The sequence below is a fragment of the Dyella halodurans genome (genome assembly GCF_026283925.1).
Taxonomy (GTDB): domain Bacteria; phylum Pseudomonadota; class Gammaproteobacteria; order Xanthomonadales; family Rhodanobacteraceae; genus Dyella; species Dyella halodurans.
Genome location: NZ_JAPDPF010000004.1, coordinates 1 through 229563, shown reverse-complemented (window position 1 = coordinate 229563; position 229563 = coordinate 1). Strand labels below are relative to the sequence as shown.

At 63.7% G+C, this 229563-nt stretch carries 203 protein-coding genes and 7 tRNA genes (1 of these 210 only partly in view); 139 read left to right on the top strand and 71 right to left on the bottom strand.

Annotation, left to right across the window (positions count from 1 at the left end):
- Both OUZ49_RS10120 and OUZ49_RS10115 read left to right on the top strand, forming a co-directional pair.
- Positions 1 to 7536, top strand: the 3' portion of a protein-coding gene (locus tag OUZ49_RS10120; protein ID WP_266150260.1) for a putative Ig domain-containing protein. It extends 6606 nt beyond the left edge of the window; 7536 of the gene's 14142 nt are visible here — the last part of the coding sequence; its start codon lies off the left edge, out of view; it ends in the stop codon at positions 7534 to 7536.
- 77 nt (positions 7537 to 7613) lie between these two features.
- Positions 7614 to 8135, top strand: a complete 522-nt coding sequence (locus OUZ49_RS10115) for a hypothetical protein (protein WP_266150259.1) — start codon at positions 7614 to 7616, stop codon at positions 8133 to 8135.
- Positions 8136 to 8848: 713 nt separating this feature from the next.
- Here OUZ49_RS10115 and OUZ49_RS10110 read toward each other — a convergent pair.
- The 5 genes from OUZ49_RS10110 to OUZ49_RS10090 form a co-directional block, all read right to left on the bottom strand.
- Entirely contained in the window at positions 8849 to 9538 is a 690-nt protein-coding gene (locus tag OUZ49_RS10110; protein WP_266150258.1) for a hypothetical protein, read from the bottom strand.
- 51 nt (positions 9539 to 9589) lie between these two features.
- Entirely contained in the window at positions 9590 to 9982 is a 393-nt protein-coding gene (locus OUZ49_RS10105) for a glycosyl hydrolase family 28-related protein (protein ID WP_266150257.1), read from the bottom strand.
- Positions 9983 to 10182: 200 nt separating this feature from the next.
- A complete protein-coding gene (locus tag OUZ49_RS10100; protein ID WP_266150256.1) occupies positions 10183 to 11445 on the bottom strand; it encodes a hypothetical protein in 1263 nt (420 codons plus the stop codon).
- Between the two features lie 491 nt (positions 11446 to 11936).
- Positions 11937 to 12287: a hypothetical protein gene (locus tag OUZ49_RS10095; protein WP_266150255.1), complete on the bottom strand. Its 351-nt coding sequence runs from the start codon at positions 12285 to 12287 to the stop codon at positions 11937 to 11939.
- Positions 12288 to 12635: 348 nt separating this feature from the next.
- Positions 12636 to 13028: a hypothetical protein gene (locus OUZ49_RS10090; RefSeq protein WP_266150254.1), complete on the bottom strand. Its 393-nt coding sequence runs from the start codon at positions 13026 to 13028 to the stop codon at positions 12636 to 12638.
- Positions 13029 to 13496: 468 nt separating this feature from the next.
- Between OUZ49_RS10090 and OUZ49_RS10085 the strand changes: the two genes are divergently transcribed.
- The 26 genes from OUZ49_RS10085 to OUZ49_RS09960 all read left to right on the top strand — a co-directional run bounded on the left by OUZ49_RS10085 (position 13497) and on the right by OUZ49_RS09960 (position 33376).
- Positions 13497 to 14651 carry a tetratricopeptide repeat protein gene (locus tag OUZ49_RS10085; RefSeq protein WP_266150253.1) on the top strand — a complete coding sequence of 385 codons (1155 nt, stop codon included), beginning with the start codon at positions 13497 to 13499 and terminating at the stop codon, positions 14649 to 14651.
- Between the two features lie 7 nt (positions 14652 to 14658).
- Positions 14659 to 14904 (top strand): flagellar biosynthetic protein FliQ, encoded by a 246-nt coding sequence (locus tag OUZ49_RS10080; protein WP_266150252.1) that lies wholly within the window; start codon positions 14659 to 14661, stop codon positions 14902 to 14904.
- Between the two features lie 5 nt (positions 14905 to 14909).
- The gene (locus OUZ49_RS10075; RefSeq protein WP_266150251.1) at positions 14910 to 15677 is read left to right on the top strand and encodes a flagellar biosynthetic protein FliR; all 768 of its coding nucleotides are present in this window, start codon (positions 14910 to 14912) and stop codon (positions 15675 to 15677) included.
- Position 15678: 1 nt separating this feature from the next.
- Entirely contained in the window at positions 15679 to 16752 is a 1074-nt protein-coding gene (locus tag OUZ49_RS10070; protein ID WP_266150250.1) for an EscU/YscU/HrcU family type III secretion system export apparatus switch protein, read from the top strand.
- Positions 16749 to 18809, top strand: a complete 2061-nt coding sequence (locus OUZ49_RS10065; protein WP_266150249.1) for a flagellar biosynthesis protein FlhA — start codon at positions 16749 to 16751, stop codon at positions 18807 to 18809. The genes OUZ49_RS10070 and OUZ49_RS10065 overlap by 4 nt, the downstream gene beginning before the upstream one ends.
- Positions 18810 to 18816: 7 nt before the next feature.
- On the top strand, positions 18817 to 19494 hold the full coding sequence (locus tag OUZ49_RS10060; protein WP_266150248.1) for a flagellar hook-basal body protein: 678 nt from the start codon (positions 18817 to 18819) through the stop codon (positions 19492 to 19494).
- 10 nt (positions 19495 to 19504) lie between these two features.
- Positions 19505 to 20272 carry a flagellar hook-basal body protein gene (locus OUZ49_RS10055; protein WP_266150247.1) on the top strand — a complete coding sequence of 256 codons (768 nt, stop codon included), beginning with the start codon at positions 19505 to 19507 and terminating at the stop codon, positions 20270 to 20272.
- Between the two features lie 2 nt (positions 20273 to 20274).
- On the top strand, positions 20275 to 20976 hold the full coding sequence (gene flgA, locus OUZ49_RS10050; RefSeq protein ID WP_266150246.1) for a flagellar basal body P-ring formation chaperone FlgA: 702 nt from the start codon (positions 20275 to 20277) through the stop codon (positions 20974 to 20976).
- Between the two features lie 73 nt (positions 20977 to 21049).
- Positions 21050 to 21556, top strand: a complete 507-nt coding sequence (locus tag OUZ49_RS10045; RefSeq protein WP_266150431.1) for a flagellar basal body L-ring protein FlgH — start codon at positions 21050 to 21052, stop codon at positions 21554 to 21556.
- The gene (locus OUZ49_RS10040) at positions 21553 to 22665 is read left to right on the top strand and encodes a flagellar basal body P-ring protein FlgI (protein ID WP_266150245.1); all 1113 of its coding nucleotides are present in this window, start codon (positions 21553 to 21555) and stop codon (positions 22663 to 22665) included. Before OUZ49_RS10045 ends, OUZ49_RS10040 begins: the two co-directional genes overlap by 4 nt.
- An 8-nt stretch (positions 22666 to 22673) precedes the next feature.
- Positions 22674 to 23042, top strand: coding sequence for a flagellar basal body rod protein FlgB (locus tag OUZ49_RS10035; RefSeq protein ID WP_266150244.1), 369 nt, complete (start codon positions 22674 to 22676; stop codon positions 23040 to 23042).
- A 2-nt stretch (positions 23043 to 23044) separates the two neighbouring features.
- Complete coding sequence (locus tag OUZ49_RS10030) at positions 23045 to 23461, top strand: flagellar basal body rod protein FlgC (RefSeq protein ID WP_266150243.1); 417 nt, start codon at positions 23045 to 23047, stop codon at positions 23459 to 23461.
- Entirely contained in the window at positions 23458 to 23760 is a 303-nt protein-coding gene (gene fliE / locus OUZ49_RS10025) for a flagellar hook-basal body complex protein FliE (protein WP_266150242.1), read from the top strand. Before OUZ49_RS10030 ends, fliE begins: the two co-directional genes overlap by 4 nt.
- A gap of 39 nt (positions 23761 to 23799) precedes the next feature.
- On the top strand, positions 23800 to 25209 hold the full coding sequence (gene fliF / locus OUZ49_RS10020; RefSeq protein ID WP_266150240.1) for a flagellar basal-body MS-ring/collar protein FliF: 1410 nt from the start codon (positions 23800 to 23802) through the stop codon (positions 25207 to 25209).
- Positions 25206 to 25655, top strand: a complete 450-nt coding sequence (locus tag OUZ49_RS10015) for a hypothetical protein (RefSeq protein WP_266150239.1) — start codon at positions 25206 to 25208, stop codon at positions 25653 to 25655. Before fliF ends, OUZ49_RS10015 begins: the two co-directional genes overlap by 4 nt.
- A complete protein-coding gene (locus OUZ49_RS10010; RefSeq protein WP_266150238.1) occupies positions 25652 to 26287 on the top strand; it encodes a FliH/SctL family protein in 636 nt (211 codons plus the stop codon). The genes OUZ49_RS10015 and OUZ49_RS10010 overlap by 4 nt, the downstream gene beginning before the upstream one ends.
- Positions 26284 to 27612: a FliI/YscN family ATPase gene (locus OUZ49_RS10005; protein ID WP_266150237.1), complete on the top strand. Its 1329-nt coding sequence runs from the start codon at positions 26284 to 26286 to the stop codon at positions 27610 to 27612. The genes OUZ49_RS10010 and OUZ49_RS10005 overlap by 4 nt, the downstream gene beginning before the upstream one ends.
- Positions 27609 to 28058 (top strand): hypothetical protein, encoded by a 450-nt coding sequence (locus OUZ49_RS10000; RefSeq protein WP_266150236.1) that lies wholly within the window; start codon positions 27609 to 27611, stop codon positions 28056 to 28058. Before OUZ49_RS10005 ends, OUZ49_RS10000 begins: the two co-directional genes overlap by 4 nt.
- Positions 28031 to 28861, top strand: a complete 831-nt coding sequence (locus OUZ49_RS09995; RefSeq protein WP_266150235.1) for a hypothetical protein — start codon at positions 28031 to 28033, stop codon at positions 28859 to 28861. The genes OUZ49_RS10000 and OUZ49_RS09995 overlap by 28 nt, the downstream gene beginning before the upstream one ends.
- 10 nt (positions 28862 to 28871) lie before the next feature.
- Positions 28872 to 29291, top strand: a complete 420-nt coding sequence (locus OUZ49_RS09990) for a flagellar hook assembly protein FlgD (RefSeq protein ID WP_266150234.1) — start codon at positions 28872 to 28874, stop codon at positions 29289 to 29291.
- A gap of 10 nt (positions 29292 to 29301) precedes the next feature.
- Positions 29302 to 30468 (top strand): flagellar hook protein FlgE, encoded by a 1167-nt coding sequence (locus OUZ49_RS09985; RefSeq protein ID WP_266150233.1) that lies wholly within the window; start codon positions 29302 to 29304, stop codon positions 30466 to 30468.
- A complete protein-coding gene (locus OUZ49_RS09980; RefSeq protein ID WP_266150232.1) occupies positions 30468 to 31217 on the top strand; it encodes a hypothetical protein in 750 nt (249 codons plus the stop codon). The genes OUZ49_RS09985 and OUZ49_RS09980 overlap by 1 nt, the downstream gene beginning before the upstream one ends.
- Positions 31218 to 31232: 15 nt before the next feature.
- A complete protein-coding gene (locus OUZ49_RS09975) occupies positions 31233 to 31538 on the top strand; it encodes a FliM/FliN family flagellar motor switch protein (protein WP_266150231.1) in 306 nt (101 codons plus the stop codon).
- Between the two features lies 1 nt (position 31539).
- Positions 31540 to 31929, top strand: coding sequence for a hypothetical protein (locus tag OUZ49_RS09970; protein WP_266150230.1), 390 nt, complete (start codon positions 31540 to 31542; stop codon positions 31927 to 31929).
- Positions 31926 to 32663 (top strand): flagellar type III secretion system pore protein FliP, encoded by a 738-nt coding sequence (gene fliP / locus OUZ49_RS09965; RefSeq protein WP_266150229.1) that lies wholly within the window; start codon positions 31926 to 31928, stop codon positions 32661 to 32663. The genes OUZ49_RS09970 and fliP overlap by 4 nt, the downstream gene beginning before the upstream one ends.
- An 11-nt stretch (positions 32664 to 32674) precedes the next feature.
- A complete protein-coding gene (locus OUZ49_RS09960; RefSeq protein WP_266150228.1) occupies positions 32675 to 33376 on the top strand; it encodes a sigma-70 family RNA polymerase sigma factor in 702 nt (233 codons plus the stop codon).
- Between the two features lie 336 nt (positions 33377 to 33712).
- On the opposite strand, the gene OUZ49_RS09955 is transcribed toward OUZ49_RS09960, so the two are convergent.
- Positions 33713 to 33787, bottom strand: a tRNA-Val gene (locus tag OUZ49_RS09955).
- Positions 33788 to 33918: 131 nt separating this feature from the next.
- Here OUZ49_RS09955 and OUZ49_RS09950 point away from each other — a divergent pair.
- Positions 33919 to 34260 (top strand): lipid-A-disaccharide synthase N-terminal domain-containing protein, encoded by a 342-nt coding sequence (locus tag OUZ49_RS09950; protein WP_266150430.1) that lies wholly within the window; start codon positions 33919 to 33921, stop codon positions 34258 to 34260.
- Positions 34261 to 34355: 95 nt separating this feature from the next.
- Here the strand turns inward: OUZ49_RS09950 and metH are convergent, their stop codons facing one another.
- The 3 genes from metH to OUZ49_RS09935 are packed head-to-tail and all read right to left on the bottom strand — an operon-like array spanning position 34356 to position 39069.
- Positions 34356 to 37043: a methionine synthase gene (gene metH / locus OUZ49_RS09945; protein WP_266150227.1), complete on the bottom strand. Its 2688-nt coding sequence runs from the start codon at positions 37041 to 37043 to the stop codon at positions 34356 to 34358.
- A gap of 6 nt (positions 37044 to 37049) precedes the next feature.
- Positions 37050 to 38129, bottom strand: a complete 1080-nt coding sequence (locus OUZ49_RS09940; protein WP_266150226.1) for a homocysteine S-methyltransferase family protein — start codon at positions 38127 to 38129, stop codon at positions 37050 to 37052.
- Positions 38130 to 38142: 13 nt separating this feature from the next.
- Positions 38143 to 39069 (bottom strand): ArsR/SmtB family transcription factor, encoded by a 927-nt coding sequence (locus OUZ49_RS09935; RefSeq protein WP_266150225.1) that lies wholly within the window; start codon positions 39067 to 39069, stop codon positions 38143 to 38145.
- Positions 39070 to 39316: 247 nt separating this feature from the next.
- Here OUZ49_RS09935 and OUZ49_RS09930 point away from each other — a divergent pair, with 247 nt between their 5' ends.
- A complete protein-coding gene (locus tag OUZ49_RS09930; RefSeq protein ID WP_266150224.1) occupies positions 39317 to 40477 on the top strand; it encodes an acyl-CoA dehydrogenase family protein in 1161 nt (386 codons plus the stop codon).
- Between the two features lie 447 nt (positions 40478 to 40924).
- Complete coding sequence (locus OUZ49_RS09925; RefSeq protein WP_266150223.1) at positions 40925 to 41893, top strand: GGDEF domain-containing protein; 969 nt, start codon at positions 40925 to 40927, stop codon at positions 41891 to 41893.
- 88 nt (positions 41894 to 41981) lie between these two features.
- Here the strand turns inward: OUZ49_RS09925 and OUZ49_RS09920 are convergent, their stop codons facing one another.
- Positions 41982 to 45308 carry a multidrug efflux RND transporter permease subunit gene (locus OUZ49_RS09920; protein WP_266150222.1) on the bottom strand — a complete coding sequence of 1109 codons (3327 nt, stop codon included), beginning with the start codon at positions 45306 to 45308 and terminating at the stop codon, positions 41982 to 41984.
- Positions 45309 to 45319: 11 nt separating this feature from the next.
- Positions 45320 to 46543 (bottom strand): efflux RND transporter periplasmic adaptor subunit, encoded by a 1224-nt coding sequence (locus OUZ49_RS09915; protein ID WP_266150221.1) that lies wholly within the window; start codon positions 46541 to 46543, stop codon positions 45320 to 45322.
- An 809-nt stretch (positions 46544 to 47352) separates the two neighbouring features.
- Here OUZ49_RS09915 and OUZ49_RS09910 point away from each other — a divergent pair.
- The 3 genes from OUZ49_RS09910 to OUZ49_RS09900 all read left to right on the top strand — a co-directional run bounded on the left by OUZ49_RS09910 (position 47353) and on the right by OUZ49_RS09900 (position 54293).
- Positions 47353 to 52287 carry an NAD-glutamate dehydrogenase gene (locus tag OUZ49_RS09910; RefSeq protein ID WP_266150220.1) on the top strand — a complete coding sequence of 1645 codons (4935 nt, stop codon included), beginning with the start codon at positions 47353 to 47355 and terminating at the stop codon, positions 52285 to 52287.
- 125 nt (positions 52288 to 52412) lie between these two features.
- Positions 52413 to 53186 carry an NAD kinase gene (locus OUZ49_RS09905; protein ID WP_266150219.1) on the top strand — a complete coding sequence of 258 codons (774 nt, stop codon included), beginning with the start codon at positions 52413 to 52415 and terminating at the stop codon, positions 53184 to 53186.
- A 177-nt stretch (positions 53187 to 53363) separates the two neighbouring features.
- On the top strand, positions 53364 to 54293 hold the full coding sequence (locus OUZ49_RS09900) for a 5'-nucleotidase (RefSeq protein ID WP_266150217.1): 930 nt from the start codon (positions 53364 to 53366) through the stop codon (positions 54291 to 54293).
- 129 nt (positions 54294 to 54422) lie between these two features.
- Here OUZ49_RS09900 and OUZ49_RS09895 read toward each other — a convergent pair whose 3' ends face one another.
- The 7 genes from OUZ49_RS09895 to OUZ49_RS09865 form a co-directional block, all read right to left on the bottom strand.
- A complete protein-coding gene (locus tag OUZ49_RS09895) occupies positions 54423 to 55571 on the bottom strand; it encodes a YncE family protein (RefSeq protein WP_266150216.1) in 1149 nt (382 codons plus the stop codon).
- A 135-nt stretch (positions 55572 to 55706) separates the two neighbouring features.
- Positions 55707 to 56582, bottom strand: coding sequence for an aldo/keto reductase (locus OUZ49_RS09890; protein ID WP_266150215.1), 876 nt, complete (start codon positions 56580 to 56582; stop codon positions 55707 to 55709).
- A 61-nt stretch (positions 56583 to 56643) separates the two neighbouring features.
- Positions 56644 to 58089, bottom strand: a complete 1446-nt coding sequence (locus tag OUZ49_RS09885) for an efflux transporter outer membrane subunit (RefSeq protein WP_266150213.1) — start codon at positions 58087 to 58089, stop codon at positions 56644 to 56646.
- Between the two features lie 2 nt (positions 58090 to 58091).
- Positions 58092 to 61397 carry an efflux RND transporter permease subunit gene (locus OUZ49_RS09880; RefSeq protein WP_266150212.1) on the bottom strand — a complete coding sequence of 1102 codons (3306 nt, stop codon included), beginning with the start codon at positions 61395 to 61397 and terminating at the stop codon, positions 58092 to 58094.
- Positions 61394 to 64501 carry an efflux RND transporter permease subunit gene (locus OUZ49_RS09875; protein ID WP_266150210.1) on the bottom strand — a complete coding sequence of 1036 codons (3108 nt, stop codon included), beginning with the start codon at positions 64499 to 64501 and terminating at the stop codon, positions 61394 to 61396. Before OUZ49_RS09875 ends, OUZ49_RS09880 begins: the two co-directional genes overlap by 4 nt.
- Before the next feature lie 19 nt (positions 64502 to 64520).
- Positions 64521 to 65771, bottom strand: a complete 1251-nt coding sequence (locus OUZ49_RS09870; protein ID WP_266150209.1) for an efflux RND transporter periplasmic adaptor subunit — start codon at positions 65769 to 65771, stop codon at positions 64521 to 64523.
- A gap of 342 nt (positions 65772 to 66113) precedes the next feature.
- Positions 66114 to 66989 carry a DMT family transporter gene (locus OUZ49_RS09865; protein WP_266150208.1) on the bottom strand — a complete coding sequence of 292 codons (876 nt, stop codon included), beginning with the start codon at positions 66987 to 66989 and terminating at the stop codon, positions 66114 to 66116.
- Between the two features lie 228 nt (positions 66990 to 67217).
- Between OUZ49_RS09865 and OUZ49_RS09860 the strand changes: the two genes are divergently transcribed.
- The 5 genes from OUZ49_RS09860 (at position 67218) to OUZ49_RS09840 (ending at position 72737) form a co-directional block, all read left to right on the top strand.
- Complete coding sequence (locus OUZ49_RS09860) at positions 67218 to 68387, top strand: acyl-CoA dehydrogenase family protein (RefSeq protein WP_266150207.1); 1170 nt, start codon at positions 67218 to 67220, stop codon at positions 68385 to 68387.
- A 218-nt stretch (positions 68388 to 68605) separates the two neighbouring features.
- Positions 68606 to 69148: a GNAT family N-acetyltransferase gene (locus OUZ49_RS09855; protein WP_266150206.1), complete on the top strand. Its 543-nt coding sequence runs from the start codon at positions 68606 to 68608 to the stop codon at positions 69146 to 69148.
- Complete coding sequence (locus tag OUZ49_RS09850) at positions 69145 to 69639, top strand: nucleotidyltransferase family protein (protein ID WP_266150205.1); 495 nt, start codon at positions 69145 to 69147, stop codon at positions 69637 to 69639. Before OUZ49_RS09855 ends, OUZ49_RS09850 begins: the two co-directional genes overlap by 4 nt.
- Positions 69640 to 69866: 227 nt before the next feature.
- Entirely contained in the window at positions 69867 to 72134 is a 2268-nt protein-coding gene (locus tag OUZ49_RS09845) for a thiamine pyrophosphate-dependent enzyme (RefSeq protein ID WP_266150204.1), read from the top strand.
- Between the two features lie 234 nt (positions 72135 to 72368).
- Positions 72369 to 72737, top strand: a complete 369-nt coding sequence (locus tag OUZ49_RS09840; RefSeq protein ID WP_266150203.1) for an Ivy family c-type lysozyme inhibitor — start codon at positions 72369 to 72371, stop codon at positions 72735 to 72737.
- Positions 72738 to 73014: 277 nt separating this feature from the next.
- Here the strand turns inward: OUZ49_RS09840 and OUZ49_RS09835 are convergent, their stop codons facing one another.
- Positions 73015 to 73794 carry a phosphatase PAP2 family protein gene (locus tag OUZ49_RS09835; protein ID WP_266150202.1) on the bottom strand — a complete coding sequence of 260 codons (780 nt, stop codon included), beginning with the start codon at positions 73792 to 73794 and terminating at the stop codon, positions 73015 to 73017.
- 135 nt (positions 73795 to 73929) lie between these two features.
- On the opposite strand from OUZ49_RS09835, the gene OUZ49_RS09830 reads away from it, so the two are divergent.
- The 5 genes from OUZ49_RS09830 (at position 73930) to OUZ49_RS09810 (ending at position 81536) form a co-directional block, all read left to right on the top strand.
- A complete protein-coding gene (locus OUZ49_RS09830; RefSeq protein ID WP_266150201.1) occupies positions 73930 to 75588 on the top strand; it encodes a serine hydrolase in 1659 nt (552 codons plus the stop codon).
- A gap of 109 nt (positions 75589 to 75697) precedes the next feature.
- The gene (locus OUZ49_RS09825; RefSeq protein WP_266150200.1) at positions 75698 to 77317 is read left to right on the top strand and encodes an alpha/beta hydrolase-fold protein; all 1620 of its coding nucleotides are present in this window, start codon (positions 75698 to 75700) and stop codon (positions 77315 to 77317) included.
- Between the two features lie 285 nt (positions 77318 to 77602).
- Positions 77603 to 77944: an RcnB family protein gene (locus tag OUZ49_RS09820; RefSeq protein WP_266150199.1), complete on the top strand. Its 342-nt coding sequence runs from the start codon at positions 77603 to 77605 to the stop codon at positions 77942 to 77944.
- Between the two features lie 363 nt (positions 77945 to 78307).
- Positions 78308 to 78787: a DUF3761 domain-containing protein gene (locus OUZ49_RS09815; RefSeq protein WP_266150198.1), complete on the top strand. Its 480-nt coding sequence runs from the start codon at positions 78308 to 78310 to the stop codon at positions 78785 to 78787.
- A 94-nt stretch (positions 78788 to 78881) separates the two neighbouring features.
- The gene (locus OUZ49_RS09810) at positions 78882 to 81536 is read left to right on the top strand and encodes a M16 family metallopeptidase (protein WP_266150197.1); all 2655 of its coding nucleotides are present in this window, start codon (positions 78882 to 78884) and stop codon (positions 81534 to 81536) included.
- A gap of 70 nt (positions 81537 to 81606) precedes the next feature.
- Here OUZ49_RS09810 and OUZ49_RS09805 read toward each other — a convergent pair whose 3' ends face one another.
- The 6 genes from OUZ49_RS09805 to OUZ49_RS09780 all read right to left on the bottom strand — a co-directional run bounded on the left by OUZ49_RS09805 (position 81607) and on the right by OUZ49_RS09780 (position 87784).
- Positions 81607 to 82698, bottom strand: a complete 1092-nt coding sequence (locus OUZ49_RS09805; RefSeq protein WP_266150196.1) for an ABC transporter permease — start codon at positions 82696 to 82698, stop codon at positions 81607 to 81609.
- Positions 82695 to 83615: an ABC transporter ATP-binding protein gene (locus tag OUZ49_RS09800; protein WP_266150429.1), complete on the bottom strand. Its 921-nt coding sequence runs from the start codon at positions 83613 to 83615 to the stop codon at positions 82695 to 82697. The genes OUZ49_RS09805 and OUZ49_RS09800 overlap by 4 nt, the downstream gene beginning before the upstream one ends.
- Before the next feature lie 11 nt (positions 83616 to 83626).
- Complete coding sequence (locus tag OUZ49_RS09795) at positions 83627 to 84613, bottom strand: HlyD family secretion protein (RefSeq protein WP_266150195.1); 987 nt, start codon at positions 84611 to 84613, stop codon at positions 83627 to 83629.
- Positions 84603 to 85277 (bottom strand): TetR/AcrR family transcriptional regulator, encoded by a 675-nt coding sequence (locus OUZ49_RS09790; RefSeq protein ID WP_266150194.1) that lies wholly within the window; start codon positions 85275 to 85277, stop codon positions 84603 to 84605. Before OUZ49_RS09790 ends, OUZ49_RS09795 begins: the two co-directional genes overlap by 11 nt.
- 125 nt (positions 85278 to 85402) lie before the next feature.
- Positions 85403 to 87331, bottom strand: coding sequence for a CocE/NonD family hydrolase (locus OUZ49_RS09785; RefSeq protein WP_266150193.1), 1929 nt, complete (start codon positions 87329 to 87331; stop codon positions 85403 to 85405).
- Between the two features lie 141 nt (positions 87332 to 87472).
- Positions 87473 to 87784: a putative quinol monooxygenase gene (locus tag OUZ49_RS09780; RefSeq protein ID WP_266150192.1), complete on the bottom strand. Its 312-nt coding sequence runs from the start codon at positions 87782 to 87784 to the stop codon at positions 87473 to 87475.
- Between the two features lie 132 nt (positions 87785 to 87916).
- On the opposite strand from OUZ49_RS09780, the gene OUZ49_RS09775 reads away from it, so the two are divergent.
- Complete coding sequence (locus tag OUZ49_RS09775) at positions 87917 to 88273, top strand: winged helix-turn-helix transcriptional regulator (protein ID WP_266150191.1); 357 nt, start codon at positions 87917 to 87919, stop codon at positions 88271 to 88273.
- Positions 88274 to 88344: 71 nt separating this feature from the next.
- On the opposite strand, the gene OUZ49_RS09770 is transcribed toward OUZ49_RS09775, so the two are convergent.
- The 3 genes from OUZ49_RS09770 to OUZ49_RS09760 all read right to left on the bottom strand — a co-directional run bounded on the left by OUZ49_RS09770 (position 88345) and on the right by OUZ49_RS09760 (position 92547).
- Positions 88345 to 88773: a VOC family protein gene (locus OUZ49_RS09770; protein WP_266150190.1), complete on the bottom strand. Its 429-nt coding sequence runs from the start codon at positions 88771 to 88773 to the stop codon at positions 88345 to 88347.
- Positions 88774 to 89246: 473 nt separating this feature from the next.
- Positions 89247 to 90062, bottom strand: coding sequence for a helix-turn-helix domain-containing protein (locus tag OUZ49_RS09765; protein WP_266150189.1), 816 nt, complete (start codon positions 90060 to 90062; stop codon positions 89247 to 89249).
- A 49-nt stretch (positions 90063 to 90111) separates the two neighbouring features.
- Positions 90112 to 92547 carry a DUF3772 domain-containing protein gene (locus OUZ49_RS09760; RefSeq protein ID WP_266150188.1) on the bottom strand — a complete coding sequence of 812 codons (2436 nt, stop codon included), beginning with the start codon at positions 92545 to 92547 and terminating at the stop codon, positions 90112 to 90114.
- 96 nt (positions 92548 to 92643) lie between these two features.
- On the opposite strand from OUZ49_RS09760, the gene nfi reads away from it, so the two are divergent.
- On the top strand, positions 92644 to 93330 hold the full coding sequence (gene nfi, locus OUZ49_RS09755; RefSeq protein ID WP_266150187.1) for a deoxyribonuclease V: 687 nt from the start codon (positions 92644 to 92646) through the stop codon (positions 93328 to 93330).
- Between the two features lie 20 nt (positions 93331 to 93350).
- Here nfi and OUZ49_RS09750 read toward each other — a convergent pair whose 3' ends face one another.
- On the bottom strand, positions 93351 to 93998 hold the full coding sequence (locus OUZ49_RS09750) for a PadR family transcriptional regulator (RefSeq protein WP_266150186.1): 648 nt from the start codon (positions 93996 to 93998) through the stop codon (positions 93351 to 93353).
- A 175-nt stretch (positions 93999 to 94173) separates the two neighbouring features.
- Between OUZ49_RS09750 and OUZ49_RS09745 the strand changes: the two genes are divergently transcribed.
- Both OUZ49_RS09745 and OUZ49_RS09740 read left to right on the top strand, forming a co-directional pair.
- A complete protein-coding gene (locus OUZ49_RS09745; RefSeq protein WP_266150428.1) occupies positions 94174 to 96030 on the top strand; it encodes an ABC transporter ATP-binding protein in 1857 nt (618 codons plus the stop codon).
- 91 nt (positions 96031 to 96121) lie between these two features.
- A complete protein-coding gene (locus tag OUZ49_RS09740) occupies positions 96122 to 96673 on the top strand; it encodes a DUF6496 domain-containing protein (RefSeq protein WP_266150185.1) in 552 nt (183 codons plus the stop codon).
- On the opposite strand, the gene OUZ49_RS09735 is transcribed toward OUZ49_RS09740, so the two are convergent.
- The 4 genes from OUZ49_RS09735 to ald form a co-directional block, all read right to left on the bottom strand.
- Positions 96674 to 97294 (bottom strand): cytochrome b, encoded by a 621-nt coding sequence (locus OUZ49_RS09735; RefSeq protein ID WP_266150184.1) that lies wholly within the window; start codon positions 97292 to 97294, stop codon positions 96674 to 96676.
- On the bottom strand, positions 97294 to 98382 hold the full coding sequence (locus tag OUZ49_RS09730; protein ID WP_266150183.1) for a catalase family peroxidase: 1089 nt from the start codon (positions 98380 to 98382) through the stop codon (positions 97294 to 97296). The genes OUZ49_RS09735 and OUZ49_RS09730 overlap by 1 nt, the downstream gene beginning before the upstream one ends.
- Positions 98383 to 98668: 286 nt before the next feature.
- Complete coding sequence (locus OUZ49_RS09725; protein WP_266150182.1) at positions 98669 to 98974, bottom strand: cupin domain-containing protein; 306 nt, start codon at positions 98972 to 98974, stop codon at positions 98669 to 98671.
- Positions 98975 to 99507: 533 nt separating this feature from the next.
- On the bottom strand, positions 99508 to 100626 hold the full coding sequence (gene ald / locus OUZ49_RS09720; RefSeq protein ID WP_266150181.1) for an alanine dehydrogenase: 1119 nt from the start codon (positions 100624 to 100626) through the stop codon (positions 99508 to 99510).
- A 161-nt stretch (positions 100627 to 100787) separates the two neighbouring features.
- Between ald and OUZ49_RS09715 the strand changes: the two genes are divergently transcribed.
- The 17 genes from OUZ49_RS09715 to OUZ49_RS09635 all read left to right on the top strand — a co-directional run bounded on the left by OUZ49_RS09715 (position 100788) and on the right by OUZ49_RS09635 (position 115926).
- Positions 100788 to 101261 carry an Lrp/AsnC family transcriptional regulator gene (locus OUZ49_RS09715; protein ID WP_266150180.1) on the top strand — a complete coding sequence of 158 codons (474 nt, stop codon included), beginning with the start codon at positions 100788 to 100790 and terminating at the stop codon, positions 101259 to 101261.
- 189 nt (positions 101262 to 101450) lie between these two features.
- Positions 101451 to 101714 (top strand): hypothetical protein, encoded by a 264-nt coding sequence (locus OUZ49_RS09710; protein ID WP_266150179.1) that lies wholly within the window; start codon positions 101451 to 101453, stop codon positions 101712 to 101714.
- Positions 101715 to 101766: 52 nt separating this feature from the next.
- Positions 101767 to 102057: a NadS family protein gene (gene nadS, locus OUZ49_RS09705; protein WP_266150177.1), complete on the top strand. Its 291-nt coding sequence runs from the start codon at positions 101767 to 101769 to the stop codon at positions 102055 to 102057.
- A 446-nt stretch (positions 102058 to 102503) separates the two neighbouring features.
- The gene (locus tag OUZ49_RS09700) at positions 102504 to 102911 is read left to right on the top strand and encodes a hypothetical protein (RefSeq protein ID WP_266150176.1); all 408 of its coding nucleotides are present in this window, start codon (positions 102504 to 102506) and stop codon (positions 102909 to 102911) included.
- Positions 102912 to 103194: 283 nt separating this feature from the next.
- A complete protein-coding gene (locus tag OUZ49_RS09695) occupies positions 103195 to 103575 on the top strand; it encodes a hypothetical protein (RefSeq protein WP_266150175.1) in 381 nt (126 codons plus the stop codon).
- Positions 103576 to 103746: 171 nt separating this feature from the next.
- Positions 103747 to 104268, top strand: a complete 522-nt coding sequence (locus tag OUZ49_RS09690) for a hypothetical protein (RefSeq protein WP_266150174.1) — start codon at positions 103747 to 103749, stop codon at positions 104266 to 104268.
- A 554-nt stretch (positions 104269 to 104822) separates the two neighbouring features.
- Complete coding sequence (locus OUZ49_RS09685; protein WP_266150173.1) at positions 104823 to 105248, top strand: MerR family transcriptional regulator; 426 nt, start codon at positions 104823 to 104825, stop codon at positions 105246 to 105248.
- On the top strand, positions 105245 to 107674 hold the full coding sequence (locus tag OUZ49_RS09680; RefSeq protein ID WP_266150172.1) for a heavy metal translocating P-type ATPase: 2430 nt from the start codon (positions 105245 to 105247) through the stop codon (positions 107672 to 107674). Before OUZ49_RS09685 ends, OUZ49_RS09680 begins: the two co-directional genes overlap by 4 nt.
- 97 nt (positions 107675 to 107771) lie before the next feature.
- Positions 107772 to 107936, top strand: a complete 165-nt coding sequence (locus tag OUZ49_RS09675) for a hypothetical protein (protein ID WP_266150171.1) — start codon at positions 107772 to 107774, stop codon at positions 107934 to 107936.
- Positions 107937 to 108154: 218 nt separating this feature from the next.
- Positions 108155 to 109432, top strand: a complete 1278-nt coding sequence (folC, locus tag OUZ49_RS09670; protein ID WP_266150170.1) for a bifunctional tetrahydrofolate synthase/dihydrofolate synthase — start codon at positions 108155 to 108157, stop codon at positions 109430 to 109432.
- A gap of 79 nt (positions 109433 to 109511) precedes the next feature.
- A complete protein-coding gene (locus tag OUZ49_RS09665) occupies positions 109512 to 110573 on the top strand; it encodes an SPOR domain-containing protein (protein WP_266150169.1) in 1062 nt (353 codons plus the stop codon).
- A gap of 21 nt (positions 110574 to 110594) precedes the next feature.
- Entirely contained in the window at positions 110595 to 111200 is a 606-nt protein-coding gene (locus OUZ49_RS09660; RefSeq protein WP_266150168.1) for a CvpA family protein, read from the top strand.
- Between the two features lie 15 nt (positions 111201 to 111215).
- Positions 111216 to 112691, top strand: coding sequence for an amidophosphoribosyltransferase (purF, locus tag OUZ49_RS09655; protein ID WP_266150167.1), 1476 nt, complete (start codon positions 111216 to 111218; stop codon positions 112689 to 112691).
- Between the two features lie 84 nt (positions 112692 to 112775).
- Positions 112776 to 113588 (top strand): ferritin-like domain-containing protein, encoded by an 813-nt coding sequence (locus OUZ49_RS09650; protein WP_266150166.1) that lies wholly within the window; start codon positions 112776 to 112778, stop codon positions 113586 to 113588.
- Positions 113589 to 113675: 87 nt separating this feature from the next.
- Positions 113676 to 114038 (top strand): ArsR/SmtB family transcription factor, encoded by a 363-nt coding sequence (locus tag OUZ49_RS09645; RefSeq protein ID WP_266150165.1) that lies wholly within the window; start codon positions 113676 to 113678, stop codon positions 114036 to 114038.
- On the top strand, positions 114035 to 115120 hold the full coding sequence (locus tag OUZ49_RS09640; protein WP_266150164.1) for an SRPBCC domain-containing protein: 1086 nt from the start codon (positions 114035 to 114037) through the stop codon (positions 115118 to 115120). Before OUZ49_RS09645 ends, OUZ49_RS09640 begins: the two co-directional genes overlap by 4 nt.
- A 56-nt stretch (positions 115121 to 115176) precedes the next feature.
- Positions 115177 to 115926: a VOC family protein gene (locus tag OUZ49_RS09635; protein WP_266150163.1), complete on the top strand. Its 750-nt coding sequence runs from the start codon at positions 115177 to 115179 to the stop codon at positions 115924 to 115926.
- 116 nt (positions 115927 to 116042) lie between these two features.
- On the opposite strand, the gene OUZ49_RS09630 is transcribed toward OUZ49_RS09635, so the two are convergent.
- Entirely contained in the window at positions 116043 to 116438 is a 396-nt protein-coding gene (locus tag OUZ49_RS09630; RefSeq protein WP_266150162.1) for a DUF427 domain-containing protein, read from the bottom strand.
- A gap of 226 nt (positions 116439 to 116664) precedes the next feature.
- Between OUZ49_RS09630 and OUZ49_RS09625 the strand changes: the two genes are divergently transcribed.
- Positions 116665 to 118269, top strand: a complete 1605-nt coding sequence (locus tag OUZ49_RS09625) for an MFS transporter (RefSeq protein ID WP_266150161.1) — start codon at positions 116665 to 116667, stop codon at positions 118267 to 118269.
- Between the two features lie 43 nt (positions 118270 to 118312).
- Here the strand turns inward: OUZ49_RS09625 and OUZ49_RS09620 are convergent, their stop codons facing one another.
- From OUZ49_RS09620 to OUZ49_RS09590, 7 genes are all read right to left on the bottom strand, one after another.
- Positions 118313 to 119788, bottom strand: a complete 1476-nt coding sequence (locus tag OUZ49_RS09620) for an ABC transporter permease/substrate-binding protein (protein WP_266150160.1) — start codon at positions 119786 to 119788, stop codon at positions 118313 to 118315.
- A complete protein-coding gene (locus OUZ49_RS09615) occupies positions 119785 to 120555 on the bottom strand; it encodes an ATP-binding cassette domain-containing protein (RefSeq protein WP_266150159.1) in 771 nt (256 codons plus the stop codon). Before OUZ49_RS09615 ends, OUZ49_RS09620 begins: the two co-directional genes overlap by 4 nt.
- A gap of 186 nt (positions 120556 to 120741) precedes the next feature.
- Positions 120742 to 121683: a GTP cyclohydrolase FolE2 gene (folE2, locus tag OUZ49_RS09610; RefSeq protein ID WP_323134922.1), complete on the bottom strand. Its 942-nt coding sequence runs from the start codon at positions 121681 to 121683 to the stop codon at positions 120742 to 120744.
- Between the two features lie 80 nt (positions 121684 to 121763).
- Positions 121764 to 123065: a S8 family serine peptidase gene (locus tag OUZ49_RS09605; RefSeq protein WP_266150158.1), complete on the bottom strand. Its 1302-nt coding sequence runs from the start codon at positions 123063 to 123065 to the stop codon at positions 121764 to 121766.
- The gene (locus OUZ49_RS09600; RefSeq protein WP_266150157.1) at positions 123062 to 123697 is read right to left on the bottom strand and encodes an anti-sigma factor family protein; all 636 of its coding nucleotides are present in this window, start codon (positions 123695 to 123697) and stop codon (positions 123062 to 123064) included. Before OUZ49_RS09600 ends, OUZ49_RS09605 begins: the two co-directional genes overlap by 4 nt.
- On the bottom strand, positions 123694 to 124278 hold the full coding sequence (locus OUZ49_RS09595; RefSeq protein WP_266150156.1) for a sigma-70 family RNA polymerase sigma factor: 585 nt from the start codon (positions 124276 to 124278) through the stop codon (positions 123694 to 123696). Before OUZ49_RS09595 ends, OUZ49_RS09600 begins: the two co-directional genes overlap by 4 nt.
- A 67-nt stretch (positions 124279 to 124345) precedes the next feature.
- Entirely contained in the window at positions 124346 to 125188 is an 843-nt protein-coding gene (locus OUZ49_RS09590; protein WP_266150155.1) for a TorF family putative porin, read from the bottom strand.
- A 479-nt stretch (positions 125189 to 125667) separates the two neighbouring features.
- On the opposite strand from OUZ49_RS09590, the gene OUZ49_RS09585 reads away from it, so the two are divergent.
- The 18 genes from OUZ49_RS09585 (at position 125668) to OUZ49_RS09500 (ending at position 145327) form a co-directional block, all read left to right on the top strand.
- On the top strand, positions 125668 to 126807 hold the full coding sequence (locus tag OUZ49_RS09585) for a DmsE family decaheme c-type cytochrome (RefSeq protein WP_266150154.1): 1140 nt from the start codon (positions 125668 to 125670) through the stop codon (positions 126805 to 126807).
- Positions 126808 to 126819: 12 nt separating this feature from the next.
- Complete coding sequence (locus OUZ49_RS09580; protein ID WP_266150153.1) at positions 126820 to 129435, top strand: MtrB/PioB family outer membrane beta-barrel protein; 2616 nt, start codon at positions 126820 to 126822, stop codon at positions 129433 to 129435.
- 8 nt (positions 129436 to 129443) lie between these two features.
- A complete protein-coding gene (locus OUZ49_RS09575; RefSeq protein ID WP_266150152.1) occupies positions 129444 to 130151 on the top strand; it encodes a c-type cytochrome in 708 nt (235 codons plus the stop codon).
- Between the two features lie 179 nt (positions 130152 to 130330).
- Positions 130331 to 130768, top strand: a complete 438-nt coding sequence (locus tag OUZ49_RS09570) for a sugar 3,4-ketoisomerase (protein WP_266150151.1) — start codon at positions 130331 to 130333, stop codon at positions 130766 to 130768.
- Positions 130753 to 131418, top strand: coding sequence for an acetyltransferase (locus tag OUZ49_RS09565; protein ID WP_266150150.1), 666 nt, complete (start codon positions 130753 to 130755; stop codon positions 131416 to 131418). The genes OUZ49_RS09570 and OUZ49_RS09565 overlap by 16 nt, the downstream gene beginning before the upstream one ends.
- Before the next feature lie 6 nt (positions 131419 to 131424).
- Positions 131425 to 132378 carry a glycoside hydrolase family protein gene (locus tag OUZ49_RS09560; protein WP_266150149.1) on the top strand — a complete coding sequence of 318 codons (954 nt, stop codon included), beginning with the start codon at positions 131425 to 131427 and terminating at the stop codon, positions 132376 to 132378.
- Complete coding sequence (locus tag OUZ49_RS09555; RefSeq protein WP_266150148.1) at positions 132365 to 133294, top strand: GNAT family N-acetyltransferase; 930 nt, start codon at positions 132365 to 132367, stop codon at positions 133292 to 133294. The genes OUZ49_RS09560 and OUZ49_RS09555 overlap by 14 nt, the downstream gene beginning before the upstream one ends.
- Complete coding sequence (locus tag OUZ49_RS09550; RefSeq protein WP_266150147.1) at positions 133294 to 134406, top strand: DegT/DnrJ/EryC1/StrS family aminotransferase; 1113 nt, start codon at positions 133294 to 133296, stop codon at positions 134404 to 134406. Before OUZ49_RS09555 ends, OUZ49_RS09550 begins: the two co-directional genes overlap by 1 nt.
- On the top strand, positions 134403 to 135677 hold the full coding sequence (locus OUZ49_RS09545) for an O-antigen translocase (RefSeq protein WP_266150146.1): 1275 nt from the start codon (positions 134403 to 134405) through the stop codon (positions 135675 to 135677). The genes OUZ49_RS09550 and OUZ49_RS09545 overlap by 4 nt, the downstream gene beginning before the upstream one ends.
- Positions 135656 to 136603 (top strand): glycosyltransferase, encoded by a 948-nt coding sequence (locus OUZ49_RS09540; RefSeq protein ID WP_266150144.1) that lies wholly within the window; start codon positions 135656 to 135658, stop codon positions 136601 to 136603. Before OUZ49_RS09545 ends, OUZ49_RS09540 begins: the two co-directional genes overlap by 22 nt.
- On the top strand, positions 136600 to 137772 hold the full coding sequence (locus tag OUZ49_RS09535; protein ID WP_266150143.1) for a hypothetical protein: 1173 nt from the start codon (positions 136600 to 136602) through the stop codon (positions 137770 to 137772). The genes OUZ49_RS09540 and OUZ49_RS09535 overlap by 4 nt, the downstream gene beginning before the upstream one ends.
- A 22-nt stretch (positions 137773 to 137794) precedes the next feature.
- A complete protein-coding gene (locus OUZ49_RS09530; protein WP_266150142.1) occupies positions 137795 to 138667 on the top strand; it encodes a Wzz/FepE/Etk N-terminal domain-containing protein in 873 nt (290 codons plus the stop codon).
- 101 nt (positions 138668 to 138768) lie between these two features.
- Positions 138769 to 139602, top strand: a complete 834-nt coding sequence (locus OUZ49_RS09525) for a class I SAM-dependent methyltransferase (protein WP_266150426.1) — start codon at positions 138769 to 138771, stop codon at positions 139600 to 139602.
- A gap of 16 nt (positions 139603 to 139618) precedes the next feature.
- Positions 139619 to 140839: an amidohydrolase family protein gene (locus tag OUZ49_RS09520; RefSeq protein WP_380004644.1), complete on the top strand. Its 1221-nt coding sequence runs from the start codon at positions 139619 to 139621 to the stop codon at positions 140837 to 140839.
- Entirely contained in the window at positions 140836 to 141540 is a 705-nt protein-coding gene (locus tag OUZ49_RS09515; RefSeq protein WP_266150141.1) for a class I SAM-dependent methyltransferase, read from the top strand. The genes OUZ49_RS09520 and OUZ49_RS09515 overlap by 4 nt, the downstream gene beginning before the upstream one ends.
- A 25-nt stretch (positions 141541 to 141565) precedes the next feature.
- The gene (locus OUZ49_RS09510) at positions 141566 to 143080 is read left to right on the top strand and encodes a B12-binding domain-containing radical SAM protein (RefSeq protein ID WP_266150140.1); all 1515 of its coding nucleotides are present in this window, start codon (positions 141566 to 141568) and stop codon (positions 143078 to 143080) included.
- 13 nt (positions 143081 to 143093) lie between these two features.
- Positions 143094 to 144221 (top strand): glycosyltransferase family 4 protein, encoded by a 1128-nt coding sequence (locus OUZ49_RS09505; RefSeq protein ID WP_266150139.1) that lies wholly within the window; start codon positions 143094 to 143096, stop codon positions 144219 to 144221.
- Positions 144218 to 145327, top strand: a complete 1110-nt coding sequence (locus OUZ49_RS09500; RefSeq protein ID WP_266150138.1) for a glycosyltransferase family 4 protein — start codon at positions 144218 to 144220, stop codon at positions 145325 to 145327. Before OUZ49_RS09505 ends, OUZ49_RS09500 begins: the two co-directional genes overlap by 4 nt.
- Before the next feature lie 64 nt (positions 145328 to 145391).
- Here the strand turns inward: OUZ49_RS09500 and OUZ49_RS09495 are convergent, their stop codons facing one another.
- From OUZ49_RS09495 to OUZ49_RS09480, 4 genes are all read right to left on the bottom strand, one after another.
- Positions 145392 to 146453 (bottom strand): glycosyltransferase family 2 protein, encoded by a 1062-nt coding sequence (locus OUZ49_RS09495; protein WP_266150136.1) that lies wholly within the window; start codon positions 146451 to 146453, stop codon positions 145392 to 145394.
- Positions 146387 to 147322: a class I SAM-dependent methyltransferase gene (locus tag OUZ49_RS09490; RefSeq protein ID WP_266150135.1), complete on the bottom strand. Its 936-nt coding sequence runs from the start codon at positions 147320 to 147322 to the stop codon at positions 146387 to 146389. Before OUZ49_RS09490 ends, OUZ49_RS09495 begins: the two co-directional genes overlap by 67 nt.
- A gap of 64 nt (positions 147323 to 147386) precedes the next feature.
- Positions 147387 to 148604 (bottom strand): nucleotidyltransferase family protein, encoded by a 1218-nt coding sequence (locus OUZ49_RS09485; RefSeq protein ID WP_266150134.1) that lies wholly within the window; start codon positions 148602 to 148604, stop codon positions 147387 to 147389.
- Positions 148579 to 150093 (bottom strand): B12-binding domain-containing radical SAM protein, encoded by a 1515-nt coding sequence (locus OUZ49_RS09480; RefSeq protein WP_266150133.1) that lies wholly within the window; start codon positions 150091 to 150093, stop codon positions 148579 to 148581. The genes OUZ49_RS09485 and OUZ49_RS09480 overlap by 26 nt, the downstream gene beginning before the upstream one ends.
- Positions 150094 to 150393: 300 nt before the next feature.
- On the opposite strand from OUZ49_RS09480, the gene OUZ49_RS09475 reads away from it, so the two are divergent.
- From OUZ49_RS09475 to OUZ49_RS09455, 5 genes are all read left to right on the top strand, one after another.
- Positions 150394 to 151431 (top strand): phosphoenolpyruvate carboxykinase (ATP), encoded by a 1038-nt coding sequence (locus OUZ49_RS09475; RefSeq protein ID WP_266150132.1) that lies wholly within the window; start codon positions 150394 to 150396, stop codon positions 151429 to 151431.
- A gap of 243 nt (positions 151432 to 151674) precedes the next feature.
- Positions 151675 to 153429, top strand: a complete 1755-nt coding sequence (locus tag OUZ49_RS09470) for an ATP-binding cassette domain-containing protein (protein WP_266150131.1) — start codon at positions 151675 to 151677, stop codon at positions 153427 to 153429.
- Positions 153430 to 153606: 177 nt separating this feature from the next.
- On the top strand, positions 153607 to 154236 hold the full coding sequence (locus OUZ49_RS09465; RefSeq protein ID WP_266150130.1) for a class I SAM-dependent methyltransferase: 630 nt from the start codon (positions 153607 to 153609) through the stop codon (positions 154234 to 154236).
- A 28-nt stretch (positions 154237 to 154264) separates the two neighbouring features.
- A complete protein-coding gene (locus OUZ49_RS09460; protein WP_266150129.1) occupies positions 154265 to 155161 on the top strand; it encodes a flavin reductase in 897 nt (298 codons plus the stop codon).
- A gap of 174 nt (positions 155162 to 155335) precedes the next feature.
- Positions 155336 to 155950 (top strand): peroxiredoxin, encoded by a 615-nt coding sequence (locus OUZ49_RS09455; protein ID WP_266150127.1) that lies wholly within the window; start codon positions 155336 to 155338, stop codon positions 155948 to 155950.
- A 221-nt stretch (positions 155951 to 156171) separates the two neighbouring features.
- On the opposite strand, the gene OUZ49_RS09450 is transcribed toward OUZ49_RS09455, so the two are convergent.
- Positions 156172 to 156248: transfer RNA gene (locus OUZ49_RS09450), tRNA-Pro, on the bottom strand.
- Between the two features lie 200 nt (positions 156249 to 156448).
- On the opposite strand from OUZ49_RS09450, the gene hisS reads away from it, so the two are divergent.
- Positions 156449 to 157831, top strand: coding sequence for a histidine--tRNA ligase (hisS, locus tag OUZ49_RS09445; protein WP_266150125.1), 1383 nt, complete (start codon positions 156449 to 156451; stop codon positions 157829 to 157831).
- A gap of 81 nt (positions 157832 to 157912) precedes the next feature.
- Positions 157913 to 159808, top strand: a complete 1896-nt coding sequence (locus OUZ49_RS09440; protein WP_266150123.1) for an HAL/PAL/TAL family ammonia-lyase — start codon at positions 157913 to 157915, stop codon at positions 159806 to 159808.
- 9 nt (positions 159809 to 159817) lie between these two features.
- Here OUZ49_RS09440 and OUZ49_RS09435 read toward each other — a convergent pair whose 3' ends face one another.
- The 8 genes from OUZ49_RS09435 to OUZ49_RS09400 all read right to left on the bottom strand — a co-directional run bounded on the left by OUZ49_RS09435 (position 159818) and on the right by OUZ49_RS09400 (position 166317).
- Positions 159818 to 160435 (bottom strand): DUF998 domain-containing protein, encoded by a 618-nt coding sequence (locus OUZ49_RS09435; protein ID WP_266150121.1) that lies wholly within the window; start codon positions 160433 to 160435, stop codon positions 159818 to 159820.
- 102 nt (positions 160436 to 160537) lie between these two features.
- Entirely contained in the window at positions 160538 to 160819 is a 282-nt protein-coding gene (locus tag OUZ49_RS09430) for a 2-hydroxyacyl-CoA dehydratase (protein WP_266150120.1), read from the bottom strand.
- An 89-nt stretch (positions 160820 to 160908) separates the two neighbouring features.
- Positions 160909 to 162297 carry a sensor histidine kinase gene (locus OUZ49_RS09425; protein ID WP_266150119.1) on the bottom strand — a complete coding sequence of 463 codons (1389 nt, stop codon included), beginning with the start codon at positions 162295 to 162297 and terminating at the stop codon, positions 160909 to 160911.
- Positions 162294 to 162959 carry a response regulator gene (locus OUZ49_RS09420; RefSeq protein ID WP_266150118.1) on the bottom strand — a complete coding sequence of 222 codons (666 nt, stop codon included), beginning with the start codon at positions 162957 to 162959 and terminating at the stop codon, positions 162294 to 162296. Before OUZ49_RS09420 ends, OUZ49_RS09425 begins: the two co-directional genes overlap by 4 nt.
- A gap of 235 nt (positions 162960 to 163194) precedes the next feature.
- Positions 163195 to 163737, bottom strand: coding sequence for a peroxiredoxin family protein (locus tag OUZ49_RS09415; RefSeq protein WP_266150116.1), 543 nt, complete (start codon positions 163735 to 163737; stop codon positions 163195 to 163197).
- 94 nt (positions 163738 to 163831) lie between these two features.
- Positions 163832 to 164845 carry a transporter gene (locus OUZ49_RS09410; protein WP_266150115.1) on the bottom strand — a complete coding sequence of 338 codons (1014 nt, stop codon included), beginning with the start codon at positions 164843 to 164845 and terminating at the stop codon, positions 163832 to 163834.
- A 315-nt stretch (positions 164846 to 165160) separates the two neighbouring features.
- A complete protein-coding gene (locus tag OUZ49_RS09405; RefSeq protein WP_266150424.1) occupies positions 165161 to 165487 on the bottom strand; it encodes a DUF2946 domain-containing protein in 327 nt (108 codons plus the stop codon).
- Positions 165488 to 165648: 161 nt separating this feature from the next.
- On the bottom strand, positions 165649 to 166317 hold the full coding sequence (locus OUZ49_RS09400) for a MarC family protein (RefSeq protein ID WP_266150114.1): 669 nt from the start codon (positions 166315 to 166317) through the stop codon (positions 165649 to 165651).
- 248 nt (positions 166318 to 166565) lie between these two features.
- On the opposite strand from OUZ49_RS09400, the gene OUZ49_RS09395 reads away from it, so the two are divergent.
- Positions 166566 to 166850, top strand: coding sequence for a hypothetical protein (locus OUZ49_RS09395; protein ID WP_266150113.1), 285 nt, complete (start codon positions 166566 to 166568; stop codon positions 166848 to 166850).
- A gap of 51 nt (positions 166851 to 166901) precedes the next feature.
- Here OUZ49_RS09395 and OUZ49_RS09390 read toward each other — a convergent pair whose 3' ends face one another.
- Positions 166902 to 168305, bottom strand: a complete 1404-nt coding sequence (locus OUZ49_RS09390; protein WP_266150112.1) for a sensor domain-containing protein — start codon at positions 168303 to 168305, stop codon at positions 166902 to 166904.
- A 389-nt stretch (positions 168306 to 168694) separates the two neighbouring features.
- Here OUZ49_RS09390 and OUZ49_RS09385 point away from each other — a divergent pair, with 389 nt between their 5' ends.
- From OUZ49_RS09385 to OUZ49_RS09320, 14 genes are all read left to right on the top strand, one after another.
- Positions 168695 to 169030 carry a YerC/YecD family TrpR-related protein gene (locus OUZ49_RS09385; protein ID WP_266150111.1) on the top strand — a complete coding sequence of 112 codons (336 nt, stop codon included), beginning with the start codon at positions 168695 to 168697 and terminating at the stop codon, positions 169028 to 169030.
- Positions 169027 to 169920, top strand: coding sequence for an ATP phosphoribosyltransferase (gene hisG / locus OUZ49_RS09380; protein WP_266150108.1), 894 nt, complete (start codon positions 169027 to 169029; stop codon positions 169918 to 169920). The genes OUZ49_RS09385 and hisG overlap by 4 nt, the downstream gene beginning before the upstream one ends.
- 28 nt (positions 169921 to 169948) lie before the next feature.
- Positions 169949 to 171256: a histidinol dehydrogenase gene (gene hisD / locus OUZ49_RS09375; RefSeq protein ID WP_266150107.1), complete on the top strand. Its 1308-nt coding sequence runs from the start codon at positions 169949 to 169951 to the stop codon at positions 171254 to 171256.
- Positions 171253 to 172314 carry a histidinol-phosphate transaminase gene (hisC, locus tag OUZ49_RS09370; protein WP_266150106.1) on the top strand — a complete coding sequence of 354 codons (1062 nt, stop codon included), beginning with the start codon at positions 171253 to 171255 and terminating at the stop codon, positions 172312 to 172314. Before hisD ends, hisC begins: the two co-directional genes overlap by 4 nt.
- Positions 172311 to 173429 (top strand): bifunctional histidinol-phosphatase/imidazoleglycerol-phosphate dehydratase HisB, encoded by a 1119-nt coding sequence (gene hisB, locus OUZ49_RS09365; RefSeq protein ID WP_266150104.1) that lies wholly within the window; start codon positions 172311 to 172313, stop codon positions 173427 to 173429. The genes hisC and hisB overlap by 4 nt, the downstream gene beginning before the upstream one ends.
- Positions 173429 to 174019 (top strand): imidazole glycerol phosphate synthase subunit HisH, encoded by a 591-nt coding sequence (gene hisH / locus OUZ49_RS09360; RefSeq protein WP_266150103.1) that lies wholly within the window; start codon positions 173429 to 173431, stop codon positions 174017 to 174019. The genes hisB and hisH overlap by 1 nt, the downstream gene beginning before the upstream one ends.
- On the top strand, positions 174016 to 174744 hold the full coding sequence (gene hisA, locus OUZ49_RS09355) for a 1-(5-phosphoribosyl)-5-[(5-phosphoribosylamino)methylideneamino]imidazole-4-carboxamide isomerase (protein ID WP_266150102.1): 729 nt from the start codon (positions 174016 to 174018) through the stop codon (positions 174742 to 174744). Before hisH ends, hisA begins: the two co-directional genes overlap by 4 nt.
- Positions 174738 to 175538: an imidazole glycerol phosphate synthase subunit HisF gene (gene hisF, locus OUZ49_RS09350; RefSeq protein ID WP_266150101.1), complete on the top strand. Its 801-nt coding sequence runs from the start codon at positions 174738 to 174740 to the stop codon at positions 175536 to 175538. The genes hisA and hisF overlap by 7 nt, the downstream gene beginning before the upstream one ends.
- A 63-nt stretch (positions 175539 to 175601) precedes the next feature.
- The gene (gene hisIE / locus OUZ49_RS09345) at positions 175602 to 176234 is read left to right on the top strand and encodes a bifunctional phosphoribosyl-AMP cyclohydrolase/phosphoribosyl-ATP diphosphatase HisIE (RefSeq protein WP_266150100.1); all 633 of its coding nucleotides are present in this window, start codon (positions 175602 to 175604) and stop codon (positions 176232 to 176234) included.
- Positions 176235 to 176549: 315 nt separating this feature from the next.
- Entirely contained in the window at positions 176550 to 177953 is a 1404-nt protein-coding gene (locus OUZ49_RS09340; protein WP_266150099.1) for an FAD/NAD(P)-binding protein, read from the top strand.
- A gap of 120 nt (positions 177954 to 178073) precedes the next feature.
- Positions 178074 to 179075 carry a sulfate ABC transporter substrate-binding protein gene (locus OUZ49_RS09335; RefSeq protein ID WP_266150098.1) on the top strand — a complete coding sequence of 334 codons (1002 nt, stop codon included), beginning with the start codon at positions 178074 to 178076 and terminating at the stop codon, positions 179073 to 179075.
- A gap of 5 nt (positions 179076 to 179080) precedes the next feature.
- Positions 179081 to 179905 carry a sulfate ABC transporter permease subunit CysT gene (gene cysT, locus OUZ49_RS09330; RefSeq protein WP_266150096.1) on the top strand — a complete coding sequence of 275 codons (825 nt, stop codon included), beginning with the start codon at positions 179081 to 179083 and terminating at the stop codon, positions 179903 to 179905.
- Positions 179902 to 180765 carry a sulfate ABC transporter permease subunit CysW gene (cysW, locus tag OUZ49_RS09325; protein WP_266150094.1) on the top strand — a complete coding sequence of 288 codons (864 nt, stop codon included), beginning with the start codon at positions 179902 to 179904 and terminating at the stop codon, positions 180763 to 180765. Before cysT ends, cysW begins: the two co-directional genes overlap by 4 nt.
- Before the next feature lie 9 nt (positions 180766 to 180774).
- The gene (locus OUZ49_RS09320) at positions 180775 to 181893 is read left to right on the top strand and encodes a sulfate/molybdate ABC transporter ATP-binding protein (RefSeq protein ID WP_266150092.1); all 1119 of its coding nucleotides are present in this window, start codon (positions 180775 to 180777) and stop codon (positions 181891 to 181893) included.
- 5 nt (positions 181894 to 181898) lie between these two features.
- On the opposite strand, the gene OUZ49_RS09315 is transcribed toward OUZ49_RS09320, so the two are convergent.
- From OUZ49_RS09315 to OUZ49_RS09300, 4 genes are all read right to left on the bottom strand, one after another.
- On the bottom strand, positions 181899 to 182942 hold the full coding sequence (locus OUZ49_RS09315; protein ID WP_266150091.1) for a C13 family peptidase: 1044 nt from the start codon (positions 182940 to 182942) through the stop codon (positions 181899 to 181901).
- A 20-nt stretch (positions 182943 to 182962) separates the two neighbouring features.
- Positions 182963 to 183649: an acireductone synthase gene (mtnC, locus tag OUZ49_RS09310; protein ID WP_266150090.1), complete on the bottom strand. Its 687-nt coding sequence runs from the start codon at positions 183647 to 183649 to the stop codon at positions 182963 to 182965.
- 79 nt (positions 183650 to 183728) lie between these two features.
- Positions 183729 to 184286: a 1,2-dihydroxy-3-keto-5-methylthiopentene dioxygenase gene (locus OUZ49_RS09305; protein ID WP_266150089.1), complete on the bottom strand. Its 558-nt coding sequence runs from the start codon at positions 184284 to 184286 to the stop codon at positions 183729 to 183731.
- On the bottom strand, positions 184283 to 184930 hold the full coding sequence (locus OUZ49_RS09300; RefSeq protein ID WP_266150088.1) for a methylthioribulose 1-phosphate dehydratase: 648 nt from the start codon (positions 184928 to 184930) through the stop codon (positions 184283 to 184285). The genes OUZ49_RS09305 and OUZ49_RS09300 overlap by 4 nt, the downstream gene beginning before the upstream one ends.
- Positions 184931 to 185097: 167 nt before the next feature.
- Here OUZ49_RS09300 and OUZ49_RS09295 point away from each other — a divergent pair, with 167 nt between their 5' ends.
- Complete coding sequence (locus tag OUZ49_RS09295; RefSeq protein ID WP_266150087.1) at positions 185098 to 185430, top strand: high-potential iron-sulfur protein; 333 nt, start codon at positions 185098 to 185100, stop codon at positions 185428 to 185430.
- Between the two features lie 469 nt (positions 185431 to 185899).
- On the opposite strand, the gene OUZ49_RS09290 is transcribed toward OUZ49_RS09295, so the two are convergent.
- Both OUZ49_RS09290 and OUZ49_RS09285 read right to left on the bottom strand, forming a co-directional pair.
- Positions 185900 to 187345 carry an amino acid permease gene (locus tag OUZ49_RS09290; protein ID WP_266150086.1) on the bottom strand — a complete coding sequence of 482 codons (1446 nt, stop codon included), beginning with the start codon at positions 187343 to 187345 and terminating at the stop codon, positions 185900 to 185902.
- A gap of 95 nt (positions 187346 to 187440) precedes the next feature.
- A complete protein-coding gene (locus OUZ49_RS09285; RefSeq protein ID WP_266150085.1) occupies positions 187441 to 188991 on the bottom strand; it encodes an APC family permease in 1551 nt (516 codons plus the stop codon).
- A 256-nt stretch (positions 188992 to 189247) separates the two neighbouring features.
- Between OUZ49_RS09285 and OUZ49_RS09280 the strand changes: the two genes are divergently transcribed.
- Complete coding sequence (locus OUZ49_RS09280; RefSeq protein ID WP_266150084.1) at positions 189248 to 189781, top strand: NUDIX hydrolase; 534 nt, start codon at positions 189248 to 189250, stop codon at positions 189779 to 189781.
- Between the two features lie 22 nt (positions 189782 to 189803).
- Here OUZ49_RS09280 and OUZ49_RS09275 read toward each other — a convergent pair whose 3' ends face one another.
- From OUZ49_RS09275 to OUZ49_RS09255, 5 genes are all read right to left on the bottom strand, one after another.
- Positions 189804 to 190328 (bottom strand): 3-hydroxyanthranilate 3,4-dioxygenase, encoded by a 525-nt coding sequence (locus OUZ49_RS09275; RefSeq protein WP_266150083.1) that lies wholly within the window; start codon positions 190326 to 190328, stop codon positions 189804 to 189806.
- Positions 190329 to 190390: 62 nt separating this feature from the next.
- Positions 190391 to 191461, bottom strand: coding sequence for a PLP-dependent cysteine synthase family protein (locus OUZ49_RS09270; RefSeq protein ID WP_266150082.1), 1071 nt, complete (start codon positions 191459 to 191461; stop codon positions 190391 to 190393).
- A gap of 250 nt (positions 191462 to 191711) precedes the next feature.
- Positions 191712 to 193601 (bottom strand): DNA topoisomerase IV subunit B, encoded by a 1890-nt coding sequence (parE, locus tag OUZ49_RS09265; protein WP_266150081.1) that lies wholly within the window; start codon positions 193599 to 193601, stop codon positions 191712 to 191714.
- Positions 193602 to 193806: 205 nt separating this feature from the next.
- Positions 193807 to 195606, bottom strand: coding sequence for an aminopeptidase P family protein (locus OUZ49_RS09260; RefSeq protein ID WP_266150080.1), 1800 nt, complete (start codon positions 195604 to 195606; stop codon positions 193807 to 193809).
- 574 nt (positions 195607 to 196180) lie between these two features.
- Positions 196181 to 197245: an IS30 family transposase gene (locus OUZ49_RS09255; RefSeq protein ID WP_266150079.1), complete on the bottom strand. Its 1065-nt coding sequence runs from the start codon at positions 197243 to 197245 to the stop codon at positions 196181 to 196183.
- Between the two features lie 411 nt (positions 197246 to 197656).
- Here OUZ49_RS09255 and cyoA point away from each other — a divergent pair, with 411 nt between their 5' ends.
- The 11 genes from cyoA (at position 197657) to truD (ending at position 208509) form a co-directional block, all read left to right on the top strand.
- Positions 197657 to 198631 (top strand): ubiquinol oxidase subunit II, encoded by a 975-nt coding sequence (gene cyoA / locus OUZ49_RS09250; protein ID WP_323134921.1) that lies wholly within the window; start codon positions 197657 to 197659, stop codon positions 198629 to 198631.
- Positions 198632 to 198634: 3 nt separating this feature from the next.
- Entirely contained in the window at positions 198635 to 200656 is a 2022-nt protein-coding gene (gene cyoB, locus OUZ49_RS09245) for a cytochrome o ubiquinol oxidase subunit I (RefSeq protein WP_266150078.1), read from the top strand.
- A gap of 3 nt (positions 200657 to 200659) precedes the next feature.
- Entirely contained in the window at positions 200660 to 201292 is a 633-nt protein-coding gene (cyoC, locus tag OUZ49_RS09240) for a cytochrome o ubiquinol oxidase subunit III (RefSeq protein WP_266150077.1), read from the top strand.
- On the top strand, positions 201292 to 201669 hold the full coding sequence (cyoD, locus tag OUZ49_RS09235; RefSeq protein ID WP_266150076.1) for a cytochrome o ubiquinol oxidase subunit IV: 378 nt from the start codon (positions 201292 to 201294) through the stop codon (positions 201667 to 201669). Before cyoC ends, cyoD begins: the two co-directional genes overlap by 1 nt.
- A 283-nt stretch (positions 201670 to 201952) precedes the next feature.
- Positions 201953 to 203623, top strand: a complete 1671-nt coding sequence (gene pyrG, locus OUZ49_RS09230) for a CTP synthase (RefSeq protein WP_266150075.1) — start codon at positions 201953 to 201955, stop codon at positions 203621 to 203623.
- On the top strand, positions 203620 to 204453 hold the full coding sequence (kdsA, locus tag OUZ49_RS09225) for a 3-deoxy-8-phosphooctulonate synthase (protein WP_266150074.1): 834 nt from the start codon (positions 203620 to 203622) through the stop codon (positions 204451 to 204453). Before pyrG ends, kdsA begins: the two co-directional genes overlap by 4 nt.
- Positions 204454 to 204544: 91 nt before the next feature.
- On the top strand, positions 204545 to 205858 hold the full coding sequence (gene eno, locus OUZ49_RS09220; RefSeq protein ID WP_266150073.1) for a phosphopyruvate hydratase: 1314 nt from the start codon (positions 204545 to 204547) through the stop codon (positions 205856 to 205858).
- Position 205859: 1 nt separating this feature from the next.
- Complete coding sequence (gene ftsB / locus OUZ49_RS09215) at positions 205860 to 206186, top strand: cell division protein FtsB (RefSeq protein WP_266150071.1); 327 nt, start codon at positions 205860 to 205862, stop codon at positions 206184 to 206186.
- Positions 206183 to 206878 carry a 2-C-methyl-D-erythritol 4-phosphate cytidylyltransferase gene (ispD, locus tag OUZ49_RS09210; RefSeq protein WP_266150423.1) on the top strand — a complete coding sequence of 232 codons (696 nt, stop codon included), beginning with the start codon at positions 206183 to 206185 and terminating at the stop codon, positions 206876 to 206878. Before ftsB ends, ispD begins: the two co-directional genes overlap by 4 nt.
- 14 nt (positions 206879 to 206892) lie before the next feature.
- A complete protein-coding gene (ispF, locus tag OUZ49_RS09205; protein ID WP_323134927.1) occupies positions 206893 to 207366 on the top strand; it encodes a 2-C-methyl-D-erythritol 2,4-cyclodiphosphate synthase in 474 nt (157 codons plus the stop codon).
- 126 nt (positions 207367 to 207492) lie between these two features.
- A complete protein-coding gene (truD, locus tag OUZ49_RS09200) occupies positions 207493 to 208509 on the top strand; it encodes a tRNA pseudouridine(13) synthase TruD (RefSeq protein WP_266150069.1) in 1017 nt (338 codons plus the stop codon).
- Positions 208510 to 208686: 177 nt separating this feature from the next.
- Here the strand turns inward: truD and OUZ49_RS09195 are convergent, their stop codons facing one another.
- On the bottom strand, positions 208687 to 209232 hold the full coding sequence (locus OUZ49_RS09195) for a Smr/MutS family protein (protein ID WP_266150068.1): 546 nt from the start codon (positions 209230 to 209232) through the stop codon (positions 208687 to 208689).
- A gap of 212 nt (positions 209233 to 209444) precedes the next feature.
- Here OUZ49_RS09195 and surE point away from each other — a divergent pair, with 212 nt between their 5' ends.
- The 4 genes from surE (at position 209445) to OUZ49_RS09175 (ending at position 212569) form a co-directional block, all read left to right on the top strand.
- Positions 209445 to 210242, top strand: coding sequence for a 5'/3'-nucleotidase SurE (gene surE / locus OUZ49_RS09190; protein WP_266150067.1), 798 nt, complete (start codon positions 209445 to 209447; stop codon positions 210240 to 210242).
- Positions 210243 to 210288: 46 nt separating this feature from the next.
- Entirely contained in the window at positions 210289 to 210924 is a 636-nt protein-coding gene (locus OUZ49_RS09185; protein ID WP_380003667.1) for a protein-L-isoaspartate(D-aspartate) O-methyltransferase, read from the top strand.
- Between the two features lie 20 nt (positions 210925 to 210944).
- A complete protein-coding gene (locus tag OUZ49_RS09180) occupies positions 210945 to 211553 on the top strand; it encodes a YqaA family protein (protein ID WP_266150065.1) in 609 nt (202 codons plus the stop codon).
- Between the two features lie 65 nt (positions 211554 to 211618).
- Complete coding sequence (locus OUZ49_RS09175) at positions 211619 to 212569, top strand: peptidoglycan DD-metalloendopeptidase family protein (protein WP_380003675.1); 951 nt, start codon at positions 211619 to 211621, stop codon at positions 212567 to 212569.
- A 139-nt stretch (positions 212570 to 212708) separates the two neighbouring features.
- Here the strand turns inward: OUZ49_RS09175 and OUZ49_RS09170 are convergent, their stop codons facing one another.
- Together OUZ49_RS09170 and yhbY are read right to left on the bottom strand one after the other, a co-directional pair.
- Complete coding sequence (locus OUZ49_RS09170) at positions 212709 to 213083, bottom strand: Mth938-like domain-containing protein (RefSeq protein ID WP_266150063.1); 375 nt, start codon at positions 213081 to 213083, stop codon at positions 212709 to 212711.
- 12 nt (positions 213084 to 213095) lie between these two features.
- The gene (yhbY, locus tag OUZ49_RS09165) at positions 213096 to 213392 is read right to left on the bottom strand and encodes a ribosome assembly RNA-binding protein YhbY (protein ID WP_266150062.1); all 297 of its coding nucleotides are present in this window, start codon (positions 213390 to 213392) and stop codon (positions 213096 to 213098) included.
- An 84-nt stretch (positions 213393 to 213476) separates the two neighbouring features.
- Between yhbY and rlmE the strand changes: the two genes are divergently transcribed.
- From rlmE to OUZ49_RS09130, 7 genes are all read left to right on the top strand, one after another.
- Positions 213477 to 214127, top strand: a complete 651-nt coding sequence (rlmE, locus tag OUZ49_RS09160) for a 23S rRNA (uridine(2552)-2'-O)-methyltransferase RlmE (protein WP_266150061.1) — start codon at positions 213477 to 213479, stop codon at positions 214125 to 214127.
- Positions 214124 to 216073, top strand: coding sequence for an ATP-dependent zinc metalloprotease FtsH (gene ftsH / locus OUZ49_RS09155; protein ID WP_266150060.1), 1950 nt, complete (start codon positions 214124 to 214126; stop codon positions 216071 to 216073). Before rlmE ends, ftsH begins: the two co-directional genes overlap by 4 nt.
- 313 nt (positions 216074 to 216386) lie before the next feature.
- A tRNA-Arg gene (locus tag OUZ49_RS09150) sits at positions 216387 to 216463 on the top strand.
- Positions 216464 to 216638: 175 nt separating this feature from the next.
- Positions 216639 to 216715: transfer RNA gene (locus OUZ49_RS09145), tRNA-Pro, on the top strand.
- A 26-nt stretch (positions 216716 to 216741) separates the two neighbouring features.
- Positions 216742 to 216818 (top strand) — tRNA-Arg (locus OUZ49_RS09140).
- Positions 216819 to 216832: 14 nt separating this feature from the next.
- Positions 216833 to 216909: transfer RNA gene (locus tag OUZ49_RS09135), tRNA-His, on the top strand.
- A 15-nt stretch (positions 216910 to 216924) separates the two neighbouring features.
- Positions 216925 to 217000, top strand: a tRNA-Lys gene (locus OUZ49_RS09130).
- A gap of 113 nt (positions 217001 to 217113) precedes the next feature.
- Here OUZ49_RS09130 and OUZ49_RS09125 read toward each other — a convergent pair.
- Both OUZ49_RS09125 and OUZ49_RS09120 read right to left on the bottom strand, forming a co-directional pair.
- Positions 217114 to 217914: an SDR family oxidoreductase gene (locus OUZ49_RS09125; protein ID WP_266150059.1), complete on the bottom strand. Its 801-nt coding sequence runs from the start codon at positions 217912 to 217914 to the stop codon at positions 217114 to 217116.
- Positions 217915 to 217956: 42 nt separating this feature from the next.
- On the bottom strand, positions 217957 to 218106 hold the full coding sequence (locus OUZ49_RS09120; protein WP_266150058.1) for a hypothetical protein: 150 nt from the start codon (positions 218104 to 218106) through the stop codon (positions 217957 to 217959).
- Between the two features lie 400 nt (positions 218107 to 218506).
- On the opposite strand from OUZ49_RS09120, the gene OUZ49_RS09115 reads away from it, so the two are divergent.
- The 9 genes from OUZ49_RS09115 (at position 218507) to OUZ49_RS09075 (ending at position 228884) form a co-directional block, all read left to right on the top strand.
- A complete protein-coding gene (locus OUZ49_RS09115) occupies positions 218507 to 219130 on the top strand; it encodes an XrtA/PEP-CTERM system exopolysaccharide export protein (protein WP_266150057.1) in 624 nt (207 codons plus the stop codon).
- Positions 219131 to 219181: 51 nt separating this feature from the next.
- On the top strand, positions 219182 to 220714 hold the full coding sequence (locus tag OUZ49_RS09110; RefSeq protein ID WP_266150056.1) for an XrtA system polysaccharide chain length determinant: 1533 nt from the start codon (positions 219182 to 219184) through the stop codon (positions 220712 to 220714).
- Positions 220711 to 221496: a P-loop NTPase family protein gene (locus OUZ49_RS09105; protein ID WP_266150055.1), complete on the top strand. Its 786-nt coding sequence runs from the start codon at positions 220711 to 220713 to the stop codon at positions 221494 to 221496. Before OUZ49_RS09110 ends, OUZ49_RS09105 begins: the two co-directional genes overlap by 4 nt.
- 140 nt (positions 221497 to 221636) lie before the next feature.
- Positions 221637 to 222914 (top strand): porin family protein, encoded by a 1278-nt coding sequence (locus OUZ49_RS09100; RefSeq protein ID WP_266150054.1) that lies wholly within the window; start codon positions 221637 to 221639, stop codon positions 222912 to 222914.
- Positions 222911 to 223738, top strand: a complete 828-nt coding sequence (locus OUZ49_RS09095) for a serine aminopeptidase domain-containing protein (protein WP_266150053.1) — start codon at positions 222911 to 222913, stop codon at positions 223736 to 223738. The genes OUZ49_RS09100 and OUZ49_RS09095 overlap by 4 nt, the downstream gene beginning before the upstream one ends.
- Positions 223735 to 224562 carry an alpha/beta fold hydrolase gene (locus OUZ49_RS09090; protein WP_266150052.1) on the top strand — a complete coding sequence of 276 codons (828 nt, stop codon included), beginning with the start codon at positions 223735 to 223737 and terminating at the stop codon, positions 224560 to 224562. The genes OUZ49_RS09095 and OUZ49_RS09090 overlap by 4 nt, the downstream gene beginning before the upstream one ends.
- Positions 224559 to 225554, top strand: a complete 996-nt coding sequence (gene galE, locus OUZ49_RS09085; RefSeq protein ID WP_266150050.1) for a UDP-glucose 4-epimerase GalE — start codon at positions 224559 to 224561, stop codon at positions 225552 to 225554. Before OUZ49_RS09090 ends, galE begins: the two co-directional genes overlap by 4 nt.
- A 7-nt stretch (positions 225555 to 225561) precedes the next feature.
- Complete coding sequence (locus OUZ49_RS09080) at positions 225562 to 227295, top strand: hypothetical protein (protein WP_266150049.1); 1734 nt, start codon at positions 225562 to 225564, stop codon at positions 227293 to 227295.
- Positions 227296 to 227345: 50 nt separating this feature from the next.
- Positions 227346 to 228884 (top strand): oligosaccharide flippase family protein, encoded by a 1539-nt coding sequence (locus tag OUZ49_RS09075; RefSeq protein ID WP_266150048.1) that lies wholly within the window; start codon positions 227346 to 227348, stop codon positions 228882 to 228884.
- The last annotated feature ends 679 nt before the right edge of the window (positions 228885 to 229563 follow it).

The window sequence follows — 229563 nt, the reverse complement described above, 5'->3', positions numbered from 1 at the left end:
AGCGGCAGCTCGCTGACCACCACGACCTATGATGGCGAGAACCGCGTCACCAGCGTGACCGTCAATGGCATGACGACCTCGACGACCTATGACGCCGTGGGTCGCGTGACTAGTATCAAGGCCCCGGCTCGTCAGGCACTGGTGAGCAATTGGCAGACATTGTTGCAGCAGACCCCCTCGCTCGACCTGAGCAGCAGCAGCCTGTACACATCGGTTATTCCCGTCACGACCAACGTCTATGACGCTCTGGGCAATTTGCTTACGACCACCGTATCTGCCGGGGGGCAGTCGGCCACGACGAGCTTCTTCTACGACGCCCTCAATCGACAGGTGGGTCAGTCGGATGCGCTCGGCAATTGGTCGTCCACGGCGTACGACAACAATGGCAATGTAACCAGCCAGAGCTATTACCTGCTGGCTGGCAACAGCGGCGCAACCGTCACCACCACCTATACCTACGACGCCAACAATCAGCAGCTAAGCACCTTCACTCAGCGCACTGGGCAGACCGGCTACGACAGCTACAGCCAGGTCAAGTACGACGCGTTTGGTGAAGTGGTCGCCAAGGGCGACAACAACGGTTACGAGGCCATCTACGGCTACAACAATGCCGGCAATCTCATCAGTGCCCCGGACGCGAAGACCGGTGCCATCCATTCGTATGGTTACGACCTGGCCGGTCATCAGCAAACCGACTTCACGACGATTACCGGAGGTAGCAGCACCACTTGGACCCACAACTGGGACGATCTGGCCGGCAATGTTGTCCAGCAGCGTACGCCCAGTGACAGTGCCAGCAGCGGCGTCAATGGCAGTCTGCAGACGACCCGCAGCTATGACCGCTGGGGCAATGTGCTGTCCTATACGGATGCCGCGGGCAACACAACGCAGTACCACTATGACAACCTCAATCAGGTGGTCCAGCAGATCGAGCCCAACGTTCTAGTCGTATCTGCCACCGGCGTGCGTACATGGACGACGCCGTCCAAGGAGTGGTACTACAACGTTAGCGGTCAGCTGATGGGAACCACCGACGAAAACGCCAATTCCAGCTGGAACACGTACGACGGTGCCGGCAACCTCACGGCAGCGCAGGATGGTATTGGTAACGTAACCTACACCGCTTACGACGCGCTGGGTCGCGCCGTCGCCCAGCAAACGCCGCCCGCCAATACCGCCTCCGGTTCGGTGGCGCATATCACCTACACCAATTACGACGCGCTCAACAGGGTCGTGCAGCAGGGCGATTTCCTGCTCAACAGCGCCGGTACGGCGCGCACGCAGCAAGCCCAGCAGACTTACGTGCTGGACACCGGCGGCGACCGCATCCAGGTCACCGATGCGCTGAGCAACACCAGCTACTACAGCTATGACAGTCAGCATCGTGTACTGACCAGCCAGACGCCGATTCAGCATCAGAACAGTTGGCAGGAAACGTACGCGTACGATGTCAACGGCAACAAGATCAGCGACACCACCGCCAATGGCGATGCGCAGACCTGGCTCTATGACTATTTTGGTCGCGTGCAGTGGCATTACGATCTCAGTGGCGCCAAGACCACGTACAACTATGACCCCAGCTCTGGGCTGCTTACCAGCGAAACCAGCACTTGGACGCCGGCTGGACAGAGCAATCCAGGCTATCTCCCGGGCACCCTGACGGGCAGCGGCAGCGAGATCGACTTCACGTACTACGCCGACGGCCAGGTCCAACAGGAGCTGCAGAAGACCGGCGGCACCACCGCGCTGTGGGACAACTACCAGTACGACGCCAATGGCAACCAGTCGGTGGATGCCACCTACACCACGGATGGCGCCGGCGCGACGGTGCACACCGAGACCATCACCAAGTACGACAGCCACAATCGCATCAGCACCGTCATCACCGAGAACCCGGACACCTCCACCGAGAACACGCTGGAGGATTTCAACTACGACGCCGCCGGCAATCGCCGCGCTGTCTTTGTCCAAAGCGCGTATGGCAGCAATGCCGCACCCATCTCCGGTAGCGGCGCTGCGCCGACCACGGGTGGCGTAGGTACCCAGACGGCGACGGCGGGCCAGGCCTGGAATGCGAGTATCGCCAGTGCGTTCACCGACAATGTCGGCTTTGGCCTGACCTTCACCGCTACCGGCTTGCCTAGCTGGCTGTCGTTCAACAGCAGCGGTGTCTTTAGCGGTACGCCGACCGCGGCGGGCAGCTGGACGGTGACCGTCACCGCGACGGACGTGAACGGTCAGAGCGTCAGTGCGAGCGTGGTCGTGACCGTGCCCGTCGCCGCGCCGGTGTTCACCAGTGGGGCGAGCGCCCAGATTGGTGGCGTCGGCGGCGCGATGAGCTTCACGGTGCCAGGGGCGACGGACGCCAATGGCTCAACGCTGACCTACGCTGCCACGCAGTCCAGCGGCGCCGCATTGCCGTCCTGGCTGAGCTTCAATGCCAGCACGCTCACGTTCACGGGCACACCGGCGCCGGGCAGCGTCGGTACCTACACACTGGCGGTCAAGGCCACTGCCGCCAATGGTGGCGCGTCGACGGAGACGTTCACGCTCACCGTGGCGGCAACGCCACCGGTCGTCAACGGCTCGATCAGCAATCAGACGGTATACGGCACGCGCTCCTTTGCCTTCAGCTTCCCCAGCACGTCCTTCAGCGAAACCGATGGCGATTCGCTGACCTACACGTCGGGCACCTACGCTTTCCAGTCGATTCCGGGCGAGCCCACCGTCGAAAATGATTCGCCGTTGCCAAGCTGGATGACGTTTTATCCATCGAGCCTCAGCTTCGGGGGCACGCCGCCGCAGAGCGCCGTCGGCCAGACCTTCAAGCTCTATATCCTGGCCCAGAATCCGCAAGGTCAATCGGCGGAGGCCTATTTCACGGTGACAGTGGCGCAGTACGTGCAGCCGGCGCCGGTGTACAACGGTAACCTTGCCAACCACACCGGCGTCATCGGTGGCGCGTCGGTGAATATCCCGCTTCCGTCCAATGCCTTCACCGAGTCGGACGGTGGTGCGCTCACCTACACCGGCATGGTGCTTATCCCTGCGCACACCTTGACGATCAACAAGGCGGGTGAACCCACCGACACGAACGTGGCGGCGATTTGGGTACCGATCAGCGAGGTGGGTCTGACCGTCAACGCCACCACGGGTGCGATCACCGGTGTGCCACAGTCGATCACGTATGAGACTTCCTCGTTCTCGACGCCGGTCTACGAGACCGACAGCAGCTACCAGATCGAAATCATCGCGACCAACGGGCAGGGTGGCACCGCCGCCGGCACGTTCACGATGACCAACACGTACGCGCCCATTGTTGTCGCGAACCCCATGCCGGCGCAGACCTTTACGGGTGGGGCCAATTTTCAGTATGTAATGCCATCCAATGTGTTCTACGACCCGGCCGGCAACGCGCTGACCTACACCGCGAGCAATTTGCCGAGCTGGATGACATTCAGCGGCGGATTCTTCGACAATGTCTACAACGCGCTTGTTCCCGTCGGGACCTACTACATCACCGTCACGGCGACCGACAAGATTTCCGGCAACTCGACCAGCACCACGCTTACCGTCAATGTGCTGAATGCACCGCCTGTCTTTACTGGCAGTGCCGTCAATCTAGCAGCCACCCAGAACTCCTATTTCAGCTACACGCCACCTGCGGCCACTGATGCTAACGGCGATGCCCTTACTTATAGCGCTGGCATGTTGAGCGGTTCCACCTGGGTCGGCCTGCCGTCGTGGTTAAGCTTCAATGCAAGTACGCACACATTCAGCGGCACGCCACCCTCCGGGGGTACCTATACGCTGGCGATGTGGGCCACTGACACGCATGGTGCCTCGGTGGGCGAATCGTTCACCCTCACTGTGGCCTCGGTGCCGCAACCGCCGCAGTACGTCGGTACCATCGCCGGGGCCGATTACGAGTACAACTATCCGGCAAACGTAGGCATCAATGCGGCGGGTCAGTTTAGCGATCCGCAGGGACAAACCCTGACCTACACGGCGACGCTTTCCAATGGCAACGCATTGCCGTCGTGGCTCGTATTTAATGCCTCCACCCAGCAGTTCTCGGGTAACCCCAACATCCTGCGCGATAGCTATTTAACGTGGACGATCACGATGAAGGCCACGGACGCGAGTGGCCTGTCCAATAGCCTCACGTTCACGATCGGCTATCAGGGCAAGGCAACCGGATCGTCGGCAAGCCTTCAGACGTTGAGTGTCCAGACGCTGCAGGCAACCCAAACGACGACACCCGATGTCCAGAGCTTCTGGTTTACCTACGATGCCGACAACCGCACCGTCGTAAACAACGGTGCGTTGCAGAACGGTCAGATCGTGGTCACGGGTGGCACCTACGAAGACCCGTCATTCGCCAACCAGTACGACGCCGCCGGCAACGTGGTCATCCGCAACTCTGTCAATGCGGCGACCTACCAGGACGTCGAAGGGCCCAACACCATCACCTATAGCGCTGGCGACGCCATGAGTCAGAAGATGGTGTACGACGGCCGTAACGAGTTGGTGCAGTCGTACTACACCGTCGACACCACCATCGGCCAAAGCAATCTTGGCGTAAAAACGCAGTATTGGTACGACGCTGACGGTCATCAGGTCGGTAGCAACAACTATCTGGCCTCCAACACCACCGAGAGCATTTACGGCCTGCCCGACAAGCCAACCGGCTACATGTATCTCAACATTGGCGGCTGGCTCGGCTACGGCTCGGCGACCGCTTACAACGCCGATGGCGTGGTTACCGAACAGGTGAGCTGGAACGCGCCGACGCGCAACTGGACCCAAATCGGCCAGCAATACTTTGACGGCAATGGCACGCTGCCCGATGGTGGCCAGAGCGCCGTACCCACCATCAGCAGTGATGGTCCCGAGGTGATGGCTTCCACCACCACCTACACGGCCTTTGATCACGAGGACAATGTCACGGCGTACAGCTACACCCAGCCGGCGGTGAGCGGAGGCAACGGGGCCTACGGCGCCAACTACACCGTGAGCTACATCAAGAAAGACGGTTACCTGGAGCAGAGCACCAGCGGTACGCCGACCGTGTCCGGCTACGTGCCGGCCACCGACACCAGTTACTACGACGACTTCGGTCGCCGCATTGCCGTGTCGCAGACCAGCCAGAACGGTGCGGGCACCGCTCAGAACGAGACCCGCGCGTTTGCCTACGACGCCACCGGCGACATCGTCGAGCGTCGCACCGGCACCTCCAGCGGCAGCACGTTTACGCCCAATGGCGGCAACGGTACCGATCACTACACCTACGTCAACGGCCAACAGCTGGGCGACATGGATGAAGCGGGCGATATCAACGTGTCCGGCACGCTCACCGGATTCAGTAGTGGCAACCCGACGCAGTACGTGGTGCAGGCGGGCGATTCGCTGGAGAGCATCGCGCAGTCGGTGTACGGCAACAGCGGCATGGCGTACATCATTGCCGCGGCAAACGGCCTCACGGGGGATAGCGGGCTGGTGGTGGGGCAGTCGATTACCGTGCCGTCGGTGACGACGCATGCGAACACGTCGACTACGTTCAAGCCATACAACCCAGGTCAGATCATCGGCAGTACGACGCCGAGCTTGCCGGCGGTGCCACCGCCGCCGCCGAGTGCGTCGGGGTGTTCGGGGGTGGCAGAGATCGTCATGGTCGCGGTGGTGATCGTGGCCAGCATTTACACGGCGGGCTTGGCAGCGGAGGCGTTTGCTGGGGCGACAGGATCGGTATGGGGTGCGGGCGTTGCTGCGTTGAGTGGTAGTTATGGCTTGGCGGGCGCAGGTGCGGCTGCTATTGGAGGATTTGTTGGTAGTGTAGCCGGTCAGATTACGGGGGATGCGGAAGGAATTAGTAGCGGATTCTCATTAACTCAGGCATTGACCAGCGGCTTGGCCGCTGGGTTGACGGCGGGTATCGGCAGCGAGATCGCCAGCACCGGCAGCGACTCTTCGGCGCTGGCGAGCGCAGCAGGCAAATTGAAGCCGGCTGGCGCAGCGTTGCTAGGTGCGGGCAGCTATGCCAGCAATGTCGTAGCTGCCCATATCACGGGACAGGCGAGCCAGTTCAGCTGGGCGGGCGTGGTGGCGTCGGCGGTGGCATCAGGGCTGACTGCAGAGGCGGGGTTGAAGGGTGGGGCTTTGCAGCAGTTGGGCGACAGCTCGGGAAGCTTCACCCGGGATGTGGCGGGTGGGTTGATGTCCGGTGCCTTGGACAAAGAGACCTCGCAACTGCTGGGCGATGACCGCACCAGTACATGGAGTCAGATCGGCGAGGACGCATTTGGGAATGCGTTGGGGAATGCGGCCATTGCGGGGATGAGCAGCCCGGGCATTGCGCAGCAAGGCTATCAGTTCGACTTTACGAAGGGCGGGCAGGGTGTGGGCGCGCAAGGGGCCGCGTCAGCAGATAGCGGCATCTCCGATGCCTTGATGGCGCAAGTTGTGAGTGGAGGTCCTTCGGTCGCTGCTTCCGACTGGCAAACGGTATACGACACATTCGGCACAGTGCGACCGAGTTCTGCGGCAGCGAGCGGCTTCACGCGACTCGAATCTGACGCGGAGATCGCTGAGAATCAGGCCGACATTGATCGCCTAACCGCACAAGGACGCGACATGTCGGCCGCGCAACAGGCGCTCGATGAATATCGCACGCGCACCTATGTCGGTGAGGACAGTGGGGATTCGAGTAACTATTCTCAGAGCGCCGGGGGCCCCGGGTCAGACCAGGGATCATCCGGAGGGGGCCTTGCTGGGTATCCGCTAGCGACAGCTGGAACAGGCTTTGGCCCAGCGTACTGGCAAGGTCAGCCGCTACAGGGCACATCGAACTTCTCCCTGGGAGGGGCCTATAGCAATCTTTGGGGCCCGGTGGCATCGCCGAATAACACGTCGGGACCCATCGCACCGGTTGATACATCGTCGCAAAACGTTGGCATCGACCTTCCTTACAAGGACGAGGGAATCCTGAGCTCATCGATCCTGAGCGGCACCATGGATCTGGTGCGTGGCCTTGGCGAAGCGGGCATGCAAGTGCGGGTGGGTGCGTCCGTGCCCAAAGGCTGGACCGCCGCTGTGATCGCCAATGGTGGCCGTGCATCAGCGTTTGCAAACCCCGCGCCCGCGATTCAGATCGGCAGGAATCTTGCCACTGACACCGGTGCGGTGCTGGATTTAGCCAAGGTGTTGAAGGGAGTGGCACCGGCGTTGAAAACTGCGGGTAAAGTGCTGGCCAGAGGTGCTGTGGGACTTGAGCTCGCAACCATGAAATGGAGTGATCCACTAGATTGGGGGCACGTGGGAGTCAGCGCTGGATCCATTTTTGCTGCTGATGCCATTGCTGGCGCAGCCGGTGGTCCGGTTGGCGCAGCCGCAGGTATCGCCTGGGGCGTGATCGATTACGAAGCTGGCAAGTTTGAGTACCATGGTCAGAGCGGATGGCGTGCGCTTTATCACTACGGCAGCGATAAGATCGATCAGCTTTACAATCAGAGCAACCCGACCACATTACAGCGTTAGTCAGTCAGGGGGCATGCGCGACACCAAGAGGCTCCGGCCGCAACGCGACCGGAGTTGTTTCGAATCCAAGGGACGCGATGTATCAATTTATCTGCTTCGGGTACTACATGTCTTTCCAACGCTCGTTGACAGGAAGTGGCGACGTGGCGGATGCCAAGGGGAATGCTGATTGGACGAGCTTCCTTTATTTTATGGCGCTTTCTTTCTGGTTGCTCAACGTACTTGAACCACTGACCGGCCTTCGGACCGCGCTGGAGCAAGTGTGGCAGGCGTGGTGGCACGGGCGGATCGATCCACGAGGGGGATCGATCTTGTTTGTAATGCCCTTGAGTTATGCATTGAATTATTTTTGTTTGAATCGCCGCCACGAGGCGATCGTGGCGCGCTTTGCACAAGTCAAGTTACCCAGGTATCGCTGGTTTACGTTGGTAAATTATCTTGTGGCAATGCCGCTTATCCTTCTTGGTGGCGCGAGTCGGGTCTGGCTCCTTCCTGCGACGGGGGCCATGGCGGCCTTATGGCTGTTGGTGGAGTTTGGCTTCCACACATGGCTCCGAGGGAAACACATCGGAAAACAGGATGGAGTGGACCGCTCCTGATTTCTTGGACACCAAAGCGCGAGGACAATCCCTGCACGGAAGTGTTCGATGGAAAAGCATCAACGATTCACGGCTGACATCGAAAACGCATCGAAAACGGCACGCATCGAAAACGCGAAAACGGGACGGGGGTAGTAAATCGCGCCCAGTTCAGTCGCCTTCTCGCTTTGGTCGCCCCGGTGCTCTTGCAACGACAGGGAGCTGGGGTCCTTTTCATCCTGGCTTGGAATGTCGCGCTGCCCGGCGAAAGCAGGGTCAGATTGGACAACCGTCGATCTCTCGGGCGGTTTAGCTCGGGACGAGTGCTATGTTCTCGAGACGTGCAAGGGTACATTTCGGCGCAACGCTTTCACGTTGCGCCGAAGGGACTGCATTCCACCCCAACTTTCTATCGTCGTCTAAAGCGGGAAAACGGGACAGCGGGAAAACCGAAAACGGGACGGAGGTAGTTAAATCGCGCCCCGTCCAGTCACCTTCTCGCTTTGGTCGCCCTGGTGCTCTTACAACGACAGGGGGCTAGGGTCCTTTGCACCCTGGCTTGGCATATCGCGCGGCCCGGCGAAAGCGGAGTCAGATTGGACTACCGCCGATCTCTCGGACGGTTTAATTGGGCACGAATGCTATGTTCTCGAGACGCGCAAGGGTACATGTCGGCGCAACGCTTTCACGTTGCGCCGACAGGACCGCATTCCTGCCTATTTTTCGATAATCGTCTAAAGCGTTTTGCGCGTGACGGAGCCGGATGTCATCCACGACCCGTTGAAGTACGAAAGCTCTTCATATGCTGTGATGGCGCCTGCATTGCCGTTCAACACCATGCTCACATTTGAGCCTGAATTGCAGAACGAGGTGTTGCCCGACATCTTGAACTGGATTGGACGTCCGTCTTGCGCCAACGCAGACATGTGCGAGCCGTAGGCATTGGGTCCCTGCTGACTATTAAAGTAGCTCGAGCAGGAGGTGAACGTCAGGCCATGAATATCTACGACCTGACTGGGTAGTCCGATCGTAGTCGAGGTACCGGTCAACAATAGCCAGCCGTCCCTTTGATTGCTTTCGGCGCCGCATGCCAAGAACGATACGCCCACCATATTGGTCATGGCATATCCCCACACGTTTTGATCCGAGCCGCAGGCAGTGAACGACGAATAGGTCATGCCGTTCAGTGACCAGCCAATGCCTTTGTTGCTGCTTGCATAGCATCGGCTGACATCAATAGATGTGTGGTAGCCGGCAAACAGAAATCCTATGCCGGCATTGCTGGCTGACCAGCAGTCTGACAATGTCCCCATGTAGGCGTTGACGAAGAAGAAGCCGTTGGCGCCGCAATTTTGGACGCGGACGTTTTTGATCGTAAAGAAGGAGCAGTATCCGCCGGTACCCACCGCATTTCCGCTGCCCACGAGAACACCATTGCCAGGGGCGCCGTTTATCAATAGATCTTCAATGCCAAACTACGCACCAGCGTTGAAAGCGATTCCTGAAGACCCGGTGCTTGCGCTACTGAAGTCGAGATAAGTGCATTGTGGCCCGTCCCCGCGGACAATGATGTTGTGCACAACGCCGGCACTGTAGGCAGTGAAAGCTAGCGTTGAGCTGCATTTGTATTGGCCGGCGGGAAAATAGAGCACGCCCTCGCGAAAATCATTGTTTTGTTGAGGTGTGGCAATGGCGGCGAGGATCGCGGACGTGTCGTCAGTGACTCCGTCACCAACGGCACCAAATGTCTTTACGTTGGTCCAGATGGTTGATGGTGAGGATGATTGTGCTGAAGCTTGAGTAGGGAGCGCGATCAATGCGCCTCCCACTGCGAGTGGGATCGAACCAATAAATTGTCGTCTCTCCATGAGTCCCTCGAAAGTAGGTTTGTCAATCCGCTTGCCCAGCTTGGGCCACTATGGCGGCTGCCGAATGAGGCGGCAACCAAGAAAGGGGTCTGGCTGGACTACTCCTGATTTCTCGGACGAAAAGAAATAAAACAGGGACCAAAGTCAACTTCTGAAAAGTGCACTCTGATCCCTGTCGTTACTCATGGCTCCGAGCAGTCTTAAGGAACGCCAACGTTAGGTACGTAACCTAAGACACCGACACGCTGGTAATTCGGTGGTGTCACTGTTGCCACAGAGTCATAGAAATCCCCATCATAAGGGTCATAATAACGAACGAGCGGGGAAGTATTGGCTGCCTGGTAAGAGTATATATACCCATAAACTCCCTCAACGATTTGACCTTCGCAACTTGATGAGGTTGAAGAAAAATGCCGATTTCCTGCAGAAATATGGCAGCGATACAGTGGCATGGTGCCACTTGCCTGCATCGGAAGGACGTTCCAAGCGATTCCCTGTAAGTTGAATCCATTGCTCAACCCTTCGAGGACTGAAGTAGTCACGAAATGATTATTGGTGCCGGGAGCATAGAATTCATATGCGGGAGTAGACGTCGAAAATGGGTAAGCGTAACCATTCTTGAATGCACTACTAACGGCGGTATAGTAAGCACCAAGCGAGCCGGCTCCAGAATTATAGCTGCTTAACCCCTGGAATCCGGTGGCATTCGGCCAAATGAACGGAATTATTGCGACAACGTCAGGGTCGCCTATCGATAGCGCAACGTAAGCCTGAAGCTCCTGTTCCAAGGCCGCATTACAGCACAAACTATTACTTTGATAGCCAGCTTGGGGGACAAGAACGGTGCGTTGGTTTGAATTCAATCGACTCCTGAGTCCAGAGTAGGCCGCCGAATAGGACTGGCCATTAGCGCATGTCCATTGACCATTGCTGTAACAGTCTATGCCAGCCCAATCGACGAGGCTGAGTCCGAGATAGTTTCCTGGCTGATATATAATCATTAGTGGTACGCTGGGAAAAGCGGTGCGTACCGCGTTGGCTTCTGCGCTCAATGCTTGTATTGATACACCGGCGCCATCGGGCTCGTCGTATAAATAGAACGCTGCCACATCATTGGCCGCAACCTGAGCTGAAATGCTCTGAGCAAAATTGCTCCAATTAGTGCCCCAGCCGTTAATCAGGTTAGGGGAGTTTCCTTGATTTTGAAAAAAAACGCCTTGAACTGAAACGATCGACTTCATGCCATAGTTTGATGCTTCAGTAATTGCTTTTGGTACATCTGCGGTATCCGCCCCAAGAGCTATGTATGACACGTTCGCGTATGGTGCTAATGCCGCGGTATAGTCACCTGGGCCTGCATAAGTGTCCCAGTATCCGACGAGAACGTTATTACCCGCTTGTAGGGACGTTGCCGTTAGAAGGGTCAACGCCATGACCAATAATGCGATTTTTTTAGATTGCATAGAAAATTCCCTTTTGGTTGCAGGTCTAAGTTCATATCATTTGAAATCATTTCTGGTTTATGGAATCTCCTCATTCGCCATTGATACCCTGGGCTACTCCAGGACGGTTTCCACTCAGATGATGACTCATGATTGATGTCGATAATGGCGACCCAACCACGCTTTTTTTGCGCGAGCACCAATGTGGAAAACGAGGCGGACGTAGTTGAGTTGCGACCCATTCAGTCGGCGTCTGGGTACTCTTGCCAAGACTGGGTGTCCCAAAGTCTTTTCTCCATGGCTTGGAATATCCGGAAAGACGGGGTGGCAGTCCAACCTGCCGTGTTCAGCAGTTCTGCCCCCGTTCCGGCTGAGTAATAGAGGTTCGCCATTGAGGAACGCCCGCATTGCGCGGGCGTTGTTGATGGGCGAGCGACTGGATCGGCCGGGCTCGCATGGCTTGGGTTGCTGCCTTGTCGCGAGACGACGGCGCTTCGGTGTTGCTCTGTTTGCTATTCGAAGCCCAGTTCGTCCAGCGATGCCTTGCAGGCGAGTTCTGCCTGTTCGCTGAGGAAGTAGAGCGCGGCGAACATACCCTCGGTGACTTCGTTATCCAAGGGCCAGTTGCCGGGTTCCATTTCTTGGCATTTCGACTGGATCACGCGGAAGGTGTCGCTATTGACCAGGATGCGCGTCACCGCCTGGATGCCCATGCACAAGCCGGCGATTCGGGCGGCGCGGAACTTGTCGCCGTCCTTGGCGCGCGAAAACGTCCAGAACGGACGGCAAAGCGGATTGGTGGGACGGGGGACGGCGTTGGGCGCGGAAGGGCCTGCGGCTGCCGTATGATCGACTGTAGCCATGATCAACTCCTAACAAGTTGGTTGTGGTTAGCGGGTCGTCTGGGTTGCTGCCCTTTCGGCCCGCGCTATTTCACTTGCGATCAAGCAGAGCGTCGGCGGGAAGAATGGGAACTTTGCAGCCGCCGACGCACGGACCTTCGCACGCGGCGCGAGCCGTGTCCGTCCGGAAAAGTCTCGCGCATGGCTTGAGAAGCGCTGCGTTCCGCGTGGTGCGGGAGTCGGCTTCCGTGTGGGGTTTAGCTGTTATTGGCGTCAGCGATTCGCAAGCGCGCGGCGCCACCCCACCGGCTGCCTCGCTTTATGGTGTCCGATAAATCAGGGGGCAAATAGCCCCGTTTCAGGCACGCCTCAATGCTTCAGGTTTTGCACCATGTCGACGAACTGCGCGCGAAAGCGCTCATCGAGATCCATCGCCTGGTTGATGCGTTCGATCATCGGCTGGAAGTGCGTGCTCTGGCGGAAGTCGCTACCAAATTCCCACAGGATGATTTCCCGCAGTACGGGCTCCCGCACCATGTCCATCGCCGCGGGATCATCCACATCGGTGTCGGCAACCAAGGATTGGAGTCGCTGACGAAGCTGTGCGGTGGAGTGTTCTGAAATGGAAGACGCTTGATCGGTCCTGGTCGCGTTGACCGAGGGAGCGGAAGCCGCGGCCGACCTCGATTGTGCTTTGCCTTGAGCCAATGCGCGCATCGTTTCCAGTAACGAAGAACCTGGCGTGATGCGATCGGAGCTCATGGCGATGTTCCTTTGGAAAGTGGCGAGCGGAGTGTAACGGCGATGAGGCACTCACATAAAAGGTGATGGCCATCACAAGCGAAATGCCTACTTTCGACGCTGCGTTTTGAGAATCAACGCTAGCGCATTCGCAAGGGTACGTTGCGTCGTCGGTAAATCTTGCGGCGAGCACGCTTACGGCGTTGATTTTACGAAGCTATATGTCGCAATTATATGCGTCGTATACAGCTTGTTGACAGTTTCTTCGCAGCACGCCTAGTCTCCCCACGTCGCAGCTCAGGTCATTGTTTTCGATCTGCTGGACAGTGCGGGGGCGCTGTTCTGAGGGGCTGGAATGCAAGGGGGCGTGCGGTCATCTGCCGTGCGTAAATGGACTTACGTGACCGATATCATCCTGGACGCAGGGCATGGCGTTGCCTTGCCTGATGTGTTTATCCGTATTCAGCGCGAGAAGTTTAGGGGCGACCTGTGAGCCGCCTTGCCTCACTGGAGGCTTTCGCGGATCGCGATCCGGCCAACGTCGACCTGCTTTGCGACTTGCTCGATCAATTGCTGATCGAAGGGCAGGTGGCGCGGGCAAGGCAGCGTTTGCAGCAAGCTCCACTAGCGTTGCGAAGCCTGCCTGGCGTGCTGTTTCGCGAAGCGCGTTGCGCGCTCGTGGACGGCGACTTCGTGAACGCGGTGGCGCTGTTGCAACCGCTTGCATCGACCATGCGGCCCGTGCCTGGCGGACTATGTCACGACCTTGCATTCGCGCAGTTTCGGCTCGGCCAACTGGACGAAGCGCTTGGCACGCTATCTCTGGCAGCATCTCCGGAAGCCGATGCCGCCGCAGCGCTTGCATTGTTGAAGGCGCGCATCCTGTATCACCAGCAGCGAATCGCTGAAGCCCTGGTGATTTTGGACGGTGTGCCCCAGGGGGGGCGCCACGCGGAGTTCCATGGCTTGCGCGCCATGCTGCTGCTTGATGACGGCCAGACAGCCGAGGCGGCGCAAGCAGCGACGCAGGCCTTGAACGAAGATCCTGCCCAGTTCGATGCCGGTTTGGTCAGCGGCACGTTGGCCTTATGGGATCGACGCGACGATGTCGCCGTACCCATGTTTCAGCAGCTGATTGCCGCGCAGCCAAACGCGGGCAGGGCCTACCTCGGGCTAGGGGAAGGCTTGATGATGCGGGGCGATATCGTCGCCGCCAGGGCCGTGCTGGATCGCGCAGCAACCTACATGCCCGAGCACATCGGTACCTGGCATGCGCTGGCGTGGTGCCAGCTGCTGCAGGGAAACCTGGATGGCGCGCAACAGAGCTTCGACAACGCGTTTGCCTTGGATCGAACGTTTGGAGAAACCCACGGTGGCCGTGCGTTGATCCATGCGTTGCGTGGTGAAAAGGAAGCGGCTGGTGAAGCCATCAAGCGCGCGTTGCGCCTTGATCCGAACGGACGTTCGGCGCGCTACGCACAGAGCGTGTTGCTGCTCGACGAGGGTAGGGAAGCAGAAGCCCAGGCGATTATTCAGTCGCTGACGGCTTCTTCCCTGAAAGGAAGCACGCCAATCTCGCCGGAGTTTGTCTACACGCTGCGAAACCTGCTGCGTCCGGCACAGGAGCGCCCGCGTGGACACTGATGTCGCCATGCATCTGCTGGCGCAGACACTGCTGACGGCGGCCAAGGTGAGCGCGCCGATCCTGGTCGCCACCTTGCTGGTGGGTGTCGTGATTTCGATCGTGCAGGTGGTCACGCAGATCCAGGAAATGACGCTGACCTTCATTCCGAAGCTTGTCGTCGTGGTCGCGATGTTTGTGATGACAGGCGCCTGGATGATGGCTGTCGTGGTGGAGTTCACGCAGCATCTGTTTGGTCTTGTGGCGGGAATGTAGGAGTTATGGAAGTACTCGAAAGGGATGTCGCGACGTTTCTGTTGGCCATGGCGCGTTTTGCGCCGTTGCTGATGGTGCCGGCGCTTGGCCCCTTGGCTTGGGTGCCGGGAACGGTGCGTATCGTCGTGGTGATTGCGCTTGCTTTGACGGCGGTGGGCGCGGCGGGAGCGGCTACCGTTGCCGCCGGCACGATGGAATCGCCGGTGTTGCTTGGGCTGGCCATGGGCGGCGAGAGCCTGGTCGGTCTCACGTTTGCGCTCGCGGTCGTACTGCCCACCGCGGCACTCGGATTTGCGGCGCGCATGGTCGACATGCAGTCGGGTGTGGCGGCAGCGAGCCTGCTCAACCCCTCGACGCACACCACCGAGTCGTTGTTTGGCACGGTGATCCAGTGGGGCGGCATGGTGGTGTTCTTTGCCCTGGGACTGCACTTGGTCCTGCTGCGAGGGCTGGTCTCGTCCTTGAATCTGGTGCCGCTGGGTAGCGGCCGCATCGTGGTTTCGCCAACGGTATTCATGAGTCTGCTATCCACCCAGTTCCTGCTGGGCCTGATGGTGGTGCTGCCTGTGATCCTCGGCTTGTTCGCCATTGACCTGGGAACGGCCTACGCCAGCCGATCGATGCCCCAGGCCAATATCTATTTCGTGGCACTGCCGCTCAAGGTGCTGGCTGGATTCACGCTACTGGCGGCGACGCTTCGCTTTTCGCCACCGCTGATCGAACGCTTGTTCCGCGGGGCGTTCTCTGCGCTGCCGATGGCCGGGGTCCATTGATATGGCCGAGAACGAGCAGAGCAAGACGGAACAACCCACGCCCTTCCGCCTGCAGGAGGCCCGGAACAAGGGCCAGGTCCCGCGTAGTACGGAGGTGACCGGCCTGCTGGTGACGGTGGTCTTCAGCATCACCTTGTGCGCCATCGCGCATTCGCTGGCAGGTGTCTGGGCGCATTGTTTCCAGCGGATGATGCTGATGGCCGGCAACGCGCCGTCGCCGTCGGTCAGTCTGGTGTTGTGGATTGCCGCGACCTTCAGGCCCGTGTGGCAGGCCATGATCCCACTGGTCATCGCGCTGCTCGTTACCGCCGTGATTGCCAACCTGGTGCAGACCGGTCCCGTGTTCAGCACCGAGCCACTGAAACCGGATTTCTCCCGTTTGAATCCCGCGCAGGGCTTCAAACGGATTTTTTCGCTGCGGCTGCTCTGGGACCTGTTCAAGCTCGTCTTCAAGGTGTCGTTGCTGGCCGGCATGGCGTGGTGGTTGACCGGGTCGCTGCAGCATCAGGTGCTGGCCACGGCGACTGCCGCACCCAGCGCTGCGGGCGAGTTGATGCGATCTGTCTACGTTCGCGTCACGACCTGGGTGCTTGCCGTACTGGCCTTCGTAGCGCTCATGGATCTGCTGTTTTCGCGTCGCGAGTACCTGCGCAAATTGCGCATGAGTCGCAACGACATCAAGGATGAAGTGAAGCGCCGTGAAGGCGATCCGGACATCCGGCATAAGCGCAAGCGACTCATGGTGGAGTTGCTGAAGCAATCGCGTTCGATTCGCCGTGTCCCCGACGCCGACGTCGTACTGACCAATCCCACCCATCTCGCCGTGGCATTGCAATACCGACCGCGCACGATGCGTTCGCCCGTGGTGCTGGCCAAGGGCACGGACGCCGTCGCCGCTGCCATGCGCAGCAAGGCAGCGGTTTCTGGCGTGCCGTGCTTGCGTTCACCCGCATTGGCACGGGCGTTGTTCCGCGAGTGCAACGTCGACAAACCCGTGCCCGATCATCTTTACGCCCAGCTGGCACCCGTCTACCGCTGGTTGATGGGCCGTTCCGGCAACAGGATTTTCTCGTGAGCGCGCTTTTTGCACAGTTCTGGAGCGGCAAGCGCGATATGGCGCTGGTGCTGGGCATGGTTGGCATCCTTGTCATCCTGTTCACGCCCATTCCGCCAGGGCTGCTCGATTTCTTGTTGGTTTTGAACTTCACGGCGGCGCTCCTGGTGCTGCTGATTACGTTCTTTACTGAGACGCCGCTGAGTTTCTCGACGTTTCCATCGTTGCTGCTCATCACCACGCTGTTTCGGCTCTCGCTGAACATTTCCGCCACGCGTTTGATCCTGGACAAGGGCAATGCCGGGCGAGTGATCAATGCGATCGGCTCGTACGTGGTGGGCGGCAACTACGTGATTGGCCTGGTGGTGTTTCTCATTCTGGTCGTCGTGCAATACGTCGTGGTCACCAGTGGTGCGCAGCGCGTGGCGGAAGTCGCGGCGCGCTTCACGCTGGACAGCATGCCCGGCAAGCAGATGAGCATCGATGCGGACATGAACATGGGTCTCATCGACCAGCATGAGGCCAAGCGTCGCCGCGCACTGGTGGAGCGGGAGGCGAGCTTTTATGGCGCGATGGACGGTGCCACCAAGTTCGTGAAGGGCGATGCCATTGCCGGCATCATGATCATCCTGATCGACATCATTGGCGGCTTGGCGGTTGGTATGCTTCAGCGGGGCCTTCCATGGTCCGAAGCTGCCCATCAGTACACGCTGCTGACCGTCGGTGACGGCATCGTGACGCAGATTCCGTCCCTGGTGATTGCCGTCGCGACGGGCATCATCATCACCCGCGCTGCTTCCGACGCACAACTCGGTACCGAGGTGACGCGTCAGGTCTTGTCCAATTCGCGCACGCTACTGATTGTTGCGGTGGCACTCATGGGCGTGATGACGCTCCCGGGCTTGCCTGCGTGGCCGGTACTCGTGGTGCTGGCTGGCGTTGTCGCCATGATCTTCTTCTCTGTGCGGGACAAGCGCTTGAACCCGGCGGAGGACGCCGAGCAGGTCGACCCAGAGCCTGTGGCGGGTCGCTCCGAGGAAGACATCTACAAGTTGATGGCGGTCGAGCCCGTCGAGATTCATCTCGGTACGGCCATCGTGGCGACGTACAAGGCCAAGAATCTGGATCTGGGCGAACGCATCGCGACGTACCGCAAGCAGTACGCCCTGGAGGCCGGCTTCATCCTGCCGAAGGTGAAACTCATCCAGGAAGCGCCGCTGGCCGAGCGGGGCTATGAGATTCATGTGCAGGGCTCGCGCGTTGGCAAGGGTGAGCTGCACTTTGACGCGCTCCTGGCTATCGATCCGGGCGGCAAGCGTCCGCGCCTGGAAGGGCGGGAAACCAAGGACCCTGCTTACGGCCTGCCAGCGCTCTGGATTTCACCGGAGCAGCGGCAGTTCGCACGTGGCGCGGGCTATACCTTGGTCGACCCGGAAACCGTGCTCATCACCCATCTCGGCGAGGTGGTGAAGCGGCACGCGCCGGAACTGCTGACGCGGGCAGAGACGGAGCGCCTGGTAGCGCGCGTGCGCGAACAACAAGCGTCACTGGTGGACGAGCTGATTCCTGGCGTCATGTCCTACACCGACGTGCAAAAGGTGCTCCAGCAGCTGTTGAAAGAGCAGGTGAGCATCCGCAACACGGAAGCGATACTTGAGGTGCTTGTCGATGCCGGCAAGACCTACAAGCAAACGGATGAGCTGGTCGAGCGTGTGCGCGAACGCCTGGGCCCGGTGATCTGCCAGCGCGTGAGCAATGCGCAGGGCGAGCTGCACGTGCTGACCTTGGCCGCCGAACTCGAACGCAATATTGTCGCTGCGCTGAGGCAACGCGAAGGCGCGAGCCTGATGCTCAGCGACGCGGGACAACTCGAATCCTTGCTGGGCGGACTGGCGAAGCAGTCCGAAGCCATGATGGTGCGCAACCATCTCCCCGTCCTGCTTTGCCCGAGCGCACTGCGCCGGCACCTGCGTGCGCTGGTACAGCGCAGCCTTCCCCATATCACCGTGCTTGGCATCAACGAGGTGCCGGCGTCTCTGGCGGTGAAGTCCTTCGGCGTCGTCACTGTGTCCCCATGAGGAATTCATGAGCAGCGTCATTTCCAGTATCGCCAGCTATCTCAGCCGTGACGTCGAGTCACTCGACGTTATTGGCCAGAACGTAGCAAACATGCGCACTGCCGGTTATCGCACGGAGCGCCTCAAGACTGATTTCCGTGCAGCGACTGCAGGTAGCGATCGCGCCCTCAGCATGCTGGATGGCGACCTCGACAAGACGGGCGCATCCCTGGACCTTGCCATACAGGGGCAAGGCTTCTTCGTCGTCGATGTGAATGGCCAGGAGCGGCTGACGCGAAACGGCCAGTTTCATCTGAATGAGGATAAGCAGCTGGTGGACGCCATGGGCCGCACCGTGATGGGCGAATCCGGCCCCATCACGCTCGACAGCGCCGCAGTGCAGATTGGCGCCGACGGCGCCATCAAGGACGGCGAAAAGAATGTCGATACGCTGAGAATCGTGGGCATTGCGGATGCCAACGGACTGCGCGAGATCGGCGATGGCCTGTATGCCTATAGCGGTACGACGAACGACTGGAACGGCACGCTGCACCAGGGTGCGCTGGAGCGGTCGAATGTCGACCCTGGCACCGAGATGGTGCGTCTGATGGAAGTGACTCGACACGCACAGTCCGTGCAACGGGCGATTCAAGCCTATGACGCCGCCATGCAGAGCGGTGTTTCCCATCTTGGCGACAACGCCTGAGGATCCGACCATGATTGACGCGCTTTATATCGCTACCTCCGGCCTGAAGAGCCAGCAGAGTCAAATCGACACCCTGTCGAACAATATCTCCAACATGCAGACGCCCGGCTTCAAGGCCAAGCGCGTCGCCTTTGGCGACATCACGACGATTTCGCCGGCACAGGTGGCAGCGGGCCTGCCGCCGGAGAGCGCCGGAGCGGGTTCGGAAATCATTGCCACTACGGCGTTGTTTTCGCAAGGCCAAATGACGCAGACGAACAACACCTGGGATATTGGCATTCAGGGCAGCGGCTTTCTGGAGATCGCCGACAGTAATGGCAACCATCTCTATACGCGTGCCGGCCAGCTGCATGTAGACAGTGAAGGCTATCTGGCCACCGTCGACGGCAATCGCCTGGCGCAGAACATCCAGATCCCGCCCGACGCTGCGCAAATCCAGATCAATCAGAGCGGCCAGATCTACGCGAACGTGGGTGGTAGCGCGACCCAAACGCTGTTGGGCACCATCGAACTGAGCATATTTCCATCCCCGGATGGCTTGCAGTCCGTGGGTGGCAACAACTTCGTCGCTACCCAGGTTTCTGGCGACCCGAGCGTGGAGAAGGCGAACGAGAACGGCACGGGCAGCATTCTCCAGGGTTCGTTGGAGAGCTCCAATGTCGACATGGTTACTGAAATGTCGTCGTTGGTCATCGCACAGCGCGCCTATCAGCTGAACGCCCGCGTGTTGCAGGCTTCGGACCAGATTCTCGACACCATCAACAATCTTCGCCAGTAGTCATGCGCTACTTCCTTTTCGCGCTCGCGATCTTGTTGCCACTGCGTCTCCTCGCGGCGAATGCCCCGCAGGAAGTGGCGGCGTCGCGCCTCGTTGGCGCGGCTCAGGATGCGCTGCGCGGGCACCTGCCGAGCACCGGGGAGGCGTCGCTGGCTCCCATCGGTACGCCAGAGGATGTACGTGTACCCGCCGGCGTCGTCAGCCTTCAGGTGCATCCCATCAGTGGCCGGTGGCCACGGCCCCGCGTTGGCGTGCCGGTGGATGTGCTGGTTGATGGTCGGGTGATGCGATCGGCGACGGTGTGGTTTGCCGTGAGCATCCAGGACAAGGTGCTCACCTATGGGGAACACGCGCCCATCGGCGTCCTGGCTTCGGCACTGCGGATTCAATCGACGGAAGTGGACGTGGCGGCATTACAGGAAGAGCCCATCGACGCCCCGACGGAACTCGCTGGAATGCGCCTGCGCAAACCGGTTCAGGCGGGAGCCGCCGTTTTATGGAGCGATTTCGAAAAGATTCCGGATGTTGATCGGCAAGAGAAGGTTCGTGTGCTCGCGAGCTACGGTGATATCCACCTGGCGACGCGCGGTGTAGCCAACGAAATGGGGAATACGGGAGACGTCGTTCCGGTCCTCGTCGAGGGTGCCGATGAACCTGTGCGAGCACGGGTGACAGATAAGGGAGTGGTCGAAGTTGTCCAGTAAACGTGGAATTCTCTTGTTCCTGGCGTGCGCGGTCTTGGCGACGACACTGCATGCACAGCGATCCAGTGGTTCGATGATCGAGCCCGATGCCTACCGCGGATTGGCGGCCGATCGACGTGCCCATCAAGTGGGCGACACCTTGACCGTCGTCGTCACCGAGACGGCACAAGCGTCGGCAAGTGCCAATACCGACTCGGACAGCAACGTGCAGCTCGCGGCCAACACGCAGAACAGGTCCGCTCAACACAACTATGGCGTCGGTCTGGCCGGCAGCAATGCGGGTGAGGGCAAGACCACACGAGCGGGCATGCTCCAGGCGCAGCTGACTGTGCGCGTCATCGCCGTCGAAGGCAACGAGATGCTGCGCGTTCGCGGTGAACAAACCGTCGTGGTCAACGGCGAGAAGCAGCACTTTGCGCTCACCGGCCTCGTGCGTGCGGAGGACATTTCAACGACCAATGTGATCCTTTCCAACCGGATCAGTGAGGCGAACATCGAGTTCACCGGTCAAGGCGATGTGTCCGAAGCGCAGCGTCGAAGCATTCTCTACCGCATTGCACGTTGGTTGCGCCTCATATGAAATATTTCGTACTCATCGGTCTTTTTCTGGGCGCCTGCTTGCTCCCTGCGCACGCGGACCCTGGAAGCGTGCGCCTCAAGGAGATCGCCCGCATCGAGGGTGTGCGCGACAATCCGTTGACCGGCTACGGCCTGGTCATCGGTCTCGCCGGCACGGGCGACACCAGCAAGAATCACCTGACGGTTCAGTCCGTGGCGAACACGCTGAGCCACTTCGGCGTGAACATCAGCCCCGACGACCTCAACAGCCGCAACGTTGCCGCCGTGCTCGTGACGGCGACCTTGCCTGCTTTTGCCGAATCCGGGCAGAAACTCGATGTGTCCGTTTCATCCCTGGGCGATGCTCGTAGCCTGTCGGGCGGCGTGCTGCTGTTGACGCCTTTGAACGGCCCGGATGGAAAGATGTACGCCCTGGCACAGGGAGCCCTTTCGGTCGGCGGCTACGACATTCGTTCGTTTGGCAGCGTCGAGCAGAAGAATCATCCCACGGTTGGACGCGTACCCGACGGTGCATCCGTCGAACGGGAAGCGCCATTGGGCCTCAATACCGACAGCCGCACGCTCGACGTGGTGTTGTATCAACCGGACTTCACTACCGCCGAGCGCGTAGCCGAGTCGTTGCGCCGCAATGCGGGAGTATCGGCGGTGGCTGAGCATGCGGGTAAGGTCAAGGTGACATTTTCCTCGCCGCCCGCCGACATGGTGCGGGCGATCTCTTCGATCGAGAACGTGCCGGTGATTCCGGATGCGATCGCACGCGTGGTTGTGAATGAGCGCACGGGAACGGTGGTCTCCGGTGGTGACGTAAGGCTGGGAAGCGTGACCATTTCCCAAGGCGACCTGCGCGTCTCCGTACAGACCGACTACCTCGTGTCGCAGCCCGAGGGGCTGATCAATCCTTCGCGAAATATCAGCACGGCGGTGGTGCCGCAGTCGACCATTCGAGTGCAGGACCCCGAGGCACGCATGGTCAATATGCCCAATGGCGCCACGGTCGCCGATCTCGTCAGTGCGCTGCGAGCCATCCATCTCTCGACGCGCGATGTCATCACCATTCTTCAATCGATCAAGGCTGCCGGCGCTCTGCACGGTGACCTCGTGATTCAGTGAGGTAGACCATGGATCTAACCACCGAAGCATTGCGTCTCAGCATGGGGATGGCACGCACTCGTGCCGAGCTCGCGAGCGCCAACATCGCCAACGTCGATACCCCGGGATTTCGTGCGCAGCGCGCGGATTTCAGTCAGGCGATCGGACTGCTGCACCAGGCGGCGGTCGACCCGGGAATGAATAGCGCGAACCTGCGCATCGAAGGCAATCGTACGAGCCTGTCGGCGGTGGCCACCACCGATGCCGACGACGTGGCAGTGCACCTGGACGGGGAGGTCGCCGATCTCGAGGCGGCCAGCTCCGACTATCAGACGATGACGGCCGTACTTTCCCGACGTTTTTCGCTCATGCAGCTTGCGCTGGCAGGCAGGGGTTGATCATGGTTGACCAGATTTTCGCGGCCACACGCTACGGCCTGGAATACGAACGCCTGCGACTGGAGGCGGCAAGCCACAATATTGCCGTCGCCAATACGCCTAGCGATACCGCCCAGGCCGCGCGACTCATGCGTGTATCGACGACGTTTCTGCCGCATGTGGGAACGTCCGGATCCTTGGTGGCAGGGCATTTGCCGAGGCCCATGCTGGTTGAAACCGAGGCCGCCGAGCGAAAAGTCCACGACCCTTCGGACCCCGCTGCCGACAAGGACGGCATGGTGAGTTACGCCAAGGTCGATCTTGTGGAGGAAATGAGCTCGCTGATGGACGCCAGCCGCGCCTACGAGGCCAACGTGCGGGCTTTCAACACGCTTCGCGGGATGGCGCTTCACGCGCTTGATCTGGGTGGTGGGGCATGAGCTTGGTTCCGATTGATCCGATATCGCTGGGCGGCGTGGATGCGGCGCGGGAAATGTCGCCGCTGTCCGCCACGCAGGGCCCGAACTTCATGGACACCATCGGGACGGGCTTGAACAGCATCAATGCCGATCTCTCGCAGGCGGACGCCTTGGCGCGCCAGTTGGCGGCTGGCGACAAGGTTCCGGTGCATGACGTGATGATCGCTTTCGAGCAGGCGCACCTGAAGCTTCAAATGGCTGTCGAGGTACGCAACCGAATCGTCGATGCGTATCAGAGCCTGACCAACATGCAGTTGTAACGGCGAGTGTCAGGCAACAGTTCTATATCCGGAGCAAGTATGCAGCAGTTTCTTTCCAATCTCTCTCGCCGAGCCCGGGTCGGCTTTGCGCTGGGTGCGTTGATCATTATCGGCGTGGGCGGCGGTGTTGCGTGGTGGGCGGCCCATCCCGACTTCGGCGTGCTTTTTCGAGACCTTAAAGACACTGATGCAGCCGAGATCACCACGGCGCTCGGTCAAATGCAGGTGCCTTACCGCATTACCGATGGTGGCCACTCGATCCTCGTACCGGAGGGTGCGGTTTACGAGACGCGCATGAAGCTCGTCTCGCAGGGAGTGCCCAAGGGTGGCAGTGTCGGCTTCGAATTGTTCAAGGATTCGGACTACGGCGTCACGGAGTTTGCGCAACGGGTGAATTTTCAGCGGGCGCTGCAGGGCGAGCTGGAGCGAACCATTGACGCCATGGACGAGGTCTCCACCTCCCGCGTCCACCTGACGATTCGCCGGGAAGATCTGTTTGCGCACGATGGCGATGCTTCCAAGGCATCGGTGACGCTCGCGATCAAACCAGGCAAGCACCTGGATGCCCGCCAGGTCGTGGGTATCCAGCGTCTGCTTGCATCCGCCGTCGAAGGCTTGTCGTCGGATGCCGTTGTAGTACTGGATGGTAATGGCACGGTGCTTTCCGCACACGGTGCGGATGGCGCCGCGGCCGCAAGCGATCATATGGATGAACAGGCACAGCTGGAGCTGCAGCTGCGACAGAAGGTCGCCACGCTTCTGCACCGGGCGCTCGCCAATGACGACTTCACGATCTCGGTGGACGTTCGCGTCAACTATGACCATGTAAAGCAGGTGCGCGAGCGCCTCATCGCGCAGGGCAAGGACGGTAACGGCCTGTTGGTCAGGGAGAAGACCGGCTCGACGGGCAGGGCGGCGGACGATTCCGATCCCGATCATGCGAAAGCCGGCTCGGCCAGCAGCGACCGCGAGGTTGAGTACGCGCATGGCCGGGAACAGGAGGAGATCGTGCAGGCGCCGGGACGCATCGAGCGCATCTCGGTGGGCGTCGTGGTGCCAAGCCTGATGCCGGAGGCGGAGCTCTTCAAGCTCTCCGAAGTGGTTTCTGCGGGACTCGGCCTGGAAGCGAGCCGCGGCGACAGGGTCGATATTGCGTCGATTGCGCCGCCGGCGGTCGCCGCAAGCAATCCGCCGCATGCCTTGCCCCCCGTTGCAGGAAAACCCGCTGAAATTGTCGAGAACGATCGGCCCCAGGTACCTGCAGCGAGTGTCGACTCGCGCTTGCCGACCTGGATCTATCTGGTTCTCGGGGCTACGGTGCTCGTTGTTGCCTCGCTGGGGGTGACCCTGAGCTCGCGTCCCCGGCAGCGACGGCTGACGGCGCCGGAGCGCGAGGAGGCGCTGCAACGTCTGCGGCAGTGGGTCTCCTCAGTCGAGGTGAAGTCGTGAGCTCGACCGGCATGCGCAAGGCGGCCGCCTATCTGGCGACGTTGCATCCCACGGACCGGCTGTGGCTGCTCGCGCAGCTACCCATGTCCAGCGCACGTGAACTTGGTCCGCTCATCAGGGAAGTGGAACCTCTTGTGAAGGTCGCGCCGGGCGCTGTCGCCGACCTGTTGGCCGACCAGGCGTCTGCCACGTCGAATGAAGTGCCCGCGCCGGATCTTTTTATAAGCACGCTCAACACGCTTGATGAATCCTGGGCTGCGCGAATCATCGCCGGAACGGCTCCCGACCACGCGGAAATCTATCTGGCCGCATGCGTCCGCCAGCGCGCCATGGGCATACGCAGCGAGCTGAACGCGCTGCCGCCCTCGTTCCCGCCCGCGCTTGCGCAATGCCTGGCGAACGAGCTTGCGGTGATGGCCCATGGTGCGGAGGCGACGACCGCATGATCCGGCGACTGACCGACGATGCGAGCGTATCCAGCGCCGTTCTGCACCTTCCGGTCGCAATGACGCACGGAGAACCCGCTGCTGCGGATGACGCGGATGCTGCGCTTTACGGCGATGGCTACCGCGAAGGATTCGAGGCAGGAGAGGCGGATGCGCTGCGCGAAGCCGCCGTGCGCCTGGAGAAGGTGGAGACTGAGCTGCGTATTCGTCTAGAAGAGGCGGAGGCTGCGTTGTTGCAGGCGCGCGATCAATGGGATGCGCTCGCCGCTGGCTTGGCGAATGCAGAGCAAGCTCGAGCCGCCAACATGGAGAAAGACGCTTTCGAGATAGCGTTGCTGGCGCTTTCCGCGGTGTTCGGCGAGAACACCGGCGATCGCGAACTGCTCGGCCGCCTGGTGACCCAGGTGATCAGTGACCATCGTTCCGATGCCTTGTGCCTCCAAGTCGCTGAATCAGACCTCGCCTTGCTTCCCAGTCAGATCGACGGAATTCGGGTCGAATCGATTGCTGGCCTGGCGCCTGGCGCGTGCGCCTTGCTGACGGCGCGCGGCCGCGTCGAGACGTCGATTGAAGCGCGACTGGATGCCATTTATCGCTCGATGGTGCAGGCGCTTAAAGAGGCGTCGTCGTGACCTCCGCCACGGTGATGAAGTTTCGAGCGGCCCTGGCGGAGACGGCGATGGTTCGTCGCCTTGGCCGCCTCGTGGCGTTCAATGGACTGGCTATCGAGGCTGAAGGCCCGGATGCTCTGATCGGCGAACTATGCCGGGTTTCGGGCCATGGTTCGGACGGTCCAGTCTTGGCCGAAGTCGTCGGCTTTCGCGAAGGCAGGGTCCTCCTGATGCCGTTTGGCCATTTGCGCGGCATGCCCATTGGCGCCACGGTGGAAGCACTGGGTCGGCGCTCGCGTATTCCCGTGGGCAAGGAGATGATCGGGCGCGTGCTCGATGCCTTCGGCGCCCCGCTGGATGGCAAGCCGGCGTTTCGCGCCACGGCCGAGCGCGACATCCATGGCGAGGCCGTCAACCCCATGGCCCGGGCCCCCTTGAACGAGGGACTTGAGACGGGTGTAAAAGTCATCGATGGCCTGATGCCGCTGGCCAAGGGCCAGCGCGTTGGCATTTTCGCGGGAAGCGGCGTGGGCAAGAGCACCTTGCTTGGCATGCTCGCGGGCCATGTTCGAGCCGATGTGATCGTCGTTGGCCTGATCGGCGAGCGTGGCCGCGAAGTGACCGACTTCCTCCAGGATGCGCTGAGCAAGGAAGGACGTGAGCGCTCGGTGCTGATCGTTGCCACAGCCGATCAGCCGGCTTTGACGCGAACACATGCAGTGCATGCGGCCCATGCGGTTGCAGAACACTTCAGAGAGCTTGGGCTCGATGTTCTGTTGGTGATCGATTCCATCACCCGTTTCGCCATGGCTCAGCGCGAAGTCGGTTTGGCCGCTGGCGAGCCGCCCACGTCGCGCGGCTACCCGCCGTCAGTCTTCAATCTGTTGCCGCAGATCCTCGAACGGGGAGGCAGCCTTAAAGGTGCCGGCACGATAACAGCCGTTTATAGCGTGCTGGTGGAGGGCGACGACATGAATGAGCCCGTGGCGGATCATATGCGCGCCATCCTCGACGGCCACATCGTGCTTTCGCGAGATCTGGCCGCACGCGGGCAACTGCCCGCCATCGATCTGCTGTCGAGCGTCAGTCGCCTGCAGGCCAAGGTTTGCCAGGCCGAAGAGCTGGATTTGATGCGACAGACGCGCGCCATGGTGGCGCTCTATGAGTCATCGCGCGACTTGGTCGAGATGGGGGCCTATCAGGCGGGTAGCAATCCGGCGCTCGACGACGCCCTGCGCCGGCAACCGCGCATCGTGGAGTTCATCCGCCAGTCGCCCGGTGAACGCTGTTCGAGAGAGTCGAGCATGCGCTTGCTTCGCGAAGTCGTTTCAGGCGAAGCCGCATGAGCAAGTCTTCGGTCCGCTCCTACGATGTTCTGAATCGTATCGCGCGAGTCAAGGCCGCACAGGCTTCGATGGCGCTCGCTGAGGCAAGCCGCGCCGAGCAGGCTGCTTCGAGCCATGTCGATCAGGCGTCCTCCCTTTGTGTGGCCGCTTCAACTGCCCGCGAGCGCTGCATCAGCAGTGACGGCAGCTTGCATCTCGGCGAATACTGGATGCTGACCGAGCTTCACGATTCACTGCAGGTTCGCCGCGAAGCAGCCGTCGACGTGTTGCAAGAGGCTCAAGCCGAACAGAGCGCGCGAGGATTGGCGGCCGGGTCTGCCCAGCGCTTCGCTGACGGCGTCGAAGAGGAACTCACGCAGCGCCGCCACGAGGTGACCCGAGAAATCGAGGGACGACTATTGGCGGACTCACTTGAACTGTGGATGCAGCATGGGGAAGAGGCATGATGGATTTGTCTCCGGTCCCCGGCTTGCAGGGGCGCGCGTCGAGCAGCCAGTCTCAAGTGTCGGCCAATGATTTTGCCGATGAGTTGAAGAAGGAGCCGCCGCGAAAGTCCGCCGACTCCTCACGCCAGGACGCAACCCAGGAGGCAGTCAAGCAGGACGCCGAAGTACGCGGTGAAACCTCACGCGACGCGCCATTGCCTGCGCTGAGCGAGGGTGAGAGTTCCCTTGCCGAGGCGTCCACCGGCGACCCGTACGCCGTGTCGGACCTTGCCACGGTGGAGCAGGTCTTGTCGGCTCGGGTCTTTGGTCTCCATCTGCAGGCCTCGGGCTATCTTTCCGAATATCGCCTGGCTGCCCGTAGTGCGCAGGCAAATGACCCTCGCCTCACCCGGGAAGCGATCAGTACCGGCGATCTTGATATCCAGCATGCATCGCCGGACGACGCGGCTACGACATTCGCTACGGTCGAGGGCGCGGTGGGCGAGGCTGCGGATCTTGGCTGGACCAATGTGTTCGTCCCGATGACCGGCACGACCGAGTCACAGGAAGCCCCGGAAGCTTTGGCGCTGCCGCAGTCTGGCGCAGGGGCGTCGAGCGAGCTCAGATGGCATCAACGAGCACTGCGACTGATCGCGCGGCCAGACGGGAAATACGTTGCCTGGTTGCGCGACTACATGCTTTCCGAGGATGAGGCGCGCCAGCTGGCGACGGGCCTCGTCCAACAGATGAAGGGGCAGGGGATGACCCTGCAAAGCATCATGTGGAACGGCCATGAGATCTGGTCGTCCATGAATATCGATTGAGGAGCGTCACATGTCCGTCGAAGCCATCGGCAATGCGCTGAGTACGACCGATCCGTCAACACTGTCGAACTCGGGGATCAACGAGCAAGATTTCATCAAACTGTTTGTAAGCCAGCTGCAATTCCAGGATCCCATGCAGCCGCTCGACAATAGTCAGTTTCTTACGCAGCTGGCGCAGTTCGTGAGCATCGAGCAACAGAGCGAGGAGGTCAGCGGCATCAATAACCTGCTGACACTGGATTCTTCTGACCAGTCGCTCGGCCTGTTGTCGCACACCGTCCAAGTGACCAACGCGGACGGTTCGACCACGACCGGCAAGGTCACCGGTATCCAGTACACCAGCAGTGGTGTGCAGATGACGATTACCACGGGCACGAGCAGCGTCATTACCAATGTCGGCTTGTCCCAGATCCAGCTCGTAACCCCTTGAGGACTGAGCTATGCCAAGCATCATGCAAGCGCTCTACAACAGTGTTTCTGGCCTTTTCAGCTTCTCTCAGACGTTGAATACGATCAGCAACAACGTGAGCAACATGAACACGCCCGGGTTTCGCGGAAGCGATTCGTTCATGGAAAACGTGCTCGATGACAACGGATCCCGGGTCGCTGGCACCGGTCTCGACCTGAGCGAGGGTCAGATCGAGCAAACCAGCACCAGCACCGACGTGGCGATCGACGGCAAGGGGTTTTTCATACTGCAGGACCCGCAGGGCACCACGTATTACACGCGATCCGGGCAGTTTGAATTCAACGACAAGGGACAGTTGGTCGACTCCGTCAACCAGTATCTCGTGCTTGGCTACGCTACGAACGGGAGCTACGGCCCCATCGATATCTCGTCGCTGGAAAAGCTTCCGGCACAGGCCACGAGCAGTATTTCGATGGCAGGCAACGTCGATCCAACCAGTCCTTCGGATACCGTCAACAACGTGACGGTCTATGACGCCCAGGGCAATTCACATGTGCTCACGGTGACGCTCACCAGCAATACCTCGGTGACGCCAGGGAGCTGGCTGGTGAGTGTGACCGATGCCGGGGGAACGTCGCTCGGAAGCGGCGAAATTCGATTCGCTACGGACGGTACCTTGCAGCCCGGCTATACCAGCGTAACCGCCAATGCGAGCTGGGGTCCAACGCCTCAAGCCTTGGCCTTTAGTTTTGGTACGGCGGGCGGACTGTCAGGGACGACGACGTTTTCCGGCACGGCGTCCACGCTCGCGGCCCAGGTCAAGGACGGCCACGGCGTCGTGGGTCTTTCTTCGGAAAGTTTCGACACGACCGGCACCTTGCAGCTTGCCTATGCGGACGGCGAAACCAAGGCCGGCCCACAACTCGCACTGGCGACATTCCAGGACGAGTCAAGCCTGCAGATGATCCAGGGAAATCTCTATCTTCAACCGCAGACCCAGATTGCCCAGGTCGGTCGGCCAAGCTCGACGGTATTCGGAAAGATCGACGGTAGCAGCCTGGAAATGTCGAATGTCGACCTGACCCAGGAGCTCGCCGATATGATCGTGATTCAGCGCGGCTATCAGGCCAGTTCACGGGTCATGACGGTATCGAGCGACATGCTGCAGCAGCTTTACGATTCGACGCGGGGCGGCTGATGATCGATCCAGTACGTTTTGGGTGGCTGGGCGAGTCGCGGCGCATCGAATTGCATGCTCTGCTGGTTCGCGAAGTCTCCGAATGGTCGCGAGAGTGGTGGATGGCGCATTCCGCCGCCGCCATCGACGTGTACCCGCTTGACGAGTGGGCGTCCGTTGAAGAATCGCCCGCCACATGGCGGGTGGGCGCGGGAACACTCCAGTTGATTCCACACAAGGGTGAAGCTGCCCTGGGGAGTCACCTCGCCGCGCACCTCGAAGATGACGCCTCCGCGCTTGCCGCACGAGTTGGCGGACGCTCGCTGGCGGACTTGGCCAGCCGGCTTGGCCGCCGCGCGGGGGCTCCCGTCCAGGTCGTCACTGAAGACAAAAACGGAGTCGGTGCGTACCAAAGGTTGGAGTTGGGCGCTTACATGGCCACGCTGTCTCTCGGCAGCTATACGCTCGCCCTCGCCATGGACCGGGCATTCGCGGATCTTCTGGCACCCCCGAAGCATTACGAGAAGGCGGCTTTGACGTCCCGCTCACAGGCGATCAACGGTGCCAACGTGTCGCTGGAAGTCTGCATCCCGCTGGGCAGCGCGCAGCTCTCGCAACTGGACGACCTGCGGATCGGTGAAGTACTCGTCGGCGACGCCTTGCTGACTGCGCCCGTCGAGGTACGGGTCACCGGCGTTAATACGGTGGCCTTCGCGAGGCTGGGTGAAGGCGAGTCCTCGCGTGTCATCACGCTTACCCATTCCATCTGAGCTCGGAAAATCGACATGAACGAAGAACTTGCTGCAACTGCCGGGGTCCCGCAAGTCAAAGGGGAAGCCCAGGAAGCCCATCCGCTCATCAAGCGCAATCTTTCCTTATTGGGTCACGTCAATGTCCAGCTAGACGTGCTCGTTGGCCGAGCAAGCGTTTCGGTAGAGCGCCTCTTTTCCCTGGCTAAGGGCGACGTGGTGGCACTGGATGCTGGCATGGACGAGCCAGTAACGATTCGGCTGGACGGCAAGGTGGTGGCCAAGGGGCACCTGGTAGCTGTGGGCGATCAGTTCGGCGTCAAGATCTCGGAGATCCTCTGACATGTTTCGAAGTGGAAGCCTTGGGCTGGCCCTCATTCAAGCCGCACCAGCGTCTTCCGGGTTGCCGTTTCGCTCCGAATCGACCGTTTCGATGGACCGGTTCGTGTTTGCCATGCTCGCCGTATCGTTGCTTCTCGTCGCAGTGATCGCGGCACTTTACGTGGCGCGAAAAAAGGGCTGGTTCGATGGCATGGCGTTCCGTGGATCAGCCGCACCAGGTGATCGTTCGGGGCTGTCGCTTCGCGCTTCCAGGCGAGTCAGCGCATTCACGGTCGTACATGTGCTTGCCCGTGGTGACCGGGAATTTCTGGTCGTGGAGTCAGTTCGAGGGGCAACGGCCCAGATTCACATGATGCCCTCGTCCCAGGAAGGGCAGGAGAGCGCGCCATGAGGCCGCGCTTTTGGACCGCACTGCTGTGCGGCGTTACCTGTCTGTTTGCCTGCAGTGTGCTTCACAGCGAGCCCATGCCCGGGCTCTTCAGTCGGCTGGCCAACGACGATTACTCGCCGGTGCTGCGTTCCTTCGTGATGCTGTCTGCGCTGGCTTTCCTGCCATTGCTGGTCATTGCGCTGACCAGCTTCACGCGGATCATCGTCGTGCTGTCGCTGCTCAGGAGCGCTCTTGGCCTGCAACAGACGCCACCGAACAGCGTGCTGTTGACGCTTGCGATTTTCCTTACGTTGTTCTCGATGAATTCCGTATTCGAGGCGGCGAAGCAGTCCGCCATCGATCCATACAGTCGCCATGAGATTTCCGCCGATGTGGCGCTTGCCAAGGGTTTCGAGCCCTTCAAGCAATTCATGGTGCGTCAGACGCGGGAAGAGGATCTTCGGGCTGTCATACAGATGGCCAAAGTGCCGATGCCAAAATCGATCGACGAGGTTGGTGCGCTGCAGCTGATACCGGCATTCATGCTGAGCGAGCTCCGCACGGCTTTTCAGATTGGCTTTGTCATTTTCCTGCCGTTCCTGCTGATTGATCTGGTCGTCGCGGCCATTCTCATGGCGTTGGGCATGATCATGCTGCCGCCTACGACGATTAGCCTGCCTCTCAAGATTCTTCTATTCCTCTTGGTCAACGGCTGGGCGCTCTTGGCTCAGGCGCTGCTGAATAGTTATCACTGAGGGGCCCTGGCTTGGACGCGAACGAACGTCAGCTATGGGATCGTTGGAGAGACCATCATGACGTCGACGCCAGAAGCGAGCTGGTCGTCCGCCATTCGGACTGGGCGCGTCAGGTCGCTCGGTCCGTGTATTGCCGCATCTACGGTGCCTCAAACATCTGGGAAGACTGCGCCCAGAACGCGTTGATCGGGCTGCTGGAGTCGATTGACCGCTTCGATCCTTCCCGCGGTGTCGACTTCGAACCTTATGCCAGGTTTCGCGTGCGTGGCTCTGTCTTCAATGGACTCCGGCAGCTCTTGCATCCTTCGGGGCGCGTTAGCGACAAGGACGAAGCCCGCAACGCCGTACGTGAGCGCGCCATGTCCATTCAGGAGGATAGCTATGACGATCCGCTTGAAGCCTTCGTTGCCACGGCGGTAGGACTTGGGCTGGGCTTCTTGTTGGATGCGCAATCGCTTCCGGTGCCGGCGGCTCACGCGGACGCGTACACGGCTGCCGAGGAACGGGAGAGGGATGCGCTGGTCTCCGAGTTCGTCAAATTACTGCCGGAAAAGGAGCGCTTTGTAGTCGTCATGCACTACTACCACCACCTTCCGTTCGTCGAAGTAGCCGAAAGGCTGAAGGTAACCAAGGGACGCATTTCCCAACTGCATAAACAGGCACTGGAACGGCTCAGGTTTCTTCTTCGTGACCACTGGACCGAGTCGGCCTGAAGCCTTTGTAGTAGCGACCGGTGCAGTGAAAGTCGTCCGGGTCCAGACTGCTCTCGAGTGCTGTGTAAGAGGCCATGCCGTACGTTGCACCTGGGCGATTTCGGTCGTCGGCGTGGCGAATCTCCCGAAGCGGACGGGCTTCTGGTCAGCCGGACTGATGGGCATCCGTGACCCTCAGCAACCAGTCCTGGCGAGGAGCGCGATTTGAGAGCGTTGAGCATCGCCCTTTTTCCGAAGGGCCTTTGATGTCTCGGGCTCTTTGACACTTATCTGGCACGGCGAAACTGCAAACGAAAAAGGCCACCTGAGTGGGTGGCCTAAGTCGTTGAATCTCGATGGTGGGCGATGCAAGGATCGAACTTGCGACACCTGCCGTGTGAAGGCAGTGCTCTACCGCTGAGCTAATCGCCCGCCGAGAGCGCGCTAATATACGGGGGACGGGGCGGCAGGTCAAGACTCCGGCCCGGAGGCGTCGGACGGCCGTGCAGTTGGCTGAAAGGTTGATGGGTACAATAGCCCGTTTTCCCCGCGGCGCCAGGCTCATGGACTTCCTGCAGCACGAATTTACCCACATCCTCGAATCCCTGCAGCGGTTCGAATTCACCCCCTGGAAGATCGTTGGTTTCCTGGGATCGGTGATGTTCACCAGCCGCTGGTTTGTGCAGCTCTACTACACGCGCAAGCTGAAAAGGGTGGTGATGCCGCTGTCGTTCTGGTGGCTGTCGGTGATCGGCAGCGCCTTGCTGCTGTCCTATTTCATTTTTGGCAAGAACGACTCGGTCGGCATTCTTTCCAACTTCTTCCCGTCGTTCGTGTCGGTCTACAACCTGGTCGTGCACATGCGCGAAGTGAAGCGCCGCTCGCTGGTCGAAAGCGAGGTGTAACTGTAGAAGCGCCTCTAGGGAAGGTCTGAACAAGCCGTCATTCCCGCTTTCGCGGGAATGACGAGCTGTTACTTCCTCGGGCCTTCCCCCAGACCTCAGTCCGGGTCGTAGTCGAGGTTGGGAGCCAGCCAGCGTTCGGTTTCCTCGCGCGTCCAGCCCTTGCGCTTGGCATAGTCGTCGACCTGTTCGCGGGTGATGCGTCCGACCACGAAGTACTGGCTGTCAGGGTGCGAGAAATACCAGCCGGAGACCGCGGCGGTCGGGTACATGGCGTAGCCTTCCGTGAGTTCGATGCCGGTGTTGCGCGTGGCATCGAGCAACTGGAACAACGTGCGCTTCTCGGTGTGGTCGGGACAGGCCGGATAGCCGGGGGCAGGGCGGATGCCGCGATAGGTTTCGTTGATCAGCGCCTCGTTATCGAGTGTCTCATCGGGCACATAGCCCCAGAATTCGCGCCGTACGCGCTCATGCATGCGCTCGGCGAACGCTTCCGCCAGGCGGTCGGCCAGTGCCTTGAGCAGGATCGACGAGTAGTCGTCATGCGCGGCCTCGAAGCGCTTCACGTGCTCCTCGATGCCGATGCCGGCGGTGACGGCGAAGCCACCGATCCAGTCCTGTTTGCTCGCATCTTTGGGCGCGACGAAATCGGCCAGCGAGAAATCGGGGCGCTCGACCGGCTTGTCCACCTGCTGGCGCAGGTGATGCAGCGTCGCCAGCTTCGCGCCGTCGGCGCCATAGACCTCGGTGTCGTCGCCGGCCTGCGCGGCAGGCCAGAAGCCAATCACGCCGCGCGCGCTCAGCCAGCGCTCGGCGATGATCCGGTCCAGCATGGACTGGGCATCGCGAAAGAGTTCGCTGGCCTGGGCGCCAACGATGTCGTCGGTGAGAATCGCGGGATAGCGGCCCGCCAGCTCCCAGGCATTGAAGAACGGCGTCCAGTCGATATACGTCCGCAACTCGGCGAGATCGTACTCGTCGAACACGGTGATGCCGGGCTGGCGTGGCTGCGGCGGCTGGTAATTCGTCCAGTCGCAGGTGAATCGCTGGGAGCGTGCCTTTTCCAGCGACACCAGTTGCTTGCCGGGGCCGCGATTGCGATGGCGCTCGCGTACTTCGGCGTACTCGGCGCGGATCTTGGTCATGAACGCATCGACCAGGTCCTTGCTGACCAGCGATTGCGCCACGCCGACGGCGCGGGAGGCGTCCTTGACCCACACGGTGGGGGACTTGTAATGCGGCTCGATCTTCAGCGCGGTATGCGCGCGAGAGGTCGTCGCGCCGCCAATCAGCAAGGGGATGTGGAAATCCTGTCGCTGCATTTCGCGCGCGACCTGGCTCATCTCTTCCAGCGAAGGAGTGATGAGACCGGAGAGACCGATGATGTCGGCGTTGTGCTCGCGCGCGGTGTCGAGGATCTTCTGCGCCGGCACCATCACGCCGAGGTCGATCACCTCGAAGTTGTTGCAGCGGAGCACCACGCCGACGATGTTCTTGCCGATGTCATGCACGTCGCCCTTGACCGTGGCCATGACGATGGTGCCGTTGTTCTTGCCCATGTCGCCGGTGCGAAGCTTCTCTTCCTCGATATAAGGCAGCAGGTAGGCCACGGCCTTCTTCATCACGCGGGCGGACTTGACCACCTGCGGCAGGAACATTTTGCCGGCGCCGAACAGATCGCCGACCACGTTCATGCCATCCATCAGCGGGCCTTCGATCACGTCCAGCGGACGCGTGGAAAGCTGGCGCGCCTCCTCGGTGTCCTCGTTGACGAACTGATCGATGCCATGCACCAGCGCGTGGCTGAGTCGCTCGCGCACGGACTTCTCGCGCCATGCGAGGTTTTCGACCACCACTTCGCCCTTCTTCGCCTTGAATTTCTCGGCGATCTCCAGCAGGCGCTCGGTGGCGTCGGGTCGACGGTTGAGCACCACGTCCTCGACGCGATCGCGCAACTCTTCCGGCACGTCGTCGTAAATCATCAGCGCGCCGGCGTTGACGATGCCCATGTCCATGCCGGCCTGGATCGCGTGATACAGGAAGACCGAGTGGATCGCCTCGCGCACGGTGTTATTGCCGCGGAACGAGAACGACACATTGGACACGCCGCCCGACACATGGGTATCGGGGAAACGACGCTTGATCTCGCGGGTGGCCTCGATGAAGTCCACCGCGTAGTTGTTGTGTTCCTCGATGCCGGTGGCAATGGCGAAGATGTTCGGGTCGAAGATGATGTCTTCGCGTGCGAAATCGAGCCGTGTGGTGAGTAGCTCGTAGGCGCGCGAACAGATCTCCACCTTGCGCTCGCAGGTATCGGCCTGGCCTTGCTCGTCGAACGCCATAACGACGACCGCGGCGCCATATTGCTGCACCTTGCGCGCGTGTTCGAGGAAGACGTCCTCGCCTTCCTTCATCGAGATGGAGTTGACGATGCCCTTGCCCTGCAGGCAGCGCAGGCCGGCCTCGATCACCGTCCACTTGGACGAATCGACCATCACCGGCACGCGGGCGATGTCGGGCTCGGCGGCGATCAGGTTGAGGTAGCGCGTCATCGCCGCCTCCGAGTCGATCAGGCCTTCGTCCATGTTGACGTCGATGATCTGCGCGCCGTTGGCGACCTGCTGGCGCGCGACGTCCACGGCCTCTTCGTAGCGGTCTTCCTTGATCAGCTTCTTGAATTGGGCCGAGCCGGTGACATTGGTGCGCTCGCCGACGTTGACGAACAGCAGGTCAGGTGTGATGACCAGCGGTTCCAGGCCGGAGAGACGGGTGTGACGGGGCATCATCGGAGCTCAGGCAGCCTTGGAATGGTCAGAAGAAAGTGCGCGCGGCGCGCAGTCGCGCACGGCATCGGCAATGGCCTTGATATGGGCCGGCGTGGTGCCGCAGCAGCCACCGACCAGGTTCAGCAGGCCGTCGCGGGCGAAGCCGCCGATCACCGAGGCCATCTGCTCCGGCGTTTCGTCGTATTCGCCGAACGCGTTGGGCAGGCCGGCATTCGGATGCGTGCTGACGAAGCAGCTGGCGGCATTGGCCAGCACCTGCACGTGCGGACGCAGGTCGGCAGCGCCCAGTGCGCAGTTGAGGCCCACGGAAAGCGGGCGCGCATGTTGCACGGAGTAGTAGAACGCCTCGGCGGTCTGGCCGGACAAGGTGCGGCCGGAGCGGTCGGTGATGGTGCCGGAGATCATCACCGGCACGCGGTTGCCGCGCTGGTGGAACAGCTCGCTGAGGGCGAACAGCGCCGCCTTGGCGTTGAGCGTGTCGAAGATGGTCTCGACCATGACGATATCGGCGCCACCATCGATGAGGCCGCTTGCCGCTTCGGTGTAGTTGAGGGCCAGCTCTTCGAACTTGACGTTGCGGAAGCCCGGGTCATTCACATCCGGTGACAGCGATGCCGTGCGGCTGGTGGGGCCGAGTACGCCAATGACGAAGCGGGGCTTGTCCGGTGTCTTCGCCTCGATCGCGTCGCAGGCGGCACGGGCCAGGCGCGCACCCGCCAGGTTCAGCTCGTAGGCGAGGTGTTCGAGGTGGTAATCGGCCTGGCTGATGCGGGTGGAATTGAAGGTATTGGTTTCGACCAGGTCCGCGCCGGCTTCGAGATAGGCCTCGTGCACGCCGCGGATGATGTCCGGATTGGTCAGGGTCAGCAGGTCGTTGTTGCCCTTGAGGTCGCAACTGCCCGGATGGTCGTGCGCTTGAGCGCTGTCGTGGCCCGCCTCGAAGCGCTCGCCGCGGAACGCGGTTTCGTCGAGTTCATGGCGTTGCAGCATGGTGCCCATGCCGCCATCGATGATGAGGATGCGTTCGCGCAGTAGGCGCTCCAGCAGGGCGACGCGTTCGGGGTGTAGCCAGGGCAGCATGCTCATGGGGATTCTCGATTCAAGGCTTGCGCGCGAGCAGGCTGGTCACTTCGAAGTGAGGCGCCTTGCGTTCGCGGCTAAGCCGGGTACAGCTCAGTACATCCAGTCCGGCAGAACGGGCGAAGCCGCCCAGTTCATCGGCAGAAAAACCAAGATTGAGGTGATCGAAGGGCTCGACCACGGCGCGGTGATCATGCTTGCCGAGCGTCACCGCGAGCAGTCGTCCGCCCGGGCGCAGGAGGCGCGAGGCCTCGGCCACGGCTTTGGCGGGCTGTTCCGCATAGGTGAGGGCGTGCAGCATCAGGACAAGGTCGAAGCGTCGCTCGCCCAGGTCCAGGGCATGCATGTCGCCGTGGCGAACCTCGACATTGGTGAAGGGCTTCAGCCGCTGTGCCGCCGCTTCGGCCACTCTTTCGCTGCTGTCCACGCACACGATGGAGCGTGCATGCGGGGCGAGCAGTTCGGCGGTGATGCCGTCGCCGGAGGCGATATCCAGCACATCGCCGGTTTCCAGCAACTGCAGCAGCGAGCGCGCCAACGTCTCCCAGGTGCGACCCGGCGAGTAGTGGCGCTCCATATCGCCCGCCACGGTATCGGCCCAGCCTTCCGAGCGTGCGCGCTGGGCCAGCACGCCAGGCAGGCGCGCGGCGTCTTCGCGCAGCAAGGCATCATTGATGCTGTCGCGCAGGGACTTCAGCAGCGCCTGCTGCTGTTCGTCGCTCTCATTGTTGGCGCGGTAATACGCCGATACGCCAGCGCGGCGGTCGCGCACCAGGTCGGCTTCCTTGAGCTTGGCCAGATGGGTGGACACGCGCGGTTGCGCCAGATGCAGCACGGCAGCCAGTTCGGCCACGGTGAGTTCCTCGCGTTCCAGCAGGGCGAGCAGGCGCACACGGGTCGGGTCCGCCAGCAGGCGCAGCACACTGGAGGCGGTGGCCAAGTCCATCTAGCATCCTTATATCGCGATAAAGAGATACGCAAGGCTAGGCTCCTCCGTGCCATGCGTCAAGAAGAACCGCGGTCTATTCGATGTAGGAGCGCACCCTGTGCGCGAAAAGCCTACGCAGCGGTAACGCCTGATCGCGCACAGGGTGCGCTCCTACAAAGGCGTTGAGGTTCTTGCTGCACCCGCACACGGCTCGTCACGCTCGGCGGGCTAAAATAGCGGGCTGACTCAAGTTCCGGAGTAGTCCATGGATTTCCGATTTACCGAAGACCAACTGTCCATCCAGTCCATCGCCCGTGATTTCGCCCACAAGCGCATCATGCCGGTTGCGGCCGAGCTGGATGCCAAGGGCGAGTTTCCCCTGGAGAACATCCGCGAGATGGGACAGCTGGGCCTGATGGGTATCGAAGTGCCGACCGAGTACGGCGGTGCGGGCATGGACCCGATCGCTTATGTGCTGGCGGTGATCGAGATCGCCGCCGCCGATGCCGCTACGTCGACGATCATGTCGGTCAACAACTCGCTGTTCTGCAACGGCATCCTCAAGCACGGCACCGAGGCGCAGAAGCAGAAATTCGTGCGGGCGATCGCGCAGGGCGAGGCCATTGGCGCGTATGCCCTGACCGAGCCGCAGTCGGGTTCGGATGCCTCGGCGATGCATACCCGTGCCGTCAAGAATGCCGATGGCGACTGGGTCATCAACGGCAAGAAGAGCTGGATTACCTCCGGCCCGGTGGCGCGCTACATCATCCTGTTCGCCATCACCACGCCGGGCATCGGCGCCAAGGGTGTGTCGGCCTTCATCGTTGATACGCAGCTGCCGGGCTTCCACGCCGGCAAGACCGAGCCCAAGCTCGGTATTCGCGCCTCGGCCACCTGCGAAATCGAATTCACCGACTACGTGCTGCCGAAGGACCACCTGCTCGGCGACGAGGGCAAGGGCTTCTCCATCGCCATGGGCGTGCTCGACGCGGGCCGTATCGGTATCGCTTCGCAGTCGGTGGGCATTGCCCGCGCCGCGTATGAGGCGACCCTGCAGTGGTCGCGTGACCGCAAGGCATTTGGCCATCCGATCGGCACGTTCCAGATGACGCAGTCCAAGATTGCCGACATGAAGTGCAAGCTCGATGCGGCAACCCTGCTCACCTTGCGCGCGGCCTGGGCCAAGGGCGAGGCGGAGAAGAATGGTGGACGCTTCGGCACCGAGGCATCCGTGGCCAAGCTCACGGCTTCCGAGGCAGCGATGTGGATTGCCCATCAGGCCGTGCAGATCCACGGCGGCATGGGCTATTCCAAGGAGATGCCGCTGGAGCGCTACTTCCGCGACGCCAAGATCACCGAGATCTACGAAGGCACCAGCGAAATCCAGCGCCTGGTGATTGCGCGCGCGGAAACCGGTTTGCGCTGACCGGCCTGCTGGCTGTGTTGAAACGCCCGGCCGGGATGACCTGCCGGGCGTTTTCGTTTCCAGCCGGCTCGAGCGGAGCTGTTGACGCCGGGCGCGCAAGCGTAAATACTTGCGATTCGCCAGGGAGCCAGGCCCTCCCGCCAAGGATGGCGACTTGCGCTCGACAAGTCCTTGAGTTTCATCATGGCGAATCATCGGCCCACACCGCCCGCATCGAGGCATCAGGCCATGCCACGGCCTGCCAGAGCCTGATCAGTCCGCCTGGCAGGACTCGCCGGCAGCTCATCCAGCCGAACCGGTATGGTCCGACCGCGATAGCGATGCCGCATGCGTCTCGGGCGACTGCTTTCGGCAAGCCAAGGGCCACGACAGTTGACTGTCCCCCTGCCTGTCGGGCCTGATCGGGTACGGCTAGCCATCAGCTGGCACCTGGCTCAGGGGGAAACCATGTCATCGCAAGTGCTGGATAGCGCGCGGAATGGCGCGACGAACTTCGAGGATGCCGAGGGCACGGTCTACAAGGCCTTGCTGGAGTCGACCAAGGCCATTCCATGGAAGATCGACTGGAACACCATGGCCTTCGCCTACGTCGGACCCCAGATCGAGGCCTTGCTGGGCTGGGAACCCTCGAGCTGGGTAAGTGTGCAGGACTGGGCCGATCGCATGCATCCAGAGGATCGGGACTGGGCCGTGGCATTTTGCGTGGCGCAGTCGAAAGCCGGTGTCGATCACGAAGCCGACTACCGTGCGCTGTGCAAGAACGGAGAGTACGTGTGGATTCGCGACGTAGTGCACGTGGTGCGCAACGACGACGGCTCCGTCGACTCACTGGTCGGCTTCATGTTCGACATCAGCGAGCGCAAGCGCACCGAGCAGCGATTGCTTGATCTGCAACGCGAGCTGGAAGCGTTGTCGTACAAGGACGGCTTGACGGGCATCGCCAACCGGCGCCGCTTCGATGCCGTCTTTGAAGAGGAGTGGGCCAACGCACGACGCAGTGGCAAGCCCATGTCGCTGGTCATGCTCGATATCGATTTCTTCAAACAGTACAACGACCACTACGGACACCTGCAAGGCGATTACTGTCTCAAGCTGGTGGCTAACGTGCTGAGCACCGCCGTGAATCGCACCCACGACTTTCTTGCCCGCTTCGGCGGCGAGGAATTCGTGCTGGTGCTGCCGGAGACGGATGCGGCCTCCGCACTTCGCGTCGTCGAGCGATGCCGCGAACTACTCGCGAGCGAGTGGATCCCCCACGAGCGCTCGATGACCGGCAAGGCGCTGACCGTCAGCATCGGTGTCGGCACGGTCGTGCCAGGGCATGGCGACGAACGGCTGTCCTTTGTCGAGCTGGTGGATCGACGTCTCTATCAGGCCAAGCAGCGCGGAAGAAACGCGGTCGTCGCCAGTGATTGATACACGTCACGCATCCTGAGCAAGAAAAAGCCCCGGTCTCGCGACCGGGGCTTTCGTTTTACTTGGCGCGGCTGTCGCCGCGTTCGGATCAGGCCCCGCGACGCGGGTCCGAATCGAACGGCTGCATGCCGCCCGGACCCTGCTGCGGCGGTGGCGTGGTACCGCCGCTGCCGCCTTCGGCTGCCGGGCCGCCGTGGCTGCCGCGGATCGAGCGCGATGCCTCGTCCAGCTTGTCGCCGAGCAGGCGACGCACCACCACGTAGAACACCGGGATCAGCAGCAGGCCCAGGAAGGTGGCGAACAGCATGCCGCCGATCACGCCGGTACCAATGGCGTGACGGGCGTTGGCGCCGGCACCGGTGGAGATGAACAGCGGGAACACACCCAGGATGAACGCCATCGACGTCATCAGGATCGGGCGTAGTCGCAGGCGAGCCGCCTCGATCACGCCGGCGCGCAGCGTCTTGCCTTCCTGCTGTTGCTCGACCGCGAACTCCACGATCAGGATCGCGTTCTTCGCGGCAAGGCCGATCACCGTGATCATGCCGATCTTGAAGAAGATGTCGTTGGACAGGCCGCGCAGCATGGTGAACACCACTACGCCGAGCACACCCAGCGGCACCACCAGCAGCACCGACACCGGAATCGACCAGCTCTCGTACAACGCCGCCAGGCACAGGAACACGATGAAGATGGATAGCACCAGCAACAGCGTGGCCGAGTTGCCCGCCAGGATTTCCTGGTAGGACTGACCGGTCCAGTCGTAGCCGAAGCCCTTGGGCAGACTGTCGTTGATGATGCCCTCAACCACGCCCATGGCCTGGCCGGTGGAGTACCCCGGCCCCTCGTTACCGACGATTTCCACCGCGGAATAGCCGTTGTAGCGGGTCAGCGCCGGTGCGGCCAGGTCCCACTTGGTGTGCACCACGCTTGCCAGGGGAATCATGTTGTTGACGGTAGGCGAGCTGCTGGCCGTGGCCAGCGTGCTGGGCGTGTAGATGTGCTGCAGCGCTTCGGGCCCCATGCGGAAGGGTGCATCGGCCTGCACCATCACGCGCTTCACGCGGCCGCCGTAGGAGAAGTCGTTGACGTACACCGGCGCCAGCATCAGCTGGATCGCGTTGTAGATGTCGCTGACCGAAAGGCCCATCGACTGCGCCTGCTGGCGATCGACGCTCAAATCCAGCTGCGGGGCGCTTTCCAACGTGTTCGGACGCACACCGACCAGGGCCGGGCTCTGTGCAGCCTTGCCCAGCAGGACATTGCGTGCCTGGGTCAGTTCATCGCGCGACTGGCCGGCACGTGCCTGCAGGAACATGTCGATGCCGCCAAACTGGCTGAGGCCGCGGATGGTGGGCAGGTTGACCACGAAGATCTGCGCATCGCGGATGCCGTGCAACTTCATGTTCGCTTGCTGGATGAACTCCGTGGCGGTGATGTCCGGATTGACCTCAGTCGCCTTGCCGGCCTTGACCTGTTCGTCATGGGCGGCCTTCGCCTGCTTCTGCTTGTCGCTGAAGTTGCGTTCGCCCCAGGGCTTGAGGCGGATGAAGTTCATGCCGGTGTTCTCACCGGTGCCGACGAAGCTGAAGCCCGCGATCTGGAACACGCCATCGACGGCCGCGTCCTTCAAGAGCACCTCGCGGATCTGCCGGTTCACGTCCTTGGTGCGTTCCAGGCTGGCGCCTGGCGGCAAGGTCACGATGGCCAGCGCATAACCCTGGTCCTCGTCAGGCACGAAGCTGGTCGGCACGCGGGTGAACAGGACGCCGCACAACAGCACGATGAGCACGAACACGATCATCCAGCGCGGCGCATGCTTGACGGCACTGCCGATGTGGCCGGTGTACGTCTGGGTCACCCAGCCGAAGACATCATTGAACTTGCGGTAGATGATGTTTTTCTTCTGGGTATGCGTGGGCTGCAGGATGGTCGCGCAAAGCGCCGGTGTGAACGACAGCGCCAGGAAGGCAGAGAAGCCCATCGATACCGCGATGGTCAGCGCGAACTGCTTGTAGATCACGCCCGAGGCGCCCGGCTGCAAGGCCGACGGCACGAACACCGCGGCGAGCACCACGGTGATGGCCACCACCGCGCCGGTGATCTGGCCCATCGCCTTGCGCGTCGCCTCCTTGGGCGACAGGTGTTCCTCGCTCATGATGCGTTCGACGTTTTCGATCACCACGATCGCGTCGTCCACCACGATGCCGATAGCCAGCACCATGCCGAACAGGGTCAGCTGGTTGATGGTAAAGCCCAGCGGCAGCAGGCCCAGGAAGGTACCCAGCAGGGCGACCGGAATCACCAGGGTCGGAATGATGGTGGCGCGGAAGTTCTGCAGGAACAGCAGCATCACCAGGAACACCAGGATGATTGCCTCGATCAGGGTGTGGACCACTTCCTTGATCGAGATCTTCACGAAGCTGGTGCTGTCGTACGGCGCAAACCAGGTCACGCCTTCCGGAAAGCTCTTGGCCAGTTCGTCCATCTTGGCGCGAACGGCGGTGGCCACGTCCAGCGCGTTTGCGCCAGGCAGCAGCTGCACGCCGAACGAACCGGTGGCGGTGCTGTTCCAGGTGGCGGCGAAGCCGTAGCTCTGCGGCCCGAAGTCGATGCGGGCGACATCGCCAAGCCTGACCACGGTGCCATCGCTGTCGGCGCGCAGGATGATGTTTTCGAACTCGCTGGGCGTGACGAAGCGGCCTTCCGCCGACACGGTGACGCTGAAGCCCTGGCCGTTGACGGCCGGGTCGGAACCGAGCGAGCCGGCGGCGAACTGCACGTTTTGCGTCTGCAGCGCGGTCAACACCTGCGTCGCGGAGAGGTTGTAGCCCTGCAGCTTGTCCGGGTTGAGCCAGACGCGCATGGCGTATTCCGAGCCTAGCTGGCGGGTGCTGCCTACGCCCGGAATACGGCCAATCTGGTCCAGTACCTGCGAGGACACGATGTCGGTGAGCTTGTCACCGTCGATGCGCGGGTTGTCCGACGTCAGCGCCACGAACATCAGGAAGTCGGGGTTGCTCTTGGCCACCACGACGCCCTGCAGGTTCACCTCGGCAGGCAGGCGCGGGCTGGCCAGCGCCACCTTGTTCTGCACCTGCACCTGGGCGATGTCCGGATCCGTGCCGGTCTCGAAGGTCAGCGTCACCGTCGCCGAGCCGCTGGAGCTGGACGAGGAGCTGAAGTACAGCAGGTGATCGATACCGGTCAGCTGCTGCTCGATCACCTGGGTGACGGTCTTCTCGGTGGTATCCGCGCTGGCGCCGGGGTAGGTCGCGTTGACCGTCACCTGCGGCGGGGCGATGTTCGGATACGACTCGATACCCATGTTCAACACCGCGATGGTGCCGCACAGGGAGATCAGGATCGCCACCACCCACGCGAAAATGGGGCGGTCAATAAAGAAACTCGGCATGGTCGACTCCCTTACTGCCCGCCGGCCGGCTTGCCGCTAGCCGGGGCCTGGCCCGGCTTGGCGGCACCGCCCGGGGCGCCCTGGTCGGGCTGCCACGGCGCTGCCTTCGCCGGTGCGCCTTCCTTGACCCGCTGCAGGCCCGACACGACCACTTGATCGCCTGCCTGCAGACCGTTGGTGACGATCCAGTTGTTGCCGCTGGTGTCGTTGGCGGTGACGTTCTTGCGCACCACCTTGCCATCCTCACCGACCACCATGGTGTAGGCACCGACCGTGTCGCGCAGCAGCGCCGCCTGGGGTACCAGGAACACGTTGTGCTGCTCGCCGAGGTTGGCGTCGATGGTGACGTACTGGCCCGGGAGCAGGGTGCGGTTGGGATTCGGCAGCTGCGCGCGCAGGTTCACCGCGCCGGTGGACGGGTTGACCGTGGTGTCGGAGAAATCGAGCGTGCCTTGCTGGTCGTAGACGCTGCCGTCGGGCAGGGTCACCGCCACGGTGGCCTTGTTCTGTTCGGACAACGTCACCTTGCCGGTGTTCTGGGCGCGACGCAGCCGGTCGAGGTCGGCCACGCTCATGGTGAAATTCACATAAAGCGGATCGAGCTGGTCAACGGTGGTGAGCAGGGTGGCGTTGGCACCGGTATCGGCCGTGCTGCTGCCGACGATGGCGCCTTCGGTGACCTGCTGCTGGCCGGAGCGGCCATCGATCGGGGCAGTGATCTTGGTATAGCTCAGGTTGACCCGGGCGGTCTGCACCACGGCTTCGGCCTGCAGCACCGCGGCTGCGGAGCTGCGCTCGGTGGCTTCGTCCGCATCCAGCTGGGCTTTGGACACGAAGCCCTTCGGTACCAGGGCACGATCACGCTCGGCCTGGACATGGGCATTGGCATAGGTCGCCTTGGCCGCGGCCAGGTTGGCCAGGTCCGCGTTCAGTGCGGCCTGATAGGGCGCCGGGTCGATCTCAAACATCAGCTGCCCCTGCTTGACGTCACTGCCTTCGACGTAGACGCGCTTGAGCAGCAAGCCGGACACGCGGGCGCGCACGTCGCCACTGCGATAGGGGGAAAGACGGCCCACGAGGCTCTTGCGCAAGGGCTCGGTCTGCGGCTGCACCTTGACCACGCCAACCTCCGGCGGCGGCATCTGCGGCGGACCTTGCTCCTTGCCTTTGCCACAGGCGGCCAGTGAGAGCAGGCCAAGGCACAGCAGGGGTGTGCGCAATGACGAGGACTTCATGTGGGCTCCATTCTTCTTAATGTGGTCGGGATGCAGCACATCGACGCCACTCCGGGCGCCGACGAAAGGGGGTGAGCTTACGTTGAGCGCACGACCGCCCCGAGTGCCTTTGGTCCTGGGGAGAGGCCCTGGGCGGGATCGGGGCGCAAGCTGCGGCTCACGCATAGTGAGCGGGCGTGGACTATACCGTACAGTTTAAAATTTGTAGAGCCGTTGACTTTGCCTCTCGATTGACGCCAAGAGCCCGCCGCGTGGGGAGAAAAGTGACAGGCCACGCCTGCTCCGAGGGCCGTTCTCGCCGCGCCGGACCCGGGCGGTCAATTTTGACCTACATCCGTGAAGGAACAGTGTCGGCCTCGGACCCGGTGCCCACGCTTCGACATCTTCTCGACCGGTGCGGGCTGTGGAGATCCTAGCTGAGGCATTCGCCAGCCTGACGGTGCGCATCGCGCATCGTTTTTTCTGTTGCGTTGCAGCGTGCAAGGTCAGGCCGAGGTGCACCCGACGTGATCGACCGGTGTGACATACGCGCAGGTATTGCAGTAGTGGCAACGCGGCACAAAGCTGCCGACAGTGTCGGCAACATGCGGTAGTCACGGGTTTTTTTGCGACTAGCAGCGATGCCGTGAAAACTGTCATGCATGTTTGCGCGCACGCGTTACGCACTCATCTTCGGTGTTGCTGCGAGAGCGTCATGACCTGCTACAAGCTGAAGTTGTCTCACTGCAAAGGTAGCTAAGGTCTGACGCGAGGCGTATTCTTCTAGAGCTTTTTTTGCCTCATTCCGTCTCCACTGAACAGTAGATGCCATGAACGCGATTCGTGCGGCTAGCAACGGCTCCTTCCCCACTGTTGTTTTCGAAGAACTGAAGAAAAGCGGACTACCGACCCAGCGCCTTGATGAGGCGCAATTTTTTATCAACGCTTTCTTTGCGCGTATTGCAGATAGCGATCTGCGAACCCACACGACGACCGAATGGGCCGCCTTGATCGCGGACCTGCTCGATTTCATGCAGCAGCGTCAGCCAGCCCGCGCCTCCGTGCGCGTGATCAATCCTGGCGCCGGCCACGAAGGCCGCAGCTATATCCAGGTGGTGACGGACGACATGCCGTTCCTGGTGGACACCGTGACCATGGTCGCGGCCGAACATCTGCAGATTCACTTGGTGATCCATCCGGTCGTCGACGTGACGCGCGATGCGGCAGGCAAACTGCTCAAGCTCGGCGCCGAGGACGTTCAGCCCGAATCGGTGATGCATTTTGAAGTGGACCGCGTGGCCGACGAGGCGGCGCAGGCCCAGCTGAAGGCGAAGCTCGAGGGCGCGCTGGAGGACGTGCGCATCGCCGTGGCCGACTGGCCGAGGATGCGTGACAAGGCGTTGGCCATCGCCGCCGACCTGCCGTCGCGCGAGCTCCCGCTGGACGCCGCATCGGTCAAGGAGGCCGCGGAATTCCTGCGCTGGCTCGCCGATGACAACTTCACCTTCCTGGGCTATCGCGAATACGTGGTGACCGAGGCCGATGGCGAGGAAGTGCTGCGTGCCGACGAATCGTCGGGCATGGGCATCCTGCACAGGCTCGAGCGCTCGCTGGCTCCGCGCTCGCTGCGCACCCTGGTGGCGCACGACCTTCCGCAGTCGGGCTCGACCGATGCCATCATCCTCACCAAGACCAATGCACGTTCGCACGCGCATCGCTCCGGGTACATGGATTACGTGGGCGTGCTCAAGTTCGATGCCGCCGGCAAGCCGATCGCCGAGCAGCGTTTCCTGGGGCTGTTCACGTCCAGCGCGTACATGTCGCGTCCGCAGATGGTGCCGCTGGTGCGCCAGAAGTTCGAGTACGTGATGGAGCGCTCGGGCCTCAAGCGTGACTCGCACTCGGGCAAGGCGCTGCGCCACATCCTCGAGGTGCTGCCACGCGACGAGTTGTTCCAGGCCAGCGAGGAGGAGCTGTACGGAGTCTCGATGGGCGTGCTGGAACTGCGCCAGCGTGCGCGCACGCGCCTGTTCGTGCGCCACGACCGCTACGGCCGCTTCATTACCTGCACGGTGTTCGTGCCGCGCGAGCGCTTCAACACCGCGGTGCGCGAGCGCATCGAATCGCTGATGCGCACCAGCATGCGCGGCGAGTACCTGGATTCCTCCGTGCTGATGGGCGAGGCCGCCCTGGTGCGCCTGCACGTGGTGGTGCGCCCGAAGATCGGCGACCACGTGCAACTCGACGTGGCCGAGCTGGAGAAGGGCGTGGCCGCGATCGTGCGCAACTGGCAGGACGACCTGCGTGATGCGCTGGTGGCCAAGCTCGGCGACCAAGACGGTGTGGTGTTGGCGAACCGTTATGGCAAGGCCATGCCCGCGGGCTACGTCGAAGACGTGGCGCCCGCCGCCGCCGCCGAGGACGTGCGCCAGCTGTCGCTGCTGAAGGGCGATGACGCAGTGCGCATGTCGTTCTACCACCCGGTCGCGCGCCCTGAAGAGCTACGCTTCAAGATCTACCGCAGCGGTGGCGACATCGCGTTGTCCGAGGTGCTGCCGCAGTTGGAGAACCTGGGCCTGCGCGTGCTCACCGAGCACCTATACGACGTCCACGTGGGTGACGCCACGCTGTACATCCAGGACTTCGAGGTCCAGACCGCCGGCAGCCTGGCCTTCAGTGTGGAGCAGGTGGGTTCCCAGTTCGAAGACGCTTTCGAACAGATCTGGCGCGGCAACGCCGAGAACGACGGCTTCAATCGCCTGGTGCTTGGCGCCAAGCTGAGCTGGCGCCAGATCGCCATGCTGCGCGGCTACTGCAAGTACCTGCTGCAGACGGGCGTGGCGTTCTCGCAGAGCTACATGGAGGACGCCTTCAACCACTACCCGGCGATCGCCGGCCTGTTGGTGGAGCTATTCCTTGCCAAGTTCGATCCGCGCCGTGAATCGCTGTCCGCCGCGGAATTGCACAAGGCGGGCCAGGCGCTGGCCGGCGAAATGCAGGCGCTGATTCCGGAGTCCGTGCGTGCGGCGCATCCGGCCCTGATCGATGGTCTGGTGGGTGCGCTTTCCAAGCCGCGCGCCGAGCAGATCACCGTGGTGGAAGAGGCGATCGGCACCTTGCTGGAAACCGTGTCCAGCCTGGACGACGATCGCATCCTGCGCAGCTTCATGGCGTTGATCCGCGCGACCCTGCGCACCAGCTTCTTCCAGCAGTGGGAGGGCGCGTACCGCAGCTACATCAGCTACAAGTTCGATTCGCACGGCGTGCCGGAACTGCCAAAGCCGGTGCCGTACCGCGAAATCTTTGTGTGCGCGCCGCGCGTGGAAGGCATCCACCTGCGCTTTGGTGCCGTTGCCCGTGGCGGCCTGCGCTGGTCCGACCGCCGCGAGGATTTCCGCACCGAGGTGCTGGGCCTGGTCAAGGCGCAGATGGTGAAGAACACCGTCATTGTGCCGGTCGGTTCCAAGGGCGGCTTCTTCGTGAAGCGTGCGCCGGTGAACGGCGACCGCGATGCACAGCTGGCGGAAGGCATTGCCTGCTACCGCATGTTCATCAATGGCCTGCTCGACATCACCGACAACCTGGTCGAGGGCAAGGTCAAGCCGCCGCACGACGTGGTGCGCCACGACGCCGACGACCCGTACCTGGTGGTGGCTGCCGACAAGGGCACGGCCACGTTCTCCGACATCGCCAATGCGATCTCGATCGAGCACGGCTTCTGGCTGGGCGACGCGTTCGCGTCGGGCGGTTCGAACGGCTACGACCACAAGGGCATGGGCATCACGGCGAAGGGCGCCTGGGAATCGGTGAAGCGCCACTTCCGCGCGCTGGGCCGCAATACCCAGACCGAGGATTTCACCTGCGTCGGCATCGGCGACATGTCGGGCGACGTGTTCGGCAATGGCATGCTGCTGTCGCGCCATATCCGCCTGCTGGTGGCGTTCGACCATCGCCACATCTTCTTCGACCCGAATCCGGATACGGAGCGTTCGTTCGTCGAGCGCGAGCGCATGTTCAAGCTGCCGCGCTCGAGCTGGGAGGACTACGACAAGTCGTTGATCTCCGCCGGTGGCGGCGTCTACTCGCGCAGCCTGAAATCGATTCCGGTGTCGCCGGAAGTGCGTGCCGTGCTTGGCCTCAAGGCCGAGGTGACCCAGCTGGCGCCGAACGAGCTGCTCAGCGCCATCCTGAAGGCGCCGGTGGACCTGCTGTGGAACGGCGGCATCGGCACCTATGTGAAGTCCAGCAACGAAACGCATGCCGATGTGGGCGATCGCGCCAACAACGGCTTGCGCGTCAATGGCGGCGAGCTGCGCTGCAAGGTGGTAGGCGAGGGCGGCAACCTGGGCTTCACCCAGAAGGGACGCATCGAGGCTGCCCAGCATGGCGTGCTGCTGAATACCGACTTCATCGACAACTCCGCCGGCGTGGACACCTCCGATCATGAGGTGAACATCAAGATCCTGCTGAACGATGCCGTGCAGCGTGGTGAGTTGACCGATGACGCTCGCAACAAGCAGCTGGCCGCGATGACCGATGAAGTCGGCGAGCTGGTGCTGTGGGACAACTATCGCCAGAACCAGGCCATCACGTTGATGGAGCATCAGTCGGTGGCGCGCATCGGCTCGATGGCGCACTTCATCCGCATGCTGGAGAGCGAAGGCCTGCTCGATCGCCAGGTGGAGAACCTGCCGAGCGAAGCGGAGCTGGTCGAGCGCAAGACGCGCGGCATCGGCATGACGCGCCCGGAACTGTCGGTGCTGCTGTCGTACGACAAGCTCAAGCTGTTCCAGCAGTTGCTGGACTCCGACGTGCCGGAAGATCCGTACCTGTCGAAGGAGCTGGTGCGCTACTTCCCCGAGCCGTTGCACACCAAGTACGCCGAGCACATGCAGCGCCATCGCCTGAAGCGCGAGATCATCGCCACCGCGGTGACCAACTCGACGATCAACCGCATGGGCGCCACCTTCATGATGCGCATGCAGGAAGATACCGGCCAGGGTCCGGCGGCGATTTCCAAGGCCTACACGGCGGCGCGCGAGATTCTCGGCGCCCGTTCGTTGTGGTCGGAGGTCGAGGCACTGGACGGCAAGGTGGCCGAGAACACCCAGATCGACGCCATCCTGCAGATCTGGTCGCTGCTGCGTCACATGACCCGTTGGCTGCTGAACCGCCCGGGCGGCACGCTGGACATCAACGCCAATGTCGAGCGTTACCAGAACGGCGTGTCGGCCTTGCACGCCGCCTTGCCTGCGGCGCTCACCGACACTGGCAAGGCCGACTTCGCCACCAGCCAGGAAAAGTGGGAAGGCCTCGGCCTGACGTCGGAACTGGCCCTGCGCCTGGCGCGCATCCCCGAGCTGCGCGCCATGCTGGACATCGTGGAAGTCGCGCAGCAGAGCGGTCAGCCGATCGACAAGGTGGCCAGCGTGTTCTATGAGCTGGGCGAATCGCTCGACCTGGAATGGCTGCGCAGCCAGATCGAGGCGCTGCCGGTCGAGGGTGCCTGGCACGCCCAGGCACGCGGTTCGCTGCTGGACGAGCTCAACCACCAGCACCGCGCCCTGGTCCTGCAGGTGCTGTCGCTGACCGGCGGCTCCAAGGACATCTCGCCGGTGCAGGCATGGCTGCAGCGTGACGATGCCACGCTGAAGTACACGCGCAACATGCTGGCGGAGATCCTCACCCAGAACGCGGACTACCCGATCGCTTCGGTCGCGGTCCGTCGCCTGGCCCAGCTGGCGCAGGTGCCGGTCAACCAGTAAGTCATGGATCCCGGCGCCTGGCGGGCGCCGGGGCCTTTGTGGTTGGGAAACCAAGGGCGCAGATCGGCAACGGTCTTGCGCCCTTCGTCCATCTACGCTCAACTGAGGCCTTCGCTACCTGACCGATGTCCGGCCCTATGCGCTTTGCCTTTGTCGCCAGCGGTACCAATGTTGCCCAGCAAGCCCGGCGCAAGCTCACGGAGCGCTACGGCGACCTGGCCCCGGAGCAGGCCGATGTGATCGTCGCGCTCGGTGGCGACGGCTTCATGTTGCGCACCCTGCATGCCTATCGCGACTTGCCGGCGCCGGTCTATGGCATGAAGCTGGGGCGCGTCGGCTTCCTCATGAACAAGCATCGGATCGACGGCCTGGATGCACGCATCGAGCGTGCGCACGCTGCCGTCCTTTATCCCCTGGAAATGCGCGCCACCGATGCCGAAGGGCAGACACATCATGCCTTGGCGTTCAACGAGGTGTCGTTGTTGCGTCAGAGCAACCAGGCCGCGCATCTGGAAGTGAAGCTCAACGATACGGTCAAGCTCACCACCCTGGTGTGCGATGGCATCCTGGTGTCGACGCCGGCGGGGTCGACGGCCTACAACCTTTCCGCACACGGTCCCATCCTGCCGCTGGATGCCAATGTGCTGGCGCTGACGCCGATCAGCCCGTTCCGGCCGCGGCGCTGGCGCGGCGCCATCCTGCCGCATCGCACGCTCGTCACCTTGCGCATTCTCGATCCCGGCAAGCGGCCGGTGAGCGCCACCGCCGATTTCCACGAAGTGCGCGACGTGCGCGAGGTCGAAATTCGCCAATCGGCAGGCCACGGCGTACGCCTGCTGTTCGACCCCGAGCACAATCTGGAGCAGCGCATTCTGGATGAGCAGTTTGCGCCGGATTGACGGTGGAGCCGGGGGCGAGGGGTGAGTAGTGAGGGCGCGAAGTCTGACCACCTGAGGTAAGCGTCCCGTCGTTGTCAGAAGGGTCGTCGCTCCGTCCAGGCTTACCTCAGGTGGTTGGTTTTGGCGCCCTCACTACTCATCCCTCATCCCGGCTCCGCTTTTGCTAGATTGGACACTATGAACACCCCCACCCCCGACGCCCACGATCCCTCTTCAGTCGGTGACAACCGGTTGGTGGTGGCGATTTCCTCGCGCGCCCTGTTCGACCTGGGTGATAGTCACGCGCTGTTCGAGCGCGATGGCCTGGATGCCTACCGCTCGTTCCAGATCGAGCATGAGGACGAGATCCTGAAGCCGGGTGTCGCGTTCCCGCTGGTGCAAAAACTGCTCGACCTCAACAAGCTGGCCGGTGACGTGCCACCCGTGGAAGTGATCCTGCTGTCGCGTAATTCGGGCGATACCGGCCTGCGCATCTTCAATGCGATCCAGCATTACGGACTTGAGATCAGCCGCGCTGCGTTCACCAGCGGGGCACCTACGTCGGACTATATCGCGCCGTTCAAGACCGACCTGTTCCTGTCCGCCAACGCCGAAGACGTGGGCCGTGCGCTCGCCGCCGGCGTGGCCGCCGCCACCATCCTGCCGTCGACCGCGCCGCCGCGCGCCACCGAACAGCTGCGTATCGCCTTTGATGGCGACGCCGTGATCTTCGGCGACGAAGGCGAGCGGGTGTCGCGCGAGGAAGGCCTGGAAGCGTTCCATCGCAGCGAACACGCGCTGGCCGACCAGCCACTGTCGGTAGGACCGTTCCGCGGCTTCCTCACCGCCCTGCATCGCCTGCAGGCAGCGTTTCCCGCGGAAGACTCACCGATCCGCACCGCGCTGGTGACGGCGCGCTCGGCACCTGCACACAAGCGCGTGATTCTCACCCTGCGCCGCTGGGGCGTGCGTATCGACGAGGCCTTGTTCCTCGGCGGCCGCGACAAAGGGCCGTTCCTCGACGCCTTTGGCGCCGACATCTTCTTCGACGATTCGCCGGCCAACGTGGAGTCGGCGCGCAAGCACGTCGCCACCGGTCACGTACCGCACGGCGTAAGCAACCGCTAAACCCATATGTATGTAGGAGCGCACCCTGTGCGCGATCACGGCGTCACCGCTACGTAGGCTTATCGCGCACAGGGTGCGCTCCTACATCCACACAAGGGTTTGCGGCCTTGATGGATGCTGGTTGGGGCGTCAATCCGGCGTGGGAATGAATTCGACCAGCTTCGCGTCAAACAACGTCGCGACCAGGGTGTGGCCATCGGGCAGGAAGCTGACTTCGCGCGGAAAGCCCGACGCGGCGGCCGTCATCAGCTTCATCGAAGATGCCCCCGCCGCATAGTCCAGGCCCGCGATCTGGCCGTCACTCCTCTTGCCAAACCGGTTGGACAAGGCGACCCACACCTGCTTGTCGTCCGGGCGGACCACGACGCCGATGGGATTGGCGCCGATGGCGTAGGAGTCAAACGTGGATTGCGTGGATTTGGCGAGCCAATCGTCGGCCTGAAAGCGCAACAAGGCGTTGCCACCGCGCGCGGTGACCCAGATTTGCTTGCCGGAAGGCGATACGGCCACGCGCACGGGATTGCATCCGGCGGGCAAGGCCGACACCAGGGCGGCCCTGGGATCGGAGACGACCTTGTCGACATCCACGCGGAGCAGGAGACCTTGCGGGTGCATCCGCCCCTTGCCGTCTTCCGACTGACAGGTATTGGGCAGGCCCCGTGATGCCGGGCCGATCTCGCTCGTCGCGTAGAGCCAGCGCCCATCGGGAGACAGGGCCAGTCCTACCGGGGCGAATGCGGTCGGTATATGCCCGATGGCGGTCTTGTTCTGGAACGTGTCCGCGCGGGCCTGGGCCAGGTCGAAGATGCTGATCCTCCTGGCATCCTCGTCACTGACGAAGAGCAGCCTGTCGTCCAGGCTGATCGCCGTATAGATCGCGCCCGCGTTCGACCCGTTGTGGAACAGGCCAAGCAGGGGGCTGGCGTCACCTTGCTCGAGTGCGGCGACATCCAGCACGGCGGTGTCGTCAGCGTCGGCCACCACCAGCACCTTGCCGTCGTGGGTCAGTGACGCGCCGTAGGCATTGCCGCTCAGGTCGAAGCTGCGATCGAGGTTGAACGCGCCATCCTGGTTGTGCAGTACGGCCACGGCGCCACGGTTCCTGCCCATGTCCAGCGTGACGAACACCCAGCAGCCGTCGGCACTGGCCACGGCAGCGAAGGGGTGGCCTTGCAGGGCGATGCTGGCGGCGTTCGACGGTGCCACGCAAGTCGAGGCTTCCGCGCGCACGCCGAGCACCAGGGCGAGTAGGCCAACGACCAAGCATCCCAATTTCATGACTATCCTTCGGTCCGGCGTGGAAGATCAGCACAGGGGTCAGCGCGGCGATCACCCTGTAGGAGCGCACCCAGTGCGCGACAAACCTACGTAGCGGTAACCCCGTGATCGCGCACAGGGTGCGCTCCTACACAATCAGGGGACCGAATGGCCCTTGCTCGCCGTCCAGATCGCGTACCAGTCATCGGCGTCGAGTTTCACATCCAGGGCGGCGACCGCATCGCGCAGGCCTTCGATGCGGCCGGTGCCGGTAATCGGGTGCGGGCGTGATGGATGGCGCAGCACCCAGGCGAACGCTAGGGTGGTCAGGCTGATGCCGTAGCGGCTGGCTATCTCGGTCATTTCCGCGCGCAGGCGCACGGCTTGTTCGTCTTCGCCGGTGAACAGGTGGCCGCCGCCCAGTGGCGACCAAATCATCGGGCGCAGGCCCAGCTGTTGTGCCTGGTCGAGCGTGCCGTCGTCCAGCGCGTCCATCTTCAGCGGAGACAGTTCGATCTGGTTGGTCAGCAGCGGGTGCTGTTGATGCAACAGCGCGAACTGGCTGGTGGAAAAGTTGGAGACGCCCCAATGCGCCACCTTGCCCTCGCGGGTCAGTGCGGCGAAGGTCTCGGCCAGCGCAGCGGCGTCCATCAGATAGTCGGGGCGATGGATCAGCACCAGGTCCAGCTGTTCCGTGTGCAGCTTGCGCAAGGACAGTTCCACCTGCTCGCGCACATACGCTGCGGAGCTGTCGTAGTAGTTGATGCGATAAGCATGCTCGGCAGAGCGCAGGCGAATGCCGCACTTGCTCACCAGTTGCATGCGCGCGCGCAACGCAGGCGCGGCCTTCAAGGCCTCGCCGAATTCGCTCTCGGCGCGATAGTCGCCGTAGATATCCGCGTGATCGAACGTGGTGATGCCCAGCGCCAGCGCCTGTTCGACCCAGCGCACGCGCTCGGCCACGCTGAGTTTCCACGAGGTGATGCGCCAGAGGCCGGCGACGATGGGCGAGAGTTCAAGACGAGGCGGCATCGCTGGATCTGACGTGGAAAGACGCGCAGTGTGCCAAGCGCACTGCGCCTGCGCCATAGGCTCAGCGTTTGGCCGTCGCCTGTTTTGCGTCGCCCAGTGCGCTGGCCGACCAGCCGCCGCCCAGGTCGCCGATCAGCGACACCGCATTGAGCAGGCGTTGCTGCTGCACGTTCAGCGCGGTCTGTTGCGTGCTCAGCTGGGTCGTCTGGGCCGTGGCCACGGTGGTGTAGTCGACGGTGCCGGCCTGGTATTCGTTGAAGGCGATCTCGGCGCCGCGGTCGGCATCGTGCACGGCGGCATCCAATACCTCGGCCTGCTGGGCCAGGATGCTGGAGCCGGCAAGATCGTCCTCGACGTTGCGGAAGGCGGTCAGCACGGTGCCGCGATAGTTGGCGACGGCGGCATCGTAGGTAGCCTCGGCGGCGACGACCTCGCCATGGCGTGCGCCGGCATCGAACAGCGTTTCCGTGGCGCTGGCACCCAGCGACCACACGCGGTTCGCGATATGCAGCAAACCGGCCAGTGGCGATTGCGAGAAGCCGTCGGTGCCGGTCAGCGAGATGTTCGGGTAGTAGGCCGCGATGGCGACGCCGATGGCGGCGTTCTGCGCGGCCATCTGGCGCTCGGCCACGGCGATGTCCGGCCGACGTTCGAGCAGGGTGGACGGCACGCCCGAGGGTACCGTCGGCAGGGCCGGCAAGCTGGTGCTGTGCGGGATGTCCAGGTCTTCCGGATTCTTGCCGACCAGTACCGCAATCGCGTGGGCATCCTGTGCGCGGGCAACGCCGAGCGCGATCAGGCTGGATCGTGCGTTTTCCAGCTGCGTGCGTGCGGTAATCACGTTGGACGGGGCGATGGTGCCGGCCTTGTCCTGGTTGCTCACCACGCGCAGGGATTCCTGGTACGCGGCGACGGTCTTTTGCAGCAGGTCGATATTGGCGTCGGTCACGCGAAGATCGATCACGGCGGTGGCCAGCGCGGTCTGCTCCGACAACGTGGCATTGGCCAGGGTCGCTTCGCTGGCCTGGGCGTTCGCCTTGTTCTCTTCGACGGTGCGGCGGACCTTGCCCCAAAAATCGGGTGCCCAGCTGGCCGTGCCTTCGAGCGAGCCGGACGACGTCACCTGCCGGATATGTTCGGCGGCGCCGGCATTGGTGGTGGCCACGCGATCCCGGGTGACGTCACCGGTAATGCCGATGGTCGGGAACAGGGCGCTGCGGGCCACCTGGACTTCCGCCAGCGCGGCCTGGTAGTTCGCGTAGTCCGTGCGTACGGTCTGGTTCGAGACCACGACCATGGGTTCGAGCTCATTGAGCAGCGGATCGTTGAAACCCGCCCACCAATTGCCCTTGGCCACGTCTTCCGCCGGAGCGGCGGCGGTCCAGCCGGGCAGCTCCTTGTATTGGATCGGCACGCTCACCTGCGGGCGGTGGTAGTCCGGGCCGACCATGCAGCCGGTTAGCCACAGCGTCATCGAGACGGCCAAAGTTTTGCGTGGGGTTTTCATGGTCATGCACTCGCGTCCGAACGGTTCCACGGCAGGGTTTCCGACCACGTGGCGAGCCTGGCGCGCAGGCGGTCGAGATAGAGGTAGATCACTGGCGTGGTGTACAGCGTGAAAACCTGGCTGAGGATCAGGCCACCCATCACGGTGATGCCCAGCGGCTGGCGCAGCGAGGCGCCCTGGCCAATGCCGACGGCCAGAGGCACCGCGCCCAGCACGGCGGCCGCCGTGGTCATCATGATCGGGCGCAGTCGTATCACGGCGGCTTGGTGGATCGCCTCCGGTGCCGGCAGGCCGTCGTCGCGCTGCAGGTGGATGGCGACGTCGATCATCATGATGGCGTTCTTCTTGACGATGCCGATCAGCAGGATGATGCCGATCATCGCAATCACCGAGAACGGCGTGCCGAAGATCAGCAGGGCCAGCGTGGCGCCAATGCCCGCCGAGGGCAGGGTGGAGAGGATGGTGATCGGATGGACGGTGTTCTCGTAGAGGATGCCGAGCACGATATAGACCGCGGCGAGTGCCGCGAGTATCAGCAGGGGCATGGTCGACATGGACTGCGCGTACACCTGCGCGGCACCGGCCGAGCTGCCATGGATGGAAGCCGGCAGGCCCAACTCCTGCGAGGCCTGCGCGATCGCCGCGAACGCACTGCTCAAGGAACCGCCCGGCGGCAGGTTGAAGGAGATGGTGGCGGCGACCAGGCCGCCCTGGTGGCTGACCTGGGTCGCGGTGTGGTTGCTGACATAGGTCGCCAGCGCGGGAAACGGCACCATCGTCTCTGGCGCCGTGCTGTCTGCACTGCCGCTGGAACTGCCGCCCTTCGAATTGGAAATGGCATTGGTGAGCTGGTTCGCCTCGGCATCGGCATTGCGTGCATTGGTGTTCGCCGAGGAACCCGACGACGTGCTCACGGCCGACACGGCGGTGACCGGCTTCACCAGCGCACTGGACAGCTGCGTCTGCTGGGTGCCGCTGGCATTGCCGGCCGCGGTGCTGAAGCGGATCCGCTCGAGCATCTGCGGGTACTGCCAATACTTCGGCGCCACCTCCATCACCACGAAATACTGGTTGAGCTGGTTGTACACGGTCGAGACGGTGCGCTGGCCGAAGGCGTCGTAGAGCACGTTGTCGAGCTGGTTCGGCGCAAAGCCGTAGCGCGACGCGGTGGCGCGATCCATGTTGACGAAGATCTGCAGGCCGTTCTGCTGCAGGTCCGAATTCACGTCCGTCATCTGGGTGTGATACTTGCCCAGCTCGGCTACCAGCCGCGGCACCCACAGGAACAGCGCTTCCGGGTCGTCGCTGGTCAGCGTGTACTGGTATTCGGAGGCCGACTGTCGTCCGCCGATATGCAAATCCTGCGCGGCCTGCAGGAACAGCTTGGCGCCCGCGACCGCGTTAAGCCGGGGCCGCAGGCGATCGACCACCTGCGCGGCCGAGAGCTTGCGCTTCGCCAGCGGTTTCAGCTCGATGAATACATTGGCGGTATTCAGTGCCCGGCCACCAGTAAAGCCGGCGACCGATTCGACAGCGGGGTCTTTCTCCACGATGTCCTGCAGCTGCGCGAGCTTCCTCTCCATCGCCTGGAACGAGATGCTCTGGTCCGCGATGATCTGGCCGATCAGGATGCCGTTGTCCTGCTCCGGAAAAAAGGTGGAAGGCACCAGCTTGATCAGGAAGACGTTCAGCACGATCAGGCCAATCAGGGTCAAGCCCACCAGCAGGGCGTGATCGAGCACGGCCGTGAGCGAGCGAGAGTACGCGTTCTTGAAGCGCTCGAACTGGCGCTCATACCAGAGGGCCCAGCGCGCCTTCGAATGCAGGGTGCGGCGGTTGAGCACGTAGGCCGCCATGGTCGGCGTGACGGTCAGCGAAATCACCAGCGACAACAGGATCGCGATCGACAGCGTCACCGCGAATTCATGGAACAGCAGGCCGACGATGCCCGGCATCAACAGGATCGGCAGGAACACCGCGATCAGGGACAGGCTCATCGAGATCACCGTGAAGCTGACCTCGGCGCTGCCGCGCAAGGCCGCTTCGCGCACGTCCATGCCCGACTCGACGTGGCGCACGATGTTTTCCAGCACCACCACCGCATCGTCGACGACGAAGCCGGTGCCGATGGTCAGCGCCATCAGCGAGAGATTGTCGATGCTGTAGCCAAGCAGGTACATCGGCCCGAACGTGCCGACGATCGACAGCGGCAGCGCCACCGCCGGCACCAGGATTGCGCGCGGCGATTGCAGGAAGATATAGACCACGCCGATCACCAGCAGCACTGCGATGAACAAGGTGCGCTCGGTGTCGTTCACCGCCGCATTCACTGACTGCGAGCGGTCCAGGGCAATGCCGATATGCACATTGCGCGGCAGGGTCGCCTCGATCGATGGCAGCACCTTGCGGATCTGCGCCACGGTCTTGACGATATTGCCGCCGGGCAGCGGATAGACGATGACCAGCACCGCATCCTTGCCGTTGTAGAGGCCGGCATTGCGGATGTTCTCCGCCGAGTCCAGCACGTTGGCGACATCGCGCAGCAGTACCGGCGCACCGTTGCGATAAGCCAAAACCAGGTCGCGGTACGGCGCGGCCTTGTTGATCTGGTCGTTGGACAGCACTTCGAAGCGCTGGCCGTTCTCGTCGATATGGCCCTTGGCGCTGTCGGCATTGGCGGAACTGATGGCGGCGCGCACGTCTTCCAGCCCGATGCCGTAGCTGTTGAGCTGATCGGGCTCCAGCTCCACGCGCACCGAGGGCAGGGCGCTGCCGCCGAGGGTGATCTGGCCCACGCCATCGACCTGGGACAGCTGCTGCTGGATCACCGAATCGGCCGAGTCGTAGAGCTGGGCGCGGGTCAGCGTCTTTGACGTCAGCGCCAGCACCATGATCGGCGAGTCGGCCGGGTTGTATTCGCGATACGTTGGGTTGTTGCGCAAGGTGGTGGGCAGGTCCGCGCGCGCGGCCTGGATGGCGGCCTGGACGTCACGCGCCGCGCCGTTGATATCGCGGTTCAAGCCGAACTGCACCACGATTTGCGAAGTGCCGACCGAACTCTGCGAGGTCAGTTCGGTGACATCGGCAATCGTGCCCAGGCGCCGCTCCAGCGGCGCGGCCACCGTCGCGGCCATGATGTTGGGACTGGCGCCGGCCAGGTTCGCCTGCACCACGATGACCGGAAACGTGATGTTCGGCAGCGGTGCCACCGGCAGCCGGAAATACGCCAGCAAGCCGGACAGCAGGATGGCGACCGCCAGCAAGGTGGTCGCCACCGGTCGCTTGATGAAGAGCCCGGGGATGCTCACGGCACGGGCTCGGTAGCCTGTTCGGGATCCTTGCGGCGGAAGCGCTGCGCAAGCCGATCAAAGAACAGGTAGATCACCGGCGTGGTGAACAGTGTCAGCATCTGGCTCAACGCCAGGCCACCAATGATGGCCAGGCCCAGCGGGCGGCGCAGCTCCGAACCGGTACCGGTGCCCAGCAGCATCGGCAGTGCGCCCAGCATGGCCGCCAGCGTGGTCATCAGGATCGGGCGGAAGCGCAGCAGCGAGGCCTCGAAGATCGCTTCCTCCGGCGGCTTGCCGTGGTCGCGCTCGGCCTCGAGCGCGAAGTCCACGATCATGATCGCGTTCTTCTTGACGATTCCGATCAACAGCACGATGCCGATGATGCCGATCACGTCCAGGTCGCTGCCCGCGATCATCAAGGCCAACAGCGCGCCGATACCGGCCGAAGGCAGGGTCGAGAGAATGGTCAGCGGATGGATGAAGCTCTCGTACAGCACGCCAAGCACAATGTAGACGGCGACCAGGGCGGCGATCAGCAGATAGACCTCGCTTGAGAGCGAATCCTGGAAGGCCTGCGCTGCACCCTGGAACGACGAGGTGATCGACGAGGGCAGGTTCACCGCCTTCTCGGCCTGGTTGACCTCCTCGACCGCCTTGCTCAGCGAGGCATCCTTGGCCAGGTTGAACGAAATGGTCACCGACGGAAACTGCGCCAGGTGACTGAGCACCAGCGGCGACTTGGTGATCTTGATGGTGGCGATGCCCTTGAGCGGCACCTGGCCGGTGCTGCTGGTCTGGCTAGGGAGGTACAGGTCGCCCAGCGACTCCACCGTCGGCATGCTTTCGGGCTTGGCCACCAGGATCACGCGGTACTGGCTGGACTGGTTGAAGATGGTCGACACGATGCGCTGGCCCAGCGCGTCGTACAGCGCGTTGTCGATCGTCGCCGCGGTAATGCCAAAGCGCGCCGCCAATTGGCGGTTGACCTCGACGTCCACGCTGAGGCCATCGTTGTTGAGGTCGCTGGTGACGTCGGTGATCGACTTGATGTTCTTCATGCGCGTGATCAGCTCGGGCACGTATTGCATGAAGGCCTGCTGGCTCGGCCCGCGCAGCACGAACTGGTACTGGTTCGGCGACACCGTGGTGTCGAGGGTGAGATCCTGTTCCGGCTGCAGGTACAGCTTGATGCCCGGTATGTTCGCCACCTCGCCCTGGATGCGCCGGGCAATCTCGGCCGCGGTCGACGAGCGGTCGTCGATGGCCTTCAGGTTGATCAGGAAGCGGCCGTTGTTGAGCGTGGTATTGGTGCCGTCGATACCGACGTACGACGTGAGTCCAGTCACGTCCTGATCCTTCAGAATTGCTTCCGCCAAGGCCTGCTGCCGGTTCACCATCGCGCTGTAGGACACCGAGTTGTCGGCGATGCTGATGCCCTGGATCACGCCCACATCCTGCACCGGGAACAGGCCCTTGGGGATCACCACGTACAGGATGACGGTCAACACCAGGGTGGCGACGAAGACGATCAAGGTCAGCGTCTGCCGTGCCATGACGAAGCTGAGGCCGCGCTTGTAGGCATCCAGGGTCTTGTTGAACAAGCCCTCGCTGACGCGCTCGAAGCGGCTGGGGTGACGCTGGGCCTGCGCCCGCAACAGGCGCGCGCACAGCATCGGCACCAGGGTCAGCGAGACGATGCCGGACAGCACGATGGTGACCGCCAGGGTCACCGCGAACTCGCTGAACAGGCGTCCGATCACGCCACCCATGAACAACAGCGGGATCAGCACGGCAATCAGCGACACGGTCAGCGAGAGAATGGTGAAGCCGATCTGCCCGGCGCCTTCCAGCGCGGCCTCCAGCGGCGTGCGACCTTCCTCCAGATAGCGCACGATGTTCTCGATCATCACGATCGAGTCGTCGACGACGAAGCCGGTGGCGATGATCAGCGCCATCAGCGAGAGGTTGTCGATCGAGTAGTTCAGCTCATACATCAAGGCCAGCGTGCCGATCAGCGACACCGGCACCGAGATGCTGGGAATGAAGGTGGCCGGCACATTGCGCAGGAACACGAAGATCACCAGCACCACCAGCACGATGGCCAGTACCAGCTCGAACGCCGCGTCGCTGACCGAAGCACGGATCACGCCGGTGCCGTCGGCCACGACCTGCACCTTCATCCCCGCCGGCAAGGTGGATTCCAGCGCCGGCAGCTCCTGCATGATCTTGTTGACCGTGGCGATCACGTTCGCCCCCGGCTGGCGCTGCACGTTCAGCACGATGGCCTGGGTGGTGTTGAACCAGGCGCCTTGCTCGGTATTCTGCGGCGCGTTGGTGACGCGGCCCACGTCGCGCAGGAACACAGGGGCGCCGTTCTGGTAGGCGACCACCGTGTTGAGATAGTCCTCCGGATCCTGGATCTGGTCGTTGCCGTTGATGGTGTAGTTCAGGTACGGGCCATCGAAATTGCCCTTGGGCTGGCTGACATTGGTGTTCGCGATCAACGAACGCAGGTCGTCGATATTGAGTCCGTACGCGGCCAGCTTCCTGGGGTCGGCCTCCACCCGCACGGCAGGAACATTGCCGCCGGCCGGGGTGACCAGGCCGACGCCCGAGACTTCGGAAATCTTCGCGCCCAGCCGGTTGCTGGCGACGTCCTGCAGCTGCGTCAGCGACATCGAATTCGACGTGATCGCCAGCGTGAGAATAGGCTGGTCGGCCGGATTGACCTTGGCATAGGTCGGCGGCGCCGGCAGGCCCGAGGGCAGCAGGCTGTTGGCGGCGTTGATCGCCTCCTGCACGTTCTGCTCGGCCACGTCGAGGTTGAGCGACAGGTCGAACTGCAAGGTGATCACCGACGCGCCCGCCGAGCTGTTCGAGGTCATCTGCTGCAGGCCGGGGATCTGGCCCAGCTGCACCTCGAGCGGCGCCGTCACCGTGGTCGCCATCACCGTCGGGCTGGCGCCGGGATAAAAGGTTTGCACCTGGATCGTCGGGTAGTCGACGTCGGGCAGGGAGGACACCGGCAGGAAGCGCACCGCGACCAGGCCCACCAGCACCAGGGCGATCATCAGCAGCGAGGTCGCCACCGGCCTGAGGATGAACAGGCGGGAAATATTCATGGGATGGCCGGTCCGACGATCACGACGACGCTGAGTTGGCGCCGTGCGCTCGCTTGCCGCTGTCGTGCTGGGCAGGTCCCGCGGATGACGCCGCTGCCGGGGCAGCACCCGCGGCAGTCGGCTTCGCCGCGGCGATCTTGATCTTGGCGCCGTCGCTCAGGCGGTCGGTGCCATCGGTCACGACCTGCTGGCCCGCCGCGAGTCCCGCCAGGATCGCCGTATGCCGGCCATCGCTGGGCCCCAGCGTCACCTTGTGCACGGAGACGCTCTGGTCGGCATTCACCAGGTAGACGAAATCACCCGGCGCACCGCTGAGCACCGCTGGCGTGGGCACCAGCACCGCGTTGTGCATGGTGTCGACCAGCAGCTGCGTGTTGACGAACTCGTTGGGGAACAACACTTCGTCGTCGTTGGGGAAGGTGGCGCGCAAGGTCACCGTGCCGGTGCTGGTCGCCATCTGGTTGCTCAGCGCGAACAGCGTGCCGGTGCCCAGTTGCTTGGTGTTGTTGCTGTTGTAGACCGTCACCGGCAGCTTGGCGCCGGCATTCACGCGCTGCAGCACCTGGTTCAGGGAATTCTGCGGCACCGTGAATTGCACCGTGGTCGGCTTCATGGTGGTGATGGTCACGATGCCCGGCGAGCTCGACTGGGTGACGAAGTTGCCGGGATCGACCAGGCGCAGGCCAACGCGCCCGGCCACCGGCGCGGTGATGTGGCAATACTCGATATTGAGTTCGGCCTGCGCGATGTTGGCCTTGTCGACCTTCACCGCTGCTTCGTTCTGCTGCACCAGGAACTGCTGGCCGGTATAGGTCTGCTCGGCAATCGAATGCTGCTCGTGCAACTGGGTGTAGCGCGCCAGGTCGGAGCGTGACTGGGCCAGGCTCGCCATATCCTTGGCCAGTTGGGCTTCCGCCTGCTGCTTGTTGATCTCGAACTGGCGCGGGTCGATCTGGGCGAGGAACTGCCCCTTGCTCACGTCCTGGCCTTCCTGGTAACCGACGGCGGTAAGGTAGCCGCTCAATTGCGGCAGCACGTTGATGGTGGCGACCGGCGTGACCGTGCCCAGCGCATTGAGGATGACCGGCATGTCACCCAGCGATACGGTGGCGACGCTGACGACTTGCGGTGGATTGCCGGGCTTGGTTTTGGCGCCGGTCAGGATATGCACCACCATCAGCACGATCAGGACGATGACGATGATGGCGGCGATCAACCAGCCCCGACGTTTGCGCACGTGTCCGGTTGTTGTCGACGTGTCGGCACTCATACGCCATCTCCCAGCGGGTCATTGCAAGCTTCACAAGGCAAGCAAGCACACATCCATCATTCGAAGCGTTGCCGACTCAAATGACGTGGCTTGCCGACAGCAAAAAGCTGTCGTGACAATTTCAACGACTCGTTGCCCCTGCGGTTGACCGCGGACGGCGTCATCTTCTCGCCTGCCAAGGGCGCGCCGCCCGGGTTTCAGTCGTAGGTGCTTGATATCGCTGCCACGCATGACTGATGGCATAGCCGTCGTCACGGATTGGTGATCATCGGCGGCTAGCGCCTGAGGCGAGCCCGGCCGATGGCGTCGGGCGGGGAGAAGCGCTGGCGTGGCTACGACCGCTCACACCATCTTGGTGCGTCGCCACCATGAGGTGACTTGTTCCTCGCGCACCAGGGTGAACAAACCCGAACCGAGGATGAGTGCAATGCCGATCAGCATCGGCCAGTCCAAATGATCGCCAAACAGCCAGTAGCCGAAGCCGATCGCCCACAGCATCTGGCTGTACTGGGCGGGCGCCACGCGGTTGGCCGGCGCGTGATGGGTCGCCAGCATCAGCAGCACGCCGGCCAGGCCGGCCAGCAGGCCGTAGCCGGCAAGCAGCGACCATTGGTGCAGGTCTGGCCAGACAAAGGCCGGCAACATCAGCACGCCGCCGCTGACCAGGGGGCCGATCACACCGGCGCCGTACAGGCTGATGCGTTTCTCGTGCGGGCCCGCCATGCGCAAGGCGACCACCGAGACGGCGCCTGAAAGGCCGCAGGTCATCGCGGCGAGATGGCCCGGCCCCAGCACGCGGAAGCCCGGCCGCAACACCACCAGCACGCCGATAAAGCCCACGATGACCGCGGACCAGCGCCGCCAGCCGACGTGTTCCTTCAGGAAAATCACCGAGAGCAGGGTGACGAAGATCGGCAGCAGGAAGATCAACGCGAACGCCTCGGCCATCGGCAGCGCGGTGAACGCGATCACCGACGTGATATTGCAGATGGCGCCGGTAATCGCGCGGATCCACCACAGCCGCGGCTTGCGCGCGTGGAAGACGTCGAGATAGCGATCCTCCGGCTTGCGGATGAAGGGCAGGGCGCTGAGCATCAGCACGGCGCCGAAGAACACCGCCTCGTAGGCCGGCAGGCTGCCGTGCAGGGATTTCACGAAGGCGTCGCTGATCGCATAGGCGGCGTAGCAGGCGAAACCGAGCATTACACCTTTGAACATGGGGATTCCGGCTGAGGAGGCTCGTTATCGGTGCAAAAGCAGGGATCTCGTGCCTTGACCGCACGAATGGAGACGCCAAGTCCCAGCCTGCGCTGGGACGACGAGAAGGCGCGCATGGTCCCATAGCCGCCCCCGGCCGCCTACCCCGGCCTGCTGCACCTCGCCATGACCGGGCGGGTCAGGATCGCTAGAATGGCGGTTTGCCCCTCCCGATTACGGAACCGAAGCATGTCCGCTCGCCTGAATCCCCTCGATCTCTACGACGTCCGCTCGCTGCTCTCCGATGAGGAGCGCATGGTTCAGGACACCGTGGGCCGTTTCGTCGACGAGAGAGTGTTGCCGATCATTGGCGATTGCTTCGACCAGGGCCGTTTCCCCAAGGAACTGATCCCCGAGATCGCCAGCCTGGGCCTGCTGGGCGCCACGCTGCCCGAAAAGTACGGTTGCGCCGGCATGAACGGCGTCAGCTACGGCCTGATCTGCCAGGAGCTGGAGCGCGGTGATTCCGGCCTGCGCAGCTTCGCCTCGGTGCAGAGCTCGCTGTGCATGTACCCGATCTACGCCTACGGCACCGAAGAGCAGAAGCAGCACTATCTGCCGAAGATGGCGGCCGGCGAAGTGATCGGCTGCTTTGGCCTCACCGAGCCGCACGGTGGTTCGGACCCGGCCAACATGAAGACCCATGCCAAGAAAGATGGCGGCGACTGGGTCATCAATGGCGCCAAGATGTGGATCACCAATGGCAACGTGGCGCACATCGCCATCGTGTGGGCGCAGACCGAAGACGGCATCCAGGGCTTCATCGTGCCCACCGATACCAAGGGCTTCACCGCGCAGGAAGTGCACAAGAAGATGAGCCTGCGCGCCTCGGTGACCAGCGCGCTGTTCTTCGACAACGTGCGCGTGCCGGAAGCCAACCGCCTCCCGAACGTGAAGGGCCTCAAGGGTCCGCTCGGCTGCCTCACCCAGGCGCGCTATGGCATCACCTGGGGCCCGATCGGCGCCGCCCAGGCCTGCCTGAAGGAAGTGCTGGACTACTCGCAGGAGCGCATCCTCTTCGGCCGTCCGCTGGCCTCCAACCAGGCCGTGCAGCTGAAGCTGGCCGAGATGGCCCGCCGCATCACCATGGCGCAGCTGCTCTCGCTGCAGCTTGGCCGCCTCAAGGACGCCGGCAACATGCAGCCCACCCAGGTCTCGCTGGCCAAGTGGAACAACTGCCGCATGGCCATCGACATCGCGCGCGAATGCCGCGACATCCTCGGCGGCGCCGGCATCACCACCGAGCACGTGGCGATCCGTCATGCGCTGAACCTTGAGTCGGTGATCACCTACGAGGGCACCGAAACCGTGCATCAGCTGGTGGTGGGCCGTGAGTTGACGGGTATCAACGCGTTCTAAGTAATGCTCGGCCCATCGCACAAACCCGCATCCCGGGTGGAAACTTGGAAAAACTCGTCATTCCCGCGCAAGCGGGAATCCAGCGACTTTCAGCCCGTCGAACGCAGAGGCACTGGATGACCAGCTTCGCTGTTGTAAGGCACCTCCCGCTTGCGCGGGAATGACGGAAAAGACGCGGTTTTTCGAGGTTCCTTGGTTTTAATGGGAGGTTTTCGGGAATGAGCTGGCAAGACATCCGCATCGAAACCGATCGCCTGCTGTTGCGCCCCCCGTGCCGCGAGGATTTCGATGCCTGGGCCGCCAATATGGCCAACCTGGAATCGGCCCGTTTCATCGGCGGCGTGCAGCCGCGCGCCGCTGCCTGGCGTGGCTTTCTCACCATGGTGGGCTCCTGGGAGATCCAGGGCTTTGGCATGTTCTCGGTGATCGAGAAAAGCAGCAGTGAGTGGATCGGCCGCATGGGGCCATGGCAACCCGAAGGTTGGCCGGGTACCGAAGTGGGCTGGGGACTGGCGCAGCATGCCTGGGGCAAGGGCTATGCGCTGGAAGGCGCCAGCGCCTGCATGGACTGGGCCATCGACCAGCTCGGCTGGACCGACATCATCCACTGCATCGATCCCGCCAACGTCCCTTCGCAGAAAGTGGCGGAACGACTGGGTTCGCGCCTGCGCGGCCCGGGCAAACTGCCGCCGCCGTTCGAGGACGCGCCCGTCGAGCTATGGGGCCAGACGCGCGACGAATGGCGGCGTCGGCGCGCATGAGTCATGTATCGCCCGCGCTCTACCGCACGCTGGCCCGGATCGTGCCCGAGCTGTACGTGCACTGCGTCGATCCCTGGTGCCTGATCGGTAGCGCTGCTGCGCTGCTGGTGGGCGCCGAGGTGGGCGTGGCCGATGTCGATGTACTGGTGTCGCGCGACGACGCCGAACGACTGATGACGCTATGGGCTTCACTGCGCGATGAACATCACGCGCCCGCCGAGGCGGAGCGCTTTCGCTCGCATTTCGCGCGCTTTGCTTTTCCCGGCATGCCGGTTGAAATCATGGGTGGGCTGGAGCTCGGTGGAGCGTCTGGCTGGCAACCCGTGAGTGCGGGGCGCCTCACGCTGGCCGGCGTCGATGGGCTGGCCGTGCCGGTGCCTTCGGTGGAGGACCAGATTCGCATCCTGGAAAGCTTTGGCCGCGATAAGGATCGCCAGCGCGCAATGGCGCTACGCGCTCTCGCTTCCTCTCCCCTTCGGGGAGAGGATTGAGGTGAGGGGGCGGGTGCTCGCGATAACGTGTCTACAAAGCACGCTTCGAATGGATTTGGTCGCAAGGTCGGCCCCTCACCCCAACCCTCTCCCCGGAGGGGAGAGGGTGCAAAAAGCTCGAGCCTGAACCGCACCGCGCCCCATACTGGCGCGTGCGTCACGCCCAAGCCGATAATTGCCCGCTTGCCGCCTTTCGCGGCTGATCGTCAACGAGACAAGCTGCCATCATGACCGCCATTCCGTACCCCATCTCGGCCCGCCACAAGGGTTTCAACCGCGCCGAGATCGTCGATCAGAATTTCAACGAATTCGTGCAGCTGTGGCAGGGCGACGTGCATGCGCCGCAGGGCGATCATTCACCGGTGTTGCCGGGCAGCGCGCTCGATGCGAAGGGCTTTCGTGAGTTGCTCGAATCGCAGCTGATCAGCCGCCACCTCGACCTGATGGCGCGCGTGCTGCGCGTGCAAAACAAGGTGTTCTACACGATCGGCTCCAGCGGCCATGAAGGCAATGCGATGGTGGCGCGGCTGACCCGCCACACCGATCCGGCCTTCCTGCATTACCGCTCCGGCGGCTTCATGGCCGAGCGCTTTCGCAAGCTGCCCGGCATGGATCCAGTGATGGATTCCGCGCTGTCGTTCGCGGCGAGCAAGGAAGACCCGGCTTCGGGCGGTCGCCACAAGGTATGGGGCAGCAAGCCATTGTGGGTGCTGCCGCAGACCTCGACCATTGCGTCGCATCTGCCCAAGGCCTTGGGTACCGCCATCGCCATCGAGCAGGCGCGTCGCATCGGCCACAAGCTGCCGATTCCCGACGACAGCATCGCGATCTGCTCGTTCGGCGATGCGTCGTCCAACCACGCCACCGCGCAGACGGCGTTCAACGCTGCCGCGTGGACGGCCTATCAGAAACTGCCCGCGCCGGTGCTGTATGTGTGCGAGGACAACGGCATCGGGATCTCGGTGAAGACGCCGACCGGCTGGGTGGCGAACAACTTCCGCCATCGCGCCGATCTGGATTATTTCTTTGCCGATGGCCTCGATCTGGCCGAGGGCTACGCCCAGGTGCAACAGGCGGTCGAACATTGCCGCCATACGCGCCGCCCGACCTTCCTGCATTTGAGGACCACACGCGTGATGGGTCACGCCGGCACCGATTTCGAGATCGAATGGCGCAGCGTCGAGGAATTGTTCGCCGTGGAAGCCAGCGATCCGTTGCTGCGTTCGGCCGAGATCGCACTCTCTTCGGGCCTGTACACGAAGGAATCGCTGCTCGCCTTGTACGAGGCCACGCGCAAGCGTTGTTTCGCCGCGGCCGAAGACGCCGATCGTCGCCCGCGCCTGACCTCGTTGGCCGATGTGATGAAGCCGCTGGCGCCGTATACACCGGCCGAAGTAAAGGCAGAGGCTGAGCGCACGGATTACCAGGAGCGTCGCGTCGCCGCCTTTGGCGGTGATGACAAAGTTCCCGAGAAGCAGCCGCCCCGTCACCTGGCCATCCAGATCGGCCAGGCGCTGCACGACATGATGGCGAAGTACCCGGAATCGCTGTTGTTCGGCGAGGACGTGGCGCAAAAGGGCGGCGTGTATACCGTCACCAAGGGCTTGCACAAGGCGTTCAAGAACAGCCGCGTGTTCAACACCTTGCTCGACGAGACGATCATTCTCGGTCTCGCCCAGGGCTATGCCAACATGGGCATGCTGCCGATTCCCGAGATCCAGTACCTGGCGTATTTCCACAACGCCTGCGACCAGATCCGCGGCGAGGCGGCGTCGCTGCAGTTCTTCTCCAACGACCAGTACCGCAACCCGATCGTGATGCGCGTGGCCAGCCTGGGCTACCAGAAGGGCTTCGGCGGACATTTCCACAACGACAACTCGATTGCCGCCTTGCGCGATATTCCCGGGCTGGTGGTGGGTTGTGCCAGCCGCGGCGACGATGCCGCGAACATGCTGCGCACGATGATGGCCCTGGCCAAGGTCGACGGGCGCGTCTGCGCGTTCCTGGAACCCATCGCGTTGTACATGACCAAGGATCTGTACGAGGCCGGCGATGGCCAGTGGCAGTTCGACTATCCCGCACCGGGTCAGGCCATGACCCTGAGCGAAGGTCGCGTGTATCACGAACAGGCCAATGACCTGGTGGTGTTCACGTTCGGCAACGGCGTGCCGATGGCGCTGCGCGCCGCGCGCAGCATCGAAGCCGAGCTGGGTTGGCAGGTGCGCGTGGTCGACCTGCGCTGGCTGGCGCCGTTGAACAATGCCTTCATAGCCGAGCAGGCAAAGTCGGCCAAGCGCATCATCGTGCTGGACGAAGGCCGACGCAGCGCCGGCGTGGGCGAGGGCGTCATCACGGCCATCGTGGAAGGCGGCAGCGGCGCTACGCCGTTGCAGCGCGTGGTCGGTGAGGACACCTACACGCCGCTCGCTGGCGCCGCGCTGCTGGTGTTGCCGGGTGAGGCGGACGTCGTCGCTGCAGCGCGCAAGCTGGGCTGATCGAATGTGTGTGGCGGTGTGGGGACATCCGCATCGCCATGCCTCCTGCGTTCGCGCGGCGCGCCACCGCAAGGCAAGGAGATTCTCATGCGCCATCGTTTCATCGTTGTTGGGCTAGCCGTCGCCTGCGCAGCCTGCTCGGCGCCTCAGGGGCAGGGTGCGCCGCCTCCCGTCGCCAGCGCCGGACCCGCTCCGGCGGCCGTGGCGGCGGAACCGGCCATCCCGGATGGGCCGATGTATCTGCACGATCTATTGCAGCGCCGCGATTTCGGCACGGCGTTCGCGGCGTTGGCAGGCGCGGAACAACTGCCCGACTGGCCCCGCCAAGGTGGCACCTCCACCCCCGCCCAGCGCGTTGCCCTCAACGGCCGCACGCAGTGGCTGGTCGCGGCCTGCAAACCACACGACTGTCCGTCCGAGCGCATCCTGCTGCTTTTTGAGGAGAGCACGCACGCGATGTCCGGGGTGTTTGCGCGGCGCAAGCCGGGGGTGGCGGACGATGTCGACAGCAATGATCAGGCGAATGACGATTTGACTTGGCTGGGGGCACCCGACGAGGCGACGAAGCGTTTGCTGCTGGCGAAGTTGTATCCGTCGGAGTAGGCGCGAGCGCTCGTAAGCGGAGCACGTCGCACAATCTCCCTCACCGTCATCCCCGCGAAAGCGGGGATCCAGTGCCTCTCGCTCTTTCCTGACGTTCCCTTGGGCGGGCTCGTCTATCGACGGAACGTTAGATCAAAGGCAAAAGGCACTGGATCCCCGCTTTCGCGGGGATGACGGTGAGGACAAGGATGAAGATGAGGACAAGGATGACGGTGAGGAAGGTGACGACGGTGAGGGATAGCCGTCTTCACTGGGACGATCGAATCGGGCGCAGCACTCAAGCAGCGCTTCGCTGCCTCCAATACTCCGCCCCACCAATACACACCACCAGCCACGCCAAGCCGCTCGCATAGCCACCGAGTACATCGCTGAGATAGTGCACCTGCAGCAGGATGCGGCTGACGCCAATGATCGTCACCATCGCGATGGCGCCAGCGACCACGGCACGATGCCAGCGCAATGGCGTTAAACGCAGCAGCACGTAGGCGAGCATGCCGTAGAACACCATGGCGCCAAACGCGTGGCCGCTGGGGAAGCTCCAGCCAGCCTCCGTCAAATAGCCATGCACCGGTCGTGGCCGTTGGAACCAGGCCTTGATGCCGCTGTTGATCGGCACGATGCCCGCCACCGCGATGGCCCAGCTGGTGGCCAGGGCCGGGTGTCGGCGCAGCAGCAGAGCCGCCAGCACGACCACGGAAGCCGCTGCCACCGTCCATAGGTCGCCAAGATGCGTGATCGCGGCGATGATTTGCAGCGTGGTAGGCGGCAAGTGCGCGCGCAGATCCAAGGCGAGTGCGGCATCGAATCCGGGCAGCAGACCCTGTGCCTCTGCGCCAATGGCGATCGCAATGGCGACAAACAGCAGCATCATTGCCATGAACAACATGGCCGCGCTGCGTGCGCGGATGGCGACCGGCGAGCGGCCAACGGCGATGGCGGCCTCGCGTTGGCGAAAATTCCAGCGCCACGCCACATCGCCTACCAGCACGGCCACCAGCAGCAGACCGGCCCACAGCAGCAGGGCGTGCGTGGCAATCCATTCGATCAGTTGGTCCATAGAGGTCCTCAGGTTGACCGCACATGATCCACGCCGCGGGCAGAGCCGTCGAGGGCAGGCAGGCGTGACTTTCAGTGCTGGCCTGGCCGTGGTTTTGCGGCGATAGTGCGTGCATTACCGCCCATGGAGTCGAAAATGTTCCAGCGAATCCGGTCCCCGCGCCTGGCGGGTTGCCTTGCACTGCTGGTGTTGGCCGCGCCGATCTGGGCGCAGACCGCAGTGCCTGCAGCGACACCGGCCGCTCCGCTGGTCAGCACGATCCAGCCGGCTTTGCCGGCACAGTTGCAGGATTTTGGCGCTTATGTGGACAGCGCCCGCAAGCAATTCGACGTGCCCGGCATCGCCGTAGCCATCGTCAAGGACGGGCAGGTCGTGCTTGAACAGGGTTTCGGCGTGCGCGAACTGGGCAAGCCGGAAGCAGTGGATGCGCGCACGCTGTTTGCGATCGCCTCGAACACCAAGGCGTTCACGGCGGCGGCCCTGCAGATGCTGGCCGAGGAAGGCAAGCTCAACATGGACGATCGGGTGATCGACCATCTGCCATGGTTCCAGATGTCCGACCCGTACGTGACGCGCGAAATGCGCGTCCGCGACCTGTTGGCGCATCGCAGCGGCCTGGGCCTGGGTGCGGGCGATCTGCTGTACTGGCCGTCGACGTCCTACTCCACCAGGGAAGTGGTGGAGCGACTGCGCCACGTGCCGCTGGCGACCAGCTTCCGCAGCACCTATGCCTACGACAACATCCTGTTCGCCGTGGCCACCCTGGTGATCGAACAAGCGTCGGGCCAGCGTTATGCCGACTTCATCCGCGAGCGCATCTTCAAGCCGGTGGGCATGGATGAAGCACTGATCGACATGACCTATCTGAAGCCCGGCATGAACGTGGCCATGGGCCACGCCAAGTTCAACTTCACCGAACTGAAGCCGGTGCCGCCAATGGCCTGGACGAACAACCCCGGTGCCGGCGGCATCTACGCCAGCGTGCACGACCTGGCCAAGTGGATGAACGTACAGCTCGCCGGAGGGATGTTGCCCAACGGCCAGCGGCTGTTCTCGGAAGACAGCCAGAAGCAGATGTGGTCCATGCTCACGCCGATGAAGATCAGCCAGCCGCCGGTGCCGGAGCTCAACGAGTCCCGGCCGAATTTCGCCGGTTATGGCGAAGGCTGGTTCCTGTCCGACTACCGCGGGCAGCGGCTGGTATGGCATACCGGTGGCTGGCCCGGCATGGTGTCGCGCGTCACCCTGGTGCCCGAACTGAAACTCGGCGTCGTGGTGTTGACCAACCAGGAATCCGCTGCGGCCTTCAACGCGGTGACTTATCGCGTGCTCGATGCGTACCTGGGCAAGGACAAGAAGGACTGGGTGGCGGCCTATGCCGCTTCGGTAAAGAAGTCCGAGGGCAATGCCGACGACAGCTGGAAGCAGCACCAGGCCGCGCGCGACCCGGGCAGCAAGCCGTCGTTGCCGCTGGCCAACTACGCCGGCACCTATCGCGATCCCTGGTATGGCGACATCGTGGTGAGCAAGGAAGGCGGCAAGTTGCGCCTGCGTTTCTCCAGGACGGCGCAGCTGGTGGGCACGATGGAGCCCTGGCAGCACGATACGTTCATCGTGCGCTGGGACGACCGTTCCTTGAACGCCGACGCCTTCGTCAGCTATACGCTCGATGCCGACGGCAAGGTGCGCGAGGTGCGCATGCAGCCGGTCTCGCCGCTGACCGATTTCAGCTTCGACTTCCAGGATCTGCGGCTGGTGCCCGTCACGGATGCCAAGGCGATGAAGTCACCATGATCTTGGTCTGATCAGCAAGCCTGGACCGCGTGAGCCCGGCACCTGCCGGGCCACGCACCATCATCCTGTTCGTTTCCGCGCCACCTCAAAGCCATCCACGGAGAATGTCATGCGGACGTACCGACTCAACCTTGCCGTCTTGCTGTGCTTCGGCCTGACCCTCGCGGGATGTTCACGCGAGCACGCGCAACCGACGGCCCACGCCTTCCATGTGGAACTCGCAGCGACGGCGGACGGCGCCAAGGCAGGGCGCCTGCTGGTGTTCGCGGAGGATGCGAAGACCGCGGAGGCATCGAGCAAAGATGGCAAGGTCGCCCAGGTGGACATTGACCAGCTGGATCCCGACCAGGTGAGCGTCGCGGCGCGCGAGGTCAGCCGGTTGGAGCCAGGGCAGGGCGCGGATGTCGATACCGCAGCCCGGGCTTTTCCCGCGTCCTTCGCCAAATTGCCGCCAGGCGATTACTACGTGCAGGCGGTGCTCGATGTCGATCACAGCTACAACTACACCGGCCGGGATGGTGGCGACCTCGTCAGTGACGTGGTGAAAGTGCATCTGCCCGCCGCGTCGATCCCGACGCTGCAACTGACCTCCACCTTGCCGGTGCATGACCTCTGGTCATTGCCTGCGTCCGCGACCCAGGCCGTGCGCGATGCCTTGCCGGAAGCACGCAAGCACACCCAGGACATCGATTTCGTCAGCCCGGCCTTGTCGGCGTTCTGGGGACGGCCGGTGCCTATGCGTGGCTTCGTGTTGTTGCCGCCAGGCTATGACGCCAAGAGTGCCGATACTTATCCGGTGGTTTACCTGACCCACGGTTTCGGCGGCGGCCTGGGACATTTTGCGAATGGCATCGCCAGCACCTGGCTGGCGATGTCCAAGGGCGAAATGCCGCCGATGATCTGGGTGTATCTCGACGAGTCGAGCCCCACGGGCACGCATGAGTTCGCCGATTCGGTGAATAACGGCCCCTGGGGTCAGGCACTGACCGAGGAGCTGATTCCGCACCTCGAGTCGACGTACCGCATGGACGGCAAGGCAAGCGGCCGCTTCCTCAATGGCCACTCATCCGGCGGCTGGGCCACGTTGTGGTTGCAGACGCGCTATCCCAAGGTGTTCGGTGGCACCTGGTCCACCTCGCCCGATCCCAGCGACTTCCATGACTTCACCGGGGTGGATCTGTATGCGCCGGGCGCCAATGTCTATCGCCGGGCCGATGGTTCGGCCTATCCGCTGATCCGTGACAAAGGCAAGGTGCTGGCCACCTTTGAACAGTATGCCGAGATGGAACGCGTACTCGGCAGCTACGGCGGGCAGATGGCCTCCTTCGACTGGGTGTTCTCGCCGCGCGGCGCGGATGGCCGTCCACAACCCATGTTCGATCGCGATACCGGTGCCGTGGACGCCAAGGTGCTTGCCTACTGGCAGGAGCACTACGACATCGCGCATCGCCTGCAGACGCAATGGCCGGAACTGAAGCCCGACCTGGATGGCAAGATCCACCTGATCGTGGGCACCGCCGATACGTTTTATCTTGACGGGTCGGCGCATCGCCTGAAGGATGTACTCGATGGCCTGCACGCGCAGTCGGACATCCGTTTCCTGCCGAACAAGACGCACTTCGACCTGTACGCCGATGGCAGCGACCGTACGGCGCTACTCAAGCAAATCGCCTGGGAGATGTACGTGGTGGCGCGTCCGCAATCGACGCTGAAGCGCGCGGCCCCGTAGTTTCGCAAGCGCTCCGGTGGCGGCATGGCGGGAGCTGCTGGATAGCCAGTTGATGCCTGCAAGGGTTGCGCAGGAAAGGGGCTTGCCACGCGGTGGTAAGCCCCTTTTTGCGAAAAATGCGCAAAACCAAACGCAGGTTCAACGCAGGATTTTTCGCGCCGCTTTTGATCACTTCCTGCGATCGCATTCATGGATCGTGCACCGTTGCGGCTCACATCATGAGAGCGTCGAAACGGCCACCTTGCCGGGTGGCCGTCGACTTTCTTTCCCGATGGAGAACGCTTGATGAAGAAGACCATGCTAGCCCTGTTCCTTGGTGCACTCGTGGCCTCTACAGCCGCTACCGCGGGGCCGTTCCAGGAAGACGAACATCATGATCATGCCTACGGCCATGACGAGCACCGAAGTGTCGTGGAGCATGACCGTGGCATGCACGAGGGTTGGTACCGCAAGGGCGGCGCGGTGCCGCCGGAGTACCGTGACCATCGTTACGTCGTGGACAACTGGCACGAATATCACCTGCGCGAACCGCCTCGTGGCTACCAATGGGTGCGCAGCGACAATGGTGAGTTCCTGCTCGTGGCCGTCACCACCGGCATCATTGCCGACATCATGCTCAGCCACTGAGTCGGCTACCGAGGATGAGTGGATCGCATCGCTTCATCGAAGCGATGCGGTCCAGCCGCAGGGACTCCAGGCTGGCCGTGACGTGCATGCGGCCATCAGCTGAAGACGGTGCGTTGGCGAGCAGGCTGATGTGCAAGTTATTGCGACGCGACCTCACGGGACCTAAACATGGCTTGAGGCACGGTCACGACGCGCTGCGTGCTTGATGCATGGTCGGTGCTGCGCGCGTCTTCGCGCCTGGGGAGTGTCATCCGGTGGATGACGCGGACCTCCATCGGCGGGGGATGCGAGGAGGGGATGCGTGACCGTCATGCACGGTCACTTCCCTATGGAACAGACGAATTTGCGCTGGAGGGATCGAGGATGAAATCTTACGGTTTGATCGCTGTATTGATCGCGGGTCTTCTTGCGGGTCCAGCCGTTTATGCACAGCAGGCCTCGGCACCGCCAGGGTCGACTGGACAGTGCAAGGACGGCACGTTTACGACCCACGAGACGAAGAAGGGTGCCTGCTCCGGCCACCAGGGCGTGAAGGAATGGTTTGGTGCTGCCAGCACGGCGGCGCCTGCCGCTGCTGCTCCTGCCGCCGCTCCAGCGGCTGCCGCGGCGCCCAGCACGACGCCGCACTCCACCGCGCCCAACACCAAGGCACCTTCGCCGGCACCCGCTACGGCGGCAGCGCCGGGTGGCGGCCCAGGCATGGTCTGGGTCAACTCCAGCAGCAAGGTGTATCACTGCCCGGGCGACAAGTGGTACGGCAAGACCAAGGCCGGTGCCTACATGAGCGAAGCCGACGCCAAGGCCAAGGGCTTCCACGCCGACCACGGCAAGGCCTGCAGCTGAAGTAATTCGGCAAAATCCGTTGTCAGAGTCTGGAGGGCCGGCTTATGTCGGCCCTCTTTGCATCAGTCCCCCCTGGTTGGCGTTGGAGAGGTTCGTGAGAAAGCAGTTGAAGTATCTGGCCGCGGCGATTGCGTGCGTCCTGGCGGGTACCGCCGCCAAGGCGGACGATGCACCGGTGGCCCGTGCCACACTCGACAACGGTTTGCGCGTCGTGGTGGTGCGTGATGCGCTGGCGCCGGTGGTGACGACCGAGGTGAACTACCTGGCCGGTTCGGATGAAGTGCCGGCCGAGTTCCCGGGTACGGCCCATGCCGTCGAACACATGATGTTCCGCGGTGGTCCGGGTCTGTCCAAGGACCAGCTGGCCGCCATCGCCGCCAATATGGGCGGTGCGTTCAATGCACAGACGACGCAAGCCTCCACGCAGTACTACTTTGTGACGCCGGCCCAGGATCTGGATGTCGCCCTGCATGTCGAAGCGCTGCGCATGCGCGGCCTCGATGTATCCCAGGCGGAGTGGGCCAAGGAGCGTGGTGCGATCGAGCAGGAAGTCTCACGCGACCTCTCCAGCCCTGATTTCAAGTTCTACAGCCAGATGCTTGGCCAGATGTTTGCCGGCACGCCTTATGCGCATTCGCCGCTGGGTACGCGCGACTCGTTCGACAAGACCTCGGCGGCGATGCTGAAGCAGTTCCACGACAGCTGGTACACGCCGAACAACGCGATCCTGGTGATCGTGGGCGACGTGGACCCGCAGGCCACGCTCGCCAAGGTCAAGGCCCAGTTCGGCGACGTGCCGCGCAGGGACCTGCCGGCGCGACCGACGTTTCACTTCAGCTCCGTGCAGGCGAAAACGCTGCGCTTGCCGACGGACAGTCCCTATGGCTCGGTCTACATCACCTATCGCCTGCCCGGTGCACAGTCCAAGGACTACGCCACCGCCCTGGTGATGGCAGGCGCGCTGGGCTCGCAGCGCGCCGATTTGTACGGCATGGGCATGGAAGGCAAGGCCTTGTTTGGTGGATTCGAACAGGAAGCCTTGCCTGAGGCAGGCATCGGTCTGGCCGTGGGCGTGTTCCCGGCAGGTTCCGATCCGCAGCCGGTGCTGCAGCGCATGCAAGCGATTCTTGCGCAGGCCGCAAGCAAGGGCCTTGATCCTTCCCTGGTGGAGGCGGCCAAGCGCAAGGCGATTGCGGAGCTGGAGACCAAGAAGAATTCCGTCGAGGGATTGGCGGGTGCCTGGTCCACTGCACTGGTCGAGCAGGGGCTGGATTCGCCCGACGCGATGAAGCAGGCGATCGAGTCCGTCACGCCCGACGCGGTGAATGCACTGGCCAAGGCGAGCTTCGATCCGGCGCATGCGATCACCGCGATTCTTACACCGCAAAAATCCGGCACGCCGGGCGAGGGCAAGGGCTTTGGGGGCGCGGAGAGTTTCGCCAGCAGCCCGGACAAGCCAGTGCAATTGCCGACCTGGGCGGAACAGGCTTTCGCCAAGCTCGACCTGCCGAGCACGATGCTGCATCCGGTGGCCTACACCTTGCCCAACGGCCTGAAGCTGATCGTGCAGCCGGAGTCGGTGAGCGATACGGTGGAGGTGATGGGTAGCGTGCAGACGAACCCCGATCTGCAGTCACTCAAGGGGCAGGATGGCGTGAGCGAAGTGCTGGACGGCATGTTCCAGTTCGGCAGCAGCCGTCTCGATCGCATGCAGTTCCAGCAGGCACTCGATGCCATCAGTGCCCAGGAGACGGCGGGTGCCAGTTTCTCCCTGGCCGTTCCCGCCGAGCATTTCGCGGAAGGCATCAAGCTGCTGGCCGACAATGAATTGCATCCGGCCTTGCCGAAGCAGGCGTTCGCGCTGATGCAGCACCAACAGGCCGGCATCTGGGCCGGCGAAGTGCAGTCTCCCGAGTTCCTGGATGAGCTGGGTCTGTACAAGGCGCTGCTGCCGGCGAGCGATCCGCAATTGCGGCACGCCACGCCACAAAGCGTGATGGGCCTGACCTACGACAACGTCAAGGACTATTACGCCAAGGTGTTCCGCCCCGACATGACCACCCTCGTCATCGTCGGCAAGGTCGATCCGGCACAGGCGAGGGCCGTCGTCGAACAGGCTTTTGGTGGATGGAAGGCCAATGGCCCCAAGCCGGATGTGGACTATCCCGCGGTACCGGCCAACAAGGCCGTCCAGCTGCATACGCCGGACGCAAGTTCGGTGCAGGACAGCGTGCGCATGGCCCAGGTCATCGATGTCACCCGTGACGACCCGGCGCGCTATGCCTTGAACCTCGGCAACGAAGTACTCGGCGGCGGCTTCTATGCGTCGCGGCTTTATCGGGATCTGCGCGATACCTCCGGCCTGGTTTACACCGTCGATTCGGAATTCGAACTGGACAAGCACCGCGGGCGTTACACGGTTTCGTTCGGCGCCGATCCGGGCAAGGTGGAAGGTGCTCGCGCGCTGGTACTCAAGGATCTCAAGCAAATGCAAAGCGAGCCGGTGGCCGACGCCGATCTGCTGCGCGCCAAGGGCATCCTGTTGCGGCGCGTGCCGCTCAGCGAGTCAAGCTTCGGCAGCATCGCTAATCAGCTGCTGACCTATGCCGAACGGGGCCAGCCCCTGGACCAGGGCATCGTGGCGGCGAAATATTATCTGGAACTCACCGCGCCCGATGTACAACAGGCGTATGCCAAGCATGTCCGCCCGGAGGCTTTCGTGACCGCGGTAAAGGGACCCGCGCCGTAGTGGCATCGGTGCTCGCGGCTGGCGCTTGTTCAAAGTCTCGTGACCGTTATCGAGACTTTGAACGGGACGCTCAGTCCAGCCGCTTATGGAACAGGCGGATGGCCAGCGTCAGCATGACCGCGATAAAAACAGCGAGCGCGAGGCTGTCCGGCCACAGGTCGCCGAGCGCGGCGCCACGCAGCATGATGCCGCGGATCAGGCGCATGAAATGGGTCAGCGGCAGCAGCTCGGCAATCCATTGCGCCGGCGGCGGCATGCCGGCATAGGGAAACATGAAGCCGGACAGCAGGATCGACGGCAGGAACACGAAGAACGTCATCTGCATGGCCTGGAACTGCGACTTCGCCCGCGTGGAAATCAGCAGGCCCAGCGACAGGTTGGCCAGGATCAGCAGGCTGGCGGCCAGATAGACGTCCCACAGGCTGCCGCGTATCGGCACGCGGAACAGCCACACGCCAAGCAGCAACACGATGCTGGTCTGCAGCAGTCCGATCACCGCATACGGCAGCACCTTGCCGATCATCAGCTCGGTGCGGCTGACCGGCGTGGTGATCAGCAGCTCCATATTGCCGCGCTCGCTTTCCCGCACGATGGCGACGGCAGTGAACAGCACCATCGTCATGGTGAGGATCACGCCCACCAGTCCCGGCACGATGTTCACCGGTGAGCGCCGCTCGGGGTTGTAGAAGCTGACCACGCTGATCGGCGTCTCGACCCGTGCGTGGAAGTTGTCCGGCTGGTTGAGCGGGTATTGCGCCAGTTGTCCTGCGGCCGCCTGCACCACGTTGTCGCTGCCATCCACCATCACCTGGATCGCCTCACGGCCGTCCAGTTTGCGGCGCTCGAAGTCCGGTGGCACCGCGATGCCGACGGTGATGCGGCCTTCGCGCAGCAGGTCGACCAGCTGTTGCGGACTCTGCGCCGTGGCATGCAGTTCGATGACGCCGCTGGCCAGAAGGTCCTGGATGGCGGCCCGCGAACCGGCGGTCTGCGCCTGATCGGCGACGGCGGCGGGCAGGTGACGCAGATTCAGATTGATGGCGTAGCCGAACAGGATCAGCTGCAGGATCGGTATGCCCATGATCATCGCCAGCGTGATGCGGTCCCGCCGCAGCTGGCGCAGCTCCTTGAGCATGATGGCCCACAGGCGACGCAGGTTCACGCGGCTTGCTCCTCGTGTCTGCGTGTGGCGGCGACGAACACGTCTTCCAGGCTCGGCGTGACGCTTTCCACGTCGAACGGCAGGCCGATGCGTTGCAGCCGTTGCTTGAAGGCATCGACATGTTCATCGCTGTGGCGCAGCAGCACGCGCAGTTCATTGCCGATCTGTGCCACGCTCAGCACGTCCGGCTGGTCCTCCAGTGCCTCCTTCACCTTGCGTGGCGCGTCGGCGCGGATCAGGAACGTGCGTCCCTGCAGCTTGGCGGTGAGCTCCTTCGGCGTACCATCGGCGACCAGGTTGCCGTTGTCGAGGATGGCCAGGCGATGGCAGCGCTCGGCTTCATCCATGTAGTGGGTGGAGACGAGGATGGTGGTGCCATCGTCGGCGAGCTCGAACAGTTTCTCCCAGAAATCGCGGCGCGACTCGGGATCGACCGCACTGGTCGGCTCGTCGAGCAGCAGCAGCTCCGGCTTGTGCACGATGGCGCCGGCCAGCGCCAGGCGCTGCTTCTGTCCGCCGCTGAGCGTACCGGCGAGCTGTTCGGTGCGATCGTCCAGGCGATAACGCCTGAGCAGGTCATCCACGCGCGCCTTGCCCTGCTGGCGCGGCAGCCCCTGCACGGTGGCGAGGAACTCCAGGTTCTGGCGCACCGACAAATCGTCGAACAGCGAGAATTTCTGCGTCATGTAACCAATGCGCCGCTTGAGCTGTTCCGCCTGCTGCGGAATGCGCAGGCCGAGCACGTCGATCTCGCCCTCGCTGGGTGTCAGCAGGCCGCACAGCATGCGGATGGTGGTGGACTTGCCCGAGCCGTTCGGGCCAAGAAAGCCATACACGCAGGCGCGCGGCACATCCAGGTTCACCGCGTTGACGGCGACCAGCTGGCCGAAGCGTTTGGTCAAGCCGTGCGCATGGATGGCCGTATCAGTCATGGCCCCTGCTTCCCGGAGAACACCGCCGACACGGGGAAACCCTGGGGCAGCTCCTTGGCATCCTGTCCCAGCGCGATTTCCGCCAGATAGCTCAGCCGGGTGGCGTCGTCGCCGCTGAGCGCGTAGTACGGCGTAAACGTGGGCTCGCTGCGAATCATGCGCACGCTGCCACGATAGCTATGCTTGCCGTCCTGCAAGGTGACCACGGCGGCATCGCCCACCTTTACCGAAGGTCGCAGCGACGCTGGCACGTAGACGCGAGCATAAGGCGTGTCGCTGGCCAGCAGGATCACCAGCGGCGTGCCCGGCTGGGCCTGGTCACCGAGCTTGTACGGCAAGCTGTCCACGCGCACGTCGCGCGGGGTGATCAGGTCCAGTTTCTCCAGGTCGACGGCGCGCGAGTTGGCGGTGGCTTGCGCGGAGGCGACCAGGGCGCGCGCTTGCGCGATGTCTTCCGCGCGCGAACCGTTGAGCAACTGATCGAGCGCGGCGCGATCGGCGCCGACCGCGGCATCGGCATTGCCGGCGGAAGCGCGGGCGCGGTCGAGATCGGCGGCAGACACGAACTGCTGCCTAGCCAGCGCAGACAGTCGCTGGTAATAAGCGTTCGCGTCGCGTGCCTGGGCCTGTGCGCCGACCAGGGTGGCGCGCGCCTGGCGGATCTGTTCCTGGCGCGGGCCGTTTTCAAGTTCGAGCAGCGCCTGTTGCTGCTGTCGCAGGTCAGCCTGGGCCGAGTCCAGCGCCGCGCGTGTACGCGTGGTTTCCAGTTGCATGATGCGCTTGCCGGCAGGCACGAACTGACCCTCGCGCACGTCGATCTGCACGATGTGCTCGGCGGCCGGCGCGGGCAGGGTGATGCGGTCGAACTCGATGGTGCCCAGCACGTGGGGTGGCGCAGGCTGGCAGGCCGTCAGCAGGAGCATGGCCGATAGCAGGAAGGGCCGTGGCTTGTTTCGCAGAGCAGAGGAACGATCAGCTTTCATGCGTGGTATCCAGTCCGTGGCCGAGCAAGGCCAGGGCGTGATTGGCCATGGCATCAACACCCAGATCAGCCTGGAACAGCTGCCGCCAGATCGGCGCACTGGCGGCGGGAAACAAGGTGAGGCCGATCAGCGACACCACCATCAGGCGTGGATCGAGATTTGCATTGAGCTGGCCGCGTCGCTGGGCCTCGGCGAAGCGCGCTGCGAGCATCTGCGGCAGTTCGGGGCCGATGCGGGACAGCAGCAATTCGCGCAGCGCACCGCCTTCGCACAGCACTTCGCGCACCCATAGCGCGGGAAACCAGGGATGGCTGGCGACCAGGCCGAGCACGCCACGCACGAAGCTGCCCACCAAGGCCTGGATATCGTCGCCTGCACTGGCAACGTGGCCTCGCAAGGTGAGCACCGCCGGCATCAGGCGTTCTTCGAACACGGCATCGCGCAGGGCCAGCTTGCTGCCGAAGTAGTAATTGAGCAGGGCTGGTGTCACGCCCGCATCGGCGGCAATGCCGCGCAGCGAGGTGCCGGCAATGCCGTCGCGGACAAAGCAGGCCAGCGCGGCGTCGATCAGGTGGGGACGCAGGTCGGGGCTGTCGAGGGTCGGACGACCCGGTGCGCGCGGAGGCGCGCGACGCTTTGAGGAGCGTGGCTTTTCGGTGCTCATGCGGATAAATTAATCGTGTGTATAATTACTTGCAAGTGCCCCATTGACGCAGCTGATTGGCAGCGAAACAAAGACGGGCCGGCATCGCTGCCGGCCCGTCGCGCGTATCGCGCGCTGCTGTCTGTTTAGCTGTTCGGTACCACCGGCAGGCTGATGAAGCTGGCGTTGCCCGGCGTGTGCCACACGCGCTGGGTGGCCTTCTGATAATCCGTGGGCTTGGCCTGGAAGATGTTCGGCACGAAGGTCTGCGGATTGCGGTCGTACAACGGGAACAGACTGGACTGCACCTGCACCATGATGCGGTGGCCCGGCTGGAACACGTGGTTGGTGGTCGGCAGGCCGAACGTGTACAGCAGCGGCTGGTCCGGCGTGATCGCCTGCGGGTGCTCGAAGCTGGTGCGGTAGCGGCCACGGAAGATATCCATCGACACCGCCAGTTCGTAGCCGCCCATTTCCGGCTTCGACGGTACCGTGTCCGGATACACGTCGATCAGCTTCACCACCCAGTCGCTGTCGCTGCCGCTGGTGGAGGCATACAGGTTCACCTGCGGCGCGCCGCCGATATGCATCGGCGCGGTCAGCGGCTCGCTGACAAAGGTGATCACGTCAGGACGGCCATCGACGAAACGCTGGTCGTTGACCAGCCAGCGCGTCCACGCATCGTGATCGGCGAAGTGCACCGGGCGCAGCTGGTACGGCACCGGCTTGGCCGGATCGGAGACGTACTCCTCGTACTTGGCTGCATCGCTGCCGGGCGCGGTGAAGGACAAGGTGCCGCCGGCGCCCAGGTACAGCGACTTCGGCTTGTTCGGGCAGCCCTTGTCGCAGCTGAGCGGCCAGGACTTGTAGCGATCCCAGCGGTTTTCGCCGGTGTTGTAGATCAGCACCGGCGGCGTGTTCGCCTTCGGCGCACCGTCGACCAGGTACTGGTCGAAGAACGGCTTGAGTACATCGCGCCGGAACTGCAGAGAGGTATCGCCTTCCCACTGCAGCGGGCCCAGCGCGGTGCCGTCGTAGTTCACCTGGCTGTGGCGCCACGGGCCCATCACCAGGAAGTTCTTGTCGTTGTTCTTGTCCTTGGACTCGGTCGCCTCGTAGCTGTGGATGGCGCCCCACATGTCCTCCTGGTCCCACAGGCCTTGCAGCCACATGGTGGGAACGGTCAGCGGCTGCTCGGCCATGATCTTGTCCAGCGCCTGATTCTGCCAGAACGCATCGTAGGCCGGGTGCTCGTCGAGCTTGCGCCAGAACGGCAGCTGCTCGAAACCGTGGGCGCGCGCATAGTCGCCCGCCGAGCCGGCTGCGAGGAAGTTGCTGTAGTCGTCGTAGCCTGCGCGCGGCACGCTGTCGCCCTTGCCCTTCTGCTTCGTCTGGCCGTAGATGTAGTCAAAGTTGGTCTGGCGATAGGCGCCGTAATGGAACCAGTCGTCACCCATCCAGCCGTCCACCATCGGGCTTTCTGGCGCGGCCACCTTCAGCGCGGGATGCGGGTGGATCAAGGCCATCACGACGGTAAAGCCCTCGTAGGAGGAGCCCAGCATGCCGACCTTGCCATTCGATTCGGGCAGGTTCTTCACCAGCCAGTCGATGGTGTCGTAGGCGTCGGTGGAGTGGTCGACCTCGCTGGAGTTCAACGGACCGCGCAACGGGCGCGTCATCACGTAGTCGCCTTCGGAACCGTACTTGCCGCGCACATCCTGGAACACGCGGATATAGCCGCCGCGCACGAACACTTCATCGCCCTGCGGCAGCTCGGCGTTCATATGCGGCGACTCGAGGCGCGCGGCGCGGCCGTCGGCGTTGTAGGGCGTGCGCGTCAGCAGGATGGGGGCGTTCCTGGCGCCCTTGGGGATCACGATGACGGTATGCAGCTTCACGCCATCGCGCATCGGGATCATCACTTCGCGCTTGACGTAGTCGAAGCCCGCCGTCGAGGCGGCAAACGTACCCTGCGGAATATCCGGCGTCAGCGGTGCGGTCTGGGCCAGGGCGAGGCCGGCCGCGAGGGCGGTGGCCAAGGCAGTGACGGCGAGCAGGGTACGGCGAATGCGCATGAAACCTCCGGACGGGCTGGTCGTTGCCACGACCGGCCCGGGCTGGTTGGAAAATGACCGTGGTGTTGCAGCCGTCGACTTTAAGTGACCGGTCGCAGGACTCCCAGCATGACTTCCTGCATAGACGCCGGTTGGGGCCGGTCAGTCGGCGCGGCCACCCGTGACTGCGGTGGGTTCGTAGTGGCGCATTTCCTCGATCCGGGGGACGTAGGCGCGGATGGCCGCAAGAAAGGGGGCGAAATGCTCGCCGCGGCGAAAGCCCTGGAGATGGTCTTGCGCGGACGTCCAACGAATGCGCAACACGTAGACGCCCGGCTCCTCCGCACAGCGCTCCAGGGCGTAGCCCAGGCAATACGGGCTGGCCGCCAGGCTGGCGGCGGCACGTGCATAATCAGCCTCGAACGCCCCGCTGTCGGCTGCAGGCAATTTGTAACGAATGTATTCGACGATCATGTCCTGCTCCATGGAACGGAGTTGGGGGAGGCGGCCCGATCATGGCGCAACAGTCGATCGCGCGATACGCACCGGGCGGTAACCCGCAAGACTTGAGGATTAGCTGGACGGACTCTGGAGAGGAGCCACCTTATGTCCCAGATGGAAACCACGTTCTATAGCTGCCCCGTCGAACTGGCCCTGCAGGCCATCATGGGCAAATGGAAGCCTGCCATCCTGTGGCAGCTTGCCTCCGGCGCGAAACGTTTCAGCGAATTGCAGGCGGCCTTGCCAGGCATCGCGCATAAAGTGCTGAGCCAGCAACTCACGCGCCTGCAGCGCGACGGCATGGTGATGCGCAACCATACCGGCAGCGATTTTCCACCCGGTTACACGCTCACCCTGTTGGGTAGCACGTTGCGCCCGGCGCTCGATGCGCTGGCGGAATGGGGCAAGTTGCACGGCGAGCGAGCCAGCATGACGGCGCAAGAGGCGAGCCGAAGCGCGTGATGCCACGGGCTGGACGGCTCACTCTCGAATAGGCGGGTCGCATACGTGCGTGGCTCGCCGTGCCTGCATCGTCACGCTTCAGCCCACGGGTCGTAACTGCCGAACCACCACAGGTGGCCTTCCGGATCACGGCAGCTATATCCGGCGCCGCCGTAGTCCTTCTCGGCATATTCGTCGATGATCACCGCACCCGCCGCCTTTGCCTGCTCGTAGTGCGCCTTGCAGTCGCGCACGATCACGCAGGGGCATTGCGTCTCGCTGCCGCCTACCTGATCGGGCTGCACGAAATTCCGTCCGAACTCATTCTCGCGCACCGACCCAAGCATCAGCATGCCGGCGCCGTAGACGAGTTGCGCATGCGCCACGCCACCGTCGTCATCGTCGTAGACCGCGTGCTTCTCGAAGCCAAAGGCCTTGCATAGCCAGTCGATGGCGGCATGGGCGTCGCGGTAGCGGAGGCAGGGGATGATGGTACTGCCGTGGCTAGCTTGGGTGGCCATGGTTTGAGCTCCTTGGGGTGGACATGCCTGAGCTTATCCCGATGGATGGGGGTGTCTTGTCGATTTTCTTAGTGGGGCGTCGAGGGTGGCTTGCTTGGGTGCCGGGCGGGGTTCCAGTTGCCCCCTAACTGTTTTCCCTGCAAGCCCACAGTGAGATTGATATCCCCTCACCGTCATCCCCGCGAAAGCGGGACAAGCGCGAAGCGCGCCGAACGCCCGTAGGGCGGCCCCCAAGGGGCGAGCGTAGCGAGTCATCCAGCGCCTTTCGCTTTTGCTCTAGCGCCATCGTAAGCGGACGTCCCAGGTCGCGAGAACACCGGATAAAGAGCAAAGTCACTGGATCCCCGCTTTCGCGGGGATGACGGTGAGGAATAAGTGGGCTTCCGGGTGCGTGTGACGCCGCGCGGGTGATGATCGCCGCAAGGAAGACAGCCTCGCCGCTATCTTGCCGAATACGGCATGCCGAGGTCACCTCACTCCAACGGCACATGGTTCGGATATGGCCCCCGCGCCGCCATGAAGGCCGTCGGCGTCATCCCTGAAAAATCGCGGAACTCGTGCACCAGATGTGCCTGATCACCATAGCCGCCGTCGAGCGCCACGGCAGTCCAGTCCACCGAGGAGCGGCGATACACCGCGTCGATCACGCCGCGAAAGCGCACCAGTCGGGCGTAGCGCTTGGGCCCCATGCCCACCTGTCGGCGAAACAGGCGCCCGAAGCGATAGTCGGAAAGGCCGATGTCGCGAACCAGCGGGCCAATGCGGGCCACTTGCGGTTGACGGGCGATTTCATCGAGGGCATGAAGCACCTCCGGTGCCAGCTGCGGCAGTTTCACGCGTGCCGCCAGCCACTGCTCGAGTATGCCAAGCCGCGACCTGGCGTCAGCCGTGTTGAGCAGGCGCTCGCGTAGCTGGTGCGCACAGCTGCCGAAAATATCCTCGAGGCCGATATCGCGCTCGACCAGGGCGGCATGGTCCTCGCCGGTCAGCGCATGCGCTCCACCGGGGTGAAAAACCACCCCCATCACGTGGACCTGTTCCGCGGTGTCGATGATCTGACTGCGCAGGCAGGGACCGCCGATGACGGCGGCAGGCGCACGCGCGCAGCGACGCTCCGTGTCATCGGAGTACACACGAGTTTCGTTTTCGTGGAGATTGATGATCAGCGCCGCGCCGGGCGTCGGCAGCACGCGCTCGTAGTGATGCGCGGCCGGTGGCATCTCCCAATCCCACAAGCGGGAGATGAGGGCATCGAGTGGCGGCGCGGGTGCGACTACGTGATGTCCCATCGGCAGACTCCTGGCGATAGCCGGAGTTTAGGCCGATGGGCTGGCGCTGTCAGGTCTTGTTGCCGGGTATCACCGTGGTCGGCGGATTAGCCTCCACGGCCTTTTCCTGCGCCATGGTGCGCACCACCATGTCCTGCGGTGTGGTCAACGGCTGATTGGCCTTGTGCAGGCGATCGATGATTTCGAACAGCACGTCGCTCTTCACGTCGCTGGCGTTGCGCGGGCTGCTGACGTAGGCGGTGCAGACAAACATCATCGAACCACCGTCGACGTTGTCCAGCTGCACGCTGGGCGAGGGCGCATTCAGCGTGGCCGGGTGATTGCGCAGGATGTCCAGGATGATCTGTCGCACCTTGGCGGGATCCGAGCTCATCGGCATCGGCAAGCGTATCTGCACCCGGCCGAGGGCATTGGCCAGGGTCACGTTGCGTACATTCTGCGTAATCAGCTGCGAGTTGGGCACGATCATGGTGGAACGATCGGAGAGCTGGATTTCGGTGGCGCGCACATTGATGCGACGGACATCGCCTTCCACGCCGGTGATGCTGATCCAGTCGCCGACCTTGACCGGACGCTCGGCCAGCAGGATCAGGCCGGAGATGAAATTCTGCACGATGGCCTGCAGGCCAAAACCGATACCGACGGACAGGGCGCTGGCCACCCAGGCAATACTCTGCACGTTCACTTGCAGCGCGCCCAGCATCAGCACGAAGACCAGGATGCCGCCGACATAGCCCAGCAACGTGACGATGGACGTCTGCATGCCGACGTCGAGCGAGGTCTTGGGCAGCAGTTGCTTGCTCAGCCAGCGCTTGATGATGCGAACGATGATGGCGCCGGTCAGCAACACCATCAGCGCGTTGAAGATATTGCCGGGATCGATCGGCAGCGAGCCCAGCGTGCGGCCGGCAAACAGGCGCGAGCCACGATCCACCAGGTCGGACACGCCCAAGCTATCCGGCGCGAGTAGGACCGGCAGCGCCAGCAACAGCAGAAACGCCCGGGCCACACCCGACAAGATGGTGGCACTTTGCTCCAATCGTGGCGGGGAAATGCCAAACGTATCCTGCATGCGCGTGCCGCTGCGCGAATCAGGCGCGAGCAGCGTTTCGCATAGATCGTTGATCAGGTGCATCAACAGATAGAGCGCGGCGATGACAAAGCCGGCGCGTATCATCTGGCGCGCCACGAAAAACGCCAGGGCGATATAGCCGAAGGCCACGCTGATGAAGATCAGCAAGGTACCCACGAAGGCTGCCGCCACCAGCAGGCCGACCCACAACGGTCGCTTGGCCGGCATGTCTCCGCCAGCGATCAGGGCACGTCGAGCGCGTCCCATGCGGATCAGCGCGGCGGTGAACAGCACGCCGATGAGGAGGGCGAAGAACGCATTGGAGGCCACCGCCATCGCGACGCTGGCGCCGATATTGTTGTTGATGCGTTCAAACACGAACAGCAGCAGGGTGCTGTAGGCAAGCAGCGTCGGGAAAGGCCACAGGCGGCGGGCCAGATCGTCCGAGACGGGCGGCAAGCGCCACGAGGGGCGCCTTACGCTGAGCAAGGCCCGGCCCAGCCCGGCCAAGGTGGCAGCGAAGAACATCAGGTAGACGGTGGGACGTGCGAGATCGTCCAGGTCCTGGTTGAAGACGCCATTCCAGTTCACCGCCAGATAGACCAGCCACGCGGCAATCCCGTAGGTGAGCGTCGTGCCCAGGGTGATCAGCAGGGCCATGGCGCTGCGGCGAAGATGCCCGGCGGGCAGATGCTTGCTGGCCAGATCGAGGATCTGGTGCTCGAGCAGGCGTCGGCCGGCCGCCAACAGCAGCACGGCAGCCAACAGGCAGAGCATGAACGGGGTGCGGTTGGACGGCTGCCAGGCTTGCGCAAACGCGCCGATCAAAGTCGTGCCGAGTGCCGCCAAATTGGCGCGATCATCGGCCAGGTTCTCACCCAGTTGGGACCAGAACGCCATGCTCAGCGGCGAGGCCGTGCGCTGGCTGATCTGCGCCTGGAACAGGTCGCGGCGCAGTGCCGCGATCTGGTTGATCAGCTGCTGGCTTTCCAGGCTAAGGGACTTTGCGCGGGTGATCTGGCCGACCAGGTCAGCCTTGTCCTTGTTGAGTTGCTTGCGCTGGCTGGCGACTTCGGGTGTTTCAGCCGGCTCACCTTTCTCCGGTGGCTTGCCCAGCACGTCGAGCTTGGCCTGAAGCGTGTCCCGCTGAGGAGTAAGGCTGGCCGTCAGCTGGTCCGCCTGCTGCTGGATCGCTGAAGCCTTGGTACGGGCATCGGTCAGCAGGCTGTCCGTTACCTTGGTGCGGTCAGTCAGGCCCTGCTTGATCTGGTCAAGCTGGGTGCTGAGCTGATCGGGATTGACCGCCGCGGCCTGCGGGATCTGGGCGGTATTCTGGGCGTCCTGGGCCCATGCGGGGGCGACGCCACCGGTGGCGAGGAGCAGGACCAGCAGGAAGCGAAGCAGGATAGGCATGCCGGCATGATCCCGGCGCGCCAAGGATGGGTCAATGCGTGAACATGAATGGATGCCTTGACGACAGCTTCGGCGTCCCTTATTCACGTTATCGCCATGAAGCACGCCTTACCGACCGACGCCGTACCCGCCTGGGACGGAAGCGTGGCCAAGGCCCGCGCTTTGCAGACCGAGCTCGCCGCGAAGCTGCGACTCGTCGACGATCGTCCGCCGTTACGACTCATCGCCGGTGTCGATGTCGGCTTCGAGGAAGAGGGCGCAGTGACACGCGCCGCTGCCGTACTGCTCGATGCAGTGACCCTGGCGCCTTTGGCGGAAGTGATTGCACGGCTGCCCACGCGCATGCCGTATATCCCGGGCCTGCTTTCGTTCCGCGAGCTACCCGCCTTGTTGGAGGCCCTGGAACAACTGCCCGCAACCCCCGACCTGGTCTTCGTCGACGGCCAAGGCATCGCGCATCCACGTCGTCTTGGCATCGCCTCACATCTGGGCGTGGTGACGGATTTGCCGACCATCGGCGTGGCAAAGTCGATCCTGGTCGGTGTCCATCAGGACGTCGGCATGCTGCGGGGCGACCGCGTACCGCTGCACTACCAGGACGAGGTCATCGGCTGCGTACTTCGTAGCAAGGACAAGGTACGGCCGCTGATTATCTCGCCTGGGCACCGGGTAAGCATGCAGGCCGCGCCGGAGCTGGTGCTGGCGTGCTGTACGAAGTATCGATTGCCGGAGCCGACACGTCTGGCCGACCGCCTGGCTTCGCGGCGAGATCGCCGCCGCTAGTCGGCGGCGGCCGGTGCGGCTCAGGCATCCTTGTTGCCTTGTGCGATGTCGTCGGCGGCTTTTCGGATGATGCCCAGCACGCGCTTCACTTCGGCGGCATTCCAGGGTCCGCCATGCATGAACAGCGCACGCTTTAGGCTATGCATCGCTTCGCGCAAGGCCATGGGCGCTGCGGCCCGCGCGAACATCTGCGCCGTATGTTGCATGCGCGACATCACTGCATCGACGGCCTCCTTGTTGGCGGCGAGGAAGGCCTTGCCCTCGTCGGTCACGGCGTAAAGCTTCTTGCCGTCGGCGCTTTCCACGCTGGCATGGCCCATTTCCTCGAGCAGGGTGAGCGTGGGGTAGACCGCGCCCGGGCTGGGTGCGTAGGCGCCGTCGAACATCTCCTCGATGGTGCGGATCAGTTCGTAGCCGTGGCGAGGCTGCTCGGCGATCAGCGCCAGCAGGATCAGCTTGAGGTCGCCGTGGCCGAACACGCGGCCGCCGCGGAAACGACCACCCATGCCGTCGCGGCCGCCCGGGCCCTCGTCGTCGCCGAAGCCGCGGCCGAAGCCACGGCCGAAGCCGCGCCCGCGGCCGATGCCCATGGCCTCGCGGGCCCAGGCGTCGCAAGCTGGGTGATGGTGGTGGGGGTGATGACGATCAAACAGATGACGAAATCGCATGGGATGACTCCGATATGTCTTAAGTAACAGTCTTAAGTAACGGTCTTAAGATATATCGTAAGATTTCCCAAATGCAAGGCCAGTCAGTGCCTTGTTCAGTTTTTGCTTGAAACGGCGACGCCGCGCCTTCACGCAGTAGCTATTCCCCATACGCATTCCAAGGACGATCCCCATGCTGTTCCGTTGGTTCGAATCGCTGATCGACGCCTTCAAGGAGCCCGTCGACGGCATGCCGCCCGCATCGGTGTGGCGCTTCTACGTGTTCTACTTGCGTCAGGTCTGGCCGGTGTTCGCCGCCGCGCTGGTGGTGGGCTTTGGCGTGGCCATCGTCGAGGTGTCGCTGTTCGGCTTCATCGGCAGCATCGTCGACATGGCCAAGGGGGCGCCGACGGCCGACTTCTTCCAGCAGCATGGTCGCGAGCTGCTGTGGATGGGCTTCGTGGCCCTGCTCGCGCGGCCGGTGCTGATTGGGCTGCACGACCTGCTGGTGAACCAGGCCATCGTGCCCAACCTCACCAACCGCATCCGCTGGCAGAACCACCGCTACGTGATCCGCCAGAGCCTGGGTTTTTTCCAGAACGACTACGCCGGCCGCATCGCCAATCGCATCATGCAGACTTCGGGTGCACTGCGCGAATCGGCCGTGCAGATCGTCGATGCCATCTGGTACGTGGCCATCTATACCGGCAGCGCCATCGTGATGTTCGCCAAGGCGGACTTCTGGCTGGCCGCGCCACTGGTGGTGTGGTTGCTGGCCTATGTGCTGACGCTCGCTTACTTCGTGCCGCGCACCAAGGAACGTTCGTGGCGGCAGTCCGAGGCGCGCTCGCGCCTGATGGGTCGTATCGTCGACGGTTACAGCAATATCCTCACGCTGAAGCTGTTTGCGCATACCCAGCGCGAGGAGGCTTACGTGGCCGATGCGATGGGCGAACAGATCAAGCGCATGCGTTCGATGACGCGTCTCACCACGGCGATGGACGCCTCCATCACCATCATCAACGGATTCCTCATCGTCGGCACCTCGGCGCTGGCGATCTGGCTGTGGAGCCAGGGCAAGGTCACCGTGGGCGCGATTGCGCTGTCCACCGGCCTGGTCATCCGCATCAACAACATGTCCGGCTGGATCATGTGGGTGGTCAACGGCATCTTCGAGAACGTGGGCACGGTGCAGGACGGCATCGAGACCATCTCCAGGCCGCGTGCGGTGCAGGACCAGGACGGCGCCATGCCGCTGGAGGTGACCGCGGGCGCCGCGCGCTTCGAGGACATCCACTTCCATTACGGCAAGAAGGGCGGCGTGATCGCCGGGCTGAACCTGTCGGTGCGCGGCGGCGAGAAGATCGGCGTCATCGGCCCGTCTGGCGCCGGCAAGTCCACCTTGGTGAACGTGCTGTTGCGGCTGTACGACCTGGAAGGCGGGCGCATCCTCATCGACGGCCAGGACATCGCGAAGGTCACCCAGGAAAGCCTGCGCGCGCAGATCGGCGTGGTGACCCAGGACACCTCCTTGCTGCATCGCTCGGTGCGCGACAACCTGCTGTACGGCCGCCCCGACGCGACCGAGGCGCAGATGATCGAGGCGGTGCGCAAGGCGCGCGCCGACGAATTCATTCCGCAACTGGTGGATGGCGAGGGTCGCAGCGGTTACGACGCGCATGTGGGCGAGCGCGGCGTCAAGCTTAGCGGCGGCCAGCGCCAGCGTGTCGCGATTGCCCGCGTATTGCTGAAGGACGCCCCGATCCTGATCCTCGATGAGGCGACCTCGGCGCTGGATTCCGAGGCCGAAGCAGCCATCCAGGAAAGTCTCGACCTGCTGATGCGCGGCAAGACCGTGATCGCGATCGCCCATCGTCTGTCCACCATCGCACGCATGGACCGCCTGGTGGTGATGGACAAGGGCCAAATCGTGGAAACCGGCTCGCACGCGGAGCTGATCGCGCGTGGCGGCCTGTATGCGCGACTGTGGCAGCGGCAGACCGGCGGCTTCGTCGCGGCGGAAGATCCGGCTGAGGACAGTGCCATCGCGTGAAGCGCATTGCGGCATCTTGAGCTTTCCTTGCCCCACACTTCACGGCAGAAGCTGCAGCATGGCTACCTCTTCCCGTCTTCGGAGCAGCGTGATGCCCAGTGAAAAAGCCCTGGCTCGTGCGCGCAAGGACGAGCGTGAAGGCAAGTCGGCCAGTACCCAGGCCGGTGAGTTCGTGCGCGAGGAAATCGAGCATATTCGCCAAGGCAAGCATGGCGCGCGCTCGGCCAGGCAAGCCATAGCCATCGGTTTGTCCGAGGCGCGTCGTGCCGGCATCGATGTGCCGGCCAAGAAGGCGGCAGGCAAGAAGAGCGCGCGCAAGAAACCCGTGGCCAAGAAGGCCGCGGCGAAGAAGACGGCGAAGCAAACCTCGCGTACACGCAGCCGCGCGTCCACGAATGCGTTGAAGCGTGAGGGGAGCGCTGCCGCCTCGACGACGGCGTTGTCGCGGCAGGCCCGTAAAGCGGCTTCGGCGCGTACGGCGGCAGAGCGTTCCGCCTCAGTCAAAAAGGCCGCGCGCACGAGGAAGGCAGCAGGATCCAAGGCGGCCGCAAAGAAAGCCTCGGGTGCCAGGGGCGCCACCGGGCGTTCGGCAGGCGCGACCCGGGCCGCGCGCACGCGTGCCATGCGTGCGCGCGAACGCTGATCAGCCGGCGTTATCGGACGGAGGCAGGACCTCCGGTGCCGGTGGCTCGATATGCTCCAGCGGCTTTTCCGCAATCTCGACGGGAGCAGGGAAGCCGGTCGTCATGCTGGGATACACGTCATCGCGCCGAATCAGGGCGTGATAGAGCGCAGCCCCCATATGCCCAAGAATGGTGAGGAAGAACAGGTAGGCGAGGTATTGGTGCGCCTCGCGCAACCAGGCGAATAGCACCGGGCTCGCGGGGAGTATCGCCGGCAGTCGCCACGAGCTGCTAAGCATCACCGGATAGCCGCCGGCCGACAGCATCGCCCAGCCGATCAGCGGCATGGCCAGCATCAAGGCATACAGCAGCCAGTGCGATGCGTGGGCGGCAAACTTCATCAAGGCAGGCATGTCCGCAGGCAGCGCCGGTGGCTGGAATCGCAGGCGCACCATGATGCGCAACACGACCAGCAGCAGGATGGTGATGCCGAGTGGCTTGTGGATGGCGAGCAGCCACTGATGCTTCGACGATACCGTCGAGACCATGCCCACGCCGATGAACAACATCGTCAGCACCAGCACGGCCATGGTCCAGTGCAGCAGGCGCGCCAGCGGATGGAAAGCCCTGGGTGCAGTCATCACTTGGTCTCCGGCTTGGGCGTATCGGCATGGGCTACGCCGGGGAGTCGCGCTTCTTCGCGGGTGCGACGCAGATAGGAATCCGCGTAGGCCGCCGAGCGTGCCGGCAGCAAGGGGTCATCGGAGATGACGATGCCTGCGGGGAGGATGGTGGGATCGAAGTTGATGTCGCGGCAGGGGGCGTTGTCCTGCGCTTGTTCGCTTTCGATGACCAGGGTGCCGGCATCGATGGTCGTGCGGTCGGCAGGCCACATCTTGGTGGCATCGTTGGTCGGATCGCCGGGCGCGGCCAGCGTCACCAGCAAGTGCCAACGTTGCGGTGTGGTCGCGAGGCGTTGCCGCAAGTCCTGCGAAAGATAGTCGTTGTCGTCGGCCTTCGGACCTGCACCGGCTTCGTCCTTGGCCTCCGGCTCGAAGCGCCAGCGCACCGCGTGTTGTTGCCCGTGGGTGTCGACGAAATAGAACGCGTTGAGGGCGTCGTAGCGATCGGTCGCAAAGCTTGCCGAAGGCTTGTTGGTCTTGGCCCAGCCGAGAAATGCTGCAGTTTCAGGATGGGAAGCAAAGAAGGCGCCAGCGCGTGCGGGGTCGGGTTTGCCGGTAGCCGGATCAGGGCGAGTCGCCACGGTCAGCTGGTTGAATGCTGCGGGAGTCGAAACGATGAACACGGGTGTGTTGATCATGGCCGTGCGCCATTGTTGGCCGTTGGGCAGGTTGAAGCGAAGCCCCAGAGCGCGAACCGGCGTGCCGCCGTCCGGCGCATAAGGGTTACCGCCGGGTATCGAAAAGCGGCCTATCACTGGCGTTCTGGCCTTCTCGAAGACGGACGCCGTGGAATAGGCAGACGCCGCTCCGTTGCCTTCGAAATAGCCGGCGACGCAGACGCCCTTGGCATGATTGCGGCGGAATCCGGGATACAGGCCGCTGTTGGTCTGCAGGTCGCTGACCATGCGCTGCGGTGTCAGTCGCTGCGGCGTGAGCCAGCCGGCGACGTAGGCAAACGCTAGAGCCAGGACCGTGACGGCAATGGCGATCACGGTCCAGCGCAAGAACGGGTGCGGCGGCGGTGACGTGTCGGACGAATCAGGCATGAGGCACTCCCGGCCAGGTAGTCGTAGGGGTGAACACCAGACTTCGTTTGCTCGGACGCAACAGTTACATCGATACGAACCCGTTCGCTAGTTTCAATCCCGGACCCGTGCTTGCCAGGTAACGGGATGCGCATGATCTCACGGCGACGTCAGCACCTAGGGACAGGGCAGTGAACACCGGCCAGGCCGTGCCTGGCCGATGTCACTCAAACGCATGAAACGCCGTGGCATGGGCCGCTTCCACCTGACCTCATGATGAGCCGTTTCACTGGTCAAGCGCGACTGGCTATTTGGCTGACTTAAGCTCGATCACGATGACCTTTTCCGCGGTCGTTCCCACGTTCTCGTTGCTATGTGTGATGGGGGCGCTCCACAACACTTCGCCCGGCTTGCGCGTGGTCTCGGTCACTTTTCCGTCGGATGTCGTCGTCTTGATCTTTCCGCCGGTGACGAAGTACACGACGTTCTCCGGATGCGAGTGCATCGGGATCGCTTCGCCCGGCTTCACGTTCACTTCCATCACTCTCACGTCAGGTTTGTCGATCAGCACCTTGGTCGTGCTTGGCGACACGGTGGCCATGTCCTGGGCCATGACGGCTCCGGCACAGGCGCAGGCGAGAGCGATCAGCCCTCCTTGCAGATAACGACGGTATACGACTGCCATGACAGGTCCTCCACATCACTGCTGAGGTCGTCGAGGGTCCTTGACGGCTGATCACGCGATCAGTGCCCGATTCACCGGGTGTCCTGGTGCAGGCGGCAGACTGCTTTCCGCCAATTCGAGAGGGCCGTGATGAGGTTGATGAGCGCAGCTGGCACCGCGCATGCACGAACTTCGACGGCTGCGCAGGTGCCCGGGCGGAGGTGCACAGCATGCGTGCTTCATCGAAGGAGAGGTGCCGATGCGCCAGACAGACCAGCCCGGACGCCCGGCGGACGCTACGCGCTCATCGGAGGGGCGTCAATCATGCAAAAGATAGCGCTGCCGGCAGGCAGCGCAGGCGCCTCGGGGATTGGCGAATCCGGGCGGGCTTGGACCCGCGGGCGCGTGTGCTGAATCAGAGGTGTTGCAGCGGGACCACGGCCTCCCTGCGCAAAGCACAGGGAGGCCATGCTTGCGAGGCCTTACAGGCCGATCGCGGTTTCCGCCTTCACGTACGGCAGGCCGTGCGCCTGGGCGACCGGCTCGCAGGTCACCTGGCCCTCGGACACGTTGAGGCCGTTGCGCAAATGGGCGTCCTGCTGCAACGCCTTCTTCCAGCCGTTGTTGGCCAGGGCGAGGGTGAAGGGCAGGGTCACGCTGTTGAGCGCAAAGGTCGAGGTGCGAGCGACCGCACCCGGCATGTTGGCGACGCAGTAGTGCACCACGCCGTCCACCACATAGGTGGGGTCGGAGTGGGTGGTGGCGTGCGAGGTTTCCACGCAGCCGCCCTGGTCGATGGCGACGTCGACAATCACCGAGCCGGCCTTCATCGTGCGCACCATGTCATGCGTCACCAGCTTGGGTGCCGCGGCACCCGGCACCAGCACCGTGCCGATCAACAGGTCGGCGCGACGCACCAGCTCCTCGATGGCCGAACGGGTGGAGAACACGGTGGAGATCGAGGTGCCGAACTGCGTGGCGAGACGCTTGAGCGCATCGGCCGAGCGGTCGACCACGGTCACCTTGGCGCCCATGCCCACGGCGATGGTTGCCGCGTGGGTGCCGGACACGCCGCCGCCCAGGATGACCACTTCACCCGCCGGCACGCCCGGAACGCCACCGAGCAGCACGCCGCGGCCGCCCTGCGCCTTCTCCAGCGCATGCGCGCCGACCTGCGGAGCGAGACGACCGGCGACTTCGGACATCGGGGTCAGCAGCGGCAGCGAGCCATTCGGCGCGGTGACCGTTTCATAGGCAATGCAGACGGCGCCGGAGGCGATCAGGTCGTGGGTCTGCTCCGCATCGGGGGCGAGATGCAGATAGGTAAACAGGATCTGGCCCTTGTGGAGCTTCTTGCGCTCGACGGCCAGCGGCTCCTTCACCTTCACGATCATTTCCGCTTCGGCAAAGATCTGGTCGGCACCCTCGACCATGGTGGCGCCGGCTGCAACGTAGTCGGCGTCGGTAATTCCCGCGCCAAGACCCGCGCCTGCCTGCACCATCACCTGATGACCGTTGTGCACCAGTTCCTGCACGGACGACGGGACGAGGCCCACGCGATATTCGTGGTTCTTGATTTCTTTGGGCACACCGATGCGCATGACTTGCTTCTCTCGCTAGGGATGATGGGAGGGCTGCGTTTAGCAGCAAGAGCCAGGGCGGCAGTATGATCTAGGTATCAAGCAATTACTCGCGCATTTGGCTATGGTTTTCGCGATAATGTGGAGCTAAATTCTATTTCTAGCCAAATTATTGGAATGTTATGCCAATCAGTGATCCGGCCCTGGATGACCGCGACAGGGCGATACTCCAGCGGCTCCAGCAGGACGGCCGCTTGACCAATCTGGAGCTCGCCCATCAGATCAATCTATCCCCCTCGGCCTGCCTACGCCGCGTGAAATTGCTCGAGGAACGAGGCGTCATTGCGCGCTACGTGATGCTGGTGGACGAAAAGGCCGCCGGGCTTCCCGGCACGGCCTTTGTGCAGATCACCCTCGACCAGCAGGGCCGCGCGGCGCTCGACACGTTCGAAGCGGCCATCCAGCGCCATCCGGAAGTCACCGAGTGCTGCCTGCTGGCCGGCGTCGCCGACTACATGGTGCGTGTGGTCTATGCGGACGCGGCGGATTTCGAGCGCATCCACACCGAAATCCTCACCCAGCTCCCGGGTGTGGTGCGCGTGCAGTCGACCCTGGCGCTGCGCACCGTCATGAAGACGACGGCGCTACCGGTGTGAACTTGCTCACCCGACCTTGGCGTCCAAGCGTGCAAGGCACGCTGGCGCCACGTCTATTGCGCGCAAGATCCGGCTGCGGGGGTATGAGGCCTCGCCTGACGAATCCCTGCCGGCCCTCGAACAAGTCAAACATGGCGGTTACGACAGCTACGCCATTGACGCATATGCGCCACTGACGCATAGTGGGACATGATCTTCATAGAGACTCCGGTCTTTACCCGCCAGATCTCCGCCCTTGTTGACGACGAGGACTACGCTGAATTCCAGCGTGACTTGGCCAATGATCCTGAGGCAGGGGACGTGATACCCGGTACCGGCGGGCTCAGGAAGATCCGGATGGCCGCCAAAGGGCATGGCAAGCGAGGCGGTGCACGCGTGATCTATTACTACTTTGCCAGTGAGTCGCAAATTCCCTGCTGCTGGCTTAGGCAAAAAATGAGGCTGAGAACCTGACTGCTGCGCAGAAGACGGCCCTCAAGCAAGTGATCGAGCAGTGGAGATGACCATGGACAAGAAGTTTTTCGACGAACTGCTGCAGAGCGTCACCCAGATGGATGAAATGCGTCGAGGTGAGCGTGCGCCTTCGCGCGAGACCTACGTGGCGTCTGAGCAGGTGAAGCGCATCCGCTCACTGACCAAGCTCTCGCAGGCGAAGTTCGCCAAAGTGATTGACGTCGACCTTGGCACGCTTCAGAACTGGGAGCAGGGGCGTCGCCATCCGACGGGGCCCGCGCGTGCCCTTCTGCGTGCGATCGAGAAAGACCCGCGCCATGTGCTCGCCGCGCTTATCGACTGAGTCATCGATGTATCAAATCGTTGCAGCATCACTTCATAGAGCGCCCTGGCTATAGGGCGCTTCCCTCTGGCTGGAGGGACGATGAGGACATGGGTGTCGTTGCTAAGAACCACTTGTTGGGGAAGCGTCCGGGGTGTGATCACTTCCCGGCTATTTGAGCCGATCAAAAGTGGAGAGATTCGGCGAAACTAACCCCAAGCAACGAGGTGGTTTTGCCATGCAGACGTAGAAGTTCACCGAAGAACAGATACCCTGGCCGCGGCCACTGCACCCAGGGCGCCATGCGTGAAGGCCGTCAAGACATTGTTGCCTTCATGGGCGGCACGTGAAGGAAGCTTTACCCGGGCGCGCAAGGCTTCAGGCGCGGTGGATGTCTTGGAGTCGGCATTTACGAAGCGAAATTCCAACTTTCCAGTTAAGCGAAATGGCCTGACGGGCGAACAGCGATGTCATTCGAAAAAATTCAGTTTGGGGAAAAGGAGATTTTTTGCGGGTCACTCGGTGACAGCATTCCAGATGCCGTGCCACGGCCATTTGCAGTCCTATTTCCGGCATTTAGCGAACAGGATCGTAGGAAAGGCATGCTTCTTCTGGATTCTTTTTTAGAGAGGGGGTGCGGCGAATTTCAATGTGCAGGAAAAGAAGCGGAGGTCATGCACGATGACATGGATGGCTACTTGGAAAAGAACGGGTGGAAGCGTGTACTTACTACATTTGACGATAACGTAGTGAACGCATGTGAATATCATGTTTTTGGCGTGGGCAAAGTGAGTGCTTGCTTGGTCGCTTTAGTGGCAGATTACCCAGAAGTTGTGTCGCATTTGAAGAGGTTTGCGGCGCAATGCGAAGGGTAACGAGCATGGGACGAGTGTCCGTCAAGACAGGCATTGTCGGCTTTGACGCGGGTGCATTTCCTGCGAGCGGAACCCAGTGACAGCTCTGATGCTGCCCGTTGCTCGCGTCGGGAAGCCTCGTCGATCGTGGTACAGGCATGGATTGGGCGAGCGCTGCATCAGCGGCGCGAAGGCACGAGGAATTGGCGCCGAATCGCTCGATACTTACTCCGCGACCATTTTCGCTTGACGGTACTGCTTCGATCGCGGTCTCATGCTTCCTGTTCTCAGGGATGCGAAGCGTATGGATCAACTTCTTTGCGAGATAAAGCGCAAGCGGCTGGCTATATTTGCTCTCACGCGCAGCCGCATCGGCATTTATCGGGAGGGCGTGCACTATGGCCGGTTTTACTCCTGGGGCCAGCTTAAAGACATCCGCGGCAGCTATATCCCGGGTTTCCGTACCTTGCTCCCCGTTGACACGTTGACACTTGAGGCAGTGAACCGGTCCGTGAAAATTTCCATGGCGTGGTACGACTTGCAGCCGTTGGCTTCATCATTAAAAAAAACCGCATCCTGGAAGGAGCGTGGTAATGATGCGGCCTATAGCGAGATGCTGGCTGATTACTTGCGGGAATTGAAGGCGAAAGCTTTTGCGGACAGAGCGGCGGACAGCTACCGGTAGGTCGGTCTTCAACGCGGATTTATGGAGTTGAATTTGGCCATGGAAAATCGCAAGGACTTTACCCTCAGGCGTGTGGAGCTTGAGCATCTTTATCCTGATGCACCGGAGCTTGGCGTCCACCGACCGTTTGAACTTCGTTTGTCACGTTGACCGATGGCTCCTCCAGGCTCCATGCCCCAAACCAAAGGGACGAACGCCTTCCTGGGTGCGATCGTCGTCATCGCAACGCTATGCGCCCTCTACAACCTTGCTTTCATTCCATCTGAGGCACAGGCATTGCGGCGGTTCCAGCAGGATCCATCGTGCCATCCGGCGGTCGAACACCAGGCAACCTCCGGCGAATGCCAGTTCGAACTCGATACGCTGAGCCACGATCCCCAGTTGGTGATGGGGCGTAGCGGACCTTCCTATCTCCTGTCCCTCAGAACCCCGGCCGGCACGATCACGACCGCACATGCCTACTCGGGCATCAACGATCAGCTTGGACAAGGCACGCACTCGGTCGGCAGACTCATCTACAACGACCGGGTCGTTGCGATCTATGCAGGGCCAACGAGTGAGCATACCTTGGCCTATCCCTCGCTTGCCGGGAGGTACTTCGACGCGGGGTTTTCGGCGGCTATTGCCCTCATCTTCGCCATTCCGCTGGCGATACGCATCCGCCAGCGTGTCGGCCTCAAAGCCAAAGATTGAACGGTCGCCGCAAGAAGTATTCGTGTACGGCAAGTAATTCAAAATATCCTGAGGAATATCGAGAAATTCTCAAGGTAATGGTTACTTTGCTTTGCAATCCTGGCAACCGGGGGCGCATTGCGCCAACAAGATGCACCTTCGCAGCAGCAGACGTCTTCTATCCCCTCTCCTAGGCTGACCCGAGAAGTTCCACGAAGAAGTCGCGATTTACCAATAGCCAGAATCTGGCCGTGCTTTGGCAAGCCAAGGCCGACACGCCAGCACCGTCGCCAGCGGGACATGAGCTCAGCGGCGTTCTACAAGTGGCGACGCCCCTGCTTTGAGTGGCGGGGGCTTATAGGGTCAGTTGTCGAGGATAGCCAAGAGTTTGGTGGCGGGCATTGGTCAAGCGCCGACCGCATCGTCAGCCTCGTATTCGGGCTGGCCAGTGCCATCGTTAACGGCCAGTGCCAAGGTAATAGGCGTCAATGCCAAGGTTAGGGACTCTCCACAACATCAGCCGTCGCAGCATGGAGCTTGACCCTGGACCTTGATCAAAGGTCTAGACTTGTTGCATGGACATTCAAAGCACACCCATGACCATCGGGGCCGTCGCCAAGCGCGTCGGCGTGGCGATCGACACCATTCGCTATTACGAGCGCGAAGGGCTGTTGCCCGAGCCGCTGCGGCGCGCCTCGGGCTATCGCAGCTACGACGTCAGTGCCGTACGGCAGCTGCGCTTTATCCGGCGGGCCAAGGATCTTGGCTTCACGTTGGAGGAGATTCGCGATCTGCTGGCCTTGTCTGCCGATCGCCAGCGCGGCGTGAAGGCGGTGAAGAAGCGTGCGCAGGAGCGCCTGGCCGCCATCGACGCGCGCATTGCCGAACTCACCCGTGTGCGCAATGGCTTGGAGCAACTGGTCGAGGCCTGTCCCGGTCACGGTTCACCGGATCAATGTCCGATCCTGCGCGCGCTGGCTGACGAGGAGGGCGAGGCATGAGCGCCGACCAGCAAGGATGTTGTGGCGCCAAAGCGAAAGCGGTCGAGCCGGCGCAGAAGTCGTGCTGTGGCGGCGGCGCGGCTTCGAGCGCCCCGCTCGAACAGCAACAGCATGCGCATCATGATCACGTAGCGCACACCGAGAAGGATCCGGTCTGCGGCATGCGCGTGGATCCACGCACCACGCCGCATCACGCCGAGCACGGCGGCTTGACCTATCACTTCTGTGCCCAGCGCTGCCGCGACAAATTCATGGCCGATCCCGCGCATTACCTGCAGGAAGGCGGTGCGCCCGCGCCAGTCATCGCCGGCGCCACCTATACCTGTCCCATGCATGCGGAAGTGCAGCAGATCGGTCCTGGTCATTGCCCGAAATGCGGCATGGCCTTGGAGCCGATGATGCCAAGCCTGGACGAAGACGATGGCCACGAGTTGCGCGCCATGTCACGTCGATTCTGGACCTTGGCCGCGCTCACCCTGCCGGTGTTTGTGTTGGCGATGGGGCCGCATTTGTTCGGCTGGCACTGGCCGGCCCCGTGGGGCGGTGCCGCCGCGTGGGCTGAGGCTTTGCTGGCTAGCGTGGTGGTGTTGTGGGGCGGTGCGCCGTTCTTCGTGCGTGGCTGGCATTCGCTCAGGCCGTGGTCACCAAACATGTACACGCTGATTGCGCTGGGTACAGGCGTGGCCTGGGTCTACAGCGCGGTGGCCTTGCTCGCGCCGTCGCTGTTTCCCGCGGGCTTCCGCGATATGCACGGCCGCGTGGGCGTGTACTTCGAGTCGGCGGCGGTCATCGTCACCCTGGTCACGCTGGGCGACTTCCTGGAGCTGCGCGCGCGTAGGCGTACCGGCGAAGCGCTTAAGGGCTTGCTGGGGCTGGCGCCCAAGACGGCGCGCCGGGTCGACGCCGATGGCGGTGAACATGACGTGGCGCTGGACGATGTGCATGTTGGCGACATGCTGCGCATACGGCCCGGCGAAAAAGTGCCGGTCGATGGCGTGGTGCTCGATGGCAACAGCCATATCGACGAATCCATGCTCACCGGCGAGCCTTTGCCGGTGGTCAAGGCAAGGGGCGAGCATCTTACGGGCGGCACCATCAACCAGGACGGCGCGTTGTTGATGCGTGCGGAAAAGGTGGGTGCCGAAACCATGCTGGCGCAGATCGTGGCGCTGGTGGCCCAGGCCCAGCGCAGCAAGGCGCCGCTGCAGCGGGTGGCCGATCGGGTGGCGGCTTGGTTCGTACCGGCCGTGGTGGCAGTCGCCGCGTTGGCGTTTGCGGGCTGGGCGTTGCTGGGACCGGATCCGCGTCTGGCCCATGCATTGATTGCGGCCGTGTCCGTGCTGATCATCGCCTGTCCCTGCGCGCTGGGTTTGGCCACACCGATCTCGATCATGGTGGCCAGCGGTCGCGCGGCGCAGAACGGCGTGCTGTTCCGCGATGCGGTCGCCATCGAAGCCCTGCGCGGGATCGACACCTTGGTGGTGGACAAGACCGGCACATTGACCGAAGGCAGGCCGGCGCTGACCGAGGTCGTCAGCCTGGGCGCCCATGCACGTGAAGTACTGCTGGCGATGGCAGCGGCGCTGGAGAAACCCAGCGAGCATCCGCTGGCGCGCGCCATCCTTGCGGGCGCGCAAGCGGCCGGCGTCAGCGTGCCGGGCGTGTCCCATTTCCGCACGCTGACCGGTGCTGGCGTGGAAGGCGAGGTGCAGGGCCATGCTGTCGCGCTAGGCAACCTTAGCTTGCTGGCGAACATTGGCGTCGAGCCCGACGGCGCGGCGCGCACCCGAGCCGACGCGTTGCGCGCCGACGGTGCCACCGTCATGTATCTGGTCATCGACGGTACGCTGGCGGGCCTGATGGCCGTGGCCGATCGCATCAAGGCCAGCACGCCGCAGGCGATCCGTGACCTGCATGCGGCCGGCCTGCGCGTGGTGATGCTCACCGGGGACAACGCCACCACGGCCAAGGCGGTGGCGGGCAGCCTGGGCATCGATGAAGTGCATGCAGACGTGTCGCCACTCGACAAAGCCGCCGTGGTCCAGCGCTTGCGTGCGGCGGGGAAGCGCGTCGCGATGGCCGGCGATGGCATCAACGACGCGCCGGCGCTGGCCGCCGCCGATGTCGGTATCGCCATGGGCAGCGGCACCGATATCGCCATGGAAAGCGCCCAGGTGACCCTGGTGAAAGGCGAGCTCACGGCCATCGTGCGCGCTCGCTCGCTGTCGCAGGCGACGGTGCGCAACATCCGCCAGAACCTGTTCTTTGCCTTTGTCTACAACGCGGTAGGCGTGCCGCTGGCGGCGGGCCTGCTGTATCCGCTGCTGGGCGTGATGCTGTCGCCGATGGTTGCGGCGCTGGCCATGAGCCTGTCATCCGTGTCCGTGGTGGGTAATGCCTTGCGACTGCGCCGTGCCCCGTTGTGATGCTTGTCACCCGCGATGACTGACGGGATTCCCTGCCGCGCGTAGCGCGCGAAGCCGATGATGCCTCCCGCACCGATGGGGTGCGGGAGGGGACGGCATGAACATCATCGACAACATACGCAGCACGCTGGAAAAACACCTGCCGCTGCTACTGGGACTGCTGCTGGCGCTGCTTGCGGCACGTGCGCTGAAGAAAATGTTCTGGACGGCATTCGGGATGTACTGGGTGTTGCGCGCCAGTGGCATTCATCTGTGGGGTTGAGGCTGCGTGCTTGCTCTCTGCCGTCATCCCAGCTTTCGCTGGGATGACGGCAAGTGGTAGCTACAACCGGATGTCCGGTCGGAATCATCCCAACGGCAAGCATGCTTTAAGCTGTGCACCCGTTTCACAGCCGGAAGCCCTTGGATGTCCGCCAGCCCGTCCCTGATCGAGCGCTGCTACGCCGCATTCGACCGCGCCACTGCCGGAGTAGCGGGCGCATGACCCGCACACTCGACGAATGGCTGGCGTACCAGGAACGCGTCAATGTGCGCAGCATCGAACTAGGTCTCGACCGCGTGCGCGCGGTCTGGCAGCGCATGGGCGCACCGGCGCCGGCGCGACGTGTCATCACCGTCGGCGGCACCAATGGCAAGGGTTCCACCGTGGCCATGCTGGAGGCCATGCTGTCTGCCGCAGGGTCCCGCGTGGGCTGCTATACCTCACCTCATCTGATGCATTACCGCGAACGCGTGCGCATCGACGGTGCCGATGCGGATGACAGCCTGCTGATCGCGAGCTTCGAGCGCATCGAGGCGGCACGCGGCGATATTTCGCTGACGTATTTCGAGTTTGGCACGCTGGCGGCACTCGACCTGTTCGCGCGCGCCGACCTCGATGTCGCCGTGCTCGAGGTGGGCTTGGGCGGGCGACTCGATGCGGTGAACATCGTCGATGCCGACGTGGCCATCATCACCACGGTCGATCTCGACCATATGGATTGGTTGGGGCCGGACCGCGACACCATCGGCGTGGAAAAGGCCGGTATTGCGCGCGCCGGCAGGCCGGCCATCGTTGGCGAACTCGATCCGCCGGCAGGCTTGGTCGAAGCCTTGGGTCGCATCGGTGCCCGGATGGCGCGGGCTGGCGCGGATTTCTCGGTGGAACGCCTGGCCGGAGGCTGGCGTTGGCATCATCTCGACGGCCCCACGCTGGACTTGCCTGATCCTGCACTCGCCGCACCCGTTCAATACGCGAATGCCGCTGCCGCCATCGCCGCCTTGCATGCCTTGCGTGCCATCGATGCGCCGTTGGCTGCCATGGATCTGCAGGCCGTGGCCTCGATCGGCTTGCGCATGGCAAAGGTGGCGGCACGCCTGCAGTCGTTGGGCGGCGATCCTGTCCTGATCGTCGACGTGGGACACAACCCGCAAGCGGCTCGCGCGCTTGCCGACTGGCTGGACACACAGCCTGGTGGTCGCGTGCATGCAGTGTATGGGGCGCTGTCCGACAAGGACGTGGCTGGCGTGATGCGCGCGCTGGGTTCAAGAATCGATCACTGGCACCTCGCCGGGCTGGAGCGCGATACGCCGCGTGGCCTGCCGGCGAACGTGCTGGCGGAACAATTGGCACTGGCGCTGCCGCAAGCGCACTTCGACGCGCATGAGAACGTATCGGCGGCGCTCGCCGCGGCGCGCGCAGCGGCGAAGCAGGGCGAGCGCGTGCTGGCCTTTGGCTCTTTTTTTGTGGCAGCGGCGGTGCTTGCTGAATCGCGATGATGGGTATCAGCCTGATCGGCGACTCAGACAGGTATAATCGCGCCGTTCTCGCACCGCGCCCGCCGCCTAGGAGCCTGTCTTGAAAACACGTCTGCTGGGAGCTGCCGTTCTGATTGCGCTGGCGGTCCTTTTTGTGCCGATGTTCTTTTCCAGCAGCCCGCCGAGCAGCAGCGCCGACGAATCGGTAAGTCTCGCCATCCCGCCGGCGCCGGATCGGGACCTGCAGACCAAGACCATGAGCCTGACGCCTGGGGCTGCCGTGCCGTCCAGCGCCGCACCGGCGCCGAAGCCGGCCATCGACGTGGCCAAGGCGCCGGCAGCGACGCCCGCGCCTAGCGATCAGCTGGCCACGGTGAATATTGGCTCCAACCGCCCCCGCGATGTGGAGATCGACCCCGCCGCAGGCCAGAAGCCTGAACCGACCACGGTCACCAAGGGCGGCACGACGGCGGTGCAGCCGTTGATTCCCGCCCAGACCTCGGCCACGGCGTCCACCGGCAAGCCGACCAAGGCAAGCACCACCCCGGCGGTGCCCGCACAACCTGAGCCCGAGCCGGCGACGGCGGCGGCGACCGGTGCGCATGGCCAGTATTCGGTCAATCTCAGCGCCTATGCGTCATCGGCCAGTGCGCAAGGCTTGATCCAGCGGGTGCACGCACTGGGTTACCCGGTTTCCGGTCGCGCCATCACCCAGGCCGGCAAGCAGCTGACCATGGTCACGGCAGGCCCGTTCGAGTCGCGCGCCGCGGCCGAAGCCGCCCGCCTGAAGATCAGCCAGACCATTCCCGGGGCGCCGGCGCGCCTCGAAAGCAGTGCTGCCACGCCGACGCAGGACGATATGCCGGCCGCCAAGCCCGCCGCCGCTGCCAATACGGCAGCTGCTTCGAGTGCGTCGGGCGGGGGCGCGGGCGCCTGGGCGGTGCAGGTGGCGGCGATGGGTAGCCAGGCCGATGCCAATGCGCTGCGCGACAAGCTGCGCGCCAACGGTTTCGACGGCTATGTCGATACCGTCAATGCCAGTGGCAAGCAGTTGTGGCGCGTACGCGCGGGTCCGCAGACGCAGCGTGCTGACGCCGTGCGGATACGCGACCAGATCAAGACCAAGCTCGGTGTCGACGGCAACGTCGTCAGCGCTCCCTGAACATTTTGAACTGGTGACCCGGTGAATTGGGCCGACTACATCATCCTCGCCGTCGTTGGCCTGTCGGTCTTGATTGGTCTATGGAGAGGCCTCATTTCCGAGGTGCTGGGTTTGGTGGTGTGGGCGCTGGCGTTCTGGGTGGCCTGGATGTTTGGGCCTGCCGTGGCGGGCTACTTCGAACACAGTATCCAGCTGCCGTCGGCGCGGATGCTGGTGGGTTACGGCATCTGCTTCCTGGTCGTATTGATTGCAGGAGCCTTGCTGCGTTTCCTGGTGAGCAAGCTGGTCGAGGGCACGGGTTTGTCCGGCACCGACCGCCTGCTTGGGATGTTGTTCGGTTTCGCCCGCGGTGTCTTGCTGGTGACGCTGGCGGTGTTTCTGCTCGGGTTTACCGCGGTGATTCGCGACCCGTGGTGGAACGACTCGGTATTACTGCCGCAGTTCAAGGGAGTGGCTGCGTGGCTGGGTGAACAGGTGCCGGACAGTGTTCGTCACCACCTGAATCCCCCGGCGCTGCTGGACCATCTTCCCGCCTTGCCGGCGGTTGTGCCGGGCGCTTCGCCAGCGACCGAGCACAAAGCCCACCCGGCGGCCACGTCCACGGCCGCTACTGCGACGTCTTTCTAAATACAGGCAACAACCATGTGCGGAATCATCGGTATCGTCGGCACCACAGAGGTCGCCGCGTCACTCTATGACGGTTTGACCGTGTTACAGCACCGTGGCCAGGACGCTGCCGGTATTGCCACCGTGGACGGCGCGCGACTGCGTTTGCACAAGGGCAATGGGCTGGTGCGCGACGTGTTCAGCCAAAGCGCCATGGCCGGCCTGCGCGGCAACATCGGTATCGGTCATTGCCGTTACCCGACCGCCGGCTCGGAAGGCTCGGCCGAAGCGCAGCCGTTCTATGTGAACTCGCCCTACGGTATCGCGTTCGCGCACAACGGCAATCTGGTGAACACCGAGACGCTGCGCCGCGAGATGTTCGAAGACGATCGGCGCCATATCAATACCGATTCCGATTCCGAGGTGCTGCTCAACGTGCTCGCGCACGAGCTGCAGATCCAGGATCGGATGGCGCTGACCCCGGACCATATCTTCAAGGCCGTCGCCGGCGTGCATCAGCGCGCGCGTGGCGGCTATGCCTGCCTGGCGCTGGTGCTGGGCTACGGCCTGCTGGCGTTTCGCGATCCCAATGGCATCCGTCCGCTGGTGCTGGGCGAACGCATCACCTCGGAAGGCCGCGAGTACGCGGTGGCATCGGAGTCGGTGGCGCTGGATATCCTCGGCTTCAAGCGCCTGCGCGACGTAGCGCCGGGCGAGGCCGTGTTCATCACCAACGACGGCCAGCTGCATGCGCGGCATTGTGCGGAAGATGCCGTGCACGCGCCTTGCATCTTCGAGTACGTCTACCTGGCCCGCCAGGATTCGATGATCGAGAACGTGTCGGTGTACAAGGCCCGTCTGCGCATGGGCCAGAAGCTGGCCGAGAAGATCCTGCGCGAGCGCCCGGACCACGGCATCGATGCGGTGATCCCGATTCCGGATACGGCGCGTACCGCCGCGTCGGCCCTGGCCGAGGCGCTGGGCGTGCCGTTCCGCGAGGGTTTCGTGAAGAACCGCTACATCGGTCGCACCTTCATCATGCCGGGGCAGGGTGAGCGCGTGAAATCGGTGCGCCGCAAGCTCAACCCGGTGGAACTGGAGTTCCGCAAGAAGAACGTGCTGCTGGTGGACGACTCCATCGTGCGCGGCACTACCTCGCGCCAGATCATCCAGATGGCGCGGGATGCGGGCGCCAGGAACGTGTACTTCGCTTCCGCCGCGCCGCCGGTGCGCTATCCCAACGTGTATGGCATCGACATGCCGGCCGCGTCGGAGCTGGTGGCTGCCGGCCATACCGAGAAGGAAGTGGAAAAAATGCTCGGCGCCGACTGGCTGATCTATCAGGATCTGGCCGATCTGGTCTGGGCCGTGCAGGACGGCAACGAGGAGCTGAAGCAGTTCGACACCTCCTGCTTCTCCGGCGAATACGTGACCGGCCTCGAAAAGCACTACCTGGAGCAGATCGAAATGCTCCGCTCCGACGACGCTAAGGCCTCCCGCCGCACGGCGTGATGCATTTGAACCCTCTCCCCACCGGGGAGAGGGCAGGGTGAGCCCCAAAAAGGGGGTAAAGGGCGGGTGCTCGCGACAAACTCCATGACGACCGACCTCCACGCCGCCGCCAAACGCTGCCTCGACGCCACCGATCCGGCCGAGAAACTGCGCCTGACCCACGCCACCTGGGAGGCGTTTCAGTCCGGTGCCTTGCATGCCGATCCGAACTCGCCGCCGCCCGCACCCATCGGCGCGCCAGGGCGTCCCGCAAGACCGCTGCTGGTGCCTCAACGCCAGGTGCCGCAACGCGGGCTGGGCACGCCGGAAGGGCGTGTTGCGCTAGTGCACGCGGTGGCGCATATCGAGTTCAACGCGATCAACCTGGCCTGGGACGCGGTGTATCGCTTCCGCGGCAAGCCGGAGGCGTACTACCGCGACTGGGCCAGCTGCGCCCACGACGAGGCACGCCATTTCGCCATGTTGTCGGCGCGCCTGGCCGAGCTGGGCCACGCCTATGGCGACTTCGATGCGCATAACGGCCTGTGGGAAATGGCCGAGAAAACCGCTGACAATGACACGGCGCGCATGGCGCTGGTGCCTCGTGTGCTCGAAGCGCGCGGGCTCGATGTCACGCCCAGCATGATCGAGCGGCTGCGATCGGTGGGCGATACGCGCACGGTCGACATCCTGGACGTGATCCTGCGCGAGGAAGTAGCCCACGTGGCCGCGGGCACGCGCTGGTTCCGCCATTGCTGCGAGCGCGATGGGCTCGATCCGCGCGAAGCATTCATCGATTTGCTGCGCAGCTACATGGGGCGCACCTTGCGCGGCCCCTTCAATCGTCCTGCACGGCTGGAAGCCGGGTTCGACGACGAAGAGCTGGACCGGCTGACCGCGCTGGCACTGGAAGCCTGAGACACCCCGAGTAACGTCAGCGGACCCCAAGTACGGCCCAAGGCACTTGACTATCGATTAACCAAGTGGTTAATTGAAGGCATGCCCATGGATCAAGACCCGCTCTCTGCCACCTTTGCGGCACTCGCCGATCCGACCCGTCGCGCCATCCTGGCGCGGCTTGCCGAAGGCGAGGCCACTGTTGGCGACCTGGCCAGTCCCTTCAGCATCTCGGCGCCGGCCATCTCGCGGCATCTGCGCGTACTGGCGGACGCCGGCCTGATCGAGCGCGAGGTCGATGCGCGCTGGCGCATCTGCCATCTGCGCGCCGATGCCTTGCGTGGTGCGCATGACTGGCTGGAGACGTACCGGCGGCATTGGGAAGACAACCTCGATCGCCTGGTCGAATTCGTCGAACGCACGCACGGCGCGGCCACGCACGCTCCCCCTGCTCGGAGAAAAAAGCCATGACTCAAGCCGCCACCTTCCAACTGGAAATGACCCGCTTCATCCGCGCCCCGCGCGAGAAGGTATTTGATGCCTTTACCCAGCAGGAAGCGCTGGCCGCCTGGCATTGCCCGCGCGGCATGCACGTTGCCGAGGTCAGCGCCGATGCGCGCGTGGGCGGTCGCTATCGCATCGTCATCACGGCGCGGGATGGCACAAGCTTTGTGGTCGGCGGCGAGTATCAATCGCTCGATCGCGCGGACTTTCTCGCCTACACCTGGATCTGGGAACGAGGCGCCATGCCGCCGGACAAGGTCACCCTGATCGAGGTGACGCTCACCGCGCGCGATGGCGGCACCTCCCTGCATATGCGCCATACCGGCTTCCCCGATGCGATGTCGCGGGATGGCCATGCGCCGGGCTGGCAGTCGGTGTTCAACCGTTTGTCCGATTACCTCGACCCGGCCGGCACGGCAGGCACGCTGACGGTCATCGGTGATCCGCGCAGCAGCTATTGCCGCACGGTGCGCATGGCGCTGGCCGAGAAGGGCGTGGTCTATACGCTGCAGCCGGCCGCTCCGCACACGCCCGATATCGCCGAGCATCATCCGTTCGGCCGCATTCCGGTGCTGCGCGATGGCGACCTGGAACTCTACGAGACACGCGCGATCCTCGGCTATATCGACGAGGCCTTTGATGGACCGAGCCTGTTGCCGATGGGGCCGGCGGCGATCCGCGCGCGCGGCGAGCAGTGGATCAGCGTGATCAATTGCTACGCCTATGACGCCATGGTTCGGCACTACGTGATGCAGTACGTCTTCCCCAAGGGCGCGGATGGCCAGCCCGATCGCGCCGCGATCGATGCGGCTGTGCCAGAGGTCGACCGCCAACTCGGGCTGTTCGATGACGCCTACGGCGCGCGCGACTATCTCGCCGGCGCCGCACCGTCCATGGCCGACTATCTGCTGGCGCCGATCCTGTTTTATGTCGACGCGTTTCCCGAAGGCAGCGCCATGCTCGACAAGTACCCGAACGTGCGGCGTGCCCAGGCAGCGATGCGCGCGCGGCCCAGTTTCACGGCGACACAGCCACCTCCCGCGCATTGACGATGGTGCGGGACGACTTCTTCCGAAGTTCCTGTGACTCACGAGGAGATCAAGCCATGCATGCGATGTCCGGAAAACTCGTCTGGGTCGAGCACGCCAGTGCCGACCCCGTCAAAGCGCGCGCGTTCTATGAGGCGCTGTTCGGCTGGACCAGCTCGGCGATGGAGGTGGCTGGCAGCAGCTATCAGGTCATCAGCAATGCAGGGGAGGGCATTGGCGGCTATCGAACCGCGCAGGAGCAGGAACCGTCCAACTGGGGCATCTACCTCAGCGTTGCCGATGTCGACAAGAGTTATGCGCAAGCCCTGCTGGCCGGTGCCCAGCCATGGATGCCGCCGACTGATTTTCCACCCGTCGGCCGAGGCGCGACCCTGCTCGATCCGGTGGGCGCGACGGTGTCCATCTGGCGCAACGCCGGGGACGATCGCGCCGATGCCGATGTGCCGCCAGGCCACTGGTGCTGGCATGAGTTGCAAGCAAGCGATCCGCTGAAAGCGCTGGCGTTCTACGAAGGACTGTTCGGTCTTTCGCATGACGACGTGCCGATGAGCGATGGCGCTTATTACGTGATGAAGAACGGCGACAACCGGCGCGGCGGCATCATGAAGTCGTTTATCCCCGGTGCGTCATCCTTCTGGCTGCCTTATGTGCATGTCGCCGACGTGGACGCGAGTACGGCGAAGGCAAAGTCCCTGGCTGCCGACATCTGCGTACCGCCTACGGATATCCCCGGCATCGGCCGCTTCTCGGTACTGCGCGATCCGCTGGGTGCGTCGCTGGCGGTATTTCTCCCGCTGAGGCAGTGAACGAACGCATCGCTTGGGTCAACGCTATCTGCCAACTGGGTAGGCCGCAACGAGTGATGGCGCGGTCGATACCCAGTGAGGCAGTTGGGAGGGCGCCCGCCTTACGAGGGAATGCCTCAGTCGAGTTCTTCGATCGAGTCGACACGCGTGGCGTAGAACGCGAGGTGATCCTTGATCGCGGCGACGGCTTCGTAGGGATGCTCGTACGTCCACACCGCGTTCACCGTGCGGTCGCCGCCGGAGGGAATGCTGTAGTAGCTGCATTCGCCCTTATAGGGGCAGTAGGTGGCGTGATCGGTGCGCGCCAGTGACGTCATGTCGACGTCCTGGCGGGGGATGTACTGCACCGCGGGATAGCTGGCCTCTTGCAGCGTGAGTGCATTGCGCGTGTCGGCAATGACGCGTCCGGCGACTTTCACCACGATGCGATGGGGGTTGCGCTCGATCGTGATGGGATGATCGGGTCCCGGGATCCTGACGACGCGGGCGGTACCTGGGCTGGGGAGTTCCATGGGCATGTCTCCGGTGGCAATGCCCAGTGATCCACGGTAGTGGTGAAGGGTTTGTTGAGGACCACGGGCAGGGCGATATACCGCGCCAAATAGCTATCTCAGCAAGGGCTGCGATGACGATTTGGCGGGGATGGCCACTCGCGTTGCGCGAACGCGTCCTGCGAGGATGTTCAACAGGCTCTAAGATCGCTTGGGACACTCCGCCCCAGGCGCCGTTGCGAAAGCCATGAGCCAGATCGGAAAGCCTCCCTGCGATAACGGCGTCATCCTGTATGGCGGGGCGGCGAAACCATGCGCGAGGCCCTCGCGGCACTGGACCCTGGTTGCCGCGGTGCTCGGATCCAGCCTGGCTTTCATCGATGGCACGGTTGTCAATGTCGCCTTGCCGGCAATCCAGCGCGAGCTGGGTGCCACGACGGCCGACGCGCAATGGATCATGGAGTCGTATGCGCTGTTTCTCGCATCGCTGCTGCTGGTGGGCGGGGTGCTGGGTGATCGGTTTGGGCGCAAGCGGATTTTCATGCTCGGTACTGGCCTGTTCACGCTGGCATCGATCGGCTGCTCGCTGTCGACTGCGATCGCTCCACTGATTGCGGCCAGGGCCTTTCAGGGTGTCGGCGCCGCGCTGCTGGTACCCGGCAGTCTTGCCCTGATCAGTGCCACGTTTCCGCAGTCGGAGCGTGGCGCGGCCATCGGCACCTGGTCGGGATTCACCGGCATCACGGCGGCGATCGGGCCTGTCATCGGCGGTTTTCTGGTCGAGCACTATTCGTGGAACTGGGCCTTCCTGGTGAACGCACCGCTTGGCGTCATACTGCTGGTGCTGTGCGCCTTCAAGGTTCCCGAGAGCAGGGGCGGGGAAGGGAGCGGAGCCATCGACGTGATGGGCGCGGCCCTGGCCACGGTGGGACTGGCGGGCGTGGTGTTCGCCTTCATCGAGGCACCTTCGCGCGGTTGGGCGGCAACCCCGGTCTGGATGGCCGCCGTGATGGGCGTGCTGGCGTTCCTGCTGTTCGTTCGAGTGGAGGCGCGCAGCGCGTCGCCAATGCTGCCGCTGGGACTGTTTCGCAATCGCAATTTTGCCGGCGCCAATGTACTGACCTTGCTGCTCTACGCGGCGCTGGGTGGGAGCCTGTTCTTTCTGCCGCTGAATTTGATCCAGGTGCAAGGCTATGGCGCCACCGCGGCAGGTGCGGCGTTGCTGCCATTCATCGCGATCATGTTCATGCTGTCCCGTTGGGCCGGAGGACTGGTCGATCGGTTTGGCTCGAAGCTGCCGCTCGTCGTGGGGCCCGTGATAGCGGCCTGCGGGTTTGCGATGTTCGCCGTGCCGTCCGTCGCAAGCCGTTATTGGACGGCTTTTTTTCCGGCGATCTGCATGCTTGGCGTCGGCATGAGCATCACCGTGGCGCCCTTGACCGCCACGGTGATGAATGCCGTTGGCAAGGAGCTCGCGGGAACGGCCTCCGGCGTCAACAACGCGGTATCGCGTACGGCGTCGCTGCTGGCGATTGCCGTGTTCGGCATTGTCTTGACGCTGACGTTCAATCACCGCTTGAGCGAGGCATTGGCGACCTTGCACGCGCCGACAGAACTGGTTTCTTCCATCATGGGGCAGCGCGAGAAGCTCGCCGGCATGGTCGTTCCGGAGGGTTATTCCGACGCGATGACATCCGCCTTGAAGCGCGCCGTGGGTCGCTCATTCGTGGCCGGATTTCGCTGGGTCATGCTGATTTCTGCTGCCCTGGCGCTGCTGAGCGCGATCAGCGCCGGCATCTTCATCCAGGGCAAGATGCCCGTGCGCTCAGCCACCCTGGGTGGCCCGCGATGACGAGCAGCGTCTTTGCCGGGCAGTCGGGTGCGAGCGTGGATCGCTACTGCCGTGCCTCAAGCCGCAGTCCACGCGGCGTCAGCCATCGTTCAATGCCCTCGAACAGGCCTTGCACCAGCAAGGCGAGCACGGCGGCGGGCACGGCACCTTCGAGTATCAGCCCGATATTGTCCAGGCGAATGCCGGTGAGGATAGGCTGGCCATAACCGCCGGCTCCAATCAGGGCGGCGAGCGTCGCGGTACCGACATTGATGACCGCCGCGGTCTTGATGCCGGCAAGAATCGATCGCGTCGCCATGGGCAGTTCGACCCGGCGCAGGCGCACGCTGCCTGGCAGCCCCAAGGCCGCGGCGGATTCGCGCAGCTCCAGCGGTATGCCGACCAAGCCCGCATGCGTATTGCGCACAATCGGCAGCAGGCTGTACAGGAACAGCGCGGCAATGGCCGGCCAGGTTCCGATGCCGAGCAGCGGGATCATGAAGACGAACATCGCCAGCGACGGCACCGTCTGCAGGATGCCGGTAAGGCCGATGACCAGATGACCCGTGCGTTTCCATCGCGCCGACAGAATGCCCAGCGGTATCGCCAGCACCACGGCCAGGCCAAGCGACAGTGCGACCAATTTGACGTGCTCGGCGCTGCGCTGCCAAAGGCGCTGCCAGAATCCGTCATCGTGACCGCCGGGCGCCACGGAAAGGAAGCGCGCGGCAACATCCGTCTCTTTCATGCCGTCGAGCTTCACTTCGGCATTCATGCGCTGCATGGCCGCTTCATCGATGCGCCCGCTCAGCTTGCGCAAGCTGGCCATGAAGGCGGGAGCGCTTCGTTCCAGTTCCAGTCGATACAGGAAGACTGCCTCATAGCGCGGAAAATAGTGGCGGTCGTCGTCGAGGGTTCGCAAGTGGTAATAAGGAATTTCCGCGTCGGTGCTGTAGAGGTCGATGGCGTCGACGGCGCCACTGGCTACGGCACGATACGACAGCGTGTGATCGAGTCCGCGCACTTGCGTCTGGGCCAGCCCGTATCGCTGGCGCACACCTGGCCAGCCGTCGGCGCGATCCATGAATTCGTTGGAGAAGCCGAAGCGCAATTCGGGATGCCGTGCCAGGTCGGATATCCGGGTAATGCCGAGCTTCGCCGCGCGCTGCTCCTGCATGCCAATGGCATAGGTGTCGCTGAAGCCTAGCGAGTCGGTGATGCCGATGCCGAGCGGTTTCAGTTTCTCGCGCAACGCGGGAAGATCCGCGTCGGCAGGCATGTCTTTCAGCAGCTCGTGGCTGATCGTGCCGGTGTATTCCGGGTAGGCATCGATATCGCCATGCTGAAGCGCGCTCCACAGGATGCTGGTGCCGCCCAGCTCGCGCTGGTGCCTGGCGTCGACGCCGGCTTGCTGGGCGTTGAGTCGCACCAATTCGCCCAGGATCACCGACTCGGTGAACTGCTTCGAGCCGATGCGTACCGGCGCGGCCCAGGCAAGCACGGGAAGCATGGCCAGCACGGTGAGCAGCGCGCGCTTCATGCGGAGGCCTCGGGCAAGGATCGCTGCGCCCTGACGAATCGCGTGACGAATTCGTCTGCCGGCCGGTCGCACAGGTCGAGCAGGCGGCCATCCTGCAGCACCTTGCCATCGCGGAACAGGACCAGTCGCTCGGCAAACCACGCCGCTTCGGCCAGGTCGTGGGTGACCACGATCACGGTTTTTCCCAGCTGGTCGAAGATGCGCTTGAGTTCGTCCTGAAGCTCATGCCGGACCAGCGGGTCCAGTGCGCCCAGCGGTTCGTCGAGGAGCAGGGCATCGGGATCGAGCATCAGGGCGCGCATCAAGGCGACGCGCTGGCGCTGGCCACCCGAGAGTTCGGCGGGATAACGCTGCAGGACGTCGCGCGAAAGATGCGTAAGCTCGGCGAGTTCGCTCGCCCGTGCGTGCACTTGCGCGGTCTTCCAGCCCATATGGCGTGGCAGCAGTGCAAGGTTTTCCAGCACGGTAAGGTGTGGAAACAGGCCGCCTTCCTGGATCACGTAGCCGACGCGGCGCCTTAGTTCGAGCACGTCGGCACGCTGCAGGATGGCGCCGTCGGTCCAGACCACGCCCTGGTCTGGCCAATCGAGTCCGAGCAACAGGCGCAGGACCGTCGACTTGCCTGCGCCGCTGCTGCCGATCAAGGCGGTCGTGCTTCCGGCGGCGAAGCTGAGACTGACTTCGTCGAGCGCGATAACCGCGCCATAGCGCTTGCATACGCGCTCCAGCGCGAACGCGATGGGTGGTGCCGTATCAGCACCGAACACGGACTTTCCCGAAATAGTGTCGCCCCGGCACCCATGATGGGTGCCGGTCCGATGACCCGGCAGTCTTCGAAACGGAGCTTCGCTGGCGTCGGACCTGCAACATGGTTGAGGACTCTACCGTAAGCCCATGGCTGCAGCCACGACATGTCGCTCTGATGGCCGGCAAGGCCAAAAGGGCAGCAGCGGCTACGGATCTGGCAGGTGTCCGCCGGTGCTGCTCACATAGGCCACCGCGTCATGGGGATGCAGGCTTTCGAAGTGCTCGACCCGGACCGTGAACTCGGCGATGCGTCGATCCGCCAGCAGCGTGTTCTGTATGCGCCGCGCTGCATCTTCGCAGAACATCAGGTTGCTGCCGTTGGCCAGCGCGAACGCCTGTTCGTCCTCGCGCTTGACGGCCGTCTGAACCGGCGTGCCAAGGGCCTGCTCCACGCGATCGAGCAGGTCGATCAGATGGAGCGGGGCTCCCGCGACGAAGCGCACGCGCAGGCTGGCTTTGCTGCGCTGCGCATGCGGTGTGGCGAGGATGCCTTGTTCGCTTCCCAGCCACGCCATGATCCTGGCGTGATCGAGTGACCCCGCCGCGTCGAAATCATCGGCAAACTGTTGCTGGATGAGTTGACGCGATAGCGCCGCCGAAGCCGGGCAGGTCGATGAATAGATGACCTCGGTGCTAAGCTCGAGGCGGAAGCCACGGGGACTGAGGCTCGCCTCGATCAGCACCGGGTACGCCCGCCAGCCTCGGTGGTCGCTGCGTAACGCGGCGCGGCGCACGAAATGTTCGAAGCGGATGGCGATGCGCGCATGGTCGGCCGCGGCCGAGGGCGCTTGCATCAATTCCCTTAGCAGGTGCTCGAGCAGCTTGTCGTCGATGCTGTTGCCGCTTAGGTGCTCGTCCAGTAGCGAGTACAGGTGCGAGCGACGGAGCGTGTCTGGTTTCGCGCAGGCGCAGCCGAGGAAAGCATCCACCCGGGCGCGCGAGCGCTGCACGTCGCCGTCGCCGGCGTCGAAGCACAATGGCAGGTCGATGCCCTCGATGCCGGTCCAGTCCGGCAGGCTTTCCACCACGGCCTGGGCCTGGGCGGTGGCATCGGGCAAGGGGCGAATGGCGCGCTGGATACCTTTCACGATGGGAGCCGGATGGTCAGGGTCGGGACGGCCGTTAACCCGGGTTTACCGGGCGATTGAGGTAGAAGCTGTGGGTGGCCTCATCGCGAAGCCATGTGCTGGGCGTGCAGCATCTCGACGGCCGAAGCCGCATTCACCTGGGACACGCCACCGGATGTCTTGCTGGTGTCCAGCAGTAGATCGTGAACCGCATGCGCATCCAGCCTGGGCGAGAGCGAGAGCAGGAGCGCCGCGATGCCGCTGACATGGGCGGCGGCCATGGACGAGCCGGAGCTGAAGTCGTAGCCGCCGCCCGGCTGGGTGGTAAGAATGTCGCCACCGGGAGCGCTGATGACGTTGGGGGGCGCCGCCGACTTGCCGCCCACGCGGACTACGATGACGCCGGGCGTATCGCTCGGAAAACCTTCGGCGCTGCCTTGCGGAGGCAGGGCGGCGATGACAATGCGACCCTGGCGCAACAGCTGGGCGAGCAGCATGTCGAGCAGTTGATCTTCAGGCCCACCAAGGCTCAGATTGATGATGCGCGTGTTGGTGTCGATGACGGCTGCCAGCGCCTTTGCCAGGGTGAACGTATTGCAATGCGCGCCCGTGCCGCGCGCGGTGGAGTACCAGCATGCCTTGTAGACATCGAGCACGGCCTTGGGAGCCATGCCCACGATGCCTTGATGGTTGTCGCCAAGCGCAGCGATGATGCCGGCCACTTCGGTGCCATGACTGTCCGAGGTGAACGCCGCGACGTCGGCGTCCACCATGTTTTTCGCTTCGCCGATGCTGCCCTTGAGGTCGGGGTGCCGCATGTCCACGCCGGTGTCGATGATGGCGACATGGATGCCTGCGCCCTGGCTGAGGTTGTGCGCGACGGCGGCGTCCGTCTCGACGAAGCCGCGTTGCAGGTTGACGTAGGGATCGTTGTAGCGGTGCGCGTTGGCTGAGTCGTCCGCATAGACGGAGTAATCCTGCAGCGGCTGCGCGAGTTGCACGCGGCTGTCTTTTGCCAGCACCGCCAGCAAGGCCTCGCGGCTCATCCCTGTCGGCGGCTCCAGCACGATGCAGTACAGGTCCAGCGCCTTGATGGGCCAGCCGGTGATCTCGCGCATCCCGTAGCTTTCCTTCAGGGCGGCCAAGGTGGAGGCCGCACGCTGGCCGGCGCCGTAGTTGCCCGAAGGAGTGTAGCCAAGCAGGCTGGAGCCGGCGTGCGTCGCCGGCGGGTCGATCGGATTGGCCACGGCCAGCACGATGTCGCGCCGGGTATCCATGGCCGACGCGGCGACGTGCTCCAGCGAGGCCTTGTCACTCTGTGGCACCGTCGGTCGTGGCTGGGTGCAAGCGGCCAGCGTGGCCATCACGGCGACGAGGACGAACATGGCGGCGCGATGCTTCATTGGGTGACGGCGACGGGCTCTGCGAGGCGGATACCCTGCGTCCCGCGCAGTTTCTGCAGGATGTCGTTCGACGTCGCGGCTGCACCCGCCGGCACCACCGTGTACGCGCCGACGTCATTGGGCCCGCCCACCACCTGCAGGTGCAGGCTGTGCAGCAAGGCATTCCACTCGGCCACCTTCATGCTCTCGTCAGGCACGACATGGATTGCACCGGCGGGCGCCGGCATCACGTTCTGGCTCAGCGTGCGATAAGCCGGGTGCGCACTTTCCAGCCACAGTTTCGCACCCAGCACGCCGATGCCAAGTGCCTGGACCAACACCGCTGCGACCAGCGCGCGCGTCAACCAGCTCGGGGGGCGCGAACGCCGTGATATCTCCTCGGTATCCGGCGCATCGACCCTGGCCAGCAACCGCCTCAATCCGGCATTCGCATCGAGCGGAATATCCGAAGGCAACGAGAGGGCACGGCGCAGGCGGCTCTGTTGCGCGAACTCCGCGCGGCATGAAGCGCATTGGGCCAGGTGTTGGGTGAGCCATTCGTCCAGCGCTGGCGTGGCGCTGTGCTGCAGCACCCAGGGCATGGCGTCCCAGGCCCGCGCGCAATCCATGTCGATATCCGACGGAGATTTCATGACGCGCTCTCGTTCCGCATGGGCGATTCTCCTGCCAGCAGGGGCAGCGTGTTGCGCAGCTTGACGCGCGCATGGAACAGGCGCGCCTTCACAGTGCCGACCGGACACTGCATGATGACCGCGACATCGTCCAGGGTGTGGCCCAGCCCATAGACCAGCTCGATCACCACCCGCTGGTCCGTCGACAGGCGATTCAAGCCCTTCGCCAGCCAGTCGCGCAGCTCGCGATCCTCGTCCGGGTTATGCGACAGGAAGCGATCTTCCGACAGCGCGTCATCCTCCATGGGTTCGTCGCCATGTTGTCGCAGTGCCTTCAGTCCACAGCGATAGGCGATGCCAATGATCCAGGTGGAGACGCGCGAGTCTCCGTGAAAGCTGCCCGCCTTCTGCCAGGTGATCCACAGGCAATCGTTGATGACTTCCTCGATGACATCGGCTCGCCGCGTCAAACGGGAAAGGAAACGGCACAGCCTGCCGTGGTAGCTGCGATACAGCACCGCCAGCGCAGTGCGGTCGCCGCTCGCCATGCGTTGCAGCAGAATGCGGTCCGTGGCATCTGCGTCGATGTCCGCGTCGTTCATGGCCGCCTCGCAATCGTCACTATTTGACGAGTGAGTGCCATTTCAGCGCGACGGGGTTGCCCCGGCGTCAAAATGAGAAGGAAATCGTGGCTACCCAGGGCGCCGTCTCGAAACTGCCGTGCGGACGGGTGAGCCCGCTGGTGACGACACGGTCGAGTTCCAGGTGCCAGGACCCCTTGCTCCAGATCAAGCCGGCATGGCCGTAGCCATAGGTTTCCGCCGGAACCGGTGCGTAGTAGGCAGGCCAACCGTATTCGTAGGAACTTGCGCATCCCTGACCACCGTTGTTGCAGGGGGTAACAGCAGATCGCGTGACGCCGGCACCGGCAGAGAAGGCAAAGTGCGCCGGCAAGGGCCAATGAAAGTTTACATCCGCTGCACCGCGCAGGCGCGGGGCTTCCGCGTTCATGTCGTAAATGGCGGACAGTCCGAACGTGAGCACGTCCCGATAGATCCAGTCGAGCGTTGCTTCGGCGCGTTCATAGGGTCGCGCTTGCGCATTGCCGGGGTAGTCGTAATAGGCCAGGCCTGCCTGCATTTGCCAGTCGGAGGCGAGCGACCAACGGCGTGAAAGTTGTGCGAGGGCTTCAGCGATTCGATCCGGCGAACGCACTTCGGTGCTCGCCGCCAGGCCGAAAGACCATCCGCTGGCGAACGCGTAGGCCCCTGCGGCTTGCAGAATCGTCGTTTGCGGCGTGACCGCCTGGCCCCTGTCCACCAATTGCGAGCTGAGCGCCACCGTGCCGCTCAAATCTGCCGCCTGGGCATGCGGCGCCGTGGCCAGACAGATGCCGACAGGCAGCAAGGCATAGGCAAGACCGCGACCGACCGGCGCGATCACGCCGCGACCGAGGATGGTGAGGCAATGATGGAACCGGGTCCTTGCGCCATCGATGCGACATGTCGACATGACCCTGTCAGCCAGGCACATGTCGACACCGTAGGGACCCGCAGGCCACGGCAGGCGACTTACGATGAAAGGCTATAAGCAAATCGTCGCGAAGCATCGGCCCATCGTCTCGGTGACCAGCGCTCGCACCCTGGGCGCAAGCATCACCCGGGTCGAGATCCCCTGGCTACTATACGGTCGAAACGGCCAAAGCGGATGTGGTCCATGAAACGTTTCTAGGCACCGAGAGCGCGACCAAGGCTCCCCAGTCATTCCCCGGCCCTGACACGCCACCGGCTCGCGCCTTCGACAGGATCGCCTGGGCAGCTGATCTTCACTTGCCCATCAGCGCTTCGATCAAGCCCGAAGCCTGCCGCAACCAAAGGGCACCATGCGGGCACTAACAGCACGCGTGGCCGCCATTCATTGGGTGCATTGGCGTGCAGGCAGTTCAAGTCGATAGCGATCGAGTGTCAGCGATAGCCAAGGGGCTCCAAGCCATGCGTTTAGTTTCGCTGTGTTGCGCCGCCTTGCTGAGTGTGATGCTGATCGTCGCGGGCATGTTGCTGAGCCCGCCTGGCGCGCAGGCCCAGCAGGCGGCGGCGAGCAGCGCCGCTCCCCCCGATGTCCAGCACAGCGCCTCCAGCGGACTGAGCCAGGGCGATATCGCGCGAATGCTGCCGGCCACCGACATGGGGGCCAATGCTGCACGTCAAAAAGATCCACACCTTGCGCCAGTAAGCGACAGCCCGGCCACGCCGTTCGATGCCGCGCCGATTCCAGTCAACCCGCTGGCGCCGAACGCCGACGCGATTGGTGCGAAGACCTGCGTGGCCTGTCACGCGCAGGAAAACATCCAGGCCTCGCACAGCCTGCACGTGATCTCGTTCCGCGCTGGCGCGGCCAACAGCGGTCCGCAGGCCGCCTGTGAAACCTGCCACGGCCCCGGCTCCGTGCATGCCAAGGATCCCACCGCGCCGGGTTCGATCATCGCGTATACCCATGAATCGAAGACGCCGCCGCGAGTCCAGGCTGGTGTGTGCCTGGGCTGTCATGCCGGTGGTGCACGCCAGCACTGGGTTGGCTCTGTCCATGAGAACCGCGGGCTGTCCTGCAGCGATTGCCACAATCCGATGACACGGCTTTCGCCGGAAGGCCTGCTGGCGGCCTCGTCGATCAACGAGGTCTGTGCGAGCTGCCATCAAGACATCCGCGCCAAGTTCAACCGTCGCTCGCACATGCCATTGCCGGAAGGCCAGATGGCCTGCACCGACTGCCACAACCCGCACGGCAGCATCACCAAGCCGCTGCTGAAAACCGATACGGTCAATGAAACCTGCTACACCTGCCACGCCGAGAAGCGCGGGCCGTTCCTGTTCGAGCACGCACCGGTGCGCGAGAACTGCCTCAATTGCCACGACGTGCACGGCTCCAACCAGCAGACCCTGCTGGTCGCGCCGATCCCGATGCTGTGTCAGCAGTGCCACACCATGACGTTGCACCCGAATGATTTGCAGACGCCGGCCGGGCTCGGCACCGGCCCGCATCCGGACGAGAGGATCATTGGGCGCGGCTGCCTGACCTGCCACAGCAATATCCATGGCTCGAACAATCCTTCCGGACCGAAGTTCCACGAGTGACGGAGGAGGACGATGCTTGCGCTGAAGCAAAATCGCACCACGCCGACCGTCTTGACCTTGAGCCTGCTGCTGGGCCTGTGCGGCATGCAGGACGTGCTGGCGGGAGATACCAGCGACACCATGCGCGTGGGCGACACGCAGTTTGGCAATGCACTCGATCCGCTTGGCTGGACCCCGATGTTGCAACCGGCCGACCCGGACGGCATGTCCCTGCTGCACGCCGGCATGCTGCGTACGCCCACCGGCAATCTTTATCCGTATCCGCCCATGGTCAATGCGGGCAAACCGGTGGGGCAGGGCGATTGGCTTTACAACGGCGAGATCGAATTCGGTTACCTGCATGTCGGCGGCGACCGCAACGCCGAGTATTTTCGCCAGTACGCCGACTGGCGCAGCGGACCGGTCTTGGGCCTGCTCGCGCTGAATTTCTGGAATCCGAAGACCGGCGAATACGTCGAATTCCGCGGCAACCACCTCAGCGCGGACGACCAGTTCTATCGCCTGCGTGCCGGCCAATATGGCAGCTATCGGATCGAGGCCTTCTACCGCGACATGCCGCATACCGTGTCGACCAACGCCTACCCGATCTGGAATGGTGTCGGCACGACCAACCTGACCTTGCCCCCGTCGCTGGTCCCCGGCGGGAGCACGCCGGCGCAAGTGGCGGCCGTGTCGGCCGTCACGCCCGAGCACAACATCGGGCTCAAGCGCACGCGCGAAGGGCTTAGCTACGAGGGCGTGGTGTATCAGAACTGGATCGCTTCGGCCGGTATCACCAACGAGAAGCGCACGGGCACGCGTCTATGGGGCGGCTCGATGTTCTTCAATTACTCATTCCCCGACAACGGCGGCATTCTGGAGACGGTGCGGCCCATCGACTTCCGCACTACCGATATCAATCTCAGCCTGCGCAATGTCGGCAAGGTCTGGCACTTCCTGGCGACCTACAACGGCTCATTCTTCCGCAATCACAAGGACTACCTGGACTTCCAGAGCCCGTTTGCCTTGTCCAACGTGGTCGGCGTGCCGCAGGTAGCCAACATCACGACTGGCCAGTTCTCGCTGGAGCCGAACAACGACTATCACAATGTGCGACTGGACTTGTCGCGCGAGCTGAAGTGGAACGGGCAGCTCACGGTGGCCGGGGCGTGGGGAACGATGCGCCAGAACGACGCGCTGCTGCCGCCGACCAACTGCACCGGTACTGGTGGTGTCTACATTTCGCCAACGGCGAACTATACGTTTCCGTGCGCGAACTGGAACACCACGGCGGCGCTGTCCGAACCCAGTGCGAATGCGCGTATCGACACCGGCCTACTCGATGCCCGGGCCACCTTTCATCCCAACCAGGCGTTCGGCTGGCATGCCGGCCTGCGCTGGTATCGCGAGGACGACAAGACTCGCTACCTGGCCTACAACCCGCTCACCGGTCAATACGGTTTCATCTCTGAGAACGGCTCGCAAGGCACCGTGGTGCCTGGCCAAACCGGCTTCTTCGACCCGAACAACCCACTGTATGCATCGAACAGCGTTCCTGTACGCAACGTGCCCGTCAGCTATACCGATGCGGTGCTTGAGTTGGGCGCCGACTGGCAACTGAGCCATAAGACCTCGCTCGGCGTTACCTACACCTATGACCGCAACGAGCCGAAGTATCGCGAGCGCAATCGCGTCGATGACCAGCGCTTCAAGTTGGCCTGGGTCAGTCGCGATGTCGTGGGAGCCACCATACGGCTGAGCTGGGAATACGCCAGGCGAGACGGCGATCAGTACAACTACGATCCGTACGTGCCGTTCTATTCGCAATCGCTTCCCGGCTTCGTCACGCCGGCCGTGGGCTTGCCGGCTTACACCGTCGCCGACATGCGCATGTACGACCTGTCCAATCGGACGGAAAGCAAGGCACGCCTGATCGTCACCCATCCCCTGGGCGAATCGGCCACGATCTCGGCCACGTTCTACGGCAATCGTGACAACTACGACGCGCTGATCGGGCGGCAGAGCACCAGGACGACCGGCGCCACCCTGCAGTGGGATTGGCAGCCCAGCCCGAAGACCACGATGAACGGTTACCTCGGGGTGGAAGGCTCGCGCATGGGCATCGCCAACGTCAACGATGCGGACTCTGTCGACAACGGAAAAATCTACGGCAGTATCGGCCAAACCAACCCCAACCTCGGTGGCCCGTTTTATCCGTATGCGAATCAATGGTGGGAGTACGACAGCGAAACCAATCGCAATGCCGGGCTCACCTTCAGTCACGACTTTGGCCGGGTGCGTGCCGACCTCAGCTACAACTATACCGGCTCGGTCGGCCATGTCGGCTACAACTACGCGACCATCGGTGCGCTGGCCTTCCGCGATGCCGCCAGCGTCGCCGCCTCCAACCAAGGCTTTCCCGACGACAAATACAGGACCAATACGCTCGACATGGGCCTGAGCTTTCGCGTCACCAGCAATGTCGGTGTACGCCTCTACGGCCGCTATGAAACCGGCGCCTTCAGCGACTGGCATTATCTGGGACTGAACAACACACTCGTCTATGACCACCGCCTCTATACCGACAAGGGTGGCCAGCTGCATTACAACGCGAGTCTGGTCGGTGTCATGTTGAACCTGAAGTTGTAGGAGCCGTGATGACGCATCGCACCCCTCTCCTGTGGGTTTGCCTGCTGATGTCCACCGTCGTGCTTGACGTTGCGGCCGAGGCGCCAGCGGCCAGCACGTCGGCCGCGCCGCCGAGCGTGCAGGATCTGCGTCGCATGCACCCGATCAGCGGCGATGCCAAGGCCGGCGCCGCCAAGACCGCGGTGTGCCTGGCCTGTCATGGCCCGCAGGGTGTGGCGATCGCACCGAACTTTCCCCATCTGGCGGGGCAATCGGCAAGCTATCTCTATGTACAGTTGAAGGAGTTCCATGATGGCCAGCGCAAGGATCCGGTGATGACGGGCCAGGCCGCGACCTTGACTGACGACGATATGCGCAACCTGGCCAGCTACTACGCCACGCTGCCGCCGAAACCGGCGGGAAAGGGCGACGCCAGCTCGCGTGGTGCACAGTTGTATCGGGCTGGCGACCCGGCACGCGGCATCCCACCCTGCCAGGCTTGCCACGGGCCGGCGGGCCTCGGTCCGCAGCCGCATCCAAGCGCTGCGCCGCAACCACCATGGGCGACGTTTCCCCATCTGCGTGGCCAGTCCGGCCTGTATCTCACCAAGCAACTGGGCGACTTCAAGCGCGGCACGCGCGCTGGCAACAGCAATGCAAGGGTGATGCATGGCGTGGCGCAGACGCTGAGTGACGACGACATACAGGCGCTGTCGGCTTACCTCAGCAGCTGGTGACGTCGGTCCACGGGTGGTCGCGCGGTGCCAGATGTAGCTCGCACCTCCAGCGTGGTGCCGGACGGCTTTGGCGCAGCACTCATTATCAAGGTCCGATCTTTCGATGCAACCTTTCACCAGCCAGATGGCACCCAAGGGAAAGTTGATCGCGTTAAGAATCCACAAGCCGGCCCTGGAATATGGAAATCGAGCGAATCCAATTGCAGATGCATGGCGACGATCGCGGCATGCTTATTTCGCTTGAGAAAGACCTCAACGTGCCGTTCGACATTCGGCGCGTGTACTACCTGTTCTCCACCAAATGCGATGTGCACCGTGGCATGCACGCTCATCGCAACCTGAATCAACTGGCAGTGACCGTGCGCGGCTCCGTCACCTTCCTTTTGGACGACGGCAGCGGACCCTGCAAGGTCGTGCTCGACGATCCATCGCAAGGCCTGTTGTTGCGCCGCATGGTGTGGCGAGAGATGTACGATTTCACCCAGGACTGCGTCCTGATGGTCCTGGCTGACCAGTTCTACGATCCGGCGGATTACATCACGGACTACGATGTTTTCCTGCGCGAGGTGCACAGCGGCGCGTACCAGGCGGAAGTGCCAGCATGCCAGGGCCTCTAGTGATCGTAGGTGCTGGTGAGTTCGCACAGATTGCCTGCGAATATTTCGAGCACGACAGCGCTTACGACGTCGTCGCCTTCAGCGTCGAGCAAAAGTATCTTACGCAGCCGACACTCGCCGATCGACCCGTGGTGGCCTACGAGGACCTCCCGGCACTCTACCCCCCGGCGAACTTCGCGGTATTCGTTGCGATACCGGCGAGCCAGCTCAACCGGCTGCGCACGCGCTTCTACCTGGATGCGAAGAGCAGGGGCTATCGGATCGCGACGTACGTCAGTTCACACGCCTTTGTCTGGCGCAATGCGCAGATCGGCGAGAACAGCTTCATCTTCGAGAACAATGTCATCCAGCCCTTCGTTCGCATTGGCAACAACTGCGTGCTATGGAGCGGCAACCATGTGGGGCATCGCACGGTCGTGCAGGACCATGTGTTCGTGGCGTCGCACGCGGTCATCTCCGGATATTGCGAGATCGGTGACAGCAGCTTCATCGGGGTCAACACCACCTTCAACGATCACGTCAGGATCGCCAGCGACAATGTGATCGGTGCCGGGGCGCTGGTGACGCGCGACACCGAGCCTGGGAGGGTCTATGTCGGTTCCCCCGCGCATGCGGTCCCCGATCGCTCCAGTTTCGATGTGAGGCTATGAGGGGCGATGAATGACTGGACCAAGAAAGGCCTGGTATTCGACACGGCCAAGCGCAGCGTGGGCGGCTGGATGCGTCACTCGGCGCTTACACCGACCCCCTTTCGCATCAGTGAGCAACTCATACGCGTGTACGCAGGGTTTCGCGACGGCGACGGCGTCAGCCGTATCGGTTATGTGGACGTTCGCGCTGACGAGCCGTCGACCGTCGTCCGGGTGAGCCAAGAGCCGGTCATCGAGCTTGGCAGGGATGGCTGCTTCGACGACAACGGGATGATTCTTGGCGATGTCGTCGAAGCCGCGGACGGCCTGCACATGTTCTACGTCGGCTTTCAGCGGGTGGCCAAGGCCAAGTTCCTGGCATTCACCGGCCTGGCGATTTCGCGCGATGGCGGTGAAAGCTTTCTGCGAACTCAGGAAACCCCGATTCTCGACCGGGCGCCGGGACGGAGCACCATTGCTGCCGTTCATTCGGTGATTCGCGAGGGGAGTCGATGGCGTCTGTGGTATGCGGTTGGCGACGACTGGGAATACATCGGCGGACAACCGTTCCCGCGTTACCATATTCGTTACGTGGAGACGGACGATCTTGCGGCTATCCCGCGGGATGATGTCGTGTGCCTGCGCCCGCGTGGCAGCGAATACCGGATCGGCCGTCCACGCGTCTATCGCATGGGCAGCGGTTACGTCATGTACTTCACGCGGGGCAATGTCACCGGGGAGTATTTTCCAGGGCTCGCGTACAGTGCCGACGGCGTGCACTGGGAGCGCCATGATGAGGCGCTGGGTCTTTCATTGTCGTCCAGCGGATGGGACTCGCGGGTCATCTGCTATCCGGCGCTGATTCGGCAGCGCGATAAATTCCTGATGTTCTACAACGGCAATGACATGGGGCTGGACGGCTTCGGTGTCGCCGAAGCATCGCAGACGCAGGTCGAAGGAGGCATTCGTGCTTGCGGTTAGGCCTTACGTGCCGGCGGACGCGGGTGCCTGGGACGCCGTCGTCGAGCAATCGCGCAACGGCGTATTGCTGCATCAGCGGGGCTATATGGACTATCACGCCCACCGCTTTGCCGACCGCTCGCTCATGGTTGAACGCCACGGCGAGCCCGTGGCGGTCTTTCCCGCGCATGTTCTGGGCAAGACGGTGGTGAGCCACGGCGGCCTCACCTATGCCGGCCTCATCAGCACGCAGGCATTGCGTGCCGAATCGACGCTTTCCCTGTTCGAGTCGATCGGCGAGATTTACCGCGCGCTAGGCATGGATAGCGTGATCTACAAGGCCGTCCCCCACGTTTTTCACGCGTATCCGGCGGATGAGGATCTCTACGCGTTGCATCGACTCGGTGCGCGCCTGAAGCGGCGCGACATTTCCTCGATCATCGCGTTACAGGAATCCTTTTGCTTCACGGACGGACGCCGTCGCGCGGTCAACAAGGCAAGAAAGGCTGGCCTGCAAGTGCAGGCGAGCAGCGACCTGGCAGGCTTCCACGCCCTGCTTTCCGAGGTGTTGTGCAAGCACGACGCGGTGCCTACCCACAGCCTGGACGAGCTGCGTTTGCTGCAGGCGCGCTTTCCGCGGCAGATCCTGCTTTACGATGCGCGACGTGGCGATGAATTGCTGGCCGGGGCCGTCGTCTACGACTTCGGCCGTGGCGTGCACACCCAGTACCTGGCGGCGTCGGAAGAGGGCAGGCGCGTGAATGCGCTGAACCTGCTGCTGGCCGAGCTGATCGAGCTCTATGCCAGCCGGCATTACTTTTCCCTTGGCATTTCCACCGAGCAGGAAGGAAAGGCGCTGAATGGCGGCCTGATCACGCAGAAGGAGTATTTCGGGGCGCGCGGCGTGGTGCACGACTTCTACGAATGGGCGCTGTGATGGACGTGCCATTCCTGAACCTGAGGGAGTTGAATGCGCGCTATGCCGACGAGCTGAAGGCGGCGGCCGCGCGAGTCATCGATTCCGGCTGGTACATCCTTGGCGAGGAGGTCGCTGCCTTCGAGCAGGAGTTCGCCGCTTACTGCGGCGTCCGTCATGCCGTGGGCGTAGGCAACGGCCTGGATGCGTTGTCACTTATCCTGCGCGGCTACAAGGAGCTGGGGGCGCTGGAAGAAGGTGATGAGATCCTTGTTCCGGGCAACACCTTCATTGCGAGCTTTCTTGCCATCACCGAGAACCGCTTGGTGCCCGTTCCGGTCGAGCCGGATCCTGCGACATTCAACATCGATCCGGCGCGTCTGAAGGACGCCATCGGCCCACGGACGCGCGCGATCATGGCCGTGCACCTGTATGGCCAGCTGGCCGACATGCCTGGCCTGGCTGCGGTGGCCAAGCAGCATGGCTTGCTGCTGATCGAGGACGCGGCGCAGGCGCACGGCGCCATAAGAGAGGGGCGCAGGGCCGGTTCCTTCGGGGATGCTGCTGGCTTCAGCTTTTTTCCCACCAAGAACCTTGGCGCCCTGGGCGATGGCGGCGCGGTGGTCACCGACGACGCAGCACTTGCCGCGCGCGTGGCGGCACTGCGCAATTACGGCTCGGACGTGAAGTATCACCATCCGTTTCGCGGTGTGAATTCGCGACTCGACGAGATGCAGGCGGCCATGCTGCGCGTGAAGCTGAAGTATCTGGACGAGGATATCCAGAGGCGCCGCCTGGTGGCGCGACGCTATCGCGAGGCGATCCGTCAGCCCGACATCCTGCTTCCCGAGGTGGTGCAGGAAGAGCAGCATGTCTGGCATCTTTTCGTCGTGCGCAGTTCCCAGCGCGATGCGCTGCAACGCCATTTACGGGCTCGCGGCATCCAGAGCCAGGTGCATTACCCCGTACCGCCGCACCTGCAGCCGGCGTACCCGATGTTGCAGGGGATCCATCTGCCCCTGACGGACCGACTGCATCGCGAGGTGCTTAGCCTTCCGATCGGGCCAACCTTGGCCGGCGACGCGGTGGAGCAGGTGATCCAGGCCTGCCGGGCATTCGGGTGCTCGCCATGAGCATCGCACGCGCCAGCTTTTATACGGCCGCCTCCACCGGCGCGCGCCTGCTGGCCGGGCTGGTCGTGGTCAAGCTGGTGGCCTCGTTCGCCGGGCCGGAGGGCGTCGGCAAGCTGGGTCAGTTCATGAGCCTGATGTCGCTGCTCGCGGTTTTTGCCGGAGGCGGCATAGGGGCTGGCGTGGTCAAGTATGTGGCGGAATACCGTGACGACGCGCAACGCCTGGCGCGGCTGCTGGGCGCGGCACTGTGGTATGCGCTGGGCGCCTCGCTGGTGATCGGCGCCGCCACCTTGCTGTTCAGCACGCAGATGGCGCAGTGGCTGCTCGGCGATGCTCGCTATGCGGCCCTGATCCGTGTGCTCGCCGTGGCCCAATTGGGCATCGCCTTGGCCAACTACATCATTGCCGTCATCAATGGCTTCATGGACGTGCGCCGCCTCGCTCTCGTCCAGATCGCCGGCTCCGCGCTCAATATCGCGATGGTGGTGTGGCTTTCGCAGTGGCTGAGTCTGGAAGGGGCGCTGCTCGCCCTGGTGCTGGGGCAGACGCTATGGCTGGCGGTTGGTCTGCCGATGTGGTGGAGGAGCCCGTACTTCAAGCGCAGCATGCTGCGGGTGCGCTTTGATCGTGAAATGGTCACGCGGCTCGCCGCGTTCTCGACCATGACGCTCACCTCCGCCCTGTTGCCGCCCCTGGTCAATATCGCGGTACGCGACCATCTCGTCGGCGCCTTTGGCTGGCAGCATGTGGGTTACTGGCAGGCCGTGAGCAAGGTGTCCGACGCCTACCTGCTGTTCATTACATCCGCCATCAATATCTACTATCTGCCGAAACTCGCGTCGATCAATGACCGGGCATCGCTGATGCTCGAACTACGCCATGCCTACCGCTTCCTGCTGCCCCTGGTGATGGGCCTGGCGCTGGCGGTCTACGTCCTGCGGACCTGGGTGACGCTCCTGCTGTTCAGCGGCGAGTTCTCGCAGGCCAACGAACTGTACGGTCCACAGCTGGTTGGCGACGTCATCAAGATCGCGTCATTCGTCCTTTCCTATCTCATGCTGGCCAAGGCCATGACGCGGCTTTTCATCATTTCCGAATGCGTCTTCGCGGCCAGCTATCTCGTGCTGGTCTATGCGTTCACCGCGCATTTCGGTCTGGTGGGGGCGATCTACGCGTTCTCCACGAATTATTTCCTCTACCTCGTTTTCAATATCGTGGTCGCGCGCCGCTATCTCGGAGGGTTGGAGCAATGGTCGGCGGATTACCGATAAGAATCACGCCGACGCCCCTGGTGTCGGTGCTGATACCCGCGTTCAACCATGAGCGTTTCGTGAAGCGCTGCCTCGATAGCGTGCTTGAAGATCCGTATGAGGCCAAGGAGCTCGTCATCATCGATGATGGATCGACCGACGGGACCGGTGAGCGGATCGCCGAATGGATCGACCAGCATCGCGAAGAGATACCGATTGAATACGTACGCCGGGACAACCGCGGCATTGCCGCGACCATGAATGAACTGGCCGCGCGCGCCCATGGGGAATTCCTGCGGCTCGGCGCCAGCGACGACTATCTGCTGCCCGGCGGGCTCGATGCGCAGGTGGACTACTTGCTCGAACACCCACGCAAGTGGGCGGTGATCGGCGATTCGGTGGTGATCGATCAGGACGGCAGGAAGCTGTTTGACAGTGGCATGTGCGACCTGCACCACGCGAATAAGGGCCTGTATCAGTCCGACGAAGGCATCCGTCTGGCGGTCATCAGCCACTGGGCGATCGGAGGTCCGGTGGCGCTGATTCGCAAGCGCTCACTGGAAACGGTCGCGGGGTGGAACGAGAGCCTGCGCATTGATGACTGGGATTTCTTCCTGCGCCTGGCATCGCATGATGCGATCGGCTTCATCGACGTCTGTGTCTGTGCGTATCGCCTGCACAGTTCGAACCTGAGCAGGACGCGCGACACTCGGGCCAGGATCCTCAACCTGCTCGAATCGCAAAGCGTGGCCTTGCGCAGGGTGCCGCTGTTCAGCGACCCCTATCGCACCTTGCTCAAGGCGCAGTCGCACTTCATCGGCGCCAAGATCTCGTTTCTACAGCGGCGACTGTGGCCACTCGCGTTTCACCTCCTGGTCTACTTGTCCCTGGTCGTGACCACCAGGATCAAGCTGAGGGCCGCCCTGCATCTGGCGGAGGGAGCATGAGGCGACTCCTGCGCATTCCGTCGATCTATCTGGGCGTGCCCATGTTGTTCGCCTGTGGGATGACCTTGCTCTCCTACAAGCTTCCGTCCGGTTACCTGGAGGGGATCCTGCTGCTGCTGGTCACCACCCTGGTCATCATGTTGTTCGACTTGCTCTCTGGATTGAGGTTGCCGTCGGCGGCGCAGTTTCGCGCCAGGAATTACCTGGGGACGCGCGAGTCTTTGCTGGCGCTCGGATTTGCCGGCCTGATCATCGTGTTCTGTGCGCTCGACCTGACCCTGTTTCCGATTCCCTTGATCGACGCGCCCGCGTCGTATGCCCAGATGGAAGGCGGACGAGCGCATGTTCGGCATATCTCCGATATGTGCTGGGTGCTTCCTCCCATCGGCCTGCTGTGCACCCGGAACAAGTGGTTGCGCAACGCACTCATCTTGATCGGCTTTGCCTTCCCGGTGCTGGTGATTGACCGCAACCGGATCTTTGCGGCGCTGTTCGCGACGGCGCTGGTGATCATCTTCCGCCGAGACCCGGCGAAACGCCTGCCCTGGGTGACCGTTACCCTGTTGGCGATCATCGGGGCATCGGTGTTCTCGGTGCTCGGCATTCTGCGCTCCGGAACCCTGGACACCGTGGCGCTGCCGTTCAGCGATCTGTATCGCTCGGCGCCCGTGGGGGTCAGGTGGCTCGTGCTCTATGCGAGCGCGGGTCCGTACAACTTTGCTTCCCTGTTGGCCAAGCACTATTCGAACTCGACCTTCCTCATCAACCAGCTCGTTCCCATGAGCGGTTCAATCGCCACGGCGGGCACCGATATTCCGCTGGATGCATCGAACATCAATGTCGGCTCGGAGTTCCTGCCGTTCCTGCTCGCGCTCGGCCCGCTCGGCGCGATCATGTCCATCGTCCTGCTTTATGTCGTGCAGCGCTGGAGCGTGCGGCGCCTGTATCCCAGGGTATCGCTGTTTTCGCTGCTGATCTTCCTGCGCATGTCCTACGTCTGCGTGATGTCGCCGTTCGCTCCGCAGGCATTTACCTGGACGAACGTCGGTTTCATCGTCATTTGCCTCGTGCTTCAGGCTTTTGCGGGGCTGCTGCCGAACCGGCGGGCGCTAGGTTTCGGACCGAACATCTCCGTGCGGCCGGCGGATGCCGGAAAACCCTCATCCTGATTCCTTGAACGAGTCCGATGCCATGGAAAGAGACGAAATCTATCTGGTCGACATGTGGCGAATCCTCGTTCGCGAGTGGAAGTGGTGGCTGGCCATGGTGGTGCTGGTCCTGGCAGCCACGTTTGCCTTTATGCATCTGGCAAGGCGCCAGTGGGAAGCGACCGCGTGGATACAAATCGCCCAGGTCGGCCAGGTCCCCCAGGGGCAGGACCCGAAGGTTGAGCCACTGCAACGGGTTGCCGAGCGATTGCAGACGAAGGCGTTTCAGGACGAGGTCATCCACAGCCTCGGCCTGCCAGTTGATTCCCGCGAGGCCGGGCTCTATCGCAGGAGCCTGAAGGTCGATCAGGTGCAATATGCGGGTGCGCTGGTCCGCTTGACCGTGCGCGCAGACTCCGCGCAGCAGGCTCGCCAGTTCGCCGAGGCCACGGTTGCCCAGTTGCGTATCGTTCACCAAGGTCTGGAGGCGACAACGCTGGCCCTTGCGCGTGCGCGTCTGGACGAGGTGCAGGCCGACCTGAAGGACGCGCTGGCTGAGCGGGATCGGCTGTTGCAGATCGCGGGCAGGGGAGAAGCCGGAGACAAGAGCGGCCAGGCTTCGTCGCTCGCCGGCGTACTCGTCGCCAGCAGGGGCGAGGAAATCCGCAACTTGCAGACGACGCGGAGTGATCTGCTCACCCGACTCAGCGCGGGCTATACGTACGAGACGTCGCTGCTCTGGCCCGTCTATGTGCCCGCGGGACCGATATTCCCCAATCCCGGCCTGTTCTGGGGCGTGGGCATTCTGGCGGCGATGGGGCTCGGGGCTTTTGCTGCCGTGGCGAGAAATGCGCTGCGACGGAGCTACGAGATGCGCGCCGTTCGTGAGAGGGCATTCAACCAAAGCCATCCCTAGTGGCACTCACGTTCAGATACGCACGGCATGGCGGTGGAGCGCGAATGGAAATGGGCGGGCAGCACGGCTTCGGCGCCGATAAGCAGGACCCGGCAAGCGGGATGGACGGCCGGCGTCCGTGGGGAGCATCGTTGGGCGAAAGCCAATTGCTGGATACGCAGCGCGCCTTCGACAGCGTTGCGGCGGATTACGATGGCCCGCGTGGCAATAACGAACTTATCCAGCGCATGCGGGTTTCCCTGTGGGAAAGCGTGCTCGACCATATTCCGGCCGGATCGAGCCTGCTCGATCTGGGTTGTGGCACCGGCATCGACGCCATCGAGTTCGCGCGCTGCGGCTATCAGGTCGCCGCCACGGACTGGTCGCCACAGATGGTGGGACGGACCAAGTTTCGCGCGGCCGCTGCCGGGCTGGAGTCCCACGTAACGGCGACGCACCTTGGCATACACCAGCTCGATCGGCTGCAGGGCGAGTTCGACGGCATCTACTCGAATTTCGGGCCGTTCAATTGTGTGCCGGAAATGCAGTCCATCGCGGCCGAGTGCGCACGCCTGCTGCGCCCGAACGGGCGCCTGGTGTTGTCAGTCATCGGCCGGATCTGTCCATGGGAAGTGGTTCATTACGCGCTGCGAGGTCGTTTCAAGCGGGCGGCCGTGCGTACCAGGCGCGGTGCGACGGCGGTGGGCATGAACCGGCACACCATCTGGACCTATTACTACCTGCCACGCGAGTTCTACCATGCCTTCGCCGAGCACTTCGAGCTGGAGAACTATCGGGCGCTGAGTTTGTTCCTGCCGCCGCCTTACCTCGTGGATTACTACCGCAGCCATCGTCGTTGGTGCGAACGGCTGGGCTGGCTCGACGATCACCTGGGTGGCTTGCCGGTGTTGCGCAATATGGGCGATCACTTCCTGATCGTCATGCGTCGGCGTTAAGTCCGTGGATGTCTTGCTGCCCAACGCGAGTACCAGCCTGTGTCACGCGGGCACCATCACGCCCGAAGGTGTGTCGCGCGAGCCGCTGATGATCCGCCATGGACACGTGGCCACGTCGCTTGCGGCATGGGGCTATCGGGTCGACCTTCGCGATCATCTGATCTTCCCCGGGCTGATCAATGCGCACGATCACCTGCACGTCAACGCCGTGCCGCCCTTGAACGCCGGAGCACCTTTCCCGAACAGCTATGCATGGATCGAAGCGTTCCGGCCGCATTTCGAGGAGCCTGAAGTCAGCGCCGCGCTGCAGTGGCCCAAGCCCTTGCGGCTCAGGCACGGCGGCCTGAAGAATCTGCTCGCCGGCGCGACCTGTGTAGCCCACCATGATCCCTGGCACCCGGTGCTGGATGCCGCGGATTTTCCCGTGGCCCTGCTGCGGGATTTCGGCTGGAGCTATGCGCTGGGGTGGCCCGGTTACGGGCCGCCGGTGCGCGAAAGCTTCCTCGCCACCGCTGTCGAACGGCCGTGGATGATCCATCTGGCCGAAGGCACGGATGCGACGGCCCAGGCGGAGTTGGCCGCGCTGGATCAGCTCGGCTGCCTGGCGGCCAACAGCGTGTTGATCCATGGCGTGGGCCTGCGGGAGCAGGACATCGCCCGCATCATGGTCACCGGTGCGGCGGTGGTCTGGTGTCCGGCCAGCAATCTGGCCCTGCTCGGGAAGACACTAGCGCCGCGCCGTCTCTTCGATGCGGGGCGGCTGGCCCTGGGTACCGATTCGCGCTTGAGCGGCTCACGCGACCTGCTCGAGGAAATGCGTTGCGCGATGGCCTTGGGCGATCTCGCGCCGGCACAACTGGTGGACATGGCCACGACACATGCCGCCCGCATTCTGCGCTTGCCGCAGCATGGCAGTCTGGCGCCGGGAGCGCGGGCGGACATGGTCATCGTCGAGGATCGTGGCGGCGACGAAGCGAACAGCCTGGCCGGCATCCAGCGCAGCGAGATCCGCGCCGTGATACGCGATGGCGTTCCCCGCATGGCGGACCATGATTTCGTCGAATGGTTTCAGGCTGCCGGCGTGGACACCGTGTCGGTGATCCTGGATGGCAAGCCCAAGCTGTTGGCGCAGTCGCTGGCCGACCCGGCGTTGATCGCGATGGAACCTGGACTCGAGCTTGCCACCTGCTGTCAGGCGCGCACGAGCGGCCTCACCGTCGAGGCACACTGCCGATGACCGATACGCCCATTCTCGAAGCTGCCGAGGCCTACGCGCTTTGGGCGCCCGCGTATCCGGCGCGCGCGCACAATCCGCTGATGCAGGCCGAAGAGCGCGCCATGCTGACCCTGATGCCTGCCGAGCTGGCGGGTAGGCGCGTGCTGGACGCGGGATGCGGCAGCGGGCGCTACCTGTTGCATGCGCTGCGACGCGGTGCGGCATCCGTGATTGGCGTGGATCTTTCGCCGCAGATGCTGGAGCGGGCGCGTGCCGAGCTAGGTGCGCGCGAGCCGGTCGCCAAGGCCGAGGTCGCCTTGCTGCAAGGCCGTCTGGATGCTCTACCACTGCCCGATGCCTGGTCGAACCTGACGATCTGTGGCCTGGTCATCGGGCATCTCGGGAATCTGCAACAGGCGCTGGCCGAGCTGCGCCGCGTGACCCGGCCCGACGGCAGGATCCTGTGCAGCGACGTGCATCCGATCGGGCATGCGCTTGGCTGGTTGCGTGATTTCAAGGCCGATGGCGAGCGTTACGCGGTGCGGCACACGCAGCATCTGTACAGCCATTGGCACGCGGCCTGCGCAGCGCAGGGGCTGCGCATCGAGCAGGTGCTGGAGCCGATGCTCGACCCGGCCGACATCCCCGCTGGTGCGCATTTCGACCGCAGGGCGCTCGAGGTTCCGGTCGCCCTGGTCTTCCAGTTGCGGCGCGAAGCATGACTACTCCGATTTGCAGGCCCTCGCCATGACCCATGGACCGCGCACCCTACTGATCAACCCCACCATCACGTCGCGTCGCAGCGCGCGCTTTCCGTTGTCTCTCTTGCACCTGTCGGCGGCGTTGGAGCGAACCGGCAGCAGCCAGATCGTCGATGGCAACGTCGATCGCAATTTCATCGACGACAGCTTGCGTGCGATGGAGGCGACGCCCTTCGACGCGGTCGGCATCAGCGTCATGGGCGGTCCGCAACTTGCTCCGGCCATCGCCGTCTCCACGGCCATTCGCCAGCGCTTTCCGGCGGTGCCGATCGTTTGGGGCGGTTATTTCCCGACGCTCAATACGGACGCGGCGCTGGGCGCGCCTTACGTCGACTACGTGGTCCGAGGGCAGGGCGAGGAATCGCTGCCGGAGCTGATCGCCGCGATAGGCCGCAAGGACGACGCGAAGCTGGCGACGATCGGTGGGCTGTCGTGGAAGCACGACGGCGCGATCGTGCACAATCCGAACCGCCGCTTCACCCTGGGTGACACCGAACTCGTGTTGCCCTACCACAAGCTCGGTGACCCTCGTCGATACCTGGCGCGTACCTATCTCGGTCGACGCACCGTCGCGCACCAGGCGGCCACGGGTTGCCGTTTCCGCTGCACGTTCTGCGGCGTGGCCGCGATGTTCGGTGGCACCACTGTGCTGCCCGCGGCGGAGCGACTGGAACGCGACCTCAGCTACCTCAAGCACGAACTCGGTGCGGACTCGGTCCAGTACTTCGACAACAACTTTTTCGATCGCGAAAAGGACATGGTTCCGCTGCTCGAAGTGATGGCCAGATTCGAGCTGCCCTGGTGGTGCTTCGCCCGCTCGGACGCGCTGCTGAACCTGTCGGAGCATGCGTGGAAACTGGTGCGCAAGAGTCGGCTACGCATGGCGTATATCGGCGCGGAGTCACCAAACGGCCAGATGCTCAAGGAAATCCGCAAGGGTACGCGGCCGGACCAGACCATGGAGGTGGTCGAACTGTGCCGGCGCCACGGCGTGATCCCCGAGCTGTCCTTCATGGTCGCACCGCCGGAAAATACCGAAGAAGAGACCGAGCACACGTTCGAGTTCATCCGTACGCTGAAGCGGATCAATCCGCAGTCGGAAGTCGTCATCTACATCTACACGCCGCTGCCGGAGATCAGCAGGCACGAGCAGGATCGCGCCAAGCGCCCCGGGAAACCGCTGTTCGACCTCAACGGCGAACCGGTGGTGTTTCCGACGACGCCGGAAGAATGGGCGCAGCCACGTTGGGTCAACTACACCTGCCACGCCGATGCGCCCTGGCTGGACGACAAGTTGCGCCAGCGTATCCAGGACTTCGTCACCGTGCTGCGCTGCCGCTATCCCACCGTGCAGGACCTGCGTTCGCCGTCCTGGGCCAAGCGCGGCCTGAGCGCCATGGCCGGCTGGCGATATCGCTACGGCCGGTACAACCGGCCGTGGGAACTGGAGCTGGCCAACCGCCTGGTGCGCCTGCGCACGCCGCAGGTCGAGGGGCTTTAGGATGGCGTCGGCCATGCACGTCGCGCAGATCAATTTCCTGCCTGCGCCGGAGCGTCTTGCGCCGGCCGAGGTGCTCGAGCAATGGCACTCGCTGGTGGACATTGCCGAGGTGGTCGCCAGTGGCGGAACCCGGGTTTCGGTGGTGCAGGCGGCGGCACGCGAGGCGCTGATCACGCGCAACGGCATCGACTACCACTTCATCGATGTGAGGGGACTGGACGCGGCTGCAAGCCGGGGGCACCGTTACGCCGGTCTGCTCGCCGAGCTCAAGGCAGACGTGTTGCACGGGCACAGCCTGGCCTTTGCCGGGGACGCTTTCGCCATATCGCAGTGCCAGCCACAACTGCCCATCCTCATGCAGGACCACGCCGACGGGCCGCCGCGCTGGTGGCGGCGGCCGCGGTGGCGGCGCTGGTATGCGGCCATTGACGGCGTCTCCTTCACGGCGTCCGAGCTGGCGCGACGCTTCACCCGCGTGGGATTGTTTGGGCCCAACGCGCGGCTGTTCGCGATACCGGAATCGAGCAGCCGTTTCACCCCCGGGAGTCGCGCCGACGCGCGCACGCAGACGGGTCTTTACGGCGATCCATGCGTGCTTTCGGTGGGACACCTGAGCGCCGGCAAGGACCCGTTGAGCGTGCTCGAGGGTGTGGCCAAGGCCACGCTGCAGCTGCCCGACCTGCAGCTGTGGTGTGCGTTCGGCAGTGCGCCGCTGCTCAATGAGGTGCAAGCTCGGGTCGCACAGGATCCCCGACTCAGCGGACGCGTGCACCTGCTCGGCAAGGTCGCTCATGAGCAGGTCGAAACACTCATGCGAGCGGCGGATCTGCTCGTCTCGGGCAGCCTCACCGAGAGCTGCGGCTATGTCGTACTGGAGGCGTTGGCCTGTGGCTTGACGCCGGTAGTCACGGATATTCCCGCCTTCCGCGCGTTGATCAGTGGCAGTCGCGTCGGTCACCTTTGGCCCCGCGGCGACGCGGCACGGCTGGCCGATGCGCTGGTCGATGCGGTGGCGAACAGGCCGTCCTCGGCGCAAGTGCGCGCGCACTTCGACGCCGCGCTGTCATTCGCAGCCGTGGGCCGTCAGTGGGCCGACGCTTACGCCCAGGTCCAGGACGACCGGCGTCGGAGGACACCATGAAGCTGGCGCTGGTGATCCCGGGCGGCGTGGATCGTACCGGTGACCATCGCGTGATCCCGGCATTGCTGGCCCTGATCGAACGGATGGCGCGGACGCACGAAGTCCATGTCTTCGCGCTGCGCCAGGAGCCGACCGCGGGCCGCTGGGAGCTTGCCGGGGCCACGATTCACAACATCGGCGACGGCTGGACCCGGCTGCGCGCGATCGCGGCGATCCGCGCGGAGCATCGACGCGCGCCATTCGATCTGGTTCATGCCATCTTTTCCGGTGCTTGCAGCCTGATCGCCGTCGTCGCGGCGAAGTCGTTGCGCTTGCCGAGCCTGGTGCATATCGCCGGCGGCGAGCTGGTCGCCTTGCGCGAGATCGCCTACGGCGGACGACAGAACTGGAAAGGGCGGCTGCAAGAGGCGTGCGTACTTCGCGGCGCCAATGCCATCACCGCAGCCAGCGCGCCGATCATCGATTCGCTGCAGGCGCTTGGCCTCAACGCCCGGCGCGTGCCGCTTGGTGTGGACTTGCACCGCTGGCCACCGCTGGCGCCGCGTGAGCGCAGCGCAGGGCCGGCGCGGCTGATTCACGTCGCCAGCCTCAATCGCGTCAAGGATCAACCGACCCTGTTACGGGCGCTGGTGGCCTTGCTTGAAGCGGGTCTGGAATTCCAGATGGATATCGTCGGCATGGACACGCTGCAGGGCGAGATGCAGCAATTGGCCCGCCAACTCGGGTTGGAACGCTGCGTCAGTTTCCTTGGCTTCAAGACGCAGCGCGAACTGCGCCCCCTCATGGAGTCGGCCGATCTGCTGGTGATGTCTTCGTTGCACGAGGCCGGCCCACTGGTGCTGCTGGAAGCCGCGGTGGCAGGCGTGCCTGCGGTCGGTACCGCGGTCGGGCATTTCGCGGAGTGGTCGCCGTCGGCGGCCCTGGCCGTGCCCGTCGGGGACGGCGATGCATTGGCGAACGCCATCCATCGCATGCTTGCCGATGAGGAACTGCGGCTCGGACTGGCCAGGGCAGCGCAGCGTCGCGCGATATTGGAGGACGCCGATTGCACCGTTCAGGCGTTCCAGGCTTTGTATCCTCAATACACTCCTCTCGTGGCACGGTGAAGCGAGTGCCTGAGCGTGGCACCGGGCGGCGATGCGGCGTCCAGCCTGATCGTGATTCACGTCTTTATTTGAACGCTCCCAACGCCCGCACCGCGCATCCCGCCGCGGTTCTCCAGACCACGCCGTTGAAAGGTGTGATGCGGGCCGCGCGAACCAGTGCAGCGAACGCGGCCCCGTGTGACCTTTCCCGCGACAATGCCGCCGCCTGTCCTGCCAGTTGCATCGCGCACTGGTGCAGGCACAGCACCCTCATTTTCGGGTCCGTCGTGGCCGCCGCGGCTTTGCGGAACACGCGCTCCTGATCGGCGCAAAGTTCCGCGAGGCGCAAGCGCGCGGTGGTCCTGTCCGGGTGTTCGCGAACCAGCGTCAAGATATCGGGTAACGCGAGGACCTCGCTGTGTGCAGCGAGTCGCAGCGCGAAGTCGTAGTCGGAATGAATGGGGATGGCTTCGTCGAACCCGCCGATCTCCTCGATCAGCGATCGCTGCACAAGCATGGTCGGGACCGGCGTCGAGAGTTTGAACCGAAGCAATGGTTCGAGGATGTACCCGGAAACCGGCCGAGGCAGGAGGTCCGACCGCTCCGGCAGCGACGCCCCCTCCGTGTCGATCAGCGAGTATCCCGTGTAGCTCCACCTGCATTCAGGCTGCGCGGCGAGCCGGCGCAGTTGCACTTCCAGTTTTATGGGCAGCCACACGTCGTCCGAATCAAGAAATGCCACCCACTTGCTGCGCGCGTGCTTGAGGCCGGCGCTGCGTGCTGAGGTGAGATCACCGCGGTGCTCCATCCAGAGCGGCCGGACTCTTGGATCATCGATCGCTTCGAGATAACCACGCGTGTCGTCGGTGGAACCGTCGTCGACGACGATGAGCTCCCAGTCGCCGAATGTTTGCCTGACTATCGATGCAATAGCCTCGCGCAGCAGCGGCAAGCGGTTGTAGGTCGGCAGCACGACCGAAACCACCGGTATTTCGGTCGCCGGCATGCCGGATGGTGCGACCCGGCCCGTTTCGCCCATGACCGGTTTGGACACATGGGTGCTGCGTAGAGCTGAATTCATCACGATCCTGCGCTTTTGCGGGCTACGTAAAGTCGAAACCTCGAAGGTTCCCTCCTGCCACGACATTTCGCCACCAGGGGGCGCATGGCCCATGTCAGGCCATACCACGGACGATGCACATCCCAGTGGATCGATAACGCGTCTTCCATCCTGCCCAGGCGCTCATCCGTAAGGAATCCAAGCGTGGCGATCGAGTCAGCAGCCATGCCATGACTTCGCCGGAAAGCCGCACGACGATCCGCGAGCATTTGCTCCCCGCTCTCCTGCCGGCTGTACCAAGGTGTATCGCTGATGATGACCACGCCACCTTTTTTCAAGCAGCGCATCGCTTCACGCAGGCTTGCCTCGTAGTCTTCGGCGTAATGAAAGGAGGCGTTGAACACGGCCGCGTCAAACTGTTCGTCCGCGAAGGGCAGGCGGCGAATCTCGGCCTGGAAACGCGGAAAGAGTGCAGGCAGGCGCGTGCGGTAATGCCGGGCGGCTCCCAGTCCGTCGCTGTCATTGGCGAGCAGATCCACCGCACAAGGTCGATACCCGGCCAGTGCCAGGCGAAAGCTCATCCAGCCATTGCCCGCGCCGAGGTCCAGGATCCTGTTGCCGCGACCGGCGCCATCCAGCAGATGCCGAGCCAGGTAATCGTAGCTGCGGGCCCTGATCCGCCATTGCCCGCGATGCCTTCCTGACGTATCGCGGTAGGGAAGACCGAGATAGAAGGCGGCGCTTTCGCTGCCGCGGCCTTCAGACTCTCTTATGCGTTCGTAATCGTCCACGAAGCGGGCGTAGTGCGCGATCGATTCGGGTGGCAACGCTCGCGCGATATCGTCGTTGATCACGATGGAGAACCCGCACGCGGGACAGTCCCATCCGCCGATGTCGGTTCTGCATCGAGGGCATCGCAGCCGGATGCCGGACAGCGATGGCTCCTCGGCGGTCATGCATAGATGTTGCGCGCTCATCACCCATCGCCCTCCGGATGCCTGCCGAACCACGAAGCAGGCGCTAAGTCGCAGAAGCCGGAGCTTCGAATGCCGCGCGCACCACGTACATGGTGTCCATTCGCGGCACCGGCCGGGTGAGCATGGTCAGGATGCGCCGGCCCTGGTTCTGCTTGACCCAGCCCTGACCCTGGAGCCATAACTGTGTCCGTACCATATCGGCGCGTTCCTTGATGGCTTCCTCTGACGGTCTGACACGACTCCTGACGTAGCGACCGGCTTCGCCGAAGGAGCGGGACCACTCGATGCCAGGGAGCGCGTGCAGCCACAATTCCGAGCACGAAACCTGCGTCAGGGTCTGACGGCGAGAAATCGTCCGCAGCAGGGGAGGGCAGTCGCGCTCGAGCCGCTCGAACACGGCTTCGGGAACCGCATTCGTGTAATAGCGTGCAAGCAGGCGCAACGGCGGCAGCGCCCACCAGGGAGCGTCGGCCGCATGCTTGTCCCACAAGACGTCCCAATCACTCGCTGCCATGCGCATCGCCAGCAGCGAGATGTCGTGCAGATGCAACAGTCGCAGGCTGCGATTGCAGATGTTGCCCGCCGTATGCAGCAGCAGATGGCTCATCAAGGCGCCGCTGGACGGATAGTCATTCAAACCCGGTCGCGGCTCGCGCGGATAGATCCGCTCGGTGATGTCGGCGGCGGAGATCGGCAGCCGTTCCTGGATGCGGGTATGCAGTTCGATATTGACCGGTGTGTCGCGGTGCTCGCCCAGCGCGGCTACGGGCGTGCCCACTGCCGGCTTGAAGACCCGGTGCTTCCACTGCGCGAACGACTCCACGTAACCGAGCTCCCGCAGCAGCTCGATCGTCGGCCTGGCATCGTGCTCGCGGACCAGCAGGTCAATATCGGCCATCGGCCGCTCGCCTGGTGCGTAGAGTCCCAAGGCGTGCAGCGCGGAACCCTTCAGCGGAACGACGGCCAGGCCGGTGGTGCGGGCACCGGCGTCGATGCGCTTCAGCAGATCTGCGATGCGCCGATGGCGCTCCTCGACATGCTCGCGCTGGCTCGCGAGAAATCGTCGCCACTCCGGTTTCTGCCAGGTGGAAAATCTGCAGAGCAGCGGCGACACCCCATGCGCAGCGGCAGCAGCCGTTGCCAGCTGCCATTCGAGATCGCTCCAGTCCGGCGTTGTCCCGCCGGGCTGTGCCAACTCCGCGGCCAGCGCTTCGGTGGTGCGGCGCAAGCCGGCCTTAACGATTTTTAGCGGCGGCAACATGGCGGGCCGGTGGGGGAGTGTCTTGTGCCGTCATGGGCGCTGACGCGGTGGCGTCTACGCAACGGTGCGCATGCTCGTTGGCGATCAGCGCATCCCATCGTGCATCGAGCGCTGCCATGGCTTCGCTGTAAGCCGCCGGCGCTTCAGCAGCCTTCGATGGCTGCAGCATGACCTGCTCATGCAGCAGATCACGCACGTGACGGTAGAAGTCCGAGTCGTAGGCGCCGCGGAACATCATGGCCAGGTCGCCGCTGTCCTGCCAGTGCGTCTTCGCGCCAAGCTGGGTCTTGACCTGCTCGTAGAATTTCGTGCCTGGCAACGGATACGAAACGCTGACGCCGATGTCATCCGGAACAGCCTGCGTGATCAGTTCGCGGGTTGCCAGCAGATCGACCAACTGCTCACCCAGGTAGCCGAGCTGGATGAAGAAGCCCACGCGGATGCCGTGTTCTCCCAGCCGTGCACGGGCTGCGACGAGGTCTGGGACTTTCGTGCCTTTGTTCATGGCGTCCAGCACACGTTGACTGCCGCTCTCCGCGCCCAGCCAGGCCTCCGCGCATCCGGCATGTTCCAGCGCCGTGGCCATCCGTTCGCTGATCAGGTCGGCGCGGGTCTGGATGGTGAAAGGGATGGAACCGTCGGCGGCGACCAGGTGCGCACCGAACTCGGTCACCCAGTCGACGTGGAAGCCGAAGATGTCGTCCGCCAGCCAGACGTGATCCGGCTTGAACGTCTGTTTGAGGTAAGTCATCTCGGCTGCCACGTCCTCGGCCGTGCGTTGGTTGTAGTGGTTGCCCCAGATCGGCTTGGCGCACCAGTTGCAGCGGAACGGGCAGCCCCGTGACGCCGCCATGTTGAGGCTGAAGTAGCCATGCCGTTCGCGCCACATCGTGCGATAGCGTTCGATGTCGACCAGGTCCCAGGCGGGGCGGCCCTTCATGCGAGGATCGGGCGGCATCACGCCGACTCGCGTCAGTTGCGTCTGTCCGTTCATCAGCGTTGCGACACCGGCGATGCCGGTTACCCAGCCCTGCGTGTCGATATCCGCATCCCGTTCCAGCCGTCCGATTAATTCGATCAGCGCCGCGATGCCTTCGCCGATCAGCACGGCATGCGCGCCCGCCGCAAGAAAGGCATCCGGGTGGTCAGAGGCGTCGGAGCCCGCGACGATCACGCGCGCACCGCCGGCGCGTGCCTCGGCGATCATCTGGCACGCCGCCTCGCGCATGCGGCCGAGACACATCTTGGTCAAGTAGTTGAAGTTGTCCTCGTAGATCACCACCACGTCCGGTCGTGCAGACTGCAGGGACGCCTGATAGTCCTCGACGCCGTCGGCCAGCATCGCATCGAACAGGGTAATGGCATGCCCCATCTCTCTCAGCAGTGCGGCGACCTGGATGGTGGCGAGTGGCGGATAGGGCTTGCCGCGCTCCCACTGTTTCGGGTCGTAGCCCAAAAAGTAGGAGTGTCCAACCTGGATATTCAGCATCGCAAAAGGTCTCGTGAGCCGTGGGCAAGCTGTGGCAGCGCATGGGCGTCGGGCCGGCGTACCGGATCCAACGATCGACGTTGACTGGAAGTGAGTGCCACGGCGTGCGGCTTCGGTTGCCTGGTGCGGCAAGATGATCGGCGCGCGCGCCGCCTATCGCCGTCAACGTGCGGCCGCACGGTTCCGGCGAGCCGCGGCCGCCTGCGGCGCCGACGCAACCTTTTCCCGCCGAGGCGGTACTTACTGGCCAGCATTCGTATCCGCGCCGTACGGCGCCCGGCAATCAGACGGCAGAAACTTTTGATCGACGACGATGGCCCTGTCCTCTGCGCCGACGTTCAAGACGCCGGTGCGGATCCTTTTTGCGAACGGCCCGCCGACCGCCGCTACTCGGTGTGCCGGAAGGTCCTGGGCGGATGCTTCCGCTTCGAAAGCACCAGCGAGGCGCTGTTGGATCTGGTCGAGGCCGCTTACGCCGGCCTGCCGCCACATCACTTCCCGATAGGCGAACCTGAGTTCCGCATCGAGCTGCGCTTGCTGCCGCGCCAGGTTTTTCCGCTTGCCGTCGAGCCGCCACCGGTACGTGTGCAATCCGGTGCGGGTCTGCTCTGCGGCGTGATGGATGCGTCGAACTACGTGGTCTTGGCGCCCGAACAGCACCGCGCCCTCATCGTGGCCTCGGAGGACATGCTCGGTCATCCGTACCATCTGCGTTACGAGCTCATCGAATTTGCGGTCTTCACTTTGGCGACGCGCGGTCTTGGATTGGTGCCCTTGCATGGCGCCTGCGTCGGCCAGCACGGGCGCGGCGTCCTGTTGCTGGGAGCCAGCGGTTCGGGCAAGTCAACCCTAGCCTTGCACTGCCTGCTAGAGGGCCTGGACTTTCTTGCCGAAGATGCCGTGTTCGTGCAGCCCGAGAGCCTGCTCGCCACCGGTGTCGCCAATTACTTGCACGTGCAGGCCGATGCGCTGCGCTTCGTCGACGATGATGCAGCCACGCGCTGGATCAGCCAGGCGCCCATCATTCGTCGCCGCAGTGGCGTCGAGAAGTTTGAAGCCGATTTGCGACAAGGCCATGGGCGGCTCGCGGCGGTTCCGCCGGAGCTGGTCGGCGCGGTGTTCGTTTCCGGCCAACCGGCCGATGATCCCGGTGCCCTGTTGAGCGTTATTCCCCGAGCTGAAATTGCGGTACGGCTGCGCGCCGATCAGGCCTATGCGTCCCGACAGCCGGGCTGGCATCGTTTCGAGCAGCGAATGATGCAGCTGGGTGTGTATCAACTGCGCCGCGGACGTCATCCGCGGGATGCTGTCGAAACACTGCGCCGGCTTCTCGACTGATGCCGCCGATCTCACCACCGCGCAGGGCCCGCGGGCTGGCAAGACGCAGTAGCCCGCTGCTCCGGCTCGGTTGCGCTTTGGGCAACAAATGAAGCAGCGTGGCGGCTTCGCGCAACCTTTTCGCGTGCCTGCCGCACTTACCGACATGGCAAAACATGTCCGGAGTAGCGCCGTTCTGACTCACCACGAAGTGCCAACGAAGCCGCGGCCGATGCGGTCGGCCAGCGGCGCGAGCCCGTAACGATGTCGGGCGCGCCGTCGCCAGCACCGGATCGAGTCCACGACCTGCTGCGTTCGCTGGTGGGTACGCTTACGCACGCCGAGTTGGCGGAATCCGCGGCGTATGTGGTGCTGTCGCTGGTCGTAGCGTTTGCCGGCAGTCTCGCGACGGTGCTGCTGGTGCCGCTGGTACAGCCGGGGCACACGCTGCCGTTTGGAAGTGTGCTTTTCGATGCAGGGCGCAGCGTCGAAATGCAGGCCGCCATCTTCGCCGCCGCGATGGTTGCCTTCGCTCTGTTGCGTTGGCTGACAGCGCGTCTGGGAGCGCGCCTGGTGGGTCGTTACGGCATGAGCCTGCGCCGCCGGGTGCATGCGCGCGTGGTCGACGCTCCGTTGAAGTCGCTGGCGGATTCGACGTCCGCGGAAATCGCCAATGTCCTTATCCATAACGTCGAGCTCATCGTGCAGGGTTTCAACGCCCTGCAGCAATTGCTGATCGCCGGCGTCACCGCTGCCGTCAGTCTCGGTTTCGCGTTCTGGGTATCGCCACCCCTGGTGCTGGCGGCGCCGCTGCTCGCAGGTCTTGGACTGCTGGCGTCACGTGCCTATGGGCGTGAGCAATCGCTGGTCAGTCGCCAGTACGTTGCGGACATGACGCGACTGTTCTGGCATAGCGAGGATTTTCCGCGGCGCCTGCGCCACATCCGCTCGTTCGGCAAGGAGGACGTGGAGAAGGAAAGCTACGGCGCCATTTCCGCCCGGCTGTGCCACGGCTACCGGCGCCAACTGGAGCTGGTGGCTTCCGGGCGGCTGATGCTGGAGCTGCTGGCGACGGCGGGGATCGCGGGGCTGTTCGTGCTGGCCCATCGCTGGCGCGGCATCGACCAGTCGTCGCTGATTGCGGTGTGCCTGTTGCTGGGGCGCCTGCTGCCCTATCTGATGACGACACGGCAGAGTTTTCATCAGCTGCGTTCGGCCGCGCCGGCCTTCGAACTGTGGCAGCGCTACATGCAGCTGGATTCGGCCCGCTCATCCGCGCCACCAGCACACGCGACGACTTGCGCGGGTGCGCTGCATATCGAGCGGATGCAGGTGGTGCCACCAGCCTGCGGTCTGGATGTCGGCGACCTGGTTCTGGTGCCCGGCGAGCTGACCCTGATTTCGGGTGACTCCGGCATCGGCAAGAGCAGCCTGGTCGATGTTCTGGCGGGCATGATGGCGCCGGTGACGTTTGCGGCACGCGCCGGCGAACGGCCGATCGGCTTTGACGAGTACTGCGAACGGGTGCGGCATGGTGCCTATGTCAGCCAGAACGTCCGGCCCTGGCAGCATTCCGTGCGCGAGTGCCTGCTGTGGGCTGCGCCCGATGCCAGTGACGAGATGTTGCGCAGCGCACTGCGGGACGTGGGGCTCGACAAGCGACTGGCAAGTTCGAAGCACGGACTCGACACGGCACTGCACAATTCGTCGAGCCGGCTTTCCGGAGGCGAGTTGCAGCGACTGCTGCTGGCCCAGGTCATCCTGCGGCAGCCCTTCCTGGCCTTGTTGGACGAGGCGACGAGCGCGCTCGACTCCGCCGCCGAGATAGCGGTTCTTTCATCCGTGAAGTCGCGGTTGCGGCAGACGATCCTGATTGTTGTGTCTCATCGGAGTGGCGTGGCAGGGATCGCAGACCAATGCCTGACCATCGGCAAGGACCTTGTTACGACCGTTAAAGGGCAGGGCGACCTGCCGCATGGGGAGGCCTCGTTTGGCGTGTCGAACTGTGCGAAGTCCTAGGGCCTGTGCACGATCTCGTCGTGCGTGGGCAGGGCGATGCGTCGCCCTGGCAGGAGGTCTGTGTCTGGCGGGGCGCAACCATTCCTGGCGTAGGCAGCACTCATGTGAACGAGCCTTCTTGTGCCTGCGAGTCATGCGTGCCCAATACGCAACGCTGACAACAAGGTAGCCGATGGCATGCATACTGGAGAGCAGTACCACAAATTCATTCTGAACTCGCCACGCGACCAGGCGGTGCGCGACAGCTTCCAGAAGATGGCGCTGGATCTGCTGCCGGCGGGAGCGGACGTTCTCGATTTCGGTGCCGGTACCGGTATCGATGCAAAGGCCTATGCCGCCAACGGGCACCTGACCTTCGTGTATGAGCCTTCGAAAGCGATGTACGAGTGCCTGGAACAGCACTGCCGCGACGAAATCGCGAGCAAGACCATCGTCGCGGTTGCGCCACCGCTCAACTGCAAGGTGCAGGCAGTGACCGCGAACTTTGCCGTCCTCGATCATTTCGCGGACCACACGCAACTTTTCGAAGAATTATCGCGCGTGGTGCAGCAGGGAGGATTTGTCCTGGCCAGCATGCTCAATCCGTATTACCTGGGGGACGCGCGTTACGGCTGGTGGCGGGCGAATGTCATCAAGCTCATGCGCCACGGTCGCTACGCCATCCCAAGCGAAAGCGGTGTTCATCGCTTCGCGCCGCAGGTGGTGGCGCGAGCGGCCGCGCCGCATTTTCGGCTGGAACGCCTCATTCCGCGTGGGCTCGGATGGGCCACCCATCTTTACATGTTCTTGCTATTTCGGCGGCTCTGAGATGTGGAAGGATTGGATAAGACCGTTCGTGCGTCCGCTGCCGCAGTGGTCGACGGTTGCCGTCGATCCGCCGCAGCAGGTCGTCACCGCCACCTTGCGCTGGGGCGGCAACTCGGCCGATGTCACGGCCGACCACACCGTGGCTTCGCTCAATCCGCTGGTGATTGCCACCAGCATCGATGCAGGCCAACGCGCGGTACTGGAATACCACGATCGCGCCAGCGGACGACTGCTCGGCGTCTTGCGGCTGGTGCAGATGGCGGCGATCTCTGCGGAAAATACCTCGCTCACGCTCTACCACGTCGCCGCTGGCGGGCACCGCTGCCTCGTCTGGCCGCGGCGCTCGTGGAATGCGTGGCTGCAGAACCGCCTGATGCTGAAAAACCTTGCGACGAACCACCTGAATACCGATCCTGCCGCGGTACAGAAGCTGATGATCGCCTACCTGTGTCCACGGCCGGTGGTGCTGGTCTCCGTCGACGCGCCAGGTCGACAGAATATTTTTCCGATGGATTTGATCGGCCCGCTGGAACGGAGCGGATTCTTTTCGCTCGCACTACGCAGCACCAATGTGTCCGTGCCGACCATGCTGGAGCAGCGTAAGGTGGTGCTGTCCAGCATGCCCGCGGCGACGAAGGCGGTGGTGTACAAGCTTGGTGCGCATCACAAGGAACCGCTGACGAACTGGGATGCGCTACCGTTTGCCGTGCGACCGTCACGGGCATTCGGCATTCCCGCCGTTGCCGCCGCGTTGCGCGTGCGGGAGTTGGCCATCGTGCATAGCCAGGAGATCGGCTTGCACCGGTTTTTCCTTTGTCGCGTGGTTTCCGACGAAGCTCTGGTGGAAGGCGCCCAGCTGCATCACACGGGAGGCTTTCACCAGGCCTATCGACTCCGGCAGGGCATGCCGCTGACCGAGATTTGATGGGCGTGCTCGATCGCGCCGCCCCGAACGGCGCTCGTCCGCGCGCCCGCCTCTTGCGCTTCACTGCCTGGGGATCGAACCTAGGCGAGTAGGGGGCGCATCGACCGTGTCGATCACCCACCGGATCGGGCTACCGCACAGTCTCTTCCCAGTACACCAACGAGGGTTTCTGTAATGAACAAGCGTCTTACGTTTTCGTTCGCAGCCGCTGCCTTGGCAGCGGGCATGGCCATGGCGCCGTCGGCGTTCGCGGCCATTGCCCAGGGCACGACCGCACCCACGTTTACCGCCCAGGCCAGCAAGGCCGGCAAGGACTTCAAGCTGTCGTTGGCGGATGCGCTCAAGAGCGGACCCGTGATCGTGTACTTCTTTCCCTCGGCCTATACCGGCGGCTGCGATATCGAGGCGCATGCCTTTGCCACCGAGGCGGCGAAGTTTGCGGCGGCCGGCGCAACCATCATTGGCGTCTCGGCCGACAGCATCCAGCGGCTTAATTCATTTTCGGCCGACCCGAACTACTGCGCTGGCAAGTTTCCGATCGCGTCCGACCCTGACGGCAAGATCGCTGCGTCCTACGACCTGAAAATGGCGGCGGCCGAACCGAATGCGAAGGACGTGCGCGGCGAGGTCATCGACCATGGCTTCATTTCGCGAACGACCTTCGTGATCGGGCGCGACGGGAAAGTCGCCGCGGTGTTCTCCTCGGAAGCCGACCATCTGCATCCGCAGGAGCATGTAAGCAAGTCACTCGCCATCGTCGAGCAGCTGCAGTCCGCCAAGACGCCCTGAGCGGCGCGGATCTCACGACGCCTTGGCTGCGGCAGGGACGCCGCGCAAGGCGCAGCGCGCATGCTCAGCAAGATCTGAGGTGGGTATGCGGGCCTGCGGCACCGGAAGGCCAGCTTCAAGTGGTTGGCCAGGGCAACTCGGGGAGGGCTGGGCGCCGGAAAAGAAAAAGGCCCTGAAAGCTCGCGGCGACGCGGTTTTCAGAGCCTTGATTCTTCGAATTTTGGTCGGGGAGACAGGATTCGAACCTGCGACTTCTACGTCCCGAACGTAGCGCTCTACCAGGCTGAGCTACACCCCGTGGGAGCCGCGTATCTTAATGACCCTGCGCGGTCTTGGCAACAGGGGCAGGCGAATTTTCTGACAGCGCGTGCGCGGGCTGCTGACAAAGCCGTGCGACTCGGGCTCGAGGCGGCCTTCTGCTAATCTATACGGCTACGTCTGACGGTGCGCCGCCGGGCGGTGATTTGACGTTTTTACCATCGCTAAGCAGAGGATTTCATGGCGCTTACCCCGGCCCGCACCATGCCCGGCGTACTCGAGCTGCTGCCGCTCGACCAGATCGCGTTCCAACGCATGCTCGACGTGATCCGCCGCAACTACGAGCGCTTTGGCTTCCTGCCGATCGAAACGCCGGTGATGGAATTTTCCGACGTCCTGCTTACCAAGACCGGCGGCGAAACCGAGCGCCAGGTCTATTTCGTGCAATCCACCGGCGCCTTGAACGCCGAGAAGGGCGATGGCGTGCCTGAGCTGGCCCTGCGCTTCGACCTTACCGTGCCGCTGGCGCGCTATGTCGCCGAGCACGAACACGACCTGTCGTTCCCGTTCCGTCGCTACCAGATGCAGCGCGTGTACCGCGGCGAGCGCGCCCAGCGCGGCCGTTTCCGCGAGTTCTACCAGTGCGACATCGACGTGATCGGCAAGGACAGCCTGTCGGTGCGTTATGACGCCGAAGTGCCGGCGGTGATCTATAGCGTGTTCCGCGAGCTGAACATCGGCGCCTTCACCATCCAGTTGAACAACCGCAAGCTGATGCGCGGCTTCTTCGAGAGCCTGGGCGTCACCGATGGCGAGCAGCAGACGCTGGTGCTGCGTGAGGTGGACAAGCTTGACAAGCGCGGCGCCGACTACGTGCGCGACACGCTCACTGGCGAAGCGTTCGCTCTCAGCACCGAGACGGCGGAAAAGATTCTCGCCTTCGTGCAGACGCGCTCCACCTCGTTGCAGGATGCCTTCGCCAAGCTCGACGCGCTGGGCCCCGGCCCGGAAGCGATGGAGCAGGGCCGCGCCGAGCTGAAGGAAGTGCTGGGCATGATCCGCGATTTCGGCGTGCCGGAGTCGCACTACCTGCTGAATCTCTCGATTGCGCGCGGTCTGGACTACTACACCGGCACGGTTTACGAGACCACGCTGAACGATCATCCGCAGATCGGCTCGATCTGCTCCGGTGGCCGCTACGAGAATCTGGCCGGGCAGTACACCAAGTCGCACTTGCCGGGCGTGGGCATTTCCATTGGTCTGACGCGGCTTTACTGGCAGCTGCGCGACGCCGGCCTGGTCGGCACCGCGCAGAGCACGGTCGACGTGCTGGTGACGCAGATGGATGCGGCACAGCTGCCGGCGTATCTCGCGCTGGCCAGTGAGTTGCGCGGCGCCGGCATCGCCACTGAAGTGGTGCTGGAAGGTGGCAAGCTCGGCAAGCAGTTCAAGTACGCCGATCGTGCGGGCATCCGCTTCGTGATCGTGCTGGGCGAGGATGAGCTGGCCAAGGGCGTGGTCACGGTGAAGGACTTGCGCCGCGAGGATCAGTTCGAAGTGCAGCGCTCGGAGCTGATCAAGACGCTACGCGTCGAGCTCGCTCAGGCCGAAGTCGGCGCCTGATGAATCGTCGCCACGCTTCCCCATGCGTGGCGATGAGGAAACTAAAACCCCATCGATGGCCCGTCCGGGCTCGGAGCAAGCATGACCGCAAACACGATACTCCTGGACGGCAATAGCCTGACACGCGAACAACTGGTCGCCGTGGCGCGCCAGGGCCTGCGTGTCGTGCTGGACGAAGCGCAGCTGGTGCGCGTGCAGCGCGCCGCCGATTTCCTCGCCGACAAGGTCAGCTGTGGCGAACCGACCTATGGCGTCACCACCGGCTTCGGCAGCAATGCCGACAAGCTGCTGGGCGCGCATCGTTTGCGCGATGAATTGCCTGGTGGTCGTCAGGACAAGCCCGAAGGCACCCTGCTCGAAGAGCTGCAGCACAACCTGATCACCACCCACGCGGTCTGCGTGGGCAAGCCATTCGCGGCGGATGTGGTGCGCGCGATGCTGGTCATCCGCATCAATACGCTGATGCGCGGCCATTCGGGTATTCGCGTGGAGACGCTGAAGGCGTTGACCGCGATGCTCAATGCCGACGTGGTGCCGGTGGTGCCGGAGAAGGGTTCCGTGGGCGCCAGTGGCGATCTCGCCCCGCTCTCGCACCTGGCCATCGTGCTGCTCGGTGGTGGCGAAGCGTTCTATCAGGGCGAGCGCATGACGGGTGCCGAAGCGCTGAAGCGCGCGGGCCTGTCGCCGATCCGCCTGTCCTTCAAGGAAGGCCTGGCCTTGAATAACGGCACGGCGCAGATGCTCGCCACAGCGACGCTGGCGCTGGACGAACTGGAACATCTGCTGGATCTCGCCGACCTCGCCGCCGCCATGACGCTGGACGCGTTCGCTGGCCGCAGCGGCGCCCTGCGTCCTGAGGTACACGCCCTTCGCCCGCATCCTGGCCAGGTCGAAACGGCCGCGCATGTGCGCGAACTGCTCGAAGGCAGCACCCTGGTCGACATTCCTTACCATCTGGTGCCGCGCTTCAAGCAGTGGGCCGCCGATGCCTGGGTCGATCCGGCTGATCAGGCGCTTACGTTCGACATCGGTTGGGACTGGGTGCCGGCCAACCAGCGCCATGGCCGCGAGGCGTTCTACGCGCGCTTCCTGCCATTCAAGGGTGGCAAGAAGCATCAGCCGCAGGACGCTTACTGCCTGCGCTGCATGCCGCAGGTGCACGGCGCCGTGCGAGATGCCTGGGCCCAGGCCTGCCGCGTGATCGACATCGAGCTGAACTCGGTGACCGACAACCCGCTGATCTTCCCGGACGCCGAAGACGCCCAGTTCATCGAAGAGCAGGTGATCTCCGCCGGTCATTTCCACGGCATGCCGCTGGCCTTGGCCATGAGCTACGTGAAGGCGGCGATTCCGGTGCTGGCATCGATTGCCGAGCGCCGTCTGAACAAGCTCGTCGATCCGGCCACCAACGATGGCCTGCCGGCGTTTCTTACCGGCAACGAAGACGGCACCGATTCCGGCTTCATGATCGTGCAGTACACCGCCGCTGCGCTGGTGAACGATTTGGCCACGCGCGCGCATCCGGCGAGTGTGTATTCCGTGCCGACCAGTGCGAATGCGGAAGACCATGTGTCGATGGGTGCGAACGAAGCGCGCCACGTGCTGGAGATGATGGAAGATCTCGGCTATGTGATTGCGTTGGAGTTGTATACCGCGGCACAGGCTTTGGATTTCCGCCAGGCCATGCTCAATGCGGCGCGCAGGCTTGCGGCCCGCGGCGACTGGCAGGCGCTGGCCGGCAAGGTGGCCAATGCACCACGCGAGGGCCATCCGCATTACGCGCAGTTTGTCGCCGAAGTGCAGGAGCTGACCCGTGCCTTGGCCAACGTGGGCGACTTCCACGCCGGTTCGGCAGTGCGCGAGGCGCACGATGCACTGCGTCGCCACATCGGCTTCATGGCGCGCGATCGCGCCATGGACGGCGACGTGCGCAGCGTGTGCGAGCTGGTGCGCGATCGCGTCTTCGCGCGGCGCTGAGTCGCGGGCCTAGCGGGTAACGCGCTGCAACTGGTGCGTTGCCCAGCCCAGCCATAGCAGGATCAGGGCGATCAGCACCTTCTGCGTCAGGCCGGGTGGCGCGCCTGGCCAAAGAGCCAGCAACCACATCTGCACGAAGGCCAGCCAGGCCAGCACGATGCCCACCGGGTTGCCACGCCCCAGGCGCGGATCGCGTCGCCAGCGCGACGACAACAGCAGCATGCCCATCACCAGGCACAGGAAGGTGGTTTGCGCCGCCATGCTGTGGATCAGCCGCGCCAGGTTCTCGTGTGCGCTGTATGCGTAGGTGGCTGTGATGGCCACGGGCGGTAGCGTCAGTGCGGCTGCGACAAACAGTGCGCTTGCCAGGCGGCTGCGCTCTCGCACGTCGGTCACCCGATAGCTGGCCCATGCCACGGCCGCCAGCGCGGCGGCCATCAGGTAATACGCACCGCGCAGCCACGCGCCACCAGCGCCGATCAGATAGGCGCTCAGCGGCATGGCGATGGGATCGAGGTCCGAGCGCATCCATTGCAGCACGCACGCCGTGACCAGGAAGTTGGCGATGGCGACGACCAGCAGGCCGATCGACAGCGACAGCATGGGGCTGCGTTGGGCTTGGGGCACAGCGTTTCCCGTAGGTGTCGAGTGACGTTTAGATCTTCGAACACACTTCAATATGTGCTTGTAACTATTTGTTTTAATTATTATGTAGTGCAGAAGTGGACGCTAAGTCGTCCCGCTGGGCTTCTTGCTGCGCTTCCTTGGCTTGGTGCCCGTCTCGCTCGCTGCGATGAGCTGCTGGAGGTACTGGATACCTTCCTCTTCAGGGAAGAAGGCCACCACATCGGCGACGGACAAGCCGTAGCGCTTCTGCATCGCCAGGAATTCGCTCTTGGCGAGGGCCAGGCGTGCGTCGTCCGTGAGCTCTTTCTGGGCCGCCTGCTGCTTGCGGTCCAGTTCGGCGAGTTCCTCCTGGAAGCGCCGAAAAGCGTCTTTGGGGACGGTCATGAGAAGTCTTGGTCCTGACAGGAAGGCGTATTGTCTCACGACGCCGCGGCTCGACAGTTTGCTTTGCGCTGAATCGCTGCTCCGAATCGTCAGGCGCCCAGGGGAATGGCGACTCTGACGCGCAGGCCCTTGCCAAACGGCGAGTCGAGCAGTTCGATGGACGCGTTGTGCATGCCGGCGGCCCGCTGCACGATCGAAAGACCCAGGCCGTAACCCTCGCCGCGGCTCGATGCTTCGCGATGAAAGCGCCGGAACACGGCATCCCGGCGTTCCGGCGGAATGCCCGGGCCATCGTCAATCACTTCCAGGGTCGTTTCGTGCTGGTGCTGCTCGATGGCCAGCTGGACCTGGCCGCCGGCCGGCACATGGCGCAGGGCATTCTCCAGCAGGTTGCGCAGCATGGCGGCGAGCGCCGCATCGTAGCCTTGCACCAGCACCGGCTTATTCGACGGCGGGAAGCCAAGCTCCACGCCGCTGCCGGCGATCACCGGCGTCAATTCCTCGATCACCTCGCCGGCCACTTCCATCAGGTCGACGGTGGCGAGTTGGCTGGAGGCGGCACCTGCTTCGAGTTTGGCTAGCGCAAGCAGCTGCTCGATGCGGCGCGCCAGCGTGCCCACGCTGTGGTGTGCGCCGGCGAGGCTGTCATGCACTTCGGACACATCGTCCGTCGCCAAGGCGCTCTCCAGGTTGAGCATGATCGAGGCCAGTGGCGTGCGTAGCTCGTGCGCCACGTCGGCACTGAAGCGTCGCTCGCGTTCCAGCGCATCCTCTTGCCGTGCCAGCTGCGCATTGAGGGCGGTGAGTACGGGTTGCAGCTCCTGCGGAGCCTTCTCCAGCGTGATCGGCTCACGGCTGCCGGGTTCGCGTGACGACAGCGCCGAGGCGAGCGCCACCAGGGGTCGCAAGCCCCGCGCGACGGACCATCCAATCAGCAGCGCCAGCACCGGCAGGCCGAGCAGGAAGGGCAGGCCGTGTTCGAGCCACAGCGTGTTGATGATCTCGAGGCGGGTGTCATAGCGCTCGGCCACGCGGATCACCAGGTCGTTGGAGGTGTCCACGTAGGTGTAGACGCGCCAGATGTGGTGCGCCTTGCGCAGGTCCTGGTAAGACGAACGGTCCATCGGCGAGGGCGGCAGCGCCAGCAGGTTGGCCGAGCCAAGAACCAGCTTTCCGTGCGGGTCAAAGACCTGGAATCCGACCTCGGACTCCCAGGTGGGAACATCCCCGGCCGCCTGGATCACTTTTTTCTTCTGCACGCTCGCCAGCAGCCGCTCGTTGCCGATCAGCCCCTGGATGCCCACGCGCTGGACCAGCGCGCTGATCGTATGGGCGGCCTGGGCAAGCCGCCCGTCGGACATTTCCTCCAGTTCCGCGCTGGTGTGCGAGAAGCTGTAGACGGCCAACGGAACCCACACGATCAGCAGCATCGCGACGATCATCCAGCGCAGTCGGCCACGCAGGCTGTTCAAAGTCATTGCGGGTCCCGCGGGATCATGTAGCCGAACCCGCGCACGTTCTGGATCGTCTCGAAGCTCAGCTTGCGCCGCAGCGAGTGCACCAGCACGTCCAGCGCGCCATCGCTCACTACCTTGTCGTTGCCGTAGAGCGAGTTATCCAGGGCGTCCCGGCGGACGAGGCGGCCGGCGCGTTCCATCAAGGCCTGCAGCAAGGAAAATTCGCGGCGGGTGAGTTCCACCCGCTTGCCGCGGAACATCACTTCCGACGTTCCCACATCCAGGCAGAGTGCGCCCACTTCGATCCGGTTCACCGCCAGACCCTGCATGCGACGCGTCAGCGAACGGATGCGCGCGCCCAGCTCATCCAGGTGGAACGGTTTGGTGAGGTAGTCGTCCGCGCCGGCGTCCAGGCCTTGCACGCGAGCCTGCACGCCATCACGCGCGGTCAGGATCAGCACCGGCGTCGTGATCCTGTTGCGGCGCGTTTCGAGCAGGACATCGAGGCCATCCTTGCCGGGGAGTCCAAGATCCAGCAGCACCAGGTCGGCCGATTCATCACGCAGGGCGGCAGCGGCCTGACTGCCATCGAGCAGCCAGGTCACCGTATACGAAAGACGTTCGAGCGCGCGCCGAATGGCAGCGCCCAAGGACTGATCGTCCTCAACCAGAATGATGTGCACAGGTCCCCCGTCAATGATGCGATCGCGAAGCCTGCCGAACGCATGGAGCTCCACCTGTGCTGATTGTCTTGCAGGTTTGTGACAGCTCCGGGAAAAAACGCGAGTTAGCCAGCGAATGCAAGAGCTTGCGAGCAGATGGATCCGTTCGCGGAGTCCGCCACGCCAGTAAGGGCCTGGGTCCGTGTGGGCGAGATCAGGGAGACGTGCGGCGGCTCACTGCCGGCTTCCAGCCCAGCTATGGTCGACGACTCGCGACCTCGTCCTGGTGCGCGGCGCTCAACAAGGGCGTCACGATCTTGTCGAGCCGGTCCTGCGTCCATGCGGGCTGTTGGTCCTTCCAGCCGTTATCGACGAGTTGTCCGTTGCGATCGATGGTGAAGCTCACCGGCAGGTGCCAGATACGGCCGTAGCCGGGTACGTGGGGATCACCCAGCAGCCCGACCGGAAAACTCAGCGTGCTGGCCACGGCTTTTACCTGGTCGAGCTGATCGGGCGAATCGAGACTGAAGCCGAGCACGATCAGGCCCTGGTCGGCGTGCTCCTGCACGTAGCGGGAAAGCAGGGGCAGCTCCTCGCGGCAGGGGTCGCACCAGGTGGCCCAGAACGTCACGATCACCACCTTGCCCCGCAGATCGCGCAAGTCGATCTGTTGCCCGTCCAGGGTCTTCAGGGCGATCGGCGGGGCGGTCTTTCCTACCACCAGATCGTTGGCGAGCAGGGGTTGCGCGAGCAGGGCCAGCAACAGCGCGGCGAACAGGTGACGTAAATGGTTGAGCATGGCGTGGAATCTAGAAGGAGGGATGGAAGCGTCTCGTGAAGCGTCGCGGCCAAAAGCGCGGCGACGCCAGCGAAGGCTTGCTGATGATTCAGGCTCAGAGTTTCATGCTGATGCCCACCGTGCCGGTCCAGCGCGGGAACAGCTGGTAGCCCTGCAAATGGCTATAGACCGGCACCTGCACGAAGGCATAAACCTGCAGCTTCTCGCTCAGGCTGCCGCTGATGCCCGGGCTAAGGTAAGCCACCGTTCCCTCGGTGTCGGGCCGGTCGGCCAGGGCGCCCTGGTCCGCGCTCTTGTGGAACCAGTTGATCTGCACCTGCGGTACCCAGTTGGCATGGGCTTCGTAGCGCAGCCCAAGGCTGATGGAAGCAAGATTGCCGGGGCGGAAATCGGCACCCGGCGTATCCAGGTTCTGTTTGATTGCCGCCTGGAATTGTCCGTTGACGAAGGCGTCGAAGTTCTGGCTCACCGGCTGGAAGTAGTACGCGCCGGCAATCAGGTCGGTGCTGCCGGTGCCGGCCTGCAGGCTGGTATCCAGCGACTGCCCGAGATTCGGGCCCGAATTGAACGTGGTGGGGCGACCCACGAAATTGCCGTCATCGGTCTGGCCACCGTAATGGCCGGTCGGCAGCTTGATGCCGAATTGCACGCCGAAATTGTGCGTAGGGAGGAAGCCCTGATAGCTGGCAAGCACCTTGGCGTCGCCGATGCCCGCTACGTGCGAGTTGCTGATCTGATCGGGCGCGATTGCGGCCGGCGTATACGGCTGCAGCTGGGTGCCGTAGGTGGAGTGATCGCGGATGACGTACGGCAGCACGAACGTCACGCCCCAATCCCCGTCGAAGCGATAAGTGGCAGCCACGTTGTAGTAGCGATTGATGGTGCGCTTTTCGATTTCCCCGCCGCCCAGCGAGGGATCGGAGGGTTGGTTCACCACCTGTTCCGGGCTTGCCTTGCTGCCGCCACTGCGCAGCTGGTCCTGGTCGATATAGGTGTAATCGACGTTGATGCGCCAACCGGACTCGGTGGAGTACCCCGTGGCTGCATCCGTGCTGAGCGTGCAGCCGCAGGTGGCGCAGGCATGGGCGGCCTGGGGAAGCATGCCCATGAAGAGAAAACCGGCCATCGCAGCCAGCGGCCGGGTCGTGAGGCGCAGCGCGTGCGCTTGCGTGCAAGATGCGCGGGATAGTGATCCAGCAGCTTGCTGGGGAGACGTGCTTGTCGAATTCATGGCGCGCATGAACGGGAATTCCATGGATAGCTGGCGACCAGCGTGGTCGCGCGTAGGTGGTCTCGGCTGCGCCCGGGCAGGGCGTGCCGCATGCGGCGCTCGGCAGCGCGGCACGGCACCCGCAGGCGGGTACTCGCTCGAATGATGTATGGACGCAGGCGGCAAGCATGCCGCCTTGAGGCCTGCAGGCCGTTAGCCGATCAGCGGCGGTCCGCGGGGATGGGCGCTGAGAATCGGTGAGGCGTAGGCGTCATCCGCCTTGGCCAGCACGTGAACGGCCATGCTGGGAGCCGCCGGCAGCAGGTGCAGCACCTTGCCCGAGGCAAGCAGCGAGTTGTGGTTAAGCAGGACGCAGTAGCCGCAGCGTTCGGTGGAGTCAGCGGGACCATCGGGCGATGCCGGGTGCCCGGTTTCCGCCAGATGGTGGGGGCAGCCGTCGTCCAGGCCGTGCATGGATCCCGGCATCGGCAGGCTGCGCGAAATGGCCGGCATCACCACAATAAGCAGCATGGCCAGCATCGCCAGCCAGGCTACGAATTGACGAGGGGCCCTTCGTTGAAGCACCAGAATTCCCAAGGCGCGAGTGCGTATTCAGCGCCACAATCTAACACGAGTCGGACGGGCACGCCCCCGGTGAGACACGGTGTCGCACGCGTCGCGTGCACACACGGACGCAGCACTCACTTCAACGGGACGGAGGCGAGCAACTCCGCCAGGCCAAGCCAGAACAGCTGCACGCCGATGCAGAAGATCACAAAGGCAAACAGCCGCATGGCGACCTGGGTGCCAACCGTGCCAAGCAGTCGTTCCAGATCCCCGGCGAAGCGCACGCAGACATAGATGCTCGCGCAAAGAATGATGAGCGCCGCGCCCACCCCCAGGAAGTGTCCCGCGGAAGGACCTTCCCTGGGCGTGCCCGTGCCTAGCGCAATCGCCACGGCGATCGAGCCGGGGCCCACGGTGAGCGGAAGCGTCAACGGGTAGAACGCCCTGGAGGCCAGCGAGCTGTCGCTCTTGCGCGCGTTCAGTGCCTGGGTTTCGTCGTCGCTCTCCTCTTCATCCGGCTTTTGCAGCAGGTTCCAGCCGGCGATGCCGATCACCAGGCCTCCCGCCACCCGCAGCACCGGAATGGAAATGCCGAAAAAGGACAGCACGTAGGCGCCAATCACCAGCGAGCCCAGCAGGATGGCGAAGCTGTTGGTGGTGATGCGCCAGGCGAGTTCGGCGCGTTCGGCTGGCGTGGCGTGCGGCATCAGGCTCAATACGATGAGTGCCGATGCAGGCGGGTTGATGATCGGGAATAGACCCGTGACGAGCAGCAGGACGGTCTGGCTGAATTCTTTCAGCATGGCGCATGGCCCTCGGCAAAGACGCACGAACGCAGCTCTGAACACCGACAAAGATATCGCGTAGCCTTAAACCGGCGCCACTGCCGGCACGCCGAGTCCTGCAGCCGACACGTTCTGATGGGTCCTTCCAGGCACCCCGATCGTGCAGGGTGGGCTCATGCTGGCCATGCCTCCAGGCCCGCCGTGCCGGCACGGCTTTGGCTTTCGGTGATACGCTGCTTTTTACTCTGTTGAGCGAGCTAAGCCGTATGGGTCAGTTTTCGCAAATCAACGCCGTGATCGAGGCCTATACCGATTGGGCCCGGCCATGGATGTTCTATGACAGCGTGGTCTCGATCGAGCGGCTTGCGGACGACGAGCGTTCCCTGATTACTGCGATCTGGTCGGAAGGTTGCAACGAGCGCCACTGGTCGGATGGATCCGTACCGGAAGGATCTGCTGCCGCAGAACTTGCCCTGGAGCAGTCATTTCCGGCGCTCTCGGCCAAGGCGCGCAGTCGCGTCGTGCGCGCCGCGGCCTATCAGTGGAAGTGACCTGAGTCAGGTCTTGCGTCGGCCGGGACTTCAGTGCCTGGCGCGCCGCGGTTACGGGGCTTGCTCAAAGTCGGCCTGCGGGCCTTGCGCGGAATCGGGGAGTGTCGCGATCAAGGCTCGATTGCCGCCCTCTTTCTTGGCGTGATACATCGCATGGTCGGCGGCTTTCGTAAGCAGGTCGGCATCCTCGCTATGCGCGGGGTAGTTGGCCACGCCAATGCTGGTTGATATGCGAATGCACTGGTTCGCGAGCTGGAAGGGCGCGCCCAGCGCCTCGCGGATTCTTTCGGCGACGTCCAGGCCCTGGCTGGGCGACTGGATCGCGCTGAGCAGGACCACAAACTCGTCGCCGCCAACGCGCCCGACGACATCGCATTCGCGCAGGCAGCGACGGATGCGGACCGCAACCTCGCAAAGCAGCAGATCGCCAATGTGGTGTCCGAAGTTGTCGTTGACCTGCTTGAATCGGTCCAGGTCGATGTATAGCAGGGCTATGTGGCTTTGGTGGCGTCTGGCGTTGTCCAGCGCGGTGTCGAACTGGCGATAGAAGAGTTCGCGATTCGGCAGATCGGTCAACGAGTCGTGCTGCGCCAGGTGATGAAGTCGTGCCTCCGTCAGCTTGCGCGCAATGGCTGCGGCGATCTGGGTGGAAACGAACTGCAGCAGCTCCTGGTCCGCTTCGCTATAGCGTGTAGTGTCCGAATAACTCTTCACGGCCAGCGCGCCGATCGTGCCGTCCTTGGCGTTCAAGGGGACGCCCAGCCAATGCGTCGCTTTGTCGTCGGCGCTGGGGCTGCCATCCGGCAGCAGGGCGGGATGCGCGGAAGCGTCCTGGAGCGCCGTCTGGCCGGTGCGGATGACCTGGGCAATCAGGGTGTCGGCATCCAGGGGCTGCGGGTCGAGCTCGTCCACCCGTTCGTCGACGACATACGGAAAGCTGATCTCGCCGCGCTTGCGGTCGAGCAGGGCGACCAGAAAATTGCCGGCCGGCAGCAGCTCGCCGATGATTCGGTGCACCTGCTCGAACAAGGCGTGCAGGCTGTCTGCCGCATGAGCGGCCTCGGAAATCGCGTGCAGTGCCGAGCGCATCGATTCACCGCGCCTGAGCTCGGTAATGTCGCGAGCGACGGCGATTCTCACCTGATCGGCTTCCGACCAGCGCGCCGACCACATGATGTGGACGATTTCGCCATTCTTGCGAATGTAGCGGTTATGGAAGTGCGACTGGTGATGCCCGGCCATGATCTGCGCAGCCGTCCGCAAAGTGATCTCGCGATCCTCGGGATGTACCAGCTCGATCATGCGTCTGCCGATGACCTCGTCGGCCGTGTAGCCAAAGATGCGCTCAAACGCCGCGCTCACGAAGACGTAGCGCCCCTCGACATCGACCACGCAGATGGCGTCCAGCAGCAGATCCAGAATCTTGTTCAGCGGAGTGAGTGCCTTTGTTTCCATTGAATTTCGACCAGTGGCAACGGCTGTGGGAATGCCCATCCAGATCAAAAGCAAGACTTGTGCCCTTCAAACAGGATACGCCAAGGCATTGAACAGCCTGGGCATTGGGCGCCCTATGTGACAGATGCCGGGCAGGGAGCGGTAGCGGGCGCGTCGATGGGAATGGCGCGCGGGTCAGAATCTGACCGAAGGCGGCCGCACAAATTCCAGTCTCAGCTGTGCAGAGATGGATCCGGTGTAGTCGTGACGCCCGTATCCGCCATGCCGGCGATCTCTGGATGCGGCGGTACGCCAGCCTGAGTCGCGCCGGGGAGGGCATTCGGCGCGTCTTGCTGCGGCGCGCCAACCTGCGTATGATGCGCTCCACTGTATTAACGCATTAGTACATTATGAAGCGTCGATCGATCGATCCCGAAACTCCGGCAGAGTCCGCCGAGCTCAGCTTGTGCGAGGCCTTGCTGTCGCTGAAGAATGCCGACGAAATGTCTGCGTTCCTGCATGACCTGTGCACGCCGGCCGAGCTCGAGGTGATGATCGACCGCTGGCGCGTGGTGCCGTACCTCCTCGACGGTGTGTCCTATCGCGAGATTCACGAGCGCACGGCCGTAAGCATCACCACCATCGGCCGCGTCGCGCGGTACATCAATCAGGGCAGTGGCGGCTATCTCGCCGCAGGAGCCCGTGCCGCCCGTCGTCGCGCGGCCAGCAAGAAGGCAAAAGCATGAAACCGCGGGACAGATTGCGTATCGCGATGCAGAAATCCGGCCGGCTCACCGAGCCCGCGCTGGAACTGCTCAGTCGCTGTGGCCTGACGTTTCGTCAGAGCCGGGACAAGTTGTTCTGCTTCGGCGAAGGCGAACCGGTCGACCTGCTGCTGGTACGCGACGACGATATCCCGGGGTTGATCGCGCAGGGCGTATGCGATCTGGGCATCGTGGGGCGCAACGTGCTCGGCGAATACCAGCTCACCGCCGGTCGCGAAGGTGCTGCCTTGTCCGAATGGCGCCCGCTGGGCTTCGGGCGTTGCCGCTTGTCGATTGCGGTGCCGCAGGAGCTCGACTATCACGATGCGGTCCAATTGAATGGCCAGCGCATTGCTACTTCCTATCCCGGCCTGCTGGGCGAGTGGCTGCGCACGCGCGGCGTGCAGGCCGGTGTGGTCACCCTGGCCGGCTCGGTGGAGATCGCGCCACGCCTGGGCACGGCCGATGCCATCTGCGACCTGGTGCAAAGCGGCGGCACCCTGGTGGCGAATCAATTGCGCGAGACAGAAGTGCTGCTGGAAAGCGAAGCCGTGCTGGCGGGCCCGCAAACGCTGCCGGCCGATGAGCGCGGCGACCTGATCGAGTTGCTGCTCAAGCGCCTGGATGGCGTGATCCAGGTGCGCGAGTCGCGCCTGCTCCTGCTGCAGACCTCACGCGGGGCGCTCGATGCCGTCATCCGCCTGTTGCCCGGTGGCCCGCAGCCAACCCTGTTGCCGGTGGCCGGCCAGCCCGACCAGCTGATGCTGCAGGCGCTGTGCGCAGGCGAGGTGAGCTGGCGGCAGTTGGAAGAAATCAAGAAGGCGGGCGCACGCGAAATGTTCGTGCTGCCGGTCGAGAAGATGCTTGCGTGATGCGGGCGGAAGCGAGAGGTACGAGAGCATGAACCGCCTGGACTGGAATTCCCTGGATGGCGCGGGCCAACGCGCGGCGCTGGCCCGACCAGCGCAATCGCGCGCGGACAGCCTGCGCAGCGGCGTCGAACAGATCATTGCGCGCGTGCGCGCGGATGGCGACGACGCGCTGCGCGAACTCAGCGCGCGCTTCGACCGCTGCACGCTCGAGGCCATCGAGGTCACGGAAGAGGAATTTCGCGCCGCCGAAGCAACGCTGGCGCCGGCACTGAAAGCGGCGATCGACGAGGCAGCGGCGCGCATCGAGGCGTTCCATCGCGCCGCCGCGCCCATGCCCGTCACGCTGGATACGGCGACCGGTGTGCGCGTGGAGCGCGTGCTGCGCCCGGTCGGCCGGGTCGGCCTGTATGTGCCGGCCGGTAGCGCGCCACTGCCTTCCACCGCACTGATGCTGGGTGTGCCGGCGCGCATCGCCGGCTGCCGCGAGGTCGTACTGTGTTCGCCGGCCCGGGCCGATGGTGGTTGCGACGAAGCCGTGCTTTATGCGGCGCGGAGCAACGGCGTGCACAAGGTGTTCAAGCTGGGTGGTGCACAAGCCATCGCAGCCATGGCGTATGGCACCGCATCGGTGCCCAAGTGCGACAAGCTGTTCGGTCCGGGCAATGCCTGGGTCACCGAAGCGAAGTTGCAGGTGTCCGCGGATCCGGACGGCGCCGCCATCGACATGCCGGCCGGCCCGTCGGAAGTGCTGGTGATTGCGGATGCCGCGGCCAATCCGGCCTTTGTGGCGGCCGACCTGCTGTCGCAGGCCGAACACGGGCCTGACTCCCAGGTGATCCTGTTGAGCCCGTCGGCGACGATGCTCGATGCGGTCGAGGCGGAGGTGCTGCGTCAATGTGCGGCGCTGCCGCGCGCGGAAATTGCCGAGCAGGCGCTTGCGCAGAGCCGGCTTATCGCCGTGGCTTCGCTGGCGCAGGCAGTAGAGGTGAGCAATCGTTATGCGCCCGAACACCTGATCCTGCAGGTGAACGAGGCGCGCGAACTGCTTGATGGCATCGAAAGCGCCGGTTCGGTTTTCCTGGGCGCGTGGACGCCCGAATCGGTGGGCGACTACTGCAGTGGCAGTAATCACGTTTTGCCGACCTATGGTTACGCACGCAGCTATAGCGGTGTGTCGGTGGCCAGTTACCAGAAACAGATCACCGTGCAGGAAGTTTCGCCGGACGGGCTGCGTGCCATCGGGCCGTGTACGGCTACGCTGGCCGCCGCCGAACAACTGGAGGCACACCGCCGGGCCGTGACCTTGCGCCTGGCTGCGCTGGAGGATGCGGCATGAGCGTGCTGGAGCTGGCGCGCGCGGAGATCCGCGCCATGCAACCGTACTCGTCTGCGCGCATGGAAGCCGGCGGCGGCAAGATCATGCTCAACGCGAACGAGTCGGCCTGGGCGCCACCGGGCGACCATGGCCTGGGCTGCAATCGCTATCCGGATCCGCAGCCGCAGGCCTTGCTAGAGGCCCTGGCCTCGCTCTATGGCGTGCGTTCGAGCCAAGTGCTGGTGGGACGTGGCAGTGATGAAGCCATCGATTTGCTGGTGCGCGCCTTCTGTCGCGCGGGTGAGGATGCCATCGCGATCCAGCCACCCACCTTCGGCATGTATGCGGTGTGCGCGCGCATCCAGAATGCCGCCGTGGTGGAAGTCCCCCTGAGCCCGTCATTCACGCTCGACGTGGATGCGCTGCTGGCTGCGTTGACGCCTGCGGTCAAGCTGGTGTTCGTCTGCACGCCCAACAATCCTACCGGACAGCTGGTGGCGCACGACGACGTAGTGCGCCTCGCGCAGGCGCTCGCCGGTCGGGCGCTGCTGGTGGTGGACGAGGCCTATAACGAGTTTTCCGACGCCATCAGCGTGGCCGGCCTGATCGATCGGCACGACAACCTCGCCGTCCTGCGCACGCTGTCCAAGGCCTGGGCGCTGGCCGGCGTGCGCATCGGCAGCCTGCTGGCGAACGAGGAAGTCATCGGCTTGCTACGCCGGATCATGCCGCCGTATCCATTGCCGCTTCCCTGTGTGGATCTCGCGCTACAAGCGCTTTCCGAACCCGGCCAGGCGAAGGCTCGCGAGCATATCCAGGTCGTGCGACAGCAGCGTCAGCGCATGGCGGCGGCGCTGGCCGCGCTCCCCGGTGTTCGCCAGGTATTGCCATCCCACGCCAATTTCCTGGCCGTGCGCTTCGATGATGCCGCTGCCGTGTACCAGCGCTTGCTGAGCGCCGGCATCGTGGTGCGCGACGTACGCCGCTATGCCCAGTTGGGCGATGCGCTGCGCATCACTATCGGTACGCCGGAGGAGAACGATGGTGTTCTTACCGCACTGCAGGACGTATTTGCATGAGCCGCAAGATTCTCTTTATCGATCGCGACGGCTGCCTGATCGAGGAGCCTGACGACTTCCAGATCGACAGCTACGAAAAATTTGCCTTGCTGCCCGGCGTCATTGCGGCCTTGCAGCGCTGCGTGGCGGCGGGCTACGAGCTGGTGATGGTGACCAATCAGGACGGCCTGGGCACGGACAGTTTTCCCGAGGCGCATTTCGTCGGGCCGCACGAGCTGCTCATGCGCATCCTCGAATCCCAGGGCATCCGCGTTCGCGAAGTGCTGATCGACCGCAGCTTCCTGCACGAGCGCAAGGACACCCGCAAGCCGGGCATCGGCATGCTGCGCCACTACCTGGCCGACGATGGCTGGAGTCGTGCCGCATCCGCCATGGTGGGCGATCGCGACACCGACCTGCAGTTCGCCGCGAACATGGGCGTGCGCGGCTTCAAGGTGGGAGCGCACGGCTCGAGCTGGAACGAAATCGTGCACCAGTTGCTCGATGCACCGCGCATGGCGACGGTGGAGCGCAACACGCGGGAAACGCGCATCACCGTGAGCGTGAACCTGGACAAGACTGCCGAGCCGCAGATCCATACCGGCCTCGGCTTCTTCGATCACATGCTGGAGCAGATCGGCAAGCACGGCGGTTTCGCGCTGGCGCTGCGCTGCGACGGCGACACCGAGATCGATGAGCACCACACCATCGAGGACTGTGGCCTGGCGCTGGGCCAGGCCTTGAAGCAGGCGCTGGGCGACAAGCGCGGCATCGGTCGCTACGGCTTCGAGCCGGGAGACCTGCCGCGGCAGGAAACCACGCTGCAGGGCCAGCATGACTTCACCTTGCCGATGGACGAGGCGCAGGCCAGCGCGGCGCTGGATCTTTCCGGGCGCCCGTACTTCGTGTTCGACGGTGCGTTTCCGCGTGAGCGCGTGGGTGACGTGCCGACCGAGCTGGTCCCGCACTTCTTCCGGTCGCTGAGCGAAACCCTGGGTGCCAACCTGCACCTGAAGGTACGCGGCGACAACGCCCACCATATGGTCGAGGCCTGCTTCAAGGTGGTGGCGCGCGCCTTGCGCCTGGCCATCCGGCGAGAGGGCAACGAGCTGCCGAGCACCAAGGGAGCGCTGTAATGAGCGTGGTCCTAGTGGATGCCGGCGGCACCAATATCGGCTCGGTGCGCTATGCGTTGCAGCGACTCGGTGTCGATGCCGCGCTGACCTCGGATGCCGCGGCGATTCGCGCCGCCGACAAGGTGATCCTGCCCGGCGTCGGCGCGGCTGCCCCTGGCATGGCCCGCTTGCGCGAGCTTGGCCTGGTCGACTTGATGCGCTCGCTGACCCAGCCGGTGTTGGGCGTATGCCTGGGCATGCAGCTGCTGTGCGAGCGCTCGGAGGAGGGCGATGTCGACTGCCTGGGCGTGGTGCCGGCTAGTGTCCGCCGCTTTGTCGAGCAGCCTGGATTGCGGGTGCCGCACATGGGCTGGAATCGCCTGCAACGGCAGCGAGAGCATGCCTTGCTGGCGGGTCTCGGTGAGCAGGACTGGGCCTATTTCGTCCACAGCTATGCCGTACCCCATGGCGACTATGCGCTCGCGACGACGAACTACGGCGGTGAATTCGCCGCGGTCATTGCGCGCAACAATTTCCACGGTATGCAGTTCCACCCGGAGCGTTCGGCCAAGGTCGGCGCACGCCTGCTGAAGAACTTTCTCGAACTATGACTTTTACCGTCATCCCGGCGATCGACCTGCGCAGCGGCCGCGTCGTGCGGCTGAAGCAGGGCGATTACGCCCAGCAAACCACCTACGACTTCGATCCGCGCGCATTGGCGCGCAGCTACGCCGAGGCCGGGGCGCACTGGCTGCATCTGGTGGACCTGGACGGTGCACGTGGCGGCAGCCTCGACAACCTCTCGGTGATCGAGGCCATTGCCGCTGACGGCATGCGCGTGCAGGCCGGCGGCGGCGTGCGCGCCGAAGCGGACGTCAGGCGTCTGTTCGATGCCGGCGTAGCGCGCGTGGTGCTGGGCAGTCTGGCCATACGCGAACCGGACCTGGTCGCTGCCTGGCTCGCGTCCTATGGCGTTGAGCGCTTCACGCTCGCGCTCGACACGCTGCCAAAGGATGGCGCATGGACGCTGCCCAGCGCGGGCTGGACCGAAGCGGAATCGCGCACGCTCGACGAGCTTGCACCCTGGTATGCCGCGCGTGGCGCGAAGCATCTGCTATGCACCGATATCCAGCGCGACGGCATGCTGGGCGGCTTCAATCTCGATCTTTATCGCTACCTTGCCGGCGCCGTGCCATCGCTCGCCGTGCAGGCATCGGGCGGCGTACGCTCGCTCGACGATATTCGCGCAGCGCGCGAAGCGGGTGCGCGCGGCGTGATCCTTGGTCGGGCCTTGTTGGAAGGCCGTTTCTCCGTTGCCGAGGCACTGGCATGCTGAGCCGTCGCATCATTCCCTGCCTGGACGTGCGCGACGGCCAGGTCGTGAAGGGCGTTCGCTTTCGCGATCACGTGGTGATGGGCGAGATTGTTGAGCTGGCCCTGCGATATCGCGATGAAGGCGCCGACGAGCTGGTGTTCTACGACATCACGGCCAGCCCCGAAGGGCGCAGCGTCGACCGGGCCTGGGTCGAGCGGGTAGCGCGGGAAATCGACATACCGTTCTGCGTGGCGGGTGGTATCCGCAGCACCGAGGATGCGCGTGCCGTGCTGCATGCGGGGGCCGACAAGATTTCGGTGAACTCGCCGGCGCTTGAGCGTCCGCAACTGATCGACGAGCTTGCGGCGGCGTTTGGCGTGCAATGCGTCGTCGTCGGCATCGATAGCTTGCGCGATGCGGATGGCGAATGGCGAGTGCGCCAGTACACCGGCGATCCGTCCAGGACCCAGGCGCTGGCCCGCCGCACCCTGGATTGGGTCAGCGAAGCGCAACAACGCGGTGCCGGCGAAATCGTCCTCAATTGCATGGGCAGCGACGGCGTTCGCCAGGGCTACGATCTGGAGCAGCTGGCGGCCGTACGCGCGATCTGCCAGGTGCCCTTGATCGCTTCCGGTGGCGCCGGTGCGCCCGAGCATTTTCGTGACGCCTTCGCGCAGGCCGATGTCGACGGCGCCCTGGCCGCCAGCGTCTTCCACTCAGGCGCCATCGCCATACCCACGCTCAAGCAGTGGCTGGCCGAGCAAGGTGCCGTCATCCGATGCCAGGAGCGGTCAGCGGCGCCGGGCGCACACTGAGTCGCAGCGTCAACGCGCCCGGTGTGCCGCGCGTCACCCGTTCTTCCTCACGAGGAAATGCCGATGGACCCGATCAACTTCGACCCCGCCCAGCTCGATTGGGCCAAAGGCGATGGCCTGCTGCCTGTCGTCGTCCAGCACTGGCTGAGCGGCGAAGTGCTGATGCTTGGCTATATGAATGCGCAGGCATTGACGACCACGCTGGCGACGGGGCGCGTCACATTCTTCAGTCGCAGCAAGCAGCGCTTGTGGACCAAGGGGGAGACTTCCGGCCATGTGCTGGTGCTGAAGTCCGTGCGCGCCGACTGCGATGCCGACACCGTGCTGGTGCTCGCCGAGCCGCATGGACCGACCTGCCACAAAGGCACCAGCAGCTGTTTTGGCGACGACGTGACGCCGCCGCTGGGATTCCTGGCCCAACTCGATGCACTGGTCGCGCGCCGCCATGCCGAACGCCCGTCGGGCAGCTACACGACCAGGCTGTTTGAAGGCGGCATTCGCCGCATGGCTCAGAAGGTAGGTGAAGAAGGGGTGGAGACCGCACTTGCCGCGGTCGCGCAGGACGATGCCGCCTTGCTTGGCGAATCCGCCGATCTGATCTTTCACCTGCTTGTGACGCTGCGCGCCCGCGGACTGGGCCTGGGCGATGTCGCCGCCGTGCTGGCCGAGCGCCACGCGGAGCGGGCGGCGTCATAACCTTCAGGGCATGTCGGTCCTGCTAGCGACGACGAATGGCTAGCGCCGCCTTAACAGGGACTGTGTTTGATTCTGCATCAGGCACAGTCACGCGTCGGGGTAGCGTCATGCGGGTCGCATCGGCCCGTTTCGTACTGGTACGCGCGCACCAGGTTCGCGGGCGCCAGGTCGTGAGTGCCCTCCCAGGCGTTGGGTGCGTCGTCCGTTGTTGCGGTATGAATCCCTCTTTCAGCTGAGCAGTCCTGCACGGCGTGGAGCAAGCGAGCTGCCTTCGCAGACCGCGCGACTCCGCGTCCGCGACACGAGGAACGTTGTATGGCAGATATCGCTGTGATTGGTGGTGGTGCCGCGGGAGCGGCGGCTTTCGGCGAGTTGCTGGCGCAATGCCATGGCGGCACGGTGCACTGGATCGTTGGCCCGGAAACACCAGGGCGTGGCGTGGCCTATGCCACCCGCGACGACCGGCACCTGCTCAACGTGCGGGCGTCGAGCATGGGCATCTTCCTGGAGCAGGGCGAGGAATTCATCCAGCACGCCTCGCGGCAGCTTGGGCAAGTGAAGGGCACCGATTTTCTGCCGCGGCGATTGTTCGGGGATTTCATCCAGGCCCAGGTCGGCGCACGCATCGATGCCGCGCGCAAGGCAGGGCGCAGTTTCAGGATTCACCCGGAGAGTGCGAGCGAGATCCTGCGCCGCACCGAAGGGGGTTATGCGGTGCGCATCCGTGCGGATCGATGGCTCGAAGTCAGCCAGGTCGTGCTTGCGGTCGGTGCGCTTGCGCAGCGACCTCTACGGACGGTATCGCGGGCGGCGTTGTCCAGCGGTGCGTATGAACTCGATCCCTGGCGACTGGAGCGCCATGCGAAGGCGCCGCGCCGGGTACTGGTGATCGGTACGGGATTGACCGCGGTGGACACCTTGCTGTCGGCGTCGATGCAATGGCCAAACGCCGAGCTCGTTGCCGTATCGCGGCATGGACTGTTGCCATGTACGCATGCGCCCTTGCCGTTGGCGTCCTGTCCGCGGCAGCAGGAACTCAACCAGGCCTTGCTTGCGTGCGATGGTGTGGCGCCCATGCTGCGCCTCGTGCGCAAGGCCATGGAGGACGTGCCAGACGTCGACTGGCGCAGCGTGATCGACGGCATGCGCCCGATCAATGCCTTGCTGTGGCAGGGCTTGAGCAACGATCAGCGGCGGCAGTTCCTGCGGCACGCGCGCTGGATCTGGGAGGCCTCGCGGCATCGCATGGCGCCCGCATCGGGCCAGCTCGTGCAGCAACTGCAGGAGGAAGGGCGCCTGCAGGTCCATGCCGCCCGCGTGCTTGGGGTGGAGGGATCAGCGCCGTTGCAGGTCGCCTTGCGCGAGCGCGCGACGCAACTGGTCAGCACCTTGGAGGCCGACCTGGTGATACAGGCGACGGGACTGGACACGGCGGTTGCCTACGGCGCCCACGATCTGCTGGCGCAGCTGCTGCGCGATGGGCTGGCCGTTGCCGACCCGCTTCAGCTCGGCGTGCTCGCCACGGGCGATGGGCAACTGCTTGGCGCCTCCGGCGAGCCGCAACAAGGTTTGTATGCGATCGGTTCGCTGTTGCGGGGAAATCTGTGGGAGTGTACGGCGATGCCCGAGATAAGAATCGCCGCCCATCGCCTTGCGGCACAGTTTTCCGCGCAGCGCGCGGCTGCGCAAGAAAGCGTGGGCGACAGCCACAACGGCTGATGCCGGTGGCTGGCGGGATGACCTCGCTCAAGGCGCCGACATGAGGTCATGCCATATTGCGATTTCGCCTCGTCGAGGCCCGACGGTAATCTGGCTGTTCGTTCATCCGCAGGAGGCGTCATGAAGAAATTCTTCACCGTGTTGTTGCTCGCCGCAGGCATGCTGGTGAGCGCGGCTGCGGCAGCCAGGGATGTCACCCTGCTCAACGTGTCCTACGATCCCACGCGCGAACTCTATCGTCAGATCAACAGCGCCTTCGTCGCGCAGTGGAAAGCGCAGCATGGCGACAATGTCACGATCCAGATGTCGCATGGTGGCTCGGGCAAGCAGGCGCGCTCGGTGGTGGACGGCTTGCCGGCGGATATCGTCACGCTGGCCCTGGCCTACGATATCGACGCCATCGCCGATCGTGGCCTGATCGCCAAGGACTGGCAGCAACGGCTGCCGAACAACGCGTCGCCGTATACGTCCACGATTGTCTTTCTGGTGCGCAAGGGTAACCCCAAGGGCATCAAGGACTGGGCGGACCTGGTCCGGCCCGGGGTGCAGGTGATCACCCCGAATCCGAAATCGTCCGGTGGCGCGCGCTGGAATTTCCTGGCCGCCTGGGGCTATGCGCTCAAGCAACCCGGTGGCAGCGACGCCACCGCAAGGGCGTTCGTGCACGATCTCTACAAGCATGTGCCGGTGCTCGATACCGGTGCGCGTGGCGCCACCAACACCTTTGTCCAGCGCGGCATCGGCGACGTGTTGATTGCCTGGGAAGACGAGGCGCTGCTCGCGCGCAAGCAGGTGGGCGGAGACGCCATCCAGATCGTGGTGCCATCGATCACCATCCTGGCCGAGCCGCCGGTCGCCGTGGTCGACAAGAATGTGGACAAGCGCGATTCGCGTGCGGTGGCCGAGGCCTACGCCCAGTTCCTGTATTCGCCGCAAGGGCAGGAGATCGCCGCCAGGAATTTCTATCGCCCCCGTTCGGCGGATGTGGCGAAGCAATACGCCAGTCAATTTCCGGCGACTCAAACCTTCACCATCCAGGAAGTGTTTGGCGACTGGCGTCAGGCGCAGAAGAAATTCTTCGACGAAGGCGCCATCTTCGACCAGATCGGCACGGGAAACTAAGCGCCATGCGGCACCGGGTTCTTCCTGGGTTCGGCATCAGCCTCGGCTATGCGCTGGCATACCTGGGGCTGATCGTGTTGCTGCCGCTGGCGGCGCTGGGCTGGAAGGCGTCGGGCATCGGCATCGCGGGCTTGACCCATCTGCTCGGCGCGCCGCGCACGCTGGCGGCGCTGCGCCTGAGTATCGGCGGCGCCTTGCTGGCGGCATTGTTCAATGTGGTGATCGGATTGCTGGTGGGCTGGGTGCTGGTGCGTTATCGCTTTCCCGGGCGGCGGCTGTTTGATGCGCTGGTCGACCTGCCGTTTGCCTTGCCCACTGCGGTGGCGGGCATTGCGCTGAGCACGCTGTACGCGCCGAACGGCTGGCTCGGCCAGTGGCTGGAACCGCTGGGCATCAAGGTGGCCTATACGCCGCTCGGCGTCTTCGTGGCGATGGTGTTCGTCGGCTTTCCGTTCGTCGTGCGGACCCTGCAGCCGGTGCTGGCGTCGCTGGAACGTGACGTGGAAGAGGCCGCGGAGAGCCTTGGCGCCCAGCGCTGGCAGACGTTTTTCCGGGTCATCCTGCCGATGTTGGCGCCGACCCTGTTGACCGGCTTTGCGCTGGCCCTGGCGCGGGCGATGGGCGAGTATGGCTCGGTGATTTTCATTGCCGGCAATCTACCGATGCACTCGGAAATTGCGCCGCTGTTGATCGTGCAGAAGCTTGAACAGTTCGATTACGCGGGAGCCGCCGCGCTCGGCGCGGTGATGCTGCTGCTGTCGTTTGCGCTGCTGGTGATGGTGTCGCTGCTGCAGCGCTGGAGCGGCCGCTGGGCGGAGCGCACGCGATGACGGCGCCCTTGCGTTCCCGTCCCGTCGGCTGGCCGCGGCGTCTTGCGCACGGCGGCTTGATCCTGGTCGCGCTGGTCTTTCTGGTGCTGTTCCTGCTACTGCCGTTGGCGACGGTTTTCGTGGAGGCGTTTCGCCAGGGCATCGCCGCCTATGTGGTTGCGATCAAACAGCCGGAGGCGCTGGCGGCGATTCGGCTGACCCTGATCGTGGCGGCCATCGCCGTACCGCTCAACCTGATCTTCGGCATTGCGGCGGCCTGGGCGATGACGCGTTTCGAATTTCGCGGCAAGGCGCTGTTGGGTGCCTTGATCGACCTGCCGTTCTCCGTCTCGCCGGTGATCTCGGGCCTGGTCTACGTGCTGCTGTTCGGCGCGCAAGGCTGGTTCGGGCCGTGGCTCGATGCCCATGGCGTGAAGATCATCTTCGCCGTGCCGGGATTGGTGCTGGCGACCATCTTCGTTACCTTGCCCTTCGTCGCCCGCGAATTGATACCGCTGATGCAGGCGCAAGGAAGCGAAGAGGAGCAGGCGGCGCGCGTGCTTGGCGCGAGCGGTTGGCAGATGTTCTTTCGCGTGACCTTGCCCAATATCCGCTGGGCGCTGCTGTATGGCGTGCTGCTGTGCAATGCGCGTGCAATGGGTGAGTTCGGCGCCGTCTCCGTGGTGTCGGGCCATATCCGTGGCCTCACCACCACCATGCCGTTGGAAGTGGAGATGCGCTATAACGAATACGACTACGTGGGTGCGTTTGCCGTGGCTTCGCTGTTGGCCCTGCTGGCGCTGATCACGCTGGCAGCCAAGACCTTGCTGGAGTGGCGCTATGGCGACGAAATTGCCGCGCACGCGCCCGGCGGTCACTGAGGACAACCGATGCCGCTGCAACTGTCCCATCTGAACCGCCGTTTCACCGAGTTTGCGGCGTTGAACGACGTCAGCCTGACGATTGCGCCCGGTGAGTTTCTGGCCCTGCTCGGCCCCTCGGGCTCGGGCAAGACGACCCTGCTGCGCATTCTGGCTGGCCTGGACTACCCGGACAGCGGTACGGTCTTCAACGGCGAGGAGGACTTCCTCGCCACCCCGGCGAGGCAGCGCCGGATCGGCATGGTGTTCCAGCACTATGCGTTGTTTCGCCATCTCACGGTCACCGAGAACATCGCGTTTGGCTTGCGCGTACGCTCATGGCGGTCGCGCCCGTCGCGCGCCGACATACGCGGTCGGGTAGAGCGCCTGCTCAAGCGCGTGCAACTGGAGGATTTTGGCGGCCGCTACCCGTCGCAGTTGTCGGGTGGTCAGCGCCAGCGCGTCGCGTTGGCGCGCGCCCTGGCCGTGGAGCCGGACTTGCTGCTGCTGGACGAACCGTTTGGCGCGCTGGACGCCCAGGTGCGAGTGACGTTGCGGCGCTGGCTGCGTGAGTTGCACGAAGAGCTGCAGCTCACCACGGTCTTCGTCACCCACGACCAGGAAGAGGCGCTCGAACTGGCCGACCGCGTGGCGGTGATGAACCACGGACGCATCGAGCAGGTGGGGGCGCCGGAAATCATCTATCAGCAGCCGGCCACGCCGTTCGTGTGCGAGTTCATCGGCAAGGTCAATCGATTCACGGTGACGCGGAACGGCGAGGGCTTCGCTGCCGGTGGCTGGACACCGGATGGTGACCCGTGGGAGGGACGATTTGCCGAGGCGCAGGCGTATGTGCGGCCCGAACAATTACGTGTGGCGGTCGCTCCGTCGCAGCCCGCATGGGAGGCCCGCTTGCGTCATATCTACCTGGCGGGCAGCGTGGCCCACCTCGATCTGCACGTGCCCGCCCTGGACCAGGCGCTGGAAGCCGACGTAGCCAGCGAGGATCTATCCCGCCTTGGACTGCATGCAGGCATGGAGCTACGGGTAGCGCCGCGCAGCGCCGTGCTGTTTCCGCGTGACGCGAGCGGCGCGACGATCAGTGAAGAGCGCTGGCTCTGGCACGCAGCGCACCGCGTGCACGCCTGATCGGATCAGTGCGGCGCGCTCGGGCCCGCCGGCGGTGCTGACGACGGCGCCGGCTTGAACGCCACGGCAGGACCCGGCGTGATGTGCTTGCGCCATAGCGCCAGTTGATCGGCGATGCCGGCACCGACGTCCATCTGTGGTTCGGAGGGAGTGAGCTTGTCCTTCTGTTCCCATTGCGCAATTTCACCGGCGGCCTGCTTGAACGCCTCCATGAAATCCGGGGTTCGATTCAGCGCATCGACCAGCCAGGCGCGACCGAAATAGGTGATGTCCGAATCGGAGCCGCAACCAAACGAGCTGCGATCGGCGCGCGCCGCGGTGAGCACGAGCGTGCCAGGGCCGTGCAGGGTCGGTACGAAACCGCCGGAATAGCAGGCATTGACCACGACCACTTTCCACTTGAAGGGACGCTTCTTCAGAATATCGCCCAGGTCCGGCGCCGCGATCTGGTCCAGCGGCAATGGGTCCATGTCGACCAGCAGGCTGTGGTCTTCACCGCCGTGCGTCGTGAGGTAAACCAGCAGGATGTCCTCATCCGGCTTCATCACGTCGGCGAGGCCGTCCAGCGCAGCCTCCAGGTTGCTCCAGCTGGCCAGCGGGTGCTTCTCCAGCGAATTCGGATTGTTTTCCAACACCAGCACATGGGTGCCAGCACCGAAGCGCTCCGGGAAAAGCTTGGCGGCGTACTCGGCTTCGTTGCGGAACACGTCCTCGCCACCGTCGGCGCCGAAGGCCAGCACGTAAAGATTGGGGCGGCCAGCGACGCGCGGCCCCAGGCGCGCCAGCGCCTTTTGCAGCATGTCGTGCTGGCCATAGATCACCTGCTCCGGCGATGGCGCCTTGCTTGGCCAGTTGTCGGTGGCGTCGGCGGCGTCGCTGCCGTCATCACCGGCCGCTGTGGTGGTGGCGGGAGCGGGCGCGGAGCGCACTGCGGTGACGGTACTGTTACCGTCGGCCGGCTTGGCGGGGGCGGGCGCATGGTGCGCAATCCCCAGCATGAGCAAGACCCCGGCAGCGAAGGCGAGCAGGGCGGTGAGTGCGGTACGCATGGCAGAGGCTCGCGCGGAGGTCAGAGGACGATGGCGTCGAAGTCAGCATAAGCGGGATGGCGCGGCATGTCGGGTATCGCCAGGGGAGCGCGCAGCAGCCAGCCCGTGCGCAAGCCGGCAGCCCTGGCGGCATCAAGCTCTTCCACGATGTCGGAGAGAAACAGGATATGCCCGGGCTGCTCGCCGATGGCCGCGGCGATCTTCTCGTACGAGGCCTGTTCTCGCTTGGGACCGGTTTCGGTGTCGAAGTAACCGGACAGCAGGGGGCTCAGGTCACCGGCCTCGCTGTAGCGGAAGAACAGCTTCTGCGCCGGCACCGAGCCGGAGGAGTAGATGTAGAGGTGAAGGCCGTCGGCACGCCAGGCATGCAGTTTTGCGCCAACTTCCGGATACATGTGGGCGCGAAAATCACCGCCTTCGTAGCCGTCCTTCCAGATCATCCCTTGCAGCGCCTTCAGCGCCGTGGACTTGCGGTCCTGGTCGATCCAGCCCAGCAGCAATTCGATCACCTCCTGCCGGGGCGCCTCGACGATGCCTGCCTCCTTGGCGGCCTCGTGCAGCCAGTGCTGCACTTCCGGCGTATCGCCATGGGTTTCCACGAACGCCGGCAGGCGCTTGTGCGCATACGGAAACAGCACGTCCTTGACGAAGCTGATCGAGCTGGTGGTGCCTTCGATATCGGTGAGGATGGCGCGGATAACGGTCATGCGGAGAACCAGGGAGCGGGGGCCACAAGCTTACCCGCCACCACGGTCGCCGCCTACCGTAGCGCCTGCGACGCAGGCCTCAGGCCGTGGCGTGCGGCGTCATGCGGGGGAACCGTTCGGCGATATCCTCGCCGGTGAACTGGGCCACCCAGCCGTCCTTGTTGGTGAACAGCCGGATCGCCACGAAATACGGCGATTCGCTCATGTCGAACCAGTGGCGGGTGCCATCCGGCACGCCGATCAGGTCGCCCTGCTCGCACAGGATGTCGTAGACCTTGCCTTCCAGATGGAGCGTGAACTGGCCGGCGCCCGCCACGAAGAAGCGCACTTCGTCCTCGCTATGGGTGTGCTCGCTGAGGAACTTCTGACGCAGGGTGGCGCGATCCGGGTGGTCCGGCTTGAGGCTGATCACATCGACCGCCTGGTAGCCTTCCTCCGCCATCAGGCGATCGATATCCGCGCGATACGCCGCAATAACCTCGTCCTGGCTGGCGCCCGGGGCGATCGGCTGGCTGGCTTCCCATTGTTCGAAGCGCACGCCGACCTTGGCCAGCTCGTGGGCGATGTCCGCGTGATCGGTATGTACCGACAAGGGCGCTTGCGGCTGGGTGTCGTTGAAGATGCGCAGGCGGCTCATACGGAATGACTCCTCAGGTCCATTTCGCAGCCAAGCAGGAATTCCAGCGCTTCCAGATGGCGGCGTGTCTCGGCCATGTCGCGACCCCAGGTATAGATCCCGTGGCCGTTGATCAGATAAGCGTGCAGCGGTCGGCCACTGTCCAGCCAGGCATCGACCTGCGCCACCAGTTCAGGCATGTGCTGCGTGTTGGGGAATACCGGAATCGCCAGCTCGCTGTCATGCGTGGTCTGGCCGGCGATGGCCTTCTGCAATTCCCAGCCCGCCAGCGTCACCACACCCTCGTGGGCGAACAGGCGGGAAGCGACGCTCTGCGTGCGCGAATGGGTATGCAGTACGACGTTCATCTCCGGCCAGCGGCGATAAATCTGCGTATGCAGGTCGGTTTCCGCACTGGGTCGCGCCGAGGTGCCAACGGCCTGGCCCTGCATGTCGATCAGCATGATGTCGTCACGACCGAGGCGACCCTTGTCGCGGCCCGAAATCGTGATGGCCGCGTGATCGTCGTCGATGCGCATGGAGAAGTTGCTGCTGGTCGCCGGGGTCCAGCCGGCAGCGGCGAGCTCGCGCGCAGCGTCGGCGATGGCATCGGCGCGCTGGGCAAACAGCTCGGGCGAAATGGTGGCGGGAAGAACCTGGCTCATGGCGAATGGACGTCCAAATGAAGGGGCACTATAACACGGCTGTTTTGTGCGGTGCGGCGAAAATGCGATTCGTTCTCACGATGCTTTTTTTGAGCGAGTAGCATTCGGGTGAGATCCGCCGCAGGCGTGGTGGATTAAGGGTGTTTCACTTGACGGAGAGTTCAGCCATGTCGCATGAAAAAGATATCGAATCGCGTCGTCGTTTTCTCAAGGCTGCTGCAGGGACTGCTGCCGCTGCCGTCGTGATCGGTGGCCTGCCGCGTTTCGCACGCGCTGCCGACTTGCCGCACCTGTCTGATACGGATCCGACAGCCAAGGCACTCGGTTACGTCGAGGATGCCAGCAAGAGCACCGATCCCAAGCGCAAGCCCGGCGACACCTGTGCCAACTGCCAGTTCTTCACCGGCGGCCCCACCGGTTTCGGTCCGTGCCAACTGTTCCCGGGCAAGTCCGTCAGTGCCAACGGTTGGTGCGTCTCGCACGCCGTCAAGAAAGCCTGATCGTTCGCTGCGCGTTGGAGCTTTGCAAGGCCGGCCTTGGTGCCGGCCTTTGCTTTTTCTGATGCCGTCACCGACGCGTGCAGCTTCGCGCGAATGCGCGAGGCTTTTTGAATTCACTGAAGGGCAACTCCAACCGAAGAACTCGGTGAGTAGAAGATGCTGCCCAGACGCGTCAGGCCGAGGAGCTGACCCGCCTGACGCGCCGGGCGGCAATCCGGGGCCCACTGCCAAGTGATATACCCACGGAGCACAGATGATACTCCCGGCCAGCGGTCTTGGGGCCTCCACGGCCAAAAAAATTATCGAAAAAGTCTCGTTAAATTAAATAAATACAATGAGTTACAGTAGTATTCGAGACTTTGCATCACGAATCACCACGCCAGGCTGACTATTCATCCCTTGGGACCTGAACAGCCCGTTCCCTGACGTTCGAAGGAATTGCCCGCCGTTGGCGGGCAATGAGCCTTGGTTACGGATTCAGCTGGGCGCGCAACCGGCTGTGGCGCATGCCGTAGCCGAAATAGATCGCGAAGCCGCCCACCGTCCAGGCGATCATCAGGACCCAGTTGAACCAGTCCATGAAGTACAGCAGGGCCAGACAGCTGAGCACGCCGGCCGGGCAGATGACCCATGCCCACGGCACGCGGAAGCCGCGATGCAGCTCGGGGGCCGTATAGCGCAGGACCAGCACGCCCGTGCACACCGCGACGAAGGCGATCAGGGTGCCCATCGAGGTGAGATCGGCCAGCAGGTCGAGCGGGAAGATGGCCGCGAGCAGGGCGATGCCGGTGCCGGTGATCAGCGTATTGATATGCGGCGTGCGATGACGGGGATGGATGCGACCGAACACAGGCGGCAACAGCCCGTCACGCGACATCACCATGAATATGCGCGGCTGCGCGATGATCATCACCAGGATCACCGACGACAGGCCAATCAGCGCGCCGATCTCGACGATCCAGCGCAGCCAACCGAGTTCAGGATGCACGCGGATCGCCGTGACCACCGGCTCGCTGGTGCCCAGCTGGGTGTAGGAGATAAGGCCCGTCAACACCGCCGCCATGGCCAGATAGAGCACGGTGCAGATCACCAGCGACACCAGGGTGCCGAACGGCAAGTCCTTTTGGGGATTCTTGCACTCCTGCGCTGCCGTCGAAGTGGCCTCGAAACCGATATAGGCAAAGAACACCATGGCCGCGCCGCGCATGATGCCGGACCAGCCATATTTGCCGGCCCCTTCGGCCGGCGGGATGAACGGATGCCAGTTGGCCGGATCGACGTAGCGGTAGCCAGCCACCACCACCACGATGATCAGGCCGACCTTGAGCGCCACCATCAGCACGTTGAGGCCGGACGATTCGCGAATGCCGACGTAGCACAACCAGGTCAGTGCGGCCACGATGGCGACCGCAGGCAGGTTGAACAGGTGTCCGGTGGCGACGAGATGCCCATTGGTATAGGCCAGCGGCGCTTCGGTCAGCGTCTGCGGCAGATGGATGCCGATATTGTCCAGCAGGCTGGTGAAATAACCCGTCCAGCTAGCTGCTACCGCGGAAGCCGAGATGCCGTACTCGAGCACCATGTTCCAGCCGATGAACCAGGCGACCATTTCGCCCAGCGTGGCGTAGGCGTAGGAATAGGAGCTGCCCGAAATCGGAATCAAGGTGGCGAATTCGGCATAGCACAGCGCGGTGAAGCCGCTGCAGATCGCCGCCAGGATGAACGAGATCAGCACGGCAGGGCCCGCATGCTCGGCGGCTGCCTGGCCCGTCACGACGAAGATGCCGGTGCCGATCACGGCGCCGATACCCAGTGCGGTAACCCCCCATTTGCCTAGCGTGCGTCGCAGCGCTGGGCCGTGGGAGTCGTCGGCATCCGAGAAGTCGGTCTTACGGGCGAGTAACTGCTTCAGCATGCGTCAACCTGGCGAAACATTGCGGCGGGAGCGCGGCGCGGTGCCGCGGGACATCAAAGCGAGAGGGCCGGCGCGAGGCCGGCCCTTCTGCAAAATCAGGCGTTCTGCTTGCGCAATTTGCTATGCGCGTAGCCATAGCCGAAGTAGATCAGCATGCCGATCGTGGTCCAGCCGAGCATCAGCGGCCAGTTGGCCTGGAACGACTGCCAGAACAGATACAGGCAGATCACCGAGCCAAGCACGCTGACCACCCAGATGCCGGGGACGCGGAACGTGCGCGGCAGGTCCGGTCGCGTATAGCGCAGGATCAGCACGCCCAGGCATACGGTGGTAAAGGCCAGCAGGGTACCCATCGAGACCAGTTCGCCGAGGATGCTTACCGGGAACAGGCCGGCCAGCACCAGGGCGGCGACGCCGGCGATGATGGTGGCGACGTGCGGGGTGCGGTGCTTGGCATGCACCTTCGAGATGGTCGGCGGCAGCAGGCCATCCTTCGCCATGCTGAAGAAGATGCGCGAGGTGCCCAGCAACATCACCAGGATCACCGAGCTCAGGCCGGCCAGCGCGCCGAAGGAGACGATCGCCTTCAGCCAGTTGAGCTCCGGGTGGATGCTCAGCGCCGTGGCGACCGGTTCGGGCGTGCCCAGCATGCGGTAGGGCGCGATGCCGGTGAGGGTCAAGGCCATCGCGATATACAGCACGGTGCAGATGAACAGCGAACCGAGGATGCCGATGGGCATGTCGCGCTGCGGGTTCTTCGCCTCGCCTGCCGCCGTCGACACCGCGTCGAAGCCAACGTACGAGAAGAACACCAGCACGGCAGCACGGAAGATGCCGCTGGTGCCGAAACGGCCCGGACCCTCCGCCGGCGGAATGAACGGATGCCAGTTTTCCGGATTGATGAAGCGGAACGCGAACACCAGGAACAGCAGGATCACCACCACCTTGATCGCCACGATGATCGAATTGACAAAGGTCGATTGGGTGATGCCGCGATAGCACAGCATCGTCAGCGCGGTCACGATGAGGATGGCCGGCAGGTTGATGATGGTATTGGTGCTGACCAGGTAGAAATGCTCGGAGAACTTGGCCAGGATCTGCTGGCCGGCCATCAGGTGGTTGATCTGGCTGCTATCCATGAACGCCAGCGGCGCGGACGCCAGGCTTGGGGGTAGCGACAACGACAGGCCGGTCCAATGACTGAGGATGGACAGGCATTCGTTGAAATAGCCCGACCAGCCCGCCGCCACCGTGGCGACCGCGAACAAGTATTCGAGCACCAGGTTCCAGCCGATGAACCAGGCGACGATCTCGCCCAGGGTGGCATAGGAGTACGCGTAGGCGCTGCCGGAAACCGGAATCATCGCGGCGAATTCGGCGTAGCAGAGACCCGCGAAGGCGCAGGCGATGCCCGCGACGATGAAGCTGATGACCAGGGCCGGACCGGCGTGCTCTGCAGCAGCCTGACCTGTGATGACGAAGATACCGGCACCGATCACGGCGCCAATGCCCAGCATGATCAGGTGGCGCGCGGTCAGCACGCGCTTGAGGCTGGCTTCGCCTTGCAGGCTGTCGTGGGGCAGCTCGCCCGCATCGACGTGCGGCGACGCCTGAATCGGGTGCGTCGCGAACAGGTTTTTCAGCATATCTCTCCCCTACAGCCTTGTTTTCGTTCTTTACCGCATATAACCGTGCCAGATGTCACGGTTGGCTCGTCGCTACCCCGGCAACGACGGAGAACCATAGCCCAGCGGGGTGCGGGCGTACAAGTTGCACTGCGGGCAGGACGGGGCGCGCCTGCAGGGGCGCGGACGATCCCGCATGCGTGCCCGGCGCAATGTCTGAAATAATGTGCGGCCGCCGCCCGCCAAGGTGCGGCGCCGCAGGGGCCCGGGACATCACATGAGCGTGCTGCTGGCGCAGTTTCAACATTACGGTCGGCAATGGCCGGAAGAGCACGACACGCGGCATTTCGTCGAGCTGCTGGCGACCCGCCCGCACGCATTCGAGAGGACGTCCCTCGATGCGCATTTCACCGGCTCGGCCTGGCTGGTCAGTGCGGACGGAGCGCGCGTGCTGCTCACCCATCACCGCAAGCTGGGTCGCTGGCTGCAACTGGGCGGACATGCCGATGGCGATACCGAGCTGGCCCGCGTGGCCTTGCGCGAGGCGGAGGAAGAGTCCGGGCTGGATGACCTGAGCGTGCAGCCGGAGCCGTTCGATCTCGATCGCCACCGCATTCCCGCACGTGGCGACGAACCGGAGCACTGGCATTACGACGTGCGTTTCGTGGTCCGCGCGGGAGCGAACGAGCAGTTCGTGCTCAGCGAGGAATCGCATGCGCTGGCATGGCGATCGATTGATGAAATCGCCGACGATCCGACTAGCGATGCCTCATTGCGCCGCATGGCGCGCAAATGGCGGTTGCGCGGATGAGTCGATGCAGCCGGGCGCAGCCTCAGTCGGCGTAGCGCGCGGGAGCCGGGTTCAGATGCCCGCATTTCTCACAGGTGCGTGCATCGATCGAGCGATAAAAGCGCTCGAACACCGGCGGAAAATCGTGCTCGATGCTGTCCAGCGTGAAATACTCCTCGTACAGCTTGTGGTTGCAGCGTTCGCAGAACCACATCAGGCCGTCCTTCTCGCCGGCCAGGCGCTGGCGTTCGATCACCAGGCCAATCGAGTTGGGCAGGCGTTGCGGCGAGTGCGGCACGCAAGGCGGCAGGTAGAACATTTCGCCCGCCCGGATCGGAATGTCGCGAGACACACCGTCATCCTGCACCTTCAGCACCATCTCGCCTTCCAGCTGGTAGAAGAACTCGGGGCCTTCTTCGTAGTGATAGTCGGTGCGCGAGTTCGGCCCGCCGACGATCATCACGATAAAGTCGCCATCCACGATGCAGCGGTTGCCCACCGGCGGCTTGAGCAGGTGCCGGTGTTCGTCGATCCAGCGCTTCAGGTCGATGGGAGGCAGCAGGGCCATGGGGCGTTCCGGCGGTAGAGTGACGACAAGATAGTGCGCTAACCGGTGACGGGGAAGAATGGCTAGTCGATCCAGCGGCCTTCGTGCACGATGGCTTGCAGCCGGGCCAGCTGGGTCGCGAAGTCCAGGCCTTCGGCCCGGATCCAGTCCTCGTTGTAGCAGGTGCCGCGATAGCGGTCGCCGCCGTCGCATATTAGCGTGACGACGGGGCCGCGCTCGCCAGCGGCCTTGAGTTCGCTCATCAGCTGCAGGGCGCCCACCAGGCTGGTGCCGGTGGATCCACCGCAGCGCCGGCCAAGCAACTGCTCCAGCACGCGCAGTGCGGCGATCGAGGCAGCATCCGGTACACGCAGCATGCAATCGATCACGTCAGGCAGAAAGGACGGCTCGACCCGCGGGCGTCCGATACCCTCGATGCGGGTGCCCCTGGTCAGTTGCAGACTTGCGTCCCTGCTGACGTAGTAGTCGTAGAACACCGAGTACTCCGGATCGACCACGGCGAGACGGGTCGGTCCGTGATGCGCCGAGCGGTAGCGCAGATAACGCCCGATCGTGGCCGAGGTACCGCCGGTGCCTGCGGGAACCACGATCCAGCGCGGCTCGGTGTCGGGCTCGCCTTGCATCTGGCGGAAGATCGACTCGGCGATATTGTTGTTGCCGCGCCAGTCGGTGGCGCGTTCGGCGTAGGTGAACTGGTCCATGTAGTGGCCATCCAGTTCCACGGCCAACGCCTGCGCGGCGCCGTAGACATCGGTGCCGTCGATGAAATGGCAATGGCCGCCGAAAAATTCGATCTGCGCGACCTTGTCGCGCGACGTGCTGCGCGGCATCACCGCAAAAAACGGCAGGCCGAGCAGGCGGGCGAAATAGGCCTCGGAGATGGCCGTGCTGCCGCTAGAGGCTTCGATCACCGGGCGGTCCGCATCCAGCCACCCGTTGCAGATGGCATACAGGAACAGCGAACGGGCCAGGCGATGCTTGAGACTGCCGGTGGGGTGGACCGACTCGTCTTTCAGATACAGGGGGATGCCGGGAAAGGCGGGCAGATCGAGGCGAATAAGATGCGTATCGGCCGAGCGATGGGCTTCGGCCTCGAGGATCTGGATGGCGCGACGGGTCCATGCGGCATGCATCGCAGCATCATCGCACCAATCTCGGTGCCCGGCCTTGATGTGGATCAGTGCGCGCGGTCCACTTCCTCTCCCCTCCGGGCGACCCGAAGGTAGTCCCCGTGGGAGAGAGGATTGAGGTGAGCCCCTAAGAGGGGGTAAAGGGCGGGTGCTCGCGGTTGCGTTCCAACAGAGTCGGCTTTGAACCGGCGTAATCGCAAGACTGGCCCCTCACCCCAGCCCTCTCCCCAAAGGGGAGAGGGAGCTAGAAGCCTCAAACCTCCAACGTGGCGAGGTCGCCCTTTTCCTCCAGCCACGCCTTGCGATCGCTCGCACGCTTCTTGGCCAGCAGCATGTCCATCAGCTTGGTAGTGCCGTCGTCGCCGTCGACGGTGAGCTGTACCAGGCGGCGCGTGTCGGGATGAATGGTCGATTCGCGCAGCTGCGCCGGATTCATCTCGCCCAGGCCCTTGAAGCGGGTGGTACTGACCTGGCCCTTCATCTTCTCGCGCTGGATGCGTTCCAGCATGGCGTTCTTTTCGTTCTCGTCCAGGCAGTAGAACACCTGCTTGCCCACGTCGACGCGGAACAACGGCGGCATCGCCACGAACACGTGGCCTTCGCGCACCAGGGTCGGGAAGTGGCGCAGGAACAGCGCGCTGAGCAAGGTCGCGATATGCAGGCCGTCGGAATCCGCATCGGCCAGGATGATGACCTTGCCGTAGCGCAAGCCGCTGAGATCGTCCTTGCCGGGATCGCAACCGATGGCGACGGCGAGGTTGTGCACTTCTTCCGAGGCCAGCACCGAGCCGGACTCGACTTCCCAGGTATTGAGGATCTTGCCGCGCAGCGGGAGGATGGCCTGGAATTCCTTGTCGCGCGCCTGCTTGGCGCTGCCGCCGGCGGAGTCGCCTTCGACCAGGAACAGCTCGGTACGCGTGAGGTCGGTGGCGGTGCAGTCGGCCAGCTTGCCGGGCAGGGCAGGGCCCTGGGTGATCTTCTTGCGAATGACCTGCTTGGCCGCCTTAAGGCGTGCGCTGGCCCGCTCGATGGCGAGTTGCGCGATGCGTTCGCCCAGCTCGACGTGCTGGTTCAGCCACAGGCTGAAGGCATCATGGATCACGCCTTCGACCATGCCAGCGGCCTGGCGCGACGACAGTCGCTCCTTGGTCTGGCCGGCAAACTGCGGATCCTGCAATTTGGCCGAGAGCACGAAGGCGAGGCGCTCCCACACGTCTTCCGGCGCCAGCTTCACGCCGCGCGGCAGCAGGTTGCGAATGTCGCAGAACTCGCGGATGGCATTGGTGAGGCCGGAACGCAGGCCATTCACATGGGTGCCGCCCTGGGCGGTTGGAATCAGGTTGACGTAGCTCTCCTGCACCAGCTCGCCTTCCGGCAGCCAGGCCAGCGCCACGTCGAGGCCGTCGGCTTCGCGCTGCACATGGTGCACGAACAGTTCGGCCGGAATCGCCTCCGCACCCTCGAGTTCGTCGCGCAGGTAATCGCGCAGGCCGTCCTCGTAGTACCACACGTTGACTTCGCCGCTGGCTTCGTCGGTGAGCTTGACGCTGAGGCCTGCGCACAGCACAGCCTTGGCGCGCAGTAGGTGGCGCAGCTTGGACAGCAGGATCTTCGGTGAGTCGAAGTACTTCGGATCGGCCCAGAAACGCACGGTGGTACCGGTCTTCTTTTTCGGCACCGTGCCGATGATCTCGAGATCGCTGGCGCGGTCGCCATGCTCGAACGCCATGCGGTATTCGTTGCCGTCGCGGCGAATGGTGACTTCCACGCGGCTGGACAGCGCGTTCACCACCGACACGCCCACGCCGTGCAGGCCACCGGAGAAGTTGTAGTTCTTGCCGGAGAACTTGCCGCCCGCATGCAGGCGGGTGAGGATCAGCTCGACGCCAGGGATGCCTTCCTCGGGGTGGATGTCCACCGGCATGCCGCGGCCATCGTCGCTCACCTCGACCGAGCCGTCGCCATAGACGATCACGTCCAGCGACTTCGCATGGCCGGCGAGGGCCTCGTCCACCGAGTTGTCGATGACCTCCTGCGCCAGATGGTTCGGGCGGCTGGTGTCCGTATACATGCCGGGGCGGCGCTTGACCGGGTCAAGGCCAGAGAGGACTTCAATGTCGGCGGCGTTGTAGCGACTGCTCATGCGGGAAGGTTCGGCGGGGTTAGACGGGGGAGGATGGGTTGCAGGGGGCGAGAGGTCAAGGGTTTCCCCGGGTACCCCTCAGGGTTGGGTGTAGGAGCGCACCCAGTGCGCGAAAAGCCTATCCCTCAACGGCCCCAGCATGGCGGTGACGACGTACCCCTGCGGTCGCGCACTGGGTGCGCTCCTACATGGGGACTTCCATCGATCACAGCGGCGCGCAGTGGCGTTCGAGCCACGCCAGGTCGGCTTCCTCCAGCAAGGGCGCCAGGGCAGCCCGCACCGTGGCGTGATAGTCGTCCAGCCAGGCGCGCTCCTCCGGGTTGAGCAGGCCCGGCTCCAGCGCGCGGCGGTCGAACGGGCATAGCGTCAACGTCTCGAATGCATAGAATTCGCCGAACTCGGTCTTGTCCGCTTCAACCACCACGGCGAGGTTTTCGTGGCGGATGCCGTGGCGGCCGGGCTTGTACAGGCCCGGTTCGATGGAGGTGATCATGCCCGGCTCCAGCGCCACCAGGGCAGCGCCTGACACCGGTGGGCGAATGCCGTGCGGCCCTTCGTGCACATTGAGGAAGTAGCCGACGCCGTGGCCGGTGCCGTGGCCATAGTCCATGCCACTGGCCCATAACGGGGCGCGAGCCAGGGCGTCGAGCTGAGGGCCACTGGCCCCTTTGGGGAAACGCGTGCGACTGAGCGCAATCATGCCTTTCATCACCAGGGTGGCATCGCGGCGTTGCTCGGCCGTGGTCTCGCCCAGCGCCAGCACGCGGGTGATGTCGGTGGTGCCGCCCAGGTATTGGCCGCCGGAGTCGACCAGCAACAAACCCTGCGACTTCAGCGTGCTGTGCTGTTCGGGCGTCGCGCGATAATGCGGCAGGGCACCGTTGGCCTGGTAGCCGGCGATGGTGGCGAAACTTTCGCCCACGAAATCCGGTTGCGCCGAGCGTTCTTCGCGCAGCAGCGTGTCCACGTCCAGCTCGGTCTGCGTCATGCCCGCGGTCAGGCGCTCTTCGAGACGACGGAAGGCGCGCACCAGCGCCGCACCGTCACGACGCATCGCGTCGCGCACATGGTCCAGCTCGGGCTCGCTCTTGCGCGCCTTGAACAACGTGGTGGGGTTGCTTGCCTCGATGCTGCGCACCGCCGACGTGAGCGCCCCGGCAACCGCAACCACCACGCGGCCCGCGTCGAAGAGCAGACGGTCTTTTGGCCCAAGCTCGGTGAGCGCGTCGACTACCGTCGCATAGTTGGCGATGTGGATCCCGTCGGCGGCCAGCGCGACCACCAGGGCGTCGCTCAGTTTGCCCCGGTCCACGAACAGCGTGGCGTGTCCTTCGGCCTGCACCAGCAGGTGGGCGAGAAAGACCGGATTGCATTCGACATCGCTGCCGCGCAGGTTGGTCAGCCAGGCGATGTCATCCAGGCTCGACAGTAGATGGTGGGAGGCTTCCAGCTTGCGCATCGCCGTGCGCAAGCGACCGAGCTTGTCGGCGCGTGACAGGATGGCGTAGCGGGCCGGGTGTTCGACGATGGCATCAAGAGGCAGGCCGGGGCGGTCGCTCCAGATCAGCCCGGGCAGGTCCAGGTCCGTGCGCAGCCCGGCGCCGACGCTCTCGAGCCGACGTTCGAGTTGCCGTGCGGTGGCCAGCGAGATGCTGTCGCCGGCGACGGCAAGCGTCTGGCCCGCCTGCAGGTTCTGCTGCAGCCACTCCAGGTGTTCCGGCGCATGCGCAATGCGCTGCTTCATCAGATCGATGCCACTGCCCGCCAACTGCTGGGTGGCCTGGGCGAAGTAGCGCGAATCCGTCCATAGCCCCGCATGCGTCGCCGTGACCACCAGGGTGCCGGCGGATCCGGTGAAGCCGGACAGCCATGCACGCGCCTGCCAGTGATCGGGCAGGTATTCCGATAAGTGGGGATCGGCGCTCGGGATCAGGCAGGCGGCGACTTTGTGTTGCTGCATGGTTTGCCGCAGGGCGGCCAGTTTGATGGGCGTGGTCTGGTCCATCGCGGCATGGTAGCAGGGCGCTGCGAGGTGGCTGTATAGCGTCGCAGCGGCCGCTCCTGCTCCTTCTCCCCACCGGGGAGAAGGTGGGGATGAGGGGCGGGTGCTCGCGATTGCGCTACAACCGAGCGCCATGGCCAGCTTGCCGCTTACGCAGCGGGCGTTCCGAACCGCTGCCGCGGTCCGGGTCACTTTTCTTTTGCTGGCCCAAAAGAAAAGTAACCCAAAGAAAATGGCCTGAAGAGCTCATAGCGTTACGGTGGATGCGAGCCTGACGGGCGTGGCTAGCCAGATCGGTGGCGGCCCACGGCCGACACACAGCGGCTACACCGCAACGCGCCATAGCGCAGAGGGCTTAAAGCGTGGGTGGTGTCGTGGTCTGGTGAGCGTCGGGATGCCGCGGGCGTTGCGACCGTAGGACTGACCTGCTTTAAGTCCTCACCGCTATGGCGCGTTGCGGTGTAGCCGCTGTGTAGCGGCCGTGGGTAGCAAACGATCCGATCCCCCAGACCTTCCAACGCTTCTATCCGACGGAGTGCTACGAGCTCTAGAGGCCATTTCTTTGGGTTAGGCGGTGTCAATCTAGAAGTGCATCATCGATGGCTTGGGCGAGGTCATCACGCCCCAGCGCACGCATGATCATCTCCGCAGGGCAGTGGTAGTCGAGCGTGGCTCGCGGGCGCAGGTTCATCTCCCGGGCAATGGCATCGAGCTTTCGTTGGCTATGCACCGACAAGTCGGTGCCCTTGGGCAGGTACTGACGCAGCAGGCCGTTGGTGTTCTCGCAGATGCCGCGCTGCCAGGGACTGCGCGGATCGGCAAAGTAGATCGCCAACCCCGTGCGCCGAGACAACGTCTTGTACAGCGCCATTTCCTTGCCCTGATCGTACGTCAGCGTCTGGCGCAGCGTCGCCGGCAGTGGTCGGAAGGCTCGGCTGAAGCCCTTGAGTGCGTCCTCCGCCGAGCAGCCGTCCATCTTCACCAGCTTCAGGAACAAGGTGCGCCGATCCACCAGGACGCCGACCGACGATTGGTTGCGCGCCCCCTTGAGGAAGTCCCCTTCCCAGTGGCCCGGCAACAAGCGTTCGTTTGCCTCCGGCGGCCGATCGTGGATGCTGGGCAGGTCGTGCATGCGGCCGCGCCGGTTGGCGCCCTGGCCCCGCGGGCGGCGCGCGCACTTGTGCTGGCGCAGCAACGCCACCAGCCCTCGCCGCAGTTCCCCGCGCGGGGCGGCGTAGATCGCGGTGTAAATCGTCTCGTGGGACACGTGCTTGGCCGGCTCGTCGGGATGCTGTCGGCGCAGTGTGCGGCTCACCTCTTGCGGTGACCAGCGTCGGGCCAACAGATGGCGCACCTGGCGCCACAAGGCGCCGTCTCGATGCAACTTACGCAGTCGGCGCGCCTTATGAGCCAATCGGCGGGCGCGTTGACCAGCGCGCCGGGCGTCATAGCCGAGTGTCGGATGGCCCAGGCGAGGGTCGACCGATGGCTCACGGTGCCCGTTACGCGCCAGCTCCCGGGAGATCGTGCTGGGCGAACGGCCCAGCAGTATCGCCAGCTGCCGGGCGCTCTCCCCGCGCGCCTTGCCCACCATGATCGCGCCTCGCTCTTCGGCGCTCAGATGACTGTAGTTCTGACCCATGCATCACCTCGAAGGGGGTGTTGCACTTGATGTTAGAGACCGCCTTACTTTTCTTTGGGCCAGCAAAGAAAAGTGACTCGGCTGCCGGCAGGCAGTCGAAACGCCCGCTGCGTAAGCGGCACCCTGGCGATAGCGCTCGGTCAACGCGTGACCGCGAGCACCCGCCCCTCATCCCAACCTTCTCCCCAAAGGGGAGAAGGAGCTGGAGCGTGCTACGAAAAAATTTTGAGCGGGCGCTATTTCGGGGCAGCCGGAAGTGCGCGCTATTGCATTTGCGTGTCAAGTCGCCGCAGTCACATGCGCAAGAATTTACCAGTGCGACATTCTGTCTCAAGCACGATCAATTCGGCGTTCAAGTCGCTAGGATGCCGCCCGTCCCCACGCCGTACCCCCCGTAGGTTGTCCGTGAAAATGCATGCTCTTCTCTCGCGCTTGCGCTATGCAAGCGTTGGCGCCGCCGTGTTCCTTAGCGGCTGCAACATGGAAGTTCTCAATCCGAAGGGCGATATCGGAGCCGATGAGAAGTCCCTCATCCTGATCGCGCTCGGCCTGATGGCCATCGTGGCGATTCCGGTGATCGTGATGGTCCTGGCGTTCGCCTGGCGCTATCGCGCATCCAACAAGAACGCCACCTACGCGCCGACCTGGGCGCACTCGACCAGGATCGAAGTGGTGGTGTGGACCATCCCCGCCATCATCATCGCGATCCTCGCGGTGATTACCTGGCGCAGCTCGCATACGCTCGATCCGTACAAGCCGCTGGAGTCCAACGCCAAGCCGGTGACCATCCAGGTGGTGGCGTTGGACTGGAAGTGGCTGTTCGTCTATCCGGACTACGGCGTCGCCACGGTCAACGAGATCGCCTTCCCGACCGACGTGCCGGTGAATTTCCAGATCACCTCCGACTCGGTGATGAATGCGTTCTTCATTCCCCAGCTGGGCAGCCAGATCTACGCGATGGCCGGCATGGAGACGAAGCTGCACCTGATCGCGCGTGAGCCGGGCAGCTATGCGGGCCTGTCGTCCAATTACAGCGGCGAGGGTTTCTCGGACATGCACTTCCAGGCCATCGCCACCTCGCAGGACGGCTTCAAGGACTGGATCGCCAAGGCCAAGGCCACGCCGGTCGTGCTCAATGACGAGACCTACCAGGCGTTGGCGCAGAAGAGCATGAAGGTGCCGGTGGCCTATTACGGCAGCGTCGCGCCGGGCCTCTTTGGCAAGGTCCTCAACAAATACATGGATGGCATGCAGCACGAAGGCCTGCCGCACGAAGGCCCGCCACACGAAGGCATGTCCCACGAGGCCATGTCGATGGACATGCATCACCACGCGGACGGGGACGCGATGTCCTCGCCCATCACCGCGGCAAAGGCAGAGAAGTAAGCCATGTTTGGAAAGCTCACCCTAGAGGCGATTCCGTTCCAAGAGCCGATCATCATGGGCACCCTCGCCGCGGTGCTGCTCGGCGGACTGGGCCTGCTGGTCCTGCTCACCCGCATGCGCATGTGGGGCTACCTGTGGTCCGAGTGGTTCACCACCGTGGACCACAAGAAGATCGGCGTGATGTACGTCATCGTTGCCCTGGTCATGCTGCTGCGCGGCTTCGCCGACGCCATCATGATGCGCGCCCAGCAGGCCATGGCCTCGGCCGATGCGGCCGGCTACCTGCCGCCGCACCACTACGACCAGATCTTCACCGCGCACGGCGTGATCATGATCTTCTTCGTGGCGATGCCGTTGATCACCGGCCTGATGAACCTGGTGGTGCCGCTGCAGATCGGTGCGCGCGACGTTGCCTATCCGTTCCTGAACTCGCTGAGCTTCTGGCTGTTCGTGTCGGGCATGGTGCTGGTGATGATGTCGATGTTCGTCGGCGATTTCGCGGCGACCGGCTGGCTGGCGTATCCGCCGCTGTCGGGCCTCGAATACAGTCCAACCGTTGGCGTGGACTACTACATCTGGGCGCTGCAGCTGTCGGGCCTGGGCACCACGCTGAGCGGCATCAACTTCATCGTCACCATCATGAAGATGCGTGCTCCCGGCATGAGCATGATGAAGATGCCGGTGTTCACCTGGACCGCGCTGATCACCAACATCCTGATCGTGGCGGCGTTCCCGATCCTGACGGTGACCCTGGTGTTGCTGACCGCCGATCGTTACCTCGACATGCACTTCTTCACCAATACGCTTGGCGGCAACGCCATGATGTACGTGAACCTGATCTGGATCTGGGGCCACCCCGAGGTCTACATCCTGGTGCTGCCGTGCTTTGGCGCGTACTCGGAAATCGTCGCCACGTTCTCGAAGAAGCCGTTGTTCGGCTACACCTCGATGGTCTATGCCACCGCAGCAATCGGCGTGCTGTCCTTCCTGGTGTGGCTGCACCACTTCTTCACCATGGGCTCGGGCGCGAACGTCAATGCCTTCTTCGGCATCATGACGATGATCATCTCGGTGCCCACCGGCGTGAAGCTGTTCAACTGGTTGTTCACCATGTATCGCGGCCGCGTGGAGATGTCCGTGCCGATGCTGTGGACGATCGGCTTCATGATCACCTTCGTGGTTGGCGGTGTCACCGGCGTGCTGATGGCGGTGCCAGGCGCGGACTTCGTGCTGCACAACAGCGTCTTCCTGATCGCGCACTTCCATAACGTGATCATCGGCGGCGTGGTGTTCGGCTGCATGGCCGCGATCAACTTCTGGTTCCCGAAGGCATTCGGCTTCCGCCTCAACGAGCGCTGGGGCAAGGCGTCGTTCTGGTGCTGGCTGGTCGGCTTCTACGTCGCCTTCGTGCCGCTGTACATCCTTGGCCTCAAGGGCATGACGCGCCGCATGAACCATTACGCCAACCCCGAGTGGCGGCCCTACCTGGTGGTGGCCCTGGTCGGCGCCGTGATTATCGCCATGGGCATCTTCTTCACCGTGCTGCAGCTCTACGTCAGCGTGCGCGACCGCAAGAAGCTCACCGATCCCAGCGGCGACCCGTGGGGTGGCCGCACCCTGGAATGGTCGATCAGCTCGCCCGCACCTTTCTACAACTTCGCCCTGGTACCGCGGATCGCCGAGCTGGACCAGTTCTGGGAAGACAAACAAAACGGAGTCGCTTACGTGCAGCCTGCCAAGTACGAAGACATTCACATGCCCCGCAATACCGGCGTCGGTGTTTACATGGGCGCGTTCGGTACGGTCCTGGGCTTCGCCTTGGTCTGGCACATCTGGTGGCTGGCGGCGATTGGCCTACTCGGCATGATCGGTTCCTTCATTGCCCGCGCCTACGACCAGGATGTCGATTACTGGGTGCCGGCGGCCGAGGTCGAGAAGCTTGAGCGTTCGCGCCTGGCGAAGCTGCAGCAGCTCCACACCACGCAGGTCGTGCCGGTGGCACCCTCGCGCCAGAAGGTGGCTTAACCCATGGGCAGCACCGCACTAAGCGCCACCCACGGCGCCTTCGAGGACGTCTCCCACGGCGGGCACGTCCACCATCACGACGACGGATCCAAGACCCTGCTGGGGTTCTGGATCTACCTGATGAGCGACTGCCTGATCTTCTCGGCGCTGTTCGCCACCTTCATCGTGCTGGCCCATGCCACCGCCGGCGGCCCGAGCGGCAAGGAGCTGTTCGAGCTGCCCTACGTGCTGGGCGAGACCATGCTGCTGCTGATCAGCAGCGTCACCTTCGGCATGGCCATGCTCAATATGCATGCCGGCCGGCGCAACCAGGTGATCGCCTGGCTGGCGGTGACCTTTTTGTTCGGCGCCGGCTTCATCGCCATGGAGGTCTATGAGTTCGCCCACCTGATCCATGAAGGGGCGGGTCCGAGTCGCAGCGCCTTCCTGTCGTCCTACTTCACCCTGGTCGGCACCCACGGCCTGCACGTGACCTGCGGCCTGATCTGGCTGGTGGTGATGATGGACCAGATGCGCCGCTTCGGCCTCACCGACGCGACCCGTCGCCGGCTGTCCTGCCTCAGCCTGTTCTGGCACTTCCTGGATATCGTCTGGATCTGCGTGTTTACCTTCGTCTACCTGCGGGGAGCCATCTGATGGCCGGCGCTCACTCTTCCCATGACGCGGCCCATCACGAGGCCGCCCACGCCGACCACGGCAGCACCCGGTCCTACCTGGTCGGCTTTGCCCTGTCGGTGGTGCTGACCCTGGCCTCGTTCGGCGTCGTGATGAGCGGCCTGGTGCCGCATGAGCTGATGATGCCGGGCATCGTGGTCTTCGGCGTGGCCCAGTTGCTGGTGCAGCTGGTGTGCTTCCTGCACATGGGCACCTCGCCGTCGCAGCGCGGCAACCTCAGCATCATGTTGTTCACCCTGCTGATCCTGGCCATCGTGGTGGTCGGCTCGCTGTGGGTGCTGCACAACATGAACGAGAACATGATGCATCCGACGTCGCAGATGATGCCGGTGGAGTAAACGGGAGCTCTTGGCCGGGCCACTGGGCCCGGTCTCGCCCCGGTCTACCTTCCCGTCATTCCAGCGAATGCTGGAGGCGTTTTACAACAGCGAAGCTGGTCTTCCAGCGCCTTTCCTGGGCGCGTGGGAAGGCGCTGGACTCCGGCCTGCGCCCGAATGACGGTGAGGGGAGGCGCAGCTCCTGCGCCTCCCAAGTTGAACAAATCCGCCCGGAATCGTTTCAAGATCTCGCGGCCGGACCGTTCTTCCTCTAAAATGCCGATTTCCAGCACGGCTGCATCCCATGACCCCCCTGATTTTCGTCACCGGCGGTGTGGTGTCCTCGCTTGGCAAGGGCATCGCCGCGGCGTCGCTGGCTTCCATCCTGGAAGCGCGTGGCCTATCGGTCACCATGATGAAGCTGGATCCGTATATCAACGTGGATCCCGGCACCATGAGTCCCTTCCAGCACGGTGAGGTCTATGTGACCGACGACGGTGCCGAGACCGACCTGGATCTCGGCCACTATGAGCGCTTCGTCCATACTCGCCTGACCGGCAAGAATTCCATTACCACGGGCAAGATCTACGAGTCGGTGATCCGCAAGGAGCGCCGCGGCGACTACCTGGGCGCCACCGTGCAGGTCATCCCGCACATCACCGACGAGATCAAGCACTGCATCCACGAGGCCACCCGTGGCTTCGACGTGGCCCTGGTGGAGATCGGCGGCACCGTCGGCGACATCGAGTCGCTGCCGTTCCTGGAGGCCATCCGCCAACTGCGCATCGAGCATGGCCCGGAGAAGGTGCTGTTCATGCACCTGACCCTGGTGCCGTATATCAAGGCCGCCGGCGAGATCAAGACCAAGCCGACCCAGCATTCGGTGAAGGAGCTGCGCTCCATCGGTATCCAGCCGGACATCCTGCTGTGCCGTTGCGAACAGCCGCTGCCCGACAGCGAGCGCCGCAAGATCGCGCTGTTCACCAATGTGCCCGAGAACGCCGTGATCAGCGCGGCCGACGTGGACATCATCTACAAGCAGCCGCTGTACCTGCACAAGCAGGGCCTGGACGAGATCGTGGTCAAGCGCCTGGGTCTCGAGGCCGGCCCGGCCGACCTGTCCGGCTGGCAGCGCACGGTCGATGCGGTCGAGCATCCGAAGGACGAGATCACCGTCGCCATCGTGGGCAAGTACGTCGAGCACAAGGACGCCTACAAGTCCCTGGGCGAGGCGCTGCGCCACGGCGGCATCAAGCAGCTCACCCGGGTCAATCTCAACTGGGTTGATTCCGAGCAGGTCGAGGCCGAGGGTGCCGCCAAGGCGCTGGGCGGCGCCGACGCGATCCTGGTGCCGGGCGGCTTTGGCAAGCGCGGCTTCGAGGGCAAGGTGCTGGCAGCCCGTTACGCTCGCGAGCACGGCGTGCCGTATTTCGGCATCTGCTATGGCATGCATGCGGCGGTGGTGGATTTCGCCCGCAGCGTGGCCGGCCTCGCCGACGCCGATTCCAGCGAGAACGACCGCAACACGCCGGATCCGGTGATTGCCCTGATCACCGAGTGGACCACGGCCACCGGTGAAGTCGAGCAGCGCAACGAGCGCTCGGACCTGGGCGGCACCATGCGCCTGGGCGCGCAGGAATGCCGCCTCAAGTCCGGCACGCTGGCGCGCGAGCTGTACGGCCAGGACGTGGTGCGCGAGCGCCATCGTCACCGTTACGAGTTCAACAACCGCTATCGCCAGACCTTCGAGGATCTGGGCCTGGTGATCTCCGGCAAGTCGATGGACGACCTGCTGGTCGAGATCGTCGAGCTGTCACCGCAGAAGCACCCGTGGTTCCTGGGCTGCCAGGCGCATCCGGAATTCACCTCGACGCCGCGCGATGGCCACCCGCTGTTTATCGGCTTCGTGCACGCCGCCCGCGAGTTCAAGGCGGTGCGCGAGGGTGAGCGCCTGGCCAAGGAGTCGGTCGCATGAAGTTGTGTGGGTTCGAGGTCGGCCTGAACCAGCCGCTGTTCCTCATTGCTGGTCCCTGCGTGGTCGAGTCCGAGCAGCTGCAGTTGGATACCGCCGGCAAGCTGAAGGAAATCACCGCCAGGCTCGGCATCAACTTCATCTTCAAGTCCAGCTTCGACAAGGCCAATCGCTCCTCGGGCAACAGCTTTCGCGGCCCCGGCATGGAAGCGGGCCTGAAGATCCTGGGCGAAGTAAAGCGCCAGCTGGGCCTGCCCGTGCTCACCGACGTGCACGAATACACGCCGATGAACGAAGTGGCGTCGGTGGTCGACGTGCTGCAGACGCCGGCCTTCCTGTGCCGGCAGACCGACTTCATCCAGAACGTGGCGCGCGCCGGCAAGCCGGTCAATATCAAGAAGGGCCAGTTCCTGGCGCCGTGGGACATGAAGAACGTGGTCGAGAAGGCCAAGGCCGTCGGCAACGACGACATCATGGTCTGCGAGCGCGGCGCCAGCTTCGGCTATAACAACCTGGTCTCGGACATGCGCTCGCTTAGCGTGATGCGCGATACCGGCTGCCCGGTGGTGTTCGATGCCACCCATTCGGTCCAGCTGCCGGGCGGGCAGGGCACCAGTTCCGGCGGCCAGCGCGAGTTCGTGCCGGTGCTGGCGCGCGCCGCTGTGGCCGTGGGTGTGGCCGGCTTGTTTGCCGAGACGCATCCCGATCCGGCCAAGGCGCTCAGCGACGGACCGAATGCCTGGCCGCTAGACAAGATGGAAGCGCTGCTGGAAACCTTGCTCGAACTGGACCAGGTGACCAAGCGCCACACGTTCCTCGAACATACGCTCTGAGCCACCGGGGGGAGGCGAATGAAGCGAATCCCCCGCGTATCAGGCAGGATAATCCCCCCCGCTTCATTCACCTCAACCAGCTACGGACCCCATGAGCACCGAAATCACCCGCATCCACGCCCGTGAAATCCTCGATTCCCGCGGCAATCCCACGCTTGAAGCCGAAGTGACCCTGGCCGGCGGCGGCTTTGGCCGCGCCGCGGTGCCGAGTGGCGCCTCCACCGGTTCGCGCGAAGCGGTCGAGCTGCGCGACGGCGACAAGTCGCGTTACCTGGGCAAGGGCGTGAAGAACGCGGTGGGCAACGTCAACGGTGCCATTGCCAGTGCGCTGAAGGGCTTTGACGCGGCGAACCAGGGCGGCCTGGACGCGAAGCTGATCAATCTGGACGGCACCCCAAACAAGGGCAAGCTGGGCGCCAACGCCATCCTCGGCGTGTCCATGGCAGCCGCGCATGCCGTCGCTGCGCAGAACCGCCAGCCGCTGTGGCAGTACCTGGCCAGCATCAATGGCACCACCGGCAAGCCGGGCGCGCTGCCGGTGCCGATGATGAACATCATCAACGGCGGTGCGCATGCCGACAACAACGTCGACGTGCAGGAGTTCATGGTGCTGCCGGTGGGCCTGCCGACGTTCGCCGAGGCGCTGCGCGCCGGTGCGGAAATCTTCCATGCCTTGAAGAGCGTGCTCAAGGGCAAGGGCCTGAATACCGCGGTGGGTGACGAAGGCGGTTTCGCGCCGGACCTGCGCTCCAATATCGAAGCGCTCGACACCATCCTCGAGGCGGTCAACAAGACCGGTTACAAGATCGGCAGCGAAATCCTGCTGGGCCTCGATGCGGCCAGCTCGGAGTTCTACAAGAACGGCAAGTACGACCTGGCCGGCGAAGGCAAGCAGTACAGCTCGGCCGAATTCGTCGATCTGCTGGCCAGCTGGGCCAAGCAGTATCCGATCATCACCATCGAGGACGGCATGGCCGAAGGCGACTGGGATGGCTGGAAGCTGCTCACCGACAAGATCGGCGATCGCATCCAGATCGTCGGCGACGACCTGTTCGTGACCAACCCGGCGATCTTCCGCGAAGGCATCGAGAAGCACATCGCCAATTCGATCCTGATCAAGGTGAACCAGGTCGGCACGCTGTCGGAAACGCTGGAAGCCATCGCCATGGCCGATGCCGCGAAGTATTCGGCGGTGATTTCCCATCGTTCGGGCGAAACCGAAGACACCACCATTGCCGATATCGCCGTGGCCACGACTGCGACCCAGATCAAGACGGGTTCGCTGTGCCGCACCGACCGCGTGGCCAAGTACAACCAGCTGCTGCGCATCGAGGAGCAGCTGGGTGCCGCCGCGCGCTACGCCGGTCGTCAGGCGTTCCCCAACCTGACCAACCTGCCGGGCTGACATGCTGCGCTGGGTCGCCCTGATCCTTCTGATCTTGCTGATCGCTCTGCAGATGAAACTGTGGAGCGGCAGCAACGGCGGCGTGCATGAGGTGGAAACCCTGCGCGCCGCGGTGAAGAAGCAAGGCGAGGACAACGACAAGCTGACCCAGCGCAACCAGGCGCTGGGCGCCGACGTGGACGACCTCAAGCATGGCGACCAGGCGGTCGAGGCGCGCGCCCGTGCCGAGCTGGGCCTGATCAAGCCGGGCGAGACGTTCTACCAGGTCGTCGAGAAGCCGGGTGCCACGGCGGCACCCGCTGCAGCCGCTTCCACTGGCGGACACTGAGCATGGTGCCCCTGTGGTGTGTGGTGCCTGCGGCGGGGCGAGGCGCCCGTGTCGGTGGCGATGTCCCCAAGCAATATCTCCCGCTGGCGGGCCAGCCGTTGATCCTGCATACGTTGCAGCGGCTTTCCGCGCATCCGTCGATTGCGGGCTTGATGATCGTGCTTGGTGCCGGTGACCCGCACTGGCCTGGGCTCGATCAACTCAATGGCAAGCCCGTGCTGACCACCCTCGGTGGGGCAGAACGCTGCGATTCGGTACTTGCAGGCTTGCGTGCGCTACCTGCCAGCGTGACAGATGACGCCTTTGTGCTGGTGCACGATGCCGCGCGGCCTTGCGTGCGTCGCGCGGATATCAGTCGTTTGATCGAGCTGGCGGTGCCGGCCGGCGGTGGACTGCTGGGTGCACCGCTGCGCGATACGCTCAAGCGCGCGGATGCCGACGGACGTAGCCAGGTCACCGAGCCGCGCGACCAGCGCTGGCGTGCGTTCACGCCGCAGATGTTCCGGCGTGCCGAGCTGTCGGCCGCTTTGCTCTCCGCCAGCCAGGCCGGCGTCACCGTCAGCGATGAGGCCATGGCCATGGAGCGCACGGGCTTCGCGCCGTTGCTGGTCGAAGGCGCCGAGGACAATCTCAAGGTGACGACGGCCGCGGACTTTGCGCTGGCCGAGTTCCTGCTGCCAAGAACCGTGTAAGGATCAGCATCATGATGCGAATTGGCCAAGGCTTCGACGTGCACACCTTCGGCGAAGGCGACCACGTCATGCTCGGTGGCGTACGCGTGCCGCATGACCATGGCCTGATCGCCCATTCCGACGGCGACGTGGTGATCCACGCGCTGTGCGACGCCATCTTCGGTGCGCTGGCTCTGGGGGATATCGGCCGGCACTTTCCCCCCACGCAGGCGCAGTGGCGCAACGCGAACAGCCGGATCTTCCTCCAGCATGCGGCCAGGCTGATGCGTGAGCAGGGCTATGCACTGGGCAACGCCGATGTCACGGTGATCTGCGAAGCGCCCAAGGTCGGCCCCCACGCCCAGGCCATGCGCGAATGCGTGGCAGCAGAGCTAGGCTGCGAGATCGGTCGTATCAGCATCAAGGCGACCACCACGGAAAAGCTCGGTTTTACCGGGCGCGGCGAAGGCATCGCGGCACAGGCCTGCGTGTTGTTGACCCTGGCGTGAGCTAGCCGCTCGCGCTGGTTTGGCCTTCTCGGACTCGCCACGCCGAGCTTGATGTAATGCCTCCGGCAGGCGCCATCGCGCTGCCGCTCACTGTTTTCACGCAGCCGGCGACCCCGGCGGAGTCCCATGTCCGATCTTGAATTGCCCTATGCCTATGGCAACCCGCCGCTCTCCGCCGTGCTGCGCAGCGAGCCGGAGGACTTCCAGGTGGAAGAAATCCTCGGTTACGACGCGGACGGCGAGGGCGAGCACGCGCTGTTGTGGGTCGAAAAGCGCGGCGCCAATACCGATTGGGTGGCGCGCGAGCTGGCACGTTATGCCGAAGTGCCGCCCTTGAGCGTGGGCTATGCGGGCTTGAAGGACCGACACGCAGTCACCCGCCAGACCTTCTCCGTGCAATTGCCGGGGCGTCCCGATCCGGACTGGTCCGCGTTCCCGCATGCGGAAGTGAAAGTGCTGGCCGCGACGCGCCATTCGCGCAAGCTCAAGCGCGGTGCGCTGCGCGGGAATCGCTTTGTACTGGTGCTACGCCAGGTGCAGGGCGAGGCCGGCGTGGCCGAACACGTGTTGAAGCAGATCGCACAGCGCGGCGTGCCCAATTACTTCGGTGAGCAGCGCTTCGGACGCGAGGGCAGCAACGTGGCGCAGGCGCGTGCCATGTTTGCCGGGCGCCGGGTCGATCGCGACAAGCGCTCGTTCCTGTTGTCGGCGGCGCGTTCGCATATTTTCAATGCAGTATTGGCGGCGCGCGTCGAGCAAGGGGCCTGGGATAGCCCGATGGAAGGCGAGATCTGGTCGCTGGCGGGTTCGCGCTCTTGGTTTGGTCCCGAGCCCTTCGACGCCACTTTGTCGGAGCGGCTTGCACGCGGGGATATCCATCCCTCCGGTCCCTTGTGGGGCCGCGGCGAAACGCCGGCCAAGGCAGATGCCGGTGCGCTGGAAGAGGCGATTGCCGCCGCGCATGCGGACCTCGCCGAAGGGCTGGTTGGCGCGCGGATGGACCAGGAGCGCCGACCGTTGCGGATGATTCCGCAAAACCTGGCCTGGCGCTGGCTGGACCGCGAATCGCTGGAGCTGAGCTTCGAGCTGCCGGCGGGTGCTTATGCGACGACGGTGGTGCGGGAGTTGGCGACGACGGGCTAGCGCCTGCTTTCTTCCTCTCCCCCAAGGGGAGAGGACCGAGGTGAGCCCCCAACAGGGGGTAAAGGGCGAGTGCTTGCGGGAACGCTTCAATCAAGCTCGCTCTGCGGTGGCCTTATCGGAAGATTGGCCCCTCACCCCAACCCTCTCCCCGGAGGGGAGAGGGAGTAAGCGCGGCGGCTAGCTCTTCAACAACACCACGACCGCCCCCGTCCCGCCTTGCATCGGTCGCGCCGACGCAAACGCGATCACGTCATCGCGCCGACGCAGCATGCGGTCAGTCAACGCCTTCAGCACCGGGCCGCTGGCGCGCGAGCGCAGTCCCTTGCCGTGCACGATGCGAACGCAGCGAAAGCCGTGCTGTTTTGCCTCGGCCAGGAAGTCCACGATGGTGGCCTGGGCCGCTGCCGCATTCATCTGATGCAGATCGATCTCGTCCTGGATGCTGTACTGACCACGCTTGAGCTGCCGAAGAAGCTTGGGTGGATAGCCGTCGCGCAGATAGCTGAGTTCTTCGCCGACCTCGATCAGGCTCGGATCAAAGGCCATGTCCAGCAACTCGCCCGGGACCGCAGCCTCGTCGGCTTCCAGCATGTGCGGATGGGGTTCGGGCTTGGGTGCGGAAGGGGCGGGGGCCACCGGATCGAACTGACGCACGTCGCCAATCGCCTCGCGGAACAGCTGGGCGTCGTCGTCGGAAACCGGGGCAGGAGGGCGGCGTTTCATCGCTCCCATCCTAATGCAGCCGTCGAGGCGCGGCGTCGCGCCATCCGCTGAGCCGGCGCCCGCCAGTCCTGGCTGCGGGCACGGGTGACGGAGCGCCCGAATACCGGCGTAGCGATGTGAAACCGCCGCGCCGCTCCGGTAGACTTCAGGCTTCATCAGGATTGCGTCGCCGCTCAGCGCGGCGCCCTGCGATTGGCTCTGAACGGATCATCATGCGAGTTCTGGTTTCCAACGACGATGGCGTGGATGCACCGGGCATTCGCGTGCTCGCCGAGCGCCTTGGCGCCGTCGGCCAGGTGACGGTGGTAGCACCGGACCGCGACCGCTCCGGCGCCAGCAATTCCCTTACCCTGGATGCCCCCATTCGCGCCTCGCGCATGGACAACGGTTACTACCGTGTCGCCGGCACCCCGACCGACTGCGTGCATCTGGCGCTGGCCGGGATGCTCGATTACGAACCGGATATCGTCGTTTCCGGCATCAACAACTCGGCGAACCTTGGCGACGACGTGATCTATTCCGGCACGGTATCCGCCGCGATGGAAGGCCGCTTTCTCGGCCTGCCCGCGATCGCCGTGTCCCTGGTCAGCAAGGACCACCACGGCGTGCATTACGACTCGGCGGCCAACGCCGTCCTGTTGTTGATGAAGCGTCTGCTGGTCGATCCGCTGCCGGCCGATACCATCCTCAACGTCAACGTGCCCGATCTGCCGTGGGACGACATCCGTGGCTTCGAGGTCACCCGGCTGGGCAAGCGTCATCGCTCGGCGCCCTGCATCAAGCAGACCGATCCGCGCGGCAAGACGATCTGGTGGATCGGCCCCGCAGGCGACGTCGACGACGCTGGCCCGGGCACCGACTTCAATGCCGTGCGTCGTGGCTACGTGTCGGTGACGCCGATCCATGTCGATCTCACCCGCTTCCAGGCGCTGGAAAAGGTCAGCAGCTGGGTGAGTTCATTGACCGAAGGCATGGCCGGTGACAAGCCGGTCGGCGACAAGGCAGCGTGAGGTGAACGTGCATCCATTGCCGCCATCTGCGTTGAAGGGCGAGGGCATGACCTCGCAACGTGCGCGCGATCGCCTGGTCGCCAAGTTGAAGGAAGAGGGTATTCGCGACCAGCGCGTGATCGACGTGATCCGCAACGTGCCGCGCCATCACTTCATCGATCAGGCCCTGCATTCGCGCGCCTACGAGAACACCGCTCTGCCGATCGGCCATGGCCAGACCATCTCGCAACCCTGGGTGGTGGCGCGGATGACCGAGGCCTTGCTCGAGTTCGGCGTGCCGCAAAAGGTGCTGGAGATCGGCACCGGCTCGGGTTACCAGGCAGTGGTGCTCGCCTCGGTGGTGCCGCAGGTCTATACGGTCGAGCGCATCGAAGAGTTGCTGCGTCAGGCGCGCCGACGCTTCCGCCAGCTGGGGCTCAGCAACATCCGCTCGCGCCATGACGACGGCAAGCTGGGCTGGGCCGACGAGGCGCCGTTCGACGCCATCATTCTTACGGCGGCGGGTGATGCCATTCCCACCGCCTTGCTCGATCAGCTCAGTCCCACCGGCGTGCTGGTCGCGCCGGTCGGTTCGCCCAGTAACCAGATGCTGATCCGCATGCGCGGGGACGGGCAGGGCGATTTCATCCAGGAGGAGCTGGCCGCGGTCAGTTTCGTGCCCCTACTCGGCGGCATCGGCTGATGCCACACGGAAGTCATTGAATGCGACTGTTTGGATCGTTGTACGCGCGCGCACTGACGTGGGCGCGCCACCCCAAGGCTATCTATTACCTCAGCGGGCTGAGTTTCGTCGAAGCGTTCATCTTCCCGATCATGCCGGAAGTGATGCTGGCGCCGATGATGCTCGGCAAGCGTCACAAGGCGTTCTTCTACGCCAACCTCAGCCTGCTGTTCTCCCTGCTCGGTTCGCTGGTGGGTTATGCGCTGGGCCACTGGGCGTTCCAGGCGCTGTCGCCACTGCTCGAGAGCCTGCATCTGCTGGCGCCGATCAACATCGGCGTGGCGAACCTGCGCACGCAGATGAACCAGCATTGGCTAGGCCTCCTGTTGGTGCTGGCGCTGGCCGCCCTGCAGCCGGTGGTGCCGATGAAGTTCGTCACCTGGGCCGCGGGTATCGTTGGCGTGCCGGTCATCCCGTTCCTGGTCTGCATCGCCGTGGGACGTGGCAAGCGCGTGTGGCTGCTGGCGCTGCTGATCCGCCTGTTCGGTGAGCGCGCGGAGCGCATCTTGCACAAGCACATCGAATGGATTGGCTGGGCTGCGCTGGTGATCCTGGGCGCCTTGCTGGCATGGTGGCTGTGGGCACACTGAATGGCGGCCGGCGGGTCACCTGCCTCGTCGTAGTTATCTGAATGAAAATACCGCTAAGCCTCGTTATGCTGGCGCCCATGAATGGATATCTCCGCTCATTCGCCCTGACCGTCGCCCTCCTGGGCCTGGCGGCCTGCGCCTCGACCCAGCGATCGGTGGTGGTCGAGCCGCCGCCGGGAAACGCGGCTCCACGCACGGTCACGCCGGAGCGGCCGGCGCCGGGTGGCATCTACAAGGTGAGCAAGGGCGACACGCTGTATTCGATTGCTTTTCGCAACGGTGTGGATTTCCGTGATCTCGCCGCCTGGAACAATATCGCCGCGCCGTACACGATCTGGCCTGGCCAGGAATTGAAGCTGGCGCCGTCCAATGGCAAGGCGCCCGTGGGCGCGCCTGTTCACACCACGGCTGTCGTGACCACAGCCAAACCCATGCCGCACCCGGCGCCGGCGAGCAGCCAGCCCCAGCAGGGCTTTGCGCCGGTCACCGGGTCCGCGGTCGTGGCTTCGTCGACAGCGCCGTCGCCGCCTGCCGCCGCGACGACCCAGGTCGTGCCGGTGGCGGGCGCACCCGCCGCGACGGCGAACGCCACGCCTCCGCCAGCGCCGGTCGCGCCGGTGGCACCGGGGGCGGAGCGCAACAATGGCGGCGTGACCTGGCGCTGGCCGGCGGACGGCAGCCTGATCAAGCGCTTCCAGTCAGGCGATGCGATTCCGGGCATCGAGATCGCCGGCAAGACCGGCGACCCGGTGCGAGCCGCGGCCGACGGCGTGGTGGTCTATAGCGGCAATGGCCTGGTGGGCTATGGCGAGCTGGTCATCGTCAAGCACAACGACAGCTTCCTTTCCGCTTATGGCCACAACAGCAAACGTCTGGTGAAGGAAGGTCAGCGCGTCAGCGCCGGGCAGCAGATTGCCGAGATGGGCGCCACCGGCGCGTCACGCGATGAGCTGCAGTTCCAGATTCGCAAGGATGGCAATCCGGTCGACCCGATGGGTTATCTGCCGTCGCGCTGACGCTCCTTATGTAGGAGCGCACCCAGTGCGCGAGGGCGAGGCGCCGGGTCATTGCCGCGTCGAATGAGAATGCCGCTTCGTAGGTTTTTCGCGCACTGGGTGCGCTCCTACAACAGTCAGTTGGCGCCTGGCGCCGCCTCTAGGCCGGCAGGATAAACGCCGCGACCACGCGGCGGCTCTCGGCGGCCAGCAGGTCATAGGTGCGTGCGGCGGCGCCGTTGTCCATCACTTCCACGCCGATGCCCTTGCGCAGCAAGCCGGCCATGAAGGCGGCGGCGGGAAACACCTGGCGTTGGCCGGTGCCCACAATGACCAGTTCCGGCTTCAGCGCCAGGATGGCCTCGATATGGCCGGCATCCAGTTCGCTGGATGCCGCCACCGGCCAGTTTTCCACGGCGCGATCCGGCGACAGCAGGAAACTGGTGGTGAACTCGCGATCGACCACGGTGATGCTGCGCGGGCCGACGCGACGCACGTAAAGGTAATTGCCGGGGCGGTCCAGCGAGAGATCCATGAGAGCAGGTTCTTAGCGCGGAAGGGCGAGCTTGGGGTCTTCTTCGTTGCGGCGGAACAGCACCACGATATGGCCGATCTGCTGCACGCTTTCGGCGCGGGTGCCGTCGGCGAGGAAGCTGATCTGCGCGTCGCGCTCTTCCTTGTCGCCGCCCGACAGCTTCACCTTCACCAGCTCGTGGTGGGCCAGGGCGAGGTCGAGTTCCTTCAGGACAGCCTCGGTCGCACCCTTGGCGCCAAGCAGGATGACGGGGTGGAGATCGTGGGCGAGGCTGCGCAAATAACGGCGCTGCGAGGGGGAAAGAGCCATGCGTTCAGTCTCGGATTCGCGGCAATGAGACTGCTAAGGGTATCATGCAGGCCACCTCCCCCGTATTAGTGGCCCGCGCCGACCATGTCTCGCAGCAAAAGTAGTTCCCGTTGGCTGCGGGAGCACTTCGATGATGTTTATGTGAAGAAGGCCCAGGCCGAGGGTCTGCGCTCGCGTGCGGCCTTCAAGCTGGAAGAGCTGATCGACCGTGACCGCCTGCTCAAGCCCGGCATGCGCATCGTCGACCTGGGCGCCGCCCCGGGCGGCTGGTCGCAGTTGGCGCGCAAGCGGCTGGGCGACAATGGCACCATCATCGCGCTGGATATCCTGCCCATGCAGGGGATCGGCGGCGTGGACTTCCTGCAGGGCGATTTTCGTGAAGAAACCGTGCTACGCCAGCTGGAGGAGCGCCTGGAGGGCAACAAGGTCGATCTTGTGCTGTCCGATATGGCCCCCAATATGAGTGGCGTGGCCTTGGCTGATCAGATCCGTGCCATGGATCTGGCCGACCTGGCGCTGGATTTCAGCCGTCAATGGCTCAAACCCGGTGGGTCGTTCCTGATCAAGCTGTTTCAGGGGACTGGCTTTGACGATTACGTACGCAGCTTGCGCGCAGACTTCAGCCGCGTGACCATGCGTAAACCTAAGGCCTCCCGCGCACGTTCGCGGGAGGTGTACGCATTAGCCGTCGGCCGCAAGGCCTCCGGCGGGCAACCGGGCGAGAACCGTGCATGAATGAAATGGCGAAAAACCTGCTGCTCTGGCTGATCATCGCGGTGGTCCTGCTCACGGTGTTCCAGAGCTTCAATCCGCGTGGCACCTCCTCCTCGGATCTGGCCTACAGCAGCTTCGTGCAGAGCGTGGACAACGGCAACGTGTCCACCGCCACGATCAGCGCCGACCAGCCGGCCTCCATCAGCGGCAAGCTGAAGGACGGCAGCTCGTTCCGCACCGTTGCGCCTGTGCTCGGCTGGTCCACCAATTCGGTGGTCAAGCAGATGCAGGACAAGGGTGTCGAGGTGCGCCAGGACCCGTCCAACAACGGCTTCTCCCTGCTGGGCCTGCTGCTTAACTGGCTGCCGATCATTCTCATCGTGGGCGTGTTCATCTGGTTCATGCGCCAGATGCAGGCCGGTGCCGGCGGTCGCGGCGCGATGAGCTTTGGTCGCTCGCGCGCCAAGCTGCAGGGCGAGGACCAGATCAAGGTCAACTTCAGCGACGTGGCCGGCTGCGACGAGGCCAAGGAAGAAGTCGGCGAGTTGGTCGAGTTCCTGCGTGACCCGAGCAAGTTCCAGAAGCTGGGCGGCAAGATTCCCCGCGGCGTGTTGATGGTGGGCCCGCCGGGCACCGGCAAGACCCTGCTGGCCAAGGCCATCGCAGGCGAGGCCAAGGTGCCGTTCTTCTCCATTTCCGGTTCCGACTTCGTCGAAATGTTCGTCGGCGTCGGCGCCAGCCGCGTGCGCGACATGTTCGAGCAGGCCAAGAAGCACGCGCCGTGCATCATCTTCATCGACGAAATCGACGCGGTCGGCCGCCATCGTGGCGCAGGCCTCGGCGGCGGTCACGACGAGCGCGAGCAGACGCTGAACCAGCTGCTGGTCGAGATGGATGGTTTCGAGGGCACCGAAGGCGTCATCGTCATCGCCGCCACCAACCGTCCGGACGTGCTCGATCCGGCCTTGCTGCGCCCGGGCCGCTTCGACCGCCAAGTGGTGGTGGGTTTGCCGGACGTCAGGGGCCGCGAGCAGATCCTCAAGGTGCATATGCGTCGCGTGCCGATTGCGGCGGACGTCGATGCCATGACCATTGCACGCGGCACGCCAGGCTTCTCTGGTGCCGACCTGGCCAACCTCGTGAACGAGGCGGCCTTGTTCGCGGCGCGCGAAAACGCCCGTGACGTGCGCATGATTCATCTGGACAAGGCACGCGACAAGATCCTGATGGGCACCGAGCGCCGCTCGATGGCCATGAGCGAGGACGAGAAGCGGCTCACCGCGTATCACGAGGCTGGCCACGCCATCGTCGGCCGCCTGGTGCCGGAGCACGATCCCGTCTACAAGGTCACGATCATTCCGCGTGGTCGCGCGCTGGGCGTCACCATGTACCTGCCGGAAGGCGACAAGTACAGCATCAATCGCGTGGCGATCCAGTCGCAGCTGTGCTCGCTGTACGGTGGCCGCGTGGCGGAAGCGTTGATCTTCGGCGAGGACAAGGTCACCACCGGTGCCTCCAACGACATCGAGCGCGCCACCAAGATGGCACGCAACATGGCCACGAAGTGGGGCCTGTCCGACAAGCTCGGCCCGATGACCTATGGTGAGGAAGAGGACGAAGTCTTCCTGGGACGTGCCGTCACCCAGCACAAGAACGTCTCCAACGAGACGGCGCGCAAGATCGATGAGGAAGTGCGTTCGATCCTGGATCGCGCCTATGAGCGCACCCGCCAGCTGCTGACGGACAACATCGACAAGCTGCACGTCATGGCCGACGCGCTGCTGCAGTACGAGACGATCGACGCACACCAGATCGACGACATCATGAATGGCCGCGTGCCGGGTCCGCCGGCAGACTGGTCGAAGACCTCGTCGACGGGCTCCACGCCGCCGCCTCCGCCGCCGCGTGGCGATGCGGGCGCGAAGGTGGGTGACCCCGCCACGCAGAGTCGCATGGCCGATCGCTGATCGCGATGTGGCAGGCGAGAAAAGGCGGCCTTGTGCCGCCTTTTTTCTTTTGCATGCAGCGGTCAACGCGGCCATGCAGGCGGTGCGCATCGTCGACGGAAGTTCATCAAAAGGTGTAGCCGAAACACGAACGGACGGCTAAAATGAGCGGCTCAGGCGCTGTGATCTCGCCGTCGAACGTGAAGATTTGTCGACGGCGGTGAAAAAAAAATGAAAAAAAGAGTTGACGCACACGCCACGAATCTGAATAATTCCGCTTCTGGCTTCGGCGCTTTCACTTCGGTGGGTGGCGACAGAGCTAAAGTTTAAAAACGCGCCCGTAGCTCAGTTGGATAGAGTACCAGGCTACGAACTTGGTGGTCGGGAGTTCGAATCTCTCCGGGCGCGCCATTTTAAGCGGGTTGTGATGTTTGCTAGTCACGACTTGTATCGCAAGGCAATACACCGCCAAGCGAGCTGGACGATGTTTTGAAGTTCGGTGTGCTTTGATACGGATTGACTAGGCTAGGCGTCACCCGTAGCATTTCTAAGCTTCAGCCCGCCTCGGCGGTTGAGGGTTCGAAATCGGGGTATAGCTCAGCCTGGTAGAGCGCCAGCTTTGGGAGCTGGATGTCGTGGGTTCGAATCCCTCTGCCCCGACCAGCAGATGCTATGCACGAAGTGCAAGAGCGCCTGTAGCTCAACCGGATAGAGCATCGGCCTTCTAAGCCGACGGTTGCAGGTTCGATTCCTGTCGGGCGCGCCAATTCCAGTTTTGCGGTGGATGTAGCTCAGCTGGTTAGAGCATCGGATTGTGATTCCGAGGGTCGTGGGTTCGAGTCCCATCTTCCACCCCAGTTAAAAAATTTGTCGGGCCGTTAGCTCAGCTGGTAGAGCAGTTGACTCTTAATCAATTGGTCGAGTGTTCGAATCACTCACGGCCCACCAATTGGAACAGGCACCTAGGGAAACCTAGGTGCCTTTTCTTTGGTGCCGATGTCAGTGTCCGCGGTGTGCATTCCTGCGACGAGGCCTGCGTGAGCTGGATGAAAGAGCGCGCACTAGACGTACTGCATCTTCACGGTCATGCCGCCATCCACGACGAAGTGTTGGCCGGTGACGAAGCCGGATGCGTCTGAGAGCAGATAAACGGCCATGGCCCCGATGTCTTCGGGCGTGCCCACGCGACCGGCAGGATGTTGGGCGTGGTCCTGGCGGCTCAGTTTGGGAGCCTTCCGCGTCGACGGCTTTTGCCAAGCATCCGTGGCAATCCATCCCGGCAGGATCGCGTTGACCCGTACCTGTGGCCCGGCGCTGACGGCCAGCGCATGGGTAAACGCCACGAGTCCGCCTTTGCTCGCTGCGTAGGCTTCCGAATCGGGCTCGGACTGCAAGGCGCGCGTCGATGCGATGTTGACGATGGCACCGCGATGCTCGGACAGGGCGGGCAGGGCGTATTTGCTGCACAGGAACGCACCGGTGAGATTGGTCGCCAAATAGCTGTTCCAACTGGCGAGCGACAACTCGGTGAGCGAGGCGACGTGTGGGCTGACGATGCCCGCGTTGTTCACCAGTCCATCGATGCGGCCGAAGCGCTTCAGCGCAGAGGCGATCCAGCGCTTCACGCTCCCCTCGTGCGCGACATGCAGGCGACCGAAGGCGGCGCGTGCTGGCTCCCGCCATTCCGCCAGACAGGCCTGTCCCGCTTCGGCATCGAGGTCGCCCAGCATGACGCTGCCGCCGGCACCGAGGACGGCCTGCGCAATGCCACGACCAATGCCTTGCGCGCCGCCGGTCACCAGGACCACCCGGCCATGCATGGGCTGGGCGTCGAATGCGGCAATGGCGGGAGGACGAATCATGGCGTTACCTCGCATAGGGAAATGGACCGAGTCGTCCATAGGCTAATGGCTATAGAGCCCAGGTGAATGCGCGTCCATACCGCCATGATCGATGGCCAAGGCGGAGGAACCGCCGGGCCGCGCGTCGGTGATCGCGTTTCGCTGGCTTGCATCGCGCTCGCCGAGCCGGGTGTCGATCGCATGCAGCTGCATTCGCAAGTTCAAGCAGCCGTACGGCCAAGAGCACGTAGACCGGTCATTTGAGCGGATTTCACGCGCTACATCGCGCGATGTTCCCTCGCCCAAGCATCGATAGAGGCAAATGGGAATGATGGTGTTTCCCAGCTTCGCCGTAGAGCGATCAAGTCACGCGGCGAGGATCCCGCAAGAAACCGGCGACGTGCTTCGGCCGTCTTGGCTATGACCTATGGCGAGCCCGCTGGTGGCTGCGCCTGCTCCCTGACTCGCTTCGCCTCGAGTTGGCGTAACCGCTGTTCGCGGCCTGCAGTAAGTAGTCGCTAGTCATAGGCCGAATGGAGTTGTCAAGCCAATTTTGTTCTTGGATATACTCGATCGTGACTGGTTTCACAGTTTTGTTGAACAGGGGAACCACATGAACACCGTGCTGCGATTTCTCGCTTTGTGCTTCGTGCTCACCTTGACGGCATGTGCCAGCAACGGTGGCTCGCGTGAAGCGCCCAAGATCGATCCCAACGCGCAGGCGGTGACCACCTATCGCATCGGTGTCGACGACCAGTTGCAGATTACCGTGTGGCACAACCCCGACCTCAGCGTGAATGTACCGGTACGGCCAGACGGCATGATCACGGTGCCCTTGATTGGCGATGTCGTCGCGGGTGGCAAGACGCCCGAGGAGGTTGCGGGCGAGATCAAGGACAAATTGCAGTCGTATGTGCGCGACCCGCAGGTGGCGGTGATCCTCACTGAGTTGCGCAGCCATGAATACCTGTCGCGTGTTCGCGTTACCGGTGCGGTTCGCTCGCCGGTGTCGATTCCCTATCGCCAGGGCATGACCGTGCTTGACGCCGTGCTGGCAGCGGGAGGGACCACGGAATTCGCGGCTCCGGACCGCACCGAGCTTTATCGCGCAGGCAGTGATGGCGTGACCAAGCAATACGCGGTGCGCCTGGACAAGGTGCTGAAGCAAGGCGACCTGGCAACCAATTATCCAGTGCAGCCCGGTGATGTCGTGACGGTGCCAATGCGAGCTTTCTGACGCAGGCCAACGCCTAGGGACAAGGCGGGGGGGAAGGGTATGAGCGGGGAAATGACAACGTTTGCCAGCGTGCTGCCTGCCATTGTGAGTGAGGCGCGGCGGCGTCGTGTGGTCATGGGCGTCGCGTTCGCGCTGATCGCCTTGGCGGCCCTGGTCACGGGCATGTTGTGGCCCAAGAAGTACGAGGCGTCCACCACCATCCTCGCGCAGGAAAGCAGCATCATCTCGCCGCTGATGGAAGGCGCCGCGGCGGCGACCGGCAACAAGAATCGCGCGAGCATTGCGCGTGACGTGATTTTCAGCCGCAAGGTGATGAGTGAAGTCCTGGTGGCTGGCGGCTGGATGGCAACGCATCCTTCGCCGGTGGAACAGGATCGCATCATCGACGGCATCAAGGCACGTACGAAGGTAGTCACCGCGCACGACAACCTCATCACGATCAGCTATTCCGACAGCAATCCGAAGCGCACGTACCTGGTCACCCGCGAGCTCGCCCAGCTCTTCATCAGCGAGAGCCTGGCGTCGAAGCAACGCGAAAGCCGCGACGCCTACGAATTCATCAACAGCCAGGTCGAGGCTTACCGCAAGAAGCTTACCGACGCCGAGGACAAGCTCAAGGCGTATCGTGACAGCAACGATGATGCGCGCCCCGGCAGCGAAGCCGACACCAATGCGCGCATCAGCCAGTTGCGCAGCCAGATCGAAACCGCGCGCATGGACTTGATGGAGCGCCGCTCGCAAGAGGGTTCGCTGGCGGCCCAGCTGACCGGCGAATCGGAAGTGAACACGGTGCAGACCACCGGTGGCATCTACGAGACCCAGATGGCCGATCTGCAGGGCCAGCTCGACAAGTTGCTGTTGACCTATACCGAAGAATACCCGGACGTCGTGCGCGTCCGGCATCAGATGCAGGACCTGCGCCAGCAGATGGCGCAGGATGACCAGCGCAAGGCCGCGGCGCAGTTGTCCGGGACGCCGATCGCGCTGGACAGCCGCGTGCAGTTCAATCCCGCCTACCAGCAGATCAAGACGCAGCTAGCGGCGACCCGCGCCTCCACGGCCGCCGCCGCGGCGCGCCTGGGCGCCAGCGAGGCGATGTTGCAGTCCGAACTGCAGCGCAGCGCACGCATCGCCAGCTCCGAGAATGTCACATCGGAACTGACGCGCGACTACAACGTGAACCGCGACGTCTATCAGGACCTGCTCAAGCGCCGCGAGAACGCCCGCGTGTCGATGAACCTGGACGCCGAGCAGCGTGGCCTCACCTTCCTAGTGCAGAATCCTGCCGTCATGCCATTGACGCCTTCGGGCCTGCGCTTCATGCATTTCAGCCTGGCCGGCATTGCGCTGTCGCTGGCGATACCGCTGGGATTGCTGTTCTGCGCAGTGCGCTTCGACCCGCGGGTGCGCTCGGTCGAGCGGTTGGAGCAGGCCACCGGGCTCGCCGTGTTGGCCTCCATTCCGTTCTATCCAACGCCGAATGATCGTCGGCGCGATCGGCTGCAAAACCTGATCCTGCTGTTGATGGTGGCTGGTGTGGGCGTGGTGTACCTGGCCATGTTCTGGCTGAGGCTAAAACAATGAGCATGAAGGACGAGCACGACAAGGACCTCGCAGGCAGCATTGAAGAAGTGCTGGAGAACGCGGCCCGGAATCTCGAGCGTCACTCGACGCACGGTCATTCGATTGCGCGCATGAATGACGGCGTGGGCGGCCTCGTGCCCTTGCAGCTGGAAGAACGCCGCCTGATCCACCGTGAGGAATCGGTACGGCGGCAGTCCGACGCGTTTCGCGAGATCCGCACGCGCCTGCTTGGCATCGCCGGCGAACAGAATTTCGTCACCCTGGTCGTCTCGGTCAGTCCGCGTTCCGGTGGCAGCTTCGTCGCCCGCAATCTGGCGGCAGCGTTTGCCTTCGACGAGGCCAAGACGAGCCTGCTGATCGACTGCAACCTGCGCTATCCGAGCCAGCACAAGGCGCTTGGCGTCGAGCCGCTGGCGGGTGGCCTGATCGATTTCCTGGAACAGCCGGCCCTGGGCATCGCACCGGTGCTTTATCGCACGGGCATTCCCCGGGTCCGCCTGATTCCAGCCGGCAAGGCGCGCGAGAACAGCGGCGAGTATTTCTCGTCGCATCGCATGGGCACGCTGCTGGACTCGCTTAGCTCGCGTTATCCGGATCGCTACCTGTTTCTCGATGGTCCGGCGATCAAGGGTTCGCCGGACGCCCGCATCCTGTCCGATCTGGCGGATTTCGTCGTGGTGGTGGCCGGTTACGGCCGCGATACGCCGGCCGCCATCAGTCAGGCCGTGACCAATTTCGACCCGGAAAAGATGGCCGGTGTGGTGTTCAACGACTTGCCCTGAGCCGGTGCTGTACGCATTGCGAAGGTTTTTTGGGGGGCGATTCCTGCCGCGACGTATCCACTGGAGGAAGGAACATGGCGGTACGAACCACACTCGTCCGATCCCTAGGGCTTGCACTGGCCGCCACCTCGGGAAGCGCGTTGGCTGACCAATTCGACTACTCGCTTTATATGTCTTTCGAGCACAGCGACAACATCACCTTGAGCACGTCGGAGCCGATCAGCCAGAACGTGATCATCCCGGGCGTGAATTTCGCCTATACGCAGCAGGGCTCGACGGTGCAGGCCACGGCCACGGGCAACATCGAATACCGCGACTACCCCGGCAACAACTTCAGCAACCAGACGGTGGGCTCCTTGGCCGCCCAGGCCAATTGGACCGTGGTACCGCAGCGCCTGGATGTATTCGTGCAGGACTATGCGGGCGTCGAGCCGGTCGACACGTTGGCCCCGAATGCCCCCAGCAATCAGCAGCAGACCAATGTGCTGGCGGTGGGGCCGACGCTGCACTTCCGCGTCGGCGAAGCGATGACCGGACAGGTGGAGCTGCACTACGTCAACAGCTACGCCTCGAAGGTGACGGAATTCAATTCCTCGCGCGGGGACGCGGCGTTCCGCCTGTTCAGGGACATCAATCCGACGGACCAGATCTCGTTCAATGCCGAGTACCAGCATGTCACGTTTACCGACAGCACGGCGGGTCCAAACTACGACCGCTACGAGGTTTACGGAACCTATGCGACGCGACTGACGCACTTCGATGCGAACCTGACGGCGGGTTGGACCAACATCGACTACCAGAGTGGCGGGCCGCATCTGAGCGACCCGCTCGCGCGCGTGACGGTGGGCTGGCGACCGTCCGCGCAAAGCACGTTCACGCTGTCCGGTGCCTACCAGTACGTCGACGCGGCGCAGAGCATCCTGCAACCAAACAGCGTCCAGATAGGTACCGACGTGGTGCCGTTGCAGCCGGTGGCACAGGTGCTCAGCGACGTACGTGGCGGCATCAACACCGGAACGGCAATCATCAGTTCGGATGTGTACAAGGAGCGCCGGCTGGATGCGTCCTACAACTATCGCGACGAGCGCCTGTCACTGACCATCGCACCGGCTTACGACAAGCTGGTCTATGTCAACGACACCCAGCTCAACCAGTCGGACCGCGGCATCAGCTTCACCGCTTCCTACAAGTTGCGCCCGACCGTGACCTTGTCGGGCTTCACGACGGTGGACCGCTTCGTCTACGACAACATCGACCGTACCGACAAGGACTATCGCTTCGGCATCGATTTTGGCCATCAGTGGACGCCGCACTGGAGCTGGCACGCCTCTTACGTGCGCCAGATTCGCAGCAGCGATGCAGCCGCCCAAAGCTATCACGAGAACGAATATCTGCTGACGGTGGTGTTCACACGATGACGACGCGGACCGAAGCCGAACTGCCCTTCTTTTTCGGGGATCGCCACGAGCTGTTTGGCATTTACCATGCGGCGGCGCGGACGGCCGGGAAGGCGGCGCTGCTGTGCGCGCCGCTCGGACAGGATCAGATCCGCTGCCATCGGCTGTATCGGCAACTGGCGCACGCGCTGGCCTCGGCGGGCATACCTGTGCTGCGCTTTGACTGCTACGGCTGCGGTGATTCGCTGGGGGAGAGTGCGGAAGTGCGCTGGGATCGCTGCATCAGCGACACCGTGACGGCGGCCAATGAACTTCGTGCGCGCAGCGGCGTGGATCGCGTGCTGGCGTTCGGCGCACGCCTGGGCGGAAGCCTGGCCTTGGCCGCGGCGCCTGCCGCGCATCTGGCCGATGTGGTGGTGTGGGACCCGGTGGTCGATGGCCATGCCTATGTGGCGACGCTGGATGCGATGCAGGATGCGCTGCGGCAGGACACCCGTCGCTTCATCAGGCCACGACCCGCTGAACTCGCCGGCGAGCAGTGGCTCGGCTTTGCCGTCAATCCTGAGCTGCGTGAGCAGATCAATGGCCTGGCGGCGGACTGGGAAACGACTCCGTCGCTGCTGCTTGACTCGTTGCCACAACCCTCCGCGCAGACGTGGAAGGCGCTTGCGATGGACGAGACCAGCATCCAGCGACTGGAACCGCCAACGCCATGGGATGACTTGGCGAAACTGGAAGTGGCGATACTCTCGCACTCGCTGGTGCAGGCCGTTACGGCACATGTGCAGGCCGTTTCGGCACCTGTTCGGGCCCTGAACGCACATGTTCTAGGTGCGCACCGATGAGCGAGCAGGCCTTCCGTTTTGGCAGGGCGCGGCATCTGATCGGGATCGCCGGGTTGCCGGATGCGCGGCGGGACAGCGTCGGCGTCATCGTGCTCAACTCGGGGCTGGTCCATCGCGTGGGGCCCTTCCGGTTGGCCGTGGACATGACGCGGCGCCTCAATGCGCTCGGCTACCCGACACTTCGTTTCGACTTCTCGACGATTGGCGATAGCGGCGCCAGCGGTGAATCGCAATCGCGCGTGCAACAGATTCATGCCGATGCGGACGACGCCATGGGGCTGTTGCACCGGCACGCCGGCTGCACCCGGTTCGTCTTGATTGGCCTCTGCTCCGGTGCCCAGAACGCGCACGCCGTGGCCTGCCGCGATGACAAGATCGCCGGCGCGGTATTCATGGACGGCTACGCCTATCGCACGTTGGGCTTCAGGATTCGCCACTACTTGCCACGCCTCTTCAACCCGATGCGCTGGTGGCGGCGCCTGACCCGCGTGCGCACGGCCAACGAAGCCAGCGGCGGCGAGCCGGTATTCCGGGTGGCGCCCTTGCCGCAGTCGGTCGTGCGGGTCGATTTCGCCGGCATGATCGAGCGGGGCACCAAGCTTTGCCTGATCTATAGCGGCGGCATCAACACGTATTTCAATCATGCGCACCAGTTTCGCGAGTGTTTTGGCCGGGTGATGAACCATCCGGCGGTGAGCACCCGCTACCTGGAAGAGATGGACCATACCTTCGTCCTCGTCGATGACCGCAAGCGCCTTATCGATCACGTTGAGGAATGGCTTTGCCGCAACTTTCCCGTCGCTAATGCAGGTGTCCCAGCATGAACGGAGTCCTCGTCACCGGCGGCGCCGGCTATATCGGCAGTCATGTCGTGCAGCAGCTGGTGGCGCGCGGCGAACACGTCGTGGTTATCGACAACCTGTCGACCGGCTTCCGTGACGCCGTGCATGGCGCGGAGCTGGTGGTTGGCAATGTCGGTGATCGCAGCCTGGTGTCGCGCGTGCTGGCCGAGCATCGGGTGGACACGGTCCTGCATTTCGCGGCGCACACGGTCGTGCCCGAGTCGGTATGCGATCCGGTCAAGTACTACGGCAACAACACCTGCAACACGTGCAATCTTCTCGCGTGTTGCGCCGAGGCCGAAGTGTCGAAGTTCATCTTCTCGTCGACGGCGGCGGTTTACGGCATGACCGAGGCGGGGGTGGCCGATGAAGACACACCCACCCGTCCGATCAATCCCTATGGCATGTCGAAGCTGATGTCGGAGACGATGGTGCGCGACCTCAGCGCGGCTGGCGCCTTGCGCCACGTCATCCTGCGTTACTTCAATGTCGCCGGTTGCGATCCCGCGGGGCGCATCGGCCATTCGACGCCGCACGCCACCTTGCTGATCAAGGTGGCGTGTCAGCACGCGGTGGGGAAATGCGCGAGCCTCTCCATCTACGGTACCGACTACAACACCCCGGACGGTACCGGCATCCGCGACTATATCCATGTGGAGGACCTCGCCGCAGCGCATTTGCGCGCGCTGGATCACCTGCGTTCGGGGGGCGAGTCGCTTACGCTGAACTGTGGCTACGGGCACGGCTACAGCGTGCGCGAGGTGATCGATGCGGTAACGCGGGTCAGTGGCCGGGCGCTGAATGTGGTCGAGCTGCCACGCCGGGTCGGTGACCTGCCGATGCTGATCGCGTGCAGCGACCGCCTGCAGCGTGTGCTCGACTGGCATCCACGCTACGACGACCTCGATTTCATCGTGCGCACCGCCTTCCAGTGGGAGCTGAAGCTGTCGCAGAGCGTGGACTATGTCAGCTAAGCCACCCATGTCGCGGTTACGTCGGCTGCGCGCGGCGCTGTCGCTGCTGTTGCTGCTGGTGTTGAGCGCCTATCTGCTGGCCGCGCACTCGCTCAATGCGGCGCCGCGCAGCATGGCGGCACAGGCGACGGGTGGTGCCAAGCACAGCGGCAGTGCGGCGGCGACGCCGTCGGACATCGTGGCCGAGCAGAAGATCGTGCTCCACCGCAATGCCGGCAGCGGATCGCCGGTGCTGGTGTCGCTGGGCATTCCGTTTCCACCCGGGGCGCTGACCGATCCGAATCTGGTGCGCATTCTTGACGGGAAGGGCAACGAGGTCGCCGCCGCGGCCAAGGTCACTCTGCGCTGGCATTTCAAGGACGGCAGCATCCGCGCGGTTCGCGTGCAGTTCCGCGCGCCGCTGGCCAGCGACAAGGAGACCTATTACTTCGCCATCGGCAAGCCGCGGCAGGAGGAGATCGCGGGCTGGCCTTACGACACCGGACTCGTCGACGGCGAGCAGGGCCTGCGGGTACCCATGGCCCTGGGCACGCTGACGCCGGAATGGCTGACGGCGTCGTTGATTGCCGGGCCGCAGACCCCGGCGAGCCCGAACGAGGCGTATGCCAAGTATGTGGCTCGCCAGTTCCAGTGGGCCCAGAAATTACCGGTGGACGATCCGACGGCGTGGCTGTTCGATCGGCCCTCCACCTTGTTCAAGGCCTATATCCGCACCGGCCGATTCGATTATCTGCAGGCCGCCGATACGAGCTATCGCTTCTACATGAAGTACATCAAGCGCGACGGCTTGCCCATGGGGCCGTCATGCGGTGGTGGCTGGACCCTGGGCGGAAAGCCTTGCGACGCCAAGTACGTCTATATCGAGCCGATCGTGCTGGCGCTCGCCCTGACCGGCAACGACACCACCCACGATACGGACACCGTCAACAAGATGGTGACCCTGTGGGCCAATGGCGGCTGGAGCGGCGAGCCCGGTCCTTATACCCACGCGTCGGAGTACTTCACCGAACGCCTGGTGGGGCTGGGCCTGCTGGCTACGGTGAGTGCCTACGAGCTCAGCGGCAATCCGCATGAGCTGGCCATGATCAAGCAACGCGTCGGCTGGCTCTACGATCATCAACGCGACAATCCGGACCACCTGGGTAACGACGGCTCCTGGCGCAACAGCTGGCAGCTGCACGAAAACGACAGCTACAACGCGGCCACCGATGTGCGTGGCGCCTCGCCATGGATGACTGAGAACATCATCGATGCGCTGTGGCACGCATGGCTGGTCACCGGCGACAAGCGCATCCCCGAGATGATCACGGGATTCGGGCGCTACCTGGAGAAGTACGGCTGGATCGACCGCAAGCTGATGAAGGGCTCGCACGATTGGCGCAATCCCTGCTCGGGGCCGGATGGACTGATTGCCTGGTATTGGTCGTCGTCCCAGGCCAGCAGCGAGGTGTTGTCCCACATCGAGGATTCCGATGGCTGGTACAGCGACGCCCACAACGTCGAACTGGGCTTGCCCGTGGCGGCCGCTTATTACTTCGAGACCGATCCTGTGCAGATTGCCGCACTGAAACGCCGGCTGGAAGCGCTGACCTCGTCCTATAACGTCGATTGCGCAGAGCGCAGCGATACGGCACGTCGCTTCAACTGGAACAATCGCGGCAGCGGCGTCGTGCAATGGATGATCCATCAACCGGCGGGCAGCGGTGCTGCCGCGCTCGCATCCCACCCTGTCGGCCAGTGAACACGATGACTCCGCATCGCCACACAGCCAAGGTCGCGGACGGACTCTTCATGAATCAACGCCTGGCTGTTTTGCGCAGTGTCGCCATCGTATCGGTGTCGGCCTATATCGAATACGGTCTGGGCCTGCTGATCAGCGTGTGGGTGGCGCGCGCGCTGGGGCCGGCGGACTTCGGTCGCTATGCGTTCACGGTGTGGCTGTGCCGTTGGCTGATCATCTGCAGCAACCATGCGCTGACGACTTCTTCGATGAAGTTCATCGCCGAGGCCGATGGCGCGGGCAGGGCGGATATCGCCTCGCATATCGCCTCCGGCCTGAACCGCGTGCAGCATCTTAGCCTGTGCCTGGTCTTGGTCGCCTTTGCGCTGATCAGCTTTATCGTCAAGCCGGTGGAATGGCGGGTTTTCCTGGGCCCGATGATCGTGCTGTCGATTGTGGCGGTGACCGCCCGGGCGAACTTCGCCATGCGCGTGGCGATTTCCAAGGGGCAGGAGCATTTCGAGCCCGAGGCCATCGCCACCGTATTGAGCGGCGCGTTGACCGTCGGCCTGGTGATTGCGGCCACCGTGGTGCATGCGGATCTGCTTGCGTTCATAGCGATCTATGCGGTGTCGTCGCTGTCGCTCAACCTGATCAATCGCATCGCCTATCGCCGCTATTGCCTCCCCATCGTACCAGGCCCGATTCCGCAAGAGATGAGCGTGCGGCTGCGACGCCATCTGTGGCTTACCGCGACCCTGGTGATGCTCACCTCGATCAAGGGCGGCACGGTCGAGATGTTCATGCTCAATACGTTCTCCACCACGACGGCGGTGGGCTTCTTCGCGATTGCCTCGACCCTGACACGCGGAGCGGTGGAGCTGTTCTCGGTAGGTCTCACCGCCACCTTGCTTCCGTACATGGCCAAGGCTTTCGGGCAGAAGGGCCAGGAACACGCGGCGCGCTTCCTGTCCGAGGCAACCCGCTTCTACTGGGCCGCCGGCCTCGCCATCGCCGGCCTCGGCCTGGTCACCACGTCGGGCCTGGTGACCTTGATGTACGGCCACAAATACACCGAGGCGATTCCCAGCATCATCACGATCCTGGTGCTCGCGGGCGTGTTGTTGTTCGTCAACGGCATCGTGGCGTTCCAGACCGTGGTGGATCGCCAGGATGATCGCATTCGCCTCTCCGGACGCGCCCTGATCGTCAACATCGTGCTTGGCATTGCGCTGATTCCACGTTTTGGCCTGGCTGGCGCCGTACTGGCCTACAGCGGCACGCGGATCTCCGAGCTGATCCTGGCGGTGTATTACCTGCGCCGCGTCACCAGCGAAGGTATCCCCTGGTCACCCATGCTCCGCCTGCTTGCCGTGAGTGCGCTCGCCACCGGCGTGGCCATGCTGGTGTTGGAACTGGTGCCGGGCAGGTTCGCTTTCGTTCCTGCCGGGATCACGTTCGTCTGTCTTTACGCGCCGGCCGGCGTGCTGGTGCGCTACTGGACGGAAGAGGACTATGCCTTGCTCGGGACGATCGCCGGACGGCTGGGGTTGCCGGGGCGGATGTTCATGCGCGGGTTGCAGTTGTTGCGGGTCAGGGTGACGGCTTGAGGGGTGTGGTTTTGCGCTGGCTCGTCGGCGGCGACTCGACGTCACCGCGACCGCTGGCTCCTTCTCCCCTCTGGGGAGAAGGTTGGGATGAGGGGCGGGTGCTCTCGATCGCGCGACAACTGGGCGTGATCGCCAGCGTGCCGCTTACGGAGCGGGCGTTCCGAACCGCTGCCGCGGTCCGGGTCACTTTTCTTTTGCTGGCCCAAAAGAAAAGTAACCCAAAGAAAATGGCCTGAAGAGCTCATAGCATTGCGTGGAATGCGAGCCTGACGAGCGATGCCAGCCAGATCGGTGGCGGCCCACGGCCGCTACACAGCGGCTACACCGCAACGCGCCACAGCGCAGAGGGCTTAAAGCGTGGGCGGTGTTGTGCTTATCCGAGCAACTGGACACCACATGCGTTTCGACCGTAGGACTGGCCTGCCTTAAGTCCTCACCGCGTTGGCGCGTTGCGGTGTAGCCGCTGTGTAGCGGCCTTGGGCCGGCAGCTATTTGCTCGCCCAGACCTTCCAACGCTTCTATCCAACGGAGTGCTACCAGCTCTAGAGGCCATTTCTTTGGGTTAGGCGGTGTCAATCTAGAAGTGCATCATCGATGGCTTGGGCGAGGTCATCACGCCCCAGCGCACGCATGATCATCTCCGCAGGGCAGTGGTAGTCGAGCGTGGCTCGCGGGCGCA

Coding starts and splice junctions, on each gene's coding strand:
- OUZ49_RS10115 (WP_266150259.1), top strand. CDS start 7,614: ATGTATCAATTTATCTGCTTCGGGTACTACATGTCTTTCCAACGCTCG.
- OUZ49_RS10105 (WP_266150257.1), bottom strand. CDS start 9,982: ATGGAGAGACGACAATTTATTGGTTCGATCCCACTCGCAGTGGGAGGC.
- OUZ49_RS10100 (WP_266150256.1), bottom strand. CDS start 11,445: ATGCAATCTAAAAAAATCGCATTATTGGTCATGGCGTTGACCCTTCTA.
- OUZ49_RS10095 (WP_266150255.1), bottom strand. CDS start 12,287: ATGGCTACAGTCGATCATACGGCAGCCGCAGGCCCTTCCGCGCCCAAC.
- OUZ49_RS10090 (WP_266150254.1), bottom strand. CDS start 13,028: ATGAGCTCCGATCGCATCACGCCAGGTTCTTCGTTACTGGAAACGATG.
- OUZ49_RS10080 (WP_266150252.1), top strand. CDS start 14,659: ATGCATCTGCTGGCGCAGACACTGCTGACGGCGGCCAAGGTGAGCGCG.
- OUZ49_RS10075 (WP_266150251.1), top strand. CDS start 14,910: ATGGAAGTACTCGAAAGGGATGTCGCGACGTTTCTGTTGGCCATGGCG.
- OUZ49_RS10070 (WP_266150250.1), top strand. CDS start 15,679: ATGGCCGAGAACGAGCAGAGCAAGACGGAACAACCCACGCCCTTCCGC.
- OUZ49_RS10060 (WP_266150248.1), top strand. CDS start 18,817: ATGAGCAGCGTCATTTCCAGTATCGCCAGCTATCTCAGCCGTGACGTC.
- OUZ49_RS10055 (WP_266150247.1), top strand. CDS start 19,505: ATGATTGACGCGCTTTATATCGCTACCTCCGGCCTGAAGAGCCAGCAG.
- flgA (WP_266150246.1), top strand. CDS start 20,275: ATGCGCTACTTCCTTTTCGCGCTCGCGATCTTGTTGCCACTGCGTCTC.
- OUZ49_RS10045 (WP_266150431.1), top strand. CDS start 21,050: ATGATCGAGCCCGATGCCTACCGCGGATTGGCGGCCGATCGACGTGCC.
- OUZ49_RS10040 (WP_266150245.1), top strand. CDS start 21,553: ATGAAATATTTCGTACTCATCGGTCTTTTTCTGGGCGCCTGCTTGCTC.
- OUZ49_RS10035 (WP_266150244.1), top strand. CDS start 22,674: ATGGATCTAACCACCGAAGCATTGCGTCTCAGCATGGGGATGGCACGC.
- OUZ49_RS10030 (WP_266150243.1), top strand. CDS start 23,045: ATGGTTGACCAGATTTTCGCGGCCACACGCTACGGCCTGGAATACGAA.
- fliE (WP_266150242.1), top strand. CDS start 23,458: ATGAGCTTGGTTCCGATTGATCCGATATCGCTGGGCGGCGTGGATGCG.
- fliF (WP_266150240.1), top strand. CDS start 23,800: ATGCAGCAGTTTCTTTCCAATCTCTCTCGCCGAGCCCGGGTCGGCTTT.
- OUZ49_RS10010 (WP_266150238.1), top strand. CDS start 25,652: ATGATCCGGCGACTGACCGACGATGCGAGCGTATCCAGCGCCGTTCTG.
- OUZ49_RS10000 (WP_266150236.1), top strand. CDS start 27,609: ATGAGCAAGTCTTCGGTCCGCTCCTACGATGTTCTGAATCGTATCGCG.
- OUZ49_RS09990 (WP_266150234.1), top strand. CDS start 28,872: ATGTCCGTCGAAGCCATCGGCAATGCGCTGAGTACGACCGATCCGTCA.
- OUZ49_RS09985 (WP_266150233.1), top strand. CDS start 29,302: ATGCCAAGCATCATGCAAGCGCTCTACAACAGTGTTTCTGGCCTTTTC.
- OUZ49_RS09980 (WP_266150232.1), top strand. CDS start 30,468: ATGATCGATCCAGTACGTTTTGGGTGGCTGGGCGAGTCGCGGCGCATC.
- OUZ49_RS09975 (WP_266150231.1), top strand. CDS start 31,233: ATGAACGAAGAACTTGCTGCAACTGCCGGGGTCCCGCAAGTCAAAGGG.
- OUZ49_RS09970 (WP_266150230.1), top strand. CDS start 31,540: ATGTTTCGAAGTGGAAGCCTTGGGCTGGCCCTCATTCAAGCCGCACCA.
- fliP (WP_266150229.1), top strand. CDS start 31,926: ATGAGGCCGCGCTTTTGGACCGCACTGCTGTGCGGCGTTACCTGTCTG.
- OUZ49_RS09950 (WP_266150430.1), top strand. CDS start 33,919: ATGGACTTCCTGCAGCACGAATTTACCCACATCCTCGAATCCCTGCAG.
- metH (WP_266150227.1), bottom strand. CDS start 37,043: ATGATGCCCCGTCACACCCGTCTCTCCGGCCTGGAACCGCTGGTCATC.
- OUZ49_RS09940 (WP_266150226.1), bottom strand. CDS start 38,129: ATGAGCATGCTGCCCTGGCTACACCCCGAACGCGTCGCCCTGCTGGAG.
- OUZ49_RS09935 (WP_266150225.1), bottom strand. CDS start 39,069: ATGGACTTGGCCACCGCCTCCAGTGTGCTGCGCCTGCTGGCGGACCCG.
- OUZ49_RS09930 (WP_266150224.1), top strand. CDS start 39,317: ATGGATTTCCGATTTACCGAAGACCAACTGTCCATCCAGTCCATCGCC.
- OUZ49_RS09925 (WP_266150223.1), top strand. CDS start 40,925: ATGTCATCGCAAGTGCTGGATAGCGCGCGGAATGGCGCGACGAACTTC.
- OUZ49_RS09920 (WP_266150222.1), bottom strand. CDS start 45,308: ATGCCGAGTTTCTTTATTGACCGCCCCATTTTCGCGTGGGTGGTGGCG.
- OUZ49_RS09915 (WP_266150221.1), bottom strand. CDS start 46,543: ATGAAGTCCTCGTCATTGCGCACACCCCTGCTGTGCCTTGGCCTGCTC.
- OUZ49_RS09910 (WP_266150220.1), top strand. CDS start 47,353: ATGAACGCGATTCGTGCGGCTAGCAACGGCTCCTTCCCCACTGTTGTT.
- OUZ49_RS09905 (WP_266150219.1), top strand. CDS start 52,413: ATGTCCGGCCCTATGCGCTTTGCCTTTGTCGCCAGCGGTACCAATGTT.
- OUZ49_RS09900 (WP_266150217.1), top strand. CDS start 53,364: ATGAACACCCCCACCCCCGACGCCCACGATCCCTCTTCAGTCGGTGAC.
- OUZ49_RS09895 (WP_266150216.1), bottom strand. CDS start 55,571: ATGAAATTGGGATGCTTGGTCGTTGGCCTACTCGCCCTGGTGCTCGGC.
- OUZ49_RS09890 (WP_266150215.1), bottom strand. CDS start 56,582: ATGCCGCCTCGTCTTGAACTCTCGCCCATCGTCGCCGGCCTCTGGCGC.
- OUZ49_RS09885 (WP_266150213.1), bottom strand. CDS start 58,089: ATGAAAACCCCACGCAAAACTTTGGCCGTCTCGATGACGCTGTGGCTA.
- OUZ49_RS09875 (WP_266150210.1), bottom strand. CDS start 64,501: ATGAATATTTCCCGCCTGTTCATCCTCAGGCCGGTGGCGACCTCGCTG.
- OUZ49_RS09870 (WP_266150209.1), bottom strand. CDS start 65,771: ATGAGTGCCGACACGTCGACAACAACCGGACACGTGCGCAAACGTCGG.
- OUZ49_RS09865 (WP_266150208.1), bottom strand. CDS start 66,989: ATGTTCAAAGGTGTAATGCTCGGTTTCGCCTGCTACGCCGCCTATGCG.
- OUZ49_RS09860 (WP_266150207.1), top strand. CDS start 67,218: ATGTCCGCTCGCCTGAATCCCCTCGATCTCTACGACGTCCGCTCGCTG.
- OUZ49_RS09855 (WP_266150206.1), top strand. CDS start 68,606: ATGAGCTGGCAAGACATCCGCATCGAAACCGATCGCCTGCTGTTGCGC.
- OUZ49_RS09850 (WP_266150205.1), top strand. CDS start 69,145: ATGAGTCATGTATCGCCCGCGCTCTACCGCACGCTGGCCCGGATCGTG.
- OUZ49_RS09845 (WP_266150204.1), top strand. CDS start 69,867: ATGACCGCCATTCCGTACCCCATCTCGGCCCGCCACAAGGGTTTCAAC.
- OUZ49_RS09840 (WP_266150203.1), top strand. CDS start 72,369: ATGTATCTGCACGATCTATTGCAGCGCCGCGATTTCGGCACGGCGTTC.
- OUZ49_RS09835 (WP_266150202.1), bottom strand. CDS start 73,794: ATGGACCAACTGATCGAATGGATTGCCACGCACGCCCTGCTGCTGTGG.
- OUZ49_RS09830 (WP_266150201.1), top strand. CDS start 73,930: ATGTTCCAGCGAATCCGGTCCCCGCGCCTGGCGGGTTGCCTTGCACTG.
- OUZ49_RS09825 (WP_266150200.1), top strand. CDS start 75,698: ATGCGGACGTACCGACTCAACCTTGCCGTCTTGCTGTGCTTCGGCCTG.
- OUZ49_RS09820 (WP_266150199.1), top strand. CDS start 77,603: ATGAAGAAGACCATGCTAGCCCTGTTCCTTGGTGCACTCGTGGCCTCT.
- OUZ49_RS09815 (WP_266150198.1), top strand. CDS start 78,308: ATGAAATCTTACGGTTTGATCGCTGTATTGATCGCGGGTCTTCTTGCG.
- OUZ49_RS09795 (WP_266150195.1), bottom strand. CDS start 84,613: ATGAAAGCTGATCGTTCCTCTGCTCTGCGAAACAAGCCACGGCCCTTC.
- OUZ49_RS09790 (WP_266150194.1), bottom strand. CDS start 85,277: ATGAGCACCGAAAAGCCACGCTCCTCAAAGCGTCGCGCGCCTCCGCGC.
- OUZ49_RS09785 (WP_266150193.1), bottom strand. CDS start 87,331: ATGCGCATTCGCCGTACCCTGCTCGCCGTCACTGCCTTGGCCACCGCC.
- OUZ49_RS09780 (WP_266150192.1), bottom strand. CDS start 87,784: ATGATCGTCGAATACATTCGTTACAAATTGCCTGCAGCCGACAGCGGG.
- OUZ49_RS09775 (WP_266150191.1), top strand. CDS start 87,917: ATGTCCCAGATGGAAACCACGTTCTATAGCTGCCCCGTCGAACTGGCC.
- OUZ49_RS09770 (WP_266150190.1), bottom strand. CDS start 88,773: ATGGCCACCCAAGCTAGCCACGGCAGTACCATCATCCCCTGCCTCCGC.
- OUZ49_RS09765 (WP_266150189.1), bottom strand. CDS start 90,062: ATGGGACATCACGTAGTCGCACCCGCGCCGCCACTCGATGCCCTCATC.
- OUZ49_RS09760 (WP_266150188.1), bottom strand. CDS start 92,547: ATGCCTATCCTGCTTCGCTTCCTGCTGGTCCTGCTCCTCGCCACCGGT.
- nfi (WP_266150187.1), top strand. CDS start 92,644: ATGAAGCACGCCTTACCGACCGACGCCGTACCCGCCTGGGACGGAAGC.
- OUZ49_RS09750 (WP_266150186.1), bottom strand. CDS start 93,998: ATGCGATTTCGTCATCTGTTTGATCGTCATCACCCCCACCACCATCAC.
- OUZ49_RS09740 (WP_266150185.1), top strand. CDS start 96,122: ATGCCCAGTGAAAAAGCCCTGGCTCGTGCGCGCAAGGACGAGCGTGAA.
- OUZ49_RS09735 (WP_266150184.1), bottom strand. CDS start 97,294: ATGACTGCACCCAGGGCTTTCCATCCGCTGGCGCGCCTGCTGCACTGG.
- OUZ49_RS09730 (WP_266150183.1), bottom strand. CDS start 98,382: ATGCCTGATTCGTCCGACACGTCACCGCCGCCGCACCCGTTCTTGCGC.
- OUZ49_RS09725 (WP_266150182.1), bottom strand. CDS start 98,974: ATGGCCCAGGACATGGCCACCGTGTCGCCAAGCACGACCAAGGTGCTG.
- ald (WP_266150181.1), bottom strand. CDS start 100,626: ATGCGCATCGGTGTGCCCAAAGAAATCAAGAACCACGAATATCGCGTG.
- OUZ49_RS09715 (WP_266150180.1), top strand. CDS start 100,788: ATGCCAATCAGTGATCCGGCCCTGGATGACCGCGACAGGGCGATACTC.
- OUZ49_RS09710 (WP_266150179.1), top strand. CDS start 101,451: ATGATCTTCATAGAGACTCCGGTCTTTACCCGCCAGATCTCCGCCCTT.
- nadS (WP_266150177.1), top strand. CDS start 101,767: ATGGACAAGAAGTTTTTCGACGAACTGCTGCAGAGCGTCACCCAGATG.
- OUZ49_RS09700 (WP_266150176.1), top strand. CDS start 102,504: ATGTCATTCGAAAAAATTCAGTTTGGGGAAAAGGAGATTTTTTGCGGG.
- OUZ49_RS09695 (WP_266150175.1), top strand. CDS start 103,195: ATGGATCAACTTCTTTGCGAGATAAAGCGCAAGCGGCTGGCTATATTT.
- OUZ49_RS09690 (WP_266150174.1), top strand. CDS start 103,747: ATGCCCCAAACCAAAGGGACGAACGCCTTCCTGGGTGCGATCGTCGTC.
- OUZ49_RS09685 (WP_266150173.1), top strand. CDS start 104,823: ATGGACATTCAAAGCACACCCATGACCATCGGGGCCGTCGCCAAGCGC.
- OUZ49_RS09680 (WP_266150172.1), top strand. CDS start 105,245: ATGAGCGCCGACCAGCAAGGATGTTGTGGCGCCAAAGCGAAAGCGGTC.
- OUZ49_RS09675 (WP_266150171.1), top strand. CDS start 107,772: ATGAACATCATCGACAACATACGCAGCACGCTGGAAAAACACCTGCCG.
- folC (WP_266150170.1), top strand. CDS start 108,155: ATGACCCGCACACTCGACGAATGGCTGGCGTACCAGGAACGCGTCAAT.
- purF (WP_266150167.1), top strand. CDS start 111,216: ATGTGCGGAATCATCGGTATCGTCGGCACCACAGAGGTCGCCGCGTCA.
- OUZ49_RS09650 (WP_266150166.1), top strand. CDS start 112,776: ATGACGACCGACCTCCACGCCGCCGCCAAACGCTGCCTCGACGCCACC.
- OUZ49_RS09645 (WP_266150165.1), top strand. CDS start 113,676: ATGGATCAAGACCCGCTCTCTGCCACCTTTGCGGCACTCGCCGATCCG.
- OUZ49_RS09640 (WP_266150164.1), top strand. CDS start 114,035: ATGACTCAAGCCGCCACCTTCCAACTGGAAATGACCCGCTTCATCCGC.
- OUZ49_RS09635 (WP_266150163.1), top strand. CDS start 115,177: ATGCATGCGATGTCCGGAAAACTCGTCTGGGTCGAGCACGCCAGTGCC.
- OUZ49_RS09630 (WP_266150162.1), bottom strand. CDS start 116,438: ATGGAACTCCCCAGCCCAGGTACCGCCCGCGTCGTCAGGATCCCGGGA.
- OUZ49_RS09625 (WP_266150161.1), top strand. CDS start 116,665: ATGAGCCAGATCGGAAAGCCTCCCTGCGATAACGGCGTCATCCTGTAT.
- OUZ49_RS09620 (WP_266150160.1), bottom strand. CDS start 119,788: ATGAAGCGCGCGCTGCTCACCGTGCTGGCCATGCTTCCCGTGCTTGCC.
- OUZ49_RS09605 (WP_266150158.1), bottom strand. CDS start 123,065: ATGAAGCATCGCGCCGCCATGTTCGTCCTCGTCGCCGTGATGGCCACG.
- OUZ49_RS09600 (WP_266150157.1), bottom strand. CDS start 123,697: ATGAAATCTCCGTCGGATATCGACATGGATTGCGCGCGGGCCTGGGAC.
- OUZ49_RS09595 (WP_266150156.1), bottom strand. CDS start 124,278: ATGAACGACGCGGACATCGACGCAGATGCCACGGACCGCATTCTGCTG.
- OUZ49_RS09590 (WP_266150155.1), bottom strand. CDS start 125,188: ATGTCGACATGTCGCATCGATGGCGCAAGGACCCGGTTCCATCATTGC.
- OUZ49_RS09585 (WP_266150154.1), top strand. CDS start 125,668: ATGCGTTTAGTTTCGCTGTGTTGCGCCGCCTTGCTGAGTGTGATGCTG.
- OUZ49_RS09580 (WP_266150153.1), top strand. CDS start 126,820: ATGCTTGCGCTGAAGCAAAATCGCACCACGCCGACCGTCTTGACCTTG.
- OUZ49_RS09575 (WP_266150152.1), top strand. CDS start 129,444: ATGACGCATCGCACCCCTCTCCTGTGGGTTTGCCTGCTGATGTCCACC.
- OUZ49_RS09570 (WP_266150151.1), top strand. CDS start 130,331: ATGGAAATCGAGCGAATCCAATTGCAGATGCATGGCGACGATCGCGGC.
- OUZ49_RS09565 (WP_266150150.1), top strand. CDS start 130,753: ATGCCAGGGCCTCTAGTGATCGTAGGTGCTGGTGAGTTCGCACAGATT.
- OUZ49_RS09560 (WP_266150149.1), top strand. CDS start 131,425: ATGAATGACTGGACCAAGAAAGGCCTGGTATTCGACACGGCCAAGCGC.
- OUZ49_RS09550 (WP_266150147.1), top strand. CDS start 133,294: ATGGACGTGCCATTCCTGAACCTGAGGGAGTTGAATGCGCGCTATGCC.
- OUZ49_RS09545 (WP_266150146.1), top strand. CDS start 134,403: ATGAGCATCGCACGCGCCAGCTTTTATACGGCCGCCTCCACCGGCGCG.
- OUZ49_RS09540 (WP_266150144.1), top strand. CDS start 135,656: ATGGTCGGCGGATTACCGATAAGAATCACGCCGACGCCCCTGGTGTCG.
- OUZ49_RS09535 (WP_266150143.1), top strand. CDS start 136,600: ATGAGGCGACTCCTGCGCATTCCGTCGATCTATCTGGGCGTGCCCATG.
- OUZ49_RS09530 (WP_266150142.1), top strand. CDS start 137,795: ATGGAAAGAGACGAAATCTATCTGGTCGACATGTGGCGAATCCTCGTT.
- OUZ49_RS09525 (WP_266150426.1), top strand. CDS start 138,769: ATGGACGGCCGGCGTCCGTGGGGAGCATCGTTGGGCGAAAGCCAATTG.
- OUZ49_RS09515 (WP_266150141.1), top strand. CDS start 140,836: ATGACCGATACGCCCATTCTCGAAGCTGCCGAGGCCTACGCGCTTTGG.
- OUZ49_RS09510 (WP_266150140.1), top strand. CDS start 141,566: ATGACCCATGGACCGCGCACCCTACTGATCAACCCCACCATCACGTCG.
- OUZ49_RS09505 (WP_266150139.1), top strand. CDS start 143,094: ATGCACGTCGCGCAGATCAATTTCCTGCCTGCGCCGGAGCGTCTTGCG.
- OUZ49_RS09500 (WP_266150138.1), top strand. CDS start 144,218: ATGAAGCTGGCGCTGGTGATCCCGGGCGGCGTGGATCGTACCGGTGAC.
- OUZ49_RS09495 (WP_266150136.1), bottom strand. CDS start 146,453: ATGTCGTGGCAGGAGGGAACCTTCGAGGTTTCGACTTTACGTAGCCCG.
- OUZ49_RS09490 (WP_266150135.1), bottom strand. CDS start 147,322: ATGACCGCCGAGGAGCCATCGCTGTCCGGCATCCGGCTGCGATGCCCT.
- OUZ49_RS09485 (WP_266150134.1), bottom strand. CDS start 148,604: ATGTTGCCGCCGCTAAAAATCGTTAAGGCCGGCTTGCGCCGCACCACC.
- OUZ49_RS09480 (WP_266150133.1), bottom strand. CDS start 150,093: ATGCTGAATATCCAGGTTGGACACTCCTACTTTTTGGGCTACGACCCG.
- OUZ49_RS09470 (WP_266150131.1), top strand. CDS start 151,675: ATGTCGGGCGCGCCGTCGCCAGCACCGGATCGAGTCCACGACCTGCTG.
- OUZ49_RS09465 (WP_266150130.1), top strand. CDS start 153,607: ATGCATACTGGAGAGCAGTACCACAAATTCATTCTGAACTCGCCACGC.
- OUZ49_RS09455 (WP_266150127.1), top strand. CDS start 155,336: ATGAACAAGCGTCTTACGTTTTCGTTCGCAGCCGCTGCCTTGGCAGCG.
- hisS (WP_266150125.1), top strand. CDS start 156,449: ATGGCGCTTACCCCGGCCCGCACCATGCCCGGCGTACTCGAGCTGCTG.
- OUZ49_RS09440 (WP_266150123.1), top strand. CDS start 157,913: ATGACCGCAAACACGATACTCCTGGACGGCAATAGCCTGACACGCGAA.
- OUZ49_RS09430 (WP_266150120.1), bottom strand. CDS start 160,819: ATGACCGTCCCCAAAGACGCTTTTCGGCGCTTCCAGGAGGAACTCGCC.
- OUZ49_RS09425 (WP_266150119.1), bottom strand. CDS start 162,297: ATGACTTTGAACAGCCTGCGTGGCCGACTGCGCTGGATGATCGTCGCG.
- OUZ49_RS09415 (WP_266150116.1), bottom strand. CDS start 163,737: ATGCTCAACCATTTACGTCACCTGTTCGCCGCGCTGTTGCTGGCCCTG.
- OUZ49_RS09410 (WP_266150115.1), bottom strand. CDS start 164,845: ATGGGCATGCTTCCCCAGGCCGCCCATGCCTGCGCCACCTGCGGCTGC.
- OUZ49_RS09405 (WP_266150424.1), bottom strand. CDS start 165,487: ATGCTGGCCATGCTGCTTATTGTGGTGATGCCGGCCATTTCGCGCAGC.
- OUZ49_RS09400 (WP_266150114.1), bottom strand. CDS start 166,317: ATGCTGAAAGAATTCAGCCAGACCGTCCTGCTGCTCGTCACGGGTCTA.
- OUZ49_RS09395 (WP_266150113.1), top strand. CDS start 166,566: ATGGGTCAGTTTTCGCAAATCAACGCCGTGATCGAGGCCTATACCGAT.
- OUZ49_RS09390 (WP_266150112.1), bottom strand. CDS start 168,305: ATGGAAACAAAGGCACTCACTCCGCTGAACAAGATTCTGGATCTGCTG.
- OUZ49_RS09385 (WP_266150111.1), top strand. CDS start 168,695: ATGAAGCGTCGATCGATCGATCCCGAAACTCCGGCAGAGTCCGCCGAG.
- hisG (WP_266150108.1), top strand. CDS start 169,027: ATGAAACCGCGGGACAGATTGCGTATCGCGATGCAGAAATCCGGCCGG.
- hisD (WP_266150107.1), top strand. CDS start 169,949: ATGAACCGCCTGGACTGGAATTCCCTGGATGGCGCGGGCCAACGCGCG.
- hisC (WP_266150106.1), top strand. CDS start 171,253: ATGAGCGTGCTGGAGCTGGCGCGCGCGGAGATCCGCGCCATGCAACCG.
- hisB (WP_266150104.1), top strand. CDS start 172,311: ATGAGCCGCAAGATTCTCTTTATCGATCGCGACGGCTGCCTGATCGAG.
- hisH (WP_266150103.1), top strand. CDS start 173,429: ATGAGCGTGGTCCTAGTGGATGCCGGCGGCACCAATATCGGCTCGGTG.
- hisA (WP_266150102.1), top strand. CDS start 174,016: ATGACTTTTACCGTCATCCCGGCGATCGACCTGCGCAGCGGCCGCGTC.
- hisF (WP_266150101.1), top strand. CDS start 174,738: ATGCTGAGCCGTCGCATCATTCCCTGCCTGGACGTGCGCGACGGCCAG.
- hisIE (WP_266150100.1), top strand. CDS start 175,602: ATGGACCCGATCAACTTCGACCCCGCCCAGCTCGATTGGGCCAAAGGC.
- OUZ49_RS09340 (WP_266150099.1), top strand. CDS start 176,550: ATGGCAGATATCGCTGTGATTGGTGGTGGTGCCGCGGGAGCGGCGGCT.
- OUZ49_RS09335 (WP_266150098.1), top strand. CDS start 178,074: ATGAAGAAATTCTTCACCGTGTTGTTGCTCGCCGCAGGCATGCTGGTG.
- cysT (WP_266150096.1), top strand. CDS start 179,081: ATGCGGCACCGGGTTCTTCCTGGGTTCGGCATCAGCCTCGGCTATGCG.
- cysW (WP_266150094.1), top strand. CDS start 179,902: ATGACGGCGCCCTTGCGTTCCCGTCCCGTCGGCTGGCCGCGGCGTCTT.
- OUZ49_RS09320 (WP_266150092.1), top strand. CDS start 180,775: ATGCCGCTGCAACTGTCCCATCTGAACCGCCGTTTCACCGAGTTTGCG.
- OUZ49_RS09315 (WP_266150091.1), bottom strand. CDS start 182,942: ATGCGTACCGCACTCACCGCCCTGCTCGCCTTCGCTGCCGGGGTCTTG.
- mtnC (WP_266150090.1), bottom strand. CDS start 183,649: ATGACCGTTATCCGCGCCATCCTCACCGATATCGAAGGCACCACCAGC.
- OUZ49_RS09305 (WP_266150089.1), bottom strand. CDS start 184,286: ATGAGCCGCCTGCGCATCTTCAACGACACCCAGCCGCAAGCGCCCTTG.
- OUZ49_RS09300 (WP_266150088.1), bottom strand. CDS start 184,930: ATGAGCCAGGTTCTTCCCGCCACCATTTCGCCCGAGCTGTTTGCCCAG.
- OUZ49_RS09295 (WP_266150087.1), top strand. CDS start 185,098: ATGTCGCATGAAAAAGATATCGAATCGCGTCGTCGTTTTCTCAAGGCT.
- OUZ49_RS09290 (WP_266150086.1), bottom strand. CDS start 187,345: ATGCTGAAGCAGTTACTCGCCCGTAAGACCGACTTCTCGGATGCCGAC.
- OUZ49_RS09285 (WP_266150085.1), bottom strand. CDS start 188,991: ATGCTGAAAAACCTGTTCGCGACGCACCCGATTCAGGCGTCGCCGCAC.
- OUZ49_RS09280 (WP_266150084.1), top strand. CDS start 189,248: ATGAGCGTGCTGCTGGCGCAGTTTCAACATTACGGTCGGCAATGGCCG.
- OUZ49_RS09275 (WP_266150083.1), bottom strand. CDS start 190,328: ATGGCCCTGCTGCCTCCCATCGACCTGAAGCGCTGGATCGACGAACAC.
- OUZ49_RS09270 (WP_266150082.1), bottom strand. CDS start 191,461: ATGCATGCCGCATGGACCCGTCGCGCCATCCAGATCCTCGAGGCCGAA.
- parE (WP_266150081.1), bottom strand. CDS start 193,601: ATGAGCAGTCGCTACAACGCCGCCGACATTGAAGTCCTCTCTGGCCTT.
- OUZ49_RS09260 (WP_266150080.1), bottom strand. CDS start 195,606: ATGGACCAGACCACGCCCATCAAACTGGCCGCCCTGCGGCAAACCATG.
- OUZ49_RS09255 (WP_266150079.1), bottom strand. CDS start 197,245: ATGGGTCAGAACTACAGTCATCTGAGCGCCGAAGAGCGAGGCGCGATC.
- cyoA (WP_323134921.1), top strand. CDS start 197,657: ATGCATGCTCTTCTCTCGCGCTTGCGCTATGCAAGCGTTGGCGCCGCC.
- cyoB (WP_266150078.1), top strand. CDS start 198,635: ATGTTTGGAAAGCTCACCCTAGAGGCGATTCCGTTCCAAGAGCCGATC.
- cyoC (WP_266150077.1), top strand. CDS start 200,660: ATGGGCAGCACCGCACTAAGCGCCACCCACGGCGCCTTCGAGGACGTC.
- cyoD (WP_266150076.1), top strand. CDS start 201,292: ATGGCCGGCGCTCACTCTTCCCATGACGCGGCCCATCACGAGGCCGCC.
- pyrG (WP_266150075.1), top strand. CDS start 201,953: ATGACCCCCCTGATTTTCGTCACCGGCGGTGTGGTGTCCTCGCTTGGC.
- kdsA (WP_266150074.1), top strand. CDS start 203,620: ATGAAGTTGTGTGGGTTCGAGGTCGGCCTGAACCAGCCGCTGTTCCTC.
- eno (WP_266150073.1), top strand. CDS start 204,545: ATGAGCACCGAAATCACCCGCATCCACGCCCGTGAAATCCTCGATTCC.
- ftsB (WP_266150071.1), top strand. CDS start 205,860: ATGCTGCGCTGGGTCGCCCTGATCCTTCTGATCTTGCTGATCGCTCTG.
- ispF (WP_323134927.1), top strand. CDS start 206,893: ATGCGAATTGGCCAAGGCTTCGACGTGCACACCTTCGGCGAAGGCGAC.
- truD (WP_266150069.1), top strand. CDS start 207,493: ATGTCCGATCTTGAATTGCCCTATGCCTATGGCAACCCGCCGCTCTCC.
- OUZ49_RS09195 (WP_266150068.1), bottom strand. CDS start 209,232: ATGAAACGCCGCCCTCCTGCCCCGGTTTCCGACGACGACGCCCAGCTG.
- surE (WP_266150067.1), top strand. CDS start 209,445: ATGCGAGTTCTGGTTTCCAACGACGATGGCGTGGATGCACCGGGCATT.
- OUZ49_RS09185 (WP_380003667.1), top strand. CDS start 210,289: ATGACCTCGCAACGTGCGCGCGATCGCCTGGTCGCCAAGTTGAAGGAA.
- OUZ49_RS09180 (WP_266150065.1), top strand. CDS start 210,945: ATGCGACTGTTTGGATCGTTGTACGCGCGCGCACTGACGTGGGCGCGC.
- OUZ49_RS09175 (WP_380003675.1), top strand. CDS start 211,619: ATGCTGGCGCCCATGAATGGATATCTCCGCTCATTCGCCCTGACCGTC.
- OUZ49_RS09170 (WP_266150063.1), bottom strand. CDS start 213,083: ATGGATCTCTCGCTGGACCGCCCCGGCAATTACCTTTACGTGCGTCGC.
- yhbY (WP_266150062.1), bottom strand. CDS start 213,392: ATGGCTCTTTCCCCCTCGCAGCGCCGTTATTTGCGCAGCCTCGCCCAC.
- rlmE (WP_266150061.1), top strand. CDS start 213,477: ATGTCTCGCAGCAAAAGTAGTTCCCGTTGGCTGCGGGAGCACTTCGAT.
- ftsH (WP_266150060.1), top strand. CDS start 214,124: ATGAATGAAATGGCGAAAAACCTGCTGCTCTGGCTGATCATCGCGGTG.
- OUZ49_RS09125 (WP_266150059.1), bottom strand. CDS start 217,914: ATGATTCGTCCTCCCGCCATTGCCGCATTCGACGCCCAGCCCATGCAT.
- OUZ49_RS09120 (WP_266150058.1), bottom strand. CDS start 218,106: ATGCAGCTGCATGCGATCGACACCCGGCTCGGCGAGCGCGATGCAAGC.
- OUZ49_RS09115 (WP_266150057.1), top strand. CDS start 218,507: ATGAACACCGTGCTGCGATTTCTCGCTTTGTGCTTCGTGCTCACCTTG.
- OUZ49_RS09110 (WP_266150056.1), top strand. CDS start 219,182: ATGACAACGTTTGCCAGCGTGCTGCCTGCCATTGTGAGTGAGGCGCGG.
- OUZ49_RS09105 (WP_266150055.1), top strand. CDS start 220,711: ATGAGCATGAAGGACGAGCACGACAAGGACCTCGCAGGCAGCATTGAA.
- OUZ49_RS09095 (WP_266150053.1), top strand. CDS start 222,911: ATGACGACGCGGACCGAAGCCGAACTGCCCTTCTTTTTCGGGGATCGC.
- OUZ49_RS09090 (WP_266150052.1), top strand. CDS start 223,735: ATGAGCGAGCAGGCCTTCCGTTTTGGCAGGGCGCGGCATCTGATCGGG.
- galE (WP_266150050.1), top strand. CDS start 224,559: ATGAACGGAGTCCTCGTCACCGGCGGCGCCGGCTATATCGGCAGTCAT.
- OUZ49_RS09080 (WP_266150049.1), top strand. CDS start 225,562: ATGTCGCGGTTACGTCGGCTGCGCGCGGCGCTGTCGCTGCTGTTGCTG.
- OUZ49_RS09075 (WP_266150048.1), top strand. CDS start 227,346: ATGAATCAACGCCTGGCTGTTTTGCGCAGTGTCGCCATCGTATCGGTG.